Genomic DNA, 223913 nt, shown 5'->3' on the forward strand with positions numbered 1-223913 from the left:
CGAGTGGGTCGCCGGCATCGGATGAACAACCCACACGTCGACATCGACTCACTCGGCCGCAGCAGCGACTGGTCCGGCGTACGCGTCGTCGTCGCGGGGTTCGGCGTCTCCGGCTTCGCGGCCGCCGACAACCTGCTCTTCCTCGGCGCGCAGGTCACGGCGCTCGACGAGTCCACGAGCGAGGAGAAGGCGGAGAAGGCGCAGCTCCTCGAGACGCTGGGTGCGACCGTCCGGCTCGAGCCGGGCGCGACCGGGGTGCTGCCCGACGACGTCGACCTCGTCGTCACCTCCCCCGGCTGGAGGCCCACCGCGCCGCTCCTCGCGCAGGCCGTCGAGCGTGGCATCCCCGTGTGGGGCGAGGTCGAGCTGGCCTGGCGGCTGCGCAACCCCGAGAACCCTGCTCCGTGGCTCGCCGTCACCGGCACCAACGGCAAGACCACGACGGTGCAGATGCTCGAGTCCATCCTCACCGCGGCCGGGCTCCGCGCCGTCGCGGTCGGCAACGTCGGCCTGCCGATCGTCGAGGCGGTGATGGACCCCGAGCCCTACGACGTCATGGCCGTCGAGCTCTCCAGCTTCCAGCTCCACTACACGCAGTCGATGGCCGCGGAGTCGGCCGTGGTGCTCAACATTGCCGAGGACCACCTGGACTGGTACGAGGACGAGCCGGGGGCGGGCGTCGAGCCGGGCGCCCGGTCCGGCATGGAGGTCTACGCCGCCGACAAGGCGCGCATCTACGACGGCGTCCAGCGCGCCTGCGTCTACAACCTCGCCGACCCCGCCACCGAGGAGATGGTCCGGGAGGCCGACGTCCTCGACGGCGCCCGCGCGGTCGGCTTCACCCTCGGCACGCCGGCTCCGGGCAACCTCGGCGTCGTCGAGGACCTCCTCGTCGACCGGGCGTTCATCGAGGAGCGGGCGACCAGCGCCGCCGAGCTCTGCACGCTGGGCGACCTCGCCTCGCCCGCTCCCCACTTCGTCGCCAACGCACTGGCGGCCGCTGCGCTGGCCCGCGCCCACGGCGTCAGCCAGCAGGCGGTGCGCGACGGCCTGCGCGCCTTCCGCCCCGACGGCCACCGCATCGCCCGTGTCGCCGAGGCCGCCGGCGTCTCGTGGATCGACGACTCCAAGGCCACCAACCCCCACGCCGCCCAGTCCTCGCTGTCCGCCTACGACGACGTCGTCTGGGTCGCGGGCGGGCTCGCCAAGGGTGCCCGGTTCGACGAGCTCGTCACCGCGGTGCGTGGGCGCCTGCGCGGGGTCGTGCTGCTCGGACGCGACCGGCAGGTCGTCGCCGACGCACTTTCGCGACACGCGCCCGATGTGCCGGTCATCGATGTGGGCGCCGACGAGACTGGGGATCCGATGGAGCGCGTGGTCGACGCGGCCGCCGGGCTCGCCAGGTCCGGTGACACGGTGTTGCTCGCGCCGGGGTGCGCCTCCATGGACATGTTCGCCAACTACGGCGCCCGCGGCGACGCGTTCGCGGCAGCCGTCCACGCACACATCGCCCGCACCAGCCAGCCCGACACGAACGACCAGCCCGACAGCGACTAGCCGCCACCGACACCCATTGACCCGAGGGGAGCCGCGACGATGACCACCGCGAACCCCGGAGGAGTGGGGCTGGACGTCGACCCGGGCCCGTCCCGCGACACTCAGCAGGACCACGGCGGCGGGACGACCGGGGCCGGCCGTGCGCCGTTGGGGTCGGGACTCGTCGCGGGCCTGCGCTCGGTCCGCGAGGCCCTCGACAAGCCGCTCGCGTCCTACTACCTGCTGCTCGGGTCGTCGGCCCTGCTGCTCACCATCGGCCTGATCATGGTGCTCAGCGCGTCCAGCGTGCGGTCCTACCTCACCTACGACGACTCCTACGCCGTGGTGAAGCGCCAGCTGCTGTGGGTCGCGATCGGGCTGCCCGCAGCGTGGGTGGCCTCCCGGATCCCGGTGCGGCACGTCCGCAGGCTCGCCTACCCGGGCTTCCTGGTGGCCCTCGTGCTGCTCGGCCTGGTCGCCCAGTTCGGCGTGGTGGTCAACGGCAACAAGAACTGGCTCGCCCTCGGCCCGGTCAACATCCAGCCCGCCGAGATCGCCAAGCTGGCGATCGTGCTGTGGGCCGCCAACATCTACGCCCACAAGGAGCGGCGGCTGCGCGAGCTGCACCACCTCCTGGTGCCGGTCGTGCCCGGGCTCTTCGCCGTCATCACGCTCGTGCTGGTCGGTCGTGACCTCGGCACCGCGATGGTGCTCGCGGCCATCCTCCTGGGGATGCTGTGGGTGGTCGGGGCGCCGCTGCGGCTCTTCGGGCTCAGCCTGTCGGTGCTCGGCGTCGCCGCTGTCGCCCTGGCGGCCACCGACCCGGAGCGCCTCGAACGCATCACCCACTTCACCGACCCGTTCAAGGACTACACCGACGCCGGCTGGCAGCCGGCCCACGGCCTCTACGCCCTGTCGAGCGGCGGCTGGTTCGGCCAGGGCATCGGCGCCTCGACCCAGAAGTGGGGCGACCTGCCCGAGGCGCACACCGACTTCATCTTCGCGGTGCTGGGGGAGGAGCTCGGTCTCGTCGGCACCCTGCTCGTCATCGCGCTGTTCTTCACCATCGCCTACGCCGCCGTCCGCGTCGCCCTCAGCACCGAGGACCCGTTCGTCCGCTACGCCACCTTCGGCATCGTGGTCTGGCTGCTCGGCCAGATGATGATCAACGTCGGCATGGTGCTCGCCGTCCTGCCGGTCATCGGCATCCCGCTCCCGATCGTGTCCTACGGCGGATCGGCGCTGCTGCCCTCGCTCGTGGCCCTCGGCCTGGTGATCGGCTTCGCGCGCCGCGAGCCCGAGGCCGCGGCCGCGCTGGCGGCGCGCCGACGCAACCGCTCCGCCGGTCTGTCCGCGGGTCCCGCTCGCTAGATTTGCCCCCGATGCGCGTACTTCTCGCCGGCGGCGGCTCCGCCGGCCACACCTCGCCCCTGCTCGCCACTGCCGACGCCCTGCGCCGGCTCGACCCGGTGACCGAGGTCACCTGCCTCGGCACCCGCGAAGGGCTCGAGGCGCGCCTCGTCCCCGAGGCCGGCCTCCCGCTCGAGGTCGTGCCCCGCGTCCCGCTCCCGCGCCGCCCCGGCGCCGACCTGCTGCGTACGCCGTCCCGCCTGCGCGCCGCGCGCGCGGCGGCGCTCGAGGTGGTCGACCGGGTGCGCCCGGACGTGGTCGTCGGCTTCGGCGGCTACGTCTCGGTCCCCGCCTACCTCGCCGCCCGCAAGCGCGGCCTGCCCCTCGTGGTCCACGAGGGCAACGCGATCCCCGGCATCGCCAACAAGCTCGGCGCCCGCATGACGAGCCACGTCGCCACCAGCTTCCCCGGCACCGACCTCCCGCACGCGGTGTGCACCGGCCTGCCGATCCGGCGGCTCATCTCCACGATGGACCGGGGTGCGCTGCGGACCGAGGCCCTGGCCACCTTCGGGCTGCGCGACGACCTCCCGACCCTGATGGTCACCGGCGGCTCGCAGGGAGCCGCACGGATCAACGCGGCCGTCTCGGGGGCGGCGCCCGCCCTCGCCGCGGCAGGCGTGCAGGTGCTGCACGTCGTCGGACCCAAGCACGAGCTCAGCGTCACGTCGGGCGACGTGCCCTACGTCGTGCTCAACTACGTCGACCGGATGGACCTCGCCTACGCCGCCGCCGACGTCGTGCTGTGCCGCGCGGGCAGCAACACCGTCACCGAGGTGTCCGGCGTGGGGCTGCCGGCGGTCTACGTCCCGCTGCCGATCGGCAACGGTGAGCAGGCGCTCAACGCGCGCCCCGTCGTCGACGCCGGTGGCGGGCTGCTCGTCTCCGACGCCGCCCTGACCCCCGAGTGGGTCGCAGCCAGCGTCCCGGGACTGCTCCACGACACCGAGCGGCTCGCCACCATGGGGGCCGCGGCCACCGGCGTGATCCCGCTCGACGCCGACGAGAAGCTCGCCCGGATGATCCTCGACGCAGGAGGCGCACGCGCGTGAGGATCCCGGTCCCCGACGAGGTGCTGCCCGCCGCCGAGCTCGGACGGGTGCACTGCGTCGGCATCGGCGGAGCCGGCATCTCCGCGATCGCCCGCATCCTGGCCCAGCGCGGCGTCACGGTCACCGGCAGCGACGACCACGACACGCCGTTCCTGCCCGCGCTGCGCGAGCTCGGGGTGGTGTGCCACCTCGGCTACGACGCCGCGCACGTCGGTGACGCTGACACGCTCGTCGTGACGACCGCGGCCCGCGAGGACAACCCCGAGGTGCTCGAGGCCCGTCGGCGCGGCCTGCGGATCCTGCCGCGTTCGGCCGGGCTCGCCGCGGTCATGGCCGGCTCACGCGTCCTCGCCGTGGCCGGCACCCACGGAAAGACGACGACCACGGGCCTGCTCACCTCGGCGCTCCTCGCGGCCGGGGTCGATCCGTCGTACGCCGTCGGTGGCGTGCTGACCGCCACCGGCCGCAACGCCGACGCCGGGGCCGACGACCTGTTCGTCGCCGAGGCAGACGAGAGCGACGGCGCGTTCCTGCACTACCGGCCGCACGCCGCGATCGTCACGAACGTCGAGGCCGACCACCTCGACAACTGGGGCACCGAGGAGGCCTACCACCGCGCCTTCGACGACTTCGCCGACACCGTCGACCGCGACGGCTTCCTGGTCTGCGTGGTCGACGACCCGGGTGCCGCACGGCTCGCCGGGCTCGCCCGCGAGCGCGGCCTCGACATCGTGACGGTGGGGGAGTCGCCCGAGGCCGACGTGCGCGTGCGCGACCTCACCCTCGACGGCTCCACCTCGTCGTGCCGGGTCACCCGCGACGGCGAGGACCTCGGCGAGCTGCGCCTGCGCATCCCAGGTCGCCACTACGTCCTCGACGCGGTCGCCGCACTGGCGATGGGCCTGCGGCTCGACCTGCCCTTCGGCGCCCTGGCCGAGGGCCTCGGCGGCTTCACCGGCACGGGACGCCGGATGGAGCTCAAGGGCGAGGTGGACGGTGTGCGCGTCTACGACTCCTACGCCCACCACCCGGTCGAGATCCGCGGCGACCTCGAGGCGGCCCGCGCGCTCGCCGGCGAGGGCCGCGTCGTCGCTGCCTTCCAGCCCCACCTCGTCTCACGCACCCGGATCTTCGGCGAGGCGATGGGGCGCGAGCTCGGCGCCGCCGACGAGGTCGTCGTGCTCGACGTCTACGTCGCCCGCGAGGACTCCGACCCGGAGGTCACGGGCCTGCTCGTCGCCGACGCCGTCCCGCTGCCCGTCCAGCACGTGACCTACGTCGACGGGCTGGGTGCCGCCGCCCAGGCGCTCGCCGAGCGCGCGCGACCGGGTGACCTGGTGATCACCCTCGGGGCGGGCGACATCACGGGCGTCGGGCCACGGGTCCTCGACCTGCTCGGGGGTGGCTGAGTGGACCGCGAGACGCCGGAGCGGGGCGAGCGCGGCGTGGCCGCGACCACGAGCACCGGCATCGGCCGTGAGGCGGTCCACGACGGCCCACGCGAGCCGAGCAGGCAGGACGCCAGGCAGGCGGCCCGGCAGAAGAGGGCGGCGCGCCGGACGCGCCGTCGCTTCGCGCGGCGGCAGTGGGCCCGTCGCTGGTTGTCCCTGCGCTACGTCCTGGCGCTGCTGCTGGTCGTGGCCCTGCTGGGCACGTCGATCCACCTGGTCTTCTTCTCGACCAGGTTGCAGGTCAAGCGGGTCGAGGTCGTCGGCAACAGCCTGCTGAGCGACGGTCGGGTCCGCGAGGTCGCCGACGTCCCGGTGGGGGAGCAGCTCGCGCTCGTCGACCTCGGCCGGGCCGATGCCCGCGTCGGCTCGCTCGCCGAGGTGGAGTCCGTCGACGTGACCCGCACCTGGCCCGACGCCGTACGCATCTCGGTGGTCGAGCGGACCGCGGTGGCGGTGGTGGAGCTCGCCGGGAGGCTGCGCGGCCTCGACGCCGACGGGGTCGTGTTCCGCGACTACGAGACCGTCCCCCGGCAGATGCCGCGCGTGCGGCCCGGGTCCAACGCCGGCACCGACGCGCTGCGCGAGGCGGCCACCGTGGTCAGCGCGCTGCCGCAGGACCTCGTCACGCGGGTCGACCACGTCGAGGTCGCCACCGTCGACCAGATCACCCTCGTCATGCGCGACCAGCGCCAGGTGCTGTGGGGGAGCGCGGAGGAGTCGGAGCTGAAGGCCGAGGTGGTCGACAAGCTGCTGGCCGCCCAGAAGGCGCCGTACTACGACGTCAGCGTCCCGGGGAACCCGACCTACCGCACGACGCCCTGACCTCGCGACACACGCCGCGGCAGAAATTCTTTGCCGACATGCCGTCCTTGGGCGTGTCCGCCGGTGATCGGTGCCGCTCGGTGCCTACTGTCTGGCGAAAGGCGAGGTTGACATAACTATAACCCTCAGGCTCACGGTTAGAGTTCCGCGGGCCGCGGAGGGTGCAGGGACCTCGTCCATCCCCAGACTTCACAGACCCACTCGAGGAAGGCCCCGGAGCCGTGGCAGCAGCGCAGAACTACCTGGCGATCATCAAGGTCGTCGGCATCGGTGGCGGCGGCGTCAACGCCGTCAACCGCATGATCGAGGTCGGCCTCAAGGGCGTCGAGTTCATCGCCATCAACACCGATGCGCAGGCACTCCTGATGAGCGACGCCGACGTCAAGCTCGACATCGGACGTGAGCTCACCCGCGGCCTCGGTGCCGGCGCCAACCCCGACGTGGGCGCCAAGGCCGCCGAGGACCACGCCGACGAGATCGAGGAGGTCATCAAGGGCGCCGACATGGTCTTCGTGACCGCCGGCGAGGGTGGCGGCACCGGCACCGGTGGTGCGCCCGTCGTGGCCCGCATCGCCCGCTCGCTGGGCGCCTTGACGATCGGCGTGGTGACGCGGCCGTTCGCCTTCGAGGGTCGTCGTCGTGCCAACTCGGCGGAGGAGGGCATCAGCCAGCTCCGCGAGGAGGTCGACACCCTCATCGTGATCCCCAACGACCGGCTGCTGTCGATCACCGACCGCAACGTGTCGATCCTCGACGCCTTCAAGCAGGCGGACCAGGTGCTGCTGCAGGGTGTCTCGGGCATCACCGACCTGATCACCACGCCCGGCCTGATCAACCTCGACTTCGCCGACGTGAAGTCCGTGATGGCCAACGCCGGCTCCGCCCTGATGGGCATCGGCTCCGCCCGGGGCGAGGACCGTGCGGTCGCGGCCGCCGAGATGGCGGTCTCCAGCCCGCTGCTCGAGGCCAGCATCGAGGGCGCGCACGGCGTGCTCCTCTCCATCGCCGGCGGCTCCGACCTCGGTCTCTTCGAGATCAACGAGGCCGCCGCGCTCGTCTCGCAGGCAGCGCACGCCGAGGCCAACATCATCTTCGGCGCGACGATCGATGACGCCCTCGGCGACGAGGTGCGGGTCACCGTCATCGCGGCCGGCTTCGACGGCGGCATGCCCAAGCGTCGCTCCGACGGCAACGTGCTGCGCCAGGGCCAGCCCGCGCAGACGCAGGAGCAGACCCGCGCGGCGGCGCAGCAGATCGCCTCGAAGCCACAGGCCCCGGCCCGCAGCGAGCAGGCGTCCCCCCCGGCGCAGGCGACGTTCGCCCCGTCGACCCGCGACGACCGCTCGCAGCCGGCGCCGTCCCAGCAGGGCCAGCCCGCCCAGCAGGCCCAGCAGCCCGCGCCGTCGCGGCCGGCCCGTCAGGTGCAGTTCGACGACGACGACCTCGACGTCCCCGACTTCCTGAAGTGAGGTTCCTCCACCGTGACACCCTGGCCACGGCGCACGGCGCCGTGGCCGTGGGCTTCACCGAGCCCCTGCCGATCATCACCGACGTGGGCCAGGCGCGGGCGACCGTGCTGGCCGACGTCGGCGCGGTGACCGGCAGGACGCCGTGGGTGATGCACCAGGTGCACGGTGCCGACCTGCACGTGGTCGGGGACGACGAGGTCGCCGATCACCCGGTCCTCGACGTGGACGCGCTGGCCACGACGCGCAGCGACGTGGCTCTCATGGCGCGGGCGGCCGACTGCGTGCCCCTGCTGCTCGCGTCGCCCGAGGGGGCCGTCTCGGCGGTGCACGCCGGTCGGCGGGGCCTCGCCCTCGGGGTCGTCCCCGAGGCCGTCAGGTGCCTGCGCGACCTCGGCGCCACCCGGCTGACCGCCTGGGTCGGTCCGCACATCTGCGGGCGGTGCTACGAGGTGCCACAGCCGATGCAGGAAGAGGTGGTCGCGCTGGTGCCTGCCTCACGATCCACCACGTCGTGGGGCACGCCCGCGCTCGACCTCGGGGCAGGCGTGCGTGCGCAGCTCGAGGGGGAGGGTGTCGACGACGTACGCACGGTCGACGCCTGCACGCGCGAGGACGACCGCTGGCCCTCCTACCGCCGCGAGGGCGACGCCGCCCTGCGCTTCGCCGGCGTGGTCTGGAGGGAGTCGTGAGCCGCCCCGACGAGATCGCGGCCAATCTCGACGTCGTACGCCACCGCATCGTCGCCGCGTGCGTCGAGGCCGGTCGTCCGGAGGACGACGTCTCGCTCGTGGTGGTCACCAAGTTCTTCCCTGCCTCCGACGTCCGGCTGCTCGCCGAGATGGGGGTGACCGACGTGGGGGAGAACCGGCACCAGGAGGCCGAGGCGAAGGCCTTCGAGTGCGCCGACCTCGGGCTGCGCTGGCACTTCATCGGCGGCCTCCAGTCCAACAAGGCCGCCGCCGTCGCGTCCTACGCCGACGTGGTGGAGTCGGTCGACCGGCCCAAGCTGGCCGGCCCGCTCGCGCGCGGCGCCCAGGCCCGGGGCCGCGACGTTGACGTGCTGCTCCAGGTCAGTCTCGACCCGCCCGGGGCCGACAACCGTTCCGGGGCGCGCCCCGACGACCTCGCAGACCTCGCGCGGCGCGTCGAGGAGGCCGGCATGCTGCGGCTGCGCGGCCTGATGGCCGTCGCGCCCCTCGGTGAGGACCCCGACGCCGCGTTCGCCAGGCTCGCCGACGTCCGCCAGTCGTTCCTGCACGACCACCCGCAGGCGACCGCGTTGTCCGCGGGGATGAGCGGTGACCTCGAGGCGGCGATCCGCCACGGTGCGACACACGTGCGTGTCGGCTCCGCGGTCCTCGGTGAGAGGCCCACGGTCCAGTAATGTCCACAACAGTCAACAGGTGCCCGGTCCCGGGTGCCAGGTCTAGCGGAGGAACAGTCTCATGAGCGGCGCGATGCGCAAGATCGGCGAGTACCTCGGCCTGCTCGAGGACACCGGCCACTACGACGACTACGACGGTGACACCGAGACCACGACCCACGACGCTGTCGACCAGCGTCCTGCCGTGCGCGAGCGTCGCCCTGCCCCTGTGTCCGACCTCGCCGAGCGCCGTCGACCGGCCTCGGTCCAGACAGGAGTCGTGGCCGAGTTGAGCCGCATCACCACCCTCCACCCCCGCAACTACAACGAGGCCCGTCTCGTCGGTGAGAACTACCGCGACGGCACCCCCGTGATCATGAACCTCAGCGAGATGGACGACAACGACGCCAAGCGCCTCGTCGACTTCGCCGCCGGCCTGATCTTCGCCACGCGCGGGTCCATCGAGCGGGTGACCAACAAGGTCTTCCTGCTCTCGCCCCCCAACGTCGCGGTCTCGGCCGAGGACAAGGAGCGGATCGCCGAGGACGGGTTCTTCAACCAGAGCTGATCCATAATTCAGTCGTGGTGATCTTCGGTTCGATCCTCTGGTACCTCCTCTTCATCTTCATCGGCCTGCTCTGGATCCGGTTCATCGTGGACTGGGTGCAGGTGTTCGCACGCCGGTGGGAGCCGAAGGGCCCGCTGCTCGTGGCGCTGGAAGGTGTCTACTCAGCCACCGACCCGCCGATCGTGGCGCTGCGTCGCGTCGTCCCGCCGCTCCGCATCGGGCAGGTCGCGCTGGACCTGAGCTTCCTGCTGGTGATGGTGGGAGCATGGCTGCTGCTCAACGTGGTCGCGACCATCTTCGGCCTCTAGAACCATCCGTCACACGGGTCACTGTGCCCGGTGGCGTCCCGGGCGCTATTGTCTTCTGACAGCAGAGCCACCGTGATATCGATCGTGAAAGTTTGGGTGAGGTCATGCCGCTGACGCCTGAGGACGTGAGCAACAAGCGCTTTACGCCTGTCCGCCTCCGTGAGGGCTACGACATGGGCGAGGTGGACCAGTTCCTCGACGAGGTCGAGGCCGAGCTCGCCCGGCTGACCAAGGAGAACGACGACCTGCGGGCCAAGCTGTCGGCCGCGCAGTCCGGCGGTCCCTCGACGTCCGCCCCGGCGACGACGTCGTTCGCCCCGGCCGCTCCTGAGCCGGAGCCCGAGCCGGAGCCGGAGCCGGAGCCCCAGCGGGCCGCCCCGGCCCCCGTGGCCGCCGCCGCTCCCGTGCAGACGATGCGCGTCGAGACGGTGCCCGAGGCGTCCAACGCCGCCGCGCGCCTGCTCGAGATCGCGACGCGCAACGCCGACGAGCTCGTCGAGGACGCCAAGAACGAGGCCGACCGCATCGTCGGCGCCGCTCGCACGAAGGCCGAGCGGGTCGAGTCCGAGGCCAAGACCAAGGCCGACCGCATGGAGGCCGACGCCCGTCAGCGTTCGCAGATGCTCGACTCCGAGACCGCCGAGCGCCGCCAGCAGATGTTCGGCGACCTGGAGAAGGAGCGCGACAAGCTCAACAGCGACGTCGAGACCCTCCGCCAGTTCGAGCGCGAGTACCGCTCCCGCCTGAAGACCTACTTCACGCAGCAGCTCGAGGCCCTGGCCAACGGCAGCGAGACACAGGCTCCGGTCGACAGCGGCAACGCGCCCAAGCGCCTCCGCTCGGTCCTCGGCGACGACGAGAACTGACAGCCGCAGCCAGCACAGCAGCGAGAACGACCGCCCCTCGGGGTGGTCGTTCTCGCATTTCGGCGAGCCGAGGTTGGTTCGTCAGGGTGCACCGGCTAGCCTCCCTGCCACCGTGTGGTTCCCGCCACACCTGATGCATGCTGGAGGCCCTCGGAGATGGCTGGCACCACACGCAAGTCCCTGGCCGGCACCGCGGCCGCTGCTGCGAAGCGGGTGATCGGTCGCAAGCGCGCCGCGAGCCCGGACGGGGCCGTGGCCGACGAGGCGCCGGCGAAGAAGGCCGCTGCCAAGAAGGCGCCCGCGAAGAAGTCGGCTGCGAAGAAGGCCCCCGCCAGCACGTCGCCCGCGAAGAAGGCGCCCGCCAAGAAGGTGACTTCGAAGAAGGCGGCCGGCACCAAGAAGGCAGCCGCCACCACGTCGGCCACGAGGAAGGCCGCTGCCACGAAGACGCCTGCGAAGAAGTCGGCTGCGAAGAAGGCCCCGGCCAGCACGTCGCCCGCCAAGAAGGCGCCCGCCACGAAGGCGCCGGTGAAGAAGGCGCCCGCCACGAAGAAGGCGCCTGCCACGAAGTCGGCCGCCGTGAAGGCCCCGGCCGAGAAGTCTCCGCCCGCGAAGGCGACGACGAAGACCACGACGAAGAAGACAGCGGCTGCGAAGGCTGCGCCCACCACCACTCCGACGAAGAAGGCTGCGCCCGTGACGAAGGCCGCTCCGACGCCTGCCAAGAAGGCAGCGCCGGCGAAGAAGGTACGCAAGGCCACTCCCTCCACCCTGGTGGTGCTCGACGGTGAGGACCCCTGGACCAAGGGCGAGCTCAACGAGGTAGTGAAGGAGCTCAAGGAGCACCGCGACCGGCTCGCGGCGATCGTGGGGGAGTCCGAGCAGGAGCTCGCCGGCCTCATGCGCGACGCCGGCGACGGGGCCGGTCACGACCAGGCCGACGTGGGAGCGACGAGCTTCGAGCGCGACCACGAGCTCACCGTCCTGGCCCGCGAGCGGGAGACGCTGGTGCAGATCGAGCGGGCGCTGGCCCACATCGACGACGGCACCTACGGCGTGTGCGACTCCTGCGGCAACCCCGTGGGCAAGAATCGGTTGATGGCGGTGCCGCATGCCACACTGTGCATGTCATGCAAGCAGCGCGAGGAGCGTCGCTGAACCCCAGCGACCATGCCGACCACGTCCCTGCCCGACCCCGCGTCGACGCGCGGCTGGTGTTCGCAGCGGTGGCCCTCGTGGCCTACGGCCTCGACCTGGTCAGCAAGCAGTGGGCGCTGTCCGAGCTGGCCGACGGTGACATCCCGGTCCTCGGCGACTGGTTCACCCTCCACCTGACGTTCAACCCCGGCGCCGCGTTCAGCACCGGCACCGACTTCACCATCGTCTTCACCTGCCTGGCGATGGTCGCGGTCGCGGTCGTGCTGTGGCTCAGCCGACGGATCGCCAGCATCGGCTGGGCGCTCGCCCTCGGCCTGCTCCTCGGTGGTGTGGGCGGCAACCTCACCGACCGGATCGTGCGCGAGCCCGAGCCCTTCCACGGGCACGTCGTCGACTTCCTCATGCTGCCCAACTGGCCGGTCTTCAACATCGCCGACATCTGCATCAACGTCGCGGCCGGCCTGATCATCCTGCAGACCTTCCGGGGCATCTCCCTCGACGGCACCCGCGACTCCGACCGCGGGTCCGAGCGCGAGGCGGCGTGACCACCCACGCCGAGCAGCGCACGGTCCTCGTCCCCGACGGTCTCGCGGGCGAGCGTGTGGACGCCGCGATGGCACGGATGTTCGGCCTCTCACGCACCCGCGCAGCCGACCTCATCGCCCAGGGGCTGGTGCACGTCGACGGCGCGGGCGTCGGCAAGAGCGACCGGGTCCATGCCGGCTCCATGCTCGACGTCACGATCCCGGCCGAGCGCGACCCGCTCGAGGTGAAGGCCGAGGTCGTCGAGGGGATCCGGATCATCCACGACGACGACGCCATCGTGGTCATCGACAAGCCCGTCGGTGTCGCCGTGCACCCCTCGCCCGGCTGGCGCGGGCCGACCGTCGTCGGGCACCTCGCCGGCGCGGGCTACCGGATCTCCACCAGCGGTGCCAAGGAGCGCGAGGGCATCGTCCAGCGCCTCGACGTCGGCACCTCCGGCGTCATGGTCATCGCGAAGTCCGAGCACGCCTACTCCGTGCTGAAGAACGCGTTCCGCCACCGCACGGTCGACAAGACCTACCACGCGCTGGTGCAGGGGCACCCCGATCCGCTCGCCGGCACGGTCGACGCCCCCATCGGCCGCCACCCGCACCACGACTACAAGTTCGCGGTGATGGCCGACGGCCGCCACAGCGTCACCCACTACGAGACGCTCGAGGCGCACCGGTTCGCCAGCCTGCTCGAGGTCCACCTGGAGACCGGGCGCACCCACCAGATCCGGGTGCACATGAGTGCGCTCAAGCACCCCTGCGTGGGCGACCTGACCTACGGTGCCGACCCCACGCTCGCCAAGCGCCTGGGGCTCGAGCGGCAGTGGTTGCACGCCATGCGCCTGGGCTTCGACCACCCGGAGACCGGTGACTACGTCACGTACGAGTCGACCTACCCCGACGACCTCGCGCACGCGCTCGACGTCATCCGCGATGAGCACTGACCTGGTCCTTCGTCCGGCCACCCCCGACGACCTCCCGGCGATCGCCGAGCTGCACCTCGCGGCACGGCACGGCGCGGGTGAGGCGTTCCCTCCGCCGGTGCACCCCGACGAGGAGGCGCGGGCGTGGGTGGCCGGCTGGGACCTGACGGCGTACGACGTCTGGGTGGCCGAGCGCGGGGGCGTGCCGGCCGGCTACGCGCGCTGGACCGCGACCTGGCTCGACGACCTCTACGTCCACCCCGAGCACCAGGGTCACGGCGTCGGGACGGCGCTGTTCGACCTCGTCGCCTCGACCCGCCCCGGTGGCTTCTGCCTGTGGGTCTTCGAGTCCAACACGCCGGCGCGCGCGTTCTACCGCAGGCACGGGTGCCTCGAGCTCGAGCGCACCGACGGGTCGGCCAACGAGGAGCACGCACCCGACATCCGGGTGGCGTGTCCCGGCGCCGATCCGCTGGCCTTCCTCCGCGGCCTGATCGACGAGACCGACCTGGTGCTCGGCGACGTCCTGGCGCGACGTACGGCGCTGACCCGGGCCGTGCAGGCGGTGAAGCCGTCCACCGAGCGCGACGCCGTCCGTGAGGCCGACATCGTCGAGCGGGTGGCCGCCGTGGTGCCCGAGCTCGGCATCGGGCGGGTGGCCCGCATCGTCGACGTCATCATCGCCGAGTCCCTCGACGCCTCCGGCTGACCCGGCCGGGCCCGGGGCTCCACGCGCAACGACCGGCCGCACCCGAGGTGGGCGCGGCCGGTCGTCACCGTGGGGTGTGTGCCGGCTGGGATCGGTCAGTAGCCGACCAGGCCTCCCTGCCAGTCGACCAGGTCGGCGAGCTTCTCGACGAGGGTCTCGTCCTGCAGGCCGTGCGCCTTGCCCTTGGCCTTCTTGAGGATGTGCGCGGCAGCGGCGTGGTCACCCTGCTCGGCAGCGGCCTCGGCCGCGGAGAGGGCGTCGGCGACGTCGCCGCCGAGCTTGGCGTTGCGGTTGCCGCCCTCACTGAGGTCGGTGGCGATCTCCTCGACCTCCGGGAAGGTCACGCAGTTGCCGCCGCCCTCCACGACACCGGCGGTCCACTCGATGCCGCCGAGCAGGTGCTCCAGGAACAACGGTTCGGTGTAGGACGAGTCCACGTGGCCGGCGCCCTCGTACCAGGAGCGGCCGCCCTCGAAGTTGTGGCACCACGCGATCGGGTGGTCCTCGCCCATCGCGCCGCGGCCCGGGTTGTAGGTGCTCTCGTCGAGGGTCAGCAGGACGTGCACGTCCTCACGCGGGTTGGCGGTGAAGTTGTACCACTCGTCGAAGCGGATCCACTCCTTCGGCAGCATCGTGGTGGACGGGTGCTGGGGGCTCTCCACGACCATCGTGGCCGTCTGCTGTGCGGGGTGGCCGGCGAAGCGCGCGCTGCCGCCGGTCAGCTCGCTGTACCACGGCACGGTGTGCATCGAGTCGGTCGCTGCGTGCAGCCCGACGTAGCCGCCGCCCGCGCGGATGTAGCCCTGGAAAGCCGCCAGCTCGGTGTCGTTGAGCAGGCGCGGGCGCGCCGGGTCGAGGTTGTTGGTGGCGTCGACCGGCGATGCGAACAGGATCGTGGCGTACTGGCTGAGGCTCTCCGCCGTGGTGAACGGCGTCGAAGGCAGGGTGAGCGTGGTCTGCACCGGGTCCCAGACGTCGACGGTGAAGCCGTTCTCCTGGCCGAGCTTGATGACCGCGTTGGTCGTGTCGTCGATGTGGGAGTGGCGGAAGCCGAGGGTCTTGCCCACGACCAGCACCTTGTAGGGCTCGGCAGCAGCGGCGGAGCTCGCCGGCGCATCGGCAGCGCCCGCGCCTGCAGACGCGTACGTCGCTCCGGTCAGGAGCAGGGCGCCGGCGGCGAGGCCGGTGGTGATCAGGCTGAGCGGTTTCCTCATGGGTCGGTCCTCTCGGGAGGGTGGGGGGAGTTTGTTTGTATGGAACCCAAACAAATGCAGCTAGGGGGAACGCTATGTGACCCACGTCACCTAGGTCAACGCCCCCCGTTCGGACCATGGGCCCGCCGTGGCGGGTAGTCCGACAGGATGAGCGGGTGCTGCTCTACGACGACGTGGTGACCGAGTACCGCGACTTCGCGACGTACGCCGCCGGCGACTCGCCCTGCTTCGAGGAGTGGGCCCTCGGTGTCGCCGACGACGCCGTGGTCCTGGCATGGCTGGCCGCCCTGCCGCCGGTCAAGCGTCAGCCCAACCTGGTCTTCGCCGCCGCCCGCTGGCACGGAGCGCCCGCCCCGTCGCCGTACGACACCCTGCGCACGGTGCTGCTCGAGCAGGAGCCGGAGGTGCGGGCGACCGTCATGGCGCGGGCGACGCAGACCAACGAGGTCGGGCGCCTCGCCACCCTCGTCCCGGTGCTCGGCCTGGTCGACGGACCGCTGGCGCTGGTCGAGGTCGGCGCCAGCGCCGGCCTGTGCCTGTTCCCGGACCGCTACGACTACGCGTGGCCGCCCCTGGGCGGGTTGCGGGGGAGCGGCGGTCCGCTGCTGAGCACCCTGACCACCGGGGACCTGCCCGTGCCGGCCACCCACCCCCGCGTCGCGTGGCGCGGCGGCGTGGACCTCAACCCCCTCGACGTCACCGACGCCGACGCCATGGCGTGGCTGGCCAACCTGGTGTGGCCCGAGCAGGACGAGCGCCGCGAGCGGTTGCGGGCCGCCGTCGACGTCGCCCGCCGCGAGCCGCCGGTGATCCGGGAGGGCGACCTCCTCGACCACGTCGCGGACCTCGTCGACGAGGCGGCGCGGCACGGCACGCCCGTCGTCCTCCACTCGGCGGTGATCGCCTACCTCGAGGAGCCGGACCGCGAGCGGTTCCACGACCTGATGACGGGTCTCGTGGCCGAGGGCCGCTGCCGGTGGATCAGCAACGAGGGAGGGCGGGTCCTGCCGCGCGTCACCGGTGCCCTGGAGGTGCCCTCCGGGCGGTTCGTGACCGCGCTCGACGGCACCCCGGTGGCGTACAGCCACGGCCACGGCCACGCGATCGACTGGCTGTGAGCGCGGCGCCCGCCACGACGCTGGTCGGGGTCGGGTCGGGCCGAGTGTCCTGTCGGTGGGGCCGGGCACACTGACGTAGGCTGACTGCTCTTCCCCCTCCTTCTGGAGCACGCTGCGCAGTCAGCACCTCTGCCCCACCCGTGACACCGTCAGCGACCCCGAAAGGCGCGGAAGTCTCCTCCATGTCGTCCGGTTCCTCCACCAGCTCCGCGGACAACTTCGTGCACCTGCACGTGCACACCGAGTACTCCATGCTCGACGGCGCATCGCTGCTCGACGGGCTGTTCCAGCGCACCGCCGAGCTGGGCATGCCGGCGATCGCGATGACCGACCACGGCAACCTGCACGGCGCCTACGACTTCTACCGCAAGGCCAAGCAGCACGGCGTGAAGCCGATCATCGGCATCGAGGCCTACCTCACCCCCGGCACGATGCGCGGCGAGCGCCGCCGGGTCCGCTGGGGCCAGGGCGACCTCGCCGAGGAGGGCGGCAAGGACGTCGCCGGCGGCGGCGCCTACACCCACATGACCATGTGGGCGGAGACGACCGAGGGGATGCACAACCTCTTCCGGCTCGCCAGCCTCGCCAGCCTCGAGGGCTACTACTACAAGCCCCGGATGGACCGCGAGCTGCTCCAGCGCTACTCGAAGGGCATCATCGCCAGCACGGGGTGCCTGTCCGGTGAGATCCAGACCCGGCTGACGCTCGGCCAGTACGACGAGGCACTCCGCGCAGCCGGGGAGTTCCAGGACATCTTCGGCAAGGACAACTTCTACCTCGAGCTGATGGACCACGGCATCGCCGCCGAGCGAGCCACGCGCAAGGACCTGCAGAAGATCGCCGCGACGCTCGGCCTGCCGACGATCGTCACCAACGACACCCACTACACCAACCCCGAGGACGCCGACGGCCAGGACGCCCTCATCTGCGTGGCCTCCGGCAAGCGGCTGGCCGACACCAACCGGCTCAAGTTCGACGGCGGCGGCTACTACATCAAGTCCGCCGCCGAGATGCGTGAGCTCTGGGCCGACGTGCCGGAGGGGTGCGACAACACCCTCGAGATCGCCGAGCGGTGCAACGTCGAGTTCGTCGAGTCCACGGGCGGCTACATGGCCCGCGCCGACGTCCCCGAGAGCGAGACCGAGGAGTCCTGGTTCCGCAAGGAGGTGTGGCGGGGCATCGAGTCGCGCTACCCCGGCGAGCGGCTGACCCAGGAGGTCAAGGACCGGGTCGAGATGGAGCTGGGCGTCATCTCGCAGAAGGGCTACTGCGGCTACTACCTCGTGGTCGCCGACTTCATCCAGTGGTCCAAGCGCAACGGCATCCGCGTGGGCCCGGGTCGTGGCTCCGGAGCGGGTTCCATCGCCGCCTACGCGTTGAGCATCACCGACCTGTGCCCGCTGGAGCACGGCCTGTTCTTCGAGCGGTTCCTCAACCCCGAGCGTCCCTCGATGCCCGACTTCGACATCGACTTCGACGACGCGCGCCGCGGCGAGGTCATCAAGTACGTCACCGAGAAGTACGGCAGCGAGCGGGTGGCGCAGATCGCGACCTTCGGCCGCCTCAAGTCCAAGGCCGCCATCAAGGACGCCGCGCGCGTGCTCGACCACGGCTTCGCCATCTCCGACCGCATCACCAAGGCGCTTCCGCCCGACGTGATGGGCAAGGGTGTCGCGCTCAAGGACATCTTCGACCCCCAGCACAAGCGCTACAACGAGGGCGGCGAGTTCCGCGCGCTCCACGACTCCGACCCCGACGTGCGCACGATCTTCCACACGGCGCTCGGCCTCGAGGGCCAGATCCGCAACTGGGGCGTGCACGCGGCGGGCGTGATCATGTCGAGCGAGCCCATCATCGACGTCGTACCGATCATGGCGCGGCCGCAGGACGGCGCCATCATCACCCAGTTCGACTACCCGATGTGCGAGTCGCTCGGGCTGGTCAAGATGGACTTCCTCGGCCTGTCCAACCTCCGGATCCTCGAGGACGCGCTGGCCAACATCCAGGTCAACCGCGACGAGACGGTCGTGCTGGAGGAGCTGCCCTTCGACGACCGCGCGACCTACGAGCTGATGGGTCGCGGCGACACGCTCGGCGTCTTCCAGCTCGACGGCTCGGGCATGCGCGCGCTGCTCCGCTCCCTGCAGCCTGACGCCTTCGCCGACATCACCGCCGTCAGCGCGCTCTACCGCCCCGGTCCGATGGGTGCCGACTCCCACAACAAGTACGCGCGCCGCAAGAACGGCCGCGAGGCGATCGAGCCGATCCACCCCGCGCTCGCCGAGGCGCTCGAGCCGGTCCTGGGGGAGACCTACGGCCTGATCGTCTACCAGGAGCAGGTCATGGCGATCGCCCAGGTGCTCGCCGGCTTCACCCTGGGCGCCGCCGACAACCTCCGCCGCGCGATGGGCAAGAAGAAGAAGGAGGAGCTCGACAAGCAGTACGCCGGTTTCCAGGCCGGCATGCTCGAGCGCAACTTCCCCCAGGTCGCGATCGACAAGCTCTGGGAGATCCTGCTCCCGTTCTCCGACTACGCCTTCAACAAGTCGCACTCCGCCGCCTACGGCGTCATCACCTACTGGACGGCCTACCTCAAGGCCAACTACCCGGCCGAATACATGGCCGCGCTCCTCACGTCCGTCAAGGACGACAAGGACAAGATGGCGATCTACCTCAACGAGTGCCGGCGCATGAAGATCCAGGTCCTGCCGCCCGACGTCAACGAGTCGCACGCGAACTTCACCCCGGTGGGCCACGACATCCGCTTCGGCCTCACCGCCGTGCGCAACGTCGGCAGCAACGTCGTCGACCGGATCGTCACAGCGCGCGAGGAGAAGGGCCGCTACACCGACTTCAACGACTTCATGGACAAGGTCCCGGCCCTGGTCTGCAACAAGCGGGTCCTGGACTCACTGATCAAGGCCGGCGCCTTCGACGACATGAAGCACCGGCGCCGGGCCCTCTCGATCATCCACGAGGACGCCGTCGAGAAGTACGTCCAGGCGAAGAAGGACGACGAGAGCGGGCAGGACTCGCTCATCGACATGCTGATGCCGGACGACGTGGGCGCCGCGGGTGCGACGGTCGTGATCCCCGACGTCGACGACTGGGACAAGATGACCCTGCTCGGCCACGAGCGCGAGATGCTCGGCCTCTACGTCTCCGACCACCCGCTCCTCGGCCTCGAGCACGTGCTGTCCCAGGGCACCGACTGCACGATCGGCCAGCTGACGCTCGACGAGGAGCGCGCCCACAACTCCACGCTCACCGTCAGCGGCCTCATCACGTCGGTCTCGCGCAAGATCACCAAGCGGGGCGACCCGTGGGCGACGATCACGCTCGAGGACCTCGACGGTGCCATCGACGTCCTCCTCTTCCCGAGCGCCTACACGCTCGCCTCGACGCTGCTCGTCGAGGACAACATCGTCCGGGTCAAGGGCCAGCTCTCGCGCGACAAGGACCAGCCCGAGCTCCGCGCGCAGGAGGTCACCGCTCCCGACCTGACGCAGGGACCGACCGGGCCGGTCGTGATCAGCCTGCCGTCGACGCGGTGCACCCCACCGGTCGTGGCCCAGCTGCGTGACGTCCTCGGCACCCACCCCGGGATGACCGAGGTGCAGCTGCGACTGCTCACCCGGAGCTCCACCAAGGTGCTGCGCCTCGACGACAACCTGCGGGTCAGCCCCAGCCCGGCGCTGTTCGCCGACCTCAAGCAGCTGCTCGGCCCCGGCTGCCTGACGGGATGAGCGACCTGACGGGGGCCGCCGGCCCGCGGGACCAGGTGACCGGCTCGACCGGCCGGGTGCTGCCCCGCATGCTCACGATCCTCGCTGCCTTCGTCGTGGGCGGTGCAGCCGCTGGGGTGCTCTGGGAGCGGCTGTGGGACGCGCCCACGGGTGTCGCCTTCGAGGGCCGCTGGTACCTCGAGCCCGCGGGGCCCGACTTCTCCTTCGAGGCGATCGCCCTCTACGTCCTGATCGCCTTCCCGCTCGGTCTCGTCCTGGCCGTGCTGGCCGGGTTGTGGCGCGGGCACGAGACCGCCACCGTGGTGACGGTGCTCGTCGCGGCAGGCATCGCCGCGGTGGCCATGTACGCCGTCGGCAGCGCGCTCGGACCTCCCGACCCGCAGGCGCTGGCCGCCGGCCAGCCCGACTACACCCCGTTGCCGGGTGACCTCGGGCTGACCGCCCCGGACGAGGGCCGGGTGCAGTGGCACTCGACCGCGTTCGTCGCCCTGCCGGCCGGTGCCATGGCCGGTCTGGTCGGGTCCTATCTCTTGGGGAACAGAGGGTTCGCCCGGCGCTCGCGTGGGTAGGCTTGCGCCGCCCGCAACTGGGCAGTCCCGACGCCGTCGGGACCCGTGCGACGGGGGAGCAGAGCGAGATGAGCATGACACCGGGCGGGCCGGCCGAGAGGCCTGACTACCTCGACGGATCGGGGCCCGCGCAGCCGGCGCCCGACAACGACAACAAGAAGCGCCTGATCGCGGTCGGGGCGATCGTCGCAGGTGGCGCGGTCGTCGCCGGCGGCGCCTGGGCGGCCACCAGCTTCTTCGCCACCGGTGCGCAGCCAGCCGAGGCGCTGCCTGCCTCGACGGTCGCCTACGTCAGCGTCGACCTCGACCCGAGCGGCGGCCAGAAGATCGAGGCCATCAAGACGCTGCGCAAGTTCCCCGGATTCGTCGACCAGGTCGACCTGCAGGCCGACGAGGACCTGCGCGAGCGCCTGTTCGAGGAGATCACTTCCTCCGGCGAGTGTGAGGGCCTCGACTACGCCGCCGACGTCAAGCCGTGGCTCGGCTCACGGGCCGCGATGGCCGTCATCGACCTCGGCGAGGACGAGCCGACCCCGGTCGGGGTCGTGCAGACCACCGACGGGGGCAAGGCCGAGGAGGGCCTCGCCACGCTGGTCGAGACGTGCGGTGGGTCGGACGAGGAGGGCGACGTCGGTGGCTGGGTCGTCGACGGCGACTGGATCGTCCTGGCCGAGACCAACGACATCGCCCAGCAGGTCGTCGACGCCGCCGACGGCTCGACGCTGGCCGCCGACTCCTCCTTCCAGGAGTGGACCGGGGCAGCGGGCGACGACGGCGTCATGTCGATGTACGTCGGCAAGGGCGTCACGAAGTACGTCGAGGACCTCGCCGGCATGGGCGGCATGGGAATGATGGGCATGCCCGGTGCCCCGATGGCGGACGAGAACTGGATGGCCGAGGAGCCGCCCTCCGAGGAGGTCCCCGAGGAGCTCCAGCAGATGATCAACGACTTCGACGGAGCGGCCGCGACCGTGCGGTTCGACGATGGGTCGGTCGAGGTCGAGTACGCCATGTCCGACTACAACCCGGACATGACCCGCTTCATGACGAGCGAGCAGGGGGTCGACATGATCTCCGCGCTCCCGGAGGACACCGTCGCGGCCTTCGGGTTCGCCCTCGAGGAGGGCTGGGCGGAGGCGATGCTCGACTACGTCAAGACCCTGGCCCCCGACGAGAGCGCCTCGATCGACGACCAGCTCGCCCAGTTCGAGACGGAGACCGGCCTCGCCTTCCCCGAGGACATCGAGACCCTGCTCGGCGACGGAGTGACGGTGTCGATGGGCAGCGGCCTCGACCCCGACGCCGTGGCCAACGGCGGACCGGGCGAGGTCCCGGTCGGCATCCGGATCGACGGCGACGCCGACGAGATCCAGGCCGTGCTCGACAAGATCGCTGCGCAGGCCGGCCCCGAGATGGCGGAGTTCATGCAGGTGAGCGAGGGTGACGGCTATGCCGTGCTCGCCCTCCAGGACGACTACCGCGGCGCCCTCGAGGGCGGGGGCAGCCTCGGCGACAGCGCGACCTACTCCGAGGTCGTCGAGGCCGACGAGGCGCAGTCGGTCCTCTTCGTCAACTTCAACGCCGACGACGACTGGCTGGTCCGCCTCGCCGGCGACATGCCCGAGGTCAGCGAGAACCTCGAGCCGCTCGCTGCGCTCGGGGTGAGCGGGTGGGTCGACGACGGGGTCGTGCACGGCCTGGTCAAGCTGACGACCGACTGACTCACCCGACTGACTCAGCGACCGATGGTGGCGGTCACCGCTCCGGTGATCGCCACCAGGTCAGTCGGTGCGAGCTCGATGTCGAAGCCACGCCGACCGCCCGACACCAGGATCGTGTCGTGGTCCAGGGCCGACGCGTCGAGCACCGTGCGGTGCCGTCGCTTCTGCCCGACCGGCGAGATGCCGCCTGCGACGTAGCCCGTCGCCCGTTCGGCGGCGGCCACCTCCGCCATCACGGCCTTGCTGCCGCCCAGGGCGCGCGCCAGTGCCTTCAGGTCGAGCTGGCCCGTGACCGGCACGATGCCCACCACCAGCGAGCCGTCGAGCGACGCGAGCAGCGTCTTGAAGACCCGACGGGGGTCGACGTCGAGCGCCTCGGCGGCTTCCAGCCCGTACGACGTCGCCCGGGGGTCGTGCTCGTACGCACGCACCTCGAACGCGATGCCCGCCGCGGAGAGCGCCACCGTGGCCGGCGTACCTCCGACGCTCTTTCGTTTGGCCACCGCTTGTTCCTTCGTGTCGTGCTGGGTGATTTCGCCGCGCTCGTGCCTCGCGCGCCACTGCGCGCCTCAGTTCGGCGACCACGCGGTGCGAGCCACCTGGGTGGCGGGCAGCGACGGGATGACGTTGATCGCTCGCAGCTCCTCGGTGAGCAGCCGGGTGACCAGCGTGAGCCGCTCGGTGGCGTCCTCCGCCTCCAGGAGCGACTGTCGCTCCGCCATGGGCAGCGGCGCCAGCGCCGACAGGGTCCACGCGAGGTAGTCGGGGTCGCGGGGGAGCGTCCCGCTGAACGGGTCGCCCTGCAGCTCGGTCATCGCCGCGCGGAACGCCGTGAAGGTGGCGCGCGCGCGTTCGAGCACCTCCGCCGGCACCTGCACCTCCGGCTCGGGGAGCACGACCGCCAAGCCCTGGGGGTAGTCGGCACCGCGCTGCATCTCCTCGAGCACCAGCCGCTCGCGGGCGACGGCGACGATGTCGAAGGTGCCGTCCTCGCGCCGGTCGACCTCGGTGAGCTGCAGGACGCAGCCGACCCGGTAGACCGACTGCGCACCGTGGTCCCCGACCTCGTAGCCCTCGCGGATGGCGACCGTGCCGAAGACGCGCTCGGCAGGGTCCCGCACCTCGAGCAGGTGGCGCACCAGCATCCGGTAGCGGTCCTCGAAGACGTGGAGCGGCACGCTCATCCCCGGGAACACCACGGTGCTCAGCGGGAACATCGGCAGTGGATCGCTCACACCCACGACACTAGTGGCCGCTGTCCACCCTGCACCCGCGACTTCGGGTCGACCCGCGGGGGAACCTAGAATCAGGGGCATGTCCCTGATCCGTCGCATCGACCTGAGGGGCGCCGACGCGGCGTCCGTCGACTACCGCGCGAGCGTGCCGCGCGCCGAGTTCGACGTCGAGGCCGCCACACATCAGGTGCAGCCGATCCTCGACGCGGTCCGCCTGCGGGGCGTGGAGGCGATCACCGACTTCTCAGCTCGCTTCGACGGCGTGCGCAGCGACGACATCGCAGTGCCCCGTGAGGCACTGGCGACCGCCCTCGACGAGCTCGACCCGGCCGTGCGGGCCGGTCTCGAGGAGTCGATCCGGCGCCTGCGGGCCACCTGCGAGGCGGAGCTCGAGCACGACGTCACGAGCCGGGTCGCTCCCGGGGCGACCGTCACCCACCGCAAGGTGCCGATCGACCGCGTCGGCCTCTACGTCCCCGGCGGGCTCGCCCCGCTGGTGAGCAGCGTCGTGATGAACGTCGTCCCCGCGCAGGTCGCCGGGGTGCGCTCGATCGCGCTGGCGAGCCCGCCGCAGAAGCACCGCGACGGCCTCCCGGAGCCGACCATCCTGGCTGCGTGCGCCCTGCTCGGCGTCGACGAGGTGTACGCCGTCGGCGGCGCCCAGGCGATCGCGATGTTCGCCTACGGCGCCGGCCCCTGCGAGCGCGTCGACCTGGTGACCGGGCCGGGCAACATCTACGTCGCGGCCGCCAAGCGGTTGCTGCGCGGCGTCGTCGGCATCGACTCCGAGGCCGGCCCCACCGAGATCGCGATCCTCGCCGACGACAGCGCGGAGGCCGCGTTCGTCGCCGCCGACATGGTCAGCCAGGCCGAGCACGACCCGATGGCCGCCGCGGTGCTGGTCACCGACTCGCTCGAGCTGGCCGACGCCGTGGAGACCGAGCTCGACAAGCAGGTCTTCGCCACCCGCCACACCGAGCGCATCCGTACCGCGCTCGGCGGCCGCCAGTCCGCAATCGTGCTGGTCGACGACATGGACCAGGGCGTCGAGGTCGTCGACGCCTACGCCGCCGAGCACCTCGAGATCCTCACGCGAGATGCCGCGGCCCACGCCGCGCGGGTGCGCAACGCCGGCGCCATCTTCGTCGGCCCGTGGTCGCCGGTGTCGCTGGGGGACTACTGCGCGGGCTCCAACCACGTGCTCCCGACGGCCGGCTGCGCCTGCCACTCCAGCGGGCTGTCCGTGCGGGCCTTCACCAAGTCGGTCCACGTCATCGACTACTCGCGCGACGCGCTCGCCGAGGTCGCGGCCCACGTCGTGACGCTGGCCGAGGCCGAGGACCTCCCGGGCCACGGCCAGGCGGTCGGCGTGCGTTTCGACGACGGCCGGTCCGGACGGTGACCGGGCTCTTCCCCCCGCTGCGCGAGGAGCTGCGGGGGATCGAGCCCTACGGTGCGCCCCAGCTCTCGCTGGAGCAGGCGCCCGTGCAGCTCAACGTCAACGAGAACCCCTACGGACCGTCGCCCGAGGCGGCAGCCGACATCGCCCGCGCCGTCGGCGAGGCCGCGGTCTCGCTCAACCGCTACCCCGACCGCGAGTTCGTCGAGCTGCGCGCGGCCCTCGCGGCGTACCTCGACACCTCATGCGGGTCCGGCATCACGCCGGAGATGGTGTGGGCGGCCAACGGGTCAAACGAGGTCATGCTGCAGCTGCTGCAGGCCTTCGGCGGTCCGGGGCGGGTCGCGCTGTCGTTCGCCCCGACCTACTCGATGTATCCCGAGTATGCCCGCGACACGATGACCGAGTGGGTCGCCGGCCACCGAGCCGAGGACTTCACCCTCGACCTCGACGCCGCGCGTCGGCTGGTCGAGGAGCGCCGGCCGTCGGTCGTCCTGCTGCCCAGCCCGAACAACCCGACCGGGACGGCGCTGCCGCCCGAGGCCGTGACGATGCTGTGCGAGACCGCCGCGTCCTACGAACCCGCGGGCCTCGTGGTCGTCGACGAGGCCTACGGCGAGTTCCGCCGCGCCGGCACCCCGAGCGCGCTCGAGCTGCTGCCGCGGCACCGCAACCTCGTCGTGACACGCACGATGAGCAAGGCGTTCGCCCTCGCCGGGGCGCGACTGGGCTACCTCGCCGCCGACCCCGCGATCTGCGACGCGATCCGCGTCGTGCGGCTGCCCTACCACCTGTCGGCCGTCACCCAGGCGACCGCGCTGGCAGCGCTGCGGCACGCCCCGGAGCTGCTGGGCAAGGTCGATGAGCTGCGCGCCGAGCGCGACGCGACCGTGGCCTGGCTGCGCGAGCAGGGCCTCGAGGTCGCCGACTCCGACGCCAACTTCGCGCTGTTCGGCCGCTTCGCCGACCGGCACGCGGTCTGGCAGGGTCTGGTGGACCGCGGCGTGCTGATCCGCGAGACCGGGCCCGACGGGTGGCTGCGCGTGTCCATCGGGACGGCCGAGGAGATGGCAGCGTTCAAGAAGGCCCTGCTGGAGACGCTCCAGCACACCGACGAGCAGACGAAGGAGCAGCCGGCATGAGCCGCACCGCGAAGATCGAGCGCACCACCAAGGAGTCCCGCGTCCTCGTCGAGGTCGACCTCGACGGCAGCGGCCGCTCCGACGTGTCGACCGGTGTGGGGTTCTACGACCACATGCTCGACGCCTTCGCCCGCCACTCGCTCGTCGACCTCGTCGTGCAGACCAGTGGCGACACGCACATCGACGCCCACCACTCGGTCGAGGACACCGCCATCGTGCTCGGCCAGGCGCTGCGCGAGGCCCTCGGCGACAAGGCCGGCATCCGTCGCTTCGGTGACGCGACCGTCCCGCTCGACGAGGCGATCGTCCAGGCCGTGGTCGACGTGTCCGGCCGCCCCTACTGCGTGCACACCGGAGAGCCCGAGGGCCAGGAGTACGTCGCCATCGGCGGCACCGGCGCCACCTACATGGGCTCCCTGACCCGTCACGTCTTCGAGACGATCTCCTTCCACGCCCACCTCGCGCTCCACGTGCGGGTGCTCGGCGGGCGCGACCCGCACCACGTGGTCGAGGCGCAGTTCAAGGCCTTTGCCCGCGCCTTCCGCGACGCCGTCGCGCTCGACCCCCGCGAGACCGGCGTACCGTCGACGAAGGGCAGCCTGTGACGGCTCCCGACGTCGTCGTCCTCGACTACGGGTCGGGCAACCTCCGCTCGGTGGTGCGCGCCGTCGAGCGGGCGGGAGCCAGGGTCACCCTGACCGGTGACTTCGAGACCGCGCTCGCCGCCGACGGCCTCGTGGTGCCCGGCGTCGGCGCGTACGCCGCCTGCATGGCGGGCCTGCGTGCGATCAAGGGCGAGCGGATCATCGGCCGGCGCCTCGCGGGCGGACGGCCCGTCCTGGGCATCTGCGTCGGGATGCAGATCCTGTTCGCGGGCGGGGTCGAGCACGGTGTCGAGACCGCGGGCTGCGACGAGTGGCCCGGGCTGGTGACCCGGCTCGAGGCCGACGTGGTGCCGCACATGGGCTGGAACACCGTCGAGGCGCCCGAGGGCACGCGGTTGTTCGCCGGCGTCGAGGACGAGCGGTTCTACTTCGTGCACTCCTACGCCGCACGCTCCTGGGACCTCGTCACCAACGACCGCACGGCCGCGCCGCTGGTGACCTGGGCCGAGCACGGGGGAGACCGGTTCGTGGCCGCGGTCGAGAACGGGCCGCTGTCCGCGACCCAGTTCCACCCGGAGAAGTCCGGCGACGCCGGCGCCGCGCTGCTCGCCAACTGGGTCGGATCTCTGCGGGTCGCGGGCTAGGGCGCGGCGCTCCCCACAGGCCGGCGAATACCCCGAAATCGGGTCGCCCGGGGCGGTGCCGGCTGGCTACCGTCCGAGCATGACGGGGACCTTGAGCATCAACCAGGTGATCCACGCGGCCGTACGACGCGACGTGGGCCGCACCGAGCAGGCGCTGCGCACGTTGCCCGATGGCGACACCGCGCGCGCCCGCCAGATCCGGACCGCGTGGCGCAACCTGGTGCGCGAGCTGACCCACCACCACGAGGCCGAGGACGAGCACGTGTGGCCGTTCCTGCAGTCACGCGGCGTGGACCTGACGCTGCTCGAGGAGATGGAGGCCGAGCACGTCGCGATGAAGCAGGCGCTGGCGTCGGTGTCGACGAGCCTCGACTCCGTCGTCGCCGCACCGTCCACGTTCAACGCCGCAGCCGCCGCCGACGAGGTGGCGCGAGCCCGCGTGGTGATCAACGGCCACCTCGACCACGAGGAGCGTGACGTCGAAGGCCCGATGGGCGACCTGGCCGACGACGAGGAGTTCAAGGCGATGACCAAGAAGCTGCGCCCGGCCAGCCCGGTCGACGCGGCCAACTCGCTGGCGTGGATGCAGGACGGCGCGGGCCAGCGCGAGCGGTCGTCGCTGCGGGCCGCCATCCCGGGGCCCGTCATCACCCTCCTCACGCTGCTCCTCGCCCGGCGCTACCGGCGCGAGGTCGCCCCGGTCTGGCGCTGAGGCGTTCAGCGCCCGCCTGCCAGGAGCCGCCAGACCTACCCATCCCGGGGGATTGCCGGGGGTGGCGGCCGGGTCTACGTTCGGCTCACGGACCGCGGCAGCGCCGCCGCGCCGGGAGGGAGTCGTCATGGCTCAGCGCCGCACCCGCCTGCTCGCCGTCGTCGCCGCCTCGGCGGTGGCGCTCACCGTCGCCGGGACCCAGTCCGGCGCCAGTGCCGGGGGGCGCGGTGGGCACGGGCCTAGCGCGGCCGACCGGCCGACGAAGGTGGTGATCATCGTCGTCGACGCGCTCAGCAAGGAGATCGTCGAGGACTACGGCATGCACCACGTGCAGGCGCTGATGAAGGACGGCGTCGACACGCCGAAGGGCTACCTCGGCCACACCGGGTCGGTCACGGTCGTCACCCACAACGTCGTCACCACAGGGGCGGAGCCCCGGCACATGGGATGGACGACCGAGGGCTACCGCGACGTCGACGGCCTCCTCGGTGCACCCGGCGGCCTGTACATCACCAGCAACTTCGGCCGCGCCCAGATGGCGCCGCTTCAGCAGGCGGCCGGCTACCCCCACCTGTCCGACTACCTCGACGACACCGGCAAGGTGTTCACCGTCAGCCCCAAGGGCTACGCCGCGTGGGGGCTCAGCGGTCCGGGCTCGGCCAACACCTCCACCATCACGTTCGGGAGCGGCCCGACCTGCCCCAACCCCGACGGCACCAGCACGCGCTACCGCCAGCCGACCGGCTTCAACGTCCCGTCCTACTTCTCCACCGCCTGCGGGTCCCGCTGGCTGGCCCGCCGCGACACCATCTACGACACCGGCCAGTACCCGGCACAGCTCTACCCCGCCACGGACGACCGCTACGTCGTGGGCCACCACCCCGTCCAGCGGGGTGGCGATGTCTGGGCCACCGACGCGGTCCTCGAGGTCATGGAGCAGGAGGGCGACGGCTGGAGCGGCATCTTCGTCAGCCTGCCCGGCGTCGACAAGGCCGCGCACATGTGGGGCGGGGTCAACGACCCGGAGGGCGCGACGCCCGGCTACGACCCGATGACGCACATGAGGTACGCCACCGAGACCGCCGACGCCCAGGTCGGACGCATCATGCAGGCGCTCGAGGACAGCGGTCAGCTCGACGACACACTGGTCGTCCTGACCGCCGACCACGGGTCGGTCGCGGCCGACGAGGGCCACTTCCACGGTGACTTCGAGCCGGAGAACGACTACGGCTACTACAACTGGTACTACGGCTCGCCGGCCAACGACGTCCCCTACCTGCGCCCGCAGGAGGCGCTGCTCCCGCTCATCGAGGGCACAAACGACGGGACCGGGGCGACCAACGTCGGCCTCTCCTACAGCGACTCCTCGCTCAACGTGTGGCTGAAGGACCAGTCGCCGGAGGCGGTCACCGAGGCGGCGGACATCATGGAGGACCTGGCCGACGTGACCGCGGTGTGGCGCCGCAACGGGGACCACTACGACCTGGCGTCCCCCGTGCGCTGGGACCGGATGCACGGCGCCGAGAAGCACTGGTTCGCCACCAAGGCGCAGGAGCTCGTCGACACGCAGGCCGCCGACTACGGCCCCGACCTGATCGCGACGCTCCCCGACGACACGACGTACTCCGTGCTCGGCGACCACGGCGGCATCCAGCGTGCGTCCCAACAGGTCCCGATCGTCTTCGCCGGCGCGAACACGTCCCATCGCGACCTGCATGCGGAGGTGCGATCGGTCGACATCATGCCGACGGTCCTGGAAGCCATGGGGATCGAGGCGACCCACCCGATGGACGGCACCGCCTACGACCTGCCGACCCGGAGGGGCGGCCGGGGCTAGCGGGGTCGTCCGGCGCGCTCGTCGCCCTCGGCCAGCTCCCTCAGCGTCAGCAGCTGCCTGCGCGCCATCACCAGGTCGCCGACCGAGAGGGCTGGCGCCAGCCACCTGCTGGTGCGTGCGACGACCTTGAGCACGAGACGTACGTCGCCGCCGTGCGGCAGGACGGCGTACGACAGGTGGGCACCCATGATCGTCGCCGTCAGCTCGCGGCCCGGGTCGACCGCCACGATCCGTCCCTGGTCACGGCCGAGGGCGCGGGTGAACGGCTCACCCACCCGCGGGTCGGGCAGGTCGCGGAGCTCGCGCGGTGAGCGCCGACCGAGGTTGTCGACGAGGTCGTAGGAGTAGGGCGCCAGGCGCACCTGGACGACCCGTGCCCACACCGTCGCCGGGCGTGCATGGACCGTGACGCCGCGCCATGCCTCGAGGGTCGGGCGGATGACGAACGCGTCGCACCCGTACGCGCGTCGTACGTCCGCGTCGCTGACGCCCCACCGGTCGCCGATCACGGTTGCACGCTAGCGCGGCGCCGCGATCCCCGCGCACGCGTGAACTGCGGCCGGGACAGCGCGACCCGCCGCCTGGTCGCGCGCCCCAGCCCGTAGATCGAAGTCTGCTTGCGGTGCGTACGAGCGGACAGCAAGCCAAACGCGCTCGTGCGGACCTCACGCATGGCGGCATGGGAGTGCGTACCGCCAGGTACCGCCGCCTGAATGGCGCTACCTGGTGCTGTCAGCAGTCGAGTTGCTCGGACAACTTTTTCGCAGGCGAGTTGGGCGGCGGATTGGGCCCGGGATCGACGGCAAAGGTGCAGTAGAAGAACTCGGTGTTGACGCGTTCTTGGTGCGTTTCCCACGCGGTGATCCCAGTGAAGACGGCGGTCGCGACGGCGGCGGCGACGACGGCTTGCCGGAGGAGACTCGTTCCTTGCCCGGGGTCGGGCCTCTTCGACGGCTTGGGAGGCTTCGGTGGCTTGGCCGACTCGATGATGTCGTCAGAGGCATCCATTGCCGCACCCTAGAGGTGGTTCCCAGAGGTGCGTTGCAGGACGCTCTGTCATCGGCATGAGCGGATGCTCGGATCGCGGGAGATGAGTGCGGTTCTCACTGGTCGCGCCGCTCTCCGCCCGAGTTCACGCACATGCGGATGCAGTGAGAGGGCGCGCCGGCACCGACGACCTGCGACATGACACCGCGGACTCAATCGGTTGTTGCAACTCGATCGTGAGTGAGAGGTTGCGGCGCGTGCCGGGAGTGAGGTTGACCGCGGATCGGCGGTTGGTGATTGAGCGGGCGTACATGGCGGGGTTGCCGCAGGCGACGATCGCGGCGTTGGTGGGCAAGCATCCGTCGACGATCTCGCGGGAGCTGCGTCGTGCGGGGTCGTTCGGGACGCGGTCCCCGCGAGCGTGGACGGCGCGCGCCGGTGGGCGTGGTTATCGGGTGAAGTACTCCGCGACGTGGTCGCAGCGTGAGGCCGCCAGGAAGGCACGACGGCAGAGAAGGCGCGGCGGTTGGACCATGCGCCGTTGCGGGAGAAGGTGTGGGGGCTGCTGAAGGACGACTGGTCCCCGGAGCAGATCGCGGCGATGCTGCCGGTGTTGTTCCCACGCGATCTGAGGATGCGGGTGTCGCACGAGACGATCTACCAGTCGCTGTTCGTCCAGACCCAGGGCGAGCTCAAGCGCGAGCTGACCGCGCACCTACGCACCGGCCGGCAGCGCCGCAAGGCCCAGACCGGTGGCGCGAAGCGGGTCACGCTCGGGATCACTGACGACATCCGGATCTCGGCTCGCCCGGCCGAGGCCCAGGACCGGGCGGTGCCCGGGCACTGGGAGGGCGATCTGCTGCTCGGCGGCACGGGCAAGGGTGCGGTGATCACGCTGGTGGAACGGTCCTCACGGTTCGTGCTCCTCGCACCGCTGCCGGGTCGGCACACCGCGGAGATCGCTCGGATGAAGCTGGGCGAGATGATCGCGACCCTGCCGCTGGAACTCAGGAAGTCGGTCACCTGGGACCGCGGATCAGAGATGGCCCAGCACGCCAGGTTCAGGACCGAGACCGGGATGCCGATCTTCTTCTGCGACCCTCAGTCGCCTTGGCAGCGCGGGACGAACGAGAACACCAACGGCCTGCTGCGTCAGTACTGGCCCAAGGGCGCGGACCTGCGTCACGTCACCGACACCGACTGCGACTCCGTCGCCTTGAAGCTCAACACGCGCCCCCGCAAGACCCTGGAATGGCAGACTCCCGGCCAGGCCCTCAACCAGAGGCTCGTTGCATCAGCCGTTTGAGTCCGCGCTCGATCCCGCTGTCGTACCAATCGCCTATAATCGAGCACATGAGCGAAGCGCTGACAGAGGTGAAGGCAGGTGGGGTCGAGGACCTCAGCGCCTCGGATCTTCTGCGTGCGATCCGCTCCTCGCGCGAGATCGAGCACGCCGAAGCCGCCCGCCAGCTCGTCCTCGCCGCGGCGTGGGCGGACCTGCACCCGCCGGAGTCGATCCATGACGCCGCGTCGTTCAGCGCGGCGGGGTGGGAGCACGAGGAGCCCATCGCCGGTGAAGGGGCCCCGTTGGTGGCGGAGTTCTGTGTCGCCGAGCTCGGCACCGTCCTCGGGATGTCGTCCACGGCGGCGAAGAAGCTCATCGGCCACGCGTTGGAGCTGCGCCATCGCCTGCCCCGGTTGTGGGGCCAGGTCCACGCGGGTCGGGTTGCGGCGTGGCAGGCGCGTGCGGTCGCGGAGACCACCATCCACTCTTCGCCGTCTCTGACCAAGGAGGCCGCGGAGTTCGTGGATGCGCAGGTCGCTGCCGTGGCCGGTCGGGTGGGTCCGGCGCAGCTGGACCGGCTGGTCGCGGAGGCGATCAAGCGCTACGACCTCGCCACCGCGGACCCGGCAGCGGATCCGGAGGACGGCTACCTCTACGTCGACCCGCGTCACGTCACGGTCGACACCCAGGACGTGCACTTCGCCGGCACGATGCGCATCGAGGCCGATGTCGACATCGCTGATGCCCTCGACCTCGACCGCGCGGTGGCGCGCGGAGCCGAGATGCAGAAGGCCCTCGGGTCCGCTCTGTCCCTTGATGCTCGACGGGCCAAGGCCCTCGGCGACCTCGCCCGCACCCAGACCGCCCTCGACCTCGCCGGAGCCGGCACCGACCCGCAGCGCCTGCCGGCGGCACGCGAGGTCGTCCTGCACGCCCACTTCGACGCCCACTTCGACGCCGGTTTCTCCGGCGACACCACCGTCTTCGGTCCCACCGGACGGCTCGAGGAAGGGCAGCGGCTGGTCCTGCTCGAGCAGGTGAAGTCATGGTGCGCCGACTCGCGCACCAAGGTCACGATCAAGCCGGTCATCGACCTCAACACCCAGCTGGCCACCGACGCCTACGACATCCCGGGCCGCATCCGCGAACAGATCGTCCTGCGCGACCGCACCTGCGTCTTCCCGTGGTGCACCCGACCCGCCCGGCGCTGCGACATCGACCACGTCATCCCCCACGACCCGGACGCCGCAGCTGAGGGCAGACCCCAGCCCGGCCCGACGAAGACCGACAACCTCGCCGCGCTGTGTCGGTTCCACCATCGGTTGAAGACGCACTCGTCCTGGCGCTACCAGATGGTCGCGCCCGGGGTCTTCGAGTGGACCAGCCCGCACGGGCACCGCTACCGCCGCGACCGCACGGGCACCGGCGCGATCGACCCGGATCCACCATGCACGCGCGACGCCGTACGCATCCTGCGGCCCCGCCGACCATGACCCCGCCCCACACCCCGCCACCCACCAGGTAGCGGGGCAACAGGCATGTCCCGGGCTGTGCCTGCGAGTCGCGTTTTCCGGTCAGGTGGTGGTGGGTGCGATTGCGTCGAGCGCGGAACGCACGTGCTGAACCAACAGGTCAGCGGCAAGCGCGCCTCCGGTGTCGATCCGAACCACCTTTCCGAGGCCCAGAGGCTGCCTTGCCGCCGCGGGCAGGTCGTCGAAGGATCGCTTCACCTCTGAGGCGTTCCGATGGCCGTCACGATGCCCGGGGTGTCGGACGCGCGAGGTGAACCTGGCGGCCGCGACGTGGGCCGGGCACTCACAGAAGACCTCGACGACCGATGTCGCGAACTGACGCAACCGCTCTGGAGCTGAGTCCCGGTCCCACCAGTTCACGAGGACGGGGGTGACCGACGTCGCGGCCAGTGCGTAGAGCACCTCGTCACTCGCGCGGCTGAGGCGTGTCCGCTCCGTGGTGTCATTGCATCCGACGCTGTCGAACAGGGCCTCGAGGATCGCGTCCTTGTCGATCAACGGCATGGCCAGTCGTTCGCTGAGGAGCCTGCCGACCGTGGTCTTCCCGCTGGCAGGGAGGCCCGACACCACCACGAGTGGAGACATCACGGGCACATCGTGCCACTGGCGTCGCCCGTGGCCAGGACTCACGCTCGAACCCGCACGGCCGAGAGGGTTGCAAGAAAGACCCCGCTCCCCGGGCCGGACCCGGCTACTTGCCGAAGTCCCGCAGCTGGACCGAGACCGTCAACATGTCGCGCCCCAGAACCGCGACACCCGTGCACCGGCTGCGGCGGTCGAGCAGGCCGTGGGCGCGACAGCCCGCCACCGCGGCGTCGAGCTCGGCCAGGGCTTCAGTGGGCGTGAGACCCTCCGGTACGACGACCTCGGCCTCGACAAAGCATCCGCCCGAACCGCACCCCCGCGCGGGCTCGGCGTAGGAATAGCCCATCGGTAGTTCCGGCAGGTCCTCCTCTGACGGGAACTGCGGACCACCGAGGCTGGCCGCGACCAGGACCAGCGCCACCACGCCAGCCGCGGCGAACACGCCGAGCGTCACTGCGAGCGCCGTCCTCGGTCGAACCCCCATGGGGACGATCCTGTCAGTCCGGGTGAGCCGCGTCTCGCCGTGACGAGGCCCCGGCCGTAGGTGAGACGACCACTCCTAGGATCGACCCATGCCCAGCACCCCCGAGCAGCCCTACCTCGAGCTCCTGCCCGCCGTGGACATCAAGGGCGGCCAGGCCGTCCAGCTGGTGCAGGGGGTGGACGGGTCGGAGAAGCGCTTCGGCGACCCGATCGAGGCGGCGCTGCGCTGGCAGGAGGCCGGCGCGGAGTGGATCCACCTCGTCGACCTCGACGCGGCCTTCGGGCACGGGCACAACCGCGAGCTCCAGGCCCGGATCGTCGGCACGCTCGACATCCAGGTCGAGATGAGCGGCGGCATCCGCGACGACGAGTCGCTCGAGGCGGCCATGGCGACCGGGTGCCGGCGCGTCAACATCGGCACCGCAGCACTCGAGCAGCCCGAGTGGTGCGCCCGGGCGATCGCGACGTACGGCGACCGGGTGGCTGTCGGGCTCGACGTGCGGGGGACGACGCTCGCCGCGCGCGGGTGGACCCGCGACGGGGGCGACCTCTACGAGACCCTCGCGCGCCTCGACTCCGAGGGCTGCGCCCGCTACGTCGTCACGGACGTCAACAAGGACGGCATGCTGCAGGGCCCCAACCTCCAGCTGCTGCGCGACGTCTGCGCGGCCACCGACAAGCCGGTCGTGGCCAGCGGCGGTGTCACCACGCTCGACGACATCCGGGCCCTGATGACCCTGGTCGACGAGGGCGTGGAGGGCGCCATCGCCGGCACCGCGCTCTACGAGGGACGCTTCACCCTCGAGGACGCCCTGCAGCTCACGAGGCCATGACCATGGAGTTCACCGACTACCACACCCGGCTCGCGGCGTACGCCCTGCTGGTCGACGAGGTCGACGGGCAGGAACGCGTGCTGCTGGCGTGGTGGAACGGCGAGGGCCACAGCGACCCGCAGTGGTCACTTCCGGGCGGTGGTGTCGACTTCGAGGAGTCCGTCGTCGACGCCATGGTGCGCGAGGTATTCGAGGAGACCGGCTTCCACGTCGAGCCGGGCGGCCTGCTGGCCGAGCACTTCTTCACCGGGCGGGGCCGGACCAACGACTACTGGTTCCGCTCCCAGCGGTTCGTCTTCGACGCGACGATCACCGGCGGCGAGCTCGGTACCACCGAGGTCGACGGGTCGACCGACCACGCGGCGTGGGTCCCGCTGGCCGAGCTCGAGGGCCAGCCGCGAGCAGACATCGTGGACGTCGCGCTGGCGGCCTGGCGCGAGAAGGAGGCACGCGGATGAGCCTCGCGATCCGCGTCATCCCGTGCCTCGACGTCGACGGCGGTCGCGTGGTTAAGGGCGTGAACTTCACCGAGCTCCGCGACGCCGGCGACCCGGTGGAGCTGGCCCGCCTCTACGACGCCGAGGGCGCCGACGAGCTGACCTTCCTCGACATCTCCGCCTCCCACGAGGGCCGCGCCACCACGATGGAGGTGGTCAGCCGCTGTGCCGAGGAGGTCTTCATCCCGCTCACCGTGGGCGGAGGCGTCGGCAGCGTCGCCGACGTCGACCGCCTGCTGCGGGCGGGGGCCGACAAGGTGGCGGTCAACACCGCCGCCATCCACCGGCCCGAGCTGGTCGCCGAGATCGCCGATCGGTTCGGCAGCCAGGTGCTCGTGCTCAGCGTCGACGCCCGCCGGGCTGGAGGCACCGACAGCGGCTTCGAGGTCACCACCCACGGTGGCCGCAAGAGCGCCGGGCTGGACGCGATCGAGTGGGCCGCGCGCGCCGCCGAGCTCGGCGCGGGCGAGATCCTGCTCAACGCGATGGACGCCGACGGCACGACGGACGGCTTCGACCTCGAGCTGATCCGCACCGTACGTCGCGAGGTGTCCGTCCCGGTCATCGCGAGCGGGGGAGCGGGTGCGGTCGAGCACTTCCCACCCGCCGTCGAGGCAGGGGCCGACGCCGTGCTGGCAGCCACCGTGTTCCACTTCGGGACCCTCACCATCGGCGACGTCAAGGCCGGTCTGTCCGCGGCCGGTCATCCCGTTCGCTGACGCCGCGCGGAGTCGTAGGATTCGGCCATGCTGAAGACCTCCCGGCGCGCCGCCAGGCGCCACCTCGCCGTCGTCACCCTCACGGCCGCCGCGATCGCGCTCTCTGCGTGCGCCCCGACCGACGAGGCCGACAGCGGCACCGACGCCGGCACGGACTCCGCCGAGAGCTCGGAGTCCGAGGCGCCCGCCGCCGACGCGTGCACGCCGGACACCCTGGAGACCGTGGCCGACGGCACGCTGACGATCGCGACCGACGACCCGGCCTACGAGCCGTGGTTCGTCGACAACGACCCGACCAACGGCGAGGGCTACGAGTCCGCGGTGGCCTACGCGATCGCCGAGCAGCTCGGCTACACCGCCGAGCAGGTCGCCTGGGTCAAGGTGCCGTTCAACAAGGTGGTGCAGCCCGGCCCGAAGGAGTTCGACTTCGACGTCAACCAGGTCTCCATCACCGAGGCCCGCCGCAAGGCCGTCGACTTCTCCTCCGGCTACTACGACGTGGTGCAGACCGTCATCACCAACAAGGGCAGCGCGATCGACGGTGCCACCAGCCTCGCCGACCTCGCCGACGCCAAGCTCGGCGCACAGGTCGGCACGACCAGCTACACCGCCATCACCGACCAGATCCAGCCCACGGCCGAGCCGGCCGTCTTCGACACCAACGACCAGGCGGTGCAGTCGCTCAAGAACGGCCAGATCGACGGCATCGTCGTCGACCTGCCGACCGCCTACTTCATGACCGCCGTCCAGCTCGAGGACGGCGTCATCGTCGGCCAGCTCCCGCTCCCCGACGGGGAGCCCGAGCAGTTCGGTGCCGTGCTGGCGAAGGACAGCCCGCTGACCGACTGCGTGTCCTCGGCCGTCGACACGCTGCGCGAGGACGGCGTGCTCGACCAGATCGGCCAGGAGTGGCTGGCCCAGCAGGGCGCCCCCGAGCTGTCCTGAAGGCCGACCTCATGACTGACCAGGTGGACACCGCCTGGGAGCCCTCCGAGGTCCAGCGAGAGCGCGACGAGTGGCGGCGCCGGCGCACGGTCCGCAGCGCTGTCATCGCGTCGGGCAGCACGCTGCTGCTGCTCGGCGTCGTCGGGGGCCTGGTGGTCAGCTCGCCGGGCTGGGAGCGCGTCCAGGAGACCTACTTCGACTGGGACAAGGCGGTCTCGTCGTTCCCGGCGGTGCTCGAGGGCCTCTGGCTCAACATCCGGGTGATGGTGCTCTGCGCGGTCCTCATCGTCGCGCTGAGCCTGACGATCGCGGTGATGCGCACCATCCGCGGGCCGGTCGCGTTCCCGCTGCGCCTGGTCGGGACGGCGTACGTCGACGTCTTCCGCGGCCTGCCGCTGCTGCTGGTGATCTTCCTGCTCGGCTTCGGCGGCCCCGCGCTCAGCCTGCAGGGCCTGCCGACGTCCGCGCTCTTCTGGGGCTGCTCGGCGCTCGTGCTGTCCTACTCGGCCTACGTCGCCGAGGTGTTCCGCGCCGGCATCGAGTCGGTGCACCCGAGCCAGCGCCTCGCCGGGCGGTCGCTCGGCCTGAGCTACGGGCAGACGCTTCGCCACGTCGTGCTGCCGCAGGCCTGGCGCCGGGTCATCCCCCCGCTGATGAACGACCTGGTCTCGCTCCAGAAGGACTCCGGCCTGATCGCCGTGCTGGGCGTCGTGGACGCGATCCGGGCGGCCCAGATCGAGACGGCGATCGACTTCAACTACACGCCGTACGTCGTGGCGGGTGTGCTGTTCTGCTGCCTCACCATCCCGATGGCGCGCCTCACCGACCGCTATGCGCGCAAGAAGGGCTACCACGGCGCCGGAGGTCATCTGTGAACACTCCCTACGCCACCGAGCTGCTGCGTCTCGACGGGGTGCGCAAGTCCTTCGGCGACAACGTGGTGCTCCGCGACGTCGACCTGACGATCGAGCCCGGCCAGTGCGTCGTGCTGATCGGCGCCTCCGGCTCGGGCAAGTCGACGCTGCTGCGGTGCGTCAACCTCCTCGAGGTCGTCGACGACGGCGTGATCACCTTCGAGGGCCGCGACATCACCGACCCCCGGGTGGACGGCGACGAGGTGCGCTCGCACATGGGGATGGTCTTCCAGGCCTACAACCTGTTCCCACACCTCGACGTCATCGGCAACGTCACCCTCGCGCTGCGCCTGGTGCACGGGGTGGGAGCCGAGGAGGCGCGCTCGCGCGGGATGGCGATGCTGGAGCGCGTCGGGCTCGTCGCCAAGGCGCAGGCCCGCCCCGACGACCTCTCCGGCGGCCAGCAGCAGCGCGTCGCCATCGCCCGGGCGCTGGTCACCAACCCGCGGCTCATGCTGCTCGACGAGGTGACGAGCGCGCTCGACCCCGAGCTCGTCGGCGAGGTGCTCGACCTGCTGACCGACCTCAAGGGCGAGGGCGTCACGATGCTGCTCAACACCCACGAGATGGGCTTCGCCCGCGACGTGGCCGACGAGGTCTGCTTCCTGCACGACGGACGCATCCACGAGCGGGGCCGGCCCGGGCAGGTGCTGGACGACCCGCAGGAGGAGCGCACCCGCGCGTTCCTCTCCCGCATCCGCGCGTGACCGGGCCGACCAGCTGAGGTGTGGTGTCCTGATTCGCCCGCTGTCGGTGCCGAGGAATAGCCTGACGGACGGCTTGGTTGCGATCGGCAACTGACCGGCGGAGACACCGGGACATCGAGAACCGGGACGACGGGGAGGCGGGCGACACCTGTGGGCGAGGACGCGGAGCTGCGGGGCACCACCACTCGCGACGGGTTCCGGGTCCTGTGGGTCGCCGTCAAGCGCGAGCCGGTCGTCTTCACGGTCGCCACACTGGGAGCGGTCCTCTTCGGGGTGCTGACCGTGGCCGACGCCTGGGTGCTCGGCTGGGCGACGCAGCACGTGCTGATCCCGGCGTTCGAGACCGGCGAGATCGGCACCGACATGCTGGTGTGGGTGGTCGCCCTCTTCATGGGTGTGGCCATCCTGCGCGCCGTCGGCATCGTGGCACGCCGGCTGGGCGGCGGCATCATGTACTACCGGATGCAGTCGCACACGCGCCGCGGCGTGACCCGGCAGTACCTGTCCCTGCCGATGGAGTGGCACCAGCGCCACCCGACCGGCCAGCTGCTCTCCAACGCCTACTCGGACGTCGAGGCCGCCTGGTCGCCGATCATGCCGCTGCCGATGGCGCTCGGCACGGTCGTGATGATGGTCATCGCGGTGGTCCAGATGTTCATCGCCGACGTCGTGCTGGCGATGGTGGGGCTGCTCGTCTTCCCGGCCGTCGTGGTCGCCAACCTGCTCTACCAGCACTTCTCCTCCCCGCTGATGACCCGGGCGCAGGGGCTGCGCGCCGAGGTCAGCGAGATCGCCCACGAGTCCTTCGACGGCGCGATGGTCGTCAAGACGCTGGGTCGTGAGGTCGAGGAGACCGACCGGTTCCGTGCCAAGGCCCACGAGCTGCGCGACGTCAACATCCGCGCCGGGCGCTTCCGGGCGATCTTCGACCCGACCCTGGCCAGCCTGCCCAACCTCGGCGTGCTCGTCGTGCTGGCGGTCGGCGTCTCACGGGTCGCCAGCGGCGCGACCGAGGCCGGCGACGTCGTCACCGTCGCCTACCTGCTGACCATCGTGTCGTTCCCGATCCGTGCGATCGGCTGGCTCCTCGGGGAGTTCCCGCGATCGGTCGTGGGCTACCGCCGCGCCAAGGCGGTGCTCGACGCCACCGGCAACATGGCCTACGGCCTCGACGAGCTGCCCACCCGCACCACCGGTGGCGCGCTCCTGGAGGTCGAGGACCTCCACTACTCCTACGACGCCGACGCGCCGCTGCTGCGGGGCGTCGACTTCGACGTACGTCCTGGCCGCACCGTCGCGCTCGTCGGTGCCACCGCGTCGGGCAAGAGCACGCTCACCAGCCTGATGACCCGGCTCGTCGACCCCGACGCCGGCCACATCCGCATCGACGGCCACGACCTCACGGGCCTGCGCAAGGGCGAGCTCCCGCGCGACGTGGCCCTCGTCCCGCAGACCGCCTTCATGTTCGACGACACCGTCCGGGGCAACGTCACGCTCGGTGCCGACGTTCCCGACGCCGACGTGTGGGCCGCGTTGCGCACCGCCCAGGCCGACGGCTTCGTCGCCGCCCTGCCCGAGGGCCTCGACACCAAGCTGGGGGAGCGCGGCACCTCGCTGTCCGGGGGGCAGCGACAGCGGCTGTCCCTCGCCCGGGCGCTGGTCCGCCGGCCGCGCCTGCTGATCCTCGACGACGCCACCTCCGCGGTGGACCCCGAGGTCGAGGCGCGGATCCTCGCCTCGCTGCGCGACGACCGCGGCGAGACTGACGGCGACGGCGACGGCTCGGCCGCCTCGCTGGTCGTGGTGGCCTACCGCAAGGCGACGATCTCGCTGGCCGACGAGGTGGTGCACCTCGACGAGGGGCGCATCGTCGGGCGCGGCACCCACGCCGAGCTCCTGGCCTCCAGCCCCGCCTACGCGCAGCTGGTCAACGCCTACGAGACCGACGCCGCGCTCGACGCCGGGCCTGCGTCCGCAACCGACGGAGGGAGCTCGCGATGAGCACCACCACCCCCGCCGCCTCCGGCACCCGGATGGACACCGGGGAGGACATCGGCGCCATCGCGACCCTCCGCCTCGGCATGAAGTACTCACCCGAGCTGCGCGAGGGCCTCGGCCGGACCCTCTTCTACGCCGTCATCGCCTCCTGCGGCCAGATCGTCGTGCCGATCGCCGTGCAGCAGACCCTCGACCGCGGCCTCAACGGGCCCGATGGGCCGCGCCTCGACTACGTCGCGTGGATGGGCGTGCTTGCCGCGGTCGCGATCGCGGTGACCAGCTGGGCGTCCTACCTGATGACCAGCCGGTTGTTCACCGTCTCCGAGCGAGGCCTCGCGACGCTGCGCACGAAGGCGTTCCGCCACGTCCACGACCTGCCGCTGCTCACCCAGAACACCGAGCGCCGCGGCGCCCTGGTCTCGCGCGTGACCAGCGACGTCGACCAGGTCAGCCAGTTCCTGGTCTTCGGCGGCCTCATCTTCGTCGTCAGCATCGGGCAGATGCTGGTCGCGACCGTGCTGATGGTCGTCTACAGCTGGCAGCTCGCGCTGGTCGTGTGGCTGGCCTTCGCGCCGCTGTTCCTGTCGATCCGCTGGTTCCAGAAGAAGCTGTCGGCCGCCTACACCGTCGTACGCCACCAGGTGGGCGTGCTGCTCGGTGCGATCTCCGAGCCGGTCGTCGGCGCCGCGGTCGTCCGCTCCTACGGCATCGAGGACCGCACGCAGGCGCGCATCGACACCGCCATCCAGGACTGGCAGGACGCCTACACGCACGCCCAGACCTACACGGTCACCTCGTTCTCCCTCGGCGGCCTCTCGGCGGGCCTGGCCAACGCCGGCGTGATCGTGATCGGTGTGCTGCTCGGCTTCACCGGCGACATGACTCCCGGCACGGTGCTCGCCTTCGCCTTCCTCGTCACGCTGTTCGTGGGGCCGGTCCAGATGGGCACCCAGATCCTCACGGACGCGCAGAACGCGATCGCCAGCTGGCGCCGGGTCCTCGGCATCCTGGAGACCCCGGCCGACCTCGTCGATCCGGGCGCGGACGGTGAGGTGCTGCCCCGGGGCCCGATCGACGTCCGGTTCGCCGACGTCAGCTTCGCCTACCCCGACGGGCCCCCGGTGCTCCGCGAGGTCGACCTCGCGATCGACGCCGGCACCCGCGTGGCGATCGTGGGGGAGACCGGCTCGGGCAAGTCCACCTTCGCCAAGCTGCTCACCCGCCTGATGGACCCCACCGACGGGTCGGTGCTGCTCGACGGCGTCGACGTACGCCGCATCGACGCGCGCTCCCTGCGGCGCAGCGTCGTGCTGGTGCCGCAAGAGGGGTTCCTGTTCGACGACTCGATCGCGGCCAACGTGCGCTACGGCAGGCTCGACGCCACCGAGGACGAGATCCGGGCGTCGGCGGTCGAGCTCGGCATCGACGACTGGCTGCGCGGCCTCCCGCGCGGGCTCCACACCCAGGTCGGGCAGCGTGGCGAGTCGCTGTCTGCCGGCGAGCGCCAGCTCGTCGCGCTCCTGCGCGCGCACCTCGCCGATCCCGACCTCCTGGTCCTCGACGAGGCGACCAGTGCGGTCGACCCGGCGCTGGAGATGCAGATCGGCCGCGCGCTCGAGCGGCTCATGCAGTCACGGACCTCGGTCACCATCGCGCACCGGCTGTCGACGGCCGAGAGCGCCGACGAGGTGATCGTGGTCGACAAGGGGCGCGTGGTGCAGCGCGGACCCCACCTCGAGCTCGTCACGCAGGCGGGGAGCGTCTACGCCGGCCTGCACGCGAGCTGGGTCGCCCAGCACTCCCGCGTGTAGGGGCGGTTCAGGAGGCCAGGAGCTGGCTGATCAGCAGGTCGGCGTCGAAGGCGTCGGACTCGGTGCCGGGGGCGACCACGGCGACGGTGCGCGCGATGAAGTCGAGGACGTCGGCCGCACGGGCGAGCAGCACGAGATGACCGTCGGGGGAGCTGAGCTCGATCGAGACCATGGCGCGTCCGCTCAGCCCGATGGCGGGGGAGACGTGCACGTCGCCGTCGCCGACCGGGGCCTCGGTGCCACGGATCAGCAGGTCGCGGCCGAAGGTCCACACGAGGTTGCCGTCGGAGGTGACGAAGGTCATGGCCACCGCGAAGGGGTCGGAGCTGGCATAGCTGAGCACGGTGTCGATCTCGTGGCGGATGCCGCGTTCGTCCATGCACTCGACGGTGATGTCCAACGCGACGTCGGACAGGGTGTGCCCGCTACCGGACAGGTTCATCGAGGCTCCTCGTGGTTCGCCCGGAGTGAGGGGTTTCTCCGGGTTGCGTGCTCATGAGACGGCATGCCGTGACGCTCATGATGCGAAACGGCAAAATATGATCCGGACCGGTCCAGACCGGATCTTGATGCTGGCTCGTGGCGAACTTGACGGTAACCCGGGCTTCCGCCTGCAGAGAAACCGCTGGTCCGGCCGGGTAGGTTCTACGCATGACGGGGGCAGCCAAGCGCATCGGTCTCGAAGCTCTGGGGTGGACGCTGCTGCTCCTCGGGGTGGCCGCGATCTTCCTGCCCGGTCCGGGACTGCTCGGCATCTTCGCCGGTCTCGCCCTCCTGTCCCAGCAGTACGACTGGGCCGAGAGGCGGGTCGAGCCGGTCCGGCTGCGCGCGATGCTCGGCGCCGCGGAGAGCGTCGAGACCTGGCCCCGCATCGTCGCCTCGTGCCTCGGTGCGATCGTCCTGGCCGCGTGCGGCGTGCTCTGGATCATCACGCCGCCGGCCCCGGACTGGTGGCCGGTGTCCGAGACGTGGTGGCTGCCCGGGGGGATCTGGACCGGCGTCACCCAGGTGGCGTCGGCCTTCATCGCGGTCGGGCTGATCATCTACAGCTACCGCCGCTTCCACGGGCACCCGGAGAAGGCAGACGAGCTCCGGCGCGACATCAAGGCGCGCGGCCGTAGGTCCGACGAGGCGGACGACCGCGCCGTCAGGGCCGATTCCTGACCCGATTCCGGCTCGGGCCCCACGATGGGATACCGTTCTGCCGAGCTCGGGCGATTGGCGCAGTGGTAGCGCGCTTCGTTCACACCGAAGAGGTCACTGGTTCGAACCCAGTATCGCCCACCGAGATCATCCAGAGCCGCGCTACCGGGTAGCGCGGCTCTGCTGTTCGCACCGAAGAGGTCACTGGTTCGAACCCAGTATCGCCCACCGAGTCCGCCACAGCCCCTGACCTGCCGCACGAGCAGGTCGAGGGGCTGTCGGCATGTGGGACTCATGTCGGTCCAACGACCGACGGCGCCAGAGGTGACGGCCCACCACCAGGACGCTCGTGCCCGACGTGGCCGTCAGCCGCAGACGGCGGCGCAGCGCCGGAGGAACAGCGTCTCGGTCAGGGGCGCTCGATGGAGGTTCCCTCGGTGCGGGTGAGGCCAGACGCATCCGTGGGGCCCACCATCGGGTCGACTGGCTTCCTCCTTCTCGGCGACGTCCGTGCGTCGCCTCAGCACCGACGGGCGTAGTGATCCCATGGCCCTGGCCGAGAGCTCGAACGGCATCCCTCGCCAGGGCATTCTCCTTGCAGCGGCGATGTTCGTCTTCGTGATCGACACGTCGTTCATGAACGTCTCGATCTCGGCCGTCGTCGAGGACCTCGACACGACGGTGAGCGGCGTGCAGTCCGCTGTGGCGATCGAAGCGCTCGTGTCCGCCGCGTTCATCCTCATCAGCAGCAAGGTTGGCGACCTGTTCGGGCGCAAGCGCGCGTTCGTCCTCGGCATGTTCTTCTACGCCGTCGGGGCGCTCGCGATGGTGTTCGCACAGGGCCTGACGGCGATCATCGTCTTCTGGGCGATCCTCGGCGGACTCGGCGCCTCCCTCTACCTCCCGGCGATGCAGTCACTGATCCACGGGAACTTCGAGGGGAGGACCCGCGCCAAGGTGTTCGCCCTGGTCGGGGCGTCGGGGGCGATCGCCGCTGCGATCGGTCCCCTGATCGGAGGCTTCGTCACGACGGTGCTGTCGTGGCGCGTCGGCTTCCTGCTGGAGGGGCTCATCATCGGGGTCGTGCTGCTGGGGAGCCGCGGCATCCGGGACGTGCCCTACACCGGGGACCGGTCGGTCGACCTCCCCGGGGCGTTCCTTTCGGTGATCGGCATGGGCGGCCTCGTCATCGGGGTCCTCGCGTGGCAGGAGGGCGGGGAGTCCGTCGCGCTGCTCCTCGCCATCGGGGTCGGCGCGATGGCCGCCCTCGTGTGGTGGCTGCGCCGACGCAAGCGCGAGGGGAAGCCGGCGCTGCTCGATCCGGGCCTCTTCTCGTCCGAGCTGTTCAGCACAGGGGTCACGCAGATCTTCCTGCAGCAGGTCGCCCTCGGCGGGCTGCTCATCGCGTTGCCCATCTTCCTGCAGCTCGTCTGGGGCTACAACGCGCTCCAGGCGGGCATCACGCTCGCGCCGCTGTCGCTCACGATGTTCGTCGTGGCACTGCTCGTCGGGAAGCGTGCCGGGAAGCGGAGGGCGAGCAGCATCGTCCGAGCAGGCTTCGTCCTGCTCGCCGTGTCGGTCGCCGGCCTGATCCTCCTGGTGCCCCGGGCGGACTCCGGCTGGCACCTGGCCGTGCCGCTGATGCTCGCGGGAGCCGGCCTCGGCCTCCTCGCCTCCCAGCTCAACAACTACGCCCTGGCCCCGCTCTCGGAGGAACGTGTCGGCGAGGGCGCGGGCGTCACCTCTGCGACCGGCTCGTTCGGCCTGTCGTTCGGTCTCGCCTTCGCCGGCGCGATCATGCTCGCCACCTTGTCGACCGCCTTCACGACCATGGCGGAGTCGAGCAGCGTCCTGCCTCCGGCCGACCAGGAGCGGGTGGCGGCCGTTCTCGAGGAGGACGCGCAGGTGATGAGTGACGCGCAGCTGGAGGAGCTCCTCGCCGCGCAGCCCGAGAGTGTCCAGGACGAGATCCTGGGCATCAACGCCGACGCCAGGGACCTGGCGCTCCAGGTCGCGCTCCTCGTCGCGCTCCTCGCGGCGCTCGTCGGCATCGCCATCTCCTTCCGCATGATGCGCCTGCCCGAACCGACGCCGTCTGCCACGGACCACGATGCAGGGCTCTACTGACGCCCCCGACGGGCAGCCCGCGTTGCCGCCCATGACCACCCGGCACCGCGTCCGCACGGGCCCATCCCTCACCCGCCGGGGGTGAGGCCAGAGGCCTCGGCCGGTCACGACTATTGAGCGTCAACTCATCAACACGTGGAGGCCTGCTATGGCAAGCCCCGGTACCGCTGCTGTCGGGGATCGTCGTGGCTTCGACCCGGTCGCCGCCGACGTCGACGAGGTGGCGCGTGAGCTGGGGGTGGATCCCGCTCGCGGGCTCTCCGGCGATGAGGCCCGAGCCCGGCTGGAGTCACACGGAGCAAACCGGCTGGCCGCGGGGAAGAACGAACCGGGGTGGCGGGCATTCCTGCGCCAGTACCAGGACTTCATGCAGGTCATCCTCCTAGGTGCGGCGTTGGTGAACCAGCTCGTCACCGGAGACACCGGTACCACCGTCGTGCTGGCTGGGCTCACGGTCTTCAACGCCGTGATCGGTCTGCGCCAGGAGTCCAAGGCCGAGGAGAGCGTCAAGGCTCTCGCGCAGATGATGAAGACGATCGCCCGGGTTCGCCGAGATGGGCAGTCGGTGGAGATCGACGCCGAGGAGCTGGTGCCCGGCGACGTCGTCCTCGTCGAAGCGGGCAACCTGGTCCCGGCTGATGCTCGCGTCTGTCTCGCCGCGACCATGGAGATCGAGGAAGCGGCGTTGACCGGCGAGAGCCTCCCGGTCGGGAAGTCCACCGACCCGGTCATGGGGGATGACGTCCCGCTCGGCGACCGGACCTGCATGGCGTACATGAACACATCGGTCACACGCGGACGCGGAGAGCTCATCGTCACCGCCACCGGTATGGGCACCGAGATCGGCCACATCGCCCACATGCTCGCCAACACCGAGACCGGCAAGACACCGCTCCAGAAACAGCTCGACGCCCTGTCCAGGATCATCGCCGCGATCGCAGCCGTCGCCCTCGTGCTGGTCGTGCTGCTGGGCCTTGCCCGCGGCGAGTCCTTCGACACGCTGTTCGTCACGGGTGTCGCGCTTGCCGTGGCCGCCATCCCGACCGGCCTTCCGGCCGTGGTGACCGCGCTGCTCTCGATGGGAACCAGGGAGATCGCAAGCCGCCACGCGATCGTCAAGCGACTGCCCGCGGTCGAGACGCTGGGCTCGACGTCCGCGATCTGTTCAGACAAGACCGGCACCCTGACCCTCAACAAGATGACCGCCCGCGAGCTCGTCATCCCCGGTCAGAACCGGTACACCGTGTCCGGCGAGGGATACAGCACGGAGGGCACCATCAGCCACGTGGGTGGACAGAGGCACGACCTCGATCCCTACCTGCTCCCGATGGTGCTCTGTGCCGACGCCGTCCTCGACGGGGAGAGCCTGATCGGTGACCCGACGGAGGGTGCGCTCATCGTCCTGGGGGCCAAGGGTGGGCTCGACATCGAGCAGACCCGGAGGTCGTTGCCGCGGGTGGCGGAGGTGCCGTTCGACTCCGACTACAAGTTCATGGCCACCTTCCACGAGATGACGTCGGACGGACGCCCGGTCCTGCGCTGCTATGTCAAGGGCGCTCCAGACGTCCTGCTCGACCGTGCGGCGACCATCCGCAAGCCGGACGGCAGCCTGGTCGCGATCACGGACGAGAACCGACACCTCGCGACGATCGCCAATGACGAGATCGCCAACGCGGGCGAACGGGTGATGGTGGTGGCTCAGCGCGACCTCGACCCGAGCGTGCTCACGGCGGGTGGCGACCTCATCGACCAGGTGCAGGAGCTCACGCTCCTCGCCATGGTCGGCATCGTCGATCCACCCCGTCCCGAGGCCAAGGTCGCGATCGCCGAGTGCCATGACGCAGGGATCCAGGTTCGGATGATCACTGGTGACCATGCGACGACGGCTGCCGCGATCGCCGGGGAGCTGGGGATAGACGGGCGGGCGATCACGGGCACGGAGTTCGCCGCCATGTCCGACGAACAGCTGCTGGGCCAGCTCGACGAGATCGGGGTGGTCGCGCGGGTCGCGCCGGAGGACAAGGTGCGTCTCGTCCGCCTGCTCAAGCAGAAGGGCAACGTGGTCGCGATGACGGGCGACGGCGTCAATGATGCGCCGGCCCTGAAGACCGCTGACATCGGCGTGGCGATGGGGATCACCGGTACCGAGGTCTCCAAGGAGGCCGCGGTGATGATCTTGACCGACGACAACTTCGCCACGATCGTCGGCGCCGTCTCCTACGGCCGCACTCTCTACGACAACCTGCTCAAGTACCTCCGCTTCCAGATGTCGACGCTCGTCGCCTACATCGCGATCTTCATCGGGGCCGGAATCATCGGCATCGCCGGCGGCGCCCCTTTGAACCCGCTGCAGATCCTCTGGTTGAACATGGTCGTCGACATCCCGCTCGCGATCGCGCTCGGCTTCGACCAGCCTGCCCGCGGCCTGATGGCGCGACCGCCTCGCCCGGTCAGGGCGCCGGTCCTCTCCCGCAGCAACTGGATCCGGCTGCTGGCCCAGGGTGCAGTGATGACCGCCGGGTCCCTCGCCGCCTACCAGATCGGCGATGACCAGGGCGGGGCCGTCGCGGGGGCCACCATGCTCCTCACCACCCTGTCGCTGTTCCACGTGGCCGGCGCCCTCCTGTGCCGCGACCAGCACCACACGGTCTTCGACCGGGATGCGATCCCTGGCGTGATGCAGCTCCGGCGCTACGGTCTCGCGCTGATCGCGATCGTCCTCGCGACGTCGCTCACCTTCCTGCAGCGAATTCTGGACACCACCTCCTTGACCTTCACCCAGTGGTGCATCTGCGCGGGCATCGCCTCCTCCCTCGTGGTCGTCGAGGAGCTGATCAAGCTCGTCGTCCGACGCCGAGGAACGTCGGAGAGGGCGACTCCAACGCCTCAGGCCATGACTGCCGTACCCGCCTGACGAGGACAGACGACGTCCGGCGGGTCTCAGGTTCCTCCCACCACCTCGGCGCGCTGATGCGACATGTCCGCGGTGATGGCGGTCGTCTCACCCGGAACGGATGAGTCGTGAGCACGCGAGCGAGCGGCAGGATCGACATCACATCTCGACTCATCAAGGGGAAGTCATGGGAACACTCACGGTGTGGAAGTTCGACTCCGCCAGCGGCGCGGACGAGGCGGTCGCGGTCTTGCGCGATCTGGCGAGCAAGCAGCTCATCAAGATCCAGGACGCTGCCACCGTGCGGTGGGACGAAGGGAAGAAGAAGCCCAAGACCCACCAGCTCAACAACCTCGCCGGTGCCGGTGCCCTCGGAGGGGCCTTCTGGGGCATGCTCTTCGGCTTGATCTTCTTCGTACCCCTCCTCGGCGCCGCCATCGGTGCAGCGGCCGGTGCCGTCGGTGGTGCCTTCACCGACGTGGGCATCGACGACGACTTCATCAGACGCGTGCGAGACGAGGTGACACCTGGAACGTCGGCACTGTTCGTCATGAGCTCCGACGCTGTCGTGGACAAGGTGAAGGAGGCCTTCGCCGGCTCGAGCCCCGAGCTCATCTTCACCAACCTCACCGACGAGCAGGAGGCGGCCATCCGCGAGGCCTTCGCCGAGCAGGACTGATCGAGATCCCTCGCTCGCGACGCCGTGGTGCCGGCGTGGTGCCGGCGTGGTGCCCCGGTCGTGGACTCACCCGGCCCGGGGGAGGCGGGGCCGTGCTGGAGGGCGAGACGATCGCACCTGGCGTCGCATCCGGAAGGCGCGCGCAGGCCGGTCGGCCTCAGGTCGGCCCGAGTGAGGGGGGCAAGGCATGCGGAACATCGCGGCCATCACGGCCATCGTCGTCGGCATCGTCATGGCGGTCGCCGGTGTCATCACCTGGGTGGTCGTCTCGACCACTCTGGAGGACCAGAGGATCACCGTCTCCGACGACGCCACCTGCGCGGCTGGGGACGGCGTGAACGGCCCGATCTCCGCCTACTGCCAGGCCGACATCATCAACCAGCACACGTTGGACATCACCGGCGGCAAGACCTACGCCGAGCTCGATCGCGAGGACCCGAACCGCGCGGTCGCCATGGACTCCGCGTTCCTCCAGGCGTCGCTGTTCACCTCGGTCGTCGCTTTCGGCGTCGCTGGCATGGCCTTCGTCCTGGGGATCGTCCTGACTCTGATCGGACTGGCCCTCCGCGAACCCGTACGCGCAGCCCGCCACTCCGGCACCTGACGACTTCGCGAAGGCCGTGACAGGTCACCGGGCCACGGGTCCGCTGGCGGGTCGACCGTCCCTCCACCATCCGCCCGGCCTGACGGCGCGCGGGTGGCGCTCGGGTGCCTGGGTCAGCAGGATGCTCGCGCTGAGGGCTCCGTCAGCGGGGCACGGCGGCATAGCGCTGGAGGAACAGCGCCTCGGCCAGGGCCATGGCGGAGATCTCCCGCGGGTCGACGCTCTCGTTGGGGGCGTGGATCAGCGCCTGCGGCTCCTCGACGCCCATGAGGATGATCTCGGCGTCGGGGTAGGTGTCGGTGAGCACGTTGCAGAGCGGGATCGAGCCGCCCTGCCCGAGGGTCACCATGGGCGTGCCGTAGGCCTCCTGCATCGCCGCCCCCATCGCCCGGTAGGCCGGACCGTCTGTGGTGGCCCGGAACGGCGATCCGGTGGCCTCGACCTCGACGGAGACGTGGACACCCCAGGGTGCGGCAGCTCGGAGGTGCGCCGTGAGCGCCTGCTGAGCCACCTCCGGTGCCAACCCGGGAGGGATCCGGAGGTTCAGCCGCGCGGCCGTCCTCGGAACGATCGCAGCCGCGGACCCGACGACGGGCGGGCAGTCGATGCCGAGCACGGTGATCGCGGGTCGAGCCCATAGCATGTCGGACACCTCGCCGTCCCCGAGGAGACGTACGCCGTCCAGCAGCCCGGCGTCGCTGCGGAACTGCGCCGGCGGGTAGGGCTCGCCCTCCCACCGGTTCCTGTTGTCCAGGCCTCCGACCGTGGTGTTGCCGTTGGCGTCCCGCAGGGAGGCCAGCATGGCGATCAGCGCCGCCAGCGCGTCCGGGGCGGCCCCGCCGAACATGCCGGAGTGGAGCTCGGACGCGAGTGCCTCCACCGTGACGACCACGTTGACCATGCCCCGCAGGCTGACGGTCGCGGCCGGCCGGCCCACGGCCGCGTTCCCCGTGTCGCAGACGAGGATCGTGTCCGCACGAAGCAGGTCGGGGTTGTCGACGACGAAGCCCTCCAGGCCGCCGGTGCCCTGCTCCTCCGAACCCTCCACCACCAGCTTGAGGTTGACCGGTACGCCGTCACCGAGAGCACGCAGTGCCAGGAGGTGCATGAGGATGTTGCCCTTGCAGTCCGCCGCGCCGCGCCCGTACCAGCGACCGCCCTTCTCGGTGAGCTCGAAGGGAGGCGTCTCCCAGGCGTCGTCGTCGAGAGGCGGCTGCACGTCGTAGTGGGCGTAGAGGAGCACGGTGGGCGCGTCGGCGCGATCGCACGGCCGGGAGCCGACCACCGCGTTGCTGCCGTCCGCCGTCCTGGCGAGCCGGGCGTCGGTGAAGCCGAGGGCCGCGAAGCGCTCGCGCACCCACCGCGCCGCCCGGTCGCACTCCTCCGGCGGGAACTGCCGCGGGTCGGCGACCGACCGGATGGCGACGAGCTCGGCCAGCTCCTCCCTCGCCTGCGGCATGAGGTCGGCGACACGGGTGCTGAGGCCCGTCCCCACGTCCATGCTCACGAACCCGCCACGCCGTCGGTCTTGAGGTCGTCGACGAACTCCCGGAAGTCCTCCAGCTCGTCGGGGCAGTAGATCTCGATGATGAGCAACTGGCCCCGGAAGACCCGGCTGTCGGCGATCACGGGCCGCGCGCCCGGGCCGCTCGCCCCGTTCGAGAGCTGCGCCAGCAGGACGGACCGGCTCAGAGCGTCGTTCGGGTCCTCGCAGGTGGCCCCGCCGTCGTCGCCCAGGACGCGGGCCACCACGTCCCGGTCGGGGGTCCGCGCCCCAGCGTCCTCGAGCGCGGCGATGAGCTCGTCGGCCTTCGTCAGGGCCCGCGCGGTCTCACGTCCCTCGGTGAAGGCGAGGACGCCCGCCAGGGCGAGCACGCCCAGCAGGACCAGGGCGGTGATGAAGATCCAGCTGCGCTCGCGCGCGCTCTGCGTCTCGGTCGGGGTGCTGGCCGGCGTGCTCATGACGCGCTCACCTCCGTGGTCTCGGGCTGCTTCCAGGACGGCTTGCGCAGCTTGTAGAAGATGAACGGGACCAGGAGCCCGAGCCCCAGGGCGCCGCCGCCCACGATGGCGAAGTACAGGCCCGCGTTGCCGCTGGCGAACTGCGACGGCGGGATGAAGCCGACGAGCAGGGCGGCCAGCGAGGCCGCGAAGCCGATGCCGCACATCCCGACCAGCATGGGCGCGCGGTAGCCGCGCGGGTGGTCAGGGTCCTTCCGTCGCAGCTGGATCGCGGCCACGAACATCAGCAGGTACATGATGAGGTAGACCTGCGTGGTGATCACCGAGAAGACCCAGTAGGCGCTGGAGACGTCGGGGATCAGCGCGTAGGCCAGGCCGATCACCGTCGTGACGAGACCCTGGACGACCAGGATGTTCTGCTGCACGCCGTTCTTGTTGAGCTTCTGCAGGAACGGCGGCAGGTAGCCCTCCTGACGGGAGATCAGCAGCAGGCCCTTCGAGGGGCCTGCGAGCCAGGTCAGCATGCCGCCGAGCGAGGCGGCGACCAGCATGATGCCCACGATCGGGGTCAGCCACTGCCAGCCGAAGTTCGCGAAGACGGCATCGAAGGCCTGCATCACGCCGGCCGTCAAGGACAGCTCCTCGGCAGGAACGATCCAGCTGATCGCCAACGCCGGCAGGATGAAGATCATCAGGACCAGCCCCATGGCCAGGAACATCGACCGCGGGAACTCCTTGGCAGGGTCCTTCAGCGACGACACGTGGACCGCGTTCATCTCCATGCCGGAGTAGGACAGGAAGTTGTTGACGATCAGCACGAGGCTCGACAGGCCCGCCCACACCGGGAAGATGTTGTCGGAGGTCATCGGTGCGGCGGACTCGTTGCCCTGTCCGAGGAAGACCACGCCGAGCAGGACCAGGACGACCCCGGGGATCAGGGTGCCGATGATCAGGCCGCCGCTGGCCAGGCCGGCCACGCCCTTGGTGCCGCGTGAGGACACCCACACGCCCGACCAGTAGACGACGATGATGACGGCGGCCGTCCACACCCCGCTGCTGGCCAGCTCGGGGTTGAAGACGTACGCGAGCGTGCTGGCCACGAAACCGAGCAGGCTCGGGTAGTAGAAGATCGTCATCGCGAACTGGCACCACACGGCCAGGAAGCCCATCGGCTTGGAGATCCCCTCCGACACCCACTTGTAGATGCCGCCCTCCCAGCCGGACGCCAGCTCGGCCGACACCAACGACGTCGGCAGCAGGAAGACGAGCGCAGGGAGGAGGTAGAGGAAGACGCACGCGAGGCCGTACACGGCCATGGTCGGCGCCGCGCGCAGGCTGGCCACCGAGCTCGTGGTCATCATGGCCAGGGCCACCCACGAGATCCAGTTGACGGCAGGCGCCGGAGCGCGTGCCGCTGCGCCTGCCACCGCGTCCGCGGCGCTCACGTCGGCACCCGGATCGGGTCTGTTCTCTCCACACGGGTCATCCCCATCACACCCTCCAGCCGAACGAGTCAGTGCCAGGACATCGACGCTAGTCAGGGCGCTGCAGGGCGCGGATCATCCGCGGCGGGTGACTGTCGTCAGTCGCGTGCCATCGCGTCGACGCACACCGTGATGGCGAGGATGAGGGCGACGTCCTGGCCCTGGGCGAGCTGGACGCCGTAGGTGTCGCGCACCCGGAACCACTTCTTCGAGATCTTCGCGACCGTCTCGCCGTCCCGCTCGATCTCGTACTCGTGGTCGACGATGTTGCCGTGGGCCTTGAAGTCGTCGCCGCCCTCCACCTCGATGACGTAGTGGTCACGGATGCCGAGGAGTCGCTTGTGCACCTTGGCCGTCGTGTCGCCGCGCTCGATGGTCATCGTGTCGCGGACGGCGAGCTTCTTCTCCTGGACCTTGACCAGCTCCTCGCCGCTCGCGTCCTCCAGGACGAAGGTGTCGCGCCACCTCACGGCCTTGCCGTTGACCTTGAAGAGGCGGTGGCCCTGGTCGTCCTCGATCCAGAAGTCGTCACCGACCGACATCAGCTTCTCGCGCATCTGGAACCTGGGGCCGTCGAGGTCCCGGTCGCGAAATCCCATCGTTCCTCCCTCGTCGTGCTCCGTGCCTGCCATGGTCGTGAGCGCGCACCCGAGGTGGCGTCACCCCCGCTGGGTGATCCGACGGCGCGGCACGGCGACGACCATGGCGCGGAGATCGACAGGCGAGGAGCTTTCCGATGAGCACGACCGTCGCAGTCCCCTGGGTGCCGGTGGCCGCAGTTGCCGCAGGGTTGGTGGCGTACGTCGTCGCGACCCGCGCGGTCCCTGCCGTGGTGCGGGCGGCCTTCCGCGAGCTCGACTACCGCGCGAGCGACCTGGGGTCCTTGATCGGGCGACGCTCCTGAGCCGACGCCCACGGCGCGGGGCCGCGCAGGGGTCGGCCTCACGTCGGGGTGCCGGCCTCCTCGTCCCGCGCCCCGTCGCCGTCCAGGCGCACCGTGCCCGGCTCACCGCTGATGAGCGGCAGCCGCCAGCGTCCGTCGGGGTCGGCCTCCACCAGCAGCGACCGGACCAGCAGGCTCATGGGCACGGCTAGGAGTGCGCCGAGCGGTCCCAGCACCCAGGTCCAGAACACGAGCGACAGGAAGGTCAGGCTGGTCGAGAGCCCGACGGCGTCACCGACGAAGCGGGGCTGGATGAAGGACTGGATCACCACGTTGATGACCGAGTAGAGGACGATCACGGCGAGCATGAGCGAGGGGCCACCCTCCAGCAGCCCGATCAACGCGGGCGGGATGACGCCGATGACGAAGCCGATGTTGGGGATGAAGTTCGTGACGAACGCCAGCACCCCCCAGATGAAGGCGCCCGGGATCCCCATGAGGTAGAGGACCGCGGCGTCGATGACGGCGACGATGAGGCCGAAGACCGCGGAGACCCCGAAGTAGCTGCGGGTGCCGCGGGCGAAGTTGCCGAGGCTGTCCACGAGCAGGGGGCGGTGCACGCGGGCCCCGTCGGCCAGCGCGCCGGTCCTGGCGGCGTCGAAGGAGAAGAACACCAGCAGCGTCACGATCAGCACGAGGCCCGAGACCAGCGACAGCACGCTCCCGAGCACCGACGTGACGAGGTCCACCACCCGCTGCGGGTCGAGCGCCTTCGCCATCGCATCGGTCTGCTCCGTACCGACTCCCATCGACTCGAGCGCGGCCCCGAGGTCGGCGACCAGCTCGTCGGCGTCGGACGCGTAGCTCGGGACGAGCGTGGCCAGCCGGCCGATCGCGACGACGACAGCGAGGGCCAGCGACACCAGCAGCAGCACGGCGGCGACGAGCAGGCACGTCGACGCTGCCCAGCGGGGCAGGCGCCTCTCGAGCCCGCGGCGCATCGGGTGGAACAGGATCGTGAGCAGCAGGGCCAGCATCACGGGAGCGACGATGTCCTGGGTGGCCCTGACGCCGGCCAGGACCACCACGGCGGCGGCCGTGCCCACCAGCAGGACGGTGGTGCGAGGGATGGTCACGACGGGATCCTCTGCAGCTCGGTCCGGTGTCCCAGGGCGACCAGCATCGCGACCAGGTGCCGGTGCAGGTCGTCGCCGCCGACGATCGGGCGGTCGGGTGCGAACAGGTGCGTGGGCGCCATGACGAACGCCCGGTCCTGCCACCCGCCGAGACCACCGTGACACCCGACCAGGGGCTCGAAGGCCGCCACGTCCATCGTGACCGGGTCGAAGGAGCTGTTGACGTACAGCTCCGGCGCGCGGGGCATGAGGGTCGCGGCCTCGAGCATCGCCGGAGCATGGGCACCGAAAGCGGCGAGCGGGTCCGTGCCCTCGACGGCGCCGGTCGAGAGGTCGCGACGTCCGTCCCGGCCCAGGACGACGGGACCGGTCGCGCTCAGCGCGCTGACGAAGCCCACGCCGGGATGGGCGAGCAGCCCCGGCACGAGGCCGGGCCAGCGGTCCTCCAGCTCTTCGAGCAGCAGCCGGCGCGGGCCCGGGACGTGCACCAGTCCGAGGTTCCCGCTGGCCAGGACGACGAGCTCGGCATCCTCGGCGTCGGACCCCTCGGGCTTGAGCTTGCCGTCGACGCGCTTGGCGGCCGCGTCCGTGACGGCGGCGGTGTGCGTCCCGCCGATGTCCTCGAGGACGGAGTCGACGCGTCCCCAACCCTCGATGCTGCCCTCCACGCCCGCGGTCCGCGACTGGGTGAGGGACCTGCACAGGTCGCTCAGGTCAGTCCCGTAGCGCGAGGCGAACGGCTCGCCCTGGGACTGACCGTGGTCGCTGAGGAGCACGAAGTGGTAGGTGCGGGGAGCGCGCTCGGCCACCGCCTCGAGCACGGCAAGCACCCGGTCGAGCGCGGTGAGGGAGGCGACCGTCTCGAGGCGCGTGGCTCCGGCATGGTGGGCGATCTCGTCGTAGTCGACGTAGTCGACGTAGATGCTGCGGGTTCCGCGCATCATCTCCTCGGCCACCACGGTGGTGTTGAGGTCGCGCAGCAGCCCGTTGCTGAACGCACGCAGGCCGGCGAACGTCCACGAGCGGTGGACCCGCGGGTGCACTCCCAGGCGTCGCTGGCGCAGCGCCTGGACCCGCTCGCGCCCGATCTCGGCGACGGTCCGCGAGACGCTGCGCACCAGCCCGTCCGGGCGGATCACGAAGCGTGCGAAGACCTGTCGGGTGCGTCGTGACCCGCGCGTCACCTCGAGCCGGCTCATGGTCATGCAGGCCCTCTCGGCGTCCCCGGTGAACAGGTTCGACACCGACACGCCGCCGTCGGCCAGGAGGCCGTGGCCCGTGGTGGCCCGCGACTCGATGACCGAGGCATCGGCGGGGCGGTTGGCCACCAGGACCCGGCCGAGGTCGCGGTCGTACCAGCGGAAGGCCGGTACGCCGTCCGCGCTGCCCTGCAGGATCGCCTGCTGGCTGGCAGGTGTCGTGCAGGGCATCTGGACGGTCCACTCGTGCACCGTGTGGCTGCCGGTGTCCAGCCACCGCCGGGGGGTCGTCATCGTCCCGGACTGGACCACCCACTGCATGACGGGGAAGGAGACCCCGTCCAGCTGCACGAAGACGACGCCGTCCACCTCGGGGTCCGGGACGGCGCCGGGCTTGAGGCGGACCAGGCTGGCGGTCATCGACTCGTCGGTGCCCGCGCTCGCGAGCCACGCGAGCAACGTCGAGATCGCGGCCGTGAGCCACGCGGTCGCCACGGCGGTCCAGAAGGAGTCGAACGACGCGCCGGGGACGATCGTGATGGCCGCCTGCATCACGAGGGCCTGCCCGAAGACCGCGACCGCCGCCACGGCGATCCACCCGATCGCGCCGGCGACCATCGCGAGGACGGGACGCACCACCATTCCCACGAGCCCGCCGACCGCGGCGGTCACCGCCAGCGGCCACCACGAGGTGACGGTGAAGCCGGGCAGCAGCTCGGCGGTCAGGAGGAGGGAGAGGAAGGTCAGGACACCGGTGCCGAGCAACCGGACGACGTCGGAGCCCCGGATGGTGAGGGCGAACCGCCGGTGGTCCGGTGCGTCCGCGGTGTCGGACGGGGCGGCCGGGCTGGAGGACGTCACTCGACTGCTCCTGTCGACGTCGCGGTCGAGGCGTCCGCTCAGGCCAGGACCTTCGCCTTGGCCTGGTCGTACTCGGCGGTGGAGAGGACCCCGCTGTCACGCAGCTCGGCCAGGCGTTGCAGCTCCTCCGAGACCTGCGGTGCGGCCGGTCGCTGCGCCCCGTACATCTCCATCCGGGCCATCGCCGCCTCGCGGTTGCGCTTGTTCATCGAGTCGCCTCGCGCGATGAGGTACACGAGGGCTCCGAGCCACGGGACCAGGATGATGAAGATGCTCCACAGCGCCTTCATGCCACCGCCCAGCGTGTCGTCGCGGAAGATGTCGATGAGGATGTGGACGAGGAGCGTGATCCAGGCCAGCAGGATGGTGAACCAGAAGATCGAGACCATGACGTCCCAGAATCCGAAGTCCTCAGACATGTTCCACCTACTCAGTAGTCGCCGAGCGACCGGCGGTCGCCATGGGCCGTGACGGCATAGATCACCAGGACGTTGACGGTGATCATGATGAGCGACCACAGGGGGTAGGCCGCCATGAAGACGAGGTTGGCGATCGAGCTCAGGACCGCGAGCACGATGGCCACGATCCGCGCCCACATCGCGCCACGGAGGAGCGCACCGCCCGCTGCGGCGACGAGGATCCCGAGGACCAGGTGGGTCCAGCCCCACGTGCTGTAGTCGACGGTCACGACGAGGTCGTTCTCGCCGACCAGGTAGTAGTCCTCGTCGAAGATGCCGACGAGGCCGGCGATCGCGTGGAAGCACCCGAGGATGAACATCAGGGTGCTGGCGAACATGATCCAGCCCGACCAGCCGTCGTCCGAGTACGGGCGGTCCTGCTCCCTCACCGGGGTCGGTGTCGACATCAGCGTGCCTCCCTGTCGTCGTGCTCGTGCTCCCAGCATGGAGACAGCGACGGGGCAGGGCCTCACCCACCGAGGGTGACGCGAGGGACCCCGCTGGCAGCGCACCGTGTCGTGATGGTGCATCACGAGTCGGCCGAAGAGGCGCAGGCATTCGAGTACGACGTCCAGCTGACGTGTGAGCCGGACGAGTCGCTCCGTGAGCGCTATCCCCACATGAGGGTGCGGAGCACGGAGGCGCAGACCGCCCTGCGCCGGCGGGTGGAGAGTCCCGAGGAGCTGAACGCGTTGCTCGTCGAGATCAGCACCGTGGGCCTGACACTGACCGACGTCCACCGCGTCGCAGGCGCGGCGGATGCGCCGCGCGAGGCGGGGGTCTACGAGGTGCGGGTGGTCGGCGAGCTGGGAGGGCCCCTGCTGCGCTACCTCAAGTGCACGCACTACTCGGTGCAGAGGCAGACGATCGTGCGGCTCACCCTCGGTGCGGGAGAGCTCCACCGGTTCCTGCAGGCGTGCGCGGAGTCCGGTGCGCGTCTGGAACGCGTGCGACGCGTGGGCGCCCCGGTGCTGGCCGGCTCGCGCTAGCAGAGGTCGAGCGCCCGCCCACGGCGTACGGCGTCCACCCGCCGGTTGACGCCCAGCTTGCCGAAGATGCCCTTGAGGTGGGTCTTGACCGTGTTGGTGGACACGTAGAGGGCCGCGGCGATCTCCTCGGTCGAGTTCATCTGCGCCAGCAGCTGGAGGACCTGGCCCTCGCGCTCGGTGAGCAGGGAGGGAGGCAGCTGGTCGCCGTCCACGCTGGCGGGCGCGGCGACGGCGACGGATGCCGGTCGCCAGGGCCCGTCGTCGTCACCGGGGCAGGTGGCCAGGAAGTCGCGGTGCCTGCGCAGCAGGCCGGTGTCGCGCTCGACGGCCCGGCGCAGCCACCCCCAGTCCCGCATCACCGCGCGGCGCATCCCCTCGCTCGTGGCCGAGCGGAGGGCTCGGTCGGCCAGCAGGCGTGCCCGTTGGTCCCGACGCTGGTCCTCGGCCATGCCCGCCTCGAGCAGCCACGCCTCGATCTGCAGGGCGAGGGGAGCGTGGTCGAGGTCGGTCACCGCCCGGCTGAGGACGGCCAGCGCCCCGCGCACGTCCCCGATCGTCCGCCGCGCCAGCGCCGCCATGACCATCGCCTCGACGACCGCGTGTCGGGGAACGGGGGTGAGCAGCGCCATGGCCCGGTCCGGCTCTCCCGACGCGATCAACGCCTCGGCCCGCACGACCGTCAGCAGCTCGGCGAGCCAGTCCGTGGACCTGGCCGCCGGGACTGCCGGCTCGCGAGCGGCCAGGAGACGGATCGCGGCCTCGGGCGTCCCCAGGGCGATCGCCAGCTTCGCCTCGAGCAGCACGTGGCTCGTCGCCAGCCACGGGTCCCGCCCGCGCACGACGTCCTCCAGGGAGTCGAGGCGGAGCCGGGCACCAGGGAAGTCGGCCCGCTCGAGGGCTACCCATGCCTCGGCCAGGAGGGCGTGGGCGTGGCCGGAGCCTCCGTGGGGGTCGGGGGGACCGGTGCGCACCTGTTCGGCATGACGTTCGGCCCGCCGGAGGTCGCCCTGCAGGGCCTCGACGTGGGCAAGTGGACCCACGAACCTGCTGCGCGTCTCGGCCGGGGCGCCGTCCGCCCCGCGGGAGAGCACGGCGGCCACCTCACCGCGGCCGGCGTCCTCGAGGCGCGTGGCGGTGAGGTGGGTCTTGAGGAGCTCGCTGAGCTCGGTGAGGCTGGACGGGACCGCCACGGGCCCGGGGAGCGGGGCGTCGGCCGGTGCGTCGATCGTCCCAGGCGCGGGGATCACGCGGGGTTCGCCCCAGGTTCCGTCCGCCCGGATCTCGACGAGGGCCCAGCCCCAGGTGGGCGGGCTCTGCTCGTGCACGCGTGCTCGCGGCTGCGGCACGGTGGGCGCCGCGACGTGCTGGGTTCGCGGGGGCCTGCGGAGGGGGGCGGGCCGGGCCGGAGGATGGTGTGACATGTCGGGACCACCTGTTCACATGACAGAAACGTCACATGACATTGAGGCACCCCGCAGGGTGAGGCGGGATCACCCATCGCGTGATCTCACCCGGGTGAGGCTGGGCATCACACCTAGATCAGCGACCGGCGGCGCGCCAGGCTCACCGCTTCGGTCCTCGAGTGTGCGCCGAGCTTGCGGTAGGCCGCCCGCGCATGCGTCTTGACGGTGTTCGGGGACAGGTAGAGCGCGCCGGCGATCTCGTGGAGGCTCAGCGAACCCTGCAGCATCCGGAGGACGTCGACCTCGCGGTCGGTGAGAGGCTCGCCGGCCAGCTCGGTCGCGGCGTCGGCCTGGATCAGGTGTCGTACGGCGTCAGCCCGCGCGTGCATGGCCGTCATCCCCTCGCCGAAGCGGCTCATCCGATGGGTGAGCTCGGTCAGCAGGTCGCGCGCGAGGGCGGTGTGTCCCAGCCGGGCTGCAATGCGGGCGCTGATCAGGAGGTGGTGGATCGGTCCCCACACCGCCTGCGCGTTGTCGAGGCGGCGGGTCGCGAGACCGAGCTCCAGCGTGCGCATGGCCTCGTCGGACTTCCCCGCATCGGCCTGGGCCAGCGCGAGCGCGACGTAGGCCCACGAGGCCTGGGGAGTGGTTCCCAGTCCTCGGCTGTCGAGCACGTTGATCGCTCGCTCCGCCCACTCGCGTCCCCGTGCGGTGTTGCCGCGCTCGCACTCCGCGAAGCAGGCGAGCGACAGCGCCAGGATGCGGAGCAGGCCGGGCGCGCCGTCGCCCCGGATCGCTGCCTGGAGGTGCGGGACGGCCTGGTCGAGCTCGCCCTGCAGGTAGTGGGCGTGGCCGAGCGTGGCCTGGGCGATGACGTACTGGGCCGACCGGCCGTTCGTCTCGAGCTCCGCCGCACGTCGCGCCGCGGCCATCATGTCGAGGGGCCCACCGAAGCCGAAGAGGGCACGCATCTGGGCCGTGGCGGACTCGATCGAGCGGGAGCCGTCCGGCAACGGACCGTAGTCCTCCAGGCCCTCGAGGGCGTGCAGGTGCCCCGCCATCGTCTGCTCGTCACCGACGAGGCCCGCCAGCCAGGCCGCCGTCGCCTGCGCCGGCGGACCGCCGTCGCCGAGACCGACGTCCTCGAGCCACCCCTGGACAGTGGCGCCCTGACCCGCGTCCATGAAGCGCAACCAGTTGGCCTGGACGAGCTCGGCCGCGTCCTGCCTCCTTCCCGCGGCGAGCAGGTGCGTGATCGCCTCCGGGACGAGGCTCCGCGCGGAGAACCACTCGGCAGCCCGGGCGTGGAGGCCCTCGAGGTGCTCGGGCTGTCGCGCCAGCTCCAGCTCGCTCCGGGCGACGGCTGCGAAGAGCTGGTGGAACCGGAACCACCTGCGCTCCCCGTCCAGTGGCACCAGGAACAGGTTCCCGCGCTCGAGGTCGTGGAGGATCGTGGTGCTGTCGCTGCGTCCCAGCGCGTGATCGCACAGGGAGGCCGAGAACCGCTCGAGCACGGAGGCCTCCAGGATGAAGTCCCGCAACCGCTCCGGCTGCCGGCTGAGCACCTCCTCCGTGAGGTAGTCACCGATGAACCGGTTGCTCCCGCTGAAGCGGTGCACGAACTCGTCGGTATCAGGCCGGCCGGCCAGCGAGAGCGCGGCCAGGTAGAGGGCCGCCGGCCAGCCCTCCGTCCGCTCGACCAGCTCCGCGAGGGTGGGGTCGGACAGCGCCACGCCCGTGCGGTCGAACATCTCGCGCGCCTCTGGGACCGTGAAGGCGAGATCGTCGGCCCGGAGCTCAGCCAGGTCGCGGGACACGCGCAGTCGACCCAGCCTGAGTCCGGGGTCGGACCGGCTGATGATCACCAGGTGCACGTTGTCCGGCAGGCTCTGCACGAGCAGCTCGACCTCCTCGTGGCGTGCCGGCGACCGGACGACGTGGAAGTCGTCGAGGACGAGCACCAGCTCCTCCGGCATGGCTCCGAGGGCCGCGACGATGGTCGTCAGCAGGGTCTGGGGGGCCTCGGCCAGCCGGCCGAGCACCCGCCCGGCTTCGGCGGCCGGCAGCGCGCACCCCGCCCGTTCGAGCGCCGCGGCCACGTGGCTCCAGAGCCGCACGGGGTCGTCGTCCCCTGCGTCGAGGGAGACCCAGGCGGAGGCGGGGCACTGCTCCGTGAGGAGTGCCTGGGCGACGACGGTGGTCTTGCCGTACCCGGCGGGGGCGGCCACCAGGGTGACAGGGTGGCGGATCGCGTGGAGCATGGCGTCCAGCAGACGCGGCCGGTCGACCCAGCTCGCGCGCGCCGACGGGGCATGGAGCTTGGCCTCCGACAGGTGGCTCATCGAGGGGAGGGCAGCACCATGGGGAAGCGAATCCGGCCTCACAGGGTTCACCAGTCGGCCTCCCGTCCGCCCGTGTACGAGTCGGAGCATACGCCGCTCGACCGCCGGCCGTCGGGACCCGGGACCGATGCCCGCCCGGGGTTCACGTTGGCGGCCGCCTGCGTGGGGAACGCCGTGGAGTGGTACGACTTCGCGATCTACGGGGCGCTGGGCGTGGTGCTTGCCCAGCTGTTCCTGCCCGCCAGTGACCCGGACACGGTCCTCCTCGCGGCCTTCGCCCTGTACGCCACGGCCTTCCTGGTCCGTCCGTTGGGAGCGGTCGTCTTCGGGAGGCGGGCGGACGCGAGGGGACGCAGGGGAGTGTTCACCAGCACGCTGTTGCTCATGAGCCTGGCCACGGCGGCCGTGGGGTTGCTGCCCGTGTACGCCGCGATCGGCCTCGTGGCGCCCGTGGCGCTCCTGGTGCTGCGCGGGACGCAGGGGCTTGCAGCCGGCGGTGAGCTCGGACTGGCCGCCGTCTTCATCGTCGAGTCGGCCCCCGCGGGTCGCCGCGGGGCGTTCGCCGCGTGGCACACCGCCACCCTGGCCCTCGGCCTCGCCGCCGGTCTGGGTGTCGGTGGGCTGGTCCAGCTGCTCCCCGACGACCAGGTGACGGCCGGCTGGTGGCGGGCGCCGTTCCTGCTCGCGCTTCCCCTGGGCATGGTGGGCGTCCTCCTCCGCCGACGGGGGCTGGAGTCGCCCCTGTTCCTGCACGCCCGGAGCACGGCCGCGCGGCAGCCCGCTCCCGTCCGGGTCGTGTGGTCGGACCACCGCCGAGGTGCCCTCACCGGGTTCGCCGTGATCGCGGCCGGCTCGCTGGCCTTCAACATGTTCTTCGTCTACCTGCCCAACCACCTGGTGGCGACCCGCGACTGGGCTGCCCCCGAAGCCCTGCTCGCCTCGGTCATCGGTCTGGCGGCCGCCGCTGTGTCGGCGCTCGTCCTCGGTCGGCTCTCCGATCGACTCGGGCGTCGTCCGGTCGTCATGGGCTCACTCGTGGGGCTGGTCGTGGGGTCCGGACCGGTGATGGCGCTGGCCCACACCGACGCCCTACCCGCCATCGTGCTCGCCGAGGTCCTGGTGGGGGTCGCCGTCGGTGGTGTGCTGTCGGTCTCGCTGCTGGCCGAGATGTTCCCCACCGCCGTTCGCGCCACCGGCCTGGGGCTCACCGCCGGGATGGCCACGGCCCTGGTCGGGGGCACCGCCCCGCTGGTGGGGCAGGTGGTCGAGACGGCGACCGGGCACGACTTCGCTCCTGCGGCGTACGTCGCCGGCGTCGCCGTCGTGGCGCTCGCGGCCCTGCGGGCGTGGCCGGAGACCGCCTTCGGCGACCTTCCCTAGTCGTTCTCGGGGGCCACGGGCGGCTCGCGGCGGACGTCGACCAGGGCGAAGCCCCCGCGACTGAGCGCGGCCAGCAGCCCGTGGAGCTCCGCCTCGTCCCCGAGCACCACGTGGATCGTGGATCCGCCGGGGTCCTTCGAGACGGTCGCGCCCTCGAAGTCGTCCAGGAGATCGGGCGGCACCTCGCCGACAGCGCGGATCTCGTAGACCGATCTCGACATGGCGCCCTCGATTCGTGGAGGTGGGGAACCGAATGGCCCCACCATGCCCACCCGGGTGCGCGGCCGCGTCACCCTCGGCGGGTGACGCCGACCGCCCGCGGTCCGTCGCACGGTGGGGCATGCCCGGTTCACAGACCTATGACACTCCGGAAGAGGCGGCTCAGGAGATCGAGCGCCTGCGCGCGGAGCTGGCGCGGTTGAGGAGCGCGCCGCCCGCGGCGCAGCCACCGGCCACGACCGAGCGCCGGGGCTGGTGGCGCCCGGTGGTCGCGGGTGTGCTGGTCGTGCTGGCCGCGCTGATCGCACCGCTGTCGGTCCTGGCCACGTGGTCCAACGGTCAGCTCCAGGACACCGACCGCTACCTCGCGACGGTGGGTCCGCTGGCCGAGGACCCTGCGGTCCAGGAGGCGATCGCGGCTCGCATCGAGCAGGTGATCTTCTCCTACCTCGACATCGACACTGCGGTCGACGAGGTCGTCGTCGCCCTCGAGGGCCAGGGCCTGCCGGACCGGGCCGCCGCGACACTGGGGTCGCTGTCCGGACCCCTCGCGACGGGCATCCGGGGCTTCGTCGAGGACCGCATCCTGGCCCTCGTGCAGTCCGACGTCTTCGAGCAGGCCTGGGTCGAGGCGAACCGCACGGCCCACACCGAGCTGGTCGCCGCGCTGAACGGTGAGACGGAGGGGGCGGTCGTCATCGACCGGGGCGAGGTCAGCGTGAACCTCGCGACGCTCATCAACACCGTCAAGGGCCAGCTGGTCGAGGCCGGGCTGGGGATCGCGGAGCGGATCCCCGAGGTCGACGCCTCCTTCGCCATCGTGCAGTCCGACGACCTGGCCACCGTGCAGAACCTGCTCGCGGTGCTCGACGACCTCAGCACGTGGCTGCCCGTGATCGGTCTGGCCCTGATCGGGATCGCGGTCGCGATCGCCCGCGACCGCCGCCGGATGCTCCTGGTCGCGGGCCTGGCCGTGGCCGCGTCGATGCTGCTGCTCGGAGCCACCCTCAACGTCATCCGGCCCTACTACCTCGACGCCCTGCCCGCGAGCAGCTCGGCGGCGGCCGCCGGTGCGGTCTACGACCAGGTCGTCTCCTTCATCCGGCTGGCCCTGCGCGGTGTGCTGGTGGTCGCGCTGACGGTGACCGTCGTGGCATGGCTGAGCTCGACGCACGGGTCCGGAGCCACCGCGCGCTCGGCGTTGACGCGGGGGGTGGACGGACTCCGCCGGGGTCGGTCCCGAGCCGGGATGGACACGGGCCGCCTGGGCGTCGCACTGGCGACCTACCGGACACCGGTCCGGGCGACCGTGGTCGCGGTGGCTGCGCTCCTCTACCTCGCGCAGGACCACCCCACGGGTGGGACCGCGCTGGCGTTCGTGCTGGTGGCCGCGCTCGTGCTGCTCGTCCTCGAGATGCTGGCCGCACGCCCCGAGCCGGCCCCGGCCGTGCCACCGGCGCAGGAGTAGGCGGGCGGTCACCCGTCGGCGTGGGTGCCGTTGCCGTTGCCGTTGCCGGCGGCCGGCCGGATCACCAGCTCCAGCAGGGTGCTGGCAACGGAGACCACCACCGCGCCGAGGACGGCGCTGGCCGGGCCGGCGATGTCCATGTTCGCGGTCAGGCCGGCCGTGAGAGCGAAGAGGGTGCCGTTGACGAGGAGCGCGGAGACGCCCATCCGCAGCCATGACTGGGAGCCGACGAGCCACTGCAGCACCGGGCCCACCATGGCGTTGACGAGTCCGAAGATCACGGAAACTGCGAGATAGGTACCCACCCCGCCGCTGACCTCGATGCCCGGGACGACCGCGGTCGCGATCCACACCGCTCCGGCCATGATCGACCAGTTCACGAGCCCGTGGCCGATGGCCAGCAGGTCGCCGCTCGTGAGGCCGCCCACCTCGCGGGCCTCAGCCGCCGGCTCGGCGGGCTCGCCCGCAGCCGGGTCGGTGAGCGCGAACCGGCGCCTGAGCTGGACGAGCCACGGGGCGTCGGAGGAGTCGAACTGGGCACCCATCACGGCACAGGCGATGAGGATGCCGGCAGCCGCCAGGAGCCAGCCGAGGAGGGTGATCGTGACCCCGAAGAGACCGAAGTCCTCGGTGGCGCGCGTCATCACGCCCGGCATGTAGATGGGCGTGCCGATCGCGAAGACGGTCATGCCGACGGCCGAGGCGCCTCCGGTGGCCAGGAGCCGCCGCCAGTGCACCTGCCGCTCGAGCATGAAGTACGGGATGCACGTCCAGAGCACGAGACCGACGGCGGCGGAGAGCGGGATCGTCCAGAGCAGCTCGAGCGGCAACCGGCTGGTGAGCTCGCGGAGCAGGAAGGAGAGGCAGGCCATCAGGGTGAACGCGATGAGCCCCAGGCCGGCGAAGAGCGTGCTGCGCACGCCACGCCGCTCCCGCCCCCACGCGGCCCGGTACATTGACTGCAGTCGGCGACTGAACGCCATCGCGGAGTAGAGCAGCAGCAACGCGCTGAACACCGACACGCTGCTGGACGCCCCGGCCGGGGTCAGGAAGAGCTGCGCCACTGCGTCGGCCGGGGCGCCGGTGAGGGCGAACCGGCGGATGATCGCGTGACTGATCACGTCCTCCTGGCCGGCCGGTGCGGCGGTGGCCACGACGATGAAGAGCGGGATCAGAGCGGTCAGCGCCTGGGCCGAGAGGACGATGCAGCGGTCGAACCCCTCCATGAGGGCGAAGCGCCGCACGGACTGCCCGAGGAAGGACGCGGCCACCCGGCGCGAGAGGGCGCTGACCTCGTCGGAGCGCTCCTCCGGCAGCAGACGCATCAGACGATGCTCGGGGCGTGCCGGTGCGCGTGTCGTCATCCGATGTGGGTGAACCAGCGGCTGCGCCCGCGAGGCGGCAACGGCTCACACGTAAGGGGTGATACGCCCGCGCCGCTCGCACCCGACACTCGACCGAGGCGGTGCGGAGCGTGAGGCTGATGGCGAGGTGGGTGCAGATGATCCGACACCACCGGCTCGTGGGAGCCCGGTGATGGACCGCCTCCTGGTGCTCCTGGGCGCCGGCCTCGTGCTCCTCGACTACGTGGTCAAGTTCCTGGCGATCGGGGTGCTGCCGAGCAACCGCAAGCCCTCGTCGGCCATGGCGTGGTTGATCCTGATCCTGATCGTGCCGCTGGCGGGCTTCCTCGTCTTCCTGGTCCTGGGCCGCACCAGCCCCGGCCGGGGAAGGCTGGCGCGGCAGCGCGAGGCGGACGCGGCGATCCGTGCCGCCACGGAGGGCCTGCCCGCGTCCACGGTCTCCGCGCCGGCGTACCTGCCCTCGATGGCGACCCTGAACTACAACCTCGGCTCGCTGCCCCTGCAAGGAGGGAACCAGGTCGACCTGATCCCGGGCTACCACGACGCCATCGCGGCGATGACCGCCGAGGTGGCCGCGGCCGAGACGTCTGTCGAGGTCGAGTACTACATCGCCGCCTGGGACGAGGTGACCGCTCCGTTCTTCGAGGCGCTGGTCGAGGCCACCGAGCGAGGCGCGCGGGTGCGGCTCCTCGTCGACCACCTGGGGTCGAGGGGCATTCCGGGCTACGCCGAGTTCGTGAAGCGCCTGGACGCCTCACGCATCCAGTGGCGGCCGATGCTCCCGGTCCGTCCCCTCAAGGGCGAGTTCCAGCGCCCGGACCTTCGCAACCACCGCAAGATCCTCGTGGTCGACGGCCGCGTGGCCTTCATGGGATCGCAGAACCTCATCGAGCCGGGCTACAACAAGCCGAAGAACCACGCCGCGGGACGCAAGTGGGTCGAGCTGGTCGCGCGCGTCGACGGGCCGGCGGTCAGCGCCCTCCGGGCGGTGTTCGCCAAGGACTGGTTCACCGAGACCCACGAACGCCTGGGAGAGGAGTTCTCCGCCTCGACCCCGCGGACCCACGCCGCAGGCGTGACGGCGCAGGTCCTGCCCAGCGGTCCCGGCTACGTCACGGAGAACAACCTGCGGCTGTTCACCGCCCTGATCTACTCCGCGCAGTCGCGCGTCTCGTTGACGAGCCCCTACTTCGTCCCCGACGAGCCTCTGCTGTACGCCGTCACGACCGCGGCACGACGGGGTGTGGAGGTGGAGCTCTTCGTGAGCGAGGAGGGCGACCAGTTCATGGTCTACCACGCTCAGTGCTCCTACTACGAGGCGCTGCTCGAGGCCGGCGTGCGCATCCATCTCTACCCTGCCCCGGCCGTGCTCCACTCCAAGCACTTCTCCATCGATGACGACGTCGCGGTCATCGGCTCCAGCAACATGGACATGCGCTCCTTCGCGCTGAACCACGAGGTGTCGATGATGCTCACCGGCGCGGACGTCGTCGCACGATTCCGCAAGGTCGAGGACGACTACCGCGCGCTGTCACGCGAGCTGACGCTCGAGGAGTGGCAGCAGCGCTCGCACTGGCAGCGATACCTCGACAACACGATGCGGCTCACCGCCGCGCTGCAGTGAGGAGACCGACATGGCGCGAACGACTCACGAGCTGTGGCTCGAGGACCGACAGGGAGTGCTCGACCGGTGCCGCGACAGGACCTGGTGGCGGTGGATGCACTGGTGCACCTCCATCGGCCTGCTGCTCGCGGTCGTGCAGTGGGGATGGGTCGGCCCGAGCGCGGTGGTCCTCGCGGGCGTGGCTGTGTCCGTACTGCTCTTCATCGCGTGCGTGGGGAAGGTGGAGGTCCCGCAGGTGCGGCTCGTCGTGGACCTGACCGCCCTGGCCGCCCTCGCGGCCGTGGGCGCGGCCGGCCTGGTCGCGGTCTCGGCGACGGTGGGGATGCTCGTCGTGCTCGTGCTGACCCTCACCTCGCCCGCCGTGCGCCGGTCGCTGCGTGACGCCCGCACGGCGTTCCGGCTCTCCCTCGTCCTGACGCGCGAGGCACGCAGGCGGCCCAGGTCCTTGCCGTGACCATCAGGGTCACCTGGCTCGGGCACGCCACCGTGGTGGTCGACATCGACGGCGTCCGCCTCGTGGCGGACCCGCTGCTACGGCGGCACAACGGAGTCCTGCGGCGCCGCGGCGGCGCCACGACCGCCCCACAGGACGAGGCCTGGTCCGGCGCGGACGCCGTGCTGCTCTCCCACCTGCACCACGACCACGCGGAGGTCTCCTCGTTGCGGAAGCTCGGGGAGGTGCCGGTCCTCACGGCACCGGACAACGCCGCGTGGGTGTCGAAGAAGGGCCTGGTCGGGCGGGGGGTCGCTGAGGGGGAATGGGTGCCGGTCGGCGACGCCGGCGACGTGGCGGTCCGGCTGGTCCCGGCGGTGCACCGGTCGCGGCCGATGCCGCACCGACCCAACGCGGCGAACGGGCATCTCGTGCGAGGCCCGTCGGGAGTCGTCTGGGTCGCGGGTGACACCGACCTGTACCCGGGGATGGCCGGCCACCCGGAGCTGGCGGGCTCAGCGGTCGACGTGGCTGTCGTGCCCATCGGTGGGTGGGGTCCGCGCCTCTCGCCCGGGCACATGGGACCGAAGCAGGCCGCGGAGGCGTGCCGGATGGTGGCTGCCCGCTGTGCGGTCCCGGTGCACTGGCAGACGCTGCACGTCCCGGTCGCCGGGAGGTTCCCGCGGGGCTGGATGGACCTCGCCGGCCCACGGTTCGCGGAGGCGCTGGCCCACGAGGCGCCGACCTGCGAGGCGCGGGTGCTGGAGATCGGGTCGTCGACGACCGTCCTCTGACCGAGCGGGGGAGTGCCGCTCACTCGCGGCGGGGGATACGCGGGCCGGACCTGCGCACCAGACTCGTCCGTGCCCACCGTCGACAGCAGGAGACAGCCATGCCGCTCGCGGACGACCCCTCCGTGGACCCCGACCGCGCGGACGCCGACCTCGTCGCCCAGATCCATCGCTACCGGGAGGTCCGCGAGACGCTCGAGCGCAGCGCGCTCCCGCGCGCCACGTCGGTCGACGGCCGGACGTTCGAGGTGCAGGCCTCGCTGCACCACCTGGAGCTGCGTCGCGGTGGCTACGTGGCACTCGAGTCGGGTGAGGTCACCAGGCTCGGGCAGATCACCGAGCTGGCCTCGCACCGGGTCACCGCCGACGTCGGCGGACCGGGCGGGGCCCGTGCCGGCGTCGTCGTCCGGCTGGCGGTCGGCAGCGGGTTGCTCCTCGACCGCGGCGAGCCGTTCCACGACGCCCACGTGAGGCCGGCCGCACCGGACGAGGTGGCGGCCTGGCTGGACCGGACCAGGTCCGCCCGCGCCGTCCTCACCGTCGGCCAGCTGCTGCTGGCACCCGGCGTCCCGGCCGAGCTCGACAGCGGCGGCCTGGGCCGGCACACGTTCCTCTGCGGCCAGTCCGGGTCGGGGAAGACGTACGCCCTCGGGTTGCTGCTGGAACGCGTGCTCGCCGAGACGACACTCCCCGTCGTCGTCCTGGACCCGAACTCCGACCACGTCAACCTCGGTCGGCTGCGCGCCGACGCCGACCCGGAGCTCGCCGCCCGCTACCGCGAGGTGGCCGGCGGCGTGGACGTGTGGGGGAACCAGCAGGGCCAGCGCCCGCTGCGCCTGCGCTTCGACGAGCTGGACGCCCGCACCCAGGCAGCCGTGCTCGGTCTCGACCCCCTGCGCGACGCCGAGGAGTACGCCGCGCTCGTGGACCTCCTCGCCGCGCGCCAGAGTGGGCGGCCGCTCATCACCGGACTCTCACAGCTGCTCGACGCCGAGTCCGAGGGGACGCGCAGGCTCGGCAGGAGGGCCCGCAACCTCGGCGTCCTCGACTGGTCGGTCTGGAGCCCCGACGAGCCGTCGATCCTCGCCGAGATCGCCGCGCCGTCCGCCCGCTGCGTCGTGGTCGACCTCGGTTCGCTCCCCACCATGGGCGAGCAGCGGCTCGTGTCGGACGCGGTGCTGGCCGCCCTCTGGGCCCGACGTCCCGAGCGCAGGCCCGTGGTCGTCGTCATCGACGAGGCCCACAACATCTGCTCGTCCACGCCGATCGAGCCGCTCGCGCGCCTGTCCACCGAGCGCACCGTCCAGGTGGCGGCGGAGGGACGGAAGTACGGGCTCTACCTGCTGGTGTCCACCCAACGGCCGGGAAAGGTGCACGAGGAGATCGTCTCCCAGTGCGACAACCTGGTCCTGATGCGGATGAATGCCGCGTCGGACCTGCACGAGATCGAGAGGCTCTTCTCCTTCGTGCCGCCGGGGCTCGTCGCCGGGGCGTCGGGCTTCGCCATGGGCCAGGCCCTCGTCAGCGGACGCATCTTCCCGCCGGGCGCCTGCTACGTCCAGATGGGTGCGCGGGTGGCCGAGGAGGGCGGCGCCGACGTGCCCGCGACCTGGGCTCGCGCGCGCGGCGGGTAGGGCCGGCCCGGGCTCATCCGCTGCGGGTGAGGCGGGGCGGTGTGCGTGCTTCCTAGGCTCCGAGAGGACGACAGGCCGGGTGAGACCACCGGGTCGCGTCCCCCGAGCTGCAGGAGGAGAGCATGCCCAACGACCTCGACCAGGAGACGGGTGACGACCTCGATCTCATGGGTCCGATCGACTACATCGTGGTGGAGTTCCCGGGAAGCAGGATGACGGGAGAGGGATTCCCGATCCTGGTCGACCTCGTCGACCGGGGGCTCATCCGCATCCTGGACCTCGCCTTCGTCACCAAGGACCCGGACGGGTCCATCCACGCGATCGACATCCGCGACATCGACGGCGACGGCGAGCTCGACCTGACCGTCTTCGAGGGCGCGTCGTCGGGACTGCTGGGCGAGGAGGACCTCGACGAGGCGGGCACCGTGCTCGAAGCGGGTAGCTCTGCGGGGATCCTCGTCTACGAGAACGTCTGGGCCGCGCCCTTCGCCCGCGCCGTCCGCAAGGGCGGCGGCCAGCTGGTCGCCAGCGGTCGCATCCCCGTCCAGGCCCTGTTGGCCGCCGCCGACGCCGACGCCGCCGACACCGGCGCATCGGCCTGAGATCCACGGAAGAACAGGAACCACGTCATGCCAGGTCTTCTCCGCGGTGTCGCACGCACCGCTGTCGTCGCCGGTACCGCCACGGCCGTGTCCAACCGCGTCTCCCGGCGCCAGGCGGGCAGGTGGGCCGCCCAGGAGCAGCAGCAGTACGCCGAGCCGCCGCCCCAGCAGTACGCCGCGCCGCCGCCCGCCCCGCAGGCCGGCATGGACGACAAGCTGGCGCAGCTGAAGGAGCTCGGCGAGCTGAAGGCGGCCGGAGTGCTGAGCGAGCTCGAGTTCGAGCAGCAGAAGCAACGCATCCTCAACGGATGACAGGCCGCGCCGCTGCTACTCGCGCTCGTCCTCGAAGTGGACGGTGACGGCGTAGATGACGAGGACGTCCAGGAGGATCAGCATCCCGTACCACCCGGGTGACGCCGAGAGGAACGCCAGGTTGGTCACGGCGCTGAGGGACGCGATCACGATGGTCGTCACCCGGCTCCAGGGCTTGCGGTAGAACAGGGCGATGCCGGTGAGGAACGCGAGGGTGCCGAGCGCCATGTGGGCGATGCCCCACCCGGCGTAGCTCTGGAACAGGAGCAGCTCCGACGCGTCGGGGTCGTACACCCGGTTCTCCAGGAGGGCGATGAACCCGCCGAGGACGTGGAAGCCGCCGATCAGCACCAGCATGATCGAGGCGAAGCCCATCATCCCGGTCCACAGGCGTGAGGCCGGCGCGTCGTACGCCTCCTCGGGGTCCGACCGGGTGGTGTTGCTCGTCATGGTGCTCCTCCTCGTGCCGTCTCTCTTCCGCCTCAGGCTCGCACCGCACCGGGGCGCGGGGTTCACCCGACGCGGGTGACGTACGGCGGTCCCGTCAGGGCTGCGGGGGAGTGGCGTCGCGGCGGATCTCCTCCAGCGCCTCGACCATGGCGACCGGAGCGTCCTCGGACAGCTCGGCGTGCAGGAGGACCACGTCGCCCCGCTGGAGCTCGCGCTCCATGGCGGGGCGCACCTCGTCGAGCTTCCCGTCGCTGGAGAGCACCAGGAGCGCGGACGAGCCGGGGGTCAGCTGCGAGCGGAGCTCGTCGACGAACTGCTGGTCGATGCCGGACCGGCGCAGGCGCGCTGCCACCGAGGCGACCCCGGCCCCGACCACGGCCCCCGCAACCGGCGCCAGCACGACCATGCCGACCAGGCCGCCCAGGACCGACCCCTTGCCGGCGCTCGAGGCTGTCGGGTGCATGACGTGCCCGATCACCGGCTCCTTCGCCTGCGGCATCCATGCGATCGTGATGGCGTCGTGGACGGTGAGGATCTTGCGTTCCGCGAGGCTCTTGAGCCGCACGGCTGCTGCCTCTGCCCCGAAGGGGGTGTCGTAGCGCCAGACCGTCAGGGCCGTCATCGCGGTCGCCTCACTGGGCCGGTGCGGCGGAGGCCGCGGACGACGGCGTGGTCGACGGGGAGAAGGGGTGCAGCTGCTCCCGGCCGCCCGCGATGACGAGACACGTCGACTCCGGCACCTCCCGCCAGGCGCCCTGCAGTGACCCCAACGGTTCGGACACCACGAGGCGTGCGTCGTCGGACAGCTGCTGGAGGGTCGGGTTGTCGGGGTGCTGCAGCCGGAGGGCGCTGACGTCGACGTTGTGGAACAACGACCGGGACCTGCCCTCGCTGGAGTAGCGGAACGCCCACGTGACCTCACCATCGGTGGTGGCGACGGTCATCTGGATCGGGAACGGGACGCCGTGGCGCCGCCCCGTCTCCTCGATGAAGCCGACGGCCCGTGCCACCGCGGCCGGCGGGTCCTGCTCGAGCCCGTAGGTGAGGGCGAGGAAGAAGAAGAGCTCCGAGTCCGTCGACCCCTCGATGAGCGGGAACAGCGCGGGCTCGACCTCCAGCGTCAGGTCGCGCTTCACCGACGCGAAGTCCGCGATCGCGCCGTTGTGCATCCAGAGCCAGCGCCCGTGCCGGAAGGGGTGACAGTTGCTCTGCTGCACGGGCGTGCCCGTCGTCGCCCTGATGTGGGCGAACACCCGGCCCGCCGAGGCGTGGCTCGAGAGCTCGCGCAGGTTGCGGTCGCTCCACGCAGGCTCGGTGCTGTGGTAGATCCCCGGCTCCTCCTGGGCGCCGTACCAGCCCACCCCGAAGCCGTCGCCGTTGACGGCCTCGACCCCGAGCCGCGAGTGCATGCTCTGCACCACGAGCGAGTTCTCCGGCGCGAACAGCAGGTCCGAGAGGAGCACCGGCGAGCCGGAGTAGGCGAGCCATCGGCACATGGCGGTCGTCCTTTCGATCATGGGTCGGCCGCTCCATTCCACGCGCGCCGCGGGGTCGACGGCTCACCCGCGTCAGGTGAGGTCGGGCCCGGGGAAGGGTCGTAGCGTCTGGCCGGTGGCAGCCCCCGAACCGCCGGCTTCGCCCGCACTGGCCAGGGGCCTGGCCGCGAACCGTCCCGGCTCGACGGTGCCCCACACCGTGGTGGTCCTCCCGTCCTACAGCGTCGAGCCCGCCCTGCTCGCGCACTTCGGGCCCCGCATCCCCGCCCTGGAGCACCGACAGCTGCTGACGATGCTGTCGCTCGCGCGGATCCCGGGAGCCGAGATGATCTTCGTGACGGCCGATCGACCCACCGAGCGGGTCATGGCGTACTACCTCTCGTTCGTCGAGGATGCGCTCCGCGAGGGCGTACGCGCCCGGTTCCACGTCGTGGAGGTCCCTGACAGCACCCCGCGCTCGATCACCGCCAAGCTCCTCGACAGGCTGGACCTCCTCGCACGGATCCGGTCGATGACCAGGGGCCGGTTGGCCTACATCGAGCCGTGGAACGTGACCCACCTGGAGATGCAGGTCGCGCAGCGGCTCGGCCTGCCGCTCAACGGCACCCCCGCGAGCCTGTGGCCGATGGGTTTCAAGAGCAGCGGACGCCGGATCATGCGGGACTCGGGCGTGCCGCTGCCTCCGGGGCGGGAGGACGTCCGCAGCGTCGACGACGTCCTCGCGGCCGTCGAGCACGTCCGGCTGGAGCATCCCGGCGCCGAGGGTGTGGTGGTGAAGCTGGACAACAGTGCGACGGGCCTGGGCAACCGCGTGATCAGGTTCACGGACGTCCCGACCCCGACGATGCTGCGCACCACGGTCGAGCTCCTGGGGCCCGAGTACCTGTCCGAGCTCGCCTCGGGCGGCGTGGTCGAGGAGCTCCTGACGGGCGAGGAGCTCACCAGCCCGAGCGTGCAGGGCGAGATCACGCCGGGGCGTCGCGTGCAGGTCGTCTCTACGCACGAGCAGCTCCACTCCGGCACCCACCGACAGGTCTACGCGGGGTGCCGGTTCCCCGCGAGGGGGGACTACCGCAGCGAGCTCGCGGCGTACGGCGCGTCCGTCGGCCGGCTGCTGGCTGACCGGGGTGCCCTGGGCCGGTTCGCCGTCGACTTCGCGGCGACCCGCACGTCGTCGTCACGGTGGCGCCTCCAGGGCCTCGAGATCAACCTGCGCAAGAGCGGCACCTCCCACCCGCTGACCCTGCTGCACGACCTGACACCCGGCTACTACGACGACCTCGCCGGCACCTGGTCGCTCCCGGACGGGTCGCGACGCTGCTACCGCTCGACCGACCACCTCGTCGATTCGGCCTGGGCCGGGCGCTCGGACGGCGACGTCATCGACGCCGTCGACCGCGCCGGGCTGACGTTCGACCGAGGGTACGCGGTCGGTGCGGTCCTCCACATGCTGAACGGCCTGAAGGCCGGCGGGCTCGTGGGACTGACGACGATCGGCCGCTCACCCGGGGACGCCCAGCGGCTCTACGACGCCGCCGTGGCCGCGGTGGCGGGTCGAGGACCACCGGATCCGGGTGAGGCACACGGACGCAGGTTGTCTGGCAGCATGAGCAGCGGGAGGGACGAAGCATGGACCGGAGCACGCGCGCCGAGCTCTCCGGCGACGGCGTCGGTCGCGGTCACCGCCGCAGGGCCGCGGACACCCTGGCTCGCCGCGATCCCGGCGGACTGCTCTACGGCGCGGTGATCACGGCCGGTTCGCTGGCCGCGGTGAGCGCGAACCTCTCGCATGCCCACCGCGTCGCGCTCAGCGTCGCCGCCGTCGTCATCGTCTACTGGCTTGCCCACGTCTACACGGAGAGCCAGGAGATGCTCTTCGAGGGTGACCACCGCCCGTTGTACCGCCGCACCCCCCACGCCGCGGCCAAGGAGGTCTCCATCCTCGTCGGTGCCGCGCCCGCCATCGCCGTCTACCTCGTGCTCTACCTGACAGGGCTGTCCTCGAGTGTCGCGGCACTCTGGGCGCTGTGGTTCTCGGTGGCGTTCCTCTCGGTGATCGGCTACCTCGGAGCCCACCGGGCAGGCATCGGGGGCTGGCGACTCGTCCTCGAGTCCGCCGGGGCAGCCTCTCTTGGCGTCCTCGCGGTGCTGGGCAAGCTGTTCATCCACTGACCCCGTTCCGACGGGGGCCCGCGCGCGCTACTCGACCACCTGCAGCCCGCGGTCGGTGTTGTTGAGCCGCCGTCCGGCGGTGTCGGTGACCGTGACGATGTCCTCGATGCGGACCCCGAACCGGCCGGCGAGGTATACCCCGGGCTCCACGGAGAAGCACATGCCGGGGACGAGGGGTTGCTCCTCGCCCTCGATCATGTAGGGCGGCTCGTGCGTCGTGGTGCCGATCCCGTGCCCGGTGCGGTGGATGAACTGCTCGCCGTAGCCGGCGTCCGTGATCACGGCGCGAGCAGCCCGGTCGACCTCCTGGCAGGCCACGCCGGGCCGCACCGCGTCGACGCCTGCTTGCTGGGCGAGCCGCACGATCTCGTGCACCTCGCGGATCACCTCGGACGGCTCGCCGACGCAGACGGTGCGGCTCGTGTCCGAGCCGTAGCCGTGCATGAGCCCACCGAAGTCCAGGACGATCGCGTCGCCGACCTCGATGGTGCGGTCGCCTGCCTCGTGGTGGGGGTTGGCGCCGTTCGGTCCGGAGCCGACCACGGTGAAGTCGACCTGCTCGTGGCCGTGCTCGCGGAGCAGGCGCGCCAGGTCGGCGGCCACGTCGGTCTCCTTCCGCCCGGAGAACCGCACGTGCAGGATCTGCTCGTACGTCGCGTCGGCCGCGGCGCCCGCCGCCTCGAGACGGGCGAGCTCGTTGACGTCCTTCACGGCGCGAAGCATCGGCAGCCGCGTCGTCATCGCGTCGTACGTCGTGCGCGGAAGCGCCGCCTGCAGGCCCAGCAGGTGCATCGCCCACGTGCTGTCGGAGATCGCGTAGCGTCCGTCCGGACGCAGCAGCGCGCTCGCCGCGGCGTACGGGTCGGCCCCGTCGAGCCAGTCGACGACGGTCGTCGCGGCGGTGCCGCCGGCCCGCTCGGCGTCCGGGCGCTCCAGCGTGGGCACCAGCATCGTCGGCTCGCGGTCGGCGGTCAGGACGAGCAACGTCAGTCGCTCGGTGATGGCGGTCGGCTGGTAGCCGGTCAGCCACACCAGGTCCGGGCCAGGGGCCACCAGGACGCCGTCGACGCCGGCGTCCCCGCTGGCGGCCACGACCCGGGCCATTCGCTCGGCGTAGTCGTCTCGTGTGAAGGGCACCGGACTCATGACGCACTCCCTGAAGCGGTCGTCGGGATCGTGTGGAGGTGCGCTGCGGCCGCGGCGGCGGCGTCCCGAGCGGTGCCCTCGGCCGCCTTGTGCCGGCGGATCGCGACGACGGCGAGCAGGATGCCGAGCGCACTGATCACCGCCATCAGCCAGGACGCTGCAGCCAGGCCGGATGCGAGGGCGTCGCCCGGGCTGGCGCCGTCGTCGAGCTGGTTGCTCTCGACGCTGGCATAGATCGTGGCGCACAGAGCGGTCGCAACGGCTGCGCCGACGTAGCGAGCCATGTTCGACACGCCGGACGCCCCGCCGACCTGCTCCTGCGGCACCGACGCGGTCGCCGCGGACGACGCCGGCCCGTTGGAGAGGCCCATGCCGACGGCGATCGCGAGGATCGGCAGCAGGAAGCTGACGTACGCCCACGACGAGTCGGTGAACCCGATCCATGCGAAGCCGCCCGCCATCAGGATGAACCCGACGCCGATGACCTGGCGGCCGCCGAGCTTCTTGGCCAGCCCGGGAACCAGCGGCGCGACGACCACGAGCCCGACGGTGGCCGGCAGGGTGGCGATGCCTGCCTCGAGCGGCGTGAAGCCGAGCGCGGCGGGGTTCTGGAAGTAGAGGCTGAGCAGGTACATCAGCCCGTTGATCGTGCCGGCGCCGATGAGGATGGCGAGCGTCGAGCCGACCAGGATGCGGTTGCGCAACAGAGCGAGGTCGAGCAGCGGCACCGCGACCCGCTTCTCGGTCACGATGAAGAGGAAGCCGGCCACGGCCGAGGCGGCGAAGCAGCCCAGCGTCGCCGCGGAGAACCAGCCCCAGTCGCCGCTCTTGGTGAAGCCGTAGATCAGCGGCGCGAGCGTGAGGGCGATCAGCACCGTGCCCAGGTAGTCGATCGAGCGTGGCCGTGCCTCGTCCCGCGACTCCTGGACGGTCGCGAAGGTCAGCACCATGCAGAGGGCGCCGACCCCGGCGTCGATCCAGAACAGCCCCTGCCAGCCGGTGACGTCCACGAGGACGCCTCCGAGGAGGGGGCCGGCAGCCGCCCCGACCGCGGCGGCCGCTCCCCACAGCGACACGAACTTCAGCCGTTGGTCGCCCGACGTCGCAACCGTCAGGAGGCTCAAGCCGCAGGCCAGGATCGTGGAGCCGGCCGCACCCTGGACCACCCGTCCGGCGATCACCATGCCGCCCGACTCGGCGAGCGCGATCATCACGCACGAGACCACGAAGAGCGCCAGGCCGAGCTGGAAGACCCGCTTCCGGCCGAACACGTCACCGAGCGAGCCGGACGTGATGATCACTGCGGCGCCCACGAGCGAGTAGCCGGTCACCGCCCACTGGAGCGTGTCGACGCCCATGCCGGTGTCCTCGCTGATCGCGGGCAGCAGGATGCTCACGGCCGAGGTGTTCGCGTTGACCACCAGGGTGGAGATGCAGGTGGCGGCGAGGACCCCGCCCGCGGTGGTCCTGACTGTGGCTGCCTCACTCATGCTGATCCTCCTGGTCAGATCACGGGCTGGTCCCGGTCCCCGACGTCGGGATGGCCCCCACGGCGGGCGATCCCGCGTCGCGCTGCTGAGGTGAGCAGCCTGATGCCGAGCCCGAGCACCGCCAGGTTGAGGATCATCTGCGTCGTCACCAGCAGCATCATGCTCGGGCTCGAGGCGACGATGTCCCCGAAACCCACGGTGGCGAAGACGGTGACCGTGAAGTACAGGGCCGTGACGTGGTCGAGCGGTTGCGAGAAACCAGCTGGATCGTGGATCGAGTTCGCCAGGTAGAGCCGGGCGAAGATCAGGAGGTAGAGGGGGACCAGCACCGCGAGGGACTCCACCGCCCGCAGGATCGGGTACCGCGACCGGACGATGGCCGGCACCTGGGCACCGACGACCGCGGCGAACACGCCCAGCATCAGCACCAGCCACAGCACCCCGGTGCCGTCGTCCGGGCGCCTCGCCGGCAGCAGGAAGTACGCCCCGCTCAACACCGACACCCCCAGCACCACTCGGCACATGACGAGGAGGCCTTGCGTCCGCGCGGCACGCCGCGCGTCCGGGGGCAACGCCGGGGTCATGCCGCGCACCTTCCGAGCGGGGACATGGCGCACCTCCTCGTCCGGGTCACGCCGCACCGTCGAGGATCGGGCACCCGCGGTGGAGCCACCTCCCCCGACGTGGGTGAGCGTGGTCCTTCAGGCGGCGTCGGGAGCCCACCGGACGACGAGCAGCGCGACGTCGTCCTCCTGCTCCTCGCTCGCCATCGCACCCAGCAGCCGGTCACACAGCTGGTCGAGGTCGGACGTCGAGGGAGCCACCTCGGCGAGCAGGTGCTCGAGTGCCTCGATGCCGTCGTCGATGTCGCGGTCGCGACGCTCGACGAGCCCGTCGGTGTAGAGCACGAGGGTCGCGCCGGCCTCCAGCGTGACGGCGCCCTCATGGCGGTCGGCGGCGGGGTCGAAGCCGAGGAGCAGGTCGTTGGCGTTCGCGTCGGCCAGCCTGGTCACGGTGCCGCGCGGGTCGACCAGCAGCGCCGGCGGGTGTCCTGCGTGGGACCAGCGCAGCAGGACCTCCGCGGAGCCGTCACCGGGGGAGCGCACCTGCTCGATCCGCGCCACCACCGCGGTGGCGGTGGTCTCGAGCTGCAGGGACTGCATGACCGTGTCGAGCCCGGACAGGATCGCGGCCGGCGCGTCACCGCTGTGGACGGCGATGCCGCGCAGCAGTCCGCGGACCTGACCCATGGCGGCGGCCGCCTCGACGTCGTGCCCGACCACGTCGCCGACGACGACCACGATGTCGGGTGTCGTGGACGCACCGTCGCCCTGCAGGAAGGCGTCGTACCAGTCGCCCCCGATACGCGCCGCCTCGCCGGCGGGCGTGTAGCGGGTGACGACCTGCAGGCCTTCGCGGTGCGGCGGCGGGGTGAGCATGCTGCGCTGCAAGGCCTCGGAGACGTCGCGCTGCGACTCGTAGAGACGGGCGTTGTCCAGCGCCAGCGCCGCGCGGGCGCCGATGTCCTCGAGCAGGGCGACGTCCTCCTCGGTGAAGGGCGTGCGATGGATGTCGCGGAAGGCGCTCACGATCCCGACGGTGCGGCCGCGGGCGCGCAGCGGGACGGCGGCGGCCGAGAAGGGGGCCAGCTGGCGCAGCAGGTCGCGGGCGGAGCCCGGCTCCAGCACCGCTGCGACCGCCTCCGTCGCCGACGAAGACATCAGCACCGACGTCGTCTCCCGGATCGCCCGGGCCAGGTAGGAGGAGTCGGTCATCGCCCGGAGTCGCTTGGTCGCGTAGTCGTGCAGGGCCTTCTCCATGGCGGGGTCGCGGTGCGACCACCCGACGTCACGCAGACCGCGTCGCCAGTCGGTCGCGTGCGGGTCCTCAACCAGCGTCACCAGGCACCAGTCCGCGAGCTCGGGCACCAGCTGCGTGGCGAGGCGGCTGACGCCCTCGGTCGGGTCGAGCGTCGCGGTGAGCGCCTCCGAGACCGACGCCAGCAGCGCCAGGCGGTGGGCCGATCGGTCCAACGCCTCTTGGGCGTCACGGCGTGCGGTGATGTCGACGAAGTAGACCGCCAGGCCCTCGGGGGAAGGCCAGGCGCGCACCTCGTACCAGGCGTCGAGCGGTGGCGGGTAGTGGGCCTCGAAGGTCACCGGCTCCCCCGACGCGACCGCACCCCGGTAGTGCTCCTCGAACGTGCTTCCCGCGGCAGCGGGGAACGCCTCCCAGATGCTGGCGCCGACCAGCCGCACCCGGCTCGAGCCCAGCAGCCGCTCGGCCTCGGAGTTGACGTAGGTGAAGCGCCACTCGCGGTCGAGCTGGAAGAACGCGGACGACATCGACTCCAGGACGCGACCCACACGGGCCTCGCCCTCGCGCACCTCGGTGGTGTCGTACGCCGCCCCGACGAGGCGGACCGGCGGGCCGTCGGGTCGGTCGGCGAAGGCGTGCCCCCGGGCCTCGATCCACCGCACGGTCCCGTCGGGCCTGACCACGCGGTACTCCGCGTCGTAGTCACCGCACGTCGCGATGGCGCGCTGGAGCGCGTCCGAGACGCGCCCGATGTCGTCGGGGTGCACGCACTGGTTGAAGGCCTCGATGGTGCCGCCGAAGCTGTCCTCGTCGAGGCCGAACAGCTCGAGGAGCCGGCCGTCGAACCGGAGGTCGCCGGTCACCAGGTCCCAGACGAAGGCACCGACACCGGCGGCGTCGACGGCGAGCTGCCACGCGAGACGGTCGCTCTCGGCGTCGAGGGAGGACCGGGAGCGCGGCGCCATGGAGTCGTCGTCGGTCACAGGTCCTTCTCATGCCAGCTCATGCCAGGTCGGTGGCCCGCGATCCTCGAGGCACCCGCACAGGGTGTCACACGGAGAAGCTCGACGTCGGCGAACGGCGAAACCTCAGCGCCTCCCGGCGACCCGCGCGGCGGGCGGGAGGTCGCCGACGTCGGCGGTCGCCGCGGACACCGGGTCGGCAGGCAGCTGCGCCACCTGCTCGCGGCACCACACGGACACCGCCCGGCTGCCGTCGAGCACGCCCGCGCGGAACGCCTCCCAGGGCTCCCAGCGGGCCTCGCCGACCTCGTCGGGGTCGGGTGCCACGGCCCCGTCGGCGGACCCGACGAACACCGGGCACATCTCGTTCTCGACGACGCCCTCCTGCTCGGCGCGGTAGCGGAACCGTGGCAGCACGAGCCGAAGGTCGGTGACGGTGGTGCCGAGCTCCTGCCCCACCCGGCGGCGTACGGCGTCCTCGAGCGGCTCGCCCGGCGCCGGGTGGCCGCAGCAGCTGTTGGTCCACACGCCCGGGAACGTCCGCTTGTGCAGCGCGCGCCGGGTGACGAGGACGTTGCCCTCGCCGTCGAACAGGTAACAGGAGAAGGCCAGGTGGAGCGGGGTGTCGGCGTGGTGGACGCCGGCCTTGTCGGCGGTCCCGACGGCCCGGCCGTCCTCGTCGAGCAGCACCACCAGCTCGGGCGTGACGGCAGTGGCGTCGGTGTCGGTCGTGGTCATGCGGGCCTCCCCACGGGTCGGGCGAGCTGGTTGACGGCGGTGTCGAAGAGCCACGGCAGCGTCGCTGCGGCCGGGACGAGGTGTCTGCGGACGGACGCGTGGGCGGTGGCGCGCAGCAGGGCGTGCGTGAGGAGCTCGTGGCGCGCTCCCAGACGGCGGGCCAGCCGGTCGTAGCGGTCGGTGCGGCCCTCGGCGACGCACGCGACGGCGACCCGCGCCTGGGCCAGGCCGAGTGCGATGCCCTCACCGGTGAGGGCGTCGACGTAGCCGCCGGCGTCTCCGACGAGCAGCACCCGGCCGGCCGAGCGGGACCGTGCGCGCTGCCGCAGCGGCCCGGCTCCCATCACCCGGGTGCGCTGGCCCGTCAGGCGCTCCTGCAGCAGCGGGAAGTCGTCGATGAGGTCCTCGAACCGCGAGCCGGCGTCGCCGAGCACCGCGACGCCGACGAGGTCGTCGTCGACCGGCGTCACGTAGGCCTCCGCGCGCGGCGACCAGTGCACCTCGACGTACGACGACCACGGCGCCTGCTGCACGTGGCACCGCAACCCGAAGCGCCGTCGCCCGGCCACCGGTGCGTCGAGACCCACCAGGCGGCGCACGGGGGAGTGCAGCCCGTCCGCGGCGACGAGGTGGCGGGCGGGTTCGCCGTCGACCAGGAGGTGGTCGCCGGCGTCGTCGACCCGGGCCACCGGACGCGGGTCGATCGGGATGCCGGCGGCGGCCACCTGCTCGGCCAGCGCGTCGTGGAGCACGGTGCGGCGCACGCCCCGACCCGGGCCGCGGGAGAAGCGTGCTGTGGCGCCCGGTCCCTCGGCCGAGCCGTCGAGGTAGCGGATGCCGCTCAGCTCGCGCCCGCGCGGGTGGACACCGAGGGCAGCCAGCTCGGCCACGGCCCCGGGCATCAGCCCTTCGCCGCATGCCTTGTCGATCGGGCCGGTGCGCGGCTCGCGCACGACGACGGAGAGCCCGGCGCGACGGGCGTGCAGCGCCGCGGCGAGGCCCACCGGCCCGCCGCCGGCCACCACCAGGTCGGGGACGGGGTCACGCACCGGCCGGCTCCGCGCTCGGCAGCGTCGCGAGCGCTGCGTCCTCGACCCGGATGCGTACGACGAGCAGGGCGGCGTTGAGGACCGTGAAGACCAGGGCGGTGATCCAGGCCGCGTGCACCAGGGGCAGCGCGACGCCCTCGACGACGACGGCGACGTAGTTGGGGTGGCGCAGGAACCGGTAGGGGCCCGACGTCACGGGCGCCATGCCGGGCACGACGATGACGCGGGTGTTCCAGCGCGGGCCGAGGGTCGCGATGCACCACCACCGCAGCGCCTGCGACGCGACGACGAGACCGAGCATCGACCACGCGAGTGCCGACGGCACCTCCGGTTGCCGGATCCATGCCTCCGCGAGCGCGCCGACGAGCAGCGCGGTGTGCAGCACGACCATGAACGGGAAGTGCCCCAGGCCGTGCTCGACGCCGCCCCGCTCGCGGCTCCACCGGGCGTTGCGGGTCGAGACGACGAGCTCGGCGACCCGCTCGAGGCCGACGAGCGCCACCAGGACGGTGAAGGCGAGAAGGCTCGTCACGACACGGCCCTCAGCAGCACCAGCTCGGAGCAGAAGCCCGGGCCCATCGCCATCAGGACGCCGTGGCTGCCGGGTGCGGGCGGGCGCTCGCGCAGCGTGTCCTCGAGGACGTGGAGCACCGAGACCGACGACAGGTTGCCGACGCGGGCCAGCGAGTCCCAGGTCAGCCGGACCGCCTCCCGCGGCACCTCGAGCGCCTCCTCGAGGGCCTCGATGACCTTCGGGCCGCCGGGGTGGCAGACCCACCAGCCGATGTCGGCGCGGGTGAGCCCGTGGTCGGCCAGGAAGGCGTCGACGTCGCCGCGCACGAAGCGCCCCACGAGGGTGGGCACCTCGGCGTCGAGCACGATCCGCAGGCCGCTGCCCGTCACGTCGAAGCCCATCGTGCGCTCGCTGTCGGGGTAGAGCCGGCTGCGCGAGTCGAGCACCTCGACCGGCCCCGCTCGACCGGCGCGTGCCGACGAGCCTTCCGCGACGACGGCGGCCGCGCCGTCGCCGAACAGCCCGCTCGCCACCAGGTTCGGCACCGAGGCGTCGTCGCGCTGGACGGTGAGCGAGCAGAGCTCCACGGCGATGAGCACCGCGGTGTGGTCGGGGTGGCCGAGCAGGTAGTCGTGCACGCGGGCGATGCCGGCCGCACCGGCGACGCACCCGAGCCCGACGAGCGGCATCCGGCGTACGTCCTCACGCAGCCCGACCTGCGCGGCGATGCGCGCGTCGAGCGAGGGGACGGCGAGCCCGGTGACGGTCGCGGTGACGACCAGGTCGACGTCGGACGGGGTCAGGTCGGCCGCCTTGAGAGCATCGACCAGTGCCCGCGAACCCAGCTCGACCGCGTGCTCGATGAACAGGTCGTTGGCCTGCCCGAAGTCACTCAGCCCGGCGTACTGGTCGAGCGGCAGCACCGTGTGGCGTCGCTCGACCCCGGCGTTGGCGTGGAAGCGCCGCAGCATCGACCGGTCGAGGCTGCGCTCGGAGATGAACTCGCCGAACGCCTCGGTGATCTCGGCCTGGGGGTGGGAGTGGGGCGGCAGCGCGCCTCGTACGGAGAGGATCCTCATGTCAGCCACCTCGGGGTGTGGGGGTCGTGGTCGGGTCGGGGGCGGGACGCGAGGCTGAGCACCAGCCCGCGAGCGAGTCGGGCGTCGATGCGGCCGTCGCCGAGGCCGAGCTCGACCAGCGCGTCGAACGCGTGCCGGTCGCGGCCGGCGGCGCGGATCCCCGCGTCGACGATGCGGGGGGACCGGGCGAGCCGGGACGCCGCCCACGTGTGCCGCAGGTGCGTGCCCAGCAGGGCGCGTACGACGCGTCGGTGCTCGGCGCCGGCGTCCGCCGGTCGCCCGGCCCGCACGGCCCGTGCGGCGGTGCGGCCGGCCGCGATGCCGGTGGCGACGGCGTAGTAGATGCCCTCGCCGGTCATCGGGTTGACCAGGCCGGCGGCGTCGCCGACGAGGAGGACCTGCCCGTCGGGCTGGTCCCAGCGCCAGGTGCTCAGCGGGAGGTGGTGGCCACGCCAGTCGCCGCCGGTGCGCGCTGCGCCGGGCACGAGCTCCTCGAGCTGGTCGAGCAGCAGCCGGCGGCTCGGGGCGCCACCGGTGCGCTCGCCCGGCAGCAGCTCGCCGTAGCCGACGTTGGCCAGCCCGTCGCCGCGGTCGAAGGCCCAGGCGTACGACGGCTGGCGGCGGCTGCCGTAGCGGATGACCTGGCGGCCGGCGATCTCGGGCGTGGTCGGTGCGTAGCCACGGATCGCGATGGCGCGCGGCTCGCGGCGCTTGCCGAGCAGCGCCGTGCGGACGAAGGAGTGCGCCCCGTCGGCGCCGACCACCACGTCGGCGGACACCCCGTCGGCGTCGCCGCCGGACACCACGGGGGTCCCCGTCCGCGTCAGTGACGTGGCGCGGTGGGTGCGCAGGACGGCGCCGGCGGCCACGGCCCGTTCGACCAGCCGGGCGTCGAGCACCCGGCGTGGCACGACGTGCACCTCACGGCGCATCGGGCCGGAGACGGAGACGTCCCCGTGGGCCAGCTCGAGGTCGCGCAGCGGCGACCAGCCGTCGACCACGTCGGCCGCGCCGACGGGGGCGAGGGCGTCGAGCACGTGGGGCGCGATGCCGTCGCCGCAGGACTTGTCGCGCGGGAACTCGCTGCGGTCCAGGAGCAGGACCCGCAGGTCGGGGTCCTCGGCCAGCGCGCCGAGCGCCGTGGCGGACCCGGCGGGACCGGCGCCGACGACGACGACGTCCCAGTGCTCGGGGGTCGCGGGGCCGCTCATCGCGCCACCACCAGCAGCAGGGCGTCGACCAGCGCGATGCCGACCGCCGCGGCGAAGGGGGACCGTCCCGTGCCCACGACGACGACCGCGGCGAGGCCGAGGACCACGGTGAACACCGTGATGCTGACGGCGAGCGGCGGGCCGGCCCCGACGAGGACCACCGCGGTCGCCAGGACGAGGACGACGGCCGCGACGGGTCCGATGCGCCGCGGGCCCAGCCGGTGGGGGAGTCCACGCACGCCCGTGGCGGCGTCGTCGGCGAGGTCGGGCAGCACGTTGAGCAGGTGGGCCCCCACGCCGAGGAGGGCGGCACCGACCGGCCACCACCACGGCGGTGCCTCGCCGTCGGCGAGGGTGACGACGGCGGTCAGGCCGCCGAACGACACGGCGTAGGGCGCCCACGACCACACGGTCGCCTTGAGCCCGAGGTTGTAGGCCCACGCCGAGGCGACGCAGCCGAGGTGCACCAGCCCGGCGGCAGGCCCCAGTGCGAAGGAGAGCACGACGCAGGCGAGCACGGCCGCGCCGCAGGCGGTCCGCACGACGGCCACCGAGGCTGCGCCGGTCGCCAGCGGCTTGTCGCGCCGCCCCGCGGCCCGGTCCCGCGCGCGGTCGACGAGGTCGTTGCTCCACCCGACCGAGAGCTGGCCGGCGAGCACGGCCGCCACCACCACGACGGTCGTCGTCGGCGCCAGACCCTGCGCGACGGACAGCAGGCCCGCCAGGACCGTGACCGCGAGCGTGGGGCCGGCGTGCGCCGCGCCCACCAGGGCCCGCACCGGCGAGGAGCCGGTGACGTCCGGAGCCACCGGTCGGGTGCTCACGGCGCGCCCCGCGACGGGACGGGCCCGCGGGTGAGTCGGCCGACCAGGCGCGCCGCGCCGACGCCGACGATCGCGACGAGCCAGCCAGCGAGGACGTCGACGACGTAGTGCTCGCCGGTGTAGACGAGCGTGAGCGCCATCGCCAAGGCGTACGCTGCCAGCAGGATGCGCGAGACCCGCGAGAGCGACGGCCACAGGAAGAGCGCGGCCAGGAGCGCGGCGCCGGCGTGCAGCGAGGGCATCGCGGCCACCGGGTTGCTGCCCGACTGGCCGAGCTGGACGAGGCGGCCGATGCCGTCGAGCCCGAGCCCCTCCCACCCCAGGTGGGAGATCCGGTCGAGCGCGCCGATGTCGCCGCGCCGGGCGGCCAACCAGGGCGGAGCGGCCGGGTAGGCGAGGTAGCCGGCGATGCCCAGCAGCGACATCGACAGCACGGCGGTGAGCCACTCGCCGAACCGGTCGCGCAGGCGGAACCACACGACCGCGGTGATGAGCGGGATGGTGACGAAGTGGGTGACGTAGACGAGCGCGGCCACGACGTCGTACCAGTGGGCAGAGCCGTCGACGAGGCGGTCCTGCAACCACACGCTCGGGACCGCCCCGAGGAGGGTCTCGTCGGCGCGGGCCGGTCCGAGGACGTGGAGGCTCGCGCCGAACCGGTTGGTGTCGGCACCGTCACCCACCCCGAGCGGCGCGGTGACCCATTGCGCCACCCAGTAGGCCACGAGGATGGCGCTGAGCGGCGACCAGGCGATCAACAGCTGGGCGATCGGGCCGTGCCGGGAGTCCTTCGTCGGGACGGGGGCGACCTCGGGCCGCGTGACCGTGGCGGGGTCGAGGTGGGGGCGCGACGTCGCGGGGCTGGTCATGAGGTGCCGCGTCGGTGGGAGAGCCGCTCGAGCACGGCCTGGGTGCGGAAGCGGTTGTAGCGCTGGATGGCGATGAACGGCAGGTTTACCAGCACGCCGTAGGCGGCGAGCAGTGCCGCGGCCAGGGGCGGGTTCCAGAGGACGAAGAGCGGGCTGCACCACATGGCCCACCAGTGCCCCAATTCGGCCCGTCGAGTCTCCCGGACGAAGATCTCGAGGCCCGCTGCGTCCATCGCCGGGAGCTCGCGCTTGCTGACGCCGCCCTCGAACAGGGCGCCCGCCTCGGGGACCCGGTCCTTCCAGCGGTGGATGTGCAGGCGTCGGCGGTACCACCGGCCGCGGTCCTCGAAGCGTCGCTCGCGCAGCCCCCAGCCGTCGCGAGCGAGCCGTTCGTCGCTGAGCCGGTGGGCGGCGTAGCCCGTGGCGGCGTGGAAGACGCCCCACGCGACGATGTCGACGACGATCGTGACGGTCTGGGGCATGACGAGTCGCAGCATCAGGCCACCTCCTCCCCGGACCGGCCGTCGGCCAGGGAGACCTCCCGGCCGCGCCACGACACCGAGCGGCGTACGGCGGTGAGGGCGAGGGAGCGGGCGAAGACCACGTCGAAGGCCAGGAGCGGCACGGGGAACAGCGCCCACGCCCACCACCGGAACGAACCGGCCCGGCGCAGCATCCACCGCATTTGCAGGGCCGCCGCGACGTAGGCCGCCGCCCACAGGGCGGGGCTGCCCACCAGGACCGACGAGCCCCGGCCGACGACTGCGACGAGGAGCGACAGGAGCGCGCCCACGGCCACGGCGTGGTGTGCGCTGATCCAGGCGACGGTGGCCGCGGTGGCCGAGGGCGCCGCGTCGGCGGCGCCGGAAGCGATGTTCTTGGTCCACCCGGCCACGAGCTGGCCGAGGCCGCCGGGATAGCTGCGCATCCGCACCGCGTCGCCGCCGACGGCGCACCAGACCGGCAGCCCGGCCCGGTGGTAGGCAGCCGCGAGGGCGGCGTCGTCGAGGATGTCGGCGCGGACCGCCTCGTGCCCGCCGGCACGGTCGTAGTCGTCGCGCGCGGTGAGCAGGCACGGGCCGAACGCCATCGGGGCGTGGGTGGGTGCATGGGTCGGGGTGTGGCCCGGGCTGGTCCGCGTGAAGGCCGCGCTGGCCATGAGAGCGACCACGTTGAAGTAGGCCGACAGCTGCTCGTAGGGGCGTACGACGTCGTGGTGCGGCTGCACCGACACCAGCCCGCCGTGCCGGGCGTGCGCGGCCAGCAGGCCGGCGAGGGCGTCGGGCTCGAGGACCGTGTCGGCGTCGAGGAAGAGGAGCAGGTCGCCCGTCGTCGCCCCGGCGCCCACGTGGCAGGCCCACGCCTTCCCGGTCCACCCGGGCGGTGGGGTGCCGGCCGGCACGACCCTCGCGCGGCCCGCCTGCGCGACCGCGGCGGTCGCGTCGCGCGACGCGTCGTCCACGACGAGGACCTCGTGGACCGTCGGGCCCTGCGCGACCACCGACCGCAGCAGCGTGGGCAGGGTCAGCTCCTCGTCGCGGGCCGGGACGACCACCGACACGGTGGGCGCGGGCGACGTCGCCCCGCCCGCCGGGACGTCGGGTCGCGGCAGGGTGCGGAGGTCGGCCACCAGCCGCTGGACCCAGGCCGCCGCCCCGAGGAGCAGCAGCGCGAGCGCGAGGTCGACGAGGAGGGCGGTCGTCACGGCGTGCTCGTCCGTCGTACGACGAGCGGCATCCCGCCGCGGGGGTGGACGGCCACCTTCGCCTCGGCGACGGGGCGCCGCCACGCGCCGGGCCCGCCGGGCACCTCGAGGCGGTGCTCGCGCAGCAGCTCGGCGAGCACGACGACCATCTCCCCGAGCGCGAACTCGCGCCCGATGCAGAGGCGGGGCCCCTGGCCGAACGGCAGGTAGCCGGTGCGGGCGGTGCCGTCGAGGAAGCGCTCGGGACGGAAGGTCTCGGGCTCGGGCCACAGGTCGGGGCGGCGGTGGACCAGCCACGGGCTGATGATGGCCAGCGTGCCGGCGGGCACCGGCCGCCCGTCGATCTCGTCGTCGCGGTGCGAGCGGCGCGAGATGGCCCACGCCGGCGGGTAGAGGCGCAGCGCCTCGTCGACGACGGCGCGCGTCCAGGGCAGCCGGTCGCGGTGACCTACCAGCGGCACGGGACCGGGATGGTCCGCGAGCTCGTCGTGCACCCGCTGCTGGGTCACCGGGTGCTCGGCCAGCAGCATGAGGGTCCAGGCCAGCGCTGCTGCCACGGTCTCGTGCCCTGCGATGACCATGGTGACGAGCTCGTCGCGGATCTCGCCGTCGTGCAGGCCGCTGTCGAGCAGCAGGCCGAGCAGGTCGTCGCCGTGGTGGGCGGTCGCACCGGCGCGGGAGTTGCGGGCCCGCCGCTCGGCGATGATCGCGGCGGCACCCGCGTCGAGGCGGCGGCGGGCTGCGCGCAGCCGCAGGTTGGTCCGGGTGGGCGTCCACTCGGCGCGCGGCAGGATCGACCGGCCCAGCCGCACCACGAGGTCAGCCGCCTCGCTCGTCGCGGCCAGCAGGTCGTGCGCGTGGTCGGACAGGTCGGTGCTGAAGAGCGCCCGGCCGACCGCGTCGAGGCCGATGGTGTGGGTCAGCGCGGCGACGTCGACGACCTCACCTGCGCGGGTCGTCTCGGCGAGCCGCGCCGTGATGGCCGTGCGGGCGGCGGCGCGCACCTCGTCACCGACCGCCTCGAGGCGCTGGTGGTGGAAGGCCGGCGCGGCGAGGCGCCGGTGCTCGATCCAGCTCGGCTCGGCCGAGGCGAGCAGGCCGGGACCGGTCACCCGGGCGAGGGCGGCGTACTGGACGGTGTCCTTGCCCCAGCTGCGGGCCGAGGTCTGGAGGACGTGCCTGACGTCGGCGGGGTCGTTGAGCAGCAGCGCCGGGGCGCCGGGCACCGGGAAGGAGACGGTGTCGCCGAAGCGCTGCGTGACCTCACCGAGGAACGTGAGCGGGTCGGCGCGGACCGAGCGGAACGCCCGCGCCATGTCCCATGACGTGGGTCCGGGCACGCCGACGTCGGTCGGTTGCATCGCCTGCAGGCGGGTCGCGACGCTCATCGGCGCGCTTCCTCGACGGTCCGGTCGGTCCGGTCGCGGCGGCGGCCGAGCCACGTCCAGGCGACGCAGCTGCCCAGCACCAGGCCGAAGCCGAACATCAGGTCCTCCACCGGGGCGTAGAACAGGCGGCCGTCGCCGAACATGGTGATCTCTCCGCTCCCGATGATGGCGTCGCCGGAGTAGAGCACGATGCCGCGGCCGGTGAGCCAGCCGTTGGTGAGGAGCTGGAAGAAGACGATGATCGCGTAGGCGGACCACCAGTCGCTGGTCGAGGTGACGCGCGTGCGGGCGACCCACCGGTCGATCACGAGGGCCAGCGGCACGCAGAGCAGGGCGATGGCGGTGTAGGTCATGGGCGGGTCACCTCGCCTCCTCGCGCGTTCGCGCCGGCCAGGGGCGTACGCCGCGCCGGGCCGCGCGCACGCCCTCGAGCGTGAGCACCGACACGACCGGGATGACGACGAAGAAGGCGATCTCCTCCAGCGGCAGGCCGGCGAGCCGCCACGGGAGCGTCTGCTCCTCGTCGAACCACCAGTGCCCGACGTGCGTGGCCCACAGGTCCCACACCAGGAACGGCGTCCCGGCGAGACCGATCGTGAGCAGCAGCCGCCCCGGCTGCCGGAGCACCTGCAGCCGGAAGGCGGGCACCAGCGGCAGCGTGCCGGCGAGGCAGAACGCCAGCATGGCGACGTACGACCAGTGGGGCAGGCTCATCGGGCGATCATGCCTGCACCGGCAGGCTCGAGCGATCACCGGTGAGCCGCTTGAGCACGAGCTCGGCGCTGATCAGGCACATGGGCAGTCCCACACCCGGGACGGTGGTGGCCCCGGCGTAGAGCAGTCCGTCGACCTTCGCCGAGGTGTTGCCGGGACGGAAGAAGGCGCTCTGGCGCAGGGTGTGCTCGAGGCCCAGGGCCCCGCCGCGCCACGCGTGGTAGCGCGCGGCGAAGTCCTGCGGGCCGACGGTGTGGCGCACCCGGATCCGCTCGCGCAGGTCGGGGATGCCGGCCCAGGCGGCGACCTGGTCGATCGCGGCGTCGGCCGCGCGCTCGACCTGCTCGGCGCCGTGACCGTCGTCGCCGCCTGCGCCGATGGTGACGTCGGCCGGCACCGGGACGAGGACGAAGAGGTTCTCGTGGCCCGGCGGCGCCACCGACGGGTCGGTCTCCGAGGGCTTGCAGACGTAGACCGAGGCCGGGTCGGGGATCCGGGCGTCGCCGAAGATCGAGCCGAAGTTGGCCTTCCAGTCGGAGGTGAAGAACAGCGAGTGGTGCGGGAGCTGGGGCAGCGAGCCTTCGACGCCGAGCATCGCGAGGACGACGCCGGTGCCGGGGGAGCGGTCCTCCCACACGGGCTCGGGGTGGGTCTGCAGCTCCCGCGGCAACAGCGCGGTCTCGAGGTGGTGGAGGTCGCCCGCGCCGACGACGACGTCGGCGTCCATCGTGCGCGGCCCGCCGGGGGTGTCGTGCTCGACGCCGGTCACCACCGCGCGGCCGTCACGCTGCGAGGTCAGGATGCGGCGCACCTCGGAGCCGGTGTGCAAGCGGGCACCGTGGCGACGCGCCACGTCGGCGATCGCCGCGATCAACGTGGTGAACCCGCCCTGGGGGTAGAGCACCCGGTCGCCGAGGTCGAGGTGGCTCATCAGGTGGTACATGCTCGGAGCGCGGTCGGGCGAGGAGGCCAGGAAGACCGCGGGGTAGCCGAGGATCTGACGGATCCGCGGGTCGGTGAAGCGTGCGGCGACGTGGGACTCCAGCGAGCGTGTCAGCAACCGGCCCAGGGTGGGGGTGCGACGCACGACGTCCGGGTGCAGGAAGGCCGAGGCCGAGTCGAAGTTGGTGTAGAGGAAGCGCTGGAGCGCGACGTCGTAGGTCTCGGCCGCGCTGGCCAGGTAGGCGTCGAAGCGCTCGCCGGCCCCCGGTTCGAGGGACTCGAACAGGGCGCGGTTGTGCGCCACGTCGGGTCGTACGTCGACGGGGTCGGGGTGGCCCTCGAAGAACACCCGGTAGCTCGGGTCGAGCTCCACCAAGTCGAGCTCGGCCTCCGCGGAGGTGCCGAGGAGCTCGAAGAAGTGCTCGAACACCTCGGGCATGAGGTACCACGAGGCGCCGGTGTCGAACCGGAAGCCGTCGCGCTCGACGCTGCCGACACGGCCGCCGAGGTCGTCGTTCTTCTCCAGCAGGTCGACCGAGTGGCCACGCGAGGCGAGGAGCGCCGCGGTGGCGAGACCGGCGATGCCGCCACCGACGACGACCACGCGCTGCGGTCCACCGTCGACCGTCCGGCGGGGCATCGGCGTGAAGCGGCTGAGGCGTTCGGGCAGGCGGAGCGTCACGAGCGTCCTCCACGCAACGAGCCGGCCGCGAGGCGGAGCTTGACCGGGGTCGGGACCCGGATGCGGGTGCGCCGGATCTCCTCGGGCGACGCGGCGCGCAGGCGCTGGGCCAGCTCGGCGAAGGTCGCGTGGGCCGCGCGGACCGCCCGGCGGCTGCTCGGGGGCAGGTCGGGCACCACGGCCGCGGCTGCGCGCAGGTCCTCGTCGACGTCGTCGAGGATGCGGTCACGGTCGGCCTCGCAGAACGACTCGACGTCGAGGCCGGGGAAGTAGTCGCGGCGCAGGAGGTCGTGGTCGTCGGACAGGTCGCGCACGAAGTTGAGCTTCTGGAAGGCCGCTCCCAGGCTGCGTGCGCCCGGGGCGAGCCGCTCGTACTGCTGGTCGCGGTCGGGCCGTGCGTCGGGCGCCGCCAGGAAGGCGCGCAGGCACATCAGCCCGACGACCTCCGCCGAGCCGTAGACGTAGCGGTCGAAGGTGTCCTGCGTGTGCGACCGGGTGTCGAGGTCGGTGCGCATGGAGGTGAAGAACGGGGTGACGACGTCGGGCTCGATGCCCACGGCGATGGCCGTGCGCGCGAAGGCGTGCACCACGAGGTTGCCGCTGTAGCCGGTCCGCATCGCGTGGGCAACGTCGCCCTCGAGCCAGTCGAGCATGGTGGCCCGGGCGGACCGGTCCAGCGTGGGGTCGGGGTTGTCCACGATCTCGTCGGCCACGCGCACGAGCGCGTAGATGTTGCGGACCTGGGTGCGCACCGGCTCGCCGAGCAGGCGCGAGGCCAGGCCGAACGAGCTGGAGTACTCGCGGATGACGATGGCCGAGCTCGCCTCGGACACCGAGTCGTAGAGACTGCGAGGGGCGCCGCGGCCCACGAAGAGCGTCATGCCGCGACCTCGCTGCCGTCGGCCAGGACCGCCGGGCGGACGGCCACGCCGTCCAGCAGGTCGACCGGGATGCCGAGGCCGTCGAGCACCGTGCGCGCCTGGCTGAAGTGACGCTCGGCGAGGTCCTCGACGAACCGCCGCGAGCCCGAGGCCACGAGCAGTGCCCGTGCCTCGTCGAGCTCCTCGTCGCTCAGCTCGCGGCCGAGGTAGCCCTGCAGCTGCAGCCACGCCGACGTCGTGCGGGCGTGCACCAGGAGCGGCGTCTGCTTGCGGGTGCGCAGGTCGCAGGTCGCGCTCTTGCCCGAGCGCGCGGGATCGCCGAAGACGCCGATCAGGTCGTCGGCGAGCTGGAACGCGATGCCCATCGCGCGCCCCACGTCGCCGAGGCGCGCGGTCGTCGCCGCGTCGGCGCCGGCCAGCACCGCACCGGCTTGCAGGGGGAGGGCGAAGGAGTACGCGCTGGTCTTCTGCGCCTCCATCTCCAGGCTCTGGGCGAGGGTGGCAGGGGCCAGGTCGAGCGAGTGGCGGACGTCGGCCAGCTCTCCGGAGGCCGTCCGGTGCAGAGCGGTGTCGAAGAGGTCGAGCAGCCGCTCGACGACCGGGGCCGGGGCGCCGCTCAGCGCCACGGCACGGACTGCGGCCGCGAGCGCGAGGTCGCCGGCCAGGATCGCGGCGGTGAGGCCGTAGCCGGCGGCGACCTCGGGGTCGGCTCCGTCGACACCGGCCAGGGCGCGGAAGGTGCCGCTGACGTTGGGGCGCCCGCGCCGCACGTGGTCGTCGTCGATGACGTCGTCGTGGATGACGAAGGCGGTGTGCAGCAGCTCGACCGCGGCCCCCACCTCCGCGGCGGCGCGGGGTGCCTCGCCGCCGAGCGCGTCGTGGATGGCCACCACGAGGGCCGGTCGGAACCGCTTGCCTCCCTCGGTGGCTGCGCACAGCGCCTCCCACAGGAGGGCATGGTGGGCGTCGATCGCGCCCGCGCGACGGCGGCCGCCCTCGAGGATCCGTGCCAGTGCCGCGTCCGTGTCGGTGCCGATCATCTGTGCCTCCCGCAGTTCGACCGTTCCTTGGTTGCCAAACCTATGCAACACTTCCAACTAAATCTAGGCACGATGCAAAGGGGTGGACAAGGTTTGGACGCATCTTCTCGCGCCACCCTCACGATTGGCGACCTGGCCCATAGGACCGGAGTACCCATTTCGACGCTCCGTAGCTGGGAGAAGCGCTACGGGTTCCCCGAGCCCCGCCGTCAGCCCGGCGGGCACCGGCGCTACATCGACGCCGACGTCGACGCCGTCCTCGACGTCCTGGCGCGCCGCCGCGGCGGCCTGTCGCTCGCCGCCGCCGTGCAGCGCGCCGAGACCCCGCAGGTCCGGACGGGGTCGGTGTTCGCCGAGCTCCGGCGGCTGCACCCGCTGCTCCGGCCGCAGGTGCTGTCGCGGCGCACGCTCGTCTCGATGAGCCACGCGATCGAGGACGAGTGCGCCGCGCGCGCTGCCGACCCGGTGCTCGTCGGCGGGTTCCAGCGCGAGCGGTTCCTCCGCGCCTCCTACGAGCGCTGGCGTGAGCTCGCCAGGACGGCTCAGGTCGCCGTCGTGTTCGCCGACTTCGACGGCCACGCCGCCGCCGCACCCCGCCGCGGCGTCCCGGTCGAGGTCCCGATCCCGCCGGACTCGCCGCTCAACCGCGAGTGGCTCGTCGTGTGCGACGCCGTCGACCTGCCGGCCTGCCTGGTCGCGGTCGAGCGGCCGGGTGGACGCACCGAGCCGCCCCTCGAGCGGACCTTCGAGGCCGTCTGGTCGGTCGACCCGCAGGTGGTGCGCGACGCCAGCCGCATCGCGACCGCTCTCGCCGACGACCTGCGTCCGGGCTGGCGCGACGCCGTCGACCTCCCGCCCCAGCCGGATCCGCCCGGGGCGTCCGAGGACCTCTACCGCGCGTCGTTGCTCTTCGACCGGATGGTGGCCTACATCGACGCGGCCCGCTGAGGCCGTCCGGTGAGGTCCACCTAACCTGTGCGGGTGCCCGAGCCCGCCACCCCCGACGCCGTCCAGCCGCTGCGAGCCCTCTGGCGCCGCTACGGGGCCTACCGGCCCCGGTTCGTGGGCGCCGTCGTCGCCTCGACGGTCAACAAGGTCGCCGACGTCGTCCCTGAGCTGCTGATCGGCGCGGCCGTCGACGTGGTGGTGCGCGGCGACGCGTCGTTCGTCGGCGAGGTCCTCGGCGTCGAGTCGCGCTACGCGCAACTCGGCTGGCTGGCGGTGATCAACGCCGTCGTGTGGATCGTGGAGTCGGTGAGCCAGTACGTCGCCAGCGTCCTGTGGCGCGGCCTGGCGCAGGGCGTCGAGCACGACCTGCGCGTCGAGGCGTACGACCACGTCCAGCACCTCGACCTCGGGTGGCACGAGAGCCGGCCGGCGGGCTCGACGCTCGCCACCCTCAACGACGACGTCAACCAGCTCGAGCGGTTCCTCGACGTCGGCGCGCCGGCGATCCTGCAGACAGCGCTCAACGTGCTGCTCGTCGGCGCCGTGTTCGCAGCAGCGTCGGGCCAGCTGCTCGTGCTGGCCTTCCTGCCCATCCCGCTGATCGTGATCGGCTCGCTGGTCTTCCAGCGCCGCCTCGAGCCGCTCTACGACCGGGTCCGGGTCGCCGTCGCCGACCTCTCCAGCACCCTCTCGTCCAACATCTCGGGCATCGCCACCATCAAGGCGTTCACCGCCGAGGACCGCGAGCGCGACCGCGTGGCTGCGGTCTCGCAGGCCTACCGCGAGGCCAACACCGACGCGATCCGCTCGTCGGCCGCCTTCGTGCCGCTGGTGCGGATGGCGATCCTGGCGGGCTTCACCTGCACGTTGCTGCTCGGCGGCTGGGCGACCCTGCGCGGCGACCTCGAGGTCGGTCTCTACTCCGTGCTCGTCTTCATGACCCAGCGCCTGCTCTGGCCGCTCACCGAGGTCGCCGAGGTCCTCGACCTCTACCAGCGCGGTCGCGCGTCGGCTGCCCGCATCCTCGGCCTGCTGCAGGTGCCGGTCACCGTGCCGGCCGGCGTCACGGCGCTCGAGCGCCCCGTCGCCGGTCGTGTCGAGCTGCTCGGCGTGCGGGCCGGCTACGCCGACGGACCCGACGTGCTGCACGGCATCGACCTGGTGGTCCCGGCGGGGGAGACCCACGCGATCGTCGGCTCCACCGGCTCCGGGAAGTCGTCGCTGCTGCGGCTGGTGCTGCGCTTCGACGACCCGCGTGCGGGGCGCGTGCTCCTCGACGGCCAGGACGTGCGCGGGCTCGACTGGGACTCGCTGCGCGGCTCCCTCGGCTACGTCGCCCAGGACGTCTTCATGTTCGCCGGGTCCATCGCCGACAACATCGCCTACGGCCGGCCTGACGCCACCCGCGAGCAGGTGCGCGACGCCGCCGAGTCGGCCGCCGCCCTCGACTTCATCGACGCGATGCCCGCCGGCCTGGACACCTGGGTGGGGGAGCGGGGCGTGACCCTCTCGGGAGGCCAGCGACAGCGGCTCGCCCTCGCCCGGGCGCTCCTGCGGGACCCCGCGGTGCTGGTGCTGGACGAGGCGACCAGCGCCGTCGACAACGAGACCGAGGCGGCGATCCAGCGCTCGCTGCGGCGCGCCACCGCTCGTCGTACGGCGATCGTGGTCGCCCACCGGCTCTCCACCGTCCGCCACGCCCACCGCATCTGGGTCCTCGACGCGGGCCGGGTCGTGGAGGCCGGGACGCACGACGAGCTGATCGACCGCGGCGGGTCCTACGCCGCCCTGTGGCAGGTCCAGACGGGCCAGCTGGCAGAGCAGGACCCGGTCGCCGGGTGAGGCGACCGGGCCCTGTCCGGATCGAGCGGAGCCTTCAGACCGCGACGGGCTCCAGCTGCGGCGCGGCCTCCGCGCGGGCGGTGCGACGCGAGTGCCTGATCCCGAGCTGGGCGAGGGCCAGGAGGACGAACGCCCCCAGGAAGGCGGCGATCGCGCCGTAGCCGGCGATGGTGCCCATCGTGGCGAAGGCGGAGCCGTAGAGGAGCAGCCCGCGCAGCGTGTTGCCCATGAAGAGCGTCTGGCGCAGCCCGGCCAGTGCCTGGCCCTCCTCGCTCGCCTTGGCCTCGTCGTCGAGGGCCAGGAACTCGCTGCTGACCTCCTGGTAGGTGCGACCGTCGCTCGCGGCGTTCATGTGGGCGAGGATGTAGTGGTCGGCGTAGGCCTTGGCCTCCGGGCCGGTGTCGAGCGCGCTGCCGGCGTACTCCTCGAGCGCGGCGGCGTCCTCGTCGGACAGGTCGGCGAGCGCGTCACCCTCGGGCATCGTGATGCCCTGCATGGTCAGCTGGTCGTGGACCTGGTCGCCGATGAACGCGTTGGCCCACGTCAGCAGACCGCCGGCGATGAGCAGGACCGCTGCGATGGCCACTCCCGTCCAGGAGACCAGCTTGTCGAGAAACGCGCGCATGATGTGCCTTCCGTCTGGGCGGGTCTCGGGTCGTCCCCGCCTCGTCCCCGACGTTAGGGATCGGAGCAGCCGGCGGGACGGGGCCAACGCACTCAACTCCGGAGGACCAAGGTCCCGAGCTGCGCGACGACATCTGATCAGGGCTCCACAGGGGTACCGGCGGGCATGCCGACCCACGATCATCCGCCGCGCGTCGTCCTCGTCACCGGTGCCTCCAGCGGCATCGGTGAGGCCGCCGCCCACCGCGTCGCGCGCCGCGGCGACCACCTCGTCCTCCTCGCCCGCGGCCGCGACGCCCTCGAACGGGTGGCGCGCGACTGCGACACGCTCGGTGCTGCCTCGACGACCGTGCTGCCCGCCGACATCAGCAAGGACGACGCGGTCGAGGCCGCCGTCGCCGCCGTCGTCGCGCAGCACGGCTGGATCGACACCGTCGTCGGCAGCGCGGGCGTGGTGGCCTACGGGCGCGTCGAGGACGTCCCGGCCGAGGTGTTCGACCAGGTCGTGGCCACCAACCTGCTCGGGTCGGTGAACCTCGCTCGTCACGTGCTCCCCGTGATGCGCGCGCGGGGCGCCGGCAACCTCGTGCTCGTCGGCTCGGTCATCGGGCACATCGCCGTCCCCGACATGGCGGCGTACGTCATCAGCAAGTGGGGCGTCCGTGCGCTCGTGCGTCAGCTCCAGGTCGACAACCGCGACTGCCCGGGCGTCCGGATCGAGTACGTCGCCCCCGGCGGCGTCGACACACCCATCTACCGGCAGGCAGCGACGTACGGCGACGCGGCCGGGCGCCCGCCCTTCCCGGTCACCAGCCCCGAGCGCATCGCCGGCCGCGCGCTCGACGTGGCCGACGGGCGGCGCAGCGGGGGCCAGGTCGGCCTCGCCAACGAGGTGATCCGGTTCGGCTTCACCGCCCTGCCGTGGGCGTACGACCGCCTCGTCGGTCCGCTGTTCTCCGTCGCCGCGCAGGACCAGACGGTGGAGGCGAGCCCCGGCCCCGGCAACGTGCTGCGTTCGCGCGAGGAGCACAACGCCCTGCGCGGCGGGCACGGCAACGCCCTGCTCGCCATCGGCGCCAACGTCGTCGAGCTCGCCCGGCGGCGGGTGCGGGAAACCGGGGTGAGTCGCTCGTCGTCCGGCCGATAGCATCGCGGGGGACATCCGTCCTGCACCTCACCCCTCCCTGAAGGAGCCCTCGTGTCCGACATCAAGGTCGTCCGCATCCACGCCGATCAGCGTGCGGAGACCACGGTCACGACGGGCACCAAGGCCTGGGAGCTGTTCCGGGACGACGCCGACGTCGTCGCGGCGCGCGTTGCCGGCGGGCTGAAGGACCTGGCGTACGAGCTCGCCGACGGCGACGAGGTCGAGGGCGTGGCCATCGACAGCCCCGACGGACGCGACATCCTGCGGCACTCCACCGCCCACGTGATGGCGCAGGCCGTGCAGCAGATCTGGCCCGAGGCCAAGCTCGGCATCGGTCCGCCGGTGGAGAACGGCTTCTACTACGACTTCGACGTCGAGACCCCGTTCGTGCCCGAGGACCTGGTCAAGATCGAGTCCGCGATGCGCAAGATCATCAAGGAGAACCAGCGCTTCGAGCGGCGGGTCACCACCGACGCGGACGCCCTGACCGAGCTCAAGGACGAGCCCTACAAGATCGAGCTGATCGGTCTCAAGGGCGGCGCCGGCGCCTCCGACACGGAGGGCGCGAGCGTCGAGGTCGGAGCCGGCGAGCTCACCATCTACGACAACATCGGCCGCAACGGCGAGGCCAAGTGGTCCGACCTGTGCCGCGGCCCGCACCTGCCGACCACCAAGCGCATCCCCGCGTTCAAGCTGATGCGCAGCGCGGCGGCGTACTGGCGCGGCGACGAGAAGAACAAGCAGCTCCAGCGCATCTACGGCACCGCCTGGGAGACCAAGGAGGCGCTCGAGGAGCACCTCCACCGCATCGAGGAGGCCGAGCGCCGCGACCACCGCAAGCTCGGCCGCGAGCTCGACCTCTACTCGTTCCCCGACGAGATCGGGTCGGGCATGGCGGTCTTCCACCCCAAGGGTGGCGTCATCAAGAGGGAGATGGAGGACTACGTCCGCCGTCGGCACCTCGAGGAGGGCTTCGACTACGTCGGCACCCCCCACATCAGCAAGGACGGGCTGTTCCACACCTCCGGCCACCTGCCCTACTACGCGGACACCATGTTCCCGCCGATGGAGATGGAGCACGCCGAGTACCGCCTCAAGGCGATGAACTGCCCGATGCACAACCTCATCTACCGCTCACGGCAGCGCTCCTACCGCGAGCTGCCGCTGCGATTCTTCGAGTTCGGGTCTGTCTACCGCTACGAGAAGTCCGGCGTGGTGCACGGCCTGACCCGGGTCCGCGCGATGACCCAGGACGACTCGCACTCCTACGTGACCGCCGAGCAGGCTCCGGCCGAGGTCGAGCACCTCCTGACGTTCGTCACCGGGCTGCTGCGCGACTTCGGTCTCGACGACTACTACCTCGAGCTCTCGACCCGCGACGACTCCAAGCCCGACAAGTTCATCGGCTCCGACGAGCAGTGGGCGACCGCGACCGAGGTGCTCGAGACCGCCGCGCGGAAGTTCGGCGTGGACCTCGTGCCCGACCCGGGCGGCGCCGCGTTCTACGGCCCGAAGATCTCGGTCCAGGCCAAGGACGCGATCGGCCGCACCTGGCAGATGTCGACCATCCAGTACGACTTCAACCAGCCCGCGACCGACCGCTTCGACCTCGAGTACGTCGCCGCCGACGGCACGCGTCAGCAGCCGGTGATGATCCACTCCGCCAAGTTCGGCTCGATCGAGCGGTTCATCGGCGTCCTGGTCGAGCACTACGCCGGCGCGTTCCCGCCCTGGCTCGCGCCCGTCCAGGTCCAGGGCATCCCGATCGCCGAGCGCCACAACGACTACCTCTTCGACATCGCGAAGCAGATGAAGGCGCAGGGGCTGCGGGTCGAGGTGGACGACTCCGACGACCGGATGCAGAAGAAGATCCGCAACGCGCAGCTGCAGAAGGTGCCCTTCATGCTGATCGCCGGCGACAACGACGTCGAGGCGGGGGCCGTGTCCTTCCGCTACCGCGACGGCCGCCAGGACAACGGCGTACCGCTGGCCGAGGCGATCGAGCGGGTGGCGGCGGCAGTCGCCTCGCGCGAGCAGGTCTGACCTGAGGTGGTGCGGGCGGGGGACGTCCTCGACCTGCGGTTCGAGCCGCGCGAGGAGCGCGGTCTGCGCGTCTTCGTCCGCGCCGTCTGGCAGGCGGTGACGCTCGCCGACACGATCAGCGGCAACGACGCGAGCGGGGCGGGCGGGTCGTACGTCGTCACCCGCCGCGCCGACCGCTCCGAGGTCGTACGCGTCGATGTGACCCACGACGAGATCGGCGCGACCCGCGCGCACCTCGAGGCCCAGCTCGCGGAGCTGACGCTCGAGGAGTTCACCGCCACGTGGAGCCGCATCGAGGAGCAGCCGTGATCGATCCCGACAGCCGACCCGTCGTGGACCTCACCGACGAGGAGGCGCGGCGCGCCCTGCCGCTCAAGTGGGGCACGGTCCCGCTCGACGTGATCCCCGCGTGGGTCGCGGAGATGGACTACGCCGTCGACCCGGTCGTCCTCGACGCGGTGCAGCGGGCGCTCGCCGACGGCATCACCGGCTATCCGCTCTTCGGCTGGGACCCCGAGCTCGCGCAGTCCTACACCGGCTGGTCGGAGCGGCACTTCGGCTGGGCGCCGGAGCCCGAGGCGGTGCACCCGGTGGTCGACGTGACGGCCGGGGTGCGGCTCGCGCTCGACGTGTTCAGCGGGCCGGGTGGCGTGGTGTTCCCGACCCCCGGCTACAACGCCCAGTTCGGGCTGGCGAGCATCACCGGTCGTGACGAGGTGCGCCTCGAGGTGCCGGCCTCCGCCGACCGGTGCGAGATCGACCTCGACCGGCTGGACCGGCTGTTCGCCGACGGGGCTCAGACGCTGATCCTCACGCAGCCGCACAACCCGTGGGGCCGGGTCTTCACCCGCGCCGAGCTCGAGGGGATCCGCGACGTCGTCGTACGCCACGGCGCGCGGGTCGTCAGCGACGAGATCCACGCACCCCTCGTGCTGCCGGGTGCCGAGCACCTGTCCTACCTCGCGATCGAGGGCACCCACGACCATGCGGTCGCCGTGGTGGCCGCGTCGAAGGCGTTCAACACCGCGGGCCTGCGGTGCGCGCAGGTCGTCGTGCCGTCCGCCGCGGACCGGGCCCTGCTCGCCAACCAGCCGATGGCGCGCAACGACTCCCACTCGCCGCTCGGCGCGGTCGCCGCGAGATCGGCGTACGACCTCGGAGACCCGTGGCTCGCCTCGCTCGTCGAGCGGCTCGACCAGCAGCGCGCCCTCCTCGGCGAGCTGCTCGCCACCCACCTCCCGGAGGTGCGGATGCGCCCGCTCGAGGCGACCTACCTCGCCTGGCTCGACGCATCGGCCTACGGCCACGCCGACGCCGCGGCCGTCGCCCTCGACCGCGGTCGCGTCAAGGTGAGCCCGGGGGAGTCCTACGCCCCGGGCACCCCCGGACACGTCAGGCTCAACATCGCCACCTCGCCCGGCCGGCTCACGGAGATCGTGAAGCGGCTGGCGAAGGCCTGGACCTGATGTTGCGAGGATGCACGTCATGAGCGAGCAGTTCTACTCGGACGCGCAGCTGTACGACCGGTTGTTCCCCGGTGGCGAGCCGGCCCTCGACTTCTACCGGGCCGAGGCCGACCGGCAGGGCGGGTCCGTCCTGGAGCTCGGGAGCGGCACCGGGAACAAGCTGATCCCGATCGCCGCCGACGGGCATCAGTGCACGGGCCTGGAGCTCTCGCCGGACATGCTCGCCGAGGCTCGGCGCAAGGCGGACGAGCGCGGCGTCGAGGTGCAGTGGGTGCAGGGCGACATGCGCGAGCTCGACCTGGGCCGGACGTTCGACCTCGTGGTCATCGCCGCCAACTCCTTGCTCCACCTGCACGACGCTGAGGACCTGGTGGCCTGCTTCCGGGCGGTGCGCAGGCACCTCGCTCCCGGGGCTCGGCTCGTCCTCGACGTGTACAACCCGAGCGTGCGCCTGCTCGCCCAGGCCGACGGCGTACGACGCAGGCGCGACGAGCTGTCGTTCGCGGACCCCGATCGCGGCGTGGTGCACGTGGACGTCGCGGGGACCTACGACGCGGCCGCGCAGGTCACTCGCGGGACGTGGTGGTTCTCGTCCGACGCCGAGGCCGACTTCCTCGTCGCGCCGCTCGAGATGAGGAGCATCTTCCCGCAGGAGCTGCCGCTGCTGCTCTCGCTCGGCGGTCTCCGGGTCGTAGAACGCTTCGGAGACTGGGCCCGTGGTCCGTTCACCGCTGGCGCGGCGATCCAGCTCTGCGTCTGCGAGGCGGACTGAACCGACTCGCGCGCCCCCAGCGCCGTTGGTCGAGCAGGGACGGAGTTCCGTCCTAGACCCCGAAGAAGGTAGGCCACGAACCCTCCACAGCCATGGCCACTGTCGGTGGCGATGCGCACAATCGAACACATGAGCGAAGCGCTGGCAGGGCCGCAGGTGGGTGGGGTCGAGGACCTCACCGCCTCCGGTCTGCTCGCGCTCGCCCGGGACCAGAAGGCGACCGAGGAGCGGGCCGCGGCGGGCCTCCTCGAGACAGCTGCTCGGTGGGCTGACCTGCATCCGCCGGAGTCGATCCATGACGCCGCGTCGTTCACCGTGTCGGGGTGGGAGCACGAGGAGCCCATTGCGGGTGAGGGTGCGCCGTTGGTGGCGGAGTTCTGTGTCGCCGAGCTCGGCGGCGTGCTCGGGATGTCGTCGACCGCTGCGAAGAAGCTCATCGGCCACGCGCTCGAGCTGCGTCACCGCCTGCCCCGGCTGTGGGCGCAGGTCCACGCCGGCCAGGTCCCGGCCTGGAGGGCCCGAGCAGTCGCCGAGACCACGATCCACTGCTCACCCGCCCTGACGCGCAAGGCCGCTGGCTTTGTGGATGCGCAGGTCGCCGCGGTCGCCGGGCGGGTCGGGCCGGCGCAGCTGGACCGGCTGGTCGCGGAGGCGATCAAGTGCTACGACCTCGCCGAAGTTGATCCGAGCCAGGATCCGGAGGACGGCCACCTCCACGTGGACCCGCGTCACGTGACGGTCGACACCGAGGACGTCCACTACGCCGGGACGATGCGGGTGGAGGGCGAGCTCGACATCGCCGACGCCCTCGACCTCGACCGCGCGCTCGCGCAGGGGGCGGCGGAGCGCAAGGCGCTCGGGTCGACCGAGTCGCTGGACGTGCGCCGCGCCCAGGCCCTCGGTGAGCTCGCCCGCACCCAGACCGCGCTCGACCTCCACAGCCAAGGCGCCGACGTCACGAAGGCCGAGGACGGCCTCCCCGTTGCACGCGAGGTCGTCGTGCACGCCCACGTCGATGCCGGCTTCTCGGGCGACGCCACCGTCTTCGGGCCCACCGGACGTCTCGAGTAAGGCCAGCGGCTGCTCCTGCTCGAGCAGGTCCGCTCCTGGTGCGCCGACTCGCGGACCAAGGTCACCATCAAGCCCGTCATCGACCTCAATACCCCGCTCCACACCGACGCCTACGCAGTGCCGGACCGCATCCGCGAACAGGTGGTTCTCCGCGATCGCACCTGCGTCTTCCCCTGGTGCACCCGACCCGCCCGACGCTGCGACATCGACCACGTCATCCCACACGACCCCGACGCCGCAGCCGAGGGCCGACCCCAGCCCGGCCCCACCCACACCGACAACCTCGCCGCGCTGTGCAGGTTCCACCACCGGCTCAAGACACACTCGCCGTGGCGCTACGAGATGGTCGCGCCCGGAGTCTTCGAGTGGACCAGCCCGCACGGGCACCGCTACCGCCGCGACCACACCGGCACCCGCCCGATCGACGACTCGGGCGCACCCGATGCCGCCCCACCCGGTCCAGCCGACGTCCTACGCATCCCGCGACCCCGACGACCATGACCCCGCCCCACACCCCGCCAACCACCCGGTGACGGGGCGGTCGGGGTGTCCTGAGGCGGCACGGTCGCGCATCGGGCTCGGCTACCGTCGTCGGCCGTGACGTCACCCCACGAGCTCCTGCACGACTATCTCGCAGCCCGCGGGCTCCCGATGCCCGACGGAACGAGCGCCCGCAAGGTCGCCGAGGAGGCCATCGAGCTGGTCGAGGAGTGCGGGCGGGAGGCTCCAGACCGCCTGAGGGTGATGCACGAGGTCGCAGACGTCGTGCTCGCGGCCACGGTGGTCGCCGAACACCACGGCTTCACCGTCGAGGTGGCGATGCGGGTCAAGATCGGCCTCGACACGGGGCGCGGACGATAGGCCCCGCTCGCGCGCCCCACCACGTCCCGGCACGCCCGCGGCGGCACACTGGCCGGATGGACGAGGAGCTGAGGAGGGCGTCGGCGCGCGCCATGGGGTTCGAGTCCTGGGACGAGGTCGTCACTCTGAGCGGTGGCCGGGGCGGTGCGTACCTCGCGTCGAAGGACGGCACCGCGCACGTGGTGAAGGTCCAACGCCTCGACGACACGCTCCGCGGACGCCGGGAGCGCGCGGCGCTGGTCGCCCTGGGCGGGGCCGCAGGTACGCCGTCGCTGCTGGCCGAGTCCGACGACCCGGCGTTCGTCGTGATGTCCGTGGTCGACGGGGAGGGCAGTCTGGCCGACGCCCTGCTCGGCTCGGACGCGGGCGTGGCCCGCACGGTCGTCGTGAAGTGGGCCGAGGCGCTCGGCGCGGTGCACGCCGCAGGCAGCAGTCCCGACGTCCGCCGGGCGTTCGCCGACGCCCTCGCGGACCGTGCGCCGGACCTCCCGGCTCGGGTCCTCGCTGACGACTTCGCCCATGCGGCGGAGCAGTACGCCGCCGCGCTCGACGACCTCGACCTCCCGCCCCACACCCGCGCCCTCGACGAGCTCCGAGCCCTCCCCGAAGAGCTCGCCGACGACGACCACGAGGTGCTCAGCCCGGCCGACACGTGCCCGGACAACAACGTCGTAGGTGCCGACCGGGTCCGCCTCATCGACTTCGAGTTCGCCGAGCTGCGCCACCGCGCCTGGGACGTCGCCTACCTCCTGGCGCCGTGGCCGAGCTGCTGGTGCGCCTGGACGCTGCCGGACGAGGTCGCGCGGGACGGCATCGCCGCCTACCTCGCCGCCGTCGGTGACGCCGTACCACCGCAGCAGCTGGCCCGCGACCTCGAGGTCGCGACCCTGGGGTGGCAGGCGATGACCCCGGGCTGGTTCATCGCCGGCGCGCTCGAGGACGACGATGCCGAGGCAGGGTCACGCCGCCCGGCGCGGCGCGCGTTCGTCCTGCACCGGCTGGACGCCGTCGCTACCAGCACGTCCCACCCGCACCTGGCCGCGATGGCCGCCGACCTCGCCGAGACGCTGCGCGGTCGCTGGGGCGACGTCCGGCTGGACCTCGCCCCCGCCTTCCGGCAGCGGTGACAGGAGGGCCGCCCGCCGCCGGCCCACCCCCTGGGGCCAGTCAGGGCGCGAGCGGCAGCTCGACGGTGACGGTCGTCCCGGCATCGACGTCGCTGGTGATGGTGATGGTGCCGTCCTGCAGGGCGACGAGCCGTTGGACGCTCGCGAGCCCGAGGCCGGTGCCCGAGTCGATCTCGGCTAGCCGCCCCCGCTCGAACTGCTGGAAGATCGAGCTCAGGTCGCGCGGGTCGATGCCGCGGCCGTGGTCGGCGATGCGCAGCACGCCTGCATCGGTGCCCAGCTCGCAGGTCAGGACGATCTCGCTGTCAGCCGGTGAGTACTTCAGGGCGTTGAGGAGGAGGTTCGCGAGGACGCGCTCCAGGGCCGCTGGATCGGCGACCACCCGGACCGCTTCGTCGGCGTCGACCTCGACGCGCGACGTCTCGGCAACAGAGGCGAGATCAGCGACGACCTGCTGGGCGAGGACCGTCATGTCGACGGCACGAAGGCGGACGGGACCCAGCCCCGAGCGGAGCCTGGCGAAGTCGATCAGCTCCTCGACCATGCCCAGCAACCGGTTCGTGCTGGACTCGACGCGGTCGACGAGGTCCCCCAGCTCCTGGGGATCAGCGTCCTTCGCCAGGTCGGCGAAGCCCTGGATCGCGGTGAGCGGGACTCGGACGTCGTGCTCGAAGGAGTTGTAGAACGAGTCCTGGGCGTCCTCCAGCTGGTGTTGCTCAGTGAGGTCACGGACCAGCTCGACGAATCCGGTGACCTCGTCCTCGTCGTCGTGCGCCGCGCTGAGGTGGACGTCTGCCCAGAACTGGGATCCGGCCGCGCGGACCCGCCAGCCGTTGTGCCAGCAGCTGCCCCCGGTCCGTGCCCGTTCGAGGAGCCTCTCGGGCAGGCCCGCTTCGCGGTCCTCAGCGGGGTACAGGATGGAGCAGTGTCGTCCCAGCGCCTCCTCGGAGGTGTAGCCGGTGAGCTGCTGGGCGCCGGCGTTCCACGACGCGATGGTCCCGTCGGGGTGCAGGGTGATGATCGCGTAGTCGCTCACCGCGTCGACGACGAGGCGGAGGTGGTCCTCGCTCTCGCGGAGCGCGGCCTCCAGCGTCGTCATGGTCGTGACGATCGATCGCAGCGGCGCCTGCAGCTGGCGACTCAGCTCGGCGGCCGCCTCCGGTCCGCGCGCCCCGGTGAGCTCCCAAGCCCCTGGTCCGGCGGCGAGCTGGGCACTGAGCCAGGCGCGGTCCATCGCAGCGCGGGCCCGGTCCGTCTCGGCCGCCATGCGGTCCAGCGCGGCGGCACGTCGGTCGGGGAGACCCAGGTCGCGCTGCGACGGCTCGTCCTGGGGGTCCGCCAGGAAGGAGCGCAGGCTGGCGGCGCGCTCCCGCTCCTCTGCCGCCCGGTCACGGAGCTCGGCCCGGCAGTCACGTTCCTCGGCAGCGGCGAGGATCGCCTCCACCTCCACGGAGCGGCCGGGTGGGCCGACGCGCCGCGTCGTGTCAGCTGCCGCCGCTGCGTCCCGGGCAACCCTGGCGACTTGCTCCACCCGGGCCTCGACCTGCGCCGCGGCGTCCGCGGCGGTCGCGGCGGCCAGCTCGCGCTGGGTATCGGCGGCGGCGGCGACGTCGCGCTGGACGGCGGTCTCCTCAGCCGCGCGCTCCTCCGCCACCTGCTTGGCTGCAACGAGCTCGGCTTCCCTCACCAGCTCGGCGGCCTGCCTGGTCTCCTCGGCGGCGGTCTCGGCGGCGGCCTGGACGGCTGCCTCGACGAGCTCGGCCTCGGCTGCGTGGTCGATCGTCGTGCCACGTTCCACGGCATCGGCGAGCCGAGCCGCCGCCAGCTCTGCGGCCTCCCGGACGCGGTCGGCTGCCGCCTCGGCGCGCAGCCGTACGGCGGTGGCCGCCTGCTTCGCATCGGCCGTCACGGTCTGCGCTGCCGCGTCCGCCGCTGAGGCCCGAGCCACTCTCGCGACCTCCGCCGCGTCGGCCACGCGATCCGCGGCCTCCTTCACGGCCGCGGCGGTCGCCCGTGCGGCCTCGGCGGCCTCGGCGGCCACGTCCTCGAGCGCCTGGGCGACAGCTTCCGCGACCACCCTGGCGACCGCCGCCCGAGTCTCGGGATCGATCGCGGTAGCGCCGTCGTGCACGTCGGGCGATCCGCCGTCGCTGGAGTCCTGGACGGCGTCCGCATCGAGGTCGCGGTCAGGGTGCAGACCCGATCCCATGACCACGACCTCCGAGCGGAGATACCTGCGGTGACCGCCCGGAGTGTGGATGGCGACGAGCTTCCCTGCCCGTGCCCAGGCTGTCACGGTGGTCGGATCGACATCGAGAAGCTCCGCGACCTCGGTCGCGGTCATCAGCTCTGCCTGCTCGGCAGGATCCACTGTCAAGGACCGCCTCCCCGGTCGCCCCTCGCCCAGCCACGACGGCGCGCGGGGTTCGGAAGCCACGCAGGCGCGACCAGGTGACTTCACGGTACGCCGTACCGCGAACGCTGACCACCGACCGGACTCCTCGGTCGCCCCAGGTCAGAGGGCCTTCACGTACCTGCGGCACGGCGAGACGAAGGTCTCCCCGCCGGCGGTGACCTCGTAGGGCAGGTCGCCGGCGTCCGACCAGCCCTGCCGCTCGTAGAACCGGCGCGCCCGCGCATTGCCCACCACGACCGCCAGCCAGGCTGAGGCGTGGCCGTCGGCAGCCACTCGGCGCTCGGCCTCGGTGAGCAGCTCGGAGGCCAGGCCCGTCCCGCGACCGGCGGGTGCGACGAACACCTGCTCCACCTCGTCGCCCACCACCATCACGAAGCCCAGCAGCGTGCCGTCGTCATCCACCGCGACAGCGGTGTCCGCCACCCGCGACGGCGTCCGCTCGCGGAACGCCGCCAGGGTGCGCGCGGCGGTCAGTCCCTCCGGCACGTGCCCGGCGTGACCGTGGTGCCAGCCCTCGTGCCACAGGTCCGCGACTGCGGCCATGTCGGCGTCGCTGGCCGGTCGGATCGACCTCATGGCTCCACCCTAGGATCGCAGCCATGAGCGACGGGACGAGTGATGACGGCCTCGAGCGGATCTGGACGCCCCACCGGATGGCCTACGTCCGCACGGCCGTCGACGACGAGGGCTGCCCGTTCTGCGCGATCCCGTCCCACCCCGACGAGGAGGCGCTGGTCGTCGCGCGCGGCGAGTCGACGTACGTCGTGCTCAACCTGCACCCCTACAACCCCGGGCACCTGATGGTGCTGCCCTACCGCCACGTCGCCGACCTCACCGAGCTCACGGCGGAGGAAGCGGCCGAGCTGATGGCGATGACGCAGCAGGCGCTGCGGACCGTGCGACGGGTGAGCCGGCCGCACTCCTTCAACGTCGGGCTCAACCTCGGCCGGTCCGCCGGCGGCTCGCTGTCCGAGCACCTCCACCAGCACGTGGTGCCGCGCTGGACCGGCGACGCCAACTTCATCACCGTGGTCGGCGGCACCAAGATGCTGCCGCAGCTGCTCGAGGACACCCGCGAGCTGCTCGCCGAGGAGTGGTCGCGCACCGCCTAGCGACGTGAGGTCAGCGCCCCTGGAACGCCGTGATCGCCGGGTTCTGGATCCTGCCCTCGCGGATCTCGATGGCGCGACTGATCGTCTCGTCTCCGTCCCATGCCGCTGGTCCCCTGAGCACGGTCTCGATGAAGGGGAGGAGCGCCTCGCTGTTCTCCCACGTGGCCGAGTCCCAGAGGTAGGACGGGCTGTGGTCGACGGCGTAGTAGTGCACGCGGTCGGCGACGGTGAACATCGGCTCGTCGAACGTCGTCGGCACGGCCCAGGAGAAGCCCATGCCCTCGTCGCAGGACACGTCCACGATGAGGCTGCCCAGCCGGAAGTCGGCCAGGTCCTCGGTGCGCAGGTAGGTCAGCGGCGCCGCGGTGTCCTGCAGCGTGCAGTTCACGACGATGTCCGCCTCGGCCAGGTAGGGGGCCAGGGGCATCCGTCCGCGCTCGGTGATGACATGGGTGACGACCGGGTCGTCGGGGTGGTGGTCGAACTGCCGGATCCGCACCGAGTGGATGGGTGAGCCCACCGCAGCAACCCCGCGGGTGGTGAGCACCACCACCTCGTGGACGCCGTGGGCCTTCAGGGCGGTGACCGCGCCGCGCGCGGTGGCGCCGAACCCGATGACGACCGCACTCAGTCGGCGTCCGTAGTCGCCGGTGATGCCGACGAGCTCCATCGCCTGCAGCACCGTGCAGTAGCCCGCGAGCTCGTTGTTCTTGTGGAACACGTGGAGTCCGACGTGTCCGTCCGTCGTCCAGTGGTTCATCGCCTCGAAGGCGATCAGCGTGAGCTCGCCGTCGATCGCGAGCTGTGTCATCGCCCGGTCCTGCACGCAGTGCGGCCATCCCCAGAGGACCTGACCGGGATGCATGGCCGCGACGTCGTCGTGCTGCGGCTTGGGGAGCACCACGACGTCGGAGTCCCTGAGGATCTCCTCACGCGACGCAAAGCCGGCCACGTGTGGGGCCAGCACGTCGTCGCTGATGCCGAAGTGGGCGGCGTACCCGTGCTCGAGCGTCGTCCTGGCCGCAATCTCGGGAGCAAGGCGAGAGAGGTGTTCGGGGTGCAGCGGGAGCCGGTGCTCGTTCTCCTTGGCGGACGTGGCGATGACGCCGAGGCCGAGGAGGCTCACTTCTTCTTCGGCATCAAGGGCTCGGCGGCGTCGTTCTTGCCGGCCGCCTTGGCGTGCTTCTCGGCACGCTTCTCCTTGATGGACTTCCCTGACTTCTTGGACATGCCCTGCCGCGGCGACTTGTCGCTCATCGAGGCTCCTCAGTAGGAAGCCTGGATGGCTCCGTCCTGCCACAGTACGCCGCGGCGCTAGCGTGGCGGCCATGGATCACCCGCGCCTGGCCGCAGACGCTGCCCTCGCCGCCGACCTCGTGCGGGAGGCGGCACTGCTGGCCGCCCGGATCCGGCAGGAGGGCCTCGACGTCGAGCGCAAGACCAGCGGCTCCGACATCGTCACCCAGGCCGACACCGCGGCCGAGCGGCTGATCGTGCAGCAGCTCACCGCCGAGCGCCCCGACGACGCGATCGTGGGCGAGGAGGGCACGTCGAAGCCCGGCTCGTCGGGTCGTACGTGGGTCATCGACCCGGTCGACGGCACCTTCAACTTCTCCCGCGGCAGCGACTGGTGGTGCACCGCCATCGCCCTGCACGACGAGGACGACGTGCTGCTCGGCGCGGTCCACCACGCCGCCAGCCTGCGCACGTGGGTCGGAGGCCCCGACCTGCCGAGCACCTGCGACGGCACCCCGCTCGCCCCGCTCCCCGACACGCCCCGCGAGGAGCGCTGCGCCGCGACCTACCTGCACCCGCCCTTCTTCGCCAGCGAGGTCGGCGAGGCGTTCACCCGCGCACTGGGCCGGGTCGGCACGTTACGGATGTTCGGCTCCGGGACGATGGACACGATGGCCATCGCGTCCGGCCAGTGGGACGTGCTCTTCCAGCACTCGGTGGCCGACTGGGATCGGCTCCCGGGGGCCGCGATCATCCGCGGCGCGGGCGGCGAGTCCGTCGTCGTACCCGCCGCGGGCGTCGACTGGACGGTCTCCGGCGCGCCGTCCGCGGTGGCGGACGTCCGGGCCGCGCTGCTGGACCGGTAGCCTGCCGCCGTGCTCGACAGGTTCAAGCAGTTCTGGCAGGGCGTCATGCTCGCGCCCTTCGTCAACCTGTTCATCCGCCTCGGCATCAGCCCCGACGTCGTGACGCTCGTCGGCACGCTCGGGGTCAGCTTCGGCGCCCTGTTCTTCTTCTCCCAGGGCTGGGTGTGGCAGGGCGTCCTCTTCATCACCGCCTTCGTGTTCAGCGACCTCGTCGACGGCGCGATGGCCCGCAAGCTCGGCCGCAAGGACGACTTCGGCGCCTTCCTCGACTCCACCCTCGACCGGGTCGCCGACGGCGCGCTGTTCGGCGGGCTGGCGCTCTATTTCGCGTGGCACGCCGAGAGCCACCTCTATCTCGTGCTGTGCCTGGTCGTCCTGGTCATGGGTGCGGTGACGTCGTACGCCCGGGCCAAGGCCGACCACCTCGGCTACGACGCCAAGGTCGGCATCGCCGAGCGGCCCGACCGCCTCGTGGGGATGCTCGTGCCCGCCTTCTTCGCCGACCTCCTCGACCTGTGGATCCTGCTCGAGGTCGCCCTCTGGGCGCTCGCGGTCGCGGCGACCGTGACCGTCGCGCAGCGCATCTGGGTCGTACGTCGCCAGGCGCTGGCGCGCGCCGCGGCACAAGGCTGATCAAGCGATCGACCACCGTGCTCCCGGTGCATCCTTTCGGATGAGGCCGCACTACGATCGGAGCATGGCTGAGCACACCCCCCAGACCCCCATCGAGCACGGCACGAGCCGCGTCAAGCGCGGCATGGCCGAGATGCTCAAGGGCGGCGTCATCATGGACGTCGTCACCCCCGACCAGGCCAAGATCGCCGAGGACGCCGGCGCCGTTGCGGTGATGGCGCTCGAGCGGGTCCCGGCCGACATCCGCGCCCAGGGCGGCGTGTCCCGGATGAGCGACCCCGACATGATCGACGGCATCATCGAGGCCGTCTCGATCCCGGTGATGGCCAAGGCCCGCATCGGCCACTTCGCCGAGGCGCAGGTCCTGCAGTCGCTCGGCGTGGACTACATCGACGAGTCCGAGGTGCTGACCCCGGCCGACTACACCAACCACATCGACAAGTGGGCCTTCACCGTCCCGTTCGTGTGCGGTGCGACCAACCTCGGTGAGGCGCTGCGCCGCATCACCGAAGGCGCGGCGATGATCCGCTCCAAGGGCGAGGCCGGCACCGGCGACGTCTCCAACGCCGTCATGCACATGCGCACCATCGGGGGCGAGCTGCGGCGGCTGCACAGCCTGTCGGAGGACGAGCTCTACGTCGCGGCCAAGGAGCTGCAGGCCCCCTACGAGCTGGTCAAGGAGGTCGCGGCCGCGGGCAAGCTGCCGGTCGTCCTCTTCACCGCCGGCGGCATCGCCACCCCGGCCGACGCCGCGATGATGATGCAGCTCGGCGCTGAGGGCGTCTTCGTCGGCTCGGGCATCTTCAAGTCCGGCAACCCGGCCCAGCGCGCCGAGGCCATCGTCAAGGCCACGACCTTCCACGACGACCCCGACGTGGTCGCGAAGGTCTCCCGCGGCCTGGGCGAGGCCATGGTCGGCATCAACGTCGACGAGATCCCGCAGCCGCACCGCCTGGCCGAGCGCGGCTGGTGACGCCGCGCCGCGGCGGGCTCAGCCCCGCCGCGGCTCCCCGGCGTACGTCCCGAAGGACCACTGGTTGCCCTCCGCGTCCGTGACGCGGACCTCCCTGCTGCCGTAGTCCCGCTCGACGACGGGCGAGGGGTCGAGCCCCGCCTCGACGGCCCGGCGGTGCACGGCGTCGACGTCGGAGGCGACGACGTACGCCGCCGTGGTGCCGGGCTGCTGCGTGAACGGGCCGTCCGGCTTGTGGCACCCGAGCATCACCCCGCCGCCCTCGGGCCAGTCGAGCTGGGCGTGCTGCACGACGCCCGCCTGGTCACGGTAGGCGGCGGTCTCCTCGAAGCCGAGGGCCACGAGCGTGCGGATGACGAGGTCGGGGTCGTGGGCCTGCAGGGCGGGCCAGACGGCGGTGCGGTGGTGTTCGCTCATGCCGACGATGCTGCCGCGGCGCCGGCCGGAGCGCCTTGGACATTTGCGAACTCCGCGGCGAGCCAGGCCGACGGCCCGAGCCCGGCGAACTCGTGGAAGTCCCGCACCAGGTGGGACTGGTCGTAGTAGCCCGTCCGGGCGGCCACGTGCGCCAGCGACGAGCCGGCGGACGCCGCGGCGACCACCTCCCGGCGCGCGGTGTCGAAGCGGGCGAGCCGCTGGAGCGTCTTGGGGCCGTGGCCCGTCTCGGCCGTGAGCAGCTGGGTCAGCCGCCGGCGGCTGTAGCCCACCGAGTCGGCGACGTCTGCGACCGCCCGGGGCGCCGGGCCGGTGAGCAGCCGCCACGCCTCCTCCACCTCGGGCCGCGGGTCGCTGGGGGAGGTGCCACGGTCCGCGCGGTCGAGCAGTCGCAGCAAGAACCGGCTGACTGCGGCGTACCTCCCAGGCCAGTCGGGCGCCGCGTGCAGGTCCTCGACCACCCGGTCGACCTCGTCGCCGAGCAGGTCGCCGGCGTCCCAGCTCGCGACCGGAAGCTCGGCGGCCGGCACGCCCAGCAGGCGCTGCACGCCCACCGGGCGGAGGGTCAGCTGCACCCCGGCCCACCTGCCGGGCTGCTCGACCATCGCTGCCCGGGTGTGGAGCCCGCCGAGGCTGACCCACTGCGCGTCGCGCACCCCGTCGCTCCAGGCCTGCTCGGTCGGGGCGGTCCGCAGCGGCTGGTCGAGGCTCAGCACGAGGGTCAGCCCTGCGGACGGCAGCCCCCGGTGCACCCCGGGCGCGAGTCCGTCGGCGGAGTAGCCGTCCATCGCGACGACGTGACGGGCGAGCGGCGCCGGGACCCGCGCCGCCGGCAGGTGCTCCCACGCCCCGACCATCCGTCGAGTGTGCCGCACCCTCCGGCGCGGCGTCACGCCCCGGTGCAGGTCGGGTCAGCGCACGGCGCGGGTCAGCACGCGGGCGGCGTTCGTGAAGCCGTACGCCGCCTCGCCGGGCTGGGCGGGCAGGCCCAGGCGGACCACCATCGTGCGCGTCGTCGGGTCGACGAGCAGCACCTGCCCGCCGAAGCCGAGAGCGGCGAAGACCTCCTCCGGCGCCGACGGCGCGAGCTGTCCGGACACTGGGCGCAGCGGCTGTCCCTGCGCGTCGACCGCGTCGGTCGCGCCGCGGAGCGCACCGGGACGGTTGAGCCACCACAGGTAGCCGTATGCCGCGTTGTGCACCGTCGAGGACCGGCCGACCGCGCGCCTGACGTAGCTGCGGTCGAGGAGGCGCCTGCCGCCCACCTTGCCGCCGCCCAGGTGGAGCCGGCCCAGCCGGGCGATGTCGAGGCAGGTGGTGCGCAGCCCGTAGAAGACGGCCGCGTCGTCCGCGCGGTCGGTGATGAAGCTGGTGCGGGTCATCCCGAGCGGCTCGAACAGCCGCTTCCTCGCGAAGCGTGCCACCGGCATGCCGGTCGCCCGCTCCAGCACCGGCTCGAGGACCTGGATGGCGGCGTTGTTGTAGGCCCACGCGCTGGCGGGGGCGTGCTGCTGGGGGAGCGAGACGGCGTACCGCGTTCGGCTCCGGGCGGCGAGGAGGTCCGCGTAGTCCGACTGCATCGACCAGTAGCGGCCGCTGTCGTTGGAGAGCAGGTTGCGCACCGTCACCGACTCCGACGGCGTGCCGCGCCACTGGGGCACGTAGGTCGAGACCGGGTCGTCGAGGCGCAGGTCGCCGTCGCGCACCGCGATGCCCACCAGCGTGCTCGTGACCGACTTGGTGATCGAGAAGACCTCGCGCGGCTCGTCGCGTGGGAGCCGCCAGCTCCACTCGCCGGCGAGCCGCCCGTCCCGCACCACCGCGAAGCAGGTGGAGTCCAGGCGGCGGGCCTCGGCCGCGCCGCGCCTGATCGCCCGGGCGCGCAGCCCGAGGCTCGACGGCGTCGCCGCGGGCCATCCCTCCACCGACCGGGGCGCCGGCCTGCTGTCGATGCCGGTGCCCTCCCGATCGACGGCTGCGCCGGCTGCGGTCGGCACGCTGCCGGCGGCGAGCGTGGCACCCAGCAGGACGGCGAGCAGACGGCGGAGCCTCATGGGGCGTGAGCCTACGACCGGGAGGGCGGTCCTAGGATCGGCGATCGTGAATCCGACCATCGGCGTGCTCGCGCTGCAGGGCGACGTGCGCGAGCACCTGGCCGTCCTGCGGTCCCTGGGCGCGGACCCGATCTCCGTACGCCGTCCCGCCGAGCTCGCCGCGTGCGACGGCCTCGTCATCCCGGGCGGCGAGTCCACGACGATGGTCAAGCTGGCCCGGATCTTCGACCTGCTCGAGCCGCTGCGCGACGCCGTACGCGGTGGGCTGCCCGCCTTCGGGACGTGCGCCGGGATGATCATGCTGGCCGACCGCATCGAGGACGGCGCCGTCGGTCAGGAGACCATCGGCGGGCTGCACATCACCGTGCGGCGCAACGCCTTCGGCCGCCAGGTGGACTCCTTCGAGGAGGACCTCCACGTCGACGGCCTGGCCGACCCCGTGCGGGCGGTGTTCATCCGCGCGCCGTGGGTCGAGGCGGTCGACGACGACGTCGACGTGCTGGCCCGGGTGGAGGTCGGGCCCGCCGCGGGTAGGATCGTCGCGGTCCGTCAAGGCCCCCTGATGGCGACCTCGTTCCATCCCGAGGTCGGCAGCGACGGCCGGGTCCACGGCATGTTCGTGGACCTGGTGCGCTCGGCCTGAGGACCGCACAGACGCACAGCGACGGATAGAGGAACTCATGTCAGGCCACTCCAAGTGGGCAACGACCAAGCACAAGAAGGCCGCGATCGACGCCAAGCGCGGCAAGCTCTTCGCCAAGCTGATCAAGAACATCGAGGTCGCCGCGAAGCAGGGCGGCGGCGACCCCGCCGGCAACCCGACTCTCTACGACGCCATCCAGAAGGCCAAGAAGAGCTCGGTCCCCAACAAGAACATCGACTCCGCGGTCAAGCGCGGCTCCGGTGCCGAGTCGGGTGGCGTCGACTACCAGGGCATCTCCTACGAGGTCTACGGCCCGCAGGGCGTCGCCTTCCTCGTCGAGTGCCTCACCGACAACAAGAACCGTGCCGCGATGGAGGTCCGGACCGCCGTCACCCGCAACGGCGGCACCATGGCCGACCCCGGCTCGGTCTCGCGCCTGTTCACCCGCAAGGGGATCGTGGTCGTGCCGAAGTCGCAGGACCACGACGGCACCACCCGTGAGGTCACCGAGGACGACGTCCTCGAGGCGACCCTCGACGCCGGGGCCGAGGAGGTCAACGACCTCGACGAGGCGTTCGAGGTGCAGAGCGAGGCCACCGACGTCGTCGCGGTCCGCACCGCCCTCCAGGACGCCGGGATCGACTACGACTCCGCCGACGTGGAGTTCGTCCCCAGCCTCGAGATCCCCGTCGACGCCGACGGCGCCGGCAAGGTGCTGCGCCTCGTCGACGCCCTCGAGGACCTCGACGACGTCCAGGACGTCTTCACCAACGTCGACATCCCGGCCGACGTGATGGCCGAGCTCGAGACCGCCGACGCCTGACCTCCCGTCCTGGCCGCTGTAACGCCGGGTTGGTACAACTACCCACCCAGATGCATCAGGGTGGGTACAGCAGCCAACCCGGTGTTACAGCCGCGGGCCGGAGTCGGGTGGGGGCCAGGGTGGGAAACCACCCGCGCCGCGTGTCGTACGACGTCGCGCACCCGGAGCGGGTTAGCGTGAGCGCACGAACACATGTTCGGACGAGCTCCGGACGGGACCGGCGGAAGGGGAGTGGCGTGCGCGTGCTCGGCATCGACCCCGGCCTGACCCGGTGCGGCGTCGGCGTGGTCGACGGCAGCGTCGGCCGCCCGCTGACCATGGTCGACGTCGGCGTCGTCCGCACCAGCTCCACGCTGCCGATCGCCGAGCGGCTGGTCACCATCGAGAAGGGCCTCGACGCCTGGATCGAGGAGCACCGGCCCGACGCGGTCGCGGTCGAGCGGGTCTTCGCGCGCTCCGACTCCAGCACCATCATGGGCACCGCCCAGGCCAGCGGCATCGCGCTCGTCGTCGCCGCCCGGCGCGGGCTGCCGATCGCGATGCACACCCCGAGCGAGGTCAAGGCCGCCGTGTCCGGCAACGGGCGCGCCGACAAGACGCAGGTGGGGGCGATGGTCGTCCGCATCCTGCGGCTGACCGAGCTGCCCAAGCCCGCCGACGCCGCCGACGCGCTTGCGCTGGCCATCACCCACGTCTGGCGCGGCTCGGCGCACCACCGGCTCGAGGCCGCGGCGGCGCAGGCCCGCGCGCAGGCGCACGCACACAAGAAGAAGACCACGATGAGGACCCGATGATCGCCTTCGTCCGCGGCGAGGTCGCCGCCGTCACCCTGTCCAGCGCCGTCTTGGAGGTCGGCGGGGTCGGGCTCGAGCTGATGTGCACCCCCGGCACCCTCGCCACCCTCCGGATCGGGACGCCGGCGACGCTGCCCACCAGCATGGTCGTGCGCGAGGACAGCCTGACGATCTTCGGCTTCCTCGACGAGGACGAGAAGCAGGTCTTCGAGATCGTGCAGACCGCCTCCGGCGTCGGCCCCAAGGTCGCCCAGGCGATCGTGGCGGTGATGAGCCCCGACGACGTGCGCCGCGCCATCACCACCGAGGACGTCAAGGCGCTGACCCGCGTCCCCGGCATCGGCCAGAAGGGCGCGCAGCGCATCATCCTCGAGCTCAAGGACCGCATCGGCCCGCCGGTCGGCGTCCACCACGCCGCGGCCGCCGCGGCGCCCGCGCCCGACGCGTGGCGCGACCAGGTCCACCAGGGGCTCGTCGGGCTCGGCTGGTCGGCCAAGGAGTCGGAGAAGGCGGTCGAGGCCGTGGCTCCCGACGCCGGCGACACCCCCGACGTCGGCGCGCTGCTGCGCGCCGCCCTCCGTACGCTGAGCAGGGCCTGAGACGGGCAGGACGGCGATGAACTGGGACGACACCGACGAGGACACCTACGACGAGGTCGAGCTGAGCGCGGCCGAGCTCGGCCACCTGCAGCGGCTGACCGACGCCGACGCCGACGGCGACGAGCGCGCAGTCGAGGCGGCGCTGCGGCCCAAGACGCTCGACGAGGTGGTCGGGCAGGCACGCGTGCGCGACCAGCTCGGGCTGGTGCTCGAGGCGGCCCGCCGCCGCGGCCGGGCGCCCGACCACGTGCTGCTCTCCGGCCCGCCCGGGCTCGGCAAGACCACGCTCGCGATGATCATCGCCGCCGAGATGAGCACGCCGCTGCGGCTCACGAGCGGCCCGGCGATCACGCATGCCGGCGACCTCGCCGCGATCCTGTCGGGCCTCAACGAGGGTGACGTCCTCTTCGTCGACGAGATCCACCGGATGTCGCGCCCGGCCGAGGAGATGCTCTACATGGCGATGGAGGACTTCCGGGTCGACGTCGTCATCGGCAAGGGGCCGGGAGCGACCGCCATCCCGCTGGACATCCCGCCGTTCACCCTCGTCGGTGCCACCACGCGTGCCGGCCTGCTGCCCGGCCCGCTGCGCGACCGGTTCGGCTTCACCGCCCACCTCGAGTTCTACGAGCCCCACGAGCTCGACCAGATCGTGCACCGCTCCGCCGGGCTGCTCGGCGTGCACCTCACCTCGGAGGGTTCCGGCGAGATCGCCTCGCGCTCGCGTGGCACCCCCCGCATCGCCAACCGCCTGCTGCGCCGGGTCCGCGACTACGCCCAGGTGCGAGCCGACGGCGTGCTGAGCCTGCCCGTGGCGCAGGCGGCGCTCGACCTGTTCGAGGTCGACGAGTCCGGCCTCGACCGGCTCGACCGCGCGGTGCTCGACGTGCTGTGCCGCCGGTTCGGCGGGGGACCGGTCGGCGTGTCGACGCTCGCGGTCGCCGTCGGTGAGGAGCGCGAGACCGTCGAGGAGGTCGCCGAGCCGTTCCTGGTCCGCATGGGCATGCTCGCGCGCACCCCGCGCGGCCGGGTCGCGACGCCCGCGGCGTGGCACCACCTCGGCCTGACACCGCCACCGGTGCCGACCGTCGACTCGACCCTCTTCGACGACGTGTGAGTCGGGCGGGGGACCCGCGTAGACTCCACGCGCTCCCGCACCCCGACCCCTCGAGGAGAGCCCCCACCGTGAACGACCTCGTCGCCCTTCTGCCCCTGCTGGCCATCCTGGCCCTGTTCTGGTTCATGGTGGTCCGCCCCCAGCAGCGCCGGCAGAAGGAGGTCGTCCGCCTCCAGGAGAGCATCCAGGTCGGCCAGCGCGTGATGATGTCCTCGGGCATCTTCGGCACCGTCGTCTCGCTCGCCGACGACCGCGCCCGCCTCGAGATCGCGCCCGGCACCCAGATCGACATCGCCCGCGCCGCGATCGCCAAGGTCGACGAGCCGCTCCAGCAGCCGGGCACCGACGCGCACGACGATGCCTGATCGTCGTACGGCCCAGGAGGCGCTCACGCGCCTGACGGTCGACGTGGCCGACTGGCCCGAGAAGGGCGTGACGTTCAAGGACATCACCCCGGTCCTCGCCGACCACAACGCCTTCTCCGCGATCATCACCGCGCTGGCCGCTGCCGGCCGCGACGACCACGGCACCGTCGTGGTCGACAAGGTCGTCGGCATGGAGGCCCGCGGCTTCATCCTGGCCGCGCCGGTGGCGCTGGCCCTCGGCGTCGGCTTCGTCCCGGTGCGCAAGGCCGGCAAGCTGCCGCGCGAGGCGCACGCGGTGTCGTACGCCCTGGAGTACGGCGAGGCGACCCTCGAGGTGCACACCGACGCCATCGCCCCGGGCGAGCGCGTGCTGATGGTCGACGACGTCCTGGCGACCGGTGGCACGGCGGTCGCGACCCGCCAGCTCATCGAGGCCTGCGGCGGCGTCGCGACCGGCGCCTCGGTGCTGATGGAGCTCTCGTTCCTCGAGCCCCGCTCCGTCACCGGCGACCTTCCCATCGAGTCGCTGCTCACGATCTGACGCTGCTCACTAGACTGGTCCAATGGCAGAGGACCAGGCACCCGCGCAGGACGCCAAGGCGCCTCTGACGGCGCGCGGCATGCGTGCCCGCCTCGCCCGGGTCGGGACCCGCCCGCCCTCGTCCAACCCGGTCCTGGAGCCGCTCTTCCGGGCCGTGCGGGCCAACCACCCCAAGGCCGACCTGGCGCTGCTCGAGCGCGCCTACGCGGTGGCCGACAAGTGGCACACCGGCCAGATGCGCAAGAGCGGCGACCCCTACATCACCCACCCGCTCGCGGTGACCACGATCCTCGCCGACATCGGCATGACGGAGCCGACCCTGGTCGCGGCGCTCCTCCACGACACGGTGGAGGACACGCCCTACACGCTGGAGGCCCTGCGCGCCGACTTCGGTGACGAGGTCGCGCTGCTCGTCGACGGCGTCACCAAGCTCGACAAGGTGCAGTACGGCGACTCGGCGCAGGCCGAGACCATCCGCAAGATGATCGTGGCGATGTCGCGCGACATCCGGGTGCTGGTGATCAAGCTCGCCGACCGGCTCCACAACATGCGCACCCTGCGCTACGTCCCGGCGGCCTCGCAGGAGCGCTCGAGCCGCGAGACCCTCGACATCTACGCGCCGCTGGCCCACCGGCTCGGCATGAACACCCTCAAGTGGGAGCTCGAGGACCTCGCGTTCGCGACGCTCCACCCCAAGATCTACGACGAGATCGTCCGCATGGTCGCCGAGCGGGCGCCCTCACGCGACCAGTTCCTCGCCGAGGTCGTCGCCGAGATCGAGCAGGACCTCAAGACGGCCCGGCTCAACGCCAAGGTCACCGGGCGGCCCAAGCACTACTACTCGATCTACCAGAAGATGATCGTCGGCGGTCGCGACTTCTCCGACATCTACGACCTCGTGGGCATCCGGATCCTCGTCGACGAGGACCGCGACTGCTACAGCGCGCTCGGCGTGATCCACTCCCGCTGGAACCCGGTGCTGGGGCGGTTCAAGGACTACGTCGCGATGCCGAAGTTCAACATGTACCAGTCGCTGCACACGACGGTCATCGGCCCTCAGGGCAAGCCGGTCGAGGTGCAGATCCGCACCTTCGCCCAGCACCGCCGCGCCGAGTACGGCGTTGCGGCGCACTGGAAGTACAAGGAGAACTCCAAGGCCGGCGTCGACACCGACCGCCTCGGCGACAAGGACGACCTGACCTGGCTTCGCCAGCTCCTCGACTGGCAGAGCGAGGTGGAGGACCCGGGGGAGTTCCTGGAGTCGCTGCGCTTCGAGATGAACCAGCAGCAGGTCTACGTCTTCACCCCGCGCGGCGACGTCATCCCGCTGCCGATGGGGGCGACGCCCGTCGACTTCGCCTACGCCGTCCACACCGAGGTCGGCCACCACACGATCGGCTCCCGGGTCAACGGCCGCCTCGTGCCCCTCGAGTCCACGCTCGACAACGGCGACGTCGTCGAGGTCTTCACCTCCAAGTCGCCCACGTCCGGACCGTCGCGCGACTGGCTCAACTTCGTCCAGTCGCCGCGGGCGCGCTCCAAGATCCGCCAGTGGTTCACCAAGGAGCGCCGCGAGGAGGCGATCGAGCGCGGCAAGGACCAGATCGCCAAGCTCATGCGCAAGGAGGGCCTGCCCCTCAACCGGCTGATGACCCACGACGTGCTCGCGCTCGTCGCCGAGCACTTCCACCACGCCGACGTCTCGGCCCTCTACGCCGCGGTCGGTGAGGGCAACCTCAGCGCGCAGGCCGTCGTACGACGCGTCATCGACCTGCACGGCGGCGACGAGGGGGCCCAGGAGGACCTCGCCGAGGGCGTCACCATCACCGGCCGCTCCCGCGCCGCCGCCAAGCGCGGGCCGACCGACTCCGGCGTCATCGTCAAGGGCGTCGACGACCTCTGGGTCAAGCTCGCCAAGTGCTGCACCCCGGTGCCGCCCGACCCGATCCTCGGGTTCGTCACCAAGGGTGGGGGAGTCTCGGTGCACCGCAAGGACTGCACCAACGCCTCCAGCCTCCTCGGCCAGCCCGAGCGCGTGCTCGAGGTGGAGTGGGCCCCGACGTCCCAGTCGACGTTCCTGGTCAACATCCAGGTCGAGGCCCTCGACCGCGCCCGCCTGCTCTCCGACATCACGATGGCGCTCTCCGACGCCCACGTGAACATCCTGAGCGCGACGCTCTCCACCACCCGCGACCGGGTGGCGAAGAGCCGGTTCTCCTTCGAGATGGCCGACGCCGCCCACCTCGACGGCGTGCTGCGTGCCGTACGCGCCGTGCCCGGCGTGTTCGACGCCTACCGCGTCACCGCCTGAGAACGGCCCTGGGCTCAGCCGAAGTCGGCCGCTGCCCGCTTCGCCATGTCGAGGAAGGCCTGCTTGTTGGCGAGCTCGGACTCGAGGTCCTTCACGCGCCGGTCGTCGCCGGCGGCGGAGGCCTTGTCGAGCTTGGCCTGCGTCTCGGCGATGCCGGCCTCGAGCTTGCCGATCATGTCGTCGGCGCGGGCGGACTTCTCCGGGTCGCTGCGGCTCCACTGCTCGTCCTCGACCGCGCGGATGGCCTGCTCGACCTTCCGCATCCGGCCCTCGAGCTCCTTCATCCGGTCGCGGGGCACCTTGCCGGCGGAGTCCCAGCGGTCGGCGAGGTCGCGGAAGGTCTTCTTGGCGGCCTCCAGGTCGGTCACGGGGACGAGCGCCTCCGCCTCGACGAGGATCGCGTCCTTGACCTCCGCGTTGGCGGCGAACTCCTGGTCGAGGGCGGCGTTGGCGGCGTCGCGCGCGCCGAAGAAGGTGTCCTGCGCGCCACGGAAGCGCTGCCAGAGCTGGTCGTCGACCTCGCGCGGCGCGGGGCCCGCGGCCTTCCACTCGCGCATCAGGTCGCGGTACTTCCCGGCGGTCGGGCCCCACTCGGTCGAGGACGAGAGGGCCTCGGCCTCCTTGACGAGCCGCTCCTTGACCACGCGGGCGGAGTCGCGGCGCTCGTGCTCCTCGGCGAAGTGCGCCTTGCGGTGCCGGGTGTACGTCGTCCGCGCGGTGGAGAACCGGCGCCACAGGGCGTCGTCGGTGGCCCGGTCGAGCCGGGGCAGCTCCTTCCACGTCGCGAGCAGCTCACGCAGCCGGTTCGCGCCGTTGCGCCAGTCGGTGCCCTCGGCGAGCCGCTCGGCCTCGGCGACGAGCTTCTCCTTCGCCGCCTTGGACTCCGCGGTCTTCTGCGCCCGCTCCTCCTTGCGCGCCGAGCGCTGGACGGCGATGACGGGGGCCAGGGCGTCGAGGCGGGCGGCCAGGGACACGAGGTCGCCGACCGCGTGGGCGTCCACGACCTGCTCGCGGAGCGCCTTCGCCGACGAGGTCGCCTCCTCGGGGGCGAGCCGACCCGACGTGACGCGCTGCTCGAGCAGGTGGACCTTGCCCTCGAGCTCCTCGAAGCGCTTGGTGAAGAACTCCAGCGCTTCCTCGGACGTGCCGGCCTCGTAGGACCCCACGGGGCGCTCGCCATCGGCGGTGCGGACATAGACGGTGCCGTCCTCGGCCACCCGACCCCAGGGCGTCTGCTCCGGGGCCGCGTCGTCTCGGGACTGCTTGTCGGCGCTCATGGTCGCCCATCGTAGTCATGGCCCGGACGGCCCTCGGTAGGCTTCCCACCGCAAGCAGAGCTACGACGACCAGCAAGGACTGACGCCCGTGTTCATCGCCGGCTTCCCCGCCGGACCCTGGGGGACCAACTGCTACGTCGTGGCGACGGGTCCCGGGTCGGAGTGCGTGGTCATCGATCCGGGCAAAGACGCCGCGGCAGGCGTCGACCAGGTCGTCCGCGAGCACCGGCTCAAGCCGGTGAGCGTGCTGGTCACCCACGGTCACGTCGACCACATGTGGTGCGTGGCCCCGGTCGCGGGCACCTACGACGCCACGGCGTGGATCCACCCGTCCGACCGGCACCTGCTGTCCGACCCGATGGCCGGGATGAGCCCGGAGACCACCCAGATGCTGCTCGGTGGCGACTACACGTGGGCCGAGCCCGACGACGTGCGCGAGCTGGGCGACCTCGCCGAGCTCGAGCTCGCGGGGCTGAGGTTCGTGGTCGACCACACGCCGGGCCACACCGAAGGATCGGTGACGTTCCGGACTCCGTACGCCCAGCAGGACGTGTCGGAGCTGATGTTCTCCGGCGACCTGCTCTTCGCCGGCTCGATCGGGCGCACCGACCTGCCCGGTGGCGACCACGCCACGATGCTGCGCAGCCTGGCCCACAAGGTGCTGCCGCTCGCCGACGACGTCGTCGTCCTCCCCGGCCACGGCGAGCAGACCTCGATCGGGCGCGAGCGCGCCACGAACCCCTTCCTCCAAGACCTTCCCCAGGACCGTTGATGAACACCCCACGACGTTCTTCTCCCCCGCTCCGCTCCTCCGAACAACGCCGCAGGGACCCCGCATGAGCAAGATCGCCCCGCTGAGCGGGTTCCCCGAGCTGCTGCCTGCCCAGCGTGCCGTCGAGCGCGAGGTGGTCGCCTCGGTCTCGCGCACGTTCGAGCTGCACGGCTTCGCCAACATCGAGACGCGCGTCGTCGAGCCGATCGAGCGCCTGGCCAAGGGCGGCGAGGTCGACAAGGAGATCTACGTCCTCCAGCGCATCGCCGCCGAGCCCGACGCCCGGGCCGAGCTCGGCCTCCACTTCGACCTCACGGTGCCCTTCGCGCGCTACGTCCTCGAGCACGCCGGCCACCTCGAGTTCCCCTTCCGGCGCTTCCAGGTGCAGCCCGCGTGGCGTGGCGAGCGGCCGCAGGAGGGGCGCTACCGGCAGTTCACGCAGGCCGACGTCGACATCGTGGGCCGCGACGAGCTGCCCTTCCACCACGACGTCGAGGTGATGGCGGTGATGGTCGACGCCCTCCGCCGGCTGCCGATCCCGCGGGTGTCGTTCCAGTTCAACAACCGCAAGCTCATCCAGGGCTTCTACCGCGGTCTCGGCATCGACGACGTCACCGACGCCATCCGGGTGATCGACAAGCTCGACAAGCTCCCCGCCGACGAGGTCGCCACGATGCTCGTCGAGCGAGTCGGCGCCACCCCGGAGCAGGCGCAGCGGTGCCTCGAGCTGGCCACCATCCGCGTCGAGGACACCTCCTTCGTCGAGCGGGTCCGTGCGCTCGGTGTCGCCGACGACCTGCTCGACCAGGGCCTCGAGGAGCTGGCCGCCGTCGTCGAGGGCTGTCGTGCCGTCGCCGGCGACGCCGTGGGCGTGGAGGCCAACCTGCGCATCGCGCGCGGCCTCGACTACTACACCGGCACGGTCGTCGAGATCTTCATGGAGGGCTACGAGCGGCTCAAGTCCGTCGGCGGGGGAGGGCGCTACGACGCGCTCGCCAGCGACGGTCGTACGACCTATCCCGGCGTCGGCGTGTCCTTCGGGGTCTCGCGCACCCTCATCCCCCTCATCTCCGACGGCGTCCTGTCCGGCAGCCGCCCGGTGCCGAGCGTCGTGCTCGTCGCCCTCAACACCGAGGACGACCGCACCGCCAGCACCCGCGTCGCCGCGGCACTGCGGGCCCGCGACATCGCCTGCGAGGTGGCACCCTCGCCGGCCAAGTTCGGCAAGCAGATCCGCTTCGCCGAGCGTCGCGGCATTCCCTACGTCTGGTTCCTCCAGGCCGACGCCGAAACAGGTCAGCAGAGCCACCAGGTCAAGGACATCCGCACCGGGGAGCAGGTCGACGCCGACCCCGCCACCTGGACCCCGCCGGAGGACGATCTCCGGCCCACCATCGTCAGCACCGTAGAGACCCCCAGCACCACCCATGATCCAGAGGAGAACCAGTGATCCGCACCCATGACGCCGGCGCCCTGCGCGCCGAGCACGTCGGCCAGACCGTCACCCTTGCCGGATGGGTGGCGCGTCGGCGCGATCACGGCGGGGTCGCCTTCCTGGACCTCCGCGAGCGCAGCGGCGTGGTGCAGGTCGTCGTGCGCGACGAGGCCGTCGCGCACAGCCTCCGCAGCGAGTTCTGCCTCAAGGTGGTGGGCGAGGTCGTCGCCCGCAAGGAAGGCAACGAGAACCCCAACCTCGCCACCGGCGAGATCGAGGTCGTCGCCACCGAGGTCGAGGTGCTCTCCAGCTCCGACCCGCTCCCGTTCCCCATCGACGACGCGTCCGGCCACAAGGGCGGCGAGGTGGGCGAGGAGGCGCGCCTCAAGCACCGCTACCTCGACCTGCGCCGCTCGGGCCCCAACGCCGCCCTGCGCCTGCGCAGCAAGATCAACAAGGCTGCCCGCGACGTGCTCGACGCCCGTGACTTCGTCGAGGTGGAGACCCCGACCCTGACCCGCTCCACCCCCGAGGGTGCCCGCGACTTCCTGGTGCCCGCGCGCCTGGCTCCGGGCAGCTGGTACGCCCTGCCGCAGAGCCCGCAGCTGTTCAAGCAGCTGCTGATGGTCGGCGGCATGGAGCGCTACTACCAGATCGCGCGCTGCTACCGCGACGAGGACTTCCGCGCCGACCGCCAGCCCGAGTTCACCCAGCTCGACATCGAGATGAGCTTCGTGGACCAGGAGGACGTCATCACGCTGATGGAGGACGTCCTGGAGGCGATGTGGGCGCAGGCCGGCCACACCATCGAGCGGCCGCTGCCGCGGATGACGTACGCCGACGCGATGGCGAGGTACGGCTCCGACAAGCCCGACCTCCGGATGGGCCTCGAGCTGGTCGAGTGCACCGACTACTTCAAGGACACCACCTTCCGCGTGTTCCAGGCCGACTACGTCGGGGCCGTCGTGATGCCCGGAGGCGGCAGCCAGCCGCGCCGCCAGTTCGACGCCTGGCAGGACTGGGCCAAGCAGCGCGGCGCCAAGGGCCTGGCGTACGTCACGATCGCCGACGACGGCGAGCTCGGCGGACCGGCCGCGAAGAACCTCACCGACGCCGAGCGCGACGGCCTGGCCGCCCACGTCGGAGCCAGCCCCGGCGACTGCATCTTCTTCGCCGCGGGGCCGACCAAGAGCAGCCGCGCGCTGCTGGGCGCCGCCCGCCTCGAGATCGGCCGGCGCGGCGACATGCTCGACGACTCCACCTTCGCCTTCACCTGGGTCGTCGACGCCCCGCTGTTCGAGCCGAGCTCGGAGGCGGTCGCCAGCGGCGACGTCGCCGTCGGCGCCGGTGCGTGGACGGCGGTGCACCACGCGTTCACCAGCCCCAAGCCGGAGTTCGTCGACACCTTCGACACCGACCCGGGGAGCGCGCTCGCCTACGCGTACGACATCGTCTGCAACGGCAACGAGCTCGGCGGCGGGTCCATCCGTATCCACCGCGGCGACGTCCAGAAGCGCGTCTTCGCAGTGATGGGCCTGTCCGAGGACGAGGCGCAGGAGAAGTTCGGCTTCCTGCTCGACGCCTTCAAGTTCGGTGCGCCCCCGCACGGCGGCATCGCCGTCGGCATGGACCGCATCGTCGCGCTGCTGGCGGGCACCGACTCCATCCGCGACGTCATCGCGTTCCCGAAGTCCGGGGGCGGCTTCGACCCGCTCACGGCGGCGCCCGCCCCCATCACGGCGGAGCAGCGCAAGGAAGCCGGTGTCGACGCGACGCCCGCGAAGGACGTCCCGCCGGGGGAGTGATCCCCCGCAGGTTTGCCCGGCCAACGGGCGGCCGCAAGGACAACGCGTCGTAACGGGATCGTTACCCGTCGGTGATCGTCCACGCGTCGTAGGTCACATAGAGTCCCGTCTCGGCACGGACCCCGGGGGCACCCCGGACCTGTGCCTGGGACGGTCCCGAACCAGATAGGGAGAGCATGTCGGCAGACACCGCAGGGCCTGAGACGTTGGGCTCGCTGAGCGACGGACCGGAGACCACCGACCCGAACAGCAAGCAGGCCAAGGAGATCTCCGGCAAGTCGCCGATGCAGATCGCACTCGGCCGCCTGCGCAAGGACAAGATCGCCGTCGTCTGCGCGCTCGTCGTGCTGTTCTTCATCCTGGTCGCGGTCTTCGCCGACCTGATCGCCAAGGCGTTCGGCGTCGACCTCGAGACGGTCAGCGCGTGCGAGGTGCTCGAGTGCAACTTCGCCGAGCCCGGCGTGGGCTACCCGAAGACGGGCCCGCCGTTCCACTCCTTCGACCCCGAGCACCCCTTCGGCCTCGCGCCGCGCACCGGTGCCGACAACCTGGCCCACTGGATCTACGGCGCCCGGACCTCCCTCATGATCGCGGGCGCGGCGACGCTGTTCGCCTCGGTGACCGGCATCATCGTCGGCCTGGTCGCCGGCTTCGCCGGTGGCGTCGTCGACAAGATCCTGTCGTTCATCATCGACTTCTTCCTCACCATCCCCTTCCTGCTCGCCGCGCTGACCATCGCGCCGATCATCATCGACCGGTTCGGCACCAGCGACAGCTACGAGACGGTGCAGATCGCCTCGCTCATCGGCATCCTGTCGCTGTTCGGGTGGATGACGGTGGCGCGCCTGATCCGCGGCGAGGTGCTCTCGCTGCGTGAGCGCGAGTTCATCCACGCCGCCCGCGTGCTCGGCATGCCCACCCGGCGCATCCTGTTCCGCGAGCTGCTTCCCAACCTCACGGCGCCGATCGTCATCAGCATCTCGCTGATGCTCCCGGCGTTCGTGGCGGCAGAGGCCGGCCTGGCCTTCCTCGGCATCGGCGTGACCGGCAGCGCCTCGTGGGGCCAGACCATCGCCAACGCGGTGCCCTACTGGAGCAACTACCCCCTCTACCTCTGGGAGCCCCTGATCGGCGTCGTGGCGCTGGTCCTGGCCCTCAACCTCCTGGGCGACGCGGTTCGAGACGCGTTCGACCCGAAGACCCGCCGCTGAGGCGGGTCCTCCCTCCACACGTCACCCGGGCGCTTCCGGTGTGCGAACAACAACGAAAGGCTGGACAATGAGACGGACCAAGGCGGCGGCAGCACTCGCCACCAGCGCCGCGCTCGTGACCCTCGCCGCCTGTGGTGGCGGCGGCGGGAACGACGACGAGGGCAGCGGCGGCAGCGGCAGCGAGGGTTTCCAGGATGCTTCGGAGACCATCGCGAAGGACGCGGAGCGCCAAGGCCCCGCGCCCGAGGTCGAGGGCGCGTCGGCCGGCGGCACCATCACGGTGTACCTGCCGGACGACCCGGGCCCCGAGGACCTCGACCCGACCAACGGCTGGTCGGTCACCGGCAACTCGATCCAGCAGGCGCTGACGCACCGCTCGCTGACCCAGTACGCCCGTGACAACGAGTCCGGCGAGATGATCCTCGTCCCCGACCTGGCCACCGACCTGGGCCAGCCCAACGAGGACTTCACGGAGTGGACCTTCACCATCCGTGAGGACGCCACGTGGGAGGACGGCAAGCCGATCACCGCGGAGGAGGTCGCCTGGGGCATCGAGCGCTCGCTCGACTCCGAGGCCTTCCCGTCCGGTCCCGGCACCGAGTACTCCGTGCACTACTTCCTCGACGCCGAGGACTACAAGGGCCCCTACACCGACAAGGGCAAGGAGCCGAAGGGCATCACCTTCGACGAGGACGCCCGCACGGTGACCATCAAGATGTCCATGCCGTTCCCGGACATGGACTACTGGGGCGCCTTCATGGCGATGGGCCCGGCCCCGCTCGGCAAGGTCTCCGACCCGCCGGAGTACGGTCGCAGCCCGCTGTCGACCGGCCCCTACAAGGTCGAGTCGTTCCGCCCGAGCGAGGAGCTCGTGCTCGTCAAGAACGACGCCTGGGTGGCCGACTCCGACCCGGCCCGTCACCAGTACGCCGACAAGTGGATCTTCAAGTTCGCTGCCGACCCGACCCAGACCGACGAGCTGATGCTCAGCGGCAACACCGAGTCGCAGACCGCCCTCTCGGCCAGCATCACCGCCGAGAACTACGCCAAGTTCAACTCCGAGCTCGGCGAGCGGCTCGTGCAGCAGTCGGCCCAGTGCACCAGCTTCTGGGCGCCGGACTACACCAAGACGACCCCGGAGATCCGCAAGGCCCTGGCGTACGCCTACCCGTACGAGAGCGTGTGGCAGGCCTCCGGTGAGGTCCCCGGCGTGACCCGCGTCCCGGCGAACTCGATCATGCCTCCCGGCATGGCGGGCAAGTCCGACTACCAGGTCGACGGCGAGCAGATCACCTACCAGCCCGAGAAGGCGAAGGAGCTCCTGGCCGAGGCCGGCGAGGAGGGCTTCGAGATCCACATGGCCTACAACACCGGCTCGCCGACCGTCGAGGCTGCCCAGAAGCAGATCGAGAAGGGTCTCACCGACTCCGGCTTCAAGGTCACGTCCTACCCCGTCCCGATCGAGACCTCGCTCTACACGATCTGGACCGACCCGGACAACAAGATCAACAAGAAGCTCAACCTCCGTGGCGTCAACTGGTGCTCGGACTGGCCGTCCGGCTCCACGATGATCCCCGCCCTGCTCCGCACTGACGCCACCTACAACACGGCGCAGTTCTCCGAGCCGGCCATCGACGAGAAGATGGACGAGATCGGCACCATGGAGCTCGAGGAGCAGCCCGACGCCTGGGGTGCCCTCGACGAGGAGATCGCGACCGAGTACTACCCGATCATCCCGACCGCGTTCCGCAACGACCTGTTCGCCTTCGGCGAGAAGATCGGGAACCCGACCGGTGACGGTGCCCTCGGCGCGCCCAACTACAAGGATCTCTACGTCGCTCAGTGACGTCGTCCTGATCCTGTGGTCGACTGACTGACAGAGTCGACCCTGCTCCACCCGGTGTGGGGGCCCCGTGACCCGGGGCCCCCACATCACCGTGTGTCCGGCGCAGCCGGCAGCTGCTCACAACCCCCGGAGGGAAACCCTCGTGTTCGCCTATGTCGTCAAGCGCCTGCTCTCGGGCGTGGTCGTCCTGTTCCTCATCTCGATGAGCGTGTTCCTGCTCTTCTGGTACGGACCGTCCGAGCCCGCCCAGACGATCTGCGACAACGACACCAGCAACCGCTGCACCCCGGCGCGCCTCGAGGTGTTCCGCGAGAACCTCGGCTTCAACAACGAGTGGTACGAGGAGTACGGCAAGTTCATGAAGGGTGTCGTGGCCGGCCGCGAGATCCAGTTCGGCAGCACGACCAAGTTCCAGTGCGACGCCCCGTGCCTGGGCTACTCCTACCGGACCAAGGCTCCGGTGTTCGAGGAGATGAAGACCCGGATGCCCGCCACCTTCTCGGTGGCCATCGGCGGCGCGTTCCTCTACCTCGCCCTCGGCATCCCCATCGGCGTCGCCGCGGCCCGAAGACGCGGGACCCTGGCCGACAAGGCACTCGTCTCGAGCTTCCTGGTCATCTCCTCCATCCCCTACTACCTGTTCGCCCTGCTGACGTGGTTGTTCCTCACCATCAGCTGGGAGATACCCCTCTTCGCCGAGACCGGCTACTTCCCGATCACCGACAACCCAGCGAAGTGGTTCAGCGGCATGCTTCTGGCCTGGCTGGCGCTGGGCGCCTTCGGATGCACCCAGTACACCCGCTACTCCCGCGGGTCGATGGTGGAGGTGCTCAACGAGGACTACATCCGCACGGCGAAGTCCAAGGGCCTGACGTCCAACTCGGTGGTCTACAAGCACGGCCTGCGCGCCGCGCTCGTCCCCGTCATCACCATCTTCGGCATCGAGTTCGGCACCCTGCTGGCCGGTACCATCTTCACCGAGAGGATCTTCGACATCGACGGGATCGGGCTCTGGGCCCTCCAGGCGGTCTCCCAGCGTGACCTGCCCGTGGTCTCGGCCACCGCCCTGTTCGGCGCCGCAGTGCTGATCATCTCCAACATCGTCGTCGACGTCGTCTACAGCATTCTCGACCCCCGAGTGAGGCTCTCGTGACCATCACGTCCCCCTCTTCCGCCGCGACCGCCAGCGACGTCGACGGCCCGTTCCTCCAGGTGGAGGACCTCACGGTGACCTTCCCGACGCAGGACGGACCCGTGCAGGCCGTGAAGGGACTGAGCTACTCGGTCGAGCTGGGCAAGACGCTCGGCATCGTGGGCGAGTCCGGATCCGGCAAGTCCGTCTCCAGCATGGCGGTGATGGGCCTGCACGACGCGAAGTCCAGCGAGATCACCGGCTCCATCCGGGTGGGCGGCACCGAGGTCGTCGGGCTCGCCGAGAACCGCATGCGCAAGCTGCGCGGCAACTCGATGGCGATGATCTTCCAGGACGCCCTGGCCGCGCTGCACCCGTTCTACCGGGTCGGCGACCAGCTCGCCGAGGCCTACTCGATGCACCACCCCAAGGCGTCGAAGCGCGACGCGCGCCGTAGGGCGATCGAGATGCTCGACCGCGTCGGCATCCCGCAGCCGGACCGTCGTGTCGACGACTTCCCCCACCAGTTCTCCGGCGGCATGCGGCAGCGCGCCATGATCGCCATGGGCCTGATCAACGACCCGTCGCTTCTCATCGCCGACGAGCCCACCACCGCGCTCGACGTGACGGTGCAGGCGCAGATCCTCGACCTGCTCCAGGACCTGCAGCGCGAGTTCAACTCGGCGGTCATCATCATCACCCACGACCTCGGCGTCATCGCCGAGATGGCCGACGACGTGCTCGTGATGTACGCCGGTCGCTGCGTGGAGTTCGGGACCACCAAGGAGATCCTCACCAAGCCGGAGATGCCCTACTCGTGGGGCCTGCTGTCGAGCATCCCCGAGGTCGGTGCGTCCACCGACGCGCGCCTCATCCCGATCCCGGGCAACCCGCCGAGCCTGCTCAAGCCGCCGTCGGGCTGCTCCTTCCACCCCCGGTGCGCACACCGGGACAAGGTGCCCGGTGACCTGTGCGTCACCCAGCTCCCGGAGCTGACGCCGGCCAGCAACCGCGCCGGTCACCTCAAGCGGTGCCACCTGCCCAATCCCCAGGAGATCTACCAGACGGAAGTGCTCCCGGAGATCGCCCCCGACCTCGCCGAGGAGACCCGATGAGCCAGGACCCCAACGCGAAGGTGGCGGTCGACGCCAGCGAGATCGGTGCCAACGCGGCGGAGACGGGCGAGCGCGACCTGTCGCACCACACCGACGTGGTCGACGACCACGAGATCGCTGAGGAGTCGCCGGACTTCCACGCGCTCGCGGAGCACGGGCACGTCGCCACCGAGCTCGACCCGGACGCCGAGCCGATCATCAGCGTCGACAACCTCAAGATGTACTTCCCCGTGAAGTCGTCCGGCCTCGTCCGGCGCACGGTCGGCCACGTGCAGGCCGTGGACGGGGTGTCGTTCCAGGTCCCGCGCGGCGGCTCGCTCGGCCTCGTGGGCGAGTCCGGGTGCGGCAAGTCCACGACCGGGCGGCTCATCACGCGCCTCTACACGCCGACCGGTGGGTCGATGATGTTCGAGGGCAAGGACCTCGCCAAGATCTCCAACCGGGAGATGAGGCCGCTGCGCCGCGACGTCCAGATGATCTTCCAGGACCCCTACACCTCGCTCAACCCCCGCCACACCGTCGGCTCGATCGTCGGGGCACCGCTCGCGGTCCACAACATCGTGCCGAAGAACAAGATCCTGTCGAGGGTGCAGGAGCTGCTCGAGGTGGTGGGCCTCAACCCGGAGCACTACAACCGCTACCCCAACGAGTTCTCCGGCGGCCAGCGCCAGCGCATCGGCATCGCCCGGGCCCTCACGCTCAACCCCAAGCTCCTGGTGGCCGACGAGCCGGTCTCCGCGCTCGACGTGTCGATCCAGGCGCAGGTCGTCAACCTCCTGCAGGACCTGCAGAAGGAGTTCGACATCGCGTTCCTCTTCATCGCCCACGACCTGGCGGTCGTGCGTCACTTCTGCCCCGAGGTGGCGGTGATGTACCTCGGCAAGATCGTCGAGATCGGCGACCGCGAGACCATCTACGGCCACGCGCACCACCCCTACACCCAGGCCCTCCTGTCGGCGGTGCCCGACGTGAAGCAGGCCGCGATCGGTGGCCGGCGCGAGCGGATCCGGCTCGAGGGCGACGTGCCCAGCCCGATCAACCCGCCGTCGGGATGCCGTTTCCGCACCCGGTGCCAGTTCGCCCAGGAGATCTGCGCGAAGGTCGAGCCGCCGCTGCTGCAGATCGGCAAGCGCCACAAGGTGGCCTGCCACTTCGCCGGTGAGCTCGGTGCCCACCCGGCGACGCCGGTCACCACCGACCTGCTCGCCGTCGACGACCAGGGCAGCCCGGTGCCGGGGGCCACGCCGACCAACGAGCAGCTCACCATCCCGGGCTACGAGAAGACCTGGTACGACCTGGAGTCGAAGCAGACGACGGGGGCCTGAGGCCACGCCTGACACCGTCGGGGATACTTCCCGGCGTGGACGGCTTGTTCGAGATTCCGGGCGCGGGGCAACCCGCGCCCGGAGCCGTACCCAGCGCCGGTTCGCTCGGCGCCAACACCCACGCCTCGGCGCCGCTGGCCGTGCGGATGCGTCCCCGCACGATCGACGAGCTCGTCGGCCAGCAACAGCTGCGGGCCGCGGGCTCACCGCTGCGCCGGCTGATCGAGGGCGACCAGTCGATGTCGCTGCTGCTGTGGGGACCCCCCGGCACCGGCAAGACCACCATCGCGGCGATCGTGAGCCAGCAGACGCGGCGCCGGTTCGTGGAGGTGTCAGCCGTCGCCGCCGGCGTCAAGGAGGTGCGGGCCGCGATCGACGGCGCTCGCGCCGAGCTCGCCCGGGGCGGCCAGGAGACCGTCCTGTTCGTCGACGAGGTGCACCGCTTCACCAAGGCCCAGCAGGACGCGTTGCTGCCTGGGGTGGAGAACCGGTGGGTCACGCTGATCGCCGCCACCACGGAGAACCCCTTCTTCTCCGTCATCAGCCCGCTGCTGTCGCGCAGCCTGCTGCTGCGGTTGCAGTCGCTCACCGACGACGACGTCGCGCAGGTCATCGACGAGGCACTGGCGGACGAGCGCGGCCTCGGGGGCACGACCACCCTCGACGAGGACGCCCGCGCCCACCTCGTACGCCTCGCCGGCGGGGATGCCCGACGTGCCCTGACCTACCTCGAGGCGGCCGCGGGCGCTGCGGCGAGCAACGGTCTCGCGGCGATCGACCTGGCCACGGCCGAGACGGCCGTGGACCAGGCGGCGGTGCGCTACGACCGCCAGGGTGACCAGCACTACGACGTCATCTCCGCGTTCATCAAGTCGATCCGCGGCTCCGACCCCGACGCCGCGCTGCACTACCTCGCGCGGATGATCGAGGCGGGGGAGGACCCGCGGTTCATCGCCCGCCGCCTTGTCGTGCACGCGAGCGAGGACGTCGGCCTGGCCGACCCGACAGCGCTGCAGGCGGCCGTCGCCGCGGCGCAGGCCGTGCAGCTGATCGGGATGCCCGAGGCCAGGATCAACCTCGCCCAGGCCACCATCCACCTCGCCGTGGCGCCCAAGTCCAATGCCGTGATCACGGCGATCGACGCGGCCATCGGCGACGTGCGGGCCGGCAAGATCGGCCAGGTGCCCGCCCACCTGCGCGACGCGCACTACGGAGGGGCCAAGGACCTCGGTCACGGCAAGGGCTACGCCTACCCGCACGACGAACCCTTCGGCGTGGCCGAGCAGCAGTACCTCCCCGACGTCCTCGCCGACGTCAGCTACTACCGACCGACGTCGCTCGGCGCCGAGGCCGGGGTCAAGGAGCGCTGGGAGCGCGTCCGGCGCATCGTCCGGGGTGGTTGACCCGGCTACGGTGGCCAGATGCGCCTCGGGTTCCACGCCTCCCACGAGCAGATCGCGCCCTCGCGGCTGCTCACCGACGTCCAGCAGGCCGAGCGGGCCGGGTTCGACATGGCCATGTGCTCCGACCACATCGCCCCGTGGGGCACCCGCCAGGGCCACTCGGGCTACGCCTGGGGCTGGCTGGGGGCCGCGCTGGCCACGACGCAGCTCGAGCTCGGCTGCGTATGCGCGCCCGGCCAGCGCTACCACCCCGCCGTCGTCGCCCAGAAGATCGCCACCCTGGCCGAGATGTTCCCGGGGCGGTTCTGGACCGCCCTCGGCAGCGGCGAGGCCAGCAACGAGCACATCACCGGCGACCGCTGGCCCCCGAAGGAGGAGCGCACGCGTCGGCTCGAGGAGTGCGTCGACGTGATCCGCCGCCTCCTGGCCGGCGAGGAGGTGACCCACGACGGCCGGGTGAGGGTCGACCGGGCCCGTCTGTGGGACCTGCCGCAGGTGCAGCCGCGCCTGATCGGCCCGGCCGTCTCGGTCGACTCCGCCGCCCGGGTGGCGGCCTGGGCCGACGGCCTCGTCACCATCAACCAGCCCGTCGACGTCCTGCGGGACCTCGTGGCGGCCTACCGCGACGCCGGCGGGCGAGGGCCGCTGTCCCTCCAGGTCCACCTGTCGTGGGCGCCGACGCGGGAGGAGGCGGAGGCCATCGCCCTCGACCAGTGGCGCACCAACGTCTTCACCGAGCCGGTCAACTGGGACACCGAGACCCCGGAGGCGTTCGACGTCATGGCCGAGCACGTCGGCATCGACGGCGTACGCCGCTCCGTGGAGGTGTCGGAGGACCTCGGGTGGCACCGCGACCGGATCGCCGAGCTCGCGTCCGTCGGCTTCGACGACGTCTACCTCCACTTCGTCGGCCAGGAGCAGGCAGGCTTCCTCGACACCTTCGGCGAGCACGTCCTCCCCGCCCTGCGGGGCTGACGCCGACCTCCGGGGTCTGCTTGTGTGGGTCCGGTGAGAGTGACCGACACGAGTGACCTGTGGTGGAAGAGCGCGGTGATCTACTGCCTCGACGTCGAGACGTTCTACGACGCCGACGGCGATGGCACCGGTGACCTGGAGGGCCTGGCGCAGCGCATCGACTACCTCGCCGAGCTGGGCATCACCTGCCTGTGGCTGATGCCGTTCTACCCCAGCCCCGACCGCGACGACGGCTACGACCTGACCGACTTCTACGGCGTCGACCCGCGCCTGGGCAACCACGGCCAGCTGGTCGAGGTGATCCGCACCGCGCACGACCGCGGCATCAACGTGATCGCCGACCTCGTGGTCAACCACACCTCGGATCGGCACCCGTGGTTCCAGGCGGCGCGGCGCAGCACGACCAACCGCTACCGCGACCACTACGTGTGGCGCGACACCGAACCGCCGGACACGTCCGAGCTGGTCGTCTTCCCCGACCGGGAGGACTCCATCTGGGAGCTCGACGACCGCACGGGGGAGTGGTACCTCCACAACTTCTACAAGCACCAGCCCGACCTCAACCTCGCCAACCCGGAGGTGGTCGACGAGGTGCTGCGGGTCGTCGGCTTCTGGCTGGAGCTCGGCTTCGACGGGTTCCGGGTCGACGGCATCCCGTTCCTGGAACAGAACGCGAAGAACATCGGCGACCCCGCGCTGGTCGTCGACCCCCACGAGCTCATGCGCACCATCCGCAGCTTCCTCAACCGTCGCGCCGGCCACGCGATGATGCTCGGCGAGGTCAACCTCGAGCACCCCCAGCAGCTGGAGTTCTTCGGCGGCTCGGCGGCCGACGAGCTGCAGATGCAGTTCGACTTCATCGGGATGCAGGCGACCTACCTCGCGCTGGCCCGCGAGGACGCCGCCCCGCTCGTCACGGCGCTCGATCAGCGCCCGGCCATCGAGGCGACCTGCCAGTGGGCGACGTTCCTGCGCAACCACGACGAGCTCACCCTCGACAAGATCAGCGACGCGGAGCGCCAGGAGGTCTTCGCCGCCTTCGGGCCGGAGAAGGAGATGCAGGTCTACGACCGCGGCCTCAAGCGGCGCCTCCCTACCATGCTCGGGGGCGACCCGCGCCGGATCCGGATGGCCTACAGCCTGATGTTCTCGCTGCCCGGCACCCCGACGATCTACTACGGCGAGGAGATCGGCATGGGGGAGGACCTCGAGGCCGACGGGCGGATGGCCGTGCGCACGCCGATGCAGTGGAGCAGCGGGCGCAACGGCGGTTTCTCCACCGCCGCACCCTCGCGACTCGTGCAGCGAGTCGTGCCGGACGCCTACGGTCCCGAGCACGTCAACGTCGTCTCGCAGATGCACGACCCGGAGTCGCTGTGGAGCTTCATGCGCAAGCTCATCAGCATCCGGCGCACCTGTCCCGAGCTGGGGTGGGGCTCGTGGAGCGTGGTCGAGCAGCCGTCGGCCCAGGTGCTGGTGCAGCGCTGCCAGCTCGACGGCAGCGCCGTCGTGACGGTGCACAACCTCGGCGGCGCGCCGGTCGTCGTCGACGTACCGGTGGACCCCCGTGACGAGGGCCTCGAGGCGGTGGACCTGATGGCCGAGGAGGTGGTCACCGGCGCGGCCACGACGCGGGTGGCGCTGGACGGCTACGGCTTCCGGTGGCTGCGCGTGCGCCCGACGGGTGACCTCGCGATCCCGTGAGGCTTGTAGGCTCGGCGCCGTGACGAACGAGCAGGTGGGGCTGGCGGCAGCCGGTGCGGTGGCGCTGGTGGCGCTCGTCGTCGCCCTGCTCGCGCACCGGCGCGCCCGCCGCGCCGAGTCGCTGGTGTCGTCGCTCGCCGAGCGCGTCGCCCTGCCGTCGACCCCCGCCGCGCAGTCGCCCCCCGTCGCCGACAGCGGCACGACCGCCTTCGTGATCACCCAGGTGGGGGCCGAGGAGCAGCCCGACCCCGTGCCCGCGGTCCCCGTGGCCCAGCCCATCGACGGTCGCCTCTTCACCGACATCGTCGCGCGCGAGACGGTGGTGAAGGCCGCCGGCTGGACCCACGGCCTGCGCCGCGCCCTGTCGCCCGAGACGCGCAACCGGATCCGGTTCGCGGTCCGCCAGGAGACCAAGGCCGCCGGACGCGAGCGCCGGGCAGAGATGAAGCAGGCGCTGCGCGAGTTCCGGGCCCGCGAGCGCGCAGCCGTGCGGGAGGACGTCGCCTGATGGGTCGCCCTCTCTGGTTCGTCGCCGGGGCGGGGGTCGGGGTGTACGCCGCTGCCCGCGCCCGCCGTGCCGCCGAGTCCCTCACCGCCGACGGCCTGCGTGACCGCGTCCGCGGCTGGCAGGCCGGCGCCCGGCTCTTCGCCGAGGAGGTGCAGCAGGGCCGCGCCGAGCGGGAAACCGAGTTGCGCGAGCAGCTGGGCCTCCGGCCTCATGGACTACCCGAACTGACCAGCAGCACCGAACAGATGAAGGACCAGCACTGATGGACACCGCCGAGATCCGCCGCCGCTTCCTCGCGCACTTCGAGGCCGCCGGACACGCCGTGGTGCCCTCCGCCTCGACACTCGCCGACGACCCCAACCTGCTGTTCGTGAACGCCGGCATGGTCCCCTTCAAGCCCTACTTCCTCGGCCAGGAGACGCCGCCGTTCGACCGCGCCACGAGCGTGCAGAAGTGCATCCGCACGCCCGACATCGAGGACGTCGGCAAGACGACGCGGCACGCGACCTTCTTCGAGATGTGCGGCAACTTCTCCTTCGGCGACTACTTCAAGGAGGGCGCCATCGAGCTGGCGTGGTCGCTGGTCACCAACCCCGTGGAGGCGGGCGGTTACGGCTTGGACAAGGATCGCCTCTACCCGTCGGTGCTGGTCGGCGACGAGGAGGCCATCGGCCTCTGGATGAAGGTCACCGGGCTGCCCCGCGAGCGGATCGTCCAGCTCGGCCCCAAGGAGAACTACTGGTCGATGGGCGTGCCCGGACCCGGTGGACCGTGCTCGGAGATCCTCTTCGACCGCGGGCCCGAGTTCGGCCCGGACTTCGACGTCGCCACCCTCGGCCCCGACATGCCGCTCGAGCTCGAGGACCGGCTCCTGGAGATCTGGAACCTCGTCTTCATGCAGGACGACCTGAGCGCCGTGCGGTCGAAGTCCGACTTCGACATCGCGGGCTCGCTGCCGAAGAAGAACATCGACACCGGCATGGGCCTGGACCGTGTGGCGCTGCTGCTGCAGGGCAAGAAGAACATGTACGAGATCGACATCGTCTACCCGGTCATCGCGCGGGCCGAGGAGCTGACCGGCAAGAAGTACGGCGTCGAGCGCGCCGACGACGTCCGGTTCTGCGTGGTCGCCGACCACGTCCGCTCGTCGATGATGCTCATCGGTGACGGCGTCACCCCCGGCAACGACGGCCGCGGCTACGTCCTGCGCCGCCTGCTGCGGCGTGCTGTGCGCTCGATGCGCCTCCTCGGCTGCGAGGACCGCGTGCTGCCCGAGCTGATGCCGGTGTCCCGTGACGTGATGGGCCCCGTCTACGGCAACCTCGTCACCGACTGGGAGCGCATCTCGCAGGTGGCCTACGCCGAGGAGGACGCGTTCCGCAAGACGCTCCAGGCCGGCACCCAGATCTTCGACACCGCCGCGTCCGAGGTGAAGCAGACCGGTGGGACGACGCTGTCCGGCGAGCGCGCCTTCGCCCTGCACGACACCTACGGGTTCCCCATCGACCTCACCCTCGAGATGGCGGCCGAGCAGGGCCTCACCGTCGACGAGCAGGGCTTCCGCGGCCTGATGGCCGAGCAGCGCGAGCGCGCCAAGGCCGACGCGCGCGCCAAGAAGGGCGCCCACGGCGACACGGCCGCCTACCGCGGCGTCCTCGACGAGTTCGGCCCCACCGAGTGGCTGGCCTACGAGACGCTCGAGACCGAGTCCAAGCCGCTGGCGCTGCTCAGCGGCGGTGCGCCCGTCACCCGGCTCGCCGAGGGCGAGGTCGGCGAGCTGGTGCTCGACCGCACCCCGTTCTACGCCGAGTCCGGCGGCCAGGTCGCCGACGCCGGCACCATCGTCTTCGACGGCGGGCGGCTCGAGGTGCTCGACGTCCAGCGCCCGATCAAGGGCCTGGTCGTGCACCAGGTGCGCGTGCTCGAGGGCGAGCTCGACCCCGGTCGCGAGGTCCACGCCCGCGTCGACCCGGAGTGGCGCACCGGCGCCCGCCAGGCGCACTCCGGCACCCACGTCGTTCACGCCGCGCTGCGCGAGGTGCTCGGCCCGACCGCACTGCAGTCCGGCTCCTACAACCGCCCCGGCTACCTCCGGCTCGACTTCGGCTGGACGACGTCGCTGAGCCCCGAGCAGGTGCGGGACATCGAGCTCGTCTCCCAGCAGGCGCTGCGTGCCGACCTGCCGGTGTCGTGGGACTACATGACGCTGGAGCAGGCCAAGGAGTGGGGCGCCATCGCCCTGTTCGGCGAGACCTACGACAACACCAAGGTGCGCGTCGTGGAGATCGGCGGCCCGTGGTCGCGCGAGCTCTGCGGCGGCACCCACGTCGACCACGCCTCGCAGATCGGCACCGTCGTGGTGACCGGCGAGACCAGTGTCGGCTCGGGCAACCGGCGCATCGAGGCGCTCACCGGCGTCGAGGGCTTCGGCTACCTCGCGCGCGAGCGCGACGTCGTCGCCCAGCTCACCGGCCTGCTCAAGACCCAGCCCGACGACCTGGTCAGCCGCGTCCAGGGCCTCACCGAGCGCCTGAAGAGCGCCGAGAAGGAGCTGGAGAAGGCGCGGCTCGCCCAGCTGCTCGGCGCCAGCGCCGACCTGGCGGCCGGTGCGACGCAGGTGGGCCCCGTCAAGCTCGTCGCCCACCGCGCCGACGGCGCCGGCGGGGGCGACGTACGCAACCTCGCGATGGATGTGCGGGGCCGGCTGCCGCAGGGCGAGCCCGGCGTGGTGGTCATCATCGGACAGGCCGACGGCAAGGTGTCGGTCGTGGCCGCCACCAACGACGAGGCGCGCGCCCGCGGGCTGTCGGCCGGCGAGCTGGTCCGCGCCGTCGGGCCTCTGCTCGGCGGCAAGGGCGGCGGCAAGGACGACGTCGCCCAGGGCGGCGGCACCGACGCCACGCGCATCGACGAGGCCCTCGAGCTCGTCACCCGCGAGGTCGCCGCGAGGGCGCAGGGCTGAGTGGGACCGAGAATGCGGTTCGGAGTGCGGCTCGGCGTCGACCCGGGGGATGCCCGGATCGGCGTGGCGAGCAGCGACCCCTCCGGCTTCCTCGCCACACCGGTCGAGACCGTGCGCAGCGGGAAGGGCGACGTACGCCGGATCGCGCAGCTCGTGAGCGAGCTCGAGGCGGTCGAGGTCGTGGTCGGGCTGCCGCGCTCGCTCAACGGTTCGGAGGGCCCGGCGGCCGAGAAGGCGCGTGCGCTCGCCGGCCGGCTGGCCCGCCGAGTTGCTCCCGTGCCTGTCAGGCTGTGTGATGAACGACTGACCACCGTGTCGGCCGAGTCGATCCTGCGCGAGCAGGGTCGACGCGGGGCCAAACGACGCGCGGTGGTGGACCAGGCAGCAGCGGTGCTGATCCTGCAGACTGCACTCGACACGGAGCGGTCGAGCGGACAGGCACCGGGAGAGATCGTCGAGGTGGCGGAGACAGATGACTGAGCGCGGGACCGAACCCGACGAGGTGGCGTACGACGACCCCCAGGACGACTACCAGGACGACCGCGAGTACGTCCCGGGAGGCAGGCGGCGCAAGGGCCGCGGCCTCAAGGGCTGCGTGGCCGTCCTCGTCGCGCTCGTCGTGCTCCTCGGGGGCTTCTACGTCGCGCTGACGCAGGGCGTCTCGTGGGTCGCCGACCAGTTCCAGGGTCCCGACGACTACCCCGGGCCCGGCACGGGCTCGGTCGAGTTCACCGTCAACGAGGGGGACACGACCGCCCAGATCGGTCGCAACCTCAAGGCTGACGGCGTCACCAAGTCCGTGCAGGCCTTCATCGACGCCGCGGCCGGCGAGCCCGACGCGGCCGGCATCCAGGTCGGCGCCTACGAGCTCCAGAAGGAGATGAAGGCCGCCGACGCCCTCGAGGTCCTCATCGACCCCGACAACCTCATCGGCTTCCCGACCGTCACGATCCCCGAGGGCCTGCGGGTCACCGAGATCGTCTCGACGCTGGCGGAGAACACCGACTTCCCCGAGCAGGCGTGGAACCGCGCGCTCCAGCAGCCGGACAAGATCGGGCTGCCCGACTACGCCAACGGCAACGCCGAGGGCTACCTGTTCCCGGCGACCTACGAGATCAAGCCGGGCATGAAGCCGGTCCGGGTCCTCAAGATGATGGTCGACCGCTGGCGCGAGGCCGCCGACGCCGCGGGCCTGGAGGAGCGGGCCGCCGAGCTGGGCAAGACGCCCGGCGAGCTGATGATCATCGCCTCCCTCATCGAGGCCGAGGGCCGCGGCGACGACATGCCGAAGATCTCGCGCGTGATCTACAACCGCCTCGACGGTCCCGGCGACAAGGGCGGCACCAACGGCACGCTCGGCATCGACGCCTCGATCGCCTACGGCCTGGGCCTCTCGCCCGGCTCGACCGAGCTGACGCCCGAGCAGCTGGCGGAGGACACTCCCTACAACACCCGCATCAACGCCGGCCTCCCGCCGACGCCGATCGAGTCGCCGGGCGACGACGCCATCGCTGCCGCGGCCAACCCCGCCGAGGGCGACTGGTACTACTACGTCACCGTCGACCTCGCCACGGGTGAGACGAAGTTCTACGAGGACTACGACGGCTTCCTCGAGGGACGCGACGAGTACAAGACCTACTGCGAGACCTCCGACCGGTGCTGAGCCGGCGCTGCGGCGTGCTGGGCGACCCGATCGCCCACTCGCTGTCGCCGGTGCTGCACCGCGCGGCGTACGCCGAGCTCGGTCTGGACTGGACCTACGACGCCCACCGGGTCGCCTCCGGTGGGCTCGGGGCCTTCCTGGCGGGACTCGGTGAGGAGTGGCGGGGGCTGTCGCTGACCATGCCGCTCAAGCGCGAGGCGCTCGCGCTGGTCGACCGGTTCACCGACCGGGCGCACCTGACCGGCGCGGTCAACACGGTCGTGCTCGAGGACGACGGCAGCCGCTCGGGTGACAACACCGACCTGCCGGGTGCGGTCGCCGCGATCCGGGAGCGTACGACGTCCCCGCTGGCCACGGCGGCCGTCCTCGGCGGCGGCGCCACCGCCACGTCGGTCGGGCTGGCGCTGGTCGACCTCGGCGTCCGGACGATCACCGTCGCCGTGCGCGACGAGGCCCGCGCGGAAGATACGTTGACCGCCCTGCGCGGGCACCCGGCCGGGCCCGAGGTGCACGTGACGTCCCTCGCCGGCGGACAGTGGAGCGCCCGGCCCGACCTACCGGCCGCCGGCTCCACCGTCGACGTCGTGGTGTCCACCGTCCCCGCGTCGGCACAGACCCCCGAGCTCGTCGCCGCCTGCGCGGACGTGCCGGTCGTCTTCGACGTCCTCTACGACCCGTGGCCGACCCCGCTGGCCGCCTCCACCGACGGGCGGGTGCTCGTCGGCGGGCTGGACCTGCTCGTCCACCAGGCCGCGCTGCAGGTCGAGCTCTTCACCGGCCTGCGCGCGCCGCTCGCCACCATGCGAGAAGCAGGCGAACGCGCCCTCGCGGCGCGCAGTGCCGGTTGAATGTTCCCGTGACCGACACCGTGCTCGCCGCGCTCGTCGCTGCCCTGCTCGCCGGGCTCGGTGGCCTGCTGGTGCCGAGGCTCGTCGCCCGGGTGCCGGAGCCCGCCCCCCAGGATCCCGCTCCCGAGCCCGCTGACGAGGCCGACGAGCCGCCCAAGATGCTCTACGCCGACATCGCAGCCCGGCCCGGGCTCGCGTGGCGGAGCGCGCTGGTCTCGGCCGCCGCCGGCGCGTTGCTCGGCGCCGCCACCGGCCTTGACTGGCCGCTGGTGTGGCTGGTGCCGCTGACCCCGGTCGCGGTCGCGCTGTCGGTCATCGACTGGCACACCCGGCTGCTGCCCCGCGTCATCGTCCTGCCCGCCACCCTCGCCGCGGTCGTCGCGGTCACGGTCGTGGGCCTGGCCACGGGGGAGCGCGACGCCCTGGTGCGCGCCCTCGTCGCGATGGTGCTCGCCCGGTCGTTCTTCTGGGTGCTGTGGTTCGTCCGGTCCGCCGGCATGGGCTTCGGCGACGTCCGGCTGGCGGCGCCCGTGGGGCTGGTGCTCGGCTGGGTCGGCTGGGGCGCCCTGGCGATCGGGTTGTGGGCGAGCTTCATGCTCTTCGTCCTCCCGGCCCTGACGGTGATCGTCGCCCGGCGCGACCGCAGCCTGCTCAAGAGGTCCTTTCCGTTCGGCCCGTTCATGGTCGGCGGGGCCCTCGTGGGTCTCGTCTGGGGGACCGCGCTCGCTGGGCGCCTGTGGGGCTGAGAGACTTCACGCATGCTCCGATGGCTTACAGCAGGCGAGTCCCACGGTCCCTCGCTGGTGGCGATCCTCGAGGGGCTGCCCGCCCACGTCCGCGTCACGACCGACGACCTCGCCGACTCGCTGGCCCGGCGCCGGCTCGGCTACGGCCGCGGTGCGCGGATGAAGTTCGAGCAGGACCAGGTCCGCGTGCTCGGCGGCGTGCGCCACGGTGAGACCCAGGGCGGCCCGGTCGCCATCGAGGTCGGCAACACCGAGTGGCCGAAGTGGGAGAAGGTCATGTCGGCCGACCCCGTCGACCCCGTCGAGCTCGAGGCGCTTGCCCGCAACGCCCCGCTGACGCGGCCGCGCCCCGGCCACGCCGACCTCGTGGGCATGCAGAAGTACGCCTTCGACGAGGCCCGTCCCATCCTCGAGCGCGCGTCCGCCCGCGAGACCGCCGCCCGCGTCGCGCTCGGCCGGGTGGCGTCCAACTTCCTCGAGCAGGCCGTCGGCGCGCGGATCGTCTCCCACGTCGTCTCGCTCGGAGGCGTCAAGGCGCCCGCCGGCGTCGTACCCGCTCCTGACGACGTCGAGCGGCTCGACGCCGACGAGGTCCGCTGCCTCGACCCCGACGCGAGCGCCGCGATGGTCGCCCGCATCGACCGGGCCCACAAGGACGGCGACACCCTCGGCGGCGTCGTCGAGGTGGTCGTCCACGGCCTCCCGCCGGGCCTCGGCTCGCACGTGCACTGGGACCGCCGGCTCGACGCCCGGCTCGCGGGCGCACTGATGGGCATCCAGGCGATCAAGGGTGTCGAGGTCGGCGACGGCTTCGAGCTCGCCGACACCCCCGGCTCGCTCGCGCACGACGAGATCGTCACGACCGACGACGGCCTGCGGCGCACGTCGGGCCGCTCCGGCGGCACCGAGGGCGGCATGTCCACCGGCGAGGTCCTGCGGGTGCGCGCCGCGATGAAGCCGATCGCGACGGTGCCCAACGCGCTGCGCACCGTCGACGTCGCCACAGGTGAGGCGACCGTGGCCCACCACCAGCGCTCCGACGTGTGCGCCGTCCCCGCCGCCGGGATCGTCGCGGAGGCGATGGTGGCGCTGGTGCTCGCCGACGCGGTGGTGGAGAAGTTCGGCGGCGACTCGGTGCGGGAGACGCGGCGCAACGCCGCGTCGTACCTCGACACCCTGCGATTCCGATGAGGGGGCTTCGCTGATGGCTCCTCGTGTCGTCCTGGTCGGCCCGATGGGGGCCGGCAAGACGACGGTCGCCGGCCTGCTCGGTGACGCCTGGGACCTGCCCGTGCGCGACACCGACGCCGACATCGAGGCGCGCACCGGGCGGGAGGTCTCCGACATCTTCGTGGAGTCGGGTGAGGACCACTTCCGTGACCTGGAGGCCGCTGCGGTCGCCGCGGCCCTCGCGGAGCACGACGGGGTCCTGGCGCTCGGCGGGGGTGCGGTCCTGCGCCCCGAGACCCGCGAGCTGCTGGCCGGCCTGCCGGTGGTGTTCCTCCGGGTCGGTCTGTCCGACGCGGTGAAGCGGGTCGGCCTCGGGGTGGGGCGCCCGCTCCTGCTGGGCAACGTGCGCTCGCGCATCAAGGCGCTGCTCGACGAGCGCACGCCGGTCTACGAGTCGGTGGCGGCGCACACCGTCGACACCGACGGACGTACGGCGGACGAGGTGGCGGCCGAGGTCCGGAGGCTGCTCGGATGACCAAGCGCCAGACCCGCAAGCAGCAGCAGCGGTCCCACCAGCGGTCCCACCAGCCTTCCCAGCAGCCGGCCGGCGCTCCCGAGGCCTCGCCGTCCGGCGACACGGTCGTGCACGTGGGTGGTGCCTCGCCCTACGACGTCGTCATCGGTCACGGGCTGGCCGGGCGCCTGCCCGGCCTGCTCGGTACGTCGGTCGAGCGGGTCGCGGTGCTCTACGCCGGCACGCTCGGAGGGCTCGCCGACCCGGTGGTCGACGCCCTGGTCGAGCACTACGACGTCCTTGCGCTCGGGCTCCCCGATGGCGAGCGCGCCAAGACCGCTCCCGTCGCGTCCGACTGCTGGGAGGCGTTGGGCGAGGCCGGCTTCACCCGCTCCGACGCGGTCGTGACGATCGGCGGGGGAGCCACGACCGACCTGGGCGGCTTCGTCGCCGCCACCTGGCTGCGCGGCGTACGTGTCGTGCACGTGCCGACGACCCTGCTGGCCATGGTCGACGCCGCGGTCGGCGGCAAGACCGGCATCAACACGGGCGCCGGCAAGAACCTGGTCGGGTCCTTCCACGAGCCCGCCGGGGTGCTGTGCGACCTGGCCCTGCTGGAGACGCTCCCGCACCAGGAGCTCGTTGCGGGGCTGGGCGAGGTCGTGAAGTGCGGCTTCATCGCCGACCCCGCCATCCTCGACGTCGTCGAGCGCACCGACCCGGCCGCGCTGACCTGGGACTCCGCCGAGCTGCGTGAGCTCGTCGAGCGGGCGGTCCGAGTGAAGGTCGACGTCGTCGTCGACGACCTCAGGGAGACCGGCGGCGCCGACGGCCACCCTGGTCGCGAGGTGCTCAACTACGGCCACACCCTCGCCCACGCCATCGAGCGCACCAGCGACTACACCGTCAGGCACGGCGAGGCCGTCGCCATCGGCTGCGTCTACGTCGCCGAGCTCGCGGCTCGTGCCGGCTCGCTCGACCCCGCGCTCGTCGAACGGCACCGCGCCGCGTTCGGCCGCGTCGGGCTGCCGACGTCGTACGACGCCGCGCCCTTCGACGACCTGCACGCGGCGATGAAGGTGGACAAGAAGGCACGAGGCTCCCAGCTGCGCTTCGTCGTGCTCGACGACCTCGCCTCCCCGCGGATCCTCGCCGGGCCGGGCGAGGACGACCTGCGGGCGGCCTACGCCGCGATAGCCTCCGGCCGGTGAGCGAGACCACGGGGGAAGCGACGGCAGTCAGCGAGTCCGGCGGTTCCATGGTCCGCCTCGTCGGAGCAGCCACACCGCGGCCCGTCGACCTGTCCCTGCTCGAGGCGGAGCGCAACGTCGGCAACGACTGGCGCGACGCCGGCACCGCGCCCTACCAGGCGCCTGGCGACATCGTGCTCTGGCACTACGGCCGGAGCATCGCGCCGCTGAAGGTCGTCCGCGACGACGAGCGCGGACTGGTGGCCTGGTTGGCAGAGGGCACCGAGGGACTCGACTGGCGACCGGCCGACGGCCGGTCGACGCGCGAGGTGCCGTTGTCCGAACGCTTCACCGTCGCGCTCGCGCCGGTGATCTCGCCCTGGCTGGGCGGGGGCGTGCTGCGGATCGTGCCGACCGGACGCCCCTGGTCGGTGTGGCTCTTCTGGGAGGACGACGGGGCGTTCGCCGGTCACTACGTCAACCTGGAGCTGCCGCACCGGCGATCCGACGGAGCGACCGCGACCCGCGACCTGACCCTCGACCTGTGGCTGGAGCCCGACGGCGTCCTGTGGCTCAAGGACGCCGACGAGGTCGAGGCTGCTGTCGCGTGCGGCCGCTACTCAGTCGAGATCGCGACCGAGATCCGGGCGGTCGCCGAGTGGGCGCGGGCCGAGCTGGTGGAGGGACAGGACTGGCCCCTCGACGAGGAGTGGACGACCTGGCGCCCGCCCGCCGACTGGTCGGTCCCGGCGCTCCCGGACACCGACGAGGTCCGACGCGCCCGCGCCACTACGCTGCGCCCATGACGAAGGTCCTCGTCCTCAACGGTCCCAACCTGGGGCGGCTCGGTCGTCGGCAGCCGGAGATCTACGGCTCGACGACCCACGCCGAGCTCGCCCACCAGTGCGTGGAGTGGGGGCGGGCGCTGGACCTCGACGTCGAGGTCCGCCAGACCAACCACGAGGGCGAGCTGCTCGACTGGCTGAACGCCGCGGCCGACGACGGCGTGCCCGTCGTGCTCAACGCCGGTGCCTGGACCCACTACTCCCTGGCCGTCTGGGACGCCTGCGCCCAGCTCACCGCACCGCTGGTCGAGGTGCACATCTCCGACCCGAAGCAGCGCGCCGAGGCCTTCCGCCACACCTCCGTCATCGAACCGCACGCGGTGGCCACGATCGCCGGGCAGGGGATAGACGGCTACCGCCAGGCGCTCGAGCTGCTGGCCCGCGCCTAGCCCTGGCTGAGGAGCGCCCGGGTGGCGGCGTCGGCGGGGTAGAGCGCCTCGATCGCCAGCTCGGCCACCGTGACGTCGCCCGGGGTGCCGAAGACGGTCGTCGTGGTGAGGAACGACAGCACGTCGCTGCCCGATCGCAGCCGCAGCGTGAGCACGATCCCCGGTGTCGGCTGCGGCCTCCGGACCGGGAAGTCCGACAGCAGCGCTGCGAGCCGCGGGTCACCCGTCGTGTCGTGCTCGTGGCGGATCCGCGACATGATCGCCGCGCGCCACTCGTCGAGGTTGGCGATGCGGGGCGCGAGCCCGCGCGGGTCGAGGCTCAGCCGTACGACGTTCACCGGGGGCTCCAGCAGCTCGGGCGGCACGTCCGCGAGCAGGCGGTAGGCGGCGTCGTTCGCCGTCACGAGGTCCCAGCCGCCGTCGATGACGAGCGCCGGGTAGGGCTCGTGCCCGGCGAGGATCTGCTCGAGCGCGTCGTTGACCTCGGCCAGCGCGGGCGCGCCGAGCGGCAGTTCGGACGTGTCTGGGACGAACCCCGCCGCGGTGAAGAGCCGGCGGCGCTCGCGCAGCGGGACGGCCAGCGCCTCGCTGAGCTGCCCGACCATCGTCGGGCTCGGCCGGGCCTTGCCGGTCTCGATGTAGGACAGGTGCCGGGTGGAGACGCCGCACTGGTCGGACAGCGCCTGCTGGGACAGACGGCGGCGCTGCCGCCAGTGCCGCACCAGCGCGCCCACGTCGGTCGGCGCCGGTGCGTCGAGAGGGGCGTCGAGGGTCATGGCGGTCACTGTGTCAGCCCTTCCGTGCCAGCCACACCTGTCCCGCGGCGAAGACACCGACGACGAGGGCCTGCAGGACGGTCCAGGCCACTCCGATCGTGGTGAGCCCACCGAGGAGCGCGTAGTCCAGGCTGGCGACGACCCAGACGATGTTGAGGGCGGCGAGCGCGGCGACGCCGCGTCGCGGGATCGGGCGTCGGGTGGCGAGCAGTGCCACTCCCGCGGCGACGAGGAGGAGGAACCCGCCGAGGGAGCGCACGAGGGTCTCGGGCGCGCCGAACCAGCCGGCGAGCCAGCCGCCGGCGACGGCGTACGCCAGTCCGTTGACACCGGTCATGGCGGCGTCGGCGAGGAGGAAGGGGCCGGCGACGGGTGTGGTGATCCCGCGGCGGTCGTGTGTCGTGGCGGTCCGGGTCTGCTGTGTGGTGGTCATGGCCCAAGGCTGGTCGCGGTGGCGCCGCGGGGCCATGACGTGGGAGGTCATGACCGGGCGGCGCCGGGCCCGGCGCGCCGCCGCACCTGTGCTTGGATCGGCGGGTGCTGCCCTTCCGCCAGGTCGATGTCTTCAGCGCCGAGCCGTGGCTCGGCAACCCGCTCGCGGTCGTGCACGGCGCCGACGGTGTGACCGACGAGGAGATGGCCCGCTTCGCGCGGTGGACCAACCTGTCCGAGACGACGTTCCTGTGCGCGCCGACCGACCCGGCCGCCGACTACCGCGTACGGATCTGGACGACCGGCGGTGAGCTGCCGTTTGCCGGCCACCCCACCATCGGCAGCGCCCACGCGTGGCTGGAGGCCGGGGGAGTGCCCCGCGGCGACGTGGTCGTTCAGGAGTGCGGCGCCGGGCTGGTCGACGTACGACGCTCGCCGCGGCTCGGCTTCGCGGCCCCGCCGCTGCGTCGATCCGGGCCCGTCGACGCCGAGCTGCGGGCACGCATCGTCCGCGCGCTCGGCGTCACCGACGCAGCCGTCGAGGACATGGCGTGGATCGACAACGGTCCGGGCTGGGTCGGTGTCGACCTCGGGACGGCCGACGCGGTCCGCGCCGTCGTTGCCGACATCCCCGCCTTCACCGACCTCAAGGTGACGGTCCTCGGTCGGTGGGACGCCGCCACTGCCGCGGAGCTCGGCGCCGACGTCGAGGTGCGCGCGTTCTACGCCGACGGCCGGGAGTTCGGTGAGGACCCGGTCACCGGCAGTGCCAACGCCGGGCTCGCCCAGTGGCTGATCGGCACCGGTGCGCTGCCGTCGTCGTACACCGCGCGCCAGGGCAGCGTCATCGGCCGCGAGGGTCGGGTCCGGCTGGACGCCGTCGACGAGCACGTGTGGGTCTCCGGCGACGCCGTCACCCGGATCGTCGGCGAGGTCGACCTGTAGGCAGGTCGGCGCTGAGGGACTCGCCCGACGGTCGGCCGTCCAGACACCACCCTCAGGTGGGGATACAGCAGGGGCGGGGGCCGCCTAGCCTCGTCCCGACATCCTCGAGCAAACGGGGGACCTGCGGGGGAACGCCCCTGCGGTCGCTCCGTGGGGGTGCGACCGCAGGGGCCTCGCACCGGCTGCGTCTATGGCTGCCCGCCGGATCGCCACTGTGCGGTCTGCCGCACGAAGCCCTGCAGGGCGAGGACGTCGAAGCCGTGCCACAGCAGCCGGTAGCCCTTCTCGACCAGGCGTTGCGTCTGCTTCGGGTCGAAGGCCGCGCCACTGAGGGGGATGCCCGCCGCGATCGCGACGCGCTCGATGTGGTCGACGGCCTCGAGCACCTCGGGTGCGTCCAGCTGACCGGAGACGCCGAGCTCGGTCGAGAGGTCGAACGGTGCGACGGTCAGGCAGTCGATCCCGTCGACCTCGCAGATGGCCTCGAGGTTCTCCACGGCGCTGCGGGTCTCGATGAGGAGGGTGCAGATCGTCTCGCGACCCCGGACCTCGAGGTAGTCGAACAACCCCACCCCCCAGCGTGCGTGGGCCACAAAAGGTCCCCACCCGCGCCGCCCCTCCGGTGGGTAGCTGACCAGCGCGACGCACTCCGCGGCGGACTCGGCGTCGGTGACCAGCGGGAAGACGATGCCCTCGGCGCCGGCGTCCAGCGCCGTCTTGACCAGGCCCTCGTCACGCGCGGACACCCGCACCCACGGGGAGCACGCAGTGCCGGCCGTGCTGGCGATCATCGCGTGCATGCTCTCCGGCCCGATCGGACCGTGCTCCTGGTCGATCAGCACGACGTCGGCGCCGGCGGCGGCGAGCGCCTGCGTCGCCACGGCGGACGGGATGAGGTTCAGGAACCCCGCCATCGGCTCGTTCCCGTGCTGCAGTCGCTCCCTGACCGTGCTCATGGCTCCCGACCTCCGTCCCGTCCATGCTGGCCCTCGCGGCGGTCGGTGTCCACCGTCCTGCGAGGTCAGGGTGGGGCAGCGTCGAGAGGTCGTTCACGCACGATGTCGTCCTCCCAGACGTCGCCGATGCGGAACCTCTTGATTCCCACAGCCTCGAAGCCGTGGCGGGCGTAGAACGCGTTGGCGCGGGCGTTCTCCTCACTGGTGCCGAGCCAGACGCCTGCGGCCTGCCTGGCCCCGGCCGCGGTGAGCGTGTGCTCCATGAGGAGATCGGCGGTTCCCGAGCCGTGGTGGTCGGGGTGGACGTAGAAGCGCATCAGCTCGACGGTGGGGCGGCGTCGGACCACGCCCGCGACGTCGGGGTCGACCGGCTCGCCGGCCACCAGCACGGCGTACCCGACGGGATCGTGGACGGACTCGGCGAGCAGGACGGTGCAGGAGGGGTCGGTGAGGTGCCGTCGGAAGCTGCCCGGGTCGAGCCGGCTCGCGATGTACGACGTCATGACGGCGGCCGGCGTCCGTGGGGTGCACGCGAGGGGGAAGGTGAGCGCCGCCAGCCGAGCCAGTCCGTCGGCGTCGGTCTCCATTGCTCGGCGTACGGTCACGGGCACGCCGGCAGCGTACGTGGAGCGGCGGAGCGAGCGGCGGCGCATCCGGGCCGCGGTCACGGGGTAACGAGGTCGACGACGACGGACCACGATCGACGACGTACGACGAGGAGGCACGGTGGGCCTGACGAGGCAGTTGCAGTCAGGGCGCGGACCCGACGAGCTGGTGCTGGTGCGCCACGGCGAGAGCGCCGGCAACATCGCCGACACCGAGGCCCGTGACGCCGATGCCGAGCGGCTCGAGCTCTCGGCCCGCGACGCGGACGTCGAGCTCTCCGACAACGGGGCGCAGCAGGCGCGCACGCTGGGCACGTTGATCGGGGGCCTGCCTGACGACGAGCGCCCCGATCTCGTCGTCAGCTCGCCCTACCGACGGGCGTTCGACACCGCACGCACGGCACTCGCCGACCTCGACATCGAGCTGCTCATGGACGAGCGGCTGCGCGAGCGCGACCTCGGGCTGCTCGACGGCCTGACCGGCAAGGGCATCCGATCCCGCCACCCGGAGGAGGCGAAGCGCCGCTCGCACGTCGGCAAGTTCTACTACCAGCCGCCATCCGGCGAGAGTTGGGCCGACGTGGTGCTGCGGGCGCGCAGCCTGCTGGCTGACCTGCGGGAGGGGTACGACGGCAAGCGGGTGTGGCTGTTCACCCACCAGGCCGTCATCATGTCCTTCCGCTACGCGCTGGAGGGCCTCGACGAGGCCGAGCTCCTCGAGATCGACCGCACGACGCCGATCCCCAACGCGTCCGTCACCCGCTACTGCCGGCGTCCCGACGGGCTCATGCTCGAGACGTTCGCCGACGACGCGCACCTCGAGCCCGGCCCGGCCGCCAGGACCGACGAGGACGACCAGGCGGGCGAGGCGCCCGATGCCTGACCCCACGCTCGTCGACGCCGCCCTGCTGCGGGACTGGCCGCTGCCCGACCTCGGCTCCGACAAGGAGGACCGCGGCCGGCTGGTGGTGGTGGCCGGCAGCCGCGAGACCCCGGGCGCCGGTCTGCTGGCGGCCGAGGGCGCCTTCCGGGTGGGCGCGGGCAAGATCCACCTGGCCACCACGACCTCGTGCGCCACCGCCCTCGCGGTGGCCGCGCCCGAGCTCATGGTGAGCGGGCTGCCCGAGGGCGCCAGCGGGTCGCTCGACCCCGAGGGGTCCGACGAGCTGGTCGACTGCGTCGACGGGTGCACGGTGCTGCTCGGCCCCGGCTTCACCGACCCGGACGCGTCGGACGCGCTCGTGCGTCGGACAGTGCCCCGGCTCGGTGGCGCGGTCGTGCTCGACGCGCTGGCGACGGCGTACGTCACCGACAACCACGAAGAGGTCGCCGCGCTCGACGCAACCGTCGTGCTCACGGTGAACCCGGGCGAGCTGGCGCACTGCCTCGGGATCGCCGAGGACGAGGCCTCCGAGGACCTCGAGGGCCACACGGCCCGGCTCGCCGCGCGCACGCAGGCGATCGTCGTCTGCGGCGGCCCCGTGAAGGTCATCGCCCGCCGGGACGAGCTCTGGCGGGTCGAGGCGGGCAATGCCGGGCTCGGCACGGCAGGCTCCGGCGACGTCCAGGCGGGCATCGTGGCCGGCCTCCTGGCCCGCGGCGCGGGCCCCGCGCAGGCCGCCGTGTGGGGTGCCTTCCTGCACGCGACGGCGGGTGACCGCCTGGCCGAGCGGGTCGGGCCGGTGGGATACCTGGCTCGCGAGCTGCCCGGCGAGCTGCCCGGGCTGCTCGCCGAGCTGAGCGGCTGACCGACGACCGGTCCAGACATCCGTAGTAATGCTGATGCGACCGCATCGGGGCCCCGGTCACACTCGAGGTGCGACGACAGGGGAGGAAGACCATGGGAAGCGTCCTGAGCAGGAGCGCCCACGCCGATCAGCTGGAGGCCGAGGTCCGTGACGCGATGTGCTGCGTCCCGACCGACCGGTGCTGGGAGTGCCAGGTGAAGCTGGGCGAGGTGCGGGCCGCCCGTCGCGATGCCCTGCTCCACACGATCAGCACGGTCCGACCGCGACGGCCCGTCTGGTGATGGTCCGAGACGGCGCGGCCGGCGCCGGCAGCGGCGTACGCGTCCCGCACTCGGTCGCCGCGCTCAGCAGGCACGAGCGGCGCGAAGCCGCCCGGGACCGCGCGATCCGCGAGCTCGGCGACGACGTCGAGCCGGCCCTCGACCTGATCGAGCTGCTCGAGCTCGCGTGGCACGACGTCCACGGGGACGTCGCACCACCCGGCGAGGTGCTCGAGGACGTCTGGCTGGTCGCCGCGGGGGACGTGGGACGGCTCGCCTCGGCCGCACGGCTCGCCGTCACCGACTGGCGCGACCTCCGTCTGGCGGCCGACGAGGTGCGCGCAGGCGGCTGAGCCGGCGCCGACCGTCTGGTTGGATCGCGGCATGACCGAGTGGGCGTCCCTGCAGCACGCCTACGGCACGGCCGAGGACGTGCCCGACCTCCTTGGTGCCGCGGAGGAGAGCAGCGCTGAGCACGGCCCCGCATGGGACGAGCTCTGGAGCAGGCTCTGCCACCAGGAGACCGTCTACACCGCGAGCTACGCGGCGCTGCCGCTGCTCGCCGACATCGCCGGACGTCACGAGCCCGCCGGCTACGTCGCGGCGCTCGACCTCGCGGCGGCCATCGTGGCGTCGACGGACGGACCCACCGACCCGGCGGCTCTGCGTGCCGAGCACGCAGAGACGGTCGCCCGGCTCCGCGACCTGGCCGAGCGGAACATCCCGCACGCCGCGACCGACGCCGAGCTCGTGTACGGCCTCCAGGCGCTCATGGCCTTCGAGGACGGCGGCGTCTGGCAGCGACAGCTGAGCCACGTGGCCGACGGGGAGCTGCCCGTCGTGTGTCCCCACTGCCGCACGTTCCTGCTGCTGGACCTCGACGGCGGCGAGCTGGTCCCCGCTGACGGTCCCGACCAGGGCACACCCGTGCACCCCGCCGAGCCCGCAGACGGCTCCGTCGGCGCGCGCCTGATGGCCCTGTGTCAGCAGGCCGGGCGGCCGGGTGTCGAGGCTCGACTGCGGTATGCCCTCGGCAGCGTGACCTGCCCCGCCTGCCGTACGACGTTCGCGGTCCCCGACGCGCTGGCCTGACCCGTGCTCCACAGCGGGGGAGGACACCGTGTTCGGCCGATTGTGCAACAGTCCGGTCCATGGGGCAGTTGCGCGTCGACAGCGACGAGATCGAACGCCATGTCGCTGCTGAGCGCAGCCGTGGACACGAGTCGGTGGGCCTGTTGGTCACCATGCCGGGTTCGGACCCCGAGCGCCTCGCGCGACACGTACGGACGGTCCTGCGCGAGATCCCGGGTGGTGTCGCGACGTACCCGACGAGCTTCGGCTGCTACACCCACGTGCGCGAGGCGTCGGCCTGTGGTGCGGCGGTCGAGGGGCTTGCGGCGTCCGTCAGCGGGGAGGCCCTGCCGAGCGAGGTCGAGGTCCGCGTCGCCCCGCCGCGGCCTGCTGCCCGCAGCTGGTGGTCGGTGCTGCGCGACGGACAGAGGCCGCGGCCGGCGGCGCAGATGGGCTTCAGCCTGACGCCTGTCCTGTGGGACAGGGACCGCGATCCGAGCGGCAAACCCTACGGGGGCTGGGGCGTGGCGAACGACGTCACGCAGCGCTTGGTCGAGCACGCGGGTCCGTGGGTGAGCGCCTCCGGGGAGGAGGGAGAGGCCTTCGACGGGCCTCGGAGGATCGCGCTCGCCGCGGACGACGCGGTGGGCGTCATGGGCCGGATGGCCCGGACCTCCTTCCCGGGCTTCGACACGTGGTTCCCGGAGCCCGGGCGCGGTGACGGCGGACGGGACGTCAGCTTCGGCTACTGGGGCCAGGTCGCCTACGTGCGCGCTGGAAGCCACCTCGACAACGCCGCGGTGGCGCTCGAGATGGCCGAAGTGCTCCGCCATCACGCCGCGGACCTCGACGTCGGCGCGGTGCGCCCGGGACAGGTCGGGAGGACGGGGAACTTCGGGTACGTCGAGTCCCTCTGGCTGGAGAATCGTCACCTCTGGACCAGTCACGTCCAGCAGCCGAACGCCATCCAGGTGCTCACTTCAGCCCACGTGGAGCGCGCCCACGACCTGTCGTCGTGGGCGGTCGAACGAGTCGCTGAAGATCGCTGGCTGGTGGCCACCCCCGACCTCGGTCCGTGGTTCGACCACGCGGGCGACGACGACGCACAGAACGTGCCGCTGGACGTCATGGAGAGCGCCGTGAGCGACTTCGGCGACATGCTCCTGACGCCCGAGGTCGCCGCGGCGCACCCGCTGCCATCCCGGACCGGGGACTGAACCGGAAAGGTGGAAAACACGCCTCAGGTGCGAGGGACGTTGACCGTGCCGCGTGGGGTCACGAGGACGGTGAGTCCGGCGGGGCCGGTCCAGAGGTAGGTGCCGGGGTCGATGCGTTCGTAGCTCCACGACCCTGCGGTCTTCGCTCGGTGGTGGCGTCGGCACAGCGGGGCGAGAGTCGCGGGAGTGGTCTGGCCCGGTGGGCCGCCGTCGCCCGGATCCTCGAAGGCGTCGCGGTGGTCGAGGTCGCACTGGCGGGCGGATCGGCCGCACCACGGGAACGTGCACGTCTCGTCGCGCAGACGCACCTGTTCGGCCATCCGCGGGGGCGGGTCGTGCCGGTCGACGGACCAGCGGTCGTCGGCGGCCACGTGCAGCACGGGCTGGATGGTGACGCGCGAGCGGCCGGCCCACTCCCGGACGAGGCCGAGGGTGACGGGCCCGATGCTCTCGGCTGAGCCGGTCGCGGTCGGGTCGCCGGCGACGACGTCGGTGAGCGAGGCGTGGAGGTAGAGCCGGACCTTGGTGTCGCGCCGCGCGAGCGCCGTCTCGCGGGCCTGCTGCTGGTAGGCGGCTTGGTCTGCGGCGGAGTCCCCGGTCGCCACGAGGCTGGTCAGGTCGAGCCGGGCCTGGGCGTCGGCGATGACGCCTAGTGCCTTTGCCTTGCGGACACCGAGCTCGTCGGTGTCGCCGAGGGCTCCCAGTGCTTCGGCCTCGGCGCAGACGACGTCGTGGAAGCGGGTGAGGTCGAGGGTGTCGCCGGCGGCGCGGAGCTCCGAGGTGCCGGCGGAGCGGTGCGGGTCGGGGTGGGTCAGCACGACGTCCCAGGTGTCGCGGGCGCTGCTCTCGCGCCGGGTGAGGTCGTCACCGTCGCAGCGGGCGGCGGCCTCGGCGACGAGCCGGTCGAGCGCGGGGACACCGAGCGAGGACACCCGGCCGGCGACCTGCCGGTCGAGCCACCTGGCCGCGTCGAAGGAGAGGTGGCGGGTGCGGGTGGCGACGCGGCGGGCCTTCCACACGGGGACGAGCTGGGCGCGAGCGTGGTCCCACAGCAGCGGGAGCCGGTGGTGGAGGTCGAGGGTGTCGGCGAGCAGGGCGGACGCCGAGGTGGGGGAGCAGCCCAGCGCGACGGCGAGCGGCTCGGGCGTGAAGGCCGCCACGGCCGGCGTGCCGGGCCCGCCCAGGCTCTCGGGAGCGGTGAGCACGGCCGGGAGCATCGGCCCGGCGGGTGTCTCGCAGGCGTCGAGCGCGGGGTGGGCGATCGCCCACTGGTAGGCGATGCGGAGCTTGTGCACCTCGGCCTCGCGCAGCAGGGCCTCGACCTCGGACGCCTCGGTCAGCAGCGCACCCTCGGCGAGGTCGGCCAGGTCGTCGACGCGCTCCTCACTGAGGTGTCCGATGCTCTCCATGGATCAACTCAACCAGAGCCCACCGACAGTGGCGCCCGGCTCGGGAGCGGGCTGTGGAGGAGCGGTCGCGGTGCCTCAGAGCGAGGCGAGCCAGTCCTCGATCGGCACGTCGCCGTCGCCGAAGACGAGGGTCTTGCGGTGGGCGCGCGGGTCGGCCAGCACGGCGAGCGCGACCTGGGCGACGAGCTCGCGCGAGGTGGTGTCGCCGTCGCCGGAGCGGGCGTCGGGGTTGACCGAGCCGCGGCCGGGCTCGAGGGTCAGGCTGCCGGGGCCGAGGATCGTCCAGTCGAGCCCGGAGGCGCGCAGGTGCTCGTCGGCTGCGATCTTGGCGTCCTGGTAGGGCCGGAACGCATTGTCCTCGGGGACCAGCGAGTCGTGGTTCGCACCCGAGAACGACACCATCACGTAGCGGCCCACCCCCGCGTTCTGCGCCGCGTCCATCGACCGGATCGCGGCGTCGCGGTCGACGGCGAAGGTCCGCTCCGGGTCACCGCCGCCGGCGCCCGCCGACCACACCACGGCGTCCTGGCCCGAGAGCAGGTCGGCGAGCGCGTGGGTGTCGGCGTCCTCGACTGAGGAGACCAGTGCGGTCGCGCCCGTCGCCTCGACGTCTGCCACGTGGTCGGGATTGCGGATGACCGAGGTGACCTCGTGCCCTGCCTCCACGAGCATGGGGGCGAGGAGAAGCGCGATCTTGCCGTGTCCGCCGATGATGGTGACTCGCATGCGGTCGACGCTACAAGGGGCCGGGTTGGCAGGCGGCTAGGTTGGCGCGGGTGCAGTCCTCCACCCACGACCTGACCATCGGCGCCACGGAGGTCCGCAAGGCGTTCGTCGCCGACCACGAGGCGCAGGCCGAACGCGAGTGGGCGTGCCTCACGCTCCTCGCCGAGCACGCTCCGGGCCTGGCGCCGCGGCCGCTGCGGCGCGAGGACGGCGAGCGACCGGTGATCGTGATGGAGCGGCTCCCCGGCGCGCACCTCGAGCCCCGACCGCTGACGCCGGACCGGACCCGTGCGCTGGGGGCCGCGCTGCGCCGGCTGTACGACGTACCGGTGGAGGCGGTGCGCGACGCGGGCATCGGCCCGCGGAGGTACGACGCCGAGGCCCTGGCCGCCGTGCTCGTGGAGTGGCTCGCCGACGACTACGACCTGGGGGAGTGCCGCGACCCTGACCTGGTCGCCGACGCGCTCGCCCACGCCCGGGCGTACGTCGCCGCACCGCCGCTCCCCGAACCACGGGCCACCGCGCTCGGCATCGCCGACCTCAACCCGGCCAACGTGCTCGTGCACGAGGGAACCGTGCGGGTCGTCGACTTCGAGGACGGCGGCCTCAGCGACCCGGCGTACGAGCTCGCCGACCACGTCGAGCACCTCGGCAGCCGCCTGCCCGGCGTGTACGACGTCCACGCGCTGCCGACGGCGGTGGGCCTGGACGCCGAGGACCTCGCGCGGATGGCGGCGTACCGTCCGCTGCTGGCGGCGTTCTGGCTGGCCATGCTCCTGCCCGGCAACGGCGGGTGGCGGCGCAACCCGCGCGGCACGACCGAGGCACAAGCCGAGCATTTCATGGCTCTCGCGGGCCACGACTAGACTTGCGCGTCGGCGCGGGGCCACGGCCACGCCGCCCGCACTTTCTTTGACAACTCGACGAAGGCGGAAAGACTCACATGGCAACCACCAACGACCTCAAGAACGGCATGGTCCTCAAGATCGAGGGTCAGCTCTGGTCCGTCGTCGAGTTCCAGCACGTGAAGCCCGGCAAGGGCCCGGCCTTCGTCCGCACCAAGCTCCGCAACGTCGAGTCGGGCAAGAACGTCGACAAGACCTTCAACGCCGGCACCAAGGTCGAGACGGCCAACGTCGACAAGCGGACCATGCAGTACCTCTACAACGACGGCTCGTCCTACGTCTTCATGGACACCAGCACCTACGAGCAGCTCGAGGTCACCCCCGAGGTGGTCGGCGACGCGAAGAACTTCATGCTGGAGAACCAGGAGGCCATCGTGGCCACCAACGAGGGTCGCGTGCTCTTCATCGAGCTGCCGGCCTCCGTCGAGCTGCTGATCGCCGAGACCGAGCCGGGCCTGCAGGGCGACCGCTCGACCGGCGGCACCAAGCCCGCCACGCTGGAGACCGGCCACACCATCGCGGTGCCGCTCTTCATCACCACCGGCGAGAAGGTCAAGGTCGACACCCGCGACTCGTCCTACCTCGGCCGCGTCAAGGCCTGACACCAGGTGGCTGCCCGTTCGAAGGCGCGCAAGCGCGCGCTGGACATCCTGTTCGCCTCCGAGCTCCGCTCGGAGGATCCCGTGGTGGCGCTCGAGCGCGCCATCGAGGCCGGCGAGGGTCCGACCAACGACTACACCAGCACGCTGGTGCGCGGCGTGGTCGAGCACCGTGAGCGCATCGACGAGGTGCTGACGACCTACAGCAAGGGCTGGACGCTCGGGCGGATGCCTGCGGTCGACCGCAACGTCCTCCGGATCGGTGTCTTCGAGCTCCTGTGGGGCGACGACGACGTGCCCGACACGGTGGCCGTCAGCGAGGCGCTGCACCTCGTGCAGGACCTCTCCACCGACGACTCGCCGGCCTTCGTCAACGGGCTGCTCGGCTCCGTCCAGCGCGACCGCGCCAGCCTGGTCTGACCAGCTGGTCCGTCACGCGTCCGGGGCCGCCTGTGGGAGCGGTCCGGACCGGCCTCACCCGCAGGGGTCAGCGGGGTCGCGGCAGGCGTCGCGAGGTCCTAGGTTGGCGACATGAACGCCCCCGGCACCACCGCGCAGCAGGCCCACCACAGCGACTGGCTGGACCACGCGATCCGCGTCGGCCTGGTGGCGTACGGCGTCGTGCACCTGCTCGTCGGCTGGCTCGCGCTGCAGCTGGCCTTCGGTGAGAAGGAGGACAGCGCGTCCAACTCCGGCGCGCTCCACTACCTCGCGCAGCAGCCCATGGGCGGCTTCCTGGTGTGGGCGATCGCCGTCGGCATGCTGTTCCTCGTCGTGTGGCGGCTGCTGGAGTTCGGGTTCGGGTTCCGCGACGAGTCCGACGACAAGAAGCGCTGGCGCAAGCGGGCGACGTCGCTGTTCAAGGCGGTGATCTACGGCGCGATCGGGTGGAGCGCGGTGCAGGTTGCGACCGGCTCCGGGGGAGGGGGCGGCACGGACTCCACGACCGCGAAGATCATGGACCTTCCCGGCGGCCAGCTGATCGTCGGAGCCATCGGGCTCGCGATCATCGGCTACGGCATCTCGCTCGTCGTCCGCGGGTGGACCGAGAAGTTCCGCGAGCACCTCGACGCCCAGGGCCAGTCCGGCCAGGACGGCTCGGCCTACGTGCTGATGGGCAAGGTCGGCTACATCGCCAAGGGCGTCGCGATCGCCATCGTGGGCGGTCTCTTCTGCTACGCCGCGATCACGCACGACGCGAAGAAGTCGGGCGGGCTCGACCAGGCGTTGCAGACGGTGCTCGAGCAGCCGTTCGGCCCGGTGCTGCTGACCGCGATCGCGCTCGGCATCGGCGCCTACGGCATCTTCTGCTTCGCGCGCGCCAAGCACCTCTCGCGCTAGCGGGACCGCGTCGCTCTCGCCGGAGCGCCCGCGGCGACGGCGAGGGCGGACGCGACCATGTGGTCGCGCACCTGCTCGACGGTGACCCGGCTGATCCGCGGCACCCCCGGCTCCTCCTCGGACACGAGCATCGCGACCCGGCCGAGCTGCAGGGTGCCGAGCCCGCTGGCGTAGAGCATGTTGGCGAGCAGCCCGGGGTCGTCGACGTGGAAGTCGCCGCTGTCGACGCCGGCGGTGATCGTGTGGGTCAGCACGGACAGGCAGCCGCTGATGGCCTGCCCGAGGCGGTACATCGCGCTCTCGCTGACCTCCTCGAGCAGGTCGCCCCCGGGACGCCGCATGATGGCCTGGGCGCAGTCGACGAACGCCGGGTGGGCCAGGCCGTAGTCGACGAACGCCTCGACGAGGCGCACGAGCTGGTCGCGTGGCTCGCTCGTGGTCGCGGCCGCCTTCTCGAGCGCCAGCCGCAGCTCGTCGAGGTACGGCACCAGCGTGAGGCTGAAGAGCTCCTCCTTGCCGGTGAAGTGGCGGTAGATGATGGCGCGGTTGATGCCCACGGCCCCGGCGATGTCCTCGATCTGGGCGTCGCGGACACCGCGCTCGTCGAAGAGGCGGCGCGTCGCGGAGATGATCTCCGCCTCGCGCAGCCGGCGCCGCGCAGCCGCGGTGCCGCCCCGTCCGGGGCCGGGCGCGGGAATCGGCTCGGTGCTCATGGCGGCCAGTCTAGGTAGGTCGTCGCCCGGCCCCGTGTGGTTCGATGCCGGGATGCCGGTCACCACCCGCCATCGAGCCCCCCGTCGAGCCGCCCGTCGTGCTGCTGTCGTCGCGGTCGCCTCGGTCGTCGTCGCGGTGCTCGGCGCGCTGCTTGCGCCTGTCGGCGCATCGGCCAGTGCATCGGCCGGCCCGGACGCCGGCCGCTTCGCCGGGACCGCCCGGCTGCCCGGCTGCTCCGGCGCCGTCGTGCGGTGGCCGGCCGCCCTCGACACCGACCGGGCGGTCGTGCTGACCAACGGTCACTGCGTCCGCCGACCGTTCCTGGGGGCCCGCGAGGTGCTGGTGGACGACAGGCGCTGGACGCGGGTCGAGCTCCTCGACGGCCTGGGCGAGGTCGCCCTGACGGGCCGCGCGGTGCGCCTGGAGTACGCCACCATGTACCGCACCGACGTCGCCGTCCTGCGGCTGCGCAAGACGTACGCCGACCTCGCCGGCGCCGGCGTCGTACCTCTCGCCCTCGCGACCGAGGGCCCCTCGCGTGGCGACCGGATCAGGATCCCGTCGGCCTACTGGACCGAGCAGCGAGCGTGCGCGACCACCGGCACCGCCCACCGCCTGCACGAGCGGACGTGGGACTGGTGGGACTCGATCCGGCTGCCGGGGAGGGACGGCTGCGCGATCCGCGGTGGCTACTCCGGCTCGCCGATCGTCTCCCGGGAGACCGGGCTCGTGGTCGGGGTCGTCAACACCGGCTACGTCGGCGGTCGGCGGTGCATCGACTCCGCGTGCGAGGAGAACCGGCGTGGACGGGTGGTCATGCGTCGGGGCATGAACTACGGCCAGCAGACCTCCTGGCTGCTGGGCTGCCTGGACGCCGGGCGGACCTTCGACCTCGACGTGCCGGGGTGCCGGCTGGCGCAGCCGCGCCGGTGACGGGGCCGACGGGCGCCGACGGTCGGCTCACGCCGTGACGTGCGAGCGGACCGTGTCGATGGTGTCGGCCTCGTCGGGACCCTTGTCGTCGCGGTAGCGCAGGACCCGGGCGAACCGGAGCGCGACGCCGCCGGGGTAGCGCGTCGAGCGCTGGAGACCGTCGAAGGCGATCTCCACCACCTGCTCGGGACGGACGTGGACGACGTAGCTGTCGCGACGGGTCTCGAGGGAGAGGAAGCGCTCGGTCTGCCAGGCGAGCATCTCGTCGGTCATGCCCTTGAAGGTCTTGCCGAGCATCACGAACCCGGTGTCGGACGACTCGTCGCGAGCGCCGAGGTGGATGTTGGAGAGCCAGCCCTCGCGCCGGCCCGATCCCCACTCGACGGCCAGGACGACGAGGTCGAGGGTGTGTCGCGGCTTGACCTTGACCCACGCCGAGCCGCGACGACCGGCGGCGTAGGGCGCTGACAGGTCCTTGAGGACGACCCCCTCGTGGCCGGCGGCGACAGTCTCGGACGCGAACGCGTCGGCGTCACGGGGGTCGGCGGTGACGAGGCGGCGTACGCGGTGGGGCTCGGGGACCAGCGCGTCGAGCGCGGCGAGGCGCTCGCGGCCGGGGGCGTCGAGCAGGTCGCGGCCGTCGACGTGGAGCAGGTCGAAGAAGTGGGGCGTGACAGCGACGCCGCTGTCCTGGGCGGTGCGGCTGGCGGTGTCCTGGAAGGCCATCGGGCGGCCGTCGTCTGTCAGGGCCAACGCCTCGCCGTCGAGCACGAAGCGCTCGGCCGCGAGCGACCGGGCGACCTCGACGACCTCGGGAAGCCGCCCGGTGATGTCGTCCAGGCTGCGGGTCACCACGAGCACGTCCTCGCCGTCGCGGTGCACCTGGATGCGGATGCCGTCGAGCTTGGCGTCGATGGCGACCTCGGTTGCACCGTCGGGGGACAGGCCCGCCATCGCCGCGGCGACGTCGGGGGCGCTGGAGGCGAGCATCGGCATGATCGGGCGGCCGACCTCGAGCCCGATCGCGGCCAGCGCCTCCTCGCCCGCGAACGCGGCCCCGGCGGCCGCGACCGTCGACCCGGCGAGCATCGCCGCACGGCGTACGGCGGCGAGTGGCACCTCGGCCACCTGGGCCACTGCCTCCTGGGTGACCGCGTCGAGCGCGCCCTGGCGGACGTTGCCGGTGACGATCGCCCGCAGCCACGCCTGCTCGGGCGCGGTCGCCCGGCCGAAGAGGTCGGTGACCGCGTCCTTGCGGGCCAGCTGCGACCCCGCACCCGACAGGCGGGACATGGCCTCGAACGCCTCGTCCACCTCGAGCACGGTCAGCGACGGCTCGTCCGCCGGCGGCGGGAGCTCGCTCACGCCTCGCCAGCCCAGGCCCGTGCGCCGCTGGCGCAGCGCGCCGCCGAGGTAGGACACGACCACCTCGAGCTCCGCGGGCTCGACGCGGCCCAGCAGCTCCGCGAGCGAGGCCACCTTGGCCTTGCGGGAGCGGGTGGCGGCCACGGCGGCGGAGGTGGCGACGACCTCGGCGAGCAGCATGGATCCATCCTGCCGCCCGCCACCGACAGCGGCCGCCACCCGAACGGGCAGGATGGTGCCCATGAGCAGCACCCCGGCGGCCGCCTCCCTCTACGTACCGCGCTTCAACGTGATGGACCCCGACGACGTCCGCCCCTTCGTCGCCGCGGCCGCGACGGCGCAGCTGGTCACGGTCGGCGAGGACGGCGTCCCCGACGCGACGTTCCTGCCGGTGCTGTGGGAGGGCGACCGCCTCGTCGGCCACCTCGCCCGCGCCAACCCGCACTGGCGACGCATCGTCGCCGGCTCGCCGGCGCTCGCGATCGTCACCGGTCCGGACACCTACGTCTCGCCGTCCTGGTACGCCACGAAGGCCGAGCACGGCAGGGTCGTCCCGACGTGGAACTACTCGGTCGTCCACCTCCGCGGTCAGGTCACGGTGCACGACGACGCCGCCCGGATGCGTGACCTCGTCACCCGGCTCACCGACCGCCACGAGCAGCCGCGCGCCGCGCCGTGGGCGGTCCACGACGCACCGGCCGACTACATCGACAAGAACCTCCGCCCCATCGTCGGCGTCGAGGTCGTCGTCACCTCGGTCGAGGCGAAGGCCAAGCTCAGCCAGAACCGCTCCGACGAGGACCGCGCCGGCGTCGCCGCCGGGCTCGCGGAGGACGGTCGCGAGCCGGACGGGCTCGTCGCCCCGTGACACTGGTGCGCGAGCGCTTCACCGGCCGCATCGCCGGCGTCGGCAGCAGCAGCGGCGTACGGCTCGTCGTCGGTCGCTGGGACGGGTCGCCGTGGGGCTCCTTCGCCGACGTGATGGTCGAGGACGCGGCCGGCCATCGCGTCCTGCTCGCGCCGTCGGAGCGGGTGCGGGACTTCGTGGCCGCGACCTACACCTTCGACGAGCACGTCGTCGAGCCGGTCGCGGTCGAGGACACGGCCGACGGGTGGCGGGTGTCGACGCCGTCGCTGTCGCTGCGGCTGGTGGTCGGCGGTCGTACGCCGCTGGGCGCGCTCCTGGGCCTGGTGCCGGACCGCGTGGCGACCGCGCCCGCCTGGTGCTCCGCCGTCGACCCCGTCGCGCGCCTCGCGCTGCGGGGAGTACGCACGCGGGGCACGGCCGGCAACGACCGCCGGGAGTGGTACGGCGCGACATCGGTGGACGCGGTCAGGTCGATCGCCGGGCGGTGGCGCGACGTCGACCTCGGCTCGCTCGCACCGGTCGACCCGCCCTGCCGGTTCGGGTTCTCCAGCACGCTGAGGCGGCCGTCGGTCACGCAGGTGGTGACCACGATCGAGCGGTCGGCCTGACAGCGGCTACGGGCAGCTGTCCGGCGCGGGCTCACCGGTGAGGCGCTGCTCGGTCCACTCCAGCAGGTCGGGGACGTAGGGCGAGTCCGCCGCGACGACACCGACGTGGTCGCGGTCGGGGTAGGTGCGGTAGTCGACGGGACCACCGTCGACGGCGCACCGCTGGTCGGCGTACTCCTGCTGCGCCGACGGGATGACGAGCGGGTCGGTCTCGCCCTGGGCGATGAGCAGCGGCGGCTCGATGGGGTCGGTGGGGATGTTCTCGGCCAGGCGTGCGCCGAGGGCGCCGGTGGTGGGGTCGGTGTCGATGGGCGAGGTGTCCTGGACGAGCGTGGAGAGCACGTTGAGCAGCGCTCCCGGGCCGGACAGGCAACGGGTCGCGATCTCGCGCATCTGGACCTCGGCGGCGCCGCGCACGTAGTCACGGGCCCGCACGTCGTCGTAGGTGCGGGCGTAGCCATCGACGACGTAGGAGGCGAAGATGGCGCCGCCGGGGACCTCGTCGAGGTTGGCGACGAGGCCGGTGAGGTTGCTGGCGGGGGCCGCGGCGGCGACGCCGACGACCCCGGCGTCGGGGGCGTAGTCGTCGGCGAGGGTGCCGGCCCACAGTGCGGCGTGGCCGCCCTGGGAGTGGCCCCAGACGACCGACTGGTCCGAGAGGTCGAGGCCCTCGACCTGGCGGGCGGCGCGGATCGAGTCGAGGACGGCGTGGCCGGCGGGCTCGCCGACGAGGTAGCCGTGCGGACCCTCGGTGCCGAGGCCGACGTAGTCGGTGGCGACGACGGCCCAGCCCTTGTCGATCGTGTCCTCGAGGATGAACAGGGCGCCTGACTCGAACGGCTCGTCCAGCAGCGAGGGTGCGCATCCCTCGGCGACGCCGGTGGTGCCGTGCGCCCACGCCACCAGCGGGACGGGCCCGTCGCCGGCGTCGTCCGGCACGACGACGATCGCGCTCGCCAGGGCGGGCTCGTCGCCGAGCGCGGTGGTCGTGTAGAGGATGCGCCGCGCGGTGGCTCCGTCGGGGACGGCGCGGTCGAATCCCTCGGTACGCAGCAGCTGGCCAGGCTCGGACGGCACTTCCGGCGGTGCGGCGTAGAAGTCGTCCGGCACCGGGGTGCTCCGCGCGACGACGGATCCGACGCCCGCCAGACCGACGGCGAGCACCAGGGCGGCGACGGCCACCACGAAGGAGAGGCTGCGGCGCCACCACGGGTGCGGGCGGTCGTCGGCGGTGTCGCCCACCCGTCCTCTGGCCCCGTGCCACAGCAGCTCCAGGCCGGTCCACAGCAACCGGACGCCGAAGACGACGGCGACGACGATCGACGCGACGTCGGGCCAGCTGACGGCCAGGACGCCCAGGATGATGCCGGCGACACCGCGGACGGCGGCGGTCAGGCGGCCGGGTCCACGCTCGCGCACCGCGTGCACGAGCGCCACGGCCCCGTCGACGACGAGGGACGCGGCCACGACCCACACGACGACGACCACGGCGCTGCCGGGCCACAGGACGACGGCGAGCGCCGCGAGCGCGTACGCGGCGGCGGGCAGCAGGTCGAGGGGCTTGCGTGGCCGCTCGGCAGCCGGGAAGCGGTCCCCGGCCATCACCAGCAGGCCGACGACGACGAGCACCAGGAGCACGGTCAGCGAGGCGAAGGGTCGGAACAGCAGCGAGCACCCGACGAGCGCGGCCAGGGTCCCGACCACGAGGGACCGCACGCGCCAACCGGACACGGGGCCGAGCGTAGCCCCCGCCTCAGAGCAGACCGAGCTCCTGCGCGTGCCGACGTACGGCTTCGGTGTCGGCGGCCAGCACGAAGGGCACGTCGGGCCCCCACGCGTCGGACACCTTCTCCACCCGACCGTCGCCCGGGTCGAGCCGCACCTCGCGGATGTAGACCGCGAGGACCCGGCCGGGGTGCTCGCGCACGATGTCGGCGTAGATCTCGGGGTCGTGCTCCCCGGAGTCGCCGATCAGGACGAAGGACAGGTCCGGGTGGAGGTCGAGGACCTCCCGGATGCGGTCGTGCTTCTGCTCGCGGCCGCGCCAGGTGCCGAGCAGGTCGCGCAGCAGGACCGGCCCGAGCGGGAACCCGCGGTGCCGCAGGAAGCCCACGAGGAACGTGTGCAGGTTCCACGGGCTGGACGAGACGTAGAAGACCGGGTTCACGTCAGCGGCGAGGTCGCGGTAGAGCTCCGCCGCCCCGGGGAACGGCGTACGGGTGAGGGAGGAGCCGGTGAAGGTCTGGAGGATCATGCGGCCCACCCGCTGGACGCCGGTCTGCAGGATCGTGTCGTCGACGTCCGAGACGATGCCGAACCTCGCGTCGGCCGACGGGACACGTACGTCGACGGGTGCGGTGTGGCCGCTGGTCCCGCGGTAGTCCCCGCGGAGCGCGACGGTGCCGCGGGTCCACGGGCTCTCCAGCGCCCCGGGCGCAGGGGGGACGCGCACGAGGAAGTAGCCATCGGCGTCGGTGACCGTCTCGACGGTGGTCGCGCCGACGGTGACGTCGAGGGGGACGCCGGGCAGCTCGTCGGTCAGGAAGTGCCGCATGGTGCGGCGCGCGGCCGCCCTGATCCCCTCGTCCTCGACGGCCTCGGTCGCCATGGGGTTGTCCAGCACCCGACCCCGTACGACGGCGCCGCCGGGCCCGCCGTGACCGATGTAGGGCTCGATCCGGAAGTGCTCGGGCGTCCCCGATCCACGACGTCGCAGGCGGGCACCGTCCCATGCGCGCTCCAGCGCGACGACCAACCGATGGAGGTTCACGGGGCCACCGTAGGCGGGCGCCGATCGGCGACGACGGGCGGGTGAACTCGCTCACACCGCCTCGCGAGGAGCGCGCCGGGGATCGCGCTCGCGATTCGACATGCCCCCACGATCGTGTTCTGGTGGTAGGGCCGTAGGCAGTGCTCCCCGTCGTGGACGGGGCACCTCCCATCGCGAGGTGATGCGCGCCGCGGCCTCGACGCCCGACTCGACGGTGTCGCGTCCGAGCGCCCCGGAGGCGCCCACAACCCCCGTGAGGTCCGAAGCACGTGCGTGCCACCACCACACCTGCCCTGTCCACCCGCCTGCGAGGCGCCGCCGCCGGCACCGCCGCCGCCGCACTCGCCCTGACCCTCGTGCCCGGCAGCGCTGCCGCCGAGGAGCCGCGCGAGGCCGTCGCCGTACGCCTCAAGGTCGCGGACCAGCCGCCCGTCGAGGTCGCGACCGTCCCGCGCGCGTGGCCCGGTGAGCTCCTCGAGTCGCACGGCGTCGCCGTCGACGGCAACGACCTGGTCGACGTCGTCCGCGACGGCCGTGAGGTGTCGGGCAAGCGCAAGCGCCTGCGCCAGGGTGACGTCGTCCGCCTGACCGACGTCGTCAAGGAGCGCACGACCAAGCGCCAGCGCGTCCGTGCCGGCACGGTCGAGGTCCCGACCACCAAGCTCAAGCCCGGCCGACGCAAGGTCGTGCGCGAGGGCCGGCCCGGCGTCCGCAAGGTCGTCGCCGTGAAGACGCTCCACAACGGCGAGCCGGCGAAGTACCGCGTCGTCAAGCGCAAGCTCGTCAAGGATCCGCGCCCGCGCCGGGTGCTCGTGGGCCGCAAGGCGTACGCCGTCACCGGCGCCGACGGCCTCAACTGGGGCGCCCTCGCCAACTGCGAGTCCGGCGGCAACCCGAAGGCGGTCAACCCGGCCGGCTACTACGGGCTCTACCAGTTCGACCTCGGCACCTGGCGCAGCGTCGGCGGCTCCGGCGTCCCGACCGCCGCCTCGGCCGGCGAGCAGACCTACCGCGCCAAGCTGCTCTACAAGCAGCGCGGCCGCTCCCCGTGGCCGAACTGCGGGCGCCTGCTCTGACCTGAGCTGACGTCACTCACGTCCGGGGAACCGTCGGGCCGTCGATCGCGCTGATCGGCGGCCCGATCGTTCCCCACATGAGTTGCTACTGCCCGATGCGCGTGCGCACTTCGTAGAGCTCCGGGAAGAACGTCAGGTCGAGCGCCCGGCGCAGGAAGTCGACACCCGACGACCCACCGGTGCCCGTCTTGTGGCCGATCACGCGCTGCACGACCTGGAGGTGGCGGAAGCGCCACTGCTGGAAGGCGTCCTCGACGTCGACGAGCTCCTCGCACGTCTCGTAGACGCCCCAGTGCTCGGCCGGTGCGGCGTAGACCGTGGCGAAGAGGTCGACGAGCTCGGCGTCGGTGGTGTGCGGCAACGTCTGGTCACGCTTCAGCAGCCGTTGCGGGACGGCGTACCCCTGGCGTGAGAGGTGGGCCAGGAACTCGTCGTAGAGCGACGGCTCGTGCAGCAGCTCGTCGAGAACGGTGCGGGCGGCCTCGTCGTGGGCGAACACCTTCACCATGTCGGCATTCTTGTTGCCGAGCAGGAACTCGACCTCGCGGTACTGGTGGGACTGGAAGCCCGAGCTGGTCGCCAGGAAGGGCCGGATCTCGGCGTACTCCGAGGGCGTCAGCGTCGCGAGCACGGACCACTGGTCGGTGAGGGTGTGCTGGATGTGCTTGACCCGGGCCAGGCGCTTCAGCGCGGGGGAGAGGTCGTCGGCGCGGAGGAGCGCGCGGGCCGAGCGCAGCTCGTGGACCATCAGCTTGAGCCAGAGCTCGCTCGTCTGGTGCTGGACGATGAAGAGCAGCTCGTCGTGCTGCGGCGGGTCCGACAGCGGCTGCTGGGCCGAGAGCAGCACGTCGAGGCGCAGGTAGTCGCCGTAGGACAACGACTGCGAGAAGTCGCGCTGGATGCCTTCCTCGAGGTCACGCTGGTTCGGTGTCCCACCCATTCCCTGGCCCATGGGCTGCAAGGTAGTCGGTCCCCTCGATTACCGTCGCACCCATGGCCACGCCGACCAGCCCTGATGCGAAGGGGCGCACCCGCACCTGGGTGCCTGACTGGCCGTGCGCGCCGGCGCAGGTGCTGCGCCCGCAGCGCCGCGGGGCCGGTGACCCGACCCAGCGCCACGAGGAGTCCGGTCGCGTCTGGCGCGCCATGCGTACGCCGGTGGGGCCGGCGTCGCTGTGCGTGCATGCGCGGCCGTCGGCTGGTGAGGTCGTGGGCCGGGCCTGGGGACCGGGCGCGGAGTGGGCGCTCGACCGGATGCCCGCGCTGCTGGGCGCCGAGGACGACCCGTCGGGCTTCGAGCCGCACCACCACCCCGAGGTCGCGGCCGGTTGGCGCACCCACCGGCACTGGCGCATCGGCCGCACCGGGCTGGTGATGGAGTCGCTGGTGCCCTCGATCCTGGAGCAGAAGGTGACGGGCAAGCAGGCGTTCGGCTCGTTCCGCGAGCTCGTACGACGCCACGGTGAGCCCGCACCCGGTCCTGTCGCGCCGCTGCGGCTGATGTTGCAGCCGACGCCCGCGACGATCGCCGCGATCCCGTCGTGGGAGTGGCTGCGCCTCGGCGTCCAGCCCGCCCAGTCCCGCACGATGGTGACCGCGTGCCGGCTGGCGTCGTCGCTCGAGCGGGTCTCCGGGCTGTCCGGCGAGGAGGCTGACCGGAGGCTCCGCTCGGTCCGCGGGGTCGGCGTGTGGACGAGCGCCGAGGTGCGCCAGCGGGCGCTGGGCGACCCCGACGCGGTGAGCTTCGGCGACTACCACCTCGCCAACTGGGTGGGCTGGGCGCTCGTCGGCCACGACATCACCGACGAGGAGATGGGCGAGCTGCTCGAGCCCTACCGGCCCCACCGCGGCCGGGCCGCCGCGATGGCGATGGCCGGTGGCCAGCACCGCCCGCGCCGCGGCCCGCGGATGAGCGTCCCGACGCACCTGCCCACCCGCTGACCGCCCGCGGACCGCGGCAGCGCGCCCGGTCCAGACCCCCAGAAATGGTGTCGCCGCCCGAGCACGGCCCGGAGTAGCGTCGTGGCCGGTGTGGAGGCTCGAGGGAGGCCGTCATGGGTGACGTCGATCCCGTGCTGCTGCTGGCCACGACCGACGAGGCGTCGCGCGACGTGCTGGGGTCGGAGCTGCGCGGCAGGTACGGAGGCGACTACGAGGTGGTCGTGTGCGCCGAGTACGCCCACGCCCGAGCGGTGCTCGAGGGGTTGCGCCGGTGGGGACGGCAGGTCGCGCTCGTGATCGCCTGCTACGGCCGCGACGACCGCGGCGGGCTGGACTTCCTGCGTCGCGCCTACTCGCTGCACCCCTCGGCCAAGCGGGCCGTCGTCGGGATCTGGGGGGACTTCGCCAACACCGCCGACGTGTTCGCGGCCATCGCCCACGGTCACGCGGAGCTCGTCCTGCTGCGGCCCGAGCGCCGGCGCGACGAGGAGTTCCACGGCACGATCACCGACGCGCTCGACGACTGGCACCTCGCCCAAGGCATCGGCTTCGAGGCGGTGCGGATGATCGGGGAGCAGCGCGACGAGCGCACCCACGCGCTGCGCGACCAGTTCGGCCGCAACCACATCCCCGTCGGCTTCCACCAGGTCGGCACCGAGTCGGCCAACCGGTTGCTCGCCGGCCTCGGACTCACCGACCCGGAGCTCCCGGTGCTCCAGCTCGCCTTCACCGACCCGCCCACGACGCTCGTCGCGCCCACCGACCTCGAGATCGCCGACGCCTTCGGGCTGATGAGCCCCCTGTCGCCGGAGCACGTGTACGACGTCGTCGTGGTCGGCGCGGGACCGAGCGGTCTCGCCGCCGCGGTGTACGCGTCGTCGGAGGGGCTCTCGACGATGGTGGTCGAGCAGTCGGCGGTCGGTGGCCAGGCGGGCACGTCGTCGCTGATCCGCAACTACCCCGGCTTCTCGCGCGGGGTCAGCGGCGCGCACCTGGCGTGGCGCTCGTTCCAGCAGGCGTGGTCCTTCGGCAGCGAGTTCTCCTTCCTCCGCCAGGTCGAGGCGCTCGGCACCGACGGCGACCTGCGTACCGTCTCGATGTCCGACGGCAGCGTCATCCGCACCCGCAGCGTCGTGATCGCCACGGGCGTCGACTACCGCCGTCTCGACGTGCCCGCGCTGGAGGGGCTGGTCGGGCGCGGCGTCTTCTACGGCGCGGCGGTCGCCGAGGCGCCGTCGATGGCCGGGATGGAGGTCTACGTGGTCGGCGGCGGCAACTCGGCCGGCCAGGCTGCGCTGCACCTGGCCCGCTATGCCCGCCACGTGACTCTGCTCGTGCGCGGCGCGTCGCTGGCGGCGAGCATGTCGGACTACCTCATCGCCCAGCTCGACGCGACGCGCAACGTCGGCATCCGCTACGGCACGTCCGTGCTCGACGGCCGGGAGGAGGACGGCTGCCTGGCCGCCCTCACGCTGGGGGAGCAGCACAGCGGTCCCGGCGGAGGTGAGGAGGTGCCGGCGGGCGGCCTCTTCGTGCTGATCGGCTCCGTGCCCCGAACCCAGTGGTTGCCCGACGAGGTCACCCGGGACAAGGCCGGGTTCGTCGTCACGGGGGAGGACGGACGGTTGCCGCTCGAGACCAGCGTGCCGGGCGTCTTCGCCGTCGGCGACGTGCGCGCCGGGTCTATCAAGCGGGTCGCGACGGCGGTCGGGGACGGCGCCAGCGTGATCGCCACGCTGCACGGCTACCTGGCCGAGCACCCGCAGGCGACCGCGACCCCATGAGCCGTCACCACGCCGGGACCGGAGCGCCGGTGACGCGCGGCATGCGGGTGCTGCTGGTCGTCGCGGCGGTGCTCGTCTTCCTCGCGGGACTCCAGCTCACGCTCTTCCCGACCCGCACGGCGGAGTGGTTCTCGTGGACCATCGACGTGCCGATGACGGCGGTGTTCCTGGGCGCGGCCTACTGGTCCAGCGCCGTGCTCGAGGTGGCCGGCGCGCGCTCGCGGACCTGGGGCCGCGCGCGCCTGACCGTCTGGCCGGTCCTCGTGTTCACGGCCCTCACCCTCGTGGTCACCCTGGTGCACCTCGACAAGTTCCACCTCGGCGCCGAGCATCCCGCCAGCGCCCGCGCCGTCGCGTGGGGCTGGCTCGCCATCTACGCCGGGGTGCCCGTGGCCATGGTGGCGGGCCTGGTCCTGCAGCGGCGGGCCACGGGGGCGCCGACGGACGCGGACGCCGTACGACGCCTGCCGTCCGTGCTGCGGTGGCTGCTCGCCGGCCTCGCCGCCCTCCTGCTCGCTTCCGGGGTCGCGCTGCTGCTGGCACCCGAGTGGGCCGCCGGGGCCTGGGCCTGGCCACTGACGCCGCTCACGGGCCGGGCCGTCGGCGCCTGGCTCGTCGGCCTCGGCTGGGCCGCGGCCCACGCCGGCCTCGTCGACGACGCGTCGTCGGTGCGGCCGGTCGGGCTCACCGGGGCGGCGTTCGTCGTCCTCGAGGGGGTGGCGCTGCTGCGCCACGGCGACGCGCTGGACTGGTCGGGCTGGCAGGCGGCGGCGTACGTCGCCGGGCTCGCGTGGATCGCCCTCGTCTCGGGGTGGATCCTGGCGCTCAGAGCAGCGGGCGCAGGGGGGCGAGGAAGCTCTCGGTGAACTTCCGGTTCAGGTCGCGCGCCTCCCACTCCGCGAGCGTGAGCTCGAGGCAGTTGGACTCGTCGGCGGCGAAGACCTCCTCCATCACCGCGGCGAAGGCCGGGTCGATGACTTCGAGGTTGATCTCGTAGTTGCCCTGGAGGCTGAGCCGGTCGATGTTGGCGGTACCGACGGTGGACCAGCTGCCGTCGATGGTGGCCGTCTTGGCGTGCACCATGGCGTCCTTGAACCGCAGGATCCGCGCGCCCGAGGTGAGCAGCTGGCCGTAGTAGCCGCGGGAGATCCAGTCGGCCACGATGTGGTTGGACTTCAGCGGCAGCAGGATGCGTACGTCGACGCCGCGACGGGCGGCCTCGCACAGGACGTCGACGAAGTCCTGGTCGGGCAGGAAGTAGGCGGTCGTGAGCCAGATGTTGCGGCTGGCGCGGGCGATGGCCTCGAGGTACATGCTGCGGATGGGGAAGTTCCACTGCCGTGGGATGTTCTTGTGGACCCGGATCTGCGGGTCCCAGTCGGACGCGGTCTCGACCAGCAGCGGCCGGTCGTTGCGGCGCAGCCGGTGGTGGCGGTTGAGGTTCCAGAAGTCGGCGAACGCCCGCTTGAGGTCCCACACGCCGGGCCCCGTGATCCGCACGTGCGTGTCGCGCCACTCGGTCGCGTAGGCCGAGCCGATGTTGTAGCCACCGAGGAAGGCGACCTCCTCGTCGACGACGAGCATCTTGCGGTGGTTGCGGCCGTAGCGGCGCAGGTCCCAGACGCGGAAGCCGGCCGTGTAGACCGGGTAGCGCAGCACCTTCAAGGACGGGGGGAAGCGCTTGAACGCGGGGGAGACGACCATGTTGGCGAAGCCGTCGTAGATGCAGTGCACGTCGACCCCACGCTCGGCGGCGGCGGCTAGGGCGGTCTTGAACTTCCACCCGATCTCGTCGCCCTTCCAGATGTAGGTCTCGAAGAGGATCTGCTTCTTCGCGCCGTCGATCGCGGCGAGCATGTCGTCGTACAGGTCACGGCCGAAGGTGTACGTCGTGATCTCGCCGTCGCCGACCGGCACCGTGTCCGGCCCGGTCACCGGGAACGGCTTGGGCCGCTTGCCGCGACGCCGGTAGGAGTCGACGAGCGAGAGGGCCACGGCGACCGTGAGCTGGAGACCGACGAGCCCGAGCAGGGTGCGCCGGACGGCGGTCAGCGTGCGGGCGACGGTCACGGGGTCAATCTAGCGACGGACCCCAGTCGGGGTGACGCGGCACGACTGGCAGCATGCGGGCATGCGCCGCCTCGTCTACCTGGTCGCCGTCACGCTCGACGGGTTCATCGCCGGACCCGAGGGTGGTGACCCCACCGGCTCCGACTTCTTCCCCGTGACCCCCGACCTGGTGGAGCACCTGGTGGAGTCCTGGCCCGAGACGCTGCCCGGGCCGGCTCGCGAGGCGATGGGGATCACCGGCCCAGGCGCCCGTCTCGACACCGTCATCGAGGGAAGGGGGTCGTACGACATCGGGCTGGCCGCCGGCCTCACCGACGCCTACCCGCACCTGCGGCACCTGGTCGTCTCCCGGTCGCTCGCCGACCGGACCGACCTGCCGGTCGAGGTCGTCGCAGGCGACCCGGTCGCCCGCGTGCGCGAGCTGAAGGCGGAGGAGGGACTCGACATCTGGCTCGTCGGCGGCGGCATGGTGGCCCACGCCCTGCTGCCCGAGATCGACCGGCTCGTGCTGAAGGTCAACCCGTCGGTGATCGGCGACGGACGGCGTCTCTTCGCCGGGCCGTTCGCCCACGCCCGTTTCGAGCCGGTCGACCAGGTCGACCTGCCTGGCGGGGTGCGCGTGGTGACGCTCGACCGGGTGCGCTGACCGGCGGTCGAGGGCTCGCCGGGGATCAGGCCAGGTCGAGCGCTGCGTAGCGCGCGACGTCGCACGGGGTGTCGGACAGCACCCGGAACAGCACGGCCCGGAGCATGGCCTGCCGCTCGGCCCCGGTGCGCCATGCGTCGAGCGCCGCCGTCGGAGCGCCCAGCCGCAGCACGGCGTCGAGCACGCAGACCGCCTCGGCCCAGAGCGGCGTACGCCAGGCGGGGGACAGGTCGATGACGAACGGCACGCCGCGGGCGTCGAGCAGCACGTTGCCCGCGAGATCCGCGTGGACGAGCTGCTCGCGGCCGAGGTCGGTTCCGTCGAGGCCCGCGACGAGCCGCCTGACGAGGTCGGCGATGCCCGGCTCAGGGCGCTCGGCGGCCGCCGTGACCGCGCTGCCGCCGTCGTACGCCTGCCGGTCGGCCACGCCCCACTGGTCGGTGCGCGCGGCGAGGTCGTCGGGGCGCTCGGGCACGGCGCTCGCGAGGTGGGCGTGCAGCAGGTGGGCGGTGGCACGCAGGGTCGCGAGGTCGCGGCAGGACGTCGTACCGGGCTCGAAGCGGGTGGCCGACCAGCCGTCGACGACGAGTCTCCCGTCACGTGCCGGCACCGGCAGTGCCAGCCGGATCGACCGGGGAGACTGCTCGTCGAGCCGGACGGCGAGCCGCGCCTGCACCGGCGCCAGCCAGGCCTCGGACGCGTCGTGGCCGGGGGAGAGCGCCAGGTCTCCGGCCCGCCACGTCGTGCCGCGGCCGCCCGGGAGGGGCTCGAGCACGCCCTCGGCCACGAACAGGTCGAGCACGCGGTCGGGCGGCTGTGACGGGTGGGGCACCGGACGAGCCTAGGGCCGGCGGGTCCGACGCGCCGCGAGGCTCACGAGGAGCGGGCGGCGATCGCGGCCTGCATCCGTTCGAGCTCGGAGTCCGGGAAGAGCTCGCCCGGCCAGACGAGCGAGACCGGGGAGCCGAGCTGACGGATGTGGACCCATCCGTCGACCCGCTCGACGTGGACCAGCCCGTCGTAGGACAGCTCGTAGCGCGCCAGCGGTCCGCGCAGCTCGACGGTCGACGGGGTGAAGCGGGAGGTCAGCTCGGTGCCCGGGGCGAGACGGGCACCGAACCGTCGCCGGGTCAGGTGGCGTCCGACGAGGGCCCCGATCGCGAGCGCACAGGCAATGAGGACCCCGGCGTAGGCCAGCGCCCAGAGCACGCGGGCCACGGGGTCGAGGCCGTCGTCCAGCGACGTCCACATGAGGACCCCGGTGAGGAGCCACAGCCCGACGAACACCCCGCGGCGTCGGCGCACGTTTCCGCGGGCGAAGCTCCGGGCAGCATCGGCGGCCGAGGTCGCGGAGGCCACCCACCTGTGGGTCACGGCATCTTCCATACGCCCATTCAACCCGGGCGCGGGCTCGTACGCGGCTGAACCGCACCGTCCGCTGTCGGTGGCCCCGCGTACGCTCGACGCATGCGTCCAGTCACCGATCTCCAGCGCCGGGTGGCCCCCTTCAAGGTGGTGTCCGACTACGAGCCCTCCGGCGACCAGCCGGCCGCGATCAAGGAGATCGTCGGTCGCATCCAGGGCGGCGAGCAGGACGTCGTGCTCCTCGGCGCGACCGGCACGGGCAAGACCGCCACGGTCGCCTGGGTGGCCGAGCAGCTCCAGCGCCCGGTCCTGGTGCTCCAGCCCAACAAGACCCTCGCCGCGCAGTTCGCCAACGAGCTGCGCCAGCTCTTCCCGGACAACGCAGTCGAGTACTTCGTCTCCTACTACGACTACTACCAGCCCGAGGCCTACGTCCCCCAGACCGACACCTACATCGAGAAGGACTCCTCGATCAACGAGGAGGTCGAGCGGCTGCGGCACAGCGCGACCAACAGCCTGCTCACCCGCCGCGACACGATCGTGGTCTCGACGGTGTCCTGCATCTACGGCCTCGGCACCCCCCAGGAGTACGTCGACCGGATGCTGCGGCTCAAGGTCGGCGAGGAGCACGACCGCGACTCGGTGCTGCGCCGGCTCGTGGAGATCCAGTACACCCGCAACGACATGTCGTTCACCCGTGGCACGTTCCGCGTGCGCGGCGACACCCTCGAGATCTTCCCGGTCTACGAGGAGCTCGCGATCCGCATCGAGTTCTTCGGCGACGAGATCGAGCGTTTGATGACGCTCCACCCCATCACCGGCGAGGTCATCTCCGAGGACACCGAGCTCCACGTCTTCCCGGCCACCCACTACGTCGCCGGACCGGAGCGCATGGAGCGCGCCATCAAGGGCATCGAGCTCGAGCTCGACGACCAGCTCGCCGCGTTCGAGAAGCAGGGCAAGCTCCTCGAGGCCCAGCGGCTGCGGATGCGCACGACCTACGACGTCGAGATGATGCGCCAGGTCGGATCCTGCTCGGGCATCGAGAACTACTCGATGCACATGGACGGCCGCAAGCCCGGCAGCGCGCCCAACACGCTCCTCGACTACTTCCCGGAGGACTTCGTCCTCGTCGTCGACGAGTCCCACGTCGCCGTCCCGCAGATCGGCGGCATGTACGAGGGCGACATGTCGCGCAAGCGCAACCTCGTCGACCACGGCTTCCGGCTGCCGAGCGCGATGGACAACCGGCCGCTGCGCTGGGACGAGTTCGTCGACCGGATCGGGCAGACGGTCTACCTGTCGGCGACCCCGGGCAACTACGAGCTCGACCGCGTCGGCGGCGTGGACAACACGGTCCAGCAGATCATTCGCCCGACGGGCCTCGTCGACCCCGAGGTCGTCGTCAAGCCGACCAAGGGCCAGATCGACGACCTCATCCACGAGATCCGCGAGCGGGGCGACAAGGGCGAGCGCGTCCTGGTCACCACGCTCACCAAGAAGATGTCCGAGGACCTCACCGACTACCTCCTCGACGCGGGCATCCGCACCCGCTACCTCCACTCCGAGGTCGACACGCTCAAGCGGATCGAGCTGCTGCGCGACCTGCGCCTCGGCGAGTACGACGTCCTCGTCGGCATCAACCTGCTCCGTGAGGGCCTCGACCTTCCCGAGGTCTCGCTGGTGGCGATCCTCGATGCCGACAAGGAAGGCTTCCTGCGCTCCGACAAGTCGCTGATCCAGACGATCGGTCGCGCGGCGCGCAACGTGTCGGGCCAGGTCCACATGTACGCCGACAAGATCACGCCGTCGATGGAGGCCGCGATCGACGAGACCAACCGTCGTCGCGCCATCCAGGTCGCCTACAACACCGAGCGCGGGATCGACCCGCAGCCGCTGCGCAAGAAGATCGCCGACATCACCGAGATGCTCGCCCGCGAGGACGAGACGACCCAGGAGCTGCTGAAGACCTGGGCTGACGTGGGCCAGAAGGGTCGCGCCGGTGGCGTGAAGGCCGGCAAGTCGCCGACGCCCGCCCTGTCGAAGATCCACGACGAGGCGCCCGACACCGCCGGCATCCCGAGCAGCGACCTCGCCGAGCTCATCCAGGAGCTGACCGAGCAGATGAAGCACGCAGCCGCCGAGCTCCAGTTCGAGGTGGCAGCCCGCCTCCGTGACGAGGTCAACGACCTCAAGAAGGAGCTCCGCCAGATGATGGAAGCCACCAAGTAGGGGTCAGCCCTCGTCCTCGCGCTTGCGCAGCTCCTTGCGCTCCTTCTTCTCCAGGTGCCGGACATGCTCCTCGATGATGTCGCGCCTGTTGGCGATGATCCGGACGAGGTTCATCAGGGCGGCGCCCATGGGGAAGAGCGGCCACGGGAACCCGCCGGGGGTGGTGACCGCCCAGATCGTCCACACGAGCGCCGAGAGACCGATGAGGCCGATCAGCGCCTCGCGCCGGTCGGACTCCCACTTGCGGAGGGCCTGCTCCTCGCGGCTCCTCGTGCCGGCTCGAGGGGCCTGCGCGACAGGCAGGTCCTCCACGAGGGGGACGAGGTCCCCCAGGGTGCGGCTGGCGATCGCGGCCTCGGCGCGCTCGTCGTACTCGTCCCGCGTGAGGCGCCCCTCGGCGAAGGCGTCCCCCAGGACGGTCTCGATCACCGCACGGTCGCGGTCCGACGCACGGATGCGTGCGTTCACCGGGCTGCGCGGGTCGTGGTCGAACTGGCTCCACACCTCGATTCCTGGCACGACGACCATCGTAGGCAAGCCCACCCCTCCGGAGGTGGGCCGAAGGGCTCAGGTCGGACGAGGCGCTAGGTTCGCGCCATGAGCACTCCCATCGACCTCGGTCGCCCCGTCTCGGGCGACGTCATCGACCTGATCCTCGAGGACCACCGCCGCTTCGAGGCCCTCATGCGACAGCTCCGCGACAGCACCTCCGACCGCGACGCCGTCCGCAAGGCGCTCTCCGCGCTGCACGTCGCCCACGCGGAGGCGGAGGAGAAGCACGTCTACCCCCAGCTGCGCCGCAAGGACGCGATCACCGAGCACGAGGCCGAGCACGGCGAGGAGGAGCACGCCGAGGGCCACGAGGCGATGCTCAAGGTGCTGGAGCTCAAGGGCACCGACACCCAGGCCTTCGACGACGCCGTGGAGGAGCTCGCGACCGCGCTCAACCACCACCTCACCGAGGAGGAGCTGACGATCCTCAACCCGGCGCGCGAGGAGGTCAGCGAGAAGGTCCGTGCCGAGCTGGGGGAGGCGTTCGCGACCGAGCGCAACAAGCAGCTCGACGCCGACTGCGGCAGGATCGACAACGTACGCCGGATCGTGCAGGAGGCGGAGAAGGAAGGCCTCCTCGACGAGGACGACGAGGACGACGACGAGGACTGACGGCGGACCGCGAGTCGGGCGCTCTCCGGGTCGATCCCCGATGAGGAGCTGGTCGAGGCCGTCGAGGAGTCCTACCGGCTGGTGGTCTCCCGCCTGCCGAAGAAGGACCGGCCCGAGGGGTGGGTCGACTAGCGGCGGTGGCGCATCATCGTGAGCCCGACCATGCGGGCCACGACCATGGCGATGTAGAAGACGCCGACCATCATCTCCACCATGACGACCGACCGGGCCTGCTCGCCGACTGCCACGATGTCGGACAACCCGACGCTCGTGAGCGTGGAGAACGACAGGTAGAGCAGCTCGAACCACTCGCGGCCGTAGCCCTCGGCGTTGATGAACGAGTCGGGCCACACGATCTGCACGACCGTGAACACGTAGGCGAAGCCCCAGGCCACCACCGTGAACGCGGCGCCGGTCGCGAAGTACTCGTCGGTGGTGACGACGTCGTCGTGGAGCAGGTAGCGCAGCATCGCGTAGGAGACGTAGAAGTAGAACGGCGCGTGCAGCATGCCGGACACCAGCACGATCGGGTCGCTGTCGGCGAAGATCGCCTCGAGCAGGGTGAAGACGATCGTCGGGGCGCCCAGGAAGAACACGACGCGGCTCACGTGCGGCGTACGCCGGACCGCGAGCACCGCGGAGCCGACGGCGAGCATCCCGATGACGCCGAGGAACGCGCCGCCGAGCCGCGAGCCGCCGAGGAAGGGCCACGCGAGCACCTGCAGCAGCTGGGCGCCGAGCAGCATCGCGGACGGGTGCGAGGTCACCTGGTCGAGTCGTCTGCCCACGACGACGCAGTCTAGGGACGCCCGGATCACCCGCACGGCGACGCTCCGCTGGGCTAGGTTCGCTCCGTGGGCGAGCGAGCGGGTCGATGGGTGGCCGGCGGTCTCGTCCTCGTGCTCCTCGCGCTGGTGGGCGCGACCGCATGGGTGGTCATCGCCGGGCGGGACGAGGTCGACGAGGAGCTCACCGCCGCCCAGCAGGACGTCGCCGGCGCGGCGCGCGCGGAGGCGGTGGCCTTCCTCACCGTCGACCACCGCGACATGGACCCGCTCATCGACGCGGTCCTCGACGGCGCGACCGGCGACTTCGCCGAGCAGTACGCCTCGCAGCGCGAGACGCTGACGCGCGAGGCGGTCCGCACCGAGGCGACCTCGACGCCGGAGGTCGTCTCGCTCGGCGTGGGCGACCAGGACGACGACACGGCCACGGTCCTGGTGGCCGCCAACAGCACCGTCACCAACACGGGCACCGGTGCCGAGGGCCAGGTCCGCTACTACCGCCTGCGCCTCGAGCTCGTCCGGGAGGACGGGCGCTGGCTCACCGACGACCTGCGTTTCGTGAGGTGAGGGCATGAGCAGCGTGACGAGTGGTACGACGATGAACCGGCGGCTGCTGGTGCTCGCGGCGCTGGTCGTGCTGGCTGCCGCCGCCCTCGTGTGGGCGCTGCGCGACTCGCGCGACGCCCCCGCCTCCGACGTCAGCAGCGCGGACGCGGCGGACGCCGTGGTGGCGTCGTCCTTCGTGAAGGAGTCGGTGCGACTGCGTGCCGCTGACGGCGCACGCGTGGCCTACAGCTACTCGTGGCGGTCACTGGCCTACGACAAGGCCGCCGCCCGCAGGCTGATGACGCCGGCCATGCAGGAGCGCTACGACCGGACCATGGCCGGCGTGACCACGGCGAGCCGGCGCGACCGCACCGTGGTCCGGGCCGAGGTCGTCGACACCGCGCTCGCCACCGCGTCGACGACGTACGCCCGGGTGCTGGTGTTCGTCAACCAGCGCACCTCCGGCACCGGCCTCGATCGGCCCACCCTCGACCTCGACCGCGTGCTGGTGACGTTGCGGCGCGCGGACGGGGAGTGGAAGGTCGACGAGCTCGACGCCCTCTAGCACCTTGTGGGACCTCCGCCCAGACGATTGGATCGCGAACGTGGACGACGTGACGACCGACCTGCTGATCATCGGCGCAGGCCCCACGGGGCTGTTCTCCGCCTACTACGCCGGCTTCCGCGGGCTGAGCGTGGCGGTGGTCGACTCCCTGCCCGAGCTCGGGGGCCAGATCACCGCGATGTACCCCGAGAAGGCGATCCTCGACGTCGCCGGGTTCCCCAGCGTGAAGGGCCGTGACCTCGTGGAGGGACTCGTGGCGCAGGCGGCCACCGCCGACCCGACGTACCTCTTGGACCGGACGGCCACCACGCTCGAGCACGGGGAGGACCACGTGGTCGTCACCCTCGACGACGGCACGACCGTGACGGCCGGGGCCGTGCTCATCACCTCGGGCATCGGCAAGTTCAGCCCGCGACCGCTGCCGGCGGGCGACGGCTGGGTGGGGCGCGGCATGGAGTTCTTCGTGCCCAGCTTCGCGCCGTACGCCGGCAAGGACGTGGTCGTCGTCGGGGGAGGGGACAGCGCCTTCGACTGGGCCCAGCACCTCGAGCCGATCGCAGCCTCCGTCACGCTGGTGCACCGTCGCGACGCGTTCCGCGCCCACGAGCGCACCGTGGCCGCGGTGCGGGACTCGAGCGTCGAGATCATCACGAACGCGCAGGTGACCGAGCTGCGGGGCGACTCCCACCTCGAGGAGGTCGTGGTGAGCGTCGACGGGGAGGAGCCCCGGGTCCTGAAGGCGCAGGCGCTCGTCGCCGCCCTGGGCTTCATCGCCGACCTCGGGGCGATCCAGCAGTGGGGCCTCGAGACCCAGAAGCGCCACGTGGTCGTCGACTCCGCGATGCGGACCAACCTGGCGCGCGTCTTCGCCGCCGGTGACATCACCGACTACCCGGGCAAGGTCCGGCTCATCGCGGTCGGTTTCGGCGAGGCCGCCACCGCCGTGAACAACGCCGCGGTCGTGCTCGACCCGTCCGCCCACGTGTTCCCCGGCCACTCCAGCGAGGGGTGAGCGAGGGGGACCTACCGGCCAGTAGGCATAATGGGCCCCTCACGGAGCGCCACGAAAGGCAGACCACAGTGCGCATCGCCATGCTGTCCTACCGCAGCAAGCCGCACTGCGGCGGTCAGGGCGTCTACATCCGCCACCTCAGCCGCGAGCTCGTCCGGCTCGGGCACGAGGTGGAGGTGTTCTCGGGCCAGCCCTACCCCGACCTCGACGAGGGCGTGGTGCTCACCAAGGTGCCGAGCCTCGACCTCTACCGCGAGCCCGACCCGTTCCGGGTGCCCCACCTGCGCGAGTTCCGCGACCTCATCGACGTCGAGGAGTTCCTCACGATGTGCACGGCCGGGTTCCCCGAGCCGAAGACGTTCAGCTCACGCATCGCGCGGCTGATGAAGGACCGCGCCGGCGACTTCGACATCGCCCACGACAACCAGGTCCTCGGCACCGGCATCATGGAGCTGGAGTCCTACGGCCTGCCGGTCGTCGCGACGATCCACCACCCGATCACGATGGACCGCCGCATCGACCTGCAGACCGCGCCGACGTGGCGCAAGCGGCTCACCCTGCGTCGGTGGTACGGCTTCCTGCGGATGCAGACCAAGGTCGCCAAGCGCTACCGCAAGGTGCTCACCCCGTCGGAGTCCTCCACCCGCGACGTCGCCCGCGACTTCGGTGTCGACCCGGCGCGGATGCAGACGATCCTGCTCGGCGTCGACGACGTCTTCGCGCCACCCACCGCCCCGCGCGTCCCCGGCCGGATCCTGGCCATGGCCAGCGCCGACGCCCCGATGAAGGGCATCGCGACCCTGCTCGAGGCGTTCGCCAAGCTCGCTGTCGAGCGCGACGTCTCGCTGGTGCTCGTGACGAGGCCGGAGCCGGGCGGGCGCACCGAGCGGCTCATCGACCAGCTCGGCATCGCCGACAAGGTGTCCTTCGTCAACGGCGTCAGCGACGCCGAGCTCGTCGAGGTGATGGGGTCGGCCGAGGTGGCCTGCGTGCCGTCGCTCTACGAGGGCTTCTCGCTCCCCACCGCCGAGCTGATGGCCTGTGCGACCCCGCTGGTGGTCTCGCGCGCCGGCGCCATCCCGGAGGTCGTCGGCCCAGACGGCCAGTGCGCCGACCTGGTCACCCCCGGCGACGTCGGTGAGCTGGAGCAGGCGATCGCCGCCCTGCTCGACGACCCCGAGCGACGTACGACGATGGGCGCGGCCGGACGCGCCCGGGTCGAGGAGCTGTTCAGCTGGCGTGCCGTGGCCGAGGCCACCGCCGCCGCCTACGAGGAGACCATCGCCGACTTCCACGCCGAGAAGGCCGGCCGGATCGAGGGAGAGCGCCCGTGCTGACCGTTGACTTCGACCGCCTGGGGCTGCGCCCGGGCGACCGCGTGCTCGACATGGGTTGCGGTGCGGGACGCCACGCGTTCGAGATGTACAAGCGCGGCGCCGACGTCATCGCGTTCGACCAGGACGCCGACGAGCTCGCGACCGTGCGCGAGTGGTTCACCGCCATGCGCGAGGCCGGCGAGGTGCCGGCCGGTGCCGAGGCCGACGTCAAGGAGGGCGACGCGCTCGCCCTGCCCTTCGCCGACGGCGAGTTCGACCGCGTCGTCGCCGCGGAGGTGCTCGAGCACATCCACGCCGACGTCGACGCGATCAAGGAGCTGGTCCGGGTGCTGCGCCCGGGCGGCACCCTGGCGATCTCAGTGCCGCGCTGGCTCCCCGAGATCGTCAACTGGAAGCTCTCCGACGACTACCACAACGCCGAGGGCGGCCACATCCGCATCTACACGGCACAGGAGCTCGTCGACAAGGTGACCAAGGCCGGGCGCGCCAACGACGGCACCCCCGGTGACGCGATGGTCTTCACCGGACGCGACCACGCCCACGGCCTGCACACGCCCTACTGGTGGATCAAGTGCGCCGTCGGCGTCACCAACGACGACCACCCGCTCGCCAGGGCGTACCACAAGCTGCTGGTGTGGGAGATCATGGAGAACCCCAAGGCGCTGCAGTACGCCGGCAAGGTGCTCGACCCGCTGATCGGGAAGAGCATGGTGCTCTACTTCCGGAAGCCGGCCACATGAGCCTCACCCGCGCGCAGGTCGAGCAGACCGCCGCCTCCATCGCCGCCATGCAGGAGCCGTCCGGCGCCGTCCCGTGGACCCCGGGCGAGCACACCGATGTCTGGAACCACCTCGAGTCGGCGATGGCGCTCATGGTCGGCGGGCAGCGCGACGCCGCCGAGCGCGCGTTCGCCTGGGCGCGCGCGAGCCAGCGCCGCGACGGGTCGTGGCCGTTGAAGATCGTCGTCGGCGAGGTCGAGGACCACTCCGGCGAGACCAACATGTCGGCGTACGTCGCCGTCGCCACGTGGCACCACTGGCTGGTCGCGCGCGACGAGGCGTTCGTCCGCCTGATGTGGCCGACGGTGCGTCGCGCGCTGGACTTCGTGGTGTCCATGCAGCTGCCGTTCGGTGGCATCGCCTGGTCGCAGGAGTGGCACGACGGCGCGCCCGCGAAGGTCAACGCCGACGCCCTGCTCGCCGGCTCCTCGAGCATCTACCACTCGCTGCGGGCGGGTGTCGCGCTCGCAGAGCTGGTGGGGGAACCGCAGGTCGAGTGGGAGCTCGTCGGCGGCCGCCTCGGTCACGCCCTGCGTGAGCACCGCGACCTGTTCCTGGACAAGTCGCAGTTCTCGATGGACTGGTACTACCCGGTGCTGGGCGGTGCAGTCCGCGGACCGGAGGCACACGCGCTGGTCGCCGAGCGCTGGGACACCTTCGTCGAGCCGGGCCTCGGCATCCGCTGCGTCTCGCAAGACCCGTGGGTCACGGGCGCGGAGACCTGCGAGCTGGTGATGGCGCTCGACGCCATCGGCGACCGCGCGCGGGCGCTCCAGCTGCTCGCGGACATGCAGCACCTGCGCACGGACGAGGGGTCCTACTGGACGGGGTACGTGTTCCCCGACGACGTCAACTGGCCGGTCGAGCAGACCACCTACACCGCAGCGGCCGTGATCCTGGCCGTCGACCAGGTGACCGACGGCACCCCCGGCGCCGACATCATGCGCGGGACGACCCTGGCCGCCGACTTCGCCGAGCTCGGCCTGGAGTGCGGCTGCCCGTCCGGCGGCGCGTCAGCCGACCGGGTCGCCGGCGTCGCCGGTCGTACGACGTAGCACCCGCATCGACCCGACCGCGTCGACCTCGATGAAGGCGCCGCTGCCAATCGCGGGCAGGTAGATGTCGTCGTAGGGAGGCCGACCACCGTCGGCCGGGTCGGGGAAGACGTCGTGGATGACGAGGACCCCGTCGGCCATCACCCAGCGCGGCCACGTGCGGAAGTCGGTGCGCGCGGGCTCGACCCCGTGCCCCCCGTCGATGAAGAGCAGCGAGAGCGGCGTGCGCCACCACGCACCGACCGTCTCGGAGCGCCCGACCACCGCCACCACCTGCTCCTCCAGGCCGGCGGCGGCCAGGGTGCGACGGAAGGTGGGCAGGGTGTCCATCAGGCCGAGGTCGGGGTCGACCAAGCTGTCGTCGTGGTGCTCCCAGCCGGCCTGGTTCTCCTCGGAGCCCCGGTGGTGGTCGACGGTGACGACGGTGCCACCGACCTCGCGGGCCGCGGCGCCGAGCCAGACGGCCGACTTGCCGCAGTAGGTGCCGACCTCCAGGGCCGGCCCGTGCGGGAGCCGCTGCCGCGCCCAGCGGTGCAGCAACGCGCCCTCGTCCTCGGGCATGAAGCCCTTGGCCGCGCGGGCGTGGGGGAGCAGGTCGGCCGGCATCTCGTCGTGGTCGTGCACGGTCTCAGGCGCCCCTCTCCTCAACGTCGTTGCGGAGCTCGTCGGCCTCGACACCGCTGTCGGCGTGCAGGCCGTGGCGCCAGGTGTTCCAGTGCCAGGTGAGGTAGCGGTCGACCGCCCGGACCGCGTGCGTGCTGCGGATCGAGTGGAAGACGTCGAAGGCGTGCTGGGCGCCGGGCAGCTCGGCGTACACCACCGAGCGCTTCGACGTGCGCCGCAGCTCGGCGACGAACATCCGCGCCTGGTCGACGGCCACGAGGCTGTCGAGGTCGCCGTGGATGACGAAGAAGTCCGGTGCGTCGGGGGTGATCCGGAGGATGGGCGAGGCCGCCTCGTAGACGTCGGGCGCGTCCTGCCAGGTCGTCCGCATCACCCGCGGGCCGAGGAAGGCGTCGCGCATCCCGATCGCGTTGGCGAGCCCGGTGGAGCCGGCGAAGTCGTAGACCCCGTAGAACGGCACCGCTGCCCGGACCGAGGTGTCGGCGTCCTCGAAGCCCGGCTGCCACTCGGGGTCGCCCGGGGTCAGCGCCGCGAGCGCGGCGAGGTGGCCGCCGGCCGACCCGCCGGTGATCACGAGGTAGTCGGGGTCGCCCCCGTGCTCGGCGATGTTCTCCCGCACCCAGGCGATGGCGCGCTTCACGTCGACGATGTGGGCCGGCCACGGGTCGCGGGGGGAGAGGCGGTAGTTGATCGCCACGCAGATCCAGCCCTTGGCGGCCATCCGGTTCATGAGGGGGCGCGCCTGGTGCTCCTTCGCACCCACGGTCCAGGCGCCACCGTGGACCTGCAGGAGCACCGGAGCGTCCGTGATCGCGTCACCGCCAGCGGGCAGGTAGAGGTCGAGGTGGCCGCGGCGACCGGCCTCGGAGTAGGGCAGGTTGCGGATCACCCGAACGGCGTCGTCGCGGAAGTCGAAGGGCCGCGCGAGCCGCCGCCACGGGGTCGCCAGGTCGGCCGGATCGGGTGCCTCGTCGAGCTGCTCGACGTAGTCGACGCCGAGGCCGTCGACGAGGGCGTCGTCCAGGACGCCGGCGGCCCGCTGGCTCTGCCGCACCATGTGGGCCAGTCCGAGCGCGCTGGCCCCGGCGAGGGCGAGTCCCGCCTTGGCGCGGACCCCGGCGCGTCGGCTCCTCGTGAGGTGGGCTGCTGCGTCGAGAGCGGTCAGTGCCAGCATCTGCGGGGCGGTCTCGCCGAAGAGCCATCCGACGGCGAACGCCGGTACGCCGCTGCGCTGGCCCCGCGGCGGTCGCAGGGCGTTGGCGGTCAGGGCGGCGATCACGGTCTGGCGCGACAGGAAGCTCACGCGCTCCATGTTACTCGCCGGTATGCGTCTGGTCGGAGTCAGAGCAGGAAGACGACGACCAGGATCGCGGTGACGGCCAGCGAGACCAGCACGGACCCCAGGCAGCCGAGACGGTTGCTGAAGAACAAGAACATCGGGAGGCCTCCATCGGGACGGGCGCGCGGACGACGACGCCGTACCCATCTCGCCCGGGGCGATCCCCCCATCCCGCCATGATCTGACGGGTGCCGACTCCTGCCGAAGACCTGTGGACCTACGTGGTGACCGACGTCGAGCTCGACGGCCCGTGGCCGGGCGTCCACTCCATGCGCTCCTCGCGTCGGTCGCGGTGACGGCGGACGGGATGGAGCACGGACGCTTCGAGGCGGTGCTCGAGCCCCGCTCGGCTACGCCAACCTGCTGGTCGAGCTCTTCCGGCGGGCGCGACAGAGCGGGACGCAGACCCACGTGCCGGAGTGAACCGCGCCCGAGGGCTCGCGCGGGGCACGGGAGACCGTGCGCCGGCTGATCGCGTCGCGGGGCTGATCTCCGCCGGGCCGGCCCAGGTCTTGACCTTGCCCCTGCGGCAAGCCGCAGGGTCGTCGCACCGGTGACCGACACCGGGGAGGATGGGGACGATGACCACGGAACCAGGCACGGAGCTCTGGACGATCGGCGACTTCGCCCGGGAGTCAGGCCTGACGCCGAAGGCGCTGCGGCTGTACGACGACCTCGGGCTGCTACGGCCCGCCGGGGTCGACCCTGGCTCGGGCTACCGCCGCTACGCGCCGGACCAGCTCTCGCAAGCTCGGCTGGTGGCCTCGCTCCGCCTGGTCGGCATGCCGCTGGCCCGGATCGAGGAGGTCCTCGGGGCGTCGCCGGCTGCTGCGGCGCGGCTGGTCAGGGCGTACTGGCTCCAGGTCGAGCACGACACGGCCAGCCGCCGGGACGTCGTCTCCGCCCTCGTCGAACGGCTCGAGAGCGAGGAACCACCCATGACCACCTCCACCGACACCTTGCACGCAGAGATCGGCACGAGCCACCGCCGGGGCGGACGGCCGCACCAGCAGGACGCCCTGATCGCCACGCCCGGCCTCGTGGCCGTCGCCGACGGCTTCGGCGAACGCTCGGACCTCGCTGCCGCGGTGCTCGCTGCGTTCGGGTCCGGCGGCCTCGAGGGTGCCGTGGCGGTCGTGGCGTCCGAGATCGCCGACTCGCTCCCGGACGCGCCGAGGTCGGGCACGACGCTCACCGCCGTGACGATCGCCGGGCGCACCGCGTCGGTGACGCACGTGGGCGACGGACGCGTGTGGCTGGTGCGCGACCACGAGGTCCGACAGGTCACCCATGACCACACGGTGGTGGCAGGGCTGGTGGAGAGCGGTCAGCTGACCGTGGACGAGGCCCGCTCCCACCCTCACCGCAACCTGCTCAACCGGGCACTGGTGCCCGGCGTCGTCACCGACGAGCTCGAGATCGGGCTCGAGCCCGGCGATCGCCTCGTGCTCACGACCGACGGCGTGCACTCGGTCGTCGACGACCTCGCGGCGCTGCTGGCGTCTCCCGCGACTGCCCAGCAGGTCGCGGACGAGGTGGCGTCTGCGGTGGCCGCCGCCGGTGAGCCCGACAACCACACGATCGTCGTGGTGGACCGGTCGTAAGGCTGACGTGGGACGGGGCCCGCAACCTCGCCGACCTGGGCGGGTCGGCGCTGGTCGCGGGCGGCGAGACCAAGCGCGGCCGGGTCTACCGGTCGGCCGCGCCGGAGTGGATGACGGGACGCGGGTGGGACGACGCGCGCTCGGCCGGCGTGTCGACCGTGGTCGACCTGCGCAACGAGATGGAGCACGGACGTACCGACGCACACCCGGTCCTCGCCGCCGGTGCCACGGTCGGGATCACGTTCGTCCACGCCCCGACCGAGGACCCGAGCGACGCCGACTTCCTGCAGCATTGCGGGCCGTGGCTCGACCACCCGCGCTCGTGGACTGACAACCTGCGGATGTACCCGCAGAAGATCGTGCGTGTGCTCGAGGGGGTGGCGCGAGCCGGCTCGCCCGTCCTCGTGCACTGCGCCGGGGGCCGGGACCGCACCGGCATGGTCTGCTCGCTCCTCCTGCTGCTGGCCAGAGCCACTCCCGAGGCGATCGTGGCGAGCTACGAGGCAGGCTTCCGTGGCGCGGCCGAGCACCGGGGCCACGGGTGGTCGCTCGACCAGGTCGCAGGCACCTGGGTCCCCTCTGTCGACGAGGCGTGGACGGAGGACGAGCTCGACGCGGCGTTGGACGACCGGCGTCCGGTGCTGCTCGAGTGGGTCGAGACCTTCGACGTCCAGGAGTACCTCGTCGCGGCCGGCGTTGACGAGGACACCCGGCGACGGCTCGGGGTGCTGCTCGTCGAGTGATCGCGCCTGTCGCGCCGCGGCCTGCTCGTGCACGCCTATGGCCCCGCTACCGGGTGGGTAGCGGGGTTCGGGGCGGGGTCATCGTCGGCGGGGTCGCGGGACACCGGGCGGATCTGGCCGGTCGGGCGGGTCGGGTGAGTCGATCGCTGTCGTCCCATAGCGGTCGCGGCGGAAGCGGTACCCATGCGGTGACATCCACTCGAACAGCCCGGGTGCGACCATCTCGTAGCGCCAGGCCGAGTGGGTCTTCAACCTGTGGTGGCCACGGCACAGGCACGCGAGGTTGTCGGTCCGGGTCGGCCCCGGCTGGGGCCGGCCTTCGGCTTCGGCGTCTGGGTCGTAGGGGATGACGTGGTCGATGTCGCAGCCTCGGGCCGGTCGGCTGCACCGCGGAAAGACGCACGTCTGGTCGCGGAGGACGACCTGCTCCCGGATCCGGTCGGGCACCTGGTAGACGTCGGTGTGGTGCTGGGTGTTGAGGTCGATCACCGGCTTGATCGTCACTTTGTTCCTCGAGTCGCCGCACCAGGAGCGGACCTGGTCGAGCAGGACCAAGCGCTGGCCCTCGTCCAGCCTCCCGGTCGGACCGAACACCGTCTGCTCGCCGACCGTTGAGGCGTCGAAGTGGGCGTGGAGGACGACCTCGCGTGCGACGGGAAGCCCGTCCTGAGCGTGGCCGGTGGTGCCCGCGCCCGTGGCATGGAGGTCGAGGGCCGTCTGGGTGCGGGCGAGCTCACCGAGGGCCTTGGCCCGGCGCACGTTCAACGACTCGGTGGACCCGAGCGCGGCTTGGGTGGCGGCGCCGTGGGCGACGGCGCGGTCGAGGTCGAGGGCGTCGGCGATGTCGATCTCGGCCTCGACCTTCATGGTGCCGGCGTAGTGCACGTCCTCGGTGTGGACGCTCACGTGGCGCGGGTCCACGTGGAGGTAGCCGTCCTCGGGATCCGCGGCCGGGTCGGGCTCGGCGAGGTCGAACCGCTTGATCGCCTCCGCGACCAGCCGGTCCAGCTGCGCGGGACCGACCCTGCCCGCGACGGCGGAGACCTGCGTGTCGACGAACGCCGCCGCCTCCTTCGTGAGCGTGGGTGAGGAGTGGATGGTGGTCTCGGCGACCGCGCGGGCTTTCCACGCCGGCACCCGGCCGGCCTGGACCTGCGCCCACAGCCGCGGCAACCGGTGCCGCAGCTCCAACGCCTGACCGATCAGCTTCTTCGCCGCCGTCGTCGACGTCCCGAGGACGCCGCCGAGCTCGGCGATGCAGAACTCCGCCACCAACGGGCACCCCTCACCGGCGATGGGCTCCTCGTGCTCCCACCCCGGGACCGAGAAGGACGCGGCGTCGTGGATCGACTCCGGCGGGTGCAGGTCCGCCCACGCAGCGGCAAGCACGAGCTGGTCAGCCGCCGACCGATTCTCGGTCTCGCGCGCGGAGCGGATCGAGGCGAGCAGGTCGGGAGCTGTGAGGTCCTCGACCCCACCTGCCAACCGATCCGCCAGCGCTTCGCTCATGTGTTCGAGTGTAGAGAAGGGGTCCGACACTGATACGCGGCGGCGAACTGGGCCTGTGGACGTGGGGTTGAGACGGACTTAGTCCCTCACGCTCTCTATTCGGTCACTTGTCGGCGTGTCCGCGCATCGCGGTAGATCTGGATGTCCGCAGAGGGGCTGCGAACGGTCGAGACAGCCGCTTGACCCTCGCAACCGGCGAACGCCGACAACTAACCATGAGGTCGGCGCGTCTGAGCAAGGACTGTCGCATGCGACGTACTGTCACCGACACGCTGCCCACCATCATCGGGGGGGTGGCTCACCCAAGGGGGAACCGTGCTTCGACGTTCGACCACGCTTGTTGTCACCGCGCTTGTTGCGGGGGTGCTGCTGAGCGCACCGTCTTCGGGGGCTTCGGACACTGCCCAGACCTGCCAGGGCCGGGCGGCCACGATCGTCGGCACTGGCCCGGCCATTCAGGGCACGCCGGGTGATGACGTCATCGTCACCGGCTCCTCCCAGCGTACCAACGCTGTCGCTGGGAACGACCTGGTGTGCGTGAGCCCGTCCGCCGTGTTGGTGGTCGTGGTCGCGGGCGACGGCGATGACGTGGTGGACGCGTCCCAGGCTGGGTTGACAACAAGCGTTACCTATCTAGGTGCTGGTCTCGACCGCTACCTCGGGGGACCTGGCCAAAGCTATGTGTACGCGGACGGGACGGATGACACCGTGACAGACGCCTGGCGGGCGTACCTGACGGTCACCGCGCCTGTGACGGGGGCACCTGGCACCTACACCGGTGGCGGGATCGCTGTCTGGTCGGCCGACCAGGACGTGGAGATCGACCTGGACACCAACATGGTGACGGTCGGCGGGGTCCATGCGGTCAACCTGTCTGGGATCGTTCACGCGGGCGTAGTCGCGCCGCGCGCGGTGTTGCGAGGCAACGCCGAGGACAACTACCTGTGGGGGGCGGGATGCGATGTGCTGTTCGTCGGGAAAGGCGGAAACGACACCCTCCGCGGTGCTTCTTACAGCGATGACTCCCCCTACGCCCAGATCAAGTCGGAGTGCGTGGGCATGAAAGCCACGATGCGTGGTGGATCCGGCGACGACAGCATCCAGGGGTGGCAGGGCCTCAACCGGTTGGTCGGGAACGCAGGCAACGACGAACTCCAAGGCCGCGCCCGATCAGACGTGCTTCTCGGTGGCAGCGGCCGCGACGACCTTAGGGGCGGCGAGGGGTCGGACGTGCTCCGCGGAGGCGGCGGACGCGACACCGCCGACGGGCAGAGTGGCCGGGACCGCTGCGATGCCGAACGCGAGCGTCGCTGCGAACGTTGAAACCACTAGGGTTGACGATCGCCCGGGGTGCTCATCGGGATGAGCGGACCCCCGACTGTCGGCAGATCCGCGCGATCATCGCGGCAGATCCGCATGTCCCGACTCTTGGAATGTCATGCCCAGTGGCTGTCGCAGCGACTCCGCGTTCCATGACGTCACGAGAACCGCCGGTTCGAACCGCTAGAACTCATGACGTCCTGCGTCTAAACAAAGGTTCACGTGGCCGTCGTGAGTCGCCTGAATGCGCAGGTCACCTTCGACGGACTCGTACTCGCGGATCCCTTCCCACCCTCGCCAGCTGGCGGCCAGGTCGGCAAAGTAGGCAGCCTTGCTGAACCCTTCGTCGTAGCCCTCGTAGACCTGCCGCGACGCTCGAAGGTCAGGGCCTTCGATCGTGACGGAGAGGTACTGCGCGGGGACCGTCCTGGCCGTGTAGGGCTCTGCGAAGACCACCGCTGTACGCACGTCCCTGATGACCACCGAGTCCATGCGGACAGCATGACGCAGGTCTTCCGCTCATCGTCTGCTTGTCTTCATTGACCCAGGACCGGTGTCTGGCGTCGCCATCAGGGGCTCACCCATAAAGGTCGGGGGCCCGTTCCTTCTCGATCAGCGACCTAGCGCAGGCGCGTGCCGAAGAAGTCGAGCACCGCGTCGACGGCGACCTGGGAGCGCTGCTCGGTGACGGTGGAGTGGCCGAAGCCCTCGAGCTCGACGCGGATGAAGGCGTCGCCGATGAGCGAGGTGAGGGTGTCGAAGCGACGGCCGATCGCGGGGTCGGCGGCGTAGCGGATGCCGAGCACCGAGCACCCGTCGGCGGCGCGACGACGTACGACGTCGGCGTCGGCGGGGGAGAGGTTGAGGTCGGCGGCGCGGCCGGCGAGGCCGATGAACGGCACGCTGGGCTGGCAGAGGACGGGGGCCACGGTGCTGTCGTCGACCATCATCGCCAGCGCGAAGCCGCCGGTGAAGCACATGCCGAGCGCCCCGACGCCGGGGCCGCCCAGCTCGGCGCGGAGCTCGCGCGCCAGGGACCGGAGCCACCCCGCCACGGGGGCCGTGACGCCGCGCGCGAGCTTGGTGAACTCCCGGCTGACGCAGACCCGTGGGAGGACCCGGGCCACGTCGACGGCGCCGAACTCGCGCCCGGCGGGACCGAACAGGTGCGGCAGCAGCACCGTGTAGCCGGCCGCGACCAGCTCCTCGCCGAACCGGATCACCCCGGCGGTGAGGCCGGGCAGCTCGTGCACCACGACGACGCCCGGGCCGGTCCCGCGACGCCACACGGGATGGGTGGTCGGCTCGCCGGCCACGTCGGCGGTGTGCTCGCTGCGGGTCCAGCCATCGAGTGCGTCCACGGGAGGAATGTGGCAGCCCGAGGTCCTGAGCGGAAGGGCTGACGCCTCAGAACGTGTAGCCGAAGGCGTCGAGGTCTGCCGCGTAGACCTCGGCGACCTTCGCTCGCGTCGCGTCGGTGTAGTAGTCGCGGTAGCTGCCGTGCGGTGACTTGTTGCGGTGCGGCACGTGGACCGGGTCGCCGCCGAGCCGTCGCTCGACCTCGGCCAGGTCGTCGGCGAAGGACTCGGTGCGTCCGACGAAGTCGACCTCGCGGTCGGGCGCTCGCAGGTAGTTCACCTGCGGCCGGCCGACCCGCGGCAGCTCCTCGGTGCCGCGCAGCACGAACTCCTCGAAGCCGGAGTACGCCGCAGCCGCTCTCCACATGTCGTTGCCGCGCATCCGCGTGGCCGCCGCGCCCTGCGGCCGTCCGCTCGACGGACCCCACGCGCGGTCCCAGTCCTGGATCATCGACCACCACGAGACCATCCGCGCCCACGGGTTGCGCACGAAGGCGAACGACCAGTAGTCGGCCGTCTGCGGCTCCGCGCGCAGGATCCGGGCGTACGGCGCGTGCCGGCCGAGCGGGGGCTTCACGCCCGGCGCCTTGCTCCGCGCATCGGGGCAGCAGCGCTCGAACGCGACCCCGACCGACACCCCGCCGGTCTTGGGCACGTGCACGAAGAGCGCGCGCTTGGCGTCGGAGATCAGCACGGGCGCGAGGCTAGCCCAGCACTGCCCGGTCCGGGGCATGCGGGATGATCGGGCGGTGATGACCTTCCTCGAGCTCGGGCCCGGGCGGGACTTCGTGCTCCTCGCCCTGCCCAAGACGGCGAGCACCGCCCTCGAGCGGACGCTGGCGCCGTACGCCACCGAGGTCGTCAGCGCCCCTCCGGGACGCAAGCACCTGCCGGCCCGAGGCTTCGTGCACACCAGGGCCCACGAGCTCGCCGAGCAGGGGTACCCGCGCGAGTCCTACGAGCTCGTCACGATGTTCCGCGAGCCGATCGCCTGGCTGGAGTCGTGGTGGCGCTACCGCGCACGCGAGGACAGCCGGCAGTCGACCGCCGACCTGACGTTCGAGGAGTTCGCCCTGCACTACCTGGCCGGCCACGACGACGCGCCCGTGCCGAAGGGCCGCCCCGCGAAGTTCATCCAGGCCCAGGGCGGTGTCGCCGTCGACAGGATCTTCGCCGTCGAGCGCCCCGAGGTCTGGTCGGCGTGGTTCGCCGAGCGGATCGGCCGCCCGCTCGACTTCGAGCGGCGCAACGCCTCCACCGCCGAGCACGGCGAGCTGGGCTTCGCCACGCGGGAGGCGCTGGCGGCCCACTTCGCGCCCGAGTACGCCGTGTGGCGCCGGCTCGAGGCCACCGGCGAGTGGGCGGGCGCGCGGGGGACCAGGCTGCCGGACCTGGTCGGCCCGGGTCAGTCGTAGGTGTAGCCGAAGAGCTCGATGTCCTCGGCGTAGACCTCCGCGACGCGCTGACGGGTCTCGTGGGTGTAGTAGTCGTGGTAGGTGCCGTGCTTGGACTTGTTCTTGTGCACCGGCGTCGACGGCTCGAGGCCGAGCTGCACCTGCACCCGCTGGAGGTCCTCGACGAAGTTCTCGGTGCGGCCGATGAAGTCGACCTCGCGGTCGCGCTTGGGGGCACGGAGGTACTTGATCTGCGGGGTGCCGACGCGCGGCAGCTCCTCGGTCCCGCGCATCACGAACTCGTCGAAGCCGGAGTAGGCCGCTGCGGCGCGCCACATGTCGTTGCCGTCGCGCATCGAGTTGTGCTTGACGTCCTGCGGCTTGCCGCTCCGCGGCCCGTGCCGGCGGTCCCAGGCCGAGATCATGGAGTACCACGAGACCATGCGGGCCCACGGGTTGCGCACGAAGCCGAAGGTCCAGTAGTCGATCACCTGCGGCTCGTGCTTGATGATCTTGCCGAGCGTCGCGTGGCGGCCGATCGGGACGCGCGCCTTGCGGGCGTCGGGGCAGGCCTCCTTGACGGTCTCCTCGACCGACACGCCGCCCGTCTTGGGGACGTGGACGAAGAGCACCTTGCGCGAGTCGCTGATCAGCACGCGGCGAGGTTATCCCACCGCGGCAGCGCCCCTGCCCGCCCCGGAGCACCTAGCATCGCGGCGTGACGACGACGGGGGAGGCGCGTGGCTACCGCACCTCGCAGAAGGTCCTGCACTGGCTCACCGTGCTGGCCGTCGCCGCCCAGTTCACGGTCGGCTACCTCCTCGACCTCGACGGCGACTGCGACCCCCCGGGCGAGGACCGCAGCGGTGGCGACACCAGCGACGCCGAGGAGGAGCGCCTCGACCGGCTCGAGGAGGCCTGCGAGGCCCGCGCCGACGACTACGATCTGCTCGGCGGGGGCTTCGACCTCGCCGAGCTGCACCTGCTCCTGGGCCTCACGGTGCTGGGCCTGGGCGTCGTACGACCGCTGTGGCGGAAGGTCGCCGGCCTGCCCCCGTGGTCGGAGCAGCTGTCCGCGGGCCAGCGACGGCTGGTCCACTGGACCGAGCGTGCCCTTCTGCTGCTGCTCGTCGTCGTGCCGCTCAGCGGGCTCGTGCTCGTCAGTACCGGCGACGACGCCTGGCTGCCCCTCCACGTGGGCGCGCACGTGGCGTTCTTCGTGGCGCTCGCCGCCCACCTGTCGACCAACCTGCGACCGGTGATCCTGCGGCGGATGACCTGACGGGGCCTGGGCTCAGGCCTCGAGCGGCCACCCGCGCTTCGCCCAGCCGCCGGTGCCGCCGGCGACGTTGATGGCCGTGATGCCCTTCGCGCGCAGGTGGTCGACGACCGCGCGGCTGCGGTTGCCCGACTGGCAGATGACGAAGACCGGGACGCCCGTCGGCAGCTCCTCGACCCGCGTCGGCACGTCGTTCATCGGGATGTGCACGGCGCCGGGGACGCGGCCACCCGCCACCTCGGCGTCCTCGCGGACGTCGACGACGTAGGCGCCCTGGCTGTGCGCGGCCGCGAACTCGTCGAGCCCGACCTCGTCCTGGGGTGTGTTGGCGGCGGCCTCCTGCGCGGCGGCCACCTCCTGGCGCACGGCGTCCATGTCGAGCTCACGGGCCTGTTCGATCACCCCGGCGAGGGCCTGCGGCGGCAGGGCGCCGGCCTGGTTGAACAGCAGGATCCCGTCGCGGAAGAGCATCAGGGTCGGGATCGAGGTGATCGCCGCCATCTGGGCCAGCTGCTGCTCGGCCTCGGTGTCCACCTTGCCGAAGACGATGTCGGGGTTGTCCTCCGACGCCTTCTCGTAGACGGGGGCGAACTGGCGACACGGGCCGCACCAGGCTGCCCAGAAGTCGACGAGGACGATGCCCTCACCGCTCACGGTCTGCTCGAAGTCGGCCAGGGTCAGCTCACGCGTGCTCATGCCCCCAGACTGCCACGGCCGTCGATGCTCGGCCCACCAGCGGCCTACCAGCCGCGTTCGCGCCACTCCGCGAGGTGCGGCCGCTCGTCGCCGAGCCGGCCGTCGCCGCCATGGCCGGGGTAGAACCAGGTGTCGTCGGGGAGCCGGTCGAAGATCTTCGTCTCCACCTCGCTGATGAGCTGCGCGAACGCGTCGGCGTCGCCGAACGTGGCCCCCACGCCGCCGGGGAAGAGCGAGTCGCCGGTGAACAGGTGGGGGGACGGGGCGACCGCGGGGTCGTCGAGGAGGAGGCAGATCGAGCCGGGCGTGTGCCCGGCGACGGGGACGACGACCAGGTCGCAGGGCCCGACGGCCACCTTGTCGCCCGCGCCCACCCGGCGCTCGACCCGCACCCCGGTCTGCTCCTCGATGGCGTCGGCGTCGGGGGCGCCCGCGACCACGTGCGCCGACGGGTGGGCGGCCTTGACGGCGGCCAGCGCCCGGTGGTGGTCCCAGTGCTGGTGGGTGGTGACGATCGAGGTCAGCGAGCGGTCGCCGATCAGCTCGAGCAGCCGGTCGGGCTCGGCGGCGGCGTCGATCAGCACGACCTCGTCGGTCACCGAGCACAGCAGCAGGTAGCAGTTGTTGGACATCTCAGGGTCCACCGCGACCTTGGTCACGCTGAAGTCGCCGAGGACGCGCACGTCGGGGTCGCCGCCCGGCGACACGTCGCCGGTGTAGTCGCCGGCCCCTCTGTCGTGCTTCACCATGTCTCCACCTCCGGGAGGTCGTTCGAGTCGGACGAGAGGCCTTCGCCGGAGCCGCGGCCGGTGAGCCACCAGCCCAGCGCCGCCGACGTACCGGTGACGACGGGGCCGGTCCCGAGGTCACCCTCGCCGTAGTGCCAGGTGTGGTCGAGGTCGGTGGGCCGTACGTCGAAGGGCGCCGGGTAGGGGCGCTTCGTCATCGACTCCAGCAGGATCGCCCGGAAGTCGTCGGGCCAGTCGTCGGCGGTGTAGCCGGTGCCGAGGTCGGCGTGGTGGATCTCGACCTCGCGCAGCCGCATCAGTACGACGTTGCGCAGGGCGAAGTCCGGCCCCCCGGGGGTGCGCTCGAAGCGGCCGTCCCAGTCGGCCTCGTGCATCGCGGCGAGCGCCTCACCGAACCGGGCGGTGCCGGCCAGGAAGCGCTCGCGCAGGTCGGCGGGCGCGGCGGTGGCGAGCTCATCGATGTCGGCGTCGCGCGCCTCGGGGGAGGCGTACATCGGCTGCGGATGGCCGACGTGCGCCCCGTGCAGCACGCCGGCCAGTCCCTCCGCGTTGAGCGCGAGGTGGGCCACGACGTGCGCCCGGGTCCAGCCGGGAAGTTGGGACGGCTCGGCATACTCGGGGGAGGAGAGCGCGTCGACCGTGCGGACGAGCGCTCGATCGGCTCGGGCGATGGTGTCCGGGTCGGGTCTCGGGACGTCGATCACCCGCCCATCGTGCCACTTCGACGGGCACCCCACGGTCCACCCTGCCGGGTGGACGATGGGCCCGCTGTCGGTGGTGCGTGAGAGGGTGGATCGGTGCGTCGGCTTGCGCGCGACGCCGCCCCGGGACGAACATGTGTTCGACTCCGTCCCACCAGATCGTCACCGCCAGAACGAGGCAGAACGAGGACCACTGTGGCCGACCAGCTCATCATCCGGGGCGCCCGGGAGCACAACCTCAAGGACGTCTCCCTCGACCTCCCGCGTGACTCGCTCATCGTCTTCACGGGCCTGTCGGGCTCGGGCAAGTCGAGCCTCGCCTTCGACACGATCTTCGCCGAGGGCCAGCGTCGCTACGTCGAGTCCCTGTCGGCCTACGCCCGTCAGTTCCTCGGGCAGATGGACAAGCCCGACGTCGACTTCATCGAGGGCCTGAGCCCGGCGGTCAGCATCGACCAGAAGTCCACCTCTAAGAACCCGCGCTCCACCGTCGGCACGATCACCGAGGTCTACGACTACCTCCGCCTGCTCTACGCCCGCGCCGGGCGCGCCCACTGCCCGACCTGCGGTGCGCCCATCGAGCGCCAGACCCCGCAGCAGATCGTCGACCGCATCCTCGCGCTCGAGGAGGGCCGTCGCTTCCAGGTGCTCGCGCCGGTGATCCGCGGCCGCAAGGGCGAGTACGTCGAGCTGTTCCGGCAGCTGCAGCAGCAGGGCTTCAGCCGCGCCCGCGTCGACGGCCAGACCCACACCCTCGACGACCCGCCGACCCTCGACAAGAAGCTCAAGCACACCATCGAGGTCGTCGTCGACCGCCTCGCGGTCAAGGAGTCGTCCAAGCGTCGCCTCACCGACTCGGTCGAGACCGCGCTCGGCCTCGCCGGCGGCCTGGTCGTCTTCGACTTCGTCGACCTCGACGCCAAGGACCCCGGGCGCGAGATGAAGTTCTCGGAGAAGATGGCGTGCCCCAACGACCACACCATCGACACCGACGACCTCGAGCCCCGGTCGTTCTCCTTCAACTCGCCCTTCGGTGCGTGCGCCGTGTGCTCGGGTCTCGGCACCCGGATGGAGGTCGACCCCGAGCTGGTCGTCCCCGACCCCGGCGCCACCCTCGGCGAGGGCGCGATCGCCCCGTGGAGCGGGGCCCACGTCGCCGACTACTTCCTCCGCCTCGTCAACGCGCTCGGCGAGGAGCTCGGCTTCGACCTCAACACCCCGTGGGACCAGCTGACGCCCAAGGCGCGCACCTCGCTGCTCGAGGGCCACAAGACCAAGGTCCACGTCGTCACCAAGAACCGCTACGGCCGCCAGCGCGCCTACTACGCCGCGTTCGAGGGCGTTCGCCCCTACGTCGAGCGCCGCCACCGCGAGGCCGAGTCCGACACCAGCCGCGAGCGGTTCGAGGGCTTCATGCGCGAGGTGCCGTGCCCGGCCTGCCGCGGCACCCGCCTCAAGCCGGTCTCGGTGTCGGTCACGCTGGGCGCCCGCGACCAGGGCGGCAAGAACATCGCCGAGGTCTGTGCGCTGCCGATCAACGAGGCCGCCCACTACCTCCGCACCGTCGACCTCTCCGTGCGCGAGCGCCAGATCGGCGAGCGGGTGCTCAAGGAGATCCAGGAGCGCCTGCAGTTCCTGCTCGACGTCGGCCTCGACTACCTCTCCCTCGACCGGCCGAGCGGCTCGCTCTCCGGCGGTGAGGCCCAGCGCATCCGCCTCGCCACCCAGATCGGCGCCGGCCTGGTGGGGGTGCTCTACGTCCTCGACGAGCCCTCGATCGGTCTGCACCAGCGCGACAACAAGCGCCTCATCGAGACGCTGCTGCGGCTCAAGGAGCTCGGCAACACCCTGATCGTCGTCGAGCACGACGAGGACACCGTCCGGGTCGCCGACTGGGTGGTCGACATCGGTCCCGGCGCCGGCGAGCACGGCGGTCAGGTCGTGCACTCCGGCACCGTCGAGGACCTGCTCACCCACCCCGACTCGATGACCGGGCAATACCTCAGCGGTCGCCGCGAGATCCCTGTCCCGGCGGTGCGCCGTCCGCGCACCAAGGGCCGCGAGCTCACGGTCCACGGAGCCCGCGAGCACAACCTGCAGGACGTCGACGTCAGCTTCCCGCTCGGCGTCTTCACCGCCGTCACCGGCGTCTCGGGCTCCGGCAAGTCGACGCTAGTCAACGACATCCTCTACACCTCGCTGGCCAAGCAGATCTACAACGCCCGCACCGTTCCCGGCCGGCACACCAAGATCACCGGACTCGAGCACGTCGACAAGGTGATCCACGTCGACCAGTCGCCGATCGGTCGCACCCCGCGGTCCAACCCGGCGACCTACACCGGGGTCTTCGACCACGTGCGCCGGCTCTTCGCCTCCACCCCGGAGGCGAAGATGCGGGGCTACCTGCAGGGCCGCTTCTCCTTCAACGTCAAGGGCGGGCGCTGCGAGGCGTGCTCCGGCGACGGCACGATCAAGATCGAGATGAACTTCCTCCCGGACGTCTACGTCCCCTGCGAGGTGTGCCACGGCGCGCGCTACAACCGCGAGACGCTCGAGGTCCACTACAAGGGCAAGACCATCGCCGAGGTCCTCGACATGCCGATCGAGGAGGCTGCCGAGTTCTTCGCCGCGGTGCCCGCGATCGCCCGCCACATGAAGACGCTGGAGGAGGTCGGGCTCGGCTACGTGCGACTCGGCCAGCCGGCGACGACGCTCTCCGGCGGCGAGGCGCAGCGCGTCAAGCTCGCCAGCGAGCTGCAGAAGCGCTCCACCGGCCGCACGGTCTACGTCCTCGACGAGCCGACGACCGGCCTCCACTTCGAGGACATCCGCAAGCTGCTGGGCGTGCTGTCGAGCCTCGTCGACAAGGGAAACTCGGTCCTGGTGATCGAGCACAACCTCGACGTCATCAAGACCGCCGACTGGATCATCGACATGGGTCCCGAGGGCGGGTCGCGCGGCGGCACGGTCGTCGCCGAGGGCACGCCGGAGGAGGTGGCCGCGGTCGCGGAGAGCCACACCGGCTCGTTCCTCGCCCCGATCCTCGAGGGTCGGGGCGCCCAGCAGCCTGGTGCACCCCGGCGGCAGGCGGTGGTGGCCGCGAAGTCGACGCCGGCGAAGAAGACCGCGACCAAGCGGGCGCCGGCGAAGAAGACTGCTGCAAAGAAGGCACCGACACGGAAGTCCGCGGCGAAGAAGTCGTCCTGACGTATCAGGTTCCTCACAGGTCGGCTGGCTAGGGTCGGTCCATGACCGCCATCAACAGACGTCGCGCCCTCACCGGATCGGCGGCGATCGCCGTCGGTGTCCCCGTCCTCGCCGCCTGCGGGTCCGACGACGACTCGCCGGCCTCCGGGGCCACTGACTCGAGCTCCCCCTCGCCGAGCGACGAGTCGCCGTCCGAGCCCAGCGCCGACGGCACCGAGACCCCGAGCGGTGGCGCGGCGCTGGCGACCGCGTCGACCGTGCCGGTCGGCGGCTGCTTCGTCAACGCCGACGCCAAGGTCGTGGTGACGCAGCCGACCGAGGGCGACTTCAAGGCGTTCTCCGCCGTCTGCACCCACCAGGGCTGCCTCGTCGAGTCCAGCGGGGACGGCGAGATCCCGTGCCCGTGCCACGGCAGCCGCTTCTCCCTCGAGGACGGCTCGCCGGTCTCCGGGCCGGCGACGGCCGCCCTCGCGCCGGTCGAGATCACCGTGGACGGCGACTCGATCACCGAGGCCTGAGGTCTCCCGCACCGCTGTCGGGGGCCGCCCGTAGGGTTGCCGGGTGGCAAGCCCGAGCTCCTATCGACCTGCTCCGGGGTCGATCCCGACCAAGCCGGGGGTCTACCGCTTCCGCGACGCCAAGGGCCGCGTGATCTACGTCGGCAAGGCCAAGAGCCTGCGCCCCCGGCTGTCGTCGTACTTCCAGGACATCGGCAACCTCCACCCGCGCACCGCCACGATGGTCACCACCGGCGCCAGCGTCGAGTGGACGGTCGTCGACACCGAGGTCGAGGCGCTGCAGCTGGAGTACAGCTGGATCAAGGAGTTCGACCCGCGCTTCAACGTCAAGTACCGCGACGACAAGTCCTACCCGTGGCTGGCGGTCACGGTCGGCGACGAGTTCCCGCGGGTGATGGTCGGCCGAGGCGCCAAGCGGAAGGGCACCCGCTACTTCGGCCCCTACAGCCACGCCTGGGCGATCCGCGAGACGGTCGACCAGCTCCTGCGCGTGTTCCCGATGCGCTCGTGCAGCAACGGCGTCTTCAAGCGCTCGGCCCAGATCGGGCGCCCGTGCCTGCTGGGCTACATAGACAAGTGCGCGGCCCCGTGCGTCGGCAACGTCACGCCCGACGAGCACCGCGCGATCGTCGACGACTTCTGTGACTTCATGGCCGGCAACACGACCGCCTTCACCCGGCGCATCGAGCGGGAGATGTACGCCGCCTCCGAGGCGCTCGACTTCGAGAAGGCCGCCCGGCTGCGTGACGACCTCGGTGCGCTGACCAAGGCGCTGGAGAAGCAGGCCGTGGTGCTCGGCGACGGCACCGACGCCGACGTCATCGCCCTCGCCGAGGACCCCCTCGAGGTCGCCGTCCAGATCTTCTACGTCCGCGGCGGGCGCATCCGAGGCCAGCGGGGCTGGGTCGCCGACCGCTCGGACGACAGCGAGACCCCCGGGCTGGTCCAGGAGTTCCTGCTCCAGCTCTACGGTGGCGTCGGTGTCGATGAGGTGGGGGACTCGATCCCGCGCGAGGTGCTGGTCCCGGCCCTGCCGCCCGACCGGGAGGTGCTCGAGCAGCTGCTCACCGAGCGGCGCGGCAGCAAGGTCGCGATCCGGGTCCCGCAGCGCGGCGACAAGCGCGACCTGCAGCAGACCGTCGCCTCCAACGCCGCCCAGGCGCTGGCGCTCCACAAGACCAAGCGGGCCAGCGACCTCACCACCCGCAACCGCGCCCTGGAGGAGATCCAGAAGTCGCTCGGGCTCGACGAGGTGCCGCTGCGCATCGAGTGCTACGACGTGTCCAACCTGCAGGGCACCGAGGTCGTCGCCTCGATGGTGGTCTTCGAGGACGGCCTGGCCCGCAAGTCGGAGTACCGCCGCTTCGTGATCCGCGGCGTCGACGGCCAGAACGACGTCGCGTCGATGCACGAAGTCATCACCCGGCGGTTCAAGCGCCTGCTCGACGAGCAGGCCCGGAGCGAGACCGTCTCCACCGACTCCGGCCCCATGCTCGTCGATCCCGAGACGGGCAGGCCCCGGAAGTTCGCCTACGCCCCGTCGCTGGTCGTCGTCGACGGCGGCCCGCCCCAGGTGGCGGCCGCCCAGCAGGCGCTCGCCGAGCTCGGCATCGACGACGTACCCGTGTGCGGGCTGGCCAAGCGGCTCGAGGAGGTGTGGCTGCCGGGGGAGGAGGACCCGGTGATCATGGCCCGCACCAGCGAGGGTCTCTACCTGCTGCAGCGCATCCGCGACGAGGCGCACCGCTTCGCCATCACCCACCACCGAGGCCGGCGGTCCAAGTCGATGGTCGAGAGCGCTCTGGACGACGTGCCGGGCCTCGGCGAGGTGCGCCGCAAGACGCTGCTCAAGCACTTCGGGTCGCTCAAGAAGCTGCGTGAGGCCGACGTCGACCAGATCGCGCTGGTCCCCGGCATCGGGCCGCGCACCGCGTCGGCGATCAAGGACGCCGTCGCGCACGCCGACGCGACCCGCAAGACTGCTCCCAAGGAGCCGACGATCAACACCGCCACCGGCGAGATCCTGGAGGACTGACACGTGGAGCCCACTCCCGGGGAGCTCGTCATCGTCACCGGCATGACCGGTGCCGGCCGCAGCACCGCGGCCAAGGAGCTGGAGGACCTCGGCTACTTCGTCGTCGACAACCTGCCGCCGACGCTGGTGCGCGACGTCGTGCGGCTCGTCGACGACAGCCGCGGCATCCACCAGCCGATCGCCGTCGTGGTCGACGTGCGGTCGGGCTCGTTCTTCGACTCCCTGCAGGCCAACCGGCACCAGCCGGTGACCGGCCGTCCGACGACGCTGCTGTTCCTCGAGGCCACCGACGACGTGCTGGTGCGTCGCCAGGAGGCCGCGCGTCGGCCGCACCCGCTGCAGGGCGGCGGCCGGCTCCTCCACGGCCTGCAGCGCGAGCGCGGCGTGATGGCCGACATCCGTGGCGACGCCGACGTGCTGCTCGACACCTCCAACTTCAACGTCCACGAGCTCAAGGACCGCATCGCCGAGCTGTTCGGCACGGCCGCCTCGACACGGCTCAAGGTCACCGTCATCAGCTTCGGCTTCAAGTACGGCATCCCGGTCGACGCCGACTGGGTCGCCGACATGCGGTTCCTGCCCAACCCGCACTGGGTCCCCGAGCTGCGCCCGCAGAACGGCCGCGACCCCGACGTGTCGGCGTACGTCCTCTCCCAGCCCGGTGCCGGCCGCTTCCTCGAGCAGTACCTCCCCGTCCTGCGGACGGTCGCCGAGGGCTACCTCACCGAGGGCAAGCGGTTCATGCAGGTCGCCGTCGGCTGCACCGGCGGCAAGCACCGCAGCGTCGCCATGACCGAGGCGATCGCGGGGCTGCTCCGCGAGTCCGGCTACGACGTCAGCACCGCCCACCGCGACCTCGGCAGGGAGTGACGTGGCCCGCGACACCGCACAGGCTGCGGTGGCCCTCGGCGGCGGTCACGGCCTGTTCGCGACCCTGTCGGCGCTGCGCCGGCTGCACGACGACCTCACCATCGACGACCTCACCGCCGTCGTGACCGTCGCCGACAACGGCGGCTCGTCGGGGCGCCTGCGCGGCGAGTTCGGCGTCCTGCCTCCCGGCGACCTGCGGATGGCGCTCGCCGCCCTGTGCGGTGACGACGAGTGGGGCCGCACCTGGGCCGACGTCCTGCAGCACCGGTTCGCCGGCCGCGGCGAGATGAACGGCCACGTCGTCGGCAACCTGCTGATCGTCGGGCTCTGGGAGCTCATGGGGGAGCCGGTGCGGGCGCTCGACTGGGTCGGGCGGCTGCTGGGTGCCCACGGGCGCGTGCTGCCGATGGCGACCACTCCGATGGACATCACGGCGCGGGTGCGCGGCGCCGAGGAGGCCGAGCCGGAGGCTGTCACCGTCGTACGCGGCCAGGTCGAGGTGGCCACGACCGCAGGACGCATCGAGTCCGTCGCCCTCGTGCCGGAGGACCCGCAGGCCTGCGCCGAGGCGGTCGACGCCATCCTCGCCGCGGAATGGGTCGTGCTGGGACCGGGGTCGTGGTTCAGCTCGGTGATCCCGCACCTCATGGTGCCCGGTCTGCGCCGCGCGCTGGCCGACACCGCCGGCCGGCTCGTCGTGGTCCTCAACCTGGAGGCGCAGGCGGGGGAGACGACCGGCTTCGGTCCCGCCGACCACCTCGCCGCACTGTTCGAGCACGCACCCGACCTCACCGTCCACGCCGTGCTGGTCGACAGCTCGGCGCTGGCCGACGACCACGAGCGGCTGGAGAAGGACGTGGCCGGTCGAGGTGCCCGTCTGGTGGTCGCCGACATCGCCGTCCCGGGGGAGCCGCGCCACGACCCCGACCGGCTGGCCGAGGCGTTCCGGCGGATCGTGGACGAGGCCTGAGTCACGCCCACGCCCGAGCCTCACCCGTTCGCGCCGAGGGTCGTTGACCCACGTGGCAGGATGCGCCCCATGGCTATGACGGCACAGGTGAAGGCAGAGCTCGCCTCCACCCAGATCACCAAGACCTGCTGCCGCAAGGCCGAGGTGGCCTCGATGCTCCGCTTCGCCGGCGGCCTGCACATCGTCAGCGGCCGCATCGTCGTCGAGGCCGAGCTCGACACGGGCGCGGCCGCACGTCGCCTCCGCAAGGACATCTCCGAGGTCTACGGGCACCCGTCCGACGTGGTGATGGTCCAGGGCAACGGCATCCGCAAGGGCAGCCGCTACATCGTGCGCGTCACCAAGGACGGCGAGGCCCTCGCCCGCCAGACCGGCCTGCTCGACCAGCGCGGTCGCCCGGTGCGCGGCCTGCCGCCCGCAGTCGTCAGCGGCGGCGGCTGCGACGCCGTGGCGGCGTGGCGCGGCGCCTTCCTCGCCCACGGCTCGCTCACCGAGCCCGGCCGCTCGTCCTCCCTCGAGATCACCTGCCCCGGCCCCGAGGCCGCGCTGGCCATCGTCGGCGTCGCCCGCCGCCTCGGCATCTCCGCCAAGGCGCGCGAGGTGCGCGGCGTCGACCGCGTCGTGATCCGTGACGGCGACGCCATCGGCGCCCTCCTCACCCGGCTCGGTGCCCACGAGTCGCTCATGGCCTGGGAGGAGCGCCGGATGCGTCGCGAGGTGCGCGCCACCGCCAACCGCCTCGCCAACTTCGACGACGCCAACCTCCGCCGCTCGGCCCGCGCGGCCGTGGCCGCCGGAGCGCGCGTGGAGCGCGCCCTCGAGATCCTCGGCGAGGAGATCCCCGACCACCTCCGTCAGGCCGGTCACCTGCGCCTCGAGCACAAGCAGGCCTCGCTCGAGGAGCTCGGCCAGCTGCACGAGCCGGTCCTCACCAAGGACGCGATCGCCGGCCGCATCCGCCGCCTGCTGGCGATGGCCGACAAGCGCGCCGAGGAGCTCGGCATCCCCGACACGGAGTCGTCCCTGACCCCGGAGATGCTGGCCGAGGAGGCCTAGCGGGCCTTCTCCCGCAGCGACGCCCCGCGGGCACGTCGTACGGTCGCCCAGGCGCTCAGCAGGGCGACCGTGCCGAGCAGCACGCCCACGACCAGCGCGGTCACGCTCAGCAGCGCGGGATCGACCCGGGCGACGACCCGCGGCCACGACGCCTCCTCGACCTGGCCCAGCGTGATCCGACCCAGGACGATGAGCTGGGCGGCCGCGCCCGCGAGCAGGCCCGCGACGGCGGCGGCGCCCAGCACCACGACCTGCTCGACGCCCACCGCCAACAGCACGGAGCGGCGTCGTACGCCCACGACGCTCAACGCGGCTGCGTCCATCCGGCGGCCCGGCAGCTGGATCGCCGTGGTGACCACGAGTCCGGCCACCGCCATCAGCAGCACGAGCACCGCGGCGACGAGGTAGAGGCGCAGGGCGAGGGCGTACGCCGTCTCGTCGAGGCGGTCGCGTTCCTGGGCGTGCAACCGCTCGACCGTCAGCCCCTGCCGCGCGAGCGCCGTCGAGACCCGCTCGGGGGTGTCTGCCGCGGCCAGCACCCGCACCTCGAACTCCTCCTCGTAGACCGTGCGGTTGGTCGTCAGGACGGCATAGTCGATCAGCACGCCCTCGGGACCGAGGAAGGGGACGCTCTCGGCGACCAGCACGGCCTCGGACGGCGGCGGGCCGCCGACCGTGGAGGTGGCCGCGCCGGCGGCGACCCGGCCCAGCCGGTCGACGGCCTCGCGCCCGGCGACCACGGGACGCAGACCCCCGGCTCCGGAGGTGAGGCCGGCCTTGCCGGTCCCGGAGGCGGTGACCACGAGGCCCGCGCCCGTGACCCGTACGTCCTGGGCGGCCTGGGTGATGCCCTCGCCGACGAGGTGCCAGTCGCCGTCGGTGAGCACGTCGGAGGCGTCACGTCCGTCGACCTCGACCGGGCCGACGGCGTAGTCGCCGAAGAGGTCGGTCGGCAGGCCGGCGGGCCCGGCGAGGGCGAGGCCCTCGATCGTGCAGCCCTTCTCGCACGGGACGCGTTCGGTGGCGGCGGTCTCGCCGGGCGGGAACGGGCCGACGTAGGCGTTGAACGTGTCGCCGTCGGCGGTGCGCAGCCGCATCTCGACGGTGACCTCCTCCGAGGCCCGGGGCACGACCAGGCCCAACCGGAGGCGGGTGCCCGTCAGCGCCGGCGGGGACGGGCGCGTGATGAGGCCGACCACGTCCTCGACACCGTGGCCGGGGGTCCACGACGGGTCCCACAGCGACGCGGTGGGCAGCCGCGGCGCGTCGGCGACGACGTACACGCCGTCCTGGGCGTTCCAGGTGCCGGTGGCCATGAGCCACCGGCCGTCGGGGTCGAGGCGGCGGGTGAGCGCCACGGCCTCGCGCATCGGCAGCTCGCTGGCCCAGACGGTGCTGGCGGGTGCCTGGGTGGCGGCCACACTGGCCCGCCACGCGCCCGCCGCGTCGAAGGTGCCGGCACCGAAGGTGACGACGGCGATCGCGATCGTCAGCGGCAGCACGACGAGGGTGCCGACGGCGCGCCGCGCCACGGCCCGCACCGCCAGGAAGCCCGCGACGCCGCGGGCCGGCCGCCGCGCGAGCGCCCCTGCCGCGGCGCGAGCCCCACCGGCGGCGCCGAGTCCCAGCACGGCCGCGATGAGGAGCGGCAGCGCGAGGTCCGCCGCGTCGGTGGCGTCGCCGGCGGGACGGGTGAGGGCGGCGCCGACGAGGACGACGGTGAGCGCCACCAGCGCCAGCGCACCCAGCACGGCGAGCCGACCCGCCGGGCGGGGTCGGGCCTGTCCGCCCAGCTGGTCGGCGAGGCTGCGGGCCAGGACGGCCCGCGTGGACACGACGCAGACCGCGACCGCGCAGGCGACGACCGCGACGCACGCCAGCACGACGTACGCCGGCAGCGGGACGGGCACGCCCGCCGGCAGCCAGGCGCGCACCAGCGCCCAGGTGAGCGCGACACCACCCGCGACGCCGAAGGGCACGGACGCGACGACGAGGAGCAACGGTTCGCTCAGCGCGAGCACCCACGTCCGGCGTCGGTCGGCGCCACGCAGCGAGGCCAGGGCCAGGTCGGGGACCCGCAGCTCGCCGGCCGCCGAGGTGAGGCGGCTGAGCAGGGCGAGCGCGACCAGGACGAGCGAGACCACGGCCGGGGCCACGGCGAGCAGGGCCGCACGCCGTTCCCGGTCGACGTCGGCGACGATGCCGTCGAGGTCGTTGTTCGAGATCTCCGCGGCGGTGCCGACCTCGAGCTGCTGGGGGGCCGGGTCCGCGGCGGCGCGCTCGGCCAGTGCTGGCAGGTCGGCGGCATCGAGGTCGGCAGGCACGTCGATGCGGCTGTCGACCCGGACGAGGAGCAGGCTCGGAGCGAGACCCGCGAGCTGGTCGGGTGCGACGAGGTAGGGCGCCGGCTGGCGGGGGATCTCGGTGCCGGTGGCCACGGTGGCCGGCACCGACGCGAGCCGGGTGGGTTCGAACCAGAAGTCCTCCAGCGCCTCGCGCCGCTCGGCCGGGACGGTCGGGCCCGACGGGTAGGCATAGGTGCCGACGAGGGTGAGCGTGCCGAACGGCTCGCCCAGGTCGATGCGGTCGCCGAGCTCGTGCCCGTCCTCCTCGGCGTCACCGGCCAGCACCGCCACCTCGCCCGGGGCGGACGGGCAGCGACCGTCGAGGTCGAGGTGCGTGCACGCGTCCGGCTTCGCCATCAGCATCACCTCGCCGAGGGCCCCGGGGGCGAGCACCCGCGCGGTCTCCAGCTGGGCCGTCGGGGCGTGCTGGTCGTCCGGCAGGACGAGCTGGTCGAGGGCGTCGTCGAGCAGGGCCGACGGGTCGTCCGTCGAGGCGCTCGGACGGACCTCCCACGTCCGCCCCGTCAGCACGTTGCGCTCCTCGGAGAGTCGGGTGACGGCGTACGCGTTGCCGACGGCGGCGGCGAAGGACGGGCCCAGGACGGCAGAGCCCAGCGCCACCACCAGCAGGAGCAAAGTGCCGACCGAGAGCAGGGCACGTGACCTCAGGCCGTCGAGCGCCACGCGGATCACGGCGTGACCTCCTCGCGCAACCGGGCGGGGAGGCTCGCCCGGTCGGGGATGCTGTCGGTCCACCAGGTGGTGACTGCGGCCAGCACCGTCGCGACGGCGCCCGCGAGGAGGATCGCGAGCAGACGCGGACCCGTGTCGAGGGGGAGCTGTCCGGGACCGGTCTCCAGCACGGGGAGGGCGTCGGAGAGGGCGCCGACGACCAGGAGCGTCGCGGCGACGGTCGCCAGCCCGGCGCTGAGGGAGACGATCCCGACGCCCAGGCGGCCGGCGGTGCGCTGGTCGGAGCGTCGGACGCCGACGAGCCGGAGGACCGCGCGCTCGTGGGTGCGCTCGCGGCGCAGCCGGGCGGCCGGCAGCGCGACGGCCAGGAACCCCAGCAGCGCGCCACCGGCCGCCAGCAGGGCGAACCGGGCGGCCACGCCCTCGTCGGCGTCCTCGATGACCTGCGGGGAGAGCTCGGAGCCCTGCCGCGGCGTGCCGACCCGGGCGAGCACGTCCTCCGGGGTGTCGCCGCGCGCCAGGACCAGCGGCTCGGCCCGGGCCACGGCGCCGGTGCCGGCGACGGAGGAGGTGGTGAGGTCGAGGACGGTGCCGGCTGCGCCCACCAGGGGCAGCGCGTCCGCCGTCCCCAGGACGCGCGCGGGTCGGGCCATGCCGCCGGTGGTGGGGGCCTCGGGTCCGTCGGGCCACACGACGGTGTCGGTCGCGAGGACGGGTGCCGCCCAGGGGGAGCGGTCGGTGGCCAGGTAGCTGGTGCCGGCGCTGCTCGGACGGACGCGGAGGCGACCCGGCGTGGCGGCGACCTCCCCGGGAGGCCGGTCGTCGGGCTCGGCCAGCGTCCACGGGCGGGCGAGCAGGTCGAGCCCGCCGACGTCGAGGGTGGTGAGGTCCAGGGAGGGGCGCTGGCACCGGGGCTGGGCCCAGCGGTCGTCGTTGCACGGGAAGCCGATGGCGACCTCGAGACCGGTCACCCGGCAGCCGGTCTCGCAGCGGACCAGCTCGGCCGACACCGTCGTCGGCACGCCCGGCGCCGGGCGCTCGAACACGGTCTGCCGACCCACCCCCGTCGGGCTCACCGTCAGGACGTCGAGGCGCAGGGGTCGGGGGCGGGGGCCGTCGAGCTCGAGGCGGACGGTCAGGCGACGTCCGGTGGTGACGGGCTCCGGGTCGGTCTCCGCAGCCGCGGCGCGGAGGTCGGTCACCAGCGCGGAGCCGCGGGTCGCGACGGTCCCCTCGAGCCCGTCGCCGACCACGCGCTCGTAGCGCGAGGTGTCGAGGTAGACCCGGCGCGAGATCGGCCGCTCGTCCTCGAAGACGCGGATCGCCGCCATCAGCCACCGGCCCTCCGGATCCGCGTCGCGGGTCGCCGTGACCAGCTCCTCGGCCGATCCGTCGTACGGCACCACGAGCGGCGTCGGGGCCGTGACGAGGGTGGTGTCGTCCGCCCAGCCCTCGACCGCCAGCGCCGTGTTGGCGGCGCACCCGAGGAGCACGGCCGACCCGACCAGGACCGGCAGACCGGTCGAGGCACGTGGCAGCGCGAGGCGGTGGCCGGCGAGCGAGGGCCCCAGGCCGGGACGTGTCGCGAGCCGCCGCGCGACCAACCGCACGACCGCGGTCGCCAGCAGTCCGGCGGCGAGCCCGACGACCGCAGGGGCGGTGAAGGCCCACACGTCCGGGACGGACGAGGACCGGCGCAGGATCACGACGACCGCTGCGACCGCGACGACCACGGGCACGAGCGCCGACACGGTGCCGGCACGGCGCGCCCGCTCCCCAGCGGCCGGACGGAGCAGGTCGGTCAAGGGACCGCGCACCGCGACGACCATGGCCGTGACCACCGTGGCGGTGGCGACGAGCCACACCCCGGCCGTCAGTCCCGCGGACGCGGCCTCGGCGCCGAGGGCCAGCGGCACGGCCACGCCCGCCACGCCGCCGAGGAGCGCCGTCAGCAGCGGCTCGGCGACGAGCGCGGACACCCAGCCGACCCCTCGGCGGCCGTGCAGCCGAAGCAGGGCCGCCTCCTGCCTCCGGGCGGCGCCGAGGGCCAGGCCCGCTCCGGGGAGCACCCCGGCGGCGAGCAGCACCAGCGGGGCCAGGAGGGCGGGCCGCCCGCTCCCGTCGGCGAGCACGGTCGCGGCGGTGACCACGGCGATGGCAGCGGCGACGGGCAGGTGGGTGCCCCGCCGGGCCCACCACCCGGCAACCAGCCGCAACGTCATACGAGTCGGCCCTCGTCGATCGCCACGTGGTGGTCGGCCAGGTCGACGATGGAGGGGTCGTGCGTGGCGATCACGACCACGCATCCGCGCTCGGCCTCGGCGCGGAGCGCGTCGAGGACGATTGAGACGTTGCCCTGGTCGAGCTCGCTGGTCGGCTCGTCGGCGAGCAGCACCGGGGCGCCGACGACCAGGCCGCGGGCGCAGGCCACACGCTGGAGCTGTCCGCCGGACAGCTCCTCCACCTGGCGGTCGCCGAGGTCGGCGATGTCGAAGCGGGCCAGCGCAGCCTCGGCACGGTCGGACGCGTCGGTCCACGACGTCCCGCGGGCGCGGAGCGCGATCGCGACGTTCTCGCGCGCGGAGAGGATGGGGACCAGGCCGTAGACCTGGAGCACGAAGGCGATCTCGGGCGGCGGGTCGCCATCGCCCTGCCACGTCGGGCTGCCGTCGTACGTCGCCGAGCCGGTGGTGGGGGCGACCAGGCCGCCGGCGATCGAGAGCAGCGTCGTCTTGCCCGACCCGCTCGGCCCGGAGACGGCCGTGACGCGGCCGGCGGCGAACGTCACCGACACGTCGTCGAGCAGTAGGGGCCCGGGCTGGTAGCTGACCCGGTCGACGACCAGGTCGCCGGTGGTGCTCATCGGGCCGCTCATCGGAGGCCGTCCCGCGGGATGCCGGTCTCGTCGGCCGGGTGGGTGATGACGATCCGTCGCGGCTCGGCGTCGACCCGGACCAGGGTGCCGGCCGGCCACTGCGTGGTGACGTGGGAGGGCAGGTGGAGCACGCCCTCGCTGCCGATGACAGCGTACTCGGCGCCGTGGTGGCCCTCGGACCCCACCCGGCCGCCCTTCATCGTCACGGTGCGGGGGAACGTCGCCGCGACCTCCGGCTGGTGGGTGACGACGACGACGGTGGTGCCGAAGTCGCGGTTGAGGTCGTGGAGCAGGCCGACGACGGCGTCGCGGTCGACGTGGGAGAGCTGGCTGGTGGGCTCGTCGGCGAGCAGCAGGCCCGGTGTGGTCGCGACGGCGCACGCGAGGGCCAGGCGCTGCCGCTGGCCGCCCGACATCGTGCTCACCACCTGGTCGGCCTGGTCGGTCAGCCCCATCCGGTCGAGCAGGTCGGCCACGCTCGGTGCGCGGTCGGCCTCCTCGGCGGTCATGCCTACGCGGGCGAACTCGATGTTGCGTCGCGCCGTCGTGTAGGGGAGGAGGTTGCGGGTGGCTCCCTGCAGCATCGTCGACACCCGGCGGGCCCGGAGCCGCGCGAGGTGCCGCTCGCCCATCCGGGAGATGTCGTCCTCGCCGAGGAGGATTCGCCCGGCGCTGGGTCGCTGGATGCCCCCGAGGAGTGCGAGGAGGGTGGACTTGCCCGACCCGCTCGGGCCGAGGAACGCGACGCGCTCGCCCGGGGCGATCTCGAGGTCGACGCCCTGCAGCGCGACCACGTCGTGGCCCTCGAAGGTGCGGTAGAGGTGCACCACGCCCGAGCACCGGACGCCGATGCCGCCCCCGTCCTGCACCTGAAGCCCCCTGAAGCCGCGTGGTCGATCGTCACCCGGTCCGTCCGGAGTGCTGGGACATCATGCACCTGGGGTGCCGGATCCGAGCGCGACGACGCCCTTGGATCGATCCAAAGTTACTGGTCCGTACCGCGGGAGGCCTGCGGTGGCGCCCTGCCCGGCACCCGCTAGGGTCGGTTGTGGTCACCAAAGGCCACAGCTGTCGACGGGGTCACCGAAGGCCCCCACCAAGGAGGCATGGATCATGACTGTCCGCGTAGGTATCAACGGCTTCGGCCGCATCGGCCGCAACTTCTTCCGCGCCGTGCGCGCCTCGGGCGCCGACATCGAGATCGTCGGCGTCAACGACCTCACCGACAACGCCTCGCTGGCGAACCTGCTCAAGTTCGACTCGATCCTAGGCCGGCTCGACGCCGACGTCTCCAGCGACGACACGTCCATCAAGGTGGGCGACCAGACCATCGCGGCCTTCGCCGAGCGCGACCCGGCCGCCCTCAAGTGGGGCGAGCTCGGCGTCGACGTGGTCGTCGAGTCGACCGGCTTCTTCACCGACGCGACCAAGGCCAAGGCCCACGTCGACGCTGGCGCCAAGAAGGTCATCATCTCCGCGCCCGCGTCCAACGAGGACATCACCATCGTGATGGGCGTCAACCACGAGCTCTACGACCCCTCGGCCCACACCGTCATCTCCAATGCCTCGTGCACGACCAACTGCCTCGCGCCGATGGCGAAGGCGCTCCACGACGGCCTCGGCATCAACAAGGGCCTGATGACGACCATCCACGCCTACACCGCCGACCAGAACCTCCAGGACAACATCCACAAGGACCCGCGTCGCGCCCGCGCCGCCGCGCTCAACATGGTGCCGACCTCGACCGGTGCCGCGAAGGCGATCGGCCTGGTCCTGCCCGAGCTCAAGGGCAAGCTCGACGGCTACGCGATGCGCGTCCCGGTCCCGACCGGCTCCGCCACCGACCTCACCTTCGAGGCCAGCCGCGAGACGTCCGTCGACGAGGTCAACGAGATCGTCAAGGCCGCGGCCGACGGGCGCTTCCTGAAGTACTCCACCGACCCGCTCGTCTCCACCGACATCGTCACCGACCCGGCGTCGTGCATCTTCGACGCGCCGCTCACCAAGGTCCTGGGCAACCAGGTGAAGGTGCTCGGCTGGTACGACAACGAGTGGGGCTACTCCAACCGCCTCGCGGACCTGATCACCCACGTCGGCACGTCGCTCTGACCCGATGGCCGAGTCCACCGCTGGCATCGAGTCCCTCGGTGACCTGAAGGGCAAGCGCGTCCTGGTCCGCTCGGACCTCAACGTGCCCCTCGACGGCACCACCATCACCGACGACGGCCGGATCCGCGCGAGCGTGCCGACCATCCGGCAGCTCTCCGAGGCCGGAGCCCGGGTGGTCGTCACCGCCCACCTGGGCCGGCCGAAGGGCGAGCCCGACCCGCAGTACTCTCTCGAGCCGGTCTCCGCCCGGCTGTCCGAGCTGCTCGGACGGCCCGTCGCCTTCGCGACCGACACCGTCGGTGCGAGCGCGTCGGAGACGGTCGCGGGGCTGCAGGACGGCGATGTCGCCCTGCTCGAGAACGTCCGCTTCAACGACGGCGAGACCAGCAAGGACGACGAGGTCCGCGGAGCGTTCGCCGACCAGCTCGCCCAGCTGGCCGACGCCTTCGTCTCCGACGGCTTCGGGGTCGTGCACCGCAAGCAGGCCAGCGTGTACGACGTCGCGCTGCGGCTGCCGTCCGCGATGGGCGGCCTGGTCGCGGCCGAGGTCGACGTGCTGCGCCGGCTGACCGAGGAGCCCGAGCGGCCCTACGTCGTCGTGCTCGGCGGGTCGAAGGTCTCCGACAAGCTCGGGGTCATCGACAACCTCATCGACAAGGCCGACAAGCTGCTCATCGGTGGCGGCATGGTCTTCACCTTCCTCAAGGCCCAGGGCCACGAGGTCGGCAAGAGCCTGCTCGAGGCCGACCAGCTCGACACCTGCACCCGCTACCTCCGCGAGGCCGCGGACCGCGGTGTCGAGATCGTGCTGCCGACCGACGTCGTGGTCGACACGGCGTTCCCGTCGGACGACCGCGAGCCCCAGCCGTCCGTCGTACCCGCCTCGGAGATCCCGGCCGACGCCCTCGGCCTCGACATCGGGCCCGAGTCGGCGGCCGCGTTCGCCGCGGCGCTCGCGGACGCGAGGACGGTGTTCTGGAACGGCCCGATGGGCGTGTTCGAGACCGACGCCTTCGCCGGCGGCACCCGTGCCGTCGCCGAGGCCCTGACGAAGGTCGACGGGCTGTCGGTCGTCGGCGGCGGCGACTCCGCCGCTGCCGTGCGCCAGCTCGGCTTCGACGAGGCCGCGTTCGGCCACATCTCCACCGGCGGTGGCGCGTCGCTGGAGTTCCTGGAGGGCAAGGAGCTCCCGGGCATCGCCGTACTCGAGAGGGGCTGACCGTGGCCAGCAAGTCCACCCGCACGCCGCTGATGGCGGGCAACTGGAAGATGAACCTCAACCACCAGGAAGCGGTGGTGCTGGTCCAGAAGCTCGCCTGGACGCTGTCGGACAAGCGCCACGACTTCGGCAAGGTCGAGGTCGTCGTCGTGCCGCCGTTCACCGACCTGCGGTCGGTGCAGACGCTGGTCGACGGCGACCGCCTGTCGATCCGCTACGGCGCGCAGGACGTCTCCGTCCACGACAACGGCGCCTACACCGGAGAGATCTCCGCAGCGATGCTGTCCAAGCTGGGCTGCTCCTACGTCGTGGTCGGGCACAGCGAGCGCCGGATGTACCACAACGAGTCCGACGAGCTCGTCAACGGCAAGGCCCACAAGGCGTTCCACGCCGGGATGACGCCCATCGTGTGCGTCGGCGAGGGCCTCGACGTCCGCCAGGCCGGCGAGCACGTGCCCTTCACGCTCACCCAGCTCGACGGCTCGCTCGACGGGTTCACCGCCGAGCAGGTCGCCGGCCTCGTGGTGGCCTACGAGCCCGTCTGGGCCATCGGGACGGGTGAGGTGGCGACCCCCGACGACGCGCAGGAGGTCTGCGCGGCGATCCGTGGGCGGGTCCGCGAGGTGCACGGCGACGGCGCCGCCGACGGCGTCCGGGTGCTCTACGGAGGGTCGGTGAAGGCGGCCAACGTCGGCGGGATCATGGAGAAGGCCGACGTCGACGGGTGCCTCGTCGGCGGTGCCAGCCTGCAGGTCGACGAGTTCGGTGGCATCTGCCGCTTCTACGACATGCCGGTGCTGTGAGGCGCTCTGCGCTTCCCGGCAGTCGTGACGTAGGCTTCCGCTCGTGATTCCTGCTTTCACCGTCCTGCTCATGATTACGAGCGCGATCATGATTCTGCTCGTCCTGCTCCACAAGGGCCGCGGCGGCGGCCTCTCCGACATGTTCGGTGGCGGCGTCAGCAGCAGTCTGGGGGGATCGTCGGTGGCTGAGCGCAACCTCGACCGGTTCACGATCGGGGTCGGCGTCATCTGGTTTGCGTGTGTCATCGCCCTGGGCCTGCTCATGGCCTACTCGGGCAACTGAAGTCCCCCCGAGCGTTTCTGAGAAGGAGTCGTCATGGCTGGTGCTGGGAACGCGATCCGCGGTAGTCGAGTCGGTGCCGGCCCGATGGGCGAGGCCGAGCGCGGCGAGGCCGCGCCCCGGCAGGCGGTCACCTACTTCTGCAGCCACGACCACCGGTCGGTGGTGACCTTCGCGATCGAGGCCGCCGTGCCCGAGTCGTGGGACTGCCCCAAGTGCGGACTGCCGGCGAGCCTCGACTCCGAGAACCCGCCCCCGGCACCCAAGATCGAGCCCTACAAGACGCACCTCGCCTACGTGAAGGAGCGTCGCAGCGAGACCGAGGCGGCCGACATCCTCGACGAGGCCGTCGCCCTCCTCCGCAGCCGCCGCAAGGCCGGCGAGATCATCTTCTGACCCCACCCTGTCGAGTCGGCTCATCCTGAGCTCTGCAAAGGGTCGAGTCGGCGCGTCCTGGGCTCACGAGGCGAGCCGCGCGCGCCCACGGCGTACGCCGTCGATGATGATCTCCTCGATGCGGGCCTGCGGTCCGTAGACGTCGGAGGACCACACGGGCTCCATGATCCATCCCGCGTCGTCGCCCAACCATCCGAAGCGTTCGTCGTCCTCGGCCTCGTGCTCGCCGGTGTGCCACTCGAGTCCCTGGAACTCCACACCGAAGCGTAGATCCTGGTTGCCGACGTCGATGTACGCCAACCTTCCCCGCGAACGCACCTCTATCTGCGGCTCAGGCGGCGGCACCGGGAGGTTGAGCCAGCGCCACCGGACCACCGTCTCGCCGCCGGACTG

At 72.0% G+C, this 223913-nt stretch carries 225 protein-coding genes and 1 tRNA gene (2 of these 226 cut by a window edge); 144 read left to right on the forward strand and 82 right to left on the reverse strand.

Features of this window, described 5'->3' with window-relative positions:
- The 16 genes from mraY to HOO61_RS14140 form a co-directional block, all read left to right on the forward strand.
- Positions 1 to 25, forward strand: the 3' end of a protein-coding gene (gene mraY / locus HOO61_RS14065; protein ID WP_172259401.1) for a phospho-N-acetylmuramoyl-pentapeptide-transferase. The gene continues 1088 nt to the left of window position 1, outside the view; only the last 25 of its 1113 coding nucleotides appear in the window; the start codon falls outside the window, past its left edge; the stop codon is at positions 23 to 25.
- Entirely contained in the window at positions 22 to 1557 is a 1536-nt protein-coding gene (murD, locus tag HOO61_RS14070; protein ID WP_172259403.1) for a UDP-N-acetylmuramoyl-L-alanine--D-glutamate ligase, read from the forward strand. The genes mraY and murD overlap by 4 nt, the downstream gene beginning before the upstream one ends.
- A gap of 39 nt (positions 1558 to 1596) precedes the next feature.
- Entirely contained in the window at positions 1597 to 2907 is a 1311-nt protein-coding gene (ftsW, locus tag HOO61_RS14075; protein ID WP_172259405.1) for a putative lipid II flippase FtsW, read from the forward strand.
- Between the two features lie 11 nt (positions 2908 to 2918).
- Positions 2919 to 3998 (forward strand): undecaprenyldiphospho-muramoylpentapeptide beta-N-acetylglucosaminyltransferase, encoded by a 1080-nt coding sequence (murG, locus tag HOO61_RS14080; RefSeq protein ID WP_172259407.1) that lies wholly within the window; start codon positions 2919 to 2921, stop codon positions 3996 to 3998.
- Complete coding sequence (gene murC / locus HOO61_RS14085; protein WP_172259409.1) at positions 3995 to 5407, forward strand: UDP-N-acetylmuramate--L-alanine ligase; 1413 nt, start codon at positions 3995 to 3997, stop codon at positions 5405 to 5407. The genes murG and murC overlap by 4 nt, the downstream gene beginning before the upstream one ends.
- Positions 5408 to 6271: a cell division protein FtsQ/DivIB gene (locus HOO61_RS14090; protein ID WP_367650180.1), complete on the forward strand. Its 864-nt coding sequence runs from the start codon at positions 5408 to 5410 to the stop codon at positions 6269 to 6271.
- 221 nt (positions 6272 to 6492) lie between these two features.
- Entirely contained in the window at positions 6493 to 7740 is a 1248-nt protein-coding gene (gene ftsZ / locus HOO61_RS14095) for a cell division protein FtsZ (RefSeq protein WP_172259411.1), read from the forward strand.
- Entirely contained in the window at positions 7737 to 8429 is a 693-nt protein-coding gene (locus tag HOO61_RS14100) for a polyphenol oxidase family protein (protein WP_172259413.1), read from the forward strand. Before ftsZ ends, HOO61_RS14100 begins: the two co-directional genes overlap by 4 nt.
- Positions 8426 to 9124: a YggS family pyridoxal phosphate-dependent enzyme gene (locus HOO61_RS14105; RefSeq protein ID WP_172259415.1), complete on the forward strand. Its 699-nt coding sequence runs from the start codon at positions 8426 to 8428 to the stop codon at positions 9122 to 9124. The genes HOO61_RS14100 and HOO61_RS14105 overlap by 4 nt, the downstream gene beginning before the upstream one ends.
- Positions 9125 to 9185: 61 nt before the next feature.
- Positions 9186 to 9671: a cell division protein SepF gene (locus tag HOO61_RS14110; RefSeq protein ID WP_172259417.1), complete on the forward strand. Its 486-nt coding sequence runs from the start codon at positions 9186 to 9188 to the stop codon at positions 9669 to 9671.
- A 14-nt stretch (positions 9672 to 9685) separates the two neighbouring features.
- Positions 9686 to 9979 carry a YggT family protein gene (locus HOO61_RS14115; RefSeq protein ID WP_172259419.1) on the forward strand — a complete coding sequence of 98 codons (294 nt, stop codon included), beginning with the start codon at positions 9686 to 9688 and terminating at the stop codon, positions 9977 to 9979.
- 104 nt (positions 9980 to 10083) lie between these two features.
- Positions 10084 to 10845 carry a DivIVA domain-containing protein gene (locus HOO61_RS14120; RefSeq protein WP_172259421.1) on the forward strand — a complete coding sequence of 254 codons (762 nt, stop codon included), beginning with the start codon at positions 10084 to 10086 and terminating at the stop codon, positions 10843 to 10845.
- Positions 10846 to 11001: 156 nt separating this feature from the next.
- The gene (locus HOO61_RS14125; RefSeq protein WP_172259423.1) at positions 11002 to 12003 is read left to right on the forward strand and encodes a TraR/DksA C4-type zinc finger protein; all 1002 of its coding nucleotides are present in this window, start codon (positions 11002 to 11004) and stop codon (positions 12001 to 12003) included.
- On the forward strand, positions 11976 to 12548 hold the full coding sequence (gene lspA, locus HOO61_RS14130; protein ID WP_172259425.1) for a signal peptidase II: 573 nt from the start codon (positions 11976 to 11978) through the stop codon (positions 12546 to 12548). Before HOO61_RS14125 ends, lspA begins: the two co-directional genes overlap by 28 nt.
- Entirely contained in the window at positions 12545 to 13483 is a 939-nt protein-coding gene (locus HOO61_RS14135) for an RluA family pseudouridine synthase (RefSeq protein WP_172259427.1), read from the forward strand. The genes lspA and HOO61_RS14135 overlap by 4 nt, the downstream gene beginning before the upstream one ends.
- Positions 13473 to 14171, forward strand: coding sequence for a GNAT family N-acetyltransferase (locus HOO61_RS14140; protein ID WP_172259429.1), 699 nt, complete (start codon positions 13473 to 13475; stop codon positions 14169 to 14171). The genes HOO61_RS14135 and HOO61_RS14140 overlap by 11 nt, the downstream gene beginning before the upstream one ends.
- 95 nt (positions 14172 to 14266) lie before the next feature.
- On the opposite strand, the gene HOO61_RS14145 is transcribed toward HOO61_RS14140, so the two are convergent.
- A complete protein-coding gene (locus HOO61_RS14145) occupies positions 14267 to 15385 on the reverse strand; it encodes a ThuA domain-containing protein (RefSeq protein ID WP_172259431.1) in 1119 nt (372 codons plus the stop codon).
- A 155-nt stretch (positions 15386 to 15540) separates the two neighbouring features.
- Between HOO61_RS14145 and HOO61_RS14150 the strand changes: the two genes are divergently transcribed.
- The 4 genes from HOO61_RS14150 (at position 15541) to HOO61_RS14165 (ending at position 22539) form a co-directional block, all read left to right on the forward strand.
- A complete protein-coding gene (locus HOO61_RS14150) occupies positions 15541 to 16503 on the forward strand; it encodes a DUF2332 domain-containing protein (protein ID WP_367650181.1) in 963 nt (320 codons plus the stop codon).
- Positions 16504 to 16685: 182 nt separating this feature from the next.
- Positions 16686 to 20249, forward strand: a complete 3564-nt coding sequence (gene dnaE / locus HOO61_RS14155; RefSeq protein WP_172259435.1) for a DNA polymerase III subunit alpha — start codon at positions 16686 to 16688, stop codon at positions 20247 to 20249.
- Positions 20246 to 20818, forward strand: coding sequence for a hypothetical protein (locus tag HOO61_RS14160; protein ID WP_172259437.1), 573 nt, complete (start codon positions 20246 to 20248; stop codon positions 20816 to 20818). Before dnaE ends, HOO61_RS14160 begins: the two co-directional genes overlap by 4 nt.
- A 68-nt stretch (positions 20819 to 20886) precedes the next feature.
- The gene (locus HOO61_RS14165; protein ID WP_172259439.1) at positions 20887 to 22539 is read left to right on the forward strand and encodes a DUF3352 domain-containing protein; all 1653 of its coding nucleotides are present in this window, start codon (positions 20887 to 20889) and stop codon (positions 22537 to 22539) included.
- 14 nt (positions 22540 to 22553) lie between these two features.
- On the opposite strand, the gene ybaK is transcribed toward HOO61_RS14165, so the two are convergent.
- Together ybaK and HOO61_RS14175 are read right to left on the reverse strand one after the other, a co-directional pair.
- Positions 22554 to 23042 carry a Cys-tRNA(Pro) deacylase gene (gene ybaK / locus HOO61_RS14170; RefSeq protein WP_172259441.1) on the reverse strand — a complete coding sequence of 163 codons (489 nt, stop codon included), beginning with the start codon at positions 23040 to 23042 and terminating at the stop codon, positions 22554 to 22556.
- A 66-nt stretch (positions 23043 to 23108) separates the two neighbouring features.
- Positions 23109 to 23774 carry an LON peptidase substrate-binding domain-containing protein gene (locus tag HOO61_RS14175; RefSeq protein WP_172259443.1) on the reverse strand — a complete coding sequence of 222 codons (666 nt, stop codon included), beginning with the start codon at positions 23772 to 23774 and terminating at the stop codon, positions 23109 to 23111.
- 79 nt (positions 23775 to 23853) lie between these two features.
- Between HOO61_RS14175 and hisD the strand changes: the two genes are divergently transcribed.
- The 6 genes from hisD (at position 23854) to HOO61_RS14205 (ending at position 30113) form a co-directional block, all read left to right on the forward strand.
- Positions 23854 to 25176: a histidinol dehydrogenase gene (hisD, locus tag HOO61_RS14180; protein WP_216658901.1), complete on the forward strand. Its 1323-nt coding sequence runs from the start codon at positions 23854 to 23856 to the stop codon at positions 25174 to 25176.
- Complete coding sequence (locus tag HOO61_RS14185; protein ID WP_172259445.1) at positions 25173 to 26315, forward strand: histidinol-phosphate transaminase; 1143 nt, start codon at positions 25173 to 25175, stop codon at positions 26313 to 26315. The genes hisD and HOO61_RS14185 overlap by 4 nt, the downstream gene beginning before the upstream one ends.
- Complete coding sequence (gene hisB / locus HOO61_RS14190) at positions 26312 to 26920, forward strand: imidazoleglycerol-phosphate dehydratase HisB (RefSeq protein ID WP_172259447.1); 609 nt, start codon at positions 26312 to 26314, stop codon at positions 26918 to 26920. The genes HOO61_RS14185 and hisB overlap by 4 nt, the downstream gene beginning before the upstream one ends.
- Entirely contained in the window at positions 26917 to 27564 is a 648-nt protein-coding gene (gene hisH, locus HOO61_RS14195) for an imidazole glycerol phosphate synthase subunit HisH (RefSeq protein ID WP_172259449.1), read from the forward strand. The genes hisB and hisH overlap by 4 nt, the downstream gene beginning before the upstream one ends.
- Before the next feature lie 79 nt (positions 27565 to 27643).
- Positions 27644 to 28276 (forward strand): hemerythrin domain-containing protein, encoded by a 633-nt coding sequence (locus tag HOO61_RS14200; protein ID WP_172259451.1) that lies wholly within the window; start codon positions 27644 to 27646, stop codon positions 28274 to 28276.
- A 127-nt stretch (positions 28277 to 28403) separates the two neighbouring features.
- Positions 28404 to 30113: an alkaline phosphatase family protein gene (locus HOO61_RS14205; protein WP_172259453.1), complete on the forward strand. Its 1710-nt coding sequence runs from the start codon at positions 28404 to 28406 to the stop codon at positions 30111 to 30113.
- Here the strand turns inward: HOO61_RS14205 and HOO61_RS14210 are convergent.
- Positions 30110 to 30622 carry a polyketide cyclase gene (locus HOO61_RS14210; protein ID WP_172259455.1) on the reverse strand — a complete coding sequence of 171 codons (513 nt, stop codon included), beginning with the start codon at positions 30620 to 30622 and terminating at the stop codon, positions 30110 to 30112. The genes HOO61_RS14205 and HOO61_RS14210 overlap by 4 nt on opposite strands.
- A 223-nt stretch (positions 30623 to 30845) precedes the next feature.
- On the reverse strand, positions 30846 to 31121 hold the full coding sequence (locus tag HOO61_RS14215) for a hypothetical protein (protein WP_172259457.1): 276 nt from the start codon (positions 31119 to 31121) through the stop codon (positions 30846 to 30848).
- Positions 31122 to 31366: 245 nt separating this feature from the next.
- Here HOO61_RS14215 and HOO61_RS24925 point away from each other — a divergent pair, with 245 nt between their 5' ends.
- Genes HOO61_RS24925 through HOO61_RS14230 form a run of 3 tightly spaced genes read left to right on the forward strand, consistent with a single transcriptional unit; the run spans position 31367 to position 33878 of the window.
- Positions 31367 to 31669 carry a helix-turn-helix domain-containing protein gene (locus HOO61_RS24925; RefSeq protein WP_367650208.1) on the forward strand — a complete coding sequence of 101 codons (303 nt, stop codon included), beginning with the start codon at positions 31367 to 31369 and terminating at the stop codon, positions 31667 to 31669.
- A complete protein-coding gene (locus HOO61_RS14225; RefSeq protein WP_301539044.1) occupies positions 31627 to 32406 on the forward strand; it encodes an IS30 family transposase in 780 nt (259 codons plus the stop codon). Before HOO61_RS24925 ends, HOO61_RS14225 begins: the two co-directional genes overlap by 43 nt.
- Positions 32407 to 32453: 47 nt before the next feature.
- A complete protein-coding gene (locus HOO61_RS14230) occupies positions 32454 to 33878 on the forward strand; it encodes an HNH endonuclease signature motif containing protein (RefSeq protein WP_172259463.1) in 1425 nt (474 codons plus the stop codon).
- Positions 33879 to 33959: 81 nt separating this feature from the next.
- Here HOO61_RS14230 and HOO61_RS14235 read toward each other — a convergent pair whose 3' ends face one another.
- On the reverse strand, positions 33960 to 34502 hold the full coding sequence (locus tag HOO61_RS14235) for an AAA family ATPase (protein WP_253942472.1): 543 nt from the start codon (positions 34500 to 34502) through the stop codon (positions 33960 to 33962).
- Between the two features lie 106 nt (positions 34503 to 34608).
- Positions 34609 to 34986 carry a hypothetical protein gene (locus tag HOO61_RS14240; RefSeq protein ID WP_172259467.1) on the reverse strand — a complete coding sequence of 126 codons (378 nt, stop codon included), beginning with the start codon at positions 34984 to 34986 and terminating at the stop codon, positions 34609 to 34611.
- Positions 34987 to 35074: 88 nt separating this feature from the next.
- Between HOO61_RS14240 and priA the strand changes: the two genes are divergently transcribed.
- The 8 genes from priA to HOO61_RS14280 all read left to right on the forward strand — a co-directional run bounded on the left by priA (position 35075) and on the right by HOO61_RS14280 (position 43409).
- Positions 35075 to 35818 (forward strand): bifunctional 1-(5-phosphoribosyl)-5-((5-phosphoribosylamino)methylideneamino)imidazole-4-carboxamide isomerase/phosphoribosylanthranilate isomerase PriA, encoded by a 744-nt coding sequence (gene priA, locus HOO61_RS14245; RefSeq protein ID WP_172259469.1) that lies wholly within the window; start codon positions 35075 to 35077, stop codon positions 35816 to 35818.
- 2 nt (positions 35819 to 35820) lie between these two features.
- Positions 35821 to 36276: an NUDIX hydrolase gene (locus HOO61_RS14250; RefSeq protein ID WP_216658902.1), complete on the forward strand. Its 456-nt coding sequence runs from the start codon at positions 35821 to 35823 to the stop codon at positions 36274 to 36276.
- A complete protein-coding gene (gene hisF / locus HOO61_RS14255; RefSeq protein WP_172259473.1) occupies positions 36273 to 37034 on the forward strand; it encodes an imidazole glycerol phosphate synthase subunit HisF in 762 nt (253 codons plus the stop codon). Before HOO61_RS14250 ends, hisF begins: the two co-directional genes overlap by 4 nt.
- Before the next feature lie 27 nt (positions 37035 to 37061).
- A complete protein-coding gene (locus HOO61_RS14260; RefSeq protein WP_172259475.1) occupies positions 37062 to 37979 on the forward strand; it encodes an ABC transporter substrate-binding protein in 918 nt (305 codons plus the stop codon).
- Between the two features lie 11 nt (positions 37980 to 37990).
- Entirely contained in the window at positions 37991 to 38854 is an 864-nt protein-coding gene (locus HOO61_RS14265) for an amino acid ABC transporter permease (protein WP_172259477.1), read from the forward strand.
- Complete coding sequence (locus HOO61_RS14270) at positions 38851 to 39600, forward strand: amino acid ABC transporter ATP-binding protein (RefSeq protein WP_367650182.1); 750 nt, start codon at positions 38851 to 38853, stop codon at positions 39598 to 39600. Before HOO61_RS14265 ends, HOO61_RS14270 begins: the two co-directional genes overlap by 4 nt.
- A gap of 150 nt (positions 39601 to 39750) precedes the next feature.
- Positions 39751 to 41601 (forward strand): ABC transporter ATP-binding protein, encoded by a 1851-nt coding sequence (locus tag HOO61_RS14275; protein ID WP_367650183.1) that lies wholly within the window; start codon positions 39751 to 39753, stop codon positions 41599 to 41601.
- Positions 41598 to 43409 (forward strand): ABC transporter ATP-binding protein, encoded by a 1812-nt coding sequence (locus HOO61_RS14280; RefSeq protein WP_172259479.1) that lies wholly within the window; start codon positions 41598 to 41600, stop codon positions 43407 to 43409. Before HOO61_RS14275 ends, HOO61_RS14280 begins: the two co-directional genes overlap by 4 nt.
- Positions 43410 to 43416: 7 nt before the next feature.
- Here HOO61_RS14280 and HOO61_RS14285 read toward each other — a convergent pair whose 3' ends face one another.
- Complete coding sequence (locus HOO61_RS14285) at positions 43417 to 43851, reverse strand: SsgA family sporulation/cell division regulator (protein WP_172259481.1); 435 nt, start codon at positions 43849 to 43851, stop codon at positions 43417 to 43419.
- Positions 43852 to 44060: 209 nt separating this feature from the next.
- Between HOO61_RS14285 and HOO61_RS14290 the strand changes: the two genes are divergently transcribed.
- The 6 genes from HOO61_RS14290 (at position 44061) to HOO61_RS14315 (ending at position 50855) form a co-directional block, all read left to right on the forward strand.
- On the forward strand, positions 44061 to 44573 hold the full coding sequence (locus HOO61_RS14290; protein ID WP_172259483.1) for a PGPGW domain-containing protein: 513 nt from the start codon (positions 44061 to 44063) through the stop codon (positions 44571 to 44573).
- A 48-nt stretch (positions 44574 to 44621) separates the two neighbouring features.
- A tRNA-Val gene (locus tag HOO61_RS14295) sits at positions 44622 to 44693 on the forward strand.
- A gap of 405 nt (positions 44694 to 45098) precedes the next feature.
- The gene (locus HOO61_RS14300) at positions 45099 to 46679 is read left to right on the forward strand and encodes an MFS transporter (protein ID WP_172259485.1); all 1581 of its coding nucleotides are present in this window, start codon (positions 45099 to 45101) and stop codon (positions 46677 to 46679) included.
- Positions 46680 to 46827: 148 nt separating this feature from the next.
- Positions 46828 to 49593, forward strand: a complete 2766-nt coding sequence (locus HOO61_RS14305; protein WP_172259487.1) for an HAD-IC family P-type ATPase — start codon at positions 46828 to 46830, stop codon at positions 49591 to 49593.
- Between the two features lie 166 nt (positions 49594 to 49759).
- The gene (locus tag HOO61_RS14310) at positions 49760 to 50251 is read left to right on the forward strand and encodes a DUF1269 domain-containing protein (RefSeq protein WP_172259489.1); all 492 of its coding nucleotides are present in this window, start codon (positions 49760 to 49762) and stop codon (positions 50249 to 50251) included.
- Between the two features lie 187 nt (positions 50252 to 50438).
- On the forward strand, positions 50439 to 50855 hold the full coding sequence (locus HOO61_RS14315; protein ID WP_172259491.1) for an aromatic ring-opening dioxygenase LigA: 417 nt from the start codon (positions 50439 to 50441) through the stop codon (positions 50853 to 50855).
- 142 nt (positions 50856 to 50997) lie between these two features.
- On the opposite strand, the gene HOO61_RS14320 is transcribed toward HOO61_RS14315, so the two are convergent.
- The 4 genes from HOO61_RS14320 to HOO61_RS14335 all read right to left on the reverse strand — a co-directional run bounded on the left by HOO61_RS14320 (position 50998) and on the right by HOO61_RS14335 (position 54900).
- A complete protein-coding gene (locus HOO61_RS14320) occupies positions 50998 to 52356 on the reverse strand; it encodes a dipeptidase (protein WP_172259493.1) in 1359 nt (452 codons plus the stop codon).
- A gap of 2 nt (positions 52357 to 52358) precedes the next feature.
- Positions 52359 to 52817, reverse strand: a complete 459-nt coding sequence (locus HOO61_RS14325; protein ID WP_172259495.1) for a hypothetical protein — start codon at positions 52815 to 52817, stop codon at positions 52359 to 52361.
- Positions 52814 to 54262, reverse strand: a complete 1449-nt coding sequence (locus tag HOO61_RS14330; protein WP_367650184.1) for an APC family permease — start codon at positions 54260 to 54262, stop codon at positions 52814 to 52816. The genes HOO61_RS14325 and HOO61_RS14330 overlap by 4 nt, the downstream gene beginning before the upstream one ends.
- A 137-nt stretch (positions 54263 to 54399) precedes the next feature.
- A complete protein-coding gene (locus tag HOO61_RS14335; protein WP_216658903.1) occupies positions 54400 to 54900 on the reverse strand; it encodes an LURP-one-related/scramblase family protein in 501 nt (166 codons plus the stop codon).
- 137 nt (positions 54901 to 55037) lie between these two features.
- Between HOO61_RS14335 and HOO61_RS14340 the strand changes: the two genes are divergently transcribed.
- Positions 55038 to 55205, forward strand: a complete 168-nt coding sequence (locus HOO61_RS14340; RefSeq protein ID WP_172259497.1) for a hypothetical protein — start codon at positions 55038 to 55040, stop codon at positions 55203 to 55205.
- A gap of 38 nt (positions 55206 to 55243) precedes the next feature.
- Here the strand turns inward: HOO61_RS14340 and HOO61_RS14345 are convergent, their stop codons facing one another.
- From HOO61_RS14345 to HOO61_RS14360, 4 genes are read right to left on the reverse strand one after another with little or no spacing between them, the layout of a single operon-like run.
- Positions 55244 to 56320 (reverse strand): AI-2E family transporter, encoded by a 1077-nt coding sequence (locus HOO61_RS14345; RefSeq protein WP_172259499.1) that lies wholly within the window; start codon positions 56318 to 56320, stop codon positions 55244 to 55246.
- Complete coding sequence (locus HOO61_RS14350; RefSeq protein ID WP_172259501.1) at positions 56317 to 58380, reverse strand: phage holin family protein; 2064 nt, start codon at positions 58378 to 58380, stop codon at positions 56317 to 56319. Before HOO61_RS14350 ends, HOO61_RS14345 begins: the two co-directional genes overlap by 4 nt.
- Positions 58381 to 58418: 38 nt before the next feature.
- Complete coding sequence (locus HOO61_RS14355; protein WP_172259503.1) at positions 58419 to 58799, reverse strand: SHOCT domain-containing protein; 381 nt, start codon at positions 58797 to 58799, stop codon at positions 58419 to 58421.
- 11 nt (positions 58800 to 58810) lie between these two features.
- A complete protein-coding gene (locus HOO61_RS14360) occupies positions 58811 to 59245 on the reverse strand; it encodes a hypothetical protein (protein WP_172259505.1) in 435 nt (144 codons plus the stop codon).
- A 114-nt stretch (positions 59246 to 59359) separates the two neighbouring features.
- Between HOO61_RS14360 and HOO61_RS14365 the strand changes: the two genes are divergently transcribed.
- Positions 59360 to 59827, forward strand: coding sequence for a hypothetical protein (locus tag HOO61_RS14365; protein WP_172259507.1), 468 nt, complete (start codon positions 59360 to 59362; stop codon positions 59825 to 59827).
- On the opposite strand, the gene HOO61_RS24930 is transcribed toward HOO61_RS14365, so the two are convergent.
- Positions 59824 to 61152 carry a LuxR C-terminal-related transcriptional regulator gene (locus HOO61_RS24930; protein ID WP_172259509.1) on the reverse strand — a complete coding sequence of 443 codons (1329 nt, stop codon included), beginning with the start codon at positions 61150 to 61152 and terminating at the stop codon, positions 59824 to 59826. The two genes, HOO61_RS14365 and HOO61_RS24930, sit on opposite strands and share 4 nt — an antisense overlap.
- Positions 61153 to 61361: 209 nt before the next feature.
- Positions 61362 to 63572 carry a LuxR C-terminal-related transcriptional regulator gene (locus HOO61_RS14375; protein WP_172259511.1) on the reverse strand — a complete coding sequence of 737 codons (2211 nt, stop codon included), beginning with the start codon at positions 63570 to 63572 and terminating at the stop codon, positions 61362 to 61364.
- A 162-nt stretch (positions 63573 to 63734) separates the two neighbouring features.
- On the opposite strand from HOO61_RS14375, the gene HOO61_RS14380 reads away from it, so the two are divergent.
- Positions 63735 to 64952, forward strand: a complete 1218-nt coding sequence (locus HOO61_RS14380; RefSeq protein ID WP_172259513.1) for an MFS transporter — start codon at positions 63735 to 63737, stop codon at positions 64950 to 64952.
- Here the strand turns inward: HOO61_RS14380 and HOO61_RS14385 are convergent.
- Positions 64949 to 65173, reverse strand: coding sequence for a hypothetical protein (locus HOO61_RS14385; RefSeq protein WP_172259515.1), 225 nt, complete (start codon positions 65171 to 65173; stop codon positions 64949 to 64951). The genes HOO61_RS14380 and HOO61_RS14385 overlap by 4 nt on opposite strands.
- Positions 65174 to 65292: 119 nt before the next feature.
- On the opposite strand from HOO61_RS14385, the gene HOO61_RS14390 reads away from it, so the two are divergent.
- Positions 65293 to 66639, forward strand: coding sequence for a hypothetical protein (locus HOO61_RS14390; protein WP_172259517.1), 1347 nt, complete (start codon positions 65293 to 65295; stop codon positions 66637 to 66639).
- A gap of 8 nt (positions 66640 to 66647) precedes the next feature.
- Here HOO61_RS14390 and HOO61_RS14395 read toward each other — a convergent pair whose 3' ends face one another.
- Complete coding sequence (locus HOO61_RS14395; RefSeq protein WP_172259519.1) at positions 66648 to 67964, reverse strand: phage holin family protein; 1317 nt, start codon at positions 67962 to 67964, stop codon at positions 66648 to 66650.
- A 211-nt stretch (positions 67965 to 68175) separates the two neighbouring features.
- Here HOO61_RS14395 and cls point away from each other — a divergent pair, with 211 nt between their 5' ends.
- The 6 genes from cls (at position 68176) to HOO61_RS14425 (ending at position 73399) form a co-directional block, all read left to right on the forward strand.
- The gene (gene cls / locus HOO61_RS14400; RefSeq protein WP_172259521.1) at positions 68176 to 69627 is read left to right on the forward strand and encodes a cardiolipin synthase; all 1452 of its coding nucleotides are present in this window, start codon (positions 68176 to 68178) and stop codon (positions 69625 to 69627) included.
- Positions 69628 to 69637: 10 nt separating this feature from the next.
- The gene (locus HOO61_RS14405; RefSeq protein WP_172259523.1) at positions 69638 to 70081 is read left to right on the forward strand and encodes a hypothetical protein; all 444 of its coding nucleotides are present in this window, start codon (positions 69638 to 69640) and stop codon (positions 70079 to 70081) included.
- The gene (locus HOO61_RS14410) at positions 70078 to 70854 is read left to right on the forward strand and encodes an MBL fold metallo-hydrolase (protein WP_172259525.1); all 777 of its coding nucleotides are present in this window, start codon (positions 70078 to 70080) and stop codon (positions 70852 to 70854) included. The genes HOO61_RS14405 and HOO61_RS14410 overlap by 4 nt, the downstream gene beginning before the upstream one ends.
- A gap of 98 nt (positions 70855 to 70952) precedes the next feature.
- A complete protein-coding gene (locus tag HOO61_RS14415; RefSeq protein WP_216658905.1) occupies positions 70953 to 72485 on the forward strand; it encodes an ATP-binding protein in 1533 nt (510 codons plus the stop codon).
- A 122-nt stretch (positions 72486 to 72607) separates the two neighbouring features.
- A complete protein-coding gene (locus HOO61_RS14420) occupies positions 72608 to 73087 on the forward strand; it encodes a DUF6325 family protein (RefSeq protein WP_216658906.1) in 480 nt (159 codons plus the stop codon).
- 27 nt (positions 73088 to 73114) lie between these two features.
- Entirely contained in the window at positions 73115 to 73399 is a 285-nt protein-coding gene (locus HOO61_RS14425) for an SHOCT domain-containing protein (protein WP_172259527.1), read from the forward strand.
- Between the two features lie 15 nt (positions 73400 to 73414).
- Here HOO61_RS14425 and HOO61_RS14430 read toward each other — a convergent pair whose 3' ends face one another.
- From HOO61_RS14430 to HOO61_RS14440, 3 genes are all read right to left on the reverse strand, one after another.
- Positions 73415 to 73849 (reverse strand): hypothetical protein, encoded by a 435-nt coding sequence (locus tag HOO61_RS14430; RefSeq protein ID WP_172259529.1) that lies wholly within the window; start codon positions 73847 to 73849, stop codon positions 73415 to 73417.
- A 94-nt stretch (positions 73850 to 73943) separates the two neighbouring features.
- Complete coding sequence (locus tag HOO61_RS14435) at positions 73944 to 74471, reverse strand: DUF1269 domain-containing protein (protein WP_172259531.1); 528 nt, start codon at positions 74469 to 74471, stop codon at positions 73944 to 73946.
- A gap of 10 nt (positions 74472 to 74481) precedes the next feature.
- Positions 74482 to 75345 carry a class II glutamine amidotransferase gene (locus HOO61_RS14440; protein ID WP_172259533.1) on the reverse strand — a complete coding sequence of 288 codons (864 nt, stop codon included), beginning with the start codon at positions 75343 to 75345 and terminating at the stop codon, positions 74482 to 74484.
- A gap of 115 nt (positions 75346 to 75460) precedes the next feature.
- Here HOO61_RS14440 and HOO61_RS14445 point away from each other — a divergent pair, with 115 nt between their 5' ends.
- Positions 75461 to 77092: a peptide ligase PGM1-related protein gene (locus HOO61_RS14445; protein ID WP_172259535.1), complete on the forward strand. Its 1632-nt coding sequence runs from the start codon at positions 75461 to 75463 to the stop codon at positions 77090 to 77092.
- A 23-nt stretch (positions 77093 to 77115) separates the two neighbouring features.
- On the forward strand, positions 77116 to 77517 hold the full coding sequence (locus tag HOO61_RS14450) for a hypothetical protein (protein ID WP_172259537.1): 402 nt from the start codon (positions 77116 to 77118) through the stop codon (positions 77515 to 77517).
- A gap of 27 nt (positions 77518 to 77544) precedes the next feature.
- Here HOO61_RS14450 and HOO61_RS14455 read toward each other — a convergent pair whose 3' ends face one another.
- The 19 genes from HOO61_RS14455 to HOO61_RS14545 all read right to left on the reverse strand — a co-directional run bounded on the left by HOO61_RS14455 (position 77545) and on the right by HOO61_RS14545 (position 96569).
- Positions 77545 to 78663, reverse strand: a complete 1119-nt coding sequence (locus tag HOO61_RS14455) for an aminopeptidase P family protein (protein WP_172259539.1) — start codon at positions 78661 to 78663, stop codon at positions 77545 to 77547.
- The gene (locus tag HOO61_RS14460) at positions 78660 to 80153 is read right to left on the reverse strand and encodes an MFS transporter (RefSeq protein ID WP_172259541.1); all 1494 of its coding nucleotides are present in this window, start codon (positions 80151 to 80153) and stop codon (positions 78660 to 78662) included. Before HOO61_RS14460 ends, HOO61_RS14455 begins: the two co-directional genes overlap by 4 nt.
- A 14-nt stretch (positions 80154 to 80167) precedes the next feature.
- A complete protein-coding gene (locus HOO61_RS14465) occupies positions 80168 to 80737 on the reverse strand; it encodes a potassium channel family protein (RefSeq protein WP_216658907.1) in 570 nt (189 codons plus the stop codon).
- Between the two features lie 117 nt (positions 80738 to 80854).
- A complete protein-coding gene (locus tag HOO61_RS14470) occupies positions 80855 to 82954 on the reverse strand; it encodes a SpoIIE family protein phosphatase (RefSeq protein WP_216658908.1) in 2100 nt (699 codons plus the stop codon).
- A 105-nt stretch (positions 82955 to 83059) separates the two neighbouring features.
- Positions 83060 to 83671, reverse strand: a complete 612-nt coding sequence (idi, locus tag HOO61_RS14475; RefSeq protein WP_172259543.1) for an isopentenyl-diphosphate Delta-isomerase — start codon at positions 83669 to 83671, stop codon at positions 83060 to 83062.
- A complete protein-coding gene (locus tag HOO61_RS14480; protein WP_172259545.1) occupies positions 83668 to 84720 on the reverse strand; it encodes an NAD(P)/FAD-dependent oxidoreductase in 1053 nt (350 codons plus the stop codon). The genes idi and HOO61_RS14480 overlap by 4 nt, the downstream gene beginning before the upstream one ends.
- Positions 84713 to 85252 carry an isoprenylcysteine carboxyl methyltransferase family protein gene (locus HOO61_RS14485; RefSeq protein WP_172259547.1) on the reverse strand — a complete coding sequence of 180 codons (540 nt, stop codon included), beginning with the start codon at positions 85250 to 85252 and terminating at the stop codon, positions 84713 to 84715. The genes HOO61_RS14480 and HOO61_RS14485 overlap by 8 nt, the downstream gene beginning before the upstream one ends.
- A complete protein-coding gene (locus tag HOO61_RS14490) occupies positions 85249 to 86313 on the reverse strand; it encodes a type III polyketide synthase (RefSeq protein ID WP_172259549.1) in 1065 nt (354 codons plus the stop codon). The genes HOO61_RS14485 and HOO61_RS14490 overlap by 4 nt, the downstream gene beginning before the upstream one ends.
- Complete coding sequence (locus tag HOO61_RS14495; RefSeq protein ID WP_172259551.1) at positions 86310 to 87524, reverse strand: NAD(P)/FAD-dependent oxidoreductase; 1215 nt, start codon at positions 87522 to 87524, stop codon at positions 86310 to 86312. The genes HOO61_RS14490 and HOO61_RS14495 overlap by 4 nt, the downstream gene beginning before the upstream one ends.
- Positions 87521 to 88348 carry a UbiA family prenyltransferase gene (locus HOO61_RS14500; RefSeq protein WP_216658909.1) on the reverse strand — a complete coding sequence of 276 codons (828 nt, stop codon included), beginning with the start codon at positions 88346 to 88348 and terminating at the stop codon, positions 87521 to 87523. Before HOO61_RS14500 ends, HOO61_RS14495 begins: the two co-directional genes overlap by 4 nt.
- Positions 88345 to 89217 (reverse strand): phosphatase PAP2 family protein, encoded by an 873-nt coding sequence (locus tag HOO61_RS14505; RefSeq protein ID WP_172259553.1) that lies wholly within the window; start codon positions 89215 to 89217, stop codon positions 88345 to 88347. The genes HOO61_RS14500 and HOO61_RS14505 overlap by 4 nt, the downstream gene beginning before the upstream one ends.
- A complete protein-coding gene (locus tag HOO61_RS14510; protein WP_172259555.1) occupies positions 89214 to 89714 on the reverse strand; it encodes a hypothetical protein in 501 nt (166 codons plus the stop codon). Before HOO61_RS14510 ends, HOO61_RS14505 begins: the two co-directional genes overlap by 4 nt.
- Positions 89714 to 90922 carry a glycosyltransferase family A protein gene (locus tag HOO61_RS14515; RefSeq protein ID WP_172259557.1) on the reverse strand — a complete coding sequence of 403 codons (1209 nt, stop codon included), beginning with the start codon at positions 90920 to 90922 and terminating at the stop codon, positions 89714 to 89716. The genes HOO61_RS14510 and HOO61_RS14515 overlap by 1 nt, the downstream gene beginning before the upstream one ends.
- Complete coding sequence (locus tag HOO61_RS14520) at positions 90919 to 92310, reverse strand: cytochrome P450 (RefSeq protein WP_172259559.1); 1392 nt, start codon at positions 92308 to 92310, stop codon at positions 90919 to 90921. The genes HOO61_RS14515 and HOO61_RS14520 overlap by 4 nt, the downstream gene beginning before the upstream one ends.
- The gene (locus tag HOO61_RS14525) at positions 92307 to 92663 is read right to left on the reverse strand and encodes a lycopene cyclase domain-containing protein (RefSeq protein WP_172259561.1); all 357 of its coding nucleotides are present in this window, start codon (positions 92661 to 92663) and stop codon (positions 92307 to 92309) included. Before HOO61_RS14525 ends, HOO61_RS14520 begins: the two co-directional genes overlap by 4 nt.
- A gap of 7 nt (positions 92664 to 92670) precedes the next feature.
- A complete protein-coding gene (locus HOO61_RS14530; RefSeq protein ID WP_216658910.1) occupies positions 92671 to 93024 on the reverse strand; it encodes a lycopene cyclase domain-containing protein in 354 nt (117 codons plus the stop codon).
- 7 nt (positions 93025 to 93031) lie between these two features.
- Positions 93032 to 94648 carry a phytoene desaturase family protein gene (gene crtI / locus HOO61_RS14535; RefSeq protein WP_216658911.1) on the reverse strand — a complete coding sequence of 539 codons (1617 nt, stop codon included), beginning with the start codon at positions 94646 to 94648 and terminating at the stop codon, positions 93032 to 93034.
- Complete coding sequence (locus HOO61_RS14540) at positions 94645 to 95529, reverse strand: squalene/phytoene synthase family protein (protein ID WP_172259563.1); 885 nt, start codon at positions 95527 to 95529, stop codon at positions 94645 to 94647. The genes crtI and HOO61_RS14540 overlap by 4 nt, the downstream gene beginning before the upstream one ends.
- The gene (locus HOO61_RS14545; protein WP_172259565.1) at positions 95526 to 96569 is read right to left on the reverse strand and encodes a polyprenyl synthetase family protein; all 1044 of its coding nucleotides are present in this window, start codon (positions 96567 to 96569) and stop codon (positions 95526 to 95528) included. The genes HOO61_RS14540 and HOO61_RS14545 overlap by 4 nt, the downstream gene beginning before the upstream one ends.
- Positions 96570 to 96662: 93 nt before the next feature.
- Here HOO61_RS14545 and HOO61_RS24555 point away from each other — a divergent pair, with 93 nt between their 5' ends.
- Positions 96663 to 97517, forward strand: coding sequence for a DICT sensory domain-containing protein (locus tag HOO61_RS24555; protein ID WP_301539045.1), 855 nt, complete (start codon positions 96663 to 96665; stop codon positions 97515 to 97517).
- 33 nt (positions 97518 to 97550) lie between these two features.
- Positions 97551 to 99359, forward strand: coding sequence for an ABC transporter ATP-binding protein (locus HOO61_RS14555; RefSeq protein WP_367650185.1), 1809 nt, complete (start codon positions 97551 to 97553; stop codon positions 99357 to 99359).
- A gap of 34 nt (positions 99360 to 99393) precedes the next feature.
- On the opposite strand, the gene HOO61_RS14560 is transcribed toward HOO61_RS14555, so the two are convergent.
- Positions 99394 to 99984 carry a hypothetical protein gene (locus HOO61_RS14560; protein WP_172259571.1) on the reverse strand — a complete coding sequence of 197 codons (591 nt, stop codon included), beginning with the start codon at positions 99982 to 99984 and terminating at the stop codon, positions 99394 to 99396.
- Between the two features lie 165 nt (positions 99985 to 100149).
- Between HOO61_RS14560 and HOO61_RS14565 the strand changes: the two genes are divergently transcribed.
- The 9 genes from HOO61_RS14565 (at position 100150) to HOO61_RS14605 (ending at position 108470) form a co-directional block, all read left to right on the forward strand.
- A complete protein-coding gene (locus HOO61_RS14565) occupies positions 100150 to 101130 on the forward strand; it encodes an SDR family oxidoreductase (protein ID WP_172259573.1) in 981 nt (326 codons plus the stop codon).
- Between the two features lie 75 nt (positions 101131 to 101205).
- Positions 101206 to 103173 (forward strand): threonine--tRNA ligase, encoded by a 1968-nt coding sequence (gene thrS, locus HOO61_RS14570; protein ID WP_367650209.1) that lies wholly within the window; start codon positions 101206 to 101208, stop codon positions 103171 to 103173.
- Between the two features lie 9 nt (positions 103174 to 103182).
- Positions 103183 to 103482: a hypothetical protein gene (locus HOO61_RS14575; RefSeq protein ID WP_172259577.1), complete on the forward strand. Its 300-nt coding sequence runs from the start codon at positions 103183 to 103185 to the stop codon at positions 103480 to 103482.
- Positions 103479 to 104639: an aminotransferase class I/II-fold pyridoxal phosphate-dependent enzyme gene (locus HOO61_RS14580; protein WP_172259579.1), complete on the forward strand. Its 1161-nt coding sequence runs from the start codon at positions 103479 to 103481 to the stop codon at positions 104637 to 104639. Before HOO61_RS14575 ends, HOO61_RS14580 begins: the two co-directional genes overlap by 4 nt.
- A gap of 19 nt (positions 104640 to 104658) precedes the next feature.
- The gene (locus tag HOO61_RS14585) at positions 104659 to 105411 is read left to right on the forward strand and encodes a bifunctional 2-polyprenyl-6-hydroxyphenol methylase/3-demethylubiquinol 3-O-methyltransferase UbiG (protein WP_172259581.1); all 753 of its coding nucleotides are present in this window, start codon (positions 104659 to 104661) and stop codon (positions 105409 to 105411) included.
- 129 nt (positions 105412 to 105540) lie between these two features.
- A complete protein-coding gene (locus HOO61_RS14590) occupies positions 105541 to 106482 on the forward strand; it encodes a DUF222 domain-containing protein (RefSeq protein WP_172259583.1) in 942 nt (313 codons plus the stop codon).
- 141 nt (positions 106483 to 106623) lie between these two features.
- Positions 106624 to 106983, forward strand: coding sequence for an HNH endonuclease signature motif containing protein (locus HOO61_RS14595; protein WP_172259585.1), 360 nt, complete (start codon positions 106624 to 106626; stop codon positions 106981 to 106983).
- A gap of 96 nt (positions 106984 to 107079) precedes the next feature.
- Positions 107080 to 107343 carry a hypothetical protein gene (locus HOO61_RS14600; protein WP_172259587.1) on the forward strand — a complete coding sequence of 88 codons (264 nt, stop codon included), beginning with the start codon at positions 107080 to 107082 and terminating at the stop codon, positions 107341 to 107343.
- Positions 107344 to 107399: 56 nt separating this feature from the next.
- A complete protein-coding gene (locus tag HOO61_RS14605; protein WP_172259589.1) occupies positions 107400 to 108470 on the forward strand; it encodes a phosphotransferase in 1071 nt (356 codons plus the stop codon).
- 40 nt (positions 108471 to 108510) lie between these two features.
- Here HOO61_RS14605 and HOO61_RS14610 read toward each other — a convergent pair whose 3' ends face one another.
- Both HOO61_RS14610 and HOO61_RS14615 read right to left on the reverse strand, forming a co-directional pair.
- A complete protein-coding gene (locus HOO61_RS14610; protein WP_172259591.1) occupies positions 108511 to 110814 on the reverse strand; it encodes an ATP-binding protein in 2304 nt (767 codons plus the stop codon).
- A gap of 171 nt (positions 110815 to 110985) precedes the next feature.
- On the reverse strand, positions 110986 to 111462 hold the full coding sequence (locus HOO61_RS14615) for a GNAT family N-acetyltransferase (protein ID WP_172259593.1): 477 nt from the start codon (positions 111460 to 111462) through the stop codon (positions 110986 to 110988).
- A gap of 23 nt (positions 111463 to 111485) precedes the next feature.
- Between HOO61_RS14615 and HOO61_RS14620 the strand changes: the two genes are divergently transcribed.
- Positions 111486 to 111998 carry an HIT domain-containing protein gene (locus HOO61_RS14620; protein WP_172259595.1) on the forward strand — a complete coding sequence of 171 codons (513 nt, stop codon included), beginning with the start codon at positions 111486 to 111488 and terminating at the stop codon, positions 111996 to 111998.
- Positions 111999 to 112008: 10 nt separating this feature from the next.
- Here the strand turns inward: HOO61_RS14620 and HOO61_RS24935 are convergent, their stop codons facing one another.
- Together HOO61_RS24935 and HOO61_RS24570 are read right to left on the reverse strand one after the other, a co-directional pair.
- A complete protein-coding gene (locus HOO61_RS24935) occupies positions 112009 to 113124 on the reverse strand; it encodes a N(5)-(carboxyethyl)ornithine synthase (RefSeq protein ID WP_367650186.1) in 1116 nt (371 codons plus the stop codon).
- Positions 113121 to 113255 carry a hypothetical protein gene (locus tag HOO61_RS24570; RefSeq protein ID WP_301539046.1) on the reverse strand — a complete coding sequence of 45 codons (135 nt, stop codon included), beginning with the start codon at positions 113253 to 113255 and terminating at the stop codon, positions 113121 to 113123. The genes HOO61_RS24935 and HOO61_RS24570 overlap by 4 nt, the downstream gene beginning before the upstream one ends.
- Positions 113256 to 113326: 71 nt before the next feature.
- On the opposite strand from HOO61_RS24570, the gene HOO61_RS14630 reads away from it, so the two are divergent.
- From HOO61_RS14630 to pdxS, 3 genes are all read left to right on the forward strand, one after another.
- On the forward strand, positions 113327 to 114100 hold the full coding sequence (locus tag HOO61_RS14630; protein WP_172259599.1) for an inositol monophosphatase family protein: 774 nt from the start codon (positions 113327 to 113329) through the stop codon (positions 114098 to 114100).
- Positions 114101 to 114109: 9 nt separating this feature from the next.
- On the forward strand, positions 114110 to 114733 hold the full coding sequence (gene pgsA, locus HOO61_RS14635; RefSeq protein ID WP_172259601.1) for a phosphatidylinositol phosphate synthase: 624 nt from the start codon (positions 114110 to 114112) through the stop codon (positions 114731 to 114733).
- Positions 114734 to 114797: 64 nt separating this feature from the next.
- Positions 114798 to 115706: a pyridoxal 5'-phosphate synthase lyase subunit PdxS gene (gene pdxS / locus HOO61_RS14640; protein ID WP_172259603.1), complete on the forward strand. Its 909-nt coding sequence runs from the start codon at positions 114798 to 114800 to the stop codon at positions 115704 to 115706.
- 18 nt (positions 115707 to 115724) lie between these two features.
- On the opposite strand, the gene HOO61_RS14645 is transcribed toward pdxS, so the two are convergent.
- Genes HOO61_RS14645 through HOO61_RS14655 form a run of 3 tightly spaced genes read right to left on the reverse strand, consistent with a single transcriptional unit; the run spans position 115725 to position 118195 of the window.
- On the reverse strand, positions 115725 to 116123 hold the full coding sequence (locus tag HOO61_RS14645; RefSeq protein ID WP_172259605.1) for a glyoxalase: 399 nt from the start codon (positions 116121 to 116123) through the stop codon (positions 115725 to 115727).
- Positions 116120 to 116998, reverse strand: coding sequence for an AraC family transcriptional regulator (locus tag HOO61_RS14650; RefSeq protein ID WP_172259607.1), 879 nt, complete (start codon positions 116996 to 116998; stop codon positions 116120 to 116122). The genes HOO61_RS14645 and HOO61_RS14650 overlap by 4 nt, the downstream gene beginning before the upstream one ends.
- Before the next feature lie 54 nt (positions 116999 to 117052).
- A complete protein-coding gene (locus HOO61_RS14655) occupies positions 117053 to 118195 on the reverse strand; it encodes a serine hydrolase (protein WP_172259609.1) in 1143 nt (380 codons plus the stop codon).
- Here HOO61_RS14655 and pdxT point away from each other — a divergent pair.
- The 8 genes from pdxT to HOO61_RS14695 all read left to right on the forward strand — a co-directional run bounded on the left by pdxT (position 118194) and on the right by HOO61_RS14695 (position 125388).
- Complete coding sequence (gene pdxT / locus HOO61_RS14660) at positions 118194 to 118838, forward strand: pyridoxal 5'-phosphate synthase glutaminase subunit PdxT (RefSeq protein ID WP_172259612.1); 645 nt, start codon at positions 118194 to 118196, stop codon at positions 118836 to 118838. The genes HOO61_RS14655 and pdxT overlap by 2 nt on opposite strands.
- Positions 118839 to 118875: 37 nt before the next feature.
- On the forward strand, positions 118876 to 119661 hold the full coding sequence (locus HOO61_RS14665) for a YebC/PmpR family DNA-binding transcriptional regulator (protein ID WP_172259614.1): 786 nt from the start codon (positions 118876 to 118878) through the stop codon (positions 119659 to 119661).
- A 236-nt stretch (positions 119662 to 119897) separates the two neighbouring features.
- Positions 119898 to 120455 (forward strand): crossover junction endodeoxyribonuclease RuvC, encoded by a 558-nt coding sequence (ruvC, locus tag HOO61_RS14670; protein ID WP_172259616.1) that lies wholly within the window; start codon positions 119898 to 119900, stop codon positions 120453 to 120455.
- The gene (gene ruvA, locus HOO61_RS14675) at positions 120452 to 121054 is read left to right on the forward strand and encodes a Holliday junction branch migration protein RuvA (RefSeq protein ID WP_172259618.1); all 603 of its coding nucleotides are present in this window, start codon (positions 120452 to 120454) and stop codon (positions 121052 to 121054) included. The genes ruvC and ruvA overlap by 4 nt, the downstream gene beginning before the upstream one ends.
- A gap of 16 nt (positions 121055 to 121070) precedes the next feature.
- Complete coding sequence (gene ruvB, locus HOO61_RS14680; protein ID WP_172259620.1) at positions 121071 to 122171, forward strand: Holliday junction branch migration DNA helicase RuvB; 1101 nt, start codon at positions 121071 to 121073, stop codon at positions 122169 to 122171.
- Between the two features lie 68 nt (positions 122172 to 122239).
- Complete coding sequence (gene yajC, locus HOO61_RS14685) at positions 122240 to 122536, forward strand: preprotein translocase subunit YajC (protein WP_172259622.1); 297 nt, start codon at positions 122240 to 122242, stop codon at positions 122534 to 122536.
- On the forward strand, positions 122529 to 123077 hold the full coding sequence (locus HOO61_RS14690; RefSeq protein ID WP_172259624.1) for an adenine phosphoribosyltransferase: 549 nt from the start codon (positions 122529 to 122531) through the stop codon (positions 123075 to 123077). Before yajC ends, HOO61_RS14690 begins: the two co-directional genes overlap by 8 nt.
- A gap of 79 nt (positions 123078 to 123156) precedes the next feature.
- A complete protein-coding gene (locus tag HOO61_RS14695) occupies positions 123157 to 125388 on the forward strand; it encodes a bifunctional (p)ppGpp synthetase/guanosine-3',5'-bis(diphosphate) 3'-pyrophosphohydrolase (RefSeq protein WP_172260130.1) in 2232 nt (743 codons plus the stop codon).
- 14 nt (positions 125389 to 125402) lie between these two features.
- Here HOO61_RS14695 and HOO61_RS14700 read toward each other — a convergent pair whose 3' ends face one another.
- Positions 125403 to 126665 (reverse strand): DUF349 domain-containing protein, encoded by a 1263-nt coding sequence (locus HOO61_RS14700; RefSeq protein WP_172259626.1) that lies wholly within the window; start codon positions 126663 to 126665, stop codon positions 125403 to 125405.
- 88 nt (positions 126666 to 126753) lie between these two features.
- Here HOO61_RS14700 and HOO61_RS14705 point away from each other — a divergent pair, with 88 nt between their 5' ends.
- The 23 genes from HOO61_RS14705 to HOO61_RS14815 all read left to right on the forward strand — a co-directional run bounded on the left by HOO61_RS14705 (position 126754) and on the right by HOO61_RS14815 (position 152223).
- On the forward strand, positions 126754 to 127437 hold the full coding sequence (locus HOO61_RS14705; protein ID WP_172259628.1) for an MBL fold metallo-hydrolase: 684 nt from the start codon (positions 126754 to 126756) through the stop codon (positions 127435 to 127437).
- A 64-nt stretch (positions 127438 to 127501) separates the two neighbouring features.
- Positions 127502 to 128887, forward strand: a complete 1386-nt coding sequence (hisS, locus tag HOO61_RS14710) for a histidine--tRNA ligase (protein WP_172259630.1) — start codon at positions 127502 to 127504, stop codon at positions 128885 to 128887.
- Positions 128884 to 130677: an aspartate--tRNA ligase gene (aspS, locus tag HOO61_RS14715; protein WP_172259632.1), complete on the forward strand. Its 1794-nt coding sequence runs from the start codon at positions 128884 to 128886 to the stop codon at positions 130675 to 130677. The genes hisS and aspS overlap by 4 nt, the downstream gene beginning before the upstream one ends.
- Before the next feature lie 176 nt (positions 130678 to 130853).
- A complete protein-coding gene (locus HOO61_RS14720) occupies positions 130854 to 131888 on the forward strand; it encodes an ABC transporter permease (protein WP_172259634.1) in 1035 nt (344 codons plus the stop codon).
- A gap of 67 nt (positions 131889 to 131955) precedes the next feature.
- On the forward strand, positions 131956 to 133734 hold the full coding sequence (locus HOO61_RS14725) for an ABC transporter substrate-binding protein (RefSeq protein ID WP_172259636.1): 1779 nt from the start codon (positions 131956 to 131958) through the stop codon (positions 133732 to 133734).
- A 142-nt stretch (positions 133735 to 133876) separates the two neighbouring features.
- The gene (locus tag HOO61_RS14730) at positions 133877 to 134887 is read left to right on the forward strand and encodes an ABC transporter permease (protein WP_172259638.1); all 1011 of its coding nucleotides are present in this window, start codon (positions 133877 to 133879) and stop codon (positions 134885 to 134887) included.
- Positions 134884 to 135981 (forward strand): ABC transporter ATP-binding protein, encoded by a 1098-nt coding sequence (locus HOO61_RS14735; RefSeq protein WP_367650188.1) that lies wholly within the window; start codon positions 134884 to 134886, stop codon positions 135979 to 135981. Before HOO61_RS14730 ends, HOO61_RS14735 begins: the two co-directional genes overlap by 4 nt.
- Positions 135978 to 137306: an ABC transporter ATP-binding protein gene (locus tag HOO61_RS14740; RefSeq protein ID WP_172259640.1), complete on the forward strand. Its 1329-nt coding sequence runs from the start codon at positions 135978 to 135980 to the stop codon at positions 137304 to 137306. The genes HOO61_RS14735 and HOO61_RS14740 overlap by 4 nt, the downstream gene beginning before the upstream one ends.
- Before the next feature lie 44 nt (positions 137307 to 137350).
- Positions 137351 to 138709, forward strand: a complete 1359-nt coding sequence (locus HOO61_RS14745) for a replication-associated recombination protein A (RefSeq protein ID WP_253942483.1) — start codon at positions 137351 to 137353, stop codon at positions 138707 to 138709.
- 18 nt (positions 138710 to 138727) lie between these two features.
- On the forward strand, positions 138728 to 139684 hold the full coding sequence (locus tag HOO61_RS14750; RefSeq protein WP_172259642.1) for a TIGR03885 family FMN-dependent LLM class oxidoreductase: 957 nt from the start codon (positions 138728 to 138730) through the stop codon (positions 139682 to 139684).
- Positions 139685 to 139717: 33 nt separating this feature from the next.
- Entirely contained in the window at positions 139718 to 141388 is a 1671-nt protein-coding gene (locus HOO61_RS14755; protein WP_172259644.1) for an alpha-amylase family glycosyl hydrolase, read from the forward strand.
- 19 nt (positions 141389 to 141407) lie between these two features.
- Entirely contained in the window at positions 141408 to 141896 is a 489-nt protein-coding gene (locus HOO61_RS14760; RefSeq protein ID WP_172259646.1) for a hypothetical protein, read from the forward strand.
- Positions 141896 to 142159 (forward strand): DUF6167 family protein, encoded by a 264-nt coding sequence (locus HOO61_RS14765; RefSeq protein WP_216658912.1) that lies wholly within the window; start codon positions 141896 to 141898, stop codon positions 142157 to 142159. Before HOO61_RS14760 ends, HOO61_RS14765 begins: the two co-directional genes overlap by 1 nt.
- Entirely contained in the window at positions 142159 to 144858 is a 2700-nt protein-coding gene (gene alaS, locus HOO61_RS14770) for an alanine--tRNA ligase (RefSeq protein WP_172259648.1), read from the forward strand. The genes HOO61_RS14765 and alaS overlap by 1 nt, the downstream gene beginning before the upstream one ends.
- Positions 144859 to 144870: 12 nt before the next feature.
- Positions 144871 to 145338 (forward strand): Holliday junction resolvase RuvX, encoded by a 468-nt coding sequence (ruvX, locus tag HOO61_RS14775; RefSeq protein ID WP_172259650.1) that lies wholly within the window; start codon positions 144871 to 144873, stop codon positions 145336 to 145338.
- Positions 145331 to 146521 carry an endolytic transglycosylase MltG gene (gene mltG, locus HOO61_RS14780; protein WP_172259652.1) on the forward strand — a complete coding sequence of 397 codons (1191 nt, stop codon included), beginning with the start codon at positions 145331 to 145333 and terminating at the stop codon, positions 146519 to 146521. Before ruvX ends, mltG begins: the two co-directional genes overlap by 8 nt.
- On the forward strand, positions 146515 to 147369 hold the full coding sequence (locus HOO61_RS14785) for a shikimate dehydrogenase (RefSeq protein ID WP_367650190.1): 855 nt from the start codon (positions 146515 to 146517) through the stop codon (positions 147367 to 147369). Before mltG ends, HOO61_RS14785 begins: the two co-directional genes overlap by 7 nt.
- 8 nt (positions 147370 to 147377) lie before the next feature.
- Positions 147378 to 148115 (forward strand): A24 family peptidase, encoded by a 738-nt coding sequence (locus HOO61_RS14790; RefSeq protein ID WP_172259654.1) that lies wholly within the window; start codon positions 147378 to 147380, stop codon positions 148113 to 148115.
- Positions 148116 to 148127: 12 nt separating this feature from the next.
- The gene (aroC, locus tag HOO61_RS14795) at positions 148128 to 149306 is read left to right on the forward strand and encodes a chorismate synthase (RefSeq protein WP_172259656.1); all 1179 of its coding nucleotides are present in this window, start codon (positions 148128 to 148130) and stop codon (positions 149304 to 149306) included.
- A gap of 13 nt (positions 149307 to 149319) precedes the next feature.
- The gene (locus HOO61_RS14800; protein WP_172259658.1) at positions 149320 to 149820 is read left to right on the forward strand and encodes a shikimate kinase; all 501 of its coding nucleotides are present in this window, start codon (positions 149320 to 149322) and stop codon (positions 149818 to 149820) included.
- Complete coding sequence (aroB, locus tag HOO61_RS14805; RefSeq protein WP_172259660.1) at positions 149817 to 151010, forward strand: 3-dehydroquinate synthase; 1194 nt, start codon at positions 149817 to 149819, stop codon at positions 151008 to 151010. Before HOO61_RS14800 ends, aroB begins: the two co-directional genes overlap by 4 nt.
- Entirely contained in the window at positions 151007 to 151795 is a 789-nt protein-coding gene (locus HOO61_RS14810; protein WP_172259662.1) for a DUF402 domain-containing protein, read from the forward strand. The genes aroB and HOO61_RS14810 overlap by 4 nt, the downstream gene beginning before the upstream one ends.
- Positions 151792 to 152223: a type II 3-dehydroquinate dehydratase gene (locus HOO61_RS14815; RefSeq protein WP_172259664.1), complete on the forward strand. Its 432-nt coding sequence runs from the start codon at positions 151792 to 151794 to the stop codon at positions 152221 to 152223. Before HOO61_RS14810 ends, HOO61_RS14815 begins: the two co-directional genes overlap by 4 nt.
- Here the strand turns inward: HOO61_RS14815 and HOO61_RS14820 are convergent.
- Together HOO61_RS14820 and HOO61_RS14825 are read right to left on the reverse strand one after the other, a co-directional pair.
- Positions 152220 to 152999 (reverse strand): helix-turn-helix domain-containing protein, encoded by a 780-nt coding sequence (locus HOO61_RS14820; protein ID WP_172259666.1) that lies wholly within the window; start codon positions 152997 to 152999, stop codon positions 152220 to 152222. The two genes, HOO61_RS14815 and HOO61_RS14820, sit on opposite strands and share 4 nt — an antisense overlap.
- A 13-nt stretch (positions 153000 to 153012) precedes the next feature.
- On the reverse strand, positions 153013 to 153432 hold the full coding sequence (locus HOO61_RS14825; RefSeq protein WP_172259668.1) for a hypothetical protein: 420 nt from the start codon (positions 153430 to 153432) through the stop codon (positions 153013 to 153015).
- Between the two features lie 104 nt (positions 153433 to 153536).
- Here HOO61_RS14825 and HOO61_RS14830 point away from each other — a divergent pair, with 104 nt between their 5' ends.
- Positions 153537 to 154376 carry a PhzF family phenazine biosynthesis protein gene (locus HOO61_RS14830; RefSeq protein ID WP_172259670.1) on the forward strand — a complete coding sequence of 280 codons (840 nt, stop codon included), beginning with the start codon at positions 153537 to 153539 and terminating at the stop codon, positions 154374 to 154376.
- Between the two features lie 188 nt (positions 154377 to 154564).
- Here HOO61_RS14830 and HOO61_RS14835 read toward each other — a convergent pair whose 3' ends face one another.
- Both HOO61_RS14835 and HOO61_RS14840 read right to left on the reverse strand, forming a co-directional pair.
- Positions 154565 to 155332 (reverse strand): HpcH/HpaI aldolase/citrate lyase family protein, encoded by a 768-nt coding sequence (locus tag HOO61_RS14835; protein WP_172259672.1) that lies wholly within the window; start codon positions 155330 to 155332, stop codon positions 154565 to 154567.
- 65 nt (positions 155333 to 155397) lie between these two features.
- Positions 155398 to 155943: an N-acetyltransferase gene (locus HOO61_RS14840; RefSeq protein WP_216658913.1), complete on the reverse strand. Its 546-nt coding sequence runs from the start codon at positions 155941 to 155943 to the stop codon at positions 155398 to 155400.
- 115 nt (positions 155944 to 156058) lie between these two features.
- Here HOO61_RS14840 and HOO61_RS14845 point away from each other — a divergent pair, with 115 nt between their 5' ends.
- From HOO61_RS14845 to HOO61_RS14870, 6 genes are all read left to right on the forward strand, one after another.
- Positions 156059 to 156820, forward strand: a complete 762-nt coding sequence (locus HOO61_RS14845; protein ID WP_216658914.1) for a histidine phosphatase family protein — start codon at positions 156059 to 156061, stop codon at positions 156818 to 156820.
- The gene (locus HOO61_RS14850; protein ID WP_172259674.1) at positions 156813 to 157685 is read left to right on the forward strand and encodes an NAD(P)H-hydrate dehydratase; all 873 of its coding nucleotides are present in this window, start codon (positions 156813 to 156815) and stop codon (positions 157683 to 157685) included. Before HOO61_RS14845 ends, HOO61_RS14850 begins: the two co-directional genes overlap by 8 nt.
- 92 nt (positions 157686 to 157777) lie before the next feature.
- On the forward strand, positions 157778 to 157966 hold the full coding sequence (locus tag HOO61_RS14855) for a hypothetical protein (RefSeq protein WP_172259676.1): 189 nt from the start codon (positions 157778 to 157780) through the stop codon (positions 157964 to 157966).
- Positions 157963 to 158298 (forward strand): hypothetical protein, encoded by a 336-nt coding sequence (locus HOO61_RS14860; protein ID WP_172259678.1) that lies wholly within the window; start codon positions 157963 to 157965, stop codon positions 158296 to 158298. Before HOO61_RS14855 ends, HOO61_RS14860 begins: the two co-directional genes overlap by 4 nt.
- A 31-nt stretch (positions 158299 to 158329) precedes the next feature.
- Entirely contained in the window at positions 158330 to 159037 is a 708-nt protein-coding gene (locus HOO61_RS14865; RefSeq protein ID WP_172259680.1) for a hypothetical protein, read from the forward strand.
- Positions 159038 to 159096: 59 nt separating this feature from the next.
- Positions 159097 to 160233, forward strand: a complete 1137-nt coding sequence (locus tag HOO61_RS14870) for a hypothetical protein (protein ID WP_172259682.1) — start codon at positions 159097 to 159099, stop codon at positions 160231 to 160233.
- A gap of 23 nt (positions 160234 to 160256) precedes the next feature.
- Here the strand turns inward: HOO61_RS14870 and HOO61_RS14875 are convergent, their stop codons facing one another.
- Both HOO61_RS14875 and HOO61_RS14880 read right to left on the reverse strand, forming a co-directional pair.
- Positions 160257 to 161642 carry an HNH endonuclease signature motif containing protein gene (locus HOO61_RS14875; RefSeq protein ID WP_172259684.1) on the reverse strand — a complete coding sequence of 462 codons (1386 nt, stop codon included), beginning with the start codon at positions 161640 to 161642 and terminating at the stop codon, positions 160257 to 160259.
- A gap of 75 nt (positions 161643 to 161717) precedes the next feature.
- The gene (locus HOO61_RS14880) at positions 161718 to 162368 is read right to left on the reverse strand and encodes an SDR family oxidoreductase (RefSeq protein WP_172259686.1); all 651 of its coding nucleotides are present in this window, start codon (positions 162366 to 162368) and stop codon (positions 161718 to 161720) included.
- Positions 162369 to 162418: 50 nt separating this feature from the next.
- Between HOO61_RS14880 and HOO61_RS14885 the strand changes: the two genes are divergently transcribed.
- From HOO61_RS14885 to HOO61_RS14900, 4 genes are all read left to right on the forward strand, one after another.
- Positions 162419 to 163234 (forward strand): aminoglycoside phosphotransferase family protein, encoded by an 816-nt coding sequence (locus HOO61_RS14885; RefSeq protein WP_172259688.1) that lies wholly within the window; start codon positions 162419 to 162421, stop codon positions 163232 to 163234.
- A gap of 77 nt (positions 163235 to 163311) precedes the next feature.
- Positions 163312 to 163875 carry an elongation factor P gene (gene efp / locus HOO61_RS14890; protein ID WP_172259690.1) on the forward strand — a complete coding sequence of 188 codons (564 nt, stop codon included), beginning with the start codon at positions 163312 to 163314 and terminating at the stop codon, positions 163873 to 163875.
- Between the two features lie 6 nt (positions 163876 to 163881).
- The gene (gene nusB, locus HOO61_RS14895) at positions 163882 to 164292 is read left to right on the forward strand and encodes a transcription antitermination factor NusB (protein ID WP_172259692.1); all 411 of its coding nucleotides are present in this window, start codon (positions 163882 to 163884) and stop codon (positions 164290 to 164292) included.
- 111 nt (positions 164293 to 164403) lie between these two features.
- Complete coding sequence (locus tag HOO61_RS14900; RefSeq protein WP_172259694.1) at positions 164404 to 165213, forward strand: DUF1206 domain-containing protein; 810 nt, start codon at positions 164404 to 164406, stop codon at positions 165211 to 165213.
- Here the strand turns inward: HOO61_RS14900 and HOO61_RS14905 are convergent.
- The gene (locus tag HOO61_RS14905; protein WP_172259696.1) at positions 165210 to 165926 is read right to left on the reverse strand and encodes a TetR/AcrR family transcriptional regulator; all 717 of its coding nucleotides are present in this window, start codon (positions 165924 to 165926) and stop codon (positions 165210 to 165212) included. The genes HOO61_RS14900 and HOO61_RS14905 overlap by 4 nt on opposite strands.
- 52 nt (positions 165927 to 165978) lie before the next feature.
- On the opposite strand from HOO61_RS14905, the gene HOO61_RS14910 reads away from it, so the two are divergent.
- Positions 165979 to 166860, forward strand: a complete 882-nt coding sequence (locus HOO61_RS14910; protein ID WP_172259698.1) for a serine protease — start codon at positions 165979 to 165981, stop codon at positions 166858 to 166860.
- A gap of 27 nt (positions 166861 to 166887) precedes the next feature.
- Here the strand turns inward: HOO61_RS14910 and HOO61_RS14915 are convergent, their stop codons facing one another.
- A complete protein-coding gene (locus HOO61_RS14915) occupies positions 166888 to 168405 on the reverse strand; it encodes an ATP-dependent DNA ligase (RefSeq protein WP_172259700.1) in 1518 nt (505 codons plus the stop codon).
- A 61-nt stretch (positions 168406 to 168466) separates the two neighbouring features.
- Here HOO61_RS14915 and HOO61_RS14920 point away from each other — a divergent pair, with 61 nt between their 5' ends.
- The gene (locus HOO61_RS14920; protein WP_172259702.1) at positions 168467 to 169093 is read left to right on the forward strand and encodes an FMN-binding negative transcriptional regulator; all 627 of its coding nucleotides are present in this window, start codon (positions 168467 to 168469) and stop codon (positions 169091 to 169093) included.
- Positions 169090 to 169701 carry a hypothetical protein gene (locus HOO61_RS14925; protein WP_216658915.1) on the forward strand — a complete coding sequence of 204 codons (612 nt, stop codon included), beginning with the start codon at positions 169090 to 169092 and terminating at the stop codon, positions 169699 to 169701. Before HOO61_RS14920 ends, HOO61_RS14925 begins: the two co-directional genes overlap by 4 nt.
- A 6-nt stretch (positions 169702 to 169707) precedes the next feature.
- Here HOO61_RS14925 and HOO61_RS14930 read toward each other — a convergent pair whose 3' ends face one another.
- Together HOO61_RS14930 and HOO61_RS24940 are read right to left on the reverse strand one after the other, a co-directional pair.
- A complete protein-coding gene (locus HOO61_RS14930) occupies positions 169708 to 171432 on the reverse strand; it encodes a lipase family protein (protein ID WP_172259704.1) in 1725 nt (574 codons plus the stop codon).
- A gap of 22 nt (positions 171433 to 171454) precedes the next feature.
- Positions 171455 to 172471 carry a phosphatase domain-containing protein gene (locus HOO61_RS24940; RefSeq protein WP_172259706.1) on the reverse strand — a complete coding sequence of 339 codons (1017 nt, stop codon included), beginning with the start codon at positions 172469 to 172471 and terminating at the stop codon, positions 171455 to 171457.
- A gap of 269 nt (positions 172472 to 172740) precedes the next feature.
- On the opposite strand from HOO61_RS24940, the gene HOO61_RS14940 reads away from it, so the two are divergent.
- On the forward strand, positions 172741 to 173547 hold the full coding sequence (locus HOO61_RS14940) for a resuscitation-promoting factor (protein ID WP_216658916.1): 807 nt from the start codon (positions 172741 to 172743) through the stop codon (positions 173545 to 173547).
- An 85-nt stretch (positions 173548 to 173632) separates the two neighbouring features.
- On the opposite strand, the gene HOO61_RS14945 is transcribed toward HOO61_RS14940, so the two are convergent.
- The gene (locus tag HOO61_RS14945) at positions 173633 to 174499 is read right to left on the reverse strand and encodes a tryptophan 2,3-dioxygenase (RefSeq protein ID WP_253942396.1); all 867 of its coding nucleotides are present in this window, start codon (positions 174497 to 174499) and stop codon (positions 173633 to 173635) included.
- A gap of 41 nt (positions 174500 to 174540) precedes the next feature.
- On the opposite strand from HOO61_RS14945, the gene HOO61_RS14950 reads away from it, so the two are divergent.
- The 3 genes from HOO61_RS14950 to HOO61_RS14960 all read left to right on the forward strand — a co-directional run bounded on the left by HOO61_RS14950 (position 174541) and on the right by HOO61_RS14960 (position 178138).
- Positions 174541 to 175488 carry a DNA-3-methyladenine glycosylase gene (locus tag HOO61_RS14950; protein WP_172259708.1) on the forward strand — a complete coding sequence of 316 codons (948 nt, stop codon included), beginning with the start codon at positions 174541 to 174543 and terminating at the stop codon, positions 175486 to 175488.
- A 113-nt stretch (positions 175489 to 175601) separates the two neighbouring features.
- Positions 175602 to 177272, forward strand: coding sequence for an FAD-dependent oxidoreductase (locus HOO61_RS14955; RefSeq protein WP_172259710.1), 1671 nt, complete (start codon positions 175602 to 175604; stop codon positions 177270 to 177272).
- Positions 177269 to 178138: a hypothetical protein gene (locus tag HOO61_RS14960; protein ID WP_216658917.1), complete on the forward strand. Its 870-nt coding sequence runs from the start codon at positions 177269 to 177271 to the stop codon at positions 178136 to 178138. The genes HOO61_RS14955 and HOO61_RS14960 overlap by 4 nt, the downstream gene beginning before the upstream one ends.
- Here HOO61_RS14960 and HOO61_RS14965 read toward each other — a convergent pair.
- Positions 178098 to 179342: a phosphatidylserine/phosphatidylglycerophosphate/cardiolipin synthase family protein gene (locus HOO61_RS14965; protein WP_367650191.1), complete on the reverse strand. Its 1245-nt coding sequence runs from the start codon at positions 179340 to 179342 to the stop codon at positions 178098 to 178100. The two genes, HOO61_RS14960 and HOO61_RS14965, sit on opposite strands and share 41 nt — an antisense overlap.
- A 61-nt stretch (positions 179343 to 179403) precedes the next feature.
- Here HOO61_RS14965 and HOO61_RS14970 point away from each other — a divergent pair, with 61 nt between their 5' ends.
- Complete coding sequence (locus HOO61_RS14970) at positions 179404 to 179988, forward strand: dihydrofolate reductase family protein (protein WP_172259712.1); 585 nt, start codon at positions 179404 to 179406, stop codon at positions 179986 to 179988.
- Positions 179989 to 180013: 25 nt separating this feature from the next.
- Here the strand turns inward: HOO61_RS14970 and HOO61_RS14975 are convergent, their stop codons facing one another.
- Complete coding sequence (locus HOO61_RS14975; protein ID WP_216658918.1) at positions 180014 to 180820, reverse strand: hypothetical protein; 807 nt, start codon at positions 180818 to 180820, stop codon at positions 180014 to 180016.
- Between the two features lie 41 nt (positions 180821 to 180861).
- Positions 180862 to 181374, reverse strand: coding sequence for a hypothetical protein (locus HOO61_RS14980; protein ID WP_172259714.1), 513 nt, complete (start codon positions 181372 to 181374; stop codon positions 180862 to 180864).
- 81 nt (positions 181375 to 181455) lie between these two features.
- Here HOO61_RS14980 and uvrB point away from each other — a divergent pair, with 81 nt between their 5' ends.
- Positions 181456 to 183585, forward strand: coding sequence for an excinuclease ABC subunit UvrB (gene uvrB, locus HOO61_RS14985; protein WP_172259716.1), 2130 nt, complete (start codon positions 181456 to 181458; stop codon positions 183583 to 183585).
- A gap of 3 nt (positions 183586 to 183588) precedes the next feature.
- On the opposite strand, the gene HOO61_RS14990 is transcribed toward uvrB, so the two are convergent.
- Positions 183589 to 184104, reverse strand: coding sequence for a DUF1707 domain-containing protein (locus tag HOO61_RS14990; protein ID WP_172259718.1), 516 nt, complete (start codon positions 184102 to 184104; stop codon positions 183589 to 183591).
- Between the two features lie 78 nt (positions 184105 to 184182).
- Between HOO61_RS14990 and HOO61_RS14995 the strand changes: the two genes are divergently transcribed.
- Positions 184183 to 184749: a hemerythrin domain-containing protein gene (locus HOO61_RS14995; protein WP_172259720.1), complete on the forward strand. Its 567-nt coding sequence runs from the start codon at positions 184183 to 184185 to the stop codon at positions 184747 to 184749.
- Positions 184750 to 184877: 128 nt separating this feature from the next.
- Here the strand turns inward: HOO61_RS14995 and HOO61_RS15000 are convergent, their stop codons facing one another.
- The gene (locus HOO61_RS15000) at positions 184878 to 185537 is read right to left on the reverse strand and encodes an ion channel (RefSeq protein ID WP_367650192.1); all 660 of its coding nucleotides are present in this window, start codon (positions 185535 to 185537) and stop codon (positions 184878 to 184880) included.
- A 66-nt stretch (positions 185538 to 185603) separates the two neighbouring features.
- Between HOO61_RS15000 and HOO61_RS15005 the strand changes: the two genes are divergently transcribed.
- The 6 genes from HOO61_RS15005 (at position 185604) to HOO61_RS15030 (ending at position 190828) form a co-directional block, all read left to right on the forward strand.
- Positions 185604 to 186101, forward strand: coding sequence for a hypothetical protein (locus HOO61_RS15005; RefSeq protein WP_172259722.1), 498 nt, complete (start codon positions 185604 to 185606; stop codon positions 186099 to 186101).
- 4 nt (positions 186102 to 186105) lie between these two features.
- Positions 186106 to 186645: a hypothetical protein gene (locus tag HOO61_RS15010; protein ID WP_172259724.1), complete on the forward strand. Its 540-nt coding sequence runs from the start codon at positions 186106 to 186108 to the stop codon at positions 186643 to 186645.
- 40 nt (positions 186646 to 186685) lie between these two features.
- Positions 186686 to 187657, forward strand: coding sequence for an NAD(P)/FAD-dependent oxidoreductase (locus HOO61_RS15015; protein WP_172259725.1), 972 nt, complete (start codon positions 186686 to 186688; stop codon positions 187655 to 187657).
- A gap of 68 nt (positions 187658 to 187725) precedes the next feature.
- The gene (locus HOO61_RS15020) at positions 187726 to 188994 is read left to right on the forward strand and encodes a glycosyltransferase family 4 protein (protein ID WP_172259727.1); all 1269 of its coding nucleotides are present in this window, start codon (positions 187726 to 187728) and stop codon (positions 188992 to 188994) included.
- On the forward strand, positions 188988 to 189734 hold the full coding sequence (locus HOO61_RS15025; RefSeq protein ID WP_172259729.1) for a class I SAM-dependent methyltransferase: 747 nt from the start codon (positions 188988 to 188990) through the stop codon (positions 189732 to 189734). The genes HOO61_RS15020 and HOO61_RS15025 overlap by 7 nt, the downstream gene beginning before the upstream one ends.
- Positions 189731 to 190828, forward strand: coding sequence for a prenyltransferase (locus HOO61_RS15030; RefSeq protein WP_172259731.1), 1098 nt, complete (start codon positions 189731 to 189733; stop codon positions 190826 to 190828). Before HOO61_RS15025 ends, HOO61_RS15030 begins: the two co-directional genes overlap by 4 nt.
- Here the strand turns inward: HOO61_RS15030 and HOO61_RS15035 are convergent.
- Complete coding sequence (locus HOO61_RS15035) at positions 190787 to 191452, reverse strand: class I SAM-dependent methyltransferase (RefSeq protein ID WP_367650193.1); 666 nt, start codon at positions 191450 to 191452, stop codon at positions 190787 to 190789. The two genes, HOO61_RS15030 and HOO61_RS15035, sit on opposite strands and share 42 nt — an antisense overlap.
- Positions 191453 to 191456: 4 nt before the next feature.
- Entirely contained in the window at positions 191457 to 192755 is a 1299-nt protein-coding gene (locus HOO61_RS15040; protein ID WP_367650194.1) for an alpha/beta hydrolase fold domain-containing protein, read from the reverse strand.
- Between the two features lie 617 nt (positions 192756 to 193372).
- On the opposite strand from HOO61_RS15040, the gene HOO61_RS15045 reads away from it, so the two are divergent.
- On the forward strand, positions 193373 to 194395 hold the full coding sequence (locus HOO61_RS15045) for a MerR family transcriptional regulator (RefSeq protein ID WP_172259735.1): 1023 nt from the start codon (positions 193373 to 193375) through the stop codon (positions 194393 to 194395).
- Positions 194396 to 194397: 2 nt separating this feature from the next.
- Entirely contained in the window at positions 194398 to 195138 is a 741-nt protein-coding gene (locus tag HOO61_RS15050) for a tyrosine-protein phosphatase (RefSeq protein ID WP_172260158.1), read from the forward strand.
- Positions 195139 to 195216: 78 nt separating this feature from the next.
- On the opposite strand, the gene HOO61_RS15055 is transcribed toward HOO61_RS15050, so the two are convergent.
- Positions 195217 to 196647, reverse strand: coding sequence for an HNH endonuclease signature motif containing protein (locus tag HOO61_RS15055; protein ID WP_172259737.1), 1431 nt, complete (start codon positions 196645 to 196647; stop codon positions 195217 to 195219).
- Positions 196648 to 196962: 315 nt separating this feature from the next.
- Between HOO61_RS15055 and HOO61_RS24945 the strand changes: the two genes are divergently transcribed.
- Positions 196963 to 197970, forward strand: coding sequence for a hypothetical protein (locus HOO61_RS24945; protein ID WP_172259739.1), 1008 nt, complete (start codon positions 196963 to 196965; stop codon positions 197968 to 197970).
- 180 nt (positions 197971 to 198150) lie between these two features.
- Here HOO61_RS24945 and HOO61_RS15065 read toward each other — a convergent pair whose 3' ends face one another.
- The 3 genes from HOO61_RS15065 to HOO61_RS15075 all read right to left on the reverse strand — a co-directional run bounded on the left by HOO61_RS15065 (position 198151) and on the right by HOO61_RS15075 (position 200019).
- Positions 198151 to 198459 (reverse strand): DUF6228 family protein, encoded by a 309-nt coding sequence (locus tag HOO61_RS15065; RefSeq protein ID WP_172259741.1) that lies wholly within the window; start codon positions 198457 to 198459, stop codon positions 198151 to 198153.
- A 128-nt stretch (positions 198460 to 198587) separates the two neighbouring features.
- The gene (locus HOO61_RS15070; RefSeq protein ID WP_367650195.1) at positions 198588 to 199328 is read right to left on the reverse strand and encodes a dienelactone hydrolase family protein; all 741 of its coding nucleotides are present in this window, start codon (positions 199326 to 199328) and stop codon (positions 198588 to 198590) included.
- 46 nt (positions 199329 to 199374) lie between these two features.
- Positions 199375 to 200019, reverse strand: a complete 645-nt coding sequence (locus HOO61_RS15075; protein ID WP_172259743.1) for a sulfotransferase family 2 domain-containing protein — start codon at positions 200017 to 200019, stop codon at positions 199375 to 199377.
- A gap of 55 nt (positions 200020 to 200074) precedes the next feature.
- Between HOO61_RS15075 and HOO61_RS15080 the strand changes: the two genes are divergently transcribed.
- Entirely contained in the window at positions 200075 to 200740 is a 666-nt protein-coding gene (locus HOO61_RS15080; protein WP_172259745.1) for a hypothetical protein, read from the forward strand.
- Here the strand turns inward: HOO61_RS15080 and HOO61_RS15085 are convergent.
- Positions 200731 to 201375: a sulfotransferase family 2 domain-containing protein gene (locus tag HOO61_RS15085; RefSeq protein ID WP_172259747.1), complete on the reverse strand. Its 645-nt coding sequence runs from the start codon at positions 201373 to 201375 to the stop codon at positions 200731 to 200733. The two genes, HOO61_RS15080 and HOO61_RS15085, sit on opposite strands and share 10 nt — an antisense overlap.
- Positions 201376 to 201437: 62 nt before the next feature.
- On the opposite strand from HOO61_RS15085, the gene HOO61_RS15090 reads away from it, so the two are divergent.
- On the forward strand, positions 201438 to 202001 hold the full coding sequence (locus HOO61_RS15090; RefSeq protein ID WP_172259749.1) for a cytochrome b/b6 domain-containing protein: 564 nt from the start codon (positions 201438 to 201440) through the stop codon (positions 201999 to 202001).
- A gap of 12 nt (positions 202002 to 202013) precedes the next feature.
- Here HOO61_RS15090 and HOO61_RS24950 read toward each other — a convergent pair whose 3' ends face one another.
- From HOO61_RS24950 to HOO61_RS15105, 3 genes are read right to left on the reverse strand one after another with little or no spacing between them, the layout of a single operon-like run.
- Positions 202014 to 202694: a thioredoxin domain-containing protein gene (locus tag HOO61_RS24950; protein WP_172259751.1), complete on the reverse strand. Its 681-nt coding sequence runs from the start codon at positions 202692 to 202694 to the stop codon at positions 202014 to 202016.
- Between the two features lie 44 nt (positions 202695 to 202738).
- A complete protein-coding gene (locus HOO61_RS15100) occupies positions 202739 to 203443 on the reverse strand; it encodes an MBL fold metallo-hydrolase (protein WP_172259753.1) in 705 nt (234 codons plus the stop codon).
- A complete protein-coding gene (locus tag HOO61_RS15105; RefSeq protein WP_172259755.1) occupies positions 203437 to 204147 on the reverse strand; it encodes a maleylpyruvate isomerase family mycothiol-dependent enzyme in 711 nt (236 codons plus the stop codon). Before HOO61_RS15105 ends, HOO61_RS15100 begins: the two co-directional genes overlap by 7 nt.
- 192 nt (positions 204148 to 204339) lie before the next feature.
- Here HOO61_RS15105 and uvrA point away from each other — a divergent pair, with 192 nt between their 5' ends.
- The 6 genes from uvrA to whiA all read left to right on the forward strand — a co-directional run bounded on the left by uvrA (position 204340) and on the right by whiA (position 212800).
- Positions 204340 to 207351 (forward strand): excinuclease ABC subunit UvrA, encoded by a 3012-nt coding sequence (uvrA, locus tag HOO61_RS15110; RefSeq protein WP_172259757.1) that lies wholly within the window; start codon positions 204340 to 204342, stop codon positions 207349 to 207351.
- A gap of 41 nt (positions 207352 to 207392) precedes the next feature.
- Positions 207393 to 207869: a Rieske (2Fe-2S) protein gene (locus HOO61_RS15115; protein WP_172259759.1), complete on the forward strand. Its 477-nt coding sequence runs from the start codon at positions 207393 to 207395 to the stop codon at positions 207867 to 207869.
- A gap of 43 nt (positions 207870 to 207912) precedes the next feature.
- The gene (uvrC, locus tag HOO61_RS15120; RefSeq protein WP_172259761.1) at positions 207913 to 209904 is read left to right on the forward strand and encodes an excinuclease ABC subunit UvrC; all 1992 of its coding nucleotides are present in this window, start codon (positions 207913 to 207915) and stop codon (positions 209902 to 209904) included.
- Positions 209905 to 209907: 3 nt separating this feature from the next.
- Positions 209908 to 210774, forward strand: coding sequence for an RNase adapter RapZ (gene rapZ / locus HOO61_RS15125; protein ID WP_172259763.1), 867 nt, complete (start codon positions 209908 to 209910; stop codon positions 210772 to 210774).
- Between the two features lies 1 nt (position 210775).
- Positions 210776 to 211744 (forward strand): uridine diphosphate-N-acetylglucosamine-binding protein YvcK, encoded by a 969-nt coding sequence (yvcK, locus tag HOO61_RS15130; RefSeq protein WP_172259765.1) that lies wholly within the window; start codon positions 210776 to 210778, stop codon positions 211742 to 211744.
- Between the two features lie 69 nt (positions 211745 to 211813).
- Positions 211814 to 212800: a DNA-binding protein WhiA gene (whiA, locus tag HOO61_RS15135; protein ID WP_172259767.1), complete on the forward strand. Its 987-nt coding sequence runs from the start codon at positions 211814 to 211816 to the stop codon at positions 212798 to 212800.
- Here the strand turns inward: whiA and HOO61_RS15140 are convergent.
- From HOO61_RS15140 to HOO61_RS15155, 4 genes are read right to left on the reverse strand one after another with little or no spacing between them, the layout of a single operon-like run.
- Positions 212797 to 215838, reverse strand: coding sequence for an FtsX-like permease family protein (locus HOO61_RS15140; RefSeq protein ID WP_172259769.1), 3042 nt, complete (start codon positions 215836 to 215838; stop codon positions 212797 to 212799). The two genes, whiA and HOO61_RS15140, sit on opposite strands and share 4 nt — an antisense overlap.
- A complete protein-coding gene (locus tag HOO61_RS15145; protein ID WP_172259771.1) occupies positions 215835 to 218060 on the reverse strand; it encodes a hypothetical protein in 2226 nt (741 codons plus the stop codon). Before HOO61_RS15145 ends, HOO61_RS15140 begins: the two co-directional genes overlap by 4 nt.
- Entirely contained in the window at positions 218057 to 218701 is a 645-nt protein-coding gene (locus HOO61_RS15150) for an ABC transporter ATP-binding protein (protein WP_172259773.1), read from the reverse strand. The genes HOO61_RS15145 and HOO61_RS15150 overlap by 4 nt, the downstream gene beginning before the upstream one ends.
- An 8-nt stretch (positions 218702 to 218709) precedes the next feature.
- Complete coding sequence (locus HOO61_RS15155) at positions 218710 to 219582, reverse strand: ATP-binding cassette domain-containing protein (RefSeq protein ID WP_172259775.1); 873 nt, start codon at positions 219580 to 219582, stop codon at positions 218710 to 218712.
- 244 nt (positions 219583 to 219826) lie between these two features.
- On the opposite strand from HOO61_RS15155, the gene gap reads away from it, so the two are divergent.
- The 5 genes from gap to HOO61_RS15180 are packed head-to-tail and all read left to right on the forward strand — an operon-like array spanning position 219827 to position 223520.
- Complete coding sequence (gap, locus tag HOO61_RS15160) at positions 219827 to 220822, forward strand: type I glyceraldehyde-3-phosphate dehydrogenase (protein ID WP_172259777.1); 996 nt, start codon at positions 219827 to 219829, stop codon at positions 220820 to 220822.
- A gap of 4 nt (positions 220823 to 220826) precedes the next feature.
- A complete protein-coding gene (gene pgk / locus HOO61_RS15165; protein ID WP_172259779.1) occupies positions 220827 to 222041 on the forward strand; it encodes a phosphoglycerate kinase in 1215 nt (404 codons plus the stop codon).
- A gap of 32 nt (positions 222042 to 222073) precedes the next feature.
- Positions 222074 to 222844 (forward strand): triose-phosphate isomerase, encoded by a 771-nt coding sequence (tpiA, locus tag HOO61_RS15170; RefSeq protein ID WP_172260162.1) that lies wholly within the window; start codon positions 222074 to 222076, stop codon positions 222842 to 222844.
- Positions 222845 to 222887: 43 nt separating this feature from the next.
- A complete protein-coding gene (gene secG / locus HOO61_RS15175) occupies positions 222888 to 223127 on the forward strand; it encodes a preprotein translocase subunit SecG (RefSeq protein WP_172259781.1) in 240 nt (79 codons plus the stop codon).
- A gap of 33 nt (positions 223128 to 223160) precedes the next feature.
- A complete protein-coding gene (locus HOO61_RS15180) occupies positions 223161 to 223520 on the forward strand; it encodes an RNA polymerase-binding protein RbpA (protein WP_172259783.1) in 360 nt (119 codons plus the stop codon).
- Between the two features lie 63 nt (positions 223521 to 223583).
- Here HOO61_RS15180 and HOO61_RS15185 read toward each other — a convergent pair whose 3' ends face one another.
- A protein-coding gene (locus HOO61_RS15185; protein WP_172259785.1) for a hypothetical protein crosses the window boundary here: on the reverse strand, positions 223584 to 223913 show its end. Its footprint extends 624 nt past the window's final position; the window shows 330 of its 954 coding nt (coding positions 625-954); its start codon lies beyond the right edge, outside the window; its stop codon occupies positions 223584 to 223586.

Source organism: Nocardioides sp. zg-1230 (assembly GCF_013155335.1).
In the GTDB taxonomy this organism is placed as follows: domain Bacteria; phylum Actinomycetota; class Actinomycetes; order Propionibacteriales; family Nocardioidaceae; genus Nocardioides.

What these genes read in the sequence shown, in the direction of transcription:
- pdxT (WP_172259612.1), top strand. Translation starts at nt 118,194, where the DNA reads ATGGGGCGTGAGCCTACGACCGGGAGGGCGGTCCTAGGATCGGCGATC.
- HOO61_RS14750 (WP_172259642.1), top strand. Translation starts at nt 138,728, where the DNA reads ATGCGCCTCGGGTTCCACGCCTCCCACGAGCAGATCGCGCCCTCGCGG.
- HOO61_RS14820 (WP_172259666.1), bottom strand. Translation starts at nt 152,999, where the DNA reads ATGACCCTCGACGCCCCTCTCGACGCACCGGCGCCGACCGACGTGGGC.
- HOO61_RS14995 (WP_172259720.1), top strand. Translation starts at nt 184,183, where the DNA reads ATGAGCACTCCCATCGACCTCGGTCGCCCCGTCTCGGGCGACGTCATC.
- HOO61_RS14510 (WP_172259555.1), bottom strand. Translation starts at nt 89,714, where the DNA reads ATGCTGCGACTCGTCATGCCCCAGACCGTCACGATCGTCGTCGACATC.
- HOO61_RS14120 (WP_172259421.1), top strand. Translation starts at nt 10,084, where the DNA reads ATGCCGCTGACGCCTGAGGACGTGAGCAACAAGCGCTTTACGCCTGTC.
- HOO61_RS14875 (WP_172259684.1), bottom strand. Translation starts at nt 161,642, where the DNA reads ATGGAGAGCATCGGACACCTCAGTGAGGAGCGCGTCGACGACCTGGCC.
- dnaE (WP_172259435.1), top strand. Translation starts at nt 16,686, where the DNA reads ATGTCGTCCGGTTCCTCCACCAGCTCCGCGGACAACTTCGTGCACCTG.
- HOO61_RS14425 (WP_172259527.1), top strand. Translation starts at nt 73,115, where the DNA reads ATGCCAGGTCTTCTCCGCGGTGTCGCACGCACCGCTGTCGTCGCCGGT.
- tpiA (WP_172260162.1), top strand. Translation starts at nt 222,074, where the DNA reads ATGGCGGGCAACTGGAAGATGAACCTCAACCACCAGGAAGCGGTGGTG.
- HOO61_RS14320 (WP_172259493.1), bottom strand. Translation starts at nt 52,356, where the DNA reads ATGGACGTGGGGACGGGCCTCAGCACCCGTGTCGCCGACCTCATGCCG.
- murD (WP_172259403.1), top strand. Translation starts at nt 22, where the DNA reads ATGAACAACCCACACGTCGACATCGACTCACTCGGCCGCAGCAGCGAC.
- HOO61_RS14140 (WP_172259429.1), top strand. Translation starts at nt 13,473, where the DNA reads ATGAGCACTGACCTGGTCCTTCGTCCGGCCACCCCCGACGACCTCCCG.
- HOO61_RS14650 (WP_172259607.1), bottom strand. Translation starts at nt 116,998, where the DNA reads ATGGTCGGGGCGTGGGAGCACCTGCCGGCGGCGCGGGTCCCGGCGCCG.
- cls (WP_172259521.1), top strand. Translation starts at nt 68,176, where the DNA reads ATGGACCGCCTCCTGGTGCTCCTGGGCGCCGGCCTCGTGCTCCTCGAC.
- HOO61_RS15145 (WP_172259771.1), bottom strand. Translation starts at nt 218,060, where the DNA reads ATGACGTTGCGGCTGGTTGCCGGGTGGTGGGCCCGGCGGGGCACCCAC.
- HOO61_RS14235 (WP_253942472.1), bottom strand. Translation starts at nt 34,502, where the DNA reads ATGTCTCCACTCGTGGTGGTGTCGGGCCTCCCTGCCAGCGGGAAGACC.
- HOO61_RS15055 (WP_172259737.1), bottom strand. Translation starts at nt 196,647, where the DNA reads ATGAGCGAAGCGCTGGCGGATCGGTTGGCAGGTGGGGTCGAGGACCTC.
- HOO61_RS14980 (WP_172259714.1), bottom strand. Translation starts at nt 181,374, where the DNA reads ATGGAAGATGCCGTGACCCACAGGTGGGTGGCCTCCGCGACCTCGGCC.
- HOO61_RS14375 (WP_172259511.1), bottom strand. Translation starts at nt 63,572, where the DNA reads ATGAGCCACCTGTCGGAGGCCAAGCTCCATGCCCCGTCGGCGCGCGCG.
- HOO61_RS14230 (WP_172259463.1), top strand. Translation starts at nt 32,454, where the DNA reads ATGAGCGAAGCGCTGACAGAGGTGAAGGCAGGTGGGGTCGAGGACCTC.
- ruvB (WP_172259620.1), top strand. Translation starts at nt 121,071, where the DNA reads ATGAACTGGGACGACACCGACGAGGACACCTACGACGAGGTCGAGCTG.
- HOO61_RS14465 (WP_216658907.1), bottom strand. Translation starts at nt 80,737, where the DNA reads ATGACCCCGGCGTTGCCCCCGGACGCGCGGCGTGCCGCGCGGACGCAA.
- HOO61_RS14955 (WP_172259710.1), top strand. Translation starts at nt 175,602, where the DNA reads ATGGGTGACGTCGATCCCGTGCTGCTGCTGGCCACGACCGACGAGGCG.
- HOO61_RS14305 (WP_172259487.1), top strand. Translation starts at nt 46,828, where the DNA reads ATGGCAAGCCCCGGTACCGCTGCTGTCGGGGATCGTCGTGGCTTCGAC.
- HOO61_RS14430 (WP_172259529.1), bottom strand. Translation starts at nt 73,849, where the DNA reads ATGACGAGCAACACCACCCGGTCGGACCCCGAGGAGGCGTACGACGCG.
- HOO61_RS14460 (WP_172259541.1), bottom strand. Translation starts at nt 80,153, where the DNA reads ATGAGTGAGGCAGCCACAGTCAGGACCACCGCGGGCGGGGTCCTCGCC.
- hisF (WP_172259473.1), top strand. Translation starts at nt 36,273, where the DNA reads ATGAGCCTCGCGATCCGCGTCATCCCGTGCCTCGACGTCGACGGCGGT.
- HOO61_RS14765 (WP_216658912.1), top strand. Translation starts at nt 141,896, where the DNA reads ATGGGTCGCCCTCTCTGGTTCGTCGCCGGGGCGGGGGTCGGGGTGTAC.
- HOO61_RS14870 (WP_172259682.1), top strand. Translation starts at nt 159,097, where the DNA reads ATGGGGCAGTTGCGCGTCGACAGCGACGAGATCGAACGCCATGTCGCT.
- HOO61_RS14215 (WP_172259457.1), bottom strand. Translation starts at nt 31,121, where the DNA reads ATGGATGCCTCTGACGACATCATCGAGTCGGCCAAGCCACCGAAGCCT.
- hisB (WP_172259447.1), top strand. Translation starts at nt 26,312, where the DNA reads ATGAGCCGCACCGCGAAGATCGAGCGCACCACCAAGGAGTCCCGCGTC.
- HOO61_RS14160 (WP_172259437.1), top strand. Translation starts at nt 20,246, where the DNA reads ATGAGCGACCTGACGGGGGCCGCCGGCCCGCGGGACCAGGTGACCGGC.
- HOO61_RS14490 (WP_172259549.1), bottom strand. Translation starts at nt 86,313, where the DNA reads ATGAGGATCCTCTCCGTACGAGGCGCGCTGCCGCCCCACTCCCACCCC.
- HOO61_RS15010 (WP_172259724.1), top strand. Translation starts at nt 186,106, where the DNA reads ATGAGCAGCGTGACGAGTGGTACGACGATGAACCGGCGGCTGCTGGTG.
- HOO61_RS14260 (WP_172259475.1), top strand. Translation starts at nt 37,062, where the DNA reads ATGCTGAAGACCTCCCGGCGCGCCGCCAGGCGCCACCTCGCCGTCGTC.
- HOO61_RS14415 (WP_216658905.1), top strand. Translation starts at nt 70,953, where the DNA reads ATGCCGCTCGCGGACGACCCCTCCGTGGACCCCGACCGCGCGGACGCC.
- hisD (WP_216658901.1), top strand. Translation starts at nt 23,854, where the DNA reads ATGTCCCTGATCCGTCGCATCGACCTGAGGGGCGCCGACGCGGCGTCC.
- HOO61_RS15030 (WP_172259731.1), top strand. Translation starts at nt 189,731, where the DNA reads ATGAGCCTCACCCGCGCGCAGGTCGAGCAGACCGCCGCCTCCATCGCC.
- HOO61_RS14945 (WP_253942396.1), bottom strand. Translation starts at nt 174,499, where the DNA reads ATGGGCCAGGGAATGGGTGGGACACCGAACCAGCGTGACCTCGAGGAA.
- HOO61_RS14495 (WP_172259551.1), bottom strand. Translation starts at nt 87,524, where the DNA reads ATGAGCGGCCCCGCGACCCCCGAGCACTGGGACGTCGTCGTCGTCGGC.
- hisS (WP_172259630.1), top strand. Translation starts at nt 127,502, where the DNA reads ATGAGCAAGATCGCCCCGCTGAGCGGGTTCCCCGAGCTGCTGCCTGCC.
- HOO61_RS14165 (WP_172259439.1), top strand. Translation starts at nt 20,887, where the DNA reads ATGAGCATGACACCGGGCGGGCCGGCCGAGAGGCCTGACTACCTCGAC.
- HOO61_RS14565 (WP_172259573.1), top strand. Translation starts at nt 100,150, where the DNA reads ATGCCGACCCACGATCATCCGCCGCGCGTCGTCCTCGTCACCGGTGCC.
- HOO61_RS14560 (WP_172259571.1), bottom strand. Translation starts at nt 99,984, where the DNA reads ATGCGCGCGTTTCTCGACAAGCTGGTCTCCTGGACGGGAGTGGCCATC.
- HOO61_RS14395 (WP_172259519.1), bottom strand. Translation starts at nt 67,964, where the DNA reads ATGCGTCTGCTGCCGGAGGAGCGCTCCGACGAGGTCAGCGCCCTCTCG.
- HOO61_RS14900 (WP_172259694.1), top strand. Translation starts at nt 164,404, where the DNA reads ATGAACGCCCCCGGCACCACCGCGCAGCAGGCCCACCACAGCGACTGG.
- HOO61_RS14585 (WP_172259581.1), top strand. Translation starts at nt 104,659, where the DNA reads ATGAGCGAGCAGTTCTACTCGGACGCGCAGCTGTACGACCGGTTGTTC.
- HOO61_RS14825 (WP_172259668.1), bottom strand. Translation starts at nt 153,432, where the DNA reads ATGACCACCACACAGCAGACCCGGACCGCCACGACACACGACCGCCGC.
- HOO61_RS14325 (WP_172259495.1), bottom strand. Translation starts at nt 52,817, where the DNA reads ATGAGCACGCCGGCCAGCACCCCGACCGAGACGCAGAGCGCGCGCGAG.
- HOO61_RS14200 (WP_172259451.1), top strand. Translation starts at nt 27,644, where the DNA reads ATGACGGGGACCTTGAGCATCAACCAGGTGATCCACGCGGCCGTACGA.
- HOO61_RS14390 (WP_172259517.1), top strand. Translation starts at nt 65,293, where the DNA reads ATGCCCGGTTCACAGACCTATGACACTCCGGAAGAGGCGGCTCAGGAG.
- HOO61_RS14720 (WP_172259634.1), top strand. Translation starts at nt 130,854, where the DNA reads ATGTCGGCAGACACCGCAGGGCCTGAGACGTTGGGCTCGCTGAGCGAC.
- ruvX (WP_172259650.1), top strand. Translation starts at nt 144,871, where the DNA reads ATGCGGTTCGGAGTGCGGCTCGGCGTCGACCCGGGGGATGCCCGGATC.
- HOO61_RS14815 (WP_172259664.1), top strand. Translation starts at nt 151,792, where the DNA reads ATGACGAAGGTCCTCGTCCTCAACGGTCCCAACCTGGGGCGGCTCGGT.
- HOO61_RS15150 (WP_172259773.1), bottom strand. Translation starts at nt 218,701, where the DNA reads ATGAGCACCACCGGCGACCTGGTCGTCGACCGGGTCAGCTACCAGCCC.
- HOO61_RS14610 (WP_172259591.1), bottom strand. Translation starts at nt 110,814, where the DNA reads ATGACCGCGACCGAGGTCGCGGAGCTTCTCGATGTCGATCCGACCACC.
- HOO61_RS14300 (WP_172259485.1), top strand. Translation starts at nt 45,099, where the DNA reads ATGGCCCTGGCCGAGAGCTCGAACGGCATCCCTCGCCAGGGCATTCTC.
- HOO61_RS14335 (WP_216658903.1), bottom strand. Translation starts at nt 54,900, where the DNA reads ATGGGATTTCGCGACCGGGACCTCGACGGCCCCAGGTTCCAGATGCGC.
- HOO61_RS14355 (WP_172259503.1), bottom strand. Translation starts at nt 58,799, where the DNA reads ATGTCTGAGGACTTCGGATTCTGGGACGTCATGGTCTCGATCTTCTGG.
- HOO61_RS14700 (WP_172259626.1), bottom strand. Translation starts at nt 126,665, where the DNA reads ATGAGCGCCGACAAGCAGTCCCGAGACGACGCGGCCCCGGAGCAGACG.
- efp (WP_172259690.1), top strand. Translation starts at nt 163,312, where the DNA reads ATGGCAACCACCAACGACCTCAAGAACGGCATGGTCCTCAAGATCGAG.
- HOO61_RS15115 (WP_172259759.1), top strand. Translation starts at nt 207,393, where the DNA reads ATGACCGCCATCAACAGACGTCGCGCCCTCACCGGATCGGCGGCGATC.
- HOO61_RS15065 (WP_172259741.1), bottom strand. Translation starts at nt 198,459, where the DNA reads ATGGACTCGGTGGTCATCAGGGACGTGCGTACAGCGGTGGTCTTCGCA.
- HOO61_RS14205 (WP_172259453.1), top strand. Translation starts at nt 28,404, where the DNA reads ATGGCTCAGCGCCGCACCCGCCTGCTCGCCGTCGTCGCCGCCTCGGCG.
- HOO61_RS14590 (WP_172259583.1), top strand. Translation starts at nt 105,541, where the DNA reads ATGAGCGAAGCGCTGGCAGGGCCGCAGGTGGGTGGGGTCGAGGACCTC.
- whiA (WP_172259767.1), top strand. Translation starts at nt 211,814, where the DNA reads ATGGCTATGACGGCACAGGTGAAGGCAGAGCTCGCCTCCACCCAGATC.
- HOO61_RS24570 (WP_301539046.1), bottom strand. Translation starts at nt 113,255, where the DNA reads ATGAGCGACAAGTCGCCGCGGCAGGGCATGTCCAAGAAGTCAGGGAAG.
- aroB (WP_172259660.1), top strand. Translation starts at nt 149,817, where the DNA reads ATGACCAAGCGCCAGACCCGCAAGCAGCAGCAGCGGTCCCACCAGCGG.
- HOO61_RS14240 (WP_172259467.1), bottom strand. Translation starts at nt 34,986, where the DNA reads ATGGGGGTTCGACCGAGGACGGCGCTCGCAGTGACGCTCGGCGTGTTC.
- HOO61_RS14920 (WP_172259702.1), top strand. Translation starts at nt 168,467, where the DNA reads ATGAGCAGCACCCCGGCGGCCGCCTCCCTCTACGTACCGCGCTTCAAC.
- HOO61_RS14960 (WP_216658917.1), top strand. Translation starts at nt 177,269, where the DNA reads ATGAGCCGTCACCACGCCGGGACCGGAGCGCCGGTGACGCGCGGCATG.
- HOO61_RS14655 (WP_172259609.1), bottom strand. Translation starts at nt 118,195, where the DNA reads ATGAGGCTCCGCCGTCTGCTCGCCGTCCTGCTGGGTGCCACGCTCGCC.
- HOO61_RS14950 (WP_172259708.1), top strand. Translation starts at nt 174,541, where the DNA reads ATGGCCACGCCGACCAGCCCTGATGCGAAGGGGCGCACCCGCACCTGG.
- HOO61_RS14435 (WP_172259531.1), bottom strand. Translation starts at nt 74,471, where the DNA reads ATGACGGCCCTGACGGTCTGGCGCTACGACACCCCCTTCGGGGCAGAG.
- HOO61_RS14520 (WP_172259559.1), bottom strand. Translation starts at nt 92,310, where the DNA reads ATGAGCGTCGCGACCCGCCTGCAGGCGATGCAACCGACCGACGTCGGC.
- idi (WP_172259543.1), bottom strand. Translation starts at nt 83,671, where the DNA reads ATGACCACGACCGACACCGACGCCACTGCCGTCACGCCCGAGCTGGTG.
- HOO61_RS15180 (WP_172259783.1), top strand. Translation starts at nt 223,161, where the DNA reads ATGGCTGGTGCTGGGAACGCGATCCGCGGTAGTCGAGTCGGTGCCGGC.
- HOO61_RS14545 (WP_172259565.1), bottom strand. Translation starts at nt 96,569, where the DNA reads ATGATCGGCACCGACACGGACGCGGCACTGGCACGGATCCTCGAGGGC.
- HOO61_RS15100 (WP_172259753.1), bottom strand. Translation starts at nt 203,443, where the DNA reads ATGGTGAAGCACGACAGAGGGGCCGGCGACTACACCGGCGACGTGTCG.
- HOO61_RS14285 (WP_172259481.1), bottom strand. Translation starts at nt 43,851, where the DNA reads ATGAACCTGTCCGGTAGCGGGCACACCCTGTCCGACGTCGCGTTGGAC.
- HOO61_RS14910 (WP_172259698.1), top strand. Translation starts at nt 165,979, where the DNA reads ATGCCGGTCACCACCCGCCATCGAGCCCCCCGTCGAGCCGCCCGTCGT.
- HOO61_RS14440 (WP_172259533.1), bottom strand. Translation starts at nt 75,345, where the DNA reads ATGTGCCGATGGCTCGCCTACTCCGGCTCGCCGGTGCTCCTCTCGGAC.
- HOO61_RS14265 (WP_172259477.1), top strand. Translation starts at nt 37,991, where the DNA reads ATGACTGACCAGGTGGACACCGCCTGGGAGCCCTCCGAGGTCCAGCGA.
- HOO61_RS14800 (WP_172259658.1), top strand. Translation starts at nt 149,320, where the DNA reads ATGGCTCCTCGTGTCGTCCTGGTCGGCCCGATGGGGGCCGGCAAGACG.
- HOO61_RS14620 (WP_172259595.1), top strand. Translation starts at nt 111,486, where the DNA reads ATGAGCGACGGGACGAGTGATGACGGCCTCGAGCGGATCTGGACGCCC.
- HOO61_RS14855 (WP_172259676.1), top strand. Translation starts at nt 157,778, where the DNA reads ATGGGAAGCGTCCTGAGCAGGAGCGCCCACGCCGATCAGCTGGAGGCC.
- HOO61_RS14365 (WP_172259507.1), top strand. Translation starts at nt 59,360, where the DNA reads ATGGTGCATCACGAGTCGGCCGAAGAGGCGCAGGCATTCGAGTACGAC.
- HOO61_RS14630 (WP_172259599.1), top strand. Translation starts at nt 113,327, where the DNA reads ATGGATCACCCGCGCCTGGCCGCAGACGCTGCCCTCGCCGCCGACCTC.
- HOO61_RS14455 (WP_172259539.1), bottom strand. Translation starts at nt 78,663, where the DNA reads ATGAGTCCGGTGCCCTTCACACGAGACGACTACGCCGAGCGAATGGCC.
- HOO61_RS14385 (WP_172259515.1), bottom strand. Translation starts at nt 65,173, where the DNA reads ATGTCGAGATCGGTCTACGAGATCCGCGCTGTCGGCGAGGTGCCGCCC.
- HOO61_RS14865 (WP_172259680.1), top strand. Translation starts at nt 158,330, where the DNA reads ATGACCGAGTGGGCGTCCCTGCAGCACGCCTACGGCACGGCCGAGGAC.
- HOO61_RS14525 (WP_172259561.1), bottom strand. Translation starts at nt 92,663, where the DNA reads ATGACCTACACCGCCATCGCCCTGCTCTGCGTGCCGCTGGCCCTCGTG.
- HOO61_RS14315 (WP_172259491.1), top strand. Translation starts at nt 50,439, where the DNA reads ATGCGGAACATCGCGGCCATCACGGCCATCGTCGTCGGCATCGTCATG.
- HOO61_RS14125 (WP_172259423.1), top strand. Translation starts at nt 11,002, where the DNA reads ATGGCTGGCACCACACGCAAGTCCCTGGCCGGCACCGCGGCCGCTGCT.
- HOO61_RS15045 (WP_172259735.1), top strand. Translation starts at nt 193,373, where the DNA reads ATGACCACGGAACCAGGCACGGAGCTCTGGACGATCGGCGACTTCGCC.
- HOO61_RS14530 (WP_216658910.1), bottom strand. Translation starts at nt 93,024, where the DNA reads ATGAGCCTGCCCCACTGGTCGTACGTCGCCATGCTGGCGTTCTGCCTC.
- HOO61_RS14280 (WP_172259479.1), top strand. Translation starts at nt 41,598, where the DNA reads ATGAGCACCACCACCCCCGCCGCCTCCGGCACCCGGATGGACACCGGG.
- HOO61_RS14505 (WP_172259553.1), bottom strand. Translation starts at nt 89,217, where the DNA reads ATGACCAGCCCCGCGACGTCGCGCCCCCACCTCGACCCCGCCACGGTC.
- alaS (WP_172259648.1), top strand. Translation starts at nt 142,159, where the DNA reads ATGGACACCGCCGAGATCCGCCGCCGCTTCCTCGCGCACTTCGAGGCC.
- HOO61_RS14145 (WP_172259431.1), bottom strand. Translation starts at nt 15,385, where the DNA reads ATGAGGAAACCGCTCAGCCTGATCACCACCGGCCTCGCCGCCGGCGCC.
- ftsW (WP_172259405.1), top strand. Translation starts at nt 1,597, where the DNA reads ATGACCACCGCGAACCCCGGAGGAGTGGGGCTGGACGTCGACCCGGGC.
- aroC (WP_172259656.1), top strand. Translation starts at nt 148,128, where the DNA reads ATGCTCCGATGGCTTACAGCAGGCGAGTCCCACGGTCCCTCGCTGGTG.
- HOO61_RS14850 (WP_172259674.1), top strand. Translation starts at nt 156,813, where the DNA reads ATGCCTGACCCCACGCTCGTCGACGCCGCCCTGCTGCGGGACTGGCCG.
- ruvA (WP_172259618.1), top strand. Translation starts at nt 120,452, where the DNA reads ATGATCGCCTTCGTCCGCGGCGAGGTCGCCGCCGTCACCCTGTCCAGC.
- HOO61_RS14340 (WP_172259497.1), top strand. Translation starts at nt 55,038, where the DNA reads ATGAGCACGACCGTCGCAGTCCCCTGGGTGCCGGTGGCCGCAGTTGCC.
- HOO61_RS14880 (WP_172259686.1), bottom strand. Translation starts at nt 162,368, where the DNA reads ATGCGAGTCACCATCATCGGCGGACACGGCAAGATCGCGCTTCTCCTC.
- pdxS (WP_172259603.1), top strand. Translation starts at nt 114,798, where the DNA reads ATGGCTGAGCACACCCCCCAGACCCCCATCGAGCACGGCACGAGCCGC.
- HOO61_RS14360 (WP_172259505.1), bottom strand. Translation starts at nt 59,245, where the DNA reads ATGTCGACACCGACCCCGGTGAGGGAGCAGGACCGCCCGTACTCGGAC.
- HOO61_RS14915 (WP_172259700.1), bottom strand. Translation starts at nt 168,405, where the DNA reads ATGCTGCTCGCCGAGGTCGTCGCCACCTCCGCCGCCGTGGCCGCCACC.
- HOO61_RS14835 (WP_172259672.1), bottom strand. Translation starts at nt 155,332, where the DNA reads ATGAGCACGGTCAGGGAGCGACTGCAGCACGGGAACGAGCCGATGGCG.
- gap (WP_172259777.1), top strand. Translation starts at nt 219,827, where the DNA reads ATGACTGTCCGCGTAGGTATCAACGGCTTCGGCCGCATCGGCCGCAAC.
- murG (WP_172259407.1), top strand. Translation starts at nt 2,919, where the DNA reads ATGCGCGTACTTCTCGCCGGCGGCGGCTCCGCCGGCCACACCTCGCCC.
- HOO61_RS14740 (WP_172259640.1), top strand. Translation starts at nt 135,978, where the DNA reads ATGAGCCAGGACCCCAACGCGAAGGTGGCGGTCGACGCCAGCGAGATC.
- HOO61_RS14695 (WP_172260130.1), top strand. Translation starts at nt 123,157, where the DNA reads ATGCGTGCCCGCCTCGCCCGGGTCGGGACCCGCCCGCCCTCGTCCAAC.
- HOO61_RS14690 (WP_172259624.1), top strand. Translation starts at nt 122,529, where the DNA reads ATGCCTGATCGTCGTACGGCCCAGGAGGCGCTCACGCGCCTGACGGTC.
- uvrB (WP_172259716.1), top strand. Translation starts at nt 181,456, where the DNA reads ATGCGTCCAGTCACCGATCTCCAGCGCCGGGTGGCCCCCTTCAAGGTG.
- HOO61_RS14405 (WP_172259523.1), top strand. Translation starts at nt 69,638, where the DNA reads ATGGCGCGAACGACTCACGAGCTGTGGCTCGAGGACCGACAGGGAGTG.
- HOO61_RS14310 (WP_172259489.1), top strand. Translation starts at nt 49,760, where the DNA reads ATGGGAACACTCACGGTGTGGAAGTTCGACTCCGCCAGCGGCGCGGAC.
- HOO61_RS14290 (WP_172259483.1), top strand. Translation starts at nt 44,061, where the DNA reads ATGACGGGGGCAGCCAAGCGCATCGGTCTCGAAGCTCTGGGGTGGACG.
- HOO61_RS14725 (WP_172259636.1), top strand. Translation starts at nt 131,956, where the DNA reads ATGAGACGGACCAAGGCGGCGGCAGCACTCGCCACCAGCGCCGCGCTC.
- priA (WP_172259469.1), top strand. Translation starts at nt 35,075, where the DNA reads ATGCCCAGCACCCCCGAGCAGCCCTACCTCGAGCTCCTGCCCGCCGTG.
- mltG (WP_172259652.1), top strand. Translation starts at nt 145,331, where the DNA reads ATGACTGAGCGCGGGACCGAACCCGACGAGGTGGCGTACGACGACCCC.
- HOO61_RS14970 (WP_172259712.1), top strand. Translation starts at nt 179,404, where the DNA reads ATGCGCCGCCTCGTCTACCTGGTCGCCGTCACGCTCGACGGGTTCATC.
- HOO61_RS14540 (WP_172259563.1), bottom strand. Translation starts at nt 95,529, where the DNA reads ATGACGCTCTTCGTGGGCCGCGGCGCCCCTCGCAGTCTCTACGACTCG.
- HOO61_RS14645 (WP_172259605.1), bottom strand. Translation starts at nt 116,123, where the DNA reads ATGAGCGAACACCACCGCACCGCCGTCTGGCCCGCCCTGCAGGCCCAC.
- HOO61_RS14110 (WP_172259417.1), top strand. Translation starts at nt 9,186, where the DNA reads ATGAGCGGCGCGATGCGCAAGATCGGCGAGTACCTCGGCCTGCTCGAG.
- HOO61_RS14250 (WP_216658902.1), top strand. Translation starts at nt 35,821, where the DNA reads ATGGAGTTCACCGACTACCACACCCGGCTCGCGGCGTACGCCCTGCTG.
- lspA (WP_172259425.1), top strand. Translation starts at nt 11,976, where the DNA reads ATGCAAGCAGCGCGAGGAGCGTCGCTGAACCCCAGCGACCATGCCGAC.
- HOO61_RS24950 (WP_172259751.1), bottom strand. Translation starts at nt 202,694, where the DNA reads ATGAGCACGCGTGAGCTGACCCTGGCCGACTTCGAGCAGACCGTGAGC.
- pgk (WP_172259779.1), top strand. Translation starts at nt 220,827, where the DNA reads ATGGCCGAGTCCACCGCTGGCATCGAGTCCCTCGGTGACCTGAAGGGC.
- HOO61_RS14420 (WP_216658906.1), top strand. Translation starts at nt 72,608, where the DNA reads ATGCCCAACGACCTCGACCAGGAGACGGGTGACGACCTCGATCTCATG.
- HOO61_RS14665 (WP_172259614.1), top strand. Translation starts at nt 118,876, where the DNA reads ATGTCAGGCCACTCCAAGTGGGCAACGACCAAGCACAAGAAGGCCGCG.
- HOO61_RS14605 (WP_172259589.1), top strand. Translation starts at nt 107,400, where the DNA reads ATGGACGAGGAGCTGAGGAGGGCGTCGGCGCGCGCCATGGGGTTCGAG.
- HOO61_RS14905 (WP_172259696.1), bottom strand. Translation starts at nt 165,926, where the DNA reads ATGAGCACCGAGCCGATTCCCGCGCCCGGCCCCGGACGGGGCGGCACC.
- HOO61_RS14615 (WP_172259593.1), bottom strand. Translation starts at nt 111,462, where the DNA reads ATGAGGTCGATCCGACCGGCCAGCGACGCCGACATGGCCGCAGTCGCG.